At 65.1% G+C, this 215,444-nt stretch carries 190 protein-coding genes, 1 tRNA gene, 1 other RNA gene and 6 pseudogenes (1 of these 198 only partly in view); 90 read left to right on the top strand and 108 right to left on the bottom strand.

Annotated elements, in window-relative coordinates; all coding sequences use genetic code 11:
• From AC1DQ3_RS10015 to AC1DQ3_RS09980, 8 genes are all read right to left on the bottom strand, one after another.
• Positions 1-131 (bottom strand): acyl-CoA dehydrogenase N-terminal domain-containing protein (locus AC1DQ3_RS10015; RefSeq protein WP_477120036.1); only part of this gene is annotated, 131 nt, incomplete at its 3' end.
• A 108-nt stretch (positions 132-239) separates the two neighbouring features.
• The gene (locus AC1DQ3_RS10010) at positions 240-1,175 is read right to left on the bottom strand and encodes an electron transfer flavoprotein subunit alpha/FixB family protein (RefSeq protein ID WP_477120022.1); all 936 of its coding nucleotides are present in this window, start codon (positions 1,173-1,175) and stop codon (positions 240-242) included.
• A 19-nt stretch (positions 1,176-1,194) separates the two neighbouring features.
• Positions 1,195-1,944: an electron transfer flavoprotein subunit beta/FixA family protein gene (locus AC1DQ3_RS10005; RefSeq protein WP_477120021.1), complete on the bottom strand. Its 750-nt coding sequence runs from the start codon at positions 1,942-1,944 to the stop codon at positions 1,195-1,197.
• 203 nt (positions 1,945-2,147) lie between these two features.
• On the bottom strand, positions 2,148-2,945 hold the full coding sequence (locus AC1DQ3_RS10000) for a MetQ/NlpA family ABC transporter substrate-binding protein (RefSeq protein WP_477120020.1): 798 nt from the start codon (positions 2,943-2,945) through the stop codon (positions 2,148-2,150).
• Positions 2,946-3,017: 72 nt separating this feature from the next.
• A complete protein-coding gene (locus AC1DQ3_RS09995) occupies positions 3,018-3,671 on the bottom strand; it encodes a methionine ABC transporter permease (protein ID WP_477120019.1) in 654 nt (217 codons plus the stop codon).
• Positions 3,661-4,695, bottom strand: coding sequence for a methionine ABC transporter ATP-binding protein (locus tag AC1DQ3_RS09990; protein ID WP_477120018.1), 1,035 nt, complete (start codon positions 4,693-4,695; stop codon positions 3,661-3,663). The genes AC1DQ3_RS09995 and AC1DQ3_RS09990 overlap by 11 nt, the downstream gene beginning before the upstream one ends.
• A 155-nt stretch (positions 4,696-4,850) precedes the next feature.
• Positions 4,851-5,654 carry an enoyl-CoA hydratase gene (locus tag AC1DQ3_RS09985; protein WP_477120017.1) on the bottom strand — a complete coding sequence of 268 codons (804 nt, stop codon included), beginning with the start codon at positions 5,652-5,654 and terminating at the stop codon, positions 4,851-4,853.
• Between the two features lie 10 nt (positions 5,655-5,664).
• Positions 5,665-6,588 (bottom strand): histone deacetylase family protein, encoded by a 924-nt coding sequence (locus AC1DQ3_RS09980; RefSeq protein ID WP_477120016.1) that lies wholly within the window; start codon positions 6,586-6,588, stop codon positions 5,665-5,667.
• Positions 6,589-6,709: 121 nt separating this feature from the next.
• Between AC1DQ3_RS09980 and mltB the strand changes: the two genes are divergently transcribed.
• A complete protein-coding gene (mltB, locus tag AC1DQ3_RS09975) occupies positions 6,710-7,816 on the top strand; it encodes a lytic murein transglycosylase B (RefSeq protein ID WP_477120015.1) in 1,107 nt (368 codons plus the stop codon).
• 72 nt (positions 7,817-7,888) lie between these two features.
• On the opposite strand, the gene AC1DQ3_RS09970 is transcribed toward mltB, so the two are convergent.
• The 13 genes from AC1DQ3_RS09970 to cmk form a co-directional block, all read right to left on the bottom strand.
• Entirely contained in the window at positions 7,889-8,197 is a 309-nt protein-coding gene (locus AC1DQ3_RS09970) for a Txe/YoeB family addiction module toxin (RefSeq protein WP_477120014.1), read from the bottom strand.
• Positions 8,145-8,447: a type II toxin-antitoxin system Phd/YefM family antitoxin gene (locus tag AC1DQ3_RS09965; protein ID WP_477120013.1), complete on the bottom strand. Its 303-nt coding sequence runs from the start codon at positions 8,445-8,447 to the stop codon at positions 8,145-8,147. The genes AC1DQ3_RS09970 and AC1DQ3_RS09965 overlap by 53 nt, the downstream gene beginning before the upstream one ends.
• A gap of 47 nt (positions 8,448-8,494) precedes the next feature.
• Positions 8,495-9,397, bottom strand: coding sequence for a cysteine synthase CysM (gene cysM / locus AC1DQ3_RS09960; RefSeq protein ID WP_477120035.1), 903 nt, complete (start codon positions 9,395-9,397; stop codon positions 8,495-8,497).
• Positions 9,398-9,467: 70 nt separating this feature from the next.
• Positions 9,468-10,778 (bottom strand): solute carrier family 23 protein, encoded by a 1,311-nt coding sequence (locus AC1DQ3_RS09955; protein ID WP_477120012.1) that lies wholly within the window; start codon positions 10,776-10,778, stop codon positions 9,468-9,470.
• Positions 10,779-11,062: 284 nt separating this feature from the next.
• Positions 11,063-11,446, bottom strand: coding sequence for a ComEA family DNA-binding protein (locus tag AC1DQ3_RS09950; protein WP_477120011.1), 384 nt, complete (start codon positions 11,444-11,446; stop codon positions 11,063-11,065).
• A gap of 189 nt (positions 11,447-11,635) precedes the next feature.
• Positions 11,636-12,631 (bottom strand): ADP-glyceromanno-heptose 6-epimerase, encoded by a 996-nt coding sequence (rfaD, locus tag AC1DQ3_RS09945; RefSeq protein WP_477120010.1) that lies wholly within the window; start codon positions 12,629-12,631, stop codon positions 11,636-11,638.
• 55 nt (positions 12,632-12,686) lie between these two features.
• Positions 12,687-13,637: a D-glycero-beta-D-manno-heptose-7-phosphate kinase gene (rfaE1, locus tag AC1DQ3_RS09940; protein ID WP_477120009.1), complete on the bottom strand. Its 951-nt coding sequence runs from the start codon at positions 13,635-13,637 to the stop codon at positions 12,687-12,689.
• Positions 13,638-13,707: 70 nt separating this feature from the next.
• Complete coding sequence (locus AC1DQ3_RS09935; protein ID WP_477120008.1) at positions 13,708-15,081, bottom strand: UDP-glucose dehydrogenase family protein; 1,374 nt, start codon at positions 15,079-15,081, stop codon at positions 13,708-13,710.
• A 42-nt stretch (positions 15,082-15,123) separates the two neighbouring features.
• Positions 15,124-16,377 (bottom strand): lipopolysaccharide assembly protein LapB, encoded by a 1,254-nt coding sequence (gene lapB / locus AC1DQ3_RS09930; protein ID WP_477120007.1) that lies wholly within the window; start codon positions 16,375-16,377, stop codon positions 15,124-15,126.
• Between the two features lie 3 nt (positions 16,378-16,380).
• Positions 16,381-16,704, bottom strand: a complete 324-nt coding sequence (locus tag AC1DQ3_RS09925) for a lipopolysaccharide assembly protein LapA domain-containing protein (RefSeq protein ID WP_477120006.1) — start codon at positions 16,702-16,704, stop codon at positions 16,381-16,383.
• A 226-nt stretch (positions 16,705-16,930) separates the two neighbouring features.
• Complete coding sequence (locus tag AC1DQ3_RS09920) at positions 16,931-17,437, bottom strand: integration host factor subunit beta (protein WP_477120005.1); 507 nt, start codon at positions 17,435-17,437, stop codon at positions 16,931-16,933.
• Positions 17,438-17,469: 32 nt separating this feature from the next.
• The gene (gene rpsA / locus AC1DQ3_RS09915; RefSeq protein ID WP_006158411.1) at positions 17,470-19,164 is read right to left on the bottom strand and encodes a 30S ribosomal protein S1; all 1,695 of its coding nucleotides are present in this window, start codon (positions 19,162-19,164) and stop codon (positions 17,470-17,472) included.
• A 148-nt stretch (positions 19,165-19,312) separates the two neighbouring features.
• Positions 19,313-19,975, bottom strand: a complete 663-nt coding sequence (gene cmk / locus AC1DQ3_RS09910; protein WP_477120004.1) for a (d)CMP kinase — start codon at positions 19,973-19,975, stop codon at positions 19,313-19,315.
• Between the two features lie 133 nt (positions 19,976-20,108).
• On the opposite strand from cmk, the gene AC1DQ3_RS09905 reads away from it, so the two are divergent.
• Positions 20,109-20,213: a DUF2061 domain-containing protein gene (locus AC1DQ3_RS09905; RefSeq protein WP_477120003.1), complete on the top strand. Its 105-nt coding sequence runs from the start codon at positions 20,109-20,111 to the stop codon at positions 20,211-20,213.
• Between the two features lie 112 nt (positions 20,214-20,325).
• Here AC1DQ3_RS09905 and aroA read toward each other — a convergent pair whose 3' ends face one another.
• From aroA to gyrA, 7 genes are all read right to left on the bottom strand, one after another.
• Complete coding sequence (aroA, locus tag AC1DQ3_RS09900; RefSeq protein WP_477120002.1) at positions 20,326-21,636, bottom strand: 3-phosphoshikimate 1-carboxyvinyltransferase; 1,311 nt, start codon at positions 21,634-21,636, stop codon at positions 20,326-20,328.
• A 90-nt stretch (positions 21,637-21,726) separates the two neighbouring features.
• Positions 21,727-22,635, bottom strand: a complete 909-nt coding sequence (locus tag AC1DQ3_RS09895) for a prephenate dehydrogenase (RefSeq protein ID WP_477120001.1) — start codon at positions 22,633-22,635, stop codon at positions 21,727-21,729.
• A 107-nt stretch (positions 22,636-22,742) separates the two neighbouring features.
• Complete coding sequence (hisC, locus tag AC1DQ3_RS09890; protein ID WP_477120000.1) at positions 22,743-23,858, bottom strand: histidinol-phosphate transaminase; 1,116 nt, start codon at positions 23,856-23,858, stop codon at positions 22,743-22,745.
• Positions 23,859-23,899: 41 nt separating this feature from the next.
• Positions 23,900-25,039 carry a prephenate dehydratase gene (gene pheA, locus AC1DQ3_RS09885; protein WP_477119999.1) on the bottom strand — a complete coding sequence of 380 codons (1,140 nt, stop codon included), beginning with the start codon at positions 25,037-25,039 and terminating at the stop codon, positions 23,900-23,902.
• A gap of 118 nt (positions 25,040-25,157) precedes the next feature.
• Positions 25,158-26,318, bottom strand: coding sequence for a 3-phosphoserine/phosphohydroxythreonine transaminase (gene serC, locus AC1DQ3_RS09880; protein WP_477119998.1), 1,161 nt, complete (start codon positions 26,316-26,318; stop codon positions 25,158-25,160).
• Positions 26,319-26,441: 123 nt separating this feature from the next.
• Positions 26,442-27,005, bottom strand: coding sequence for a DUF2059 domain-containing protein (locus tag AC1DQ3_RS09875; protein ID WP_477119997.1), 564 nt, complete (start codon positions 27,003-27,005; stop codon positions 26,442-26,444).
• 82 nt (positions 27,006-27,087) lie between these two features.
• Positions 27,088-29,784: a DNA gyrase subunit A gene (gyrA, locus tag AC1DQ3_RS09870; RefSeq protein ID WP_477119996.1), complete on the bottom strand. Its 2,697-nt coding sequence runs from the start codon at positions 29,782-29,784 to the stop codon at positions 27,088-27,090.
• A gap of 457 nt (positions 29,785-30,241) precedes the next feature.
• Here gyrA and ompA point away from each other — a divergent pair, with 457 nt between their 5' ends.
• From ompA to ssrA, 4 genes are all read left to right on the top strand, one after another.
• Positions 30,242-30,898, top strand: coding sequence for an outer membrane protein OmpA (gene ompA / locus AC1DQ3_RS09865; RefSeq protein ID WP_477119995.1), 657 nt, complete (start codon positions 30,242-30,244; stop codon positions 30,896-30,898).
• A gap of 110 nt (positions 30,899-31,008) precedes the next feature.
• Positions 31,009-31,758 (top strand): bifunctional 2-polyprenyl-6-hydroxyphenol methylase/3-demethylubiquinol 3-O-methyltransferase UbiG, encoded by a 750-nt coding sequence (gene ubiG, locus AC1DQ3_RS09860; protein ID WP_477119994.1) that lies wholly within the window; start codon positions 31,009-31,011, stop codon positions 31,756-31,758.
• Between the two features lie 2 nt (positions 31,759-31,760).
• Positions 31,761-32,432, top strand: a complete 672-nt coding sequence (gph, locus tag AC1DQ3_RS09855) for a phosphoglycolate phosphatase (RefSeq protein ID WP_477119993.1) — start codon at positions 31,761-31,763, stop codon at positions 32,430-32,432.
• 90 nt (positions 32,433-32,522) lie between these two features.
• Positions 32,523-32,881, top strand: a transfer-messenger RNA (tmRNA) gene (gene ssrA / locus AC1DQ3_RS09850).
• Between the two features lie 274 nt (positions 32,882-33,155).
• On the opposite strand, the gene AC1DQ3_RS09845 is transcribed toward ssrA, so the two are convergent.
• The gene (locus AC1DQ3_RS09845) at positions 33,156-33,626 is read right to left on the bottom strand and encodes a cyanophycin metabolism-associated DUF1854 family protein (RefSeq protein ID WP_477119992.1); all 471 of its coding nucleotides are present in this window, start codon (positions 33,624-33,626) and stop codon (positions 33,156-33,158) included.
• 14 nt (positions 33,627-33,640) lie between these two features.
• Positions 33,641-35,935 (bottom strand): cyanophycin metabolism-associated ABC transporter, encoded by a 2,295-nt coding sequence (locus tag AC1DQ3_RS09840; protein WP_477119991.1) that lies wholly within the window; start codon positions 35,933-35,935, stop codon positions 33,641-33,643.
• A 240-nt stretch (positions 35,936-36,175) separates the two neighbouring features.
• Here AC1DQ3_RS09840 and cphA (AC1DQ3_RS09835) point away from each other — a divergent pair, with 240 nt between their 5' ends.
• Both cphA (AC1DQ3_RS09835) and cphA (AC1DQ3_RS09830) read left to right on the top strand, forming a co-directional pair.
• On the top strand, positions 36,176-38,812 hold the full coding sequence (gene cphA, locus AC1DQ3_RS09835; RefSeq protein ID WP_477119990.1) for a cyanophycin synthetase: 2,637 nt from the start codon (positions 36,176-36,178) through the stop codon (positions 38,810-38,812).
• 20 nt (positions 38,813-38,832) lie between these two features.
• Positions 38,833-41,403: a cyanophycin synthetase gene (gene cphA, locus AC1DQ3_RS09830; RefSeq protein ID WP_477119989.1), complete on the top strand. Its 2,571-nt coding sequence runs from the start codon at positions 38,833-38,835 to the stop codon at positions 41,401-41,403.
• Between the two features lie 117 nt (positions 41,404-41,520).
• Here cphA (AC1DQ3_RS09830) and AC1DQ3_RS09825 read toward each other — a convergent pair whose 3' ends face one another.
• From AC1DQ3_RS09825 to AC1DQ3_RS09810, 4 genes are all read right to left on the bottom strand, one after another.
• Positions 41,521-42,180 (bottom strand): amino acid ABC transporter permease, encoded by a 660-nt coding sequence (locus tag AC1DQ3_RS09825; protein ID WP_477119988.1) that lies wholly within the window; start codon positions 42,178-42,180, stop codon positions 41,521-41,523.
• A gap of 151 nt (positions 42,181-42,331) precedes the next feature.
• Positions 42,332-43,129, bottom strand: coding sequence for a transporter substrate-binding domain-containing protein (locus tag AC1DQ3_RS09820; protein ID WP_477119987.1), 798 nt, complete (start codon positions 43,127-43,129; stop codon positions 42,332-42,334).
• 147 nt (positions 43,130-43,276) lie between these two features.
• Positions 43,277-44,188 carry a glutamate/aspartate ABC transporter substrate-binding protein gene (locus AC1DQ3_RS09815; RefSeq protein WP_477119986.1) on the bottom strand — a complete coding sequence of 304 codons (912 nt, stop codon included), beginning with the start codon at positions 44,186-44,188 and terminating at the stop codon, positions 43,277-43,279.
• 100 nt (positions 44,189-44,288) lie between these two features.
• Positions 44,289-45,551 (bottom strand): D-amino acid dehydrogenase, encoded by a 1,263-nt coding sequence (locus AC1DQ3_RS09810; protein WP_477119985.1) that lies wholly within the window; start codon positions 45,549-45,551, stop codon positions 44,289-44,291.
• 132 nt (positions 45,552-45,683) lie between these two features.
• On the opposite strand from AC1DQ3_RS09810, the gene AC1DQ3_RS09805 reads away from it, so the two are divergent.
• On the top strand, positions 45,684-46,637 hold the full coding sequence (locus AC1DQ3_RS09805; protein WP_477119984.1) for a LysR family transcriptional regulator: 954 nt from the start codon (positions 45,684-45,686) through the stop codon (positions 46,635-46,637).
• A gap of 93 nt (positions 46,638-46,730) precedes the next feature.
• The gene (gene paeA / locus AC1DQ3_RS09800; RefSeq protein ID WP_477119983.1) at positions 46,731-48,044 is read left to right on the top strand and encodes a polyamine export protein PaeA; all 1,314 of its coding nucleotides are present in this window, start codon (positions 46,731-46,733) and stop codon (positions 48,042-48,044) included.
• Between the two features lie 157 nt (positions 48,045-48,201).
• Here the strand turns inward: paeA and AC1DQ3_RS09795 are convergent.
• From AC1DQ3_RS09795 to metE (AC1DQ3_RS09775), 5 genes and pseudogenes are all read right to left on the bottom strand, one after another.
• A pseudogene (locus AC1DQ3_RS09795) lies at positions 48,202-48,615 on the bottom strand (phosphatase PAP2 family protein); the annotation flags it as partial.
• 391 nt (positions 48,616-49,006) lie between these two features.
• Positions 49,007-49,876 carry a DUF1653 domain-containing protein gene (locus AC1DQ3_RS09790; RefSeq protein WP_477119982.1) on the bottom strand — a complete coding sequence of 290 codons (870 nt, stop codon included), beginning with the start codon at positions 49,874-49,876 and terminating at the stop codon, positions 49,007-49,009.
• Positions 49,877-50,120: 244 nt separating this feature from the next.
• Positions 50,121-52,409: a 5-methyltetrahydropteroyltriglutamate--homocysteine S-methyltransferase gene (gene metE / locus AC1DQ3_RS09785; protein WP_477119981.1), complete on the bottom strand. Its 2,289-nt coding sequence runs from the start codon at positions 52,407-52,409 to the stop codon at positions 50,121-50,123.
• Positions 52,410-52,515: 106 nt separating this feature from the next.
• Positions 52,516-52,672 (bottom strand): annotated as a pseudogene (glyA, locus tag AC1DQ3_RS09780) (serine hydroxymethyltransferase); the annotation flags it as partial.
• Positions 52,673-52,761: 89 nt separating this feature from the next.
• Positions 52,762-55,053: a 5-methyltetrahydropteroyltriglutamate--homocysteine S-methyltransferase gene (gene metE / locus AC1DQ3_RS09775; protein ID WP_477120034.1), complete on the bottom strand. Its 2,292-nt coding sequence runs from the start codon at positions 55,051-55,053 to the stop codon at positions 52,762-52,764.
• A gap of 110 nt (positions 55,054-55,163) precedes the next feature.
• Between metE (AC1DQ3_RS09775) and AC1DQ3_RS09770 the strand changes: the two genes are divergently transcribed.
• Together AC1DQ3_RS09770 and AC1DQ3_RS09765 are read left to right on the top strand one after the other, a co-directional pair.
• The gene (locus AC1DQ3_RS09770) at positions 55,164-56,078 is read left to right on the top strand and encodes a LysR family transcriptional regulator (protein WP_477119980.1); all 915 of its coding nucleotides are present in this window, start codon (positions 55,164-55,166) and stop codon (positions 56,076-56,078) included.
• Positions 56,075-56,203: pseudogene (locus AC1DQ3_RS09765) on the top strand (epoxyqueuosine reductase QueH); the annotation flags it as partial. The gene AC1DQ3_RS09770 and the pseudogene AC1DQ3_RS09765, both read left to right, overlap by 4 nt.
• A gap of 177 nt (positions 56,204-56,380) precedes the next feature.
• Here AC1DQ3_RS09765 and AC1DQ3_RS09760 read toward each other — a convergent pair.
• On the bottom strand, positions 56,381-57,127 hold the full coding sequence (locus AC1DQ3_RS09760) for a dienelactone hydrolase family protein (RefSeq protein ID WP_477119979.1): 747 nt from the start codon (positions 57,125-57,127) through the stop codon (positions 56,381-56,383).
• A 1,100-nt stretch (positions 57,128-58,227) separates the two neighbouring features.
• On the opposite strand from AC1DQ3_RS09760, the gene AC1DQ3_RS09755 reads away from it, so the two are divergent.
• Both AC1DQ3_RS09755 and AC1DQ3_RS09750 read left to right on the top strand, forming a co-directional pair.
• Positions 58,228-58,611, top strand: coding sequence for a hypothetical protein (locus AC1DQ3_RS09755; RefSeq protein ID WP_477119978.1), 384 nt, complete (start codon positions 58,228-58,230; stop codon positions 58,609-58,611).
• 13 nt (positions 58,612-58,624) lie between these two features.
• A complete protein-coding gene (locus tag AC1DQ3_RS09750) occupies positions 58,625-59,140 on the top strand; it encodes a hypothetical protein (RefSeq protein WP_477119977.1) in 516 nt (171 codons plus the stop codon).
• Positions 59,141-59,166: 26 nt separating this feature from the next.
• Here the strand turns inward: AC1DQ3_RS09750 and AC1DQ3_RS09745 are convergent.
• The 6 genes and pseudogenes from AC1DQ3_RS09745 to AC1DQ3_RS09720 form a co-directional block, all read right to left on the bottom strand.
• Positions 59,167-59,423 (bottom strand): annotated as a pseudogene (locus AC1DQ3_RS09745) (IS110 family transposase); the annotation flags it as partial.
• Between the two features lie 264 nt (positions 59,424-59,687).
• Positions 59,688-59,777: transfer RNA gene (locus AC1DQ3_RS09740), tRNA-Ser, on the bottom strand.
• A gap of 79 nt (positions 59,778-59,856) precedes the next feature.
• Positions 59,857-61,161, bottom strand: coding sequence for a serine--tRNA ligase (serS, locus tag AC1DQ3_RS09735; RefSeq protein ID WP_477119976.1), 1,305 nt, complete (start codon positions 61,159-61,161; stop codon positions 59,857-59,859).
• A 156-nt stretch (positions 61,162-61,317) separates the two neighbouring features.
• Complete coding sequence (locus AC1DQ3_RS09730) at positions 61,318-62,688, bottom strand: replication-associated recombination protein A (protein WP_477119975.1); 1,371 nt, start codon at positions 62,686-62,688, stop codon at positions 61,318-61,320.
• 102 nt (positions 62,689-62,790) lie between these two features.
• Positions 62,791-63,840, bottom strand: coding sequence for a TRAP transporter substrate-binding protein (locus AC1DQ3_RS09725; RefSeq protein WP_477119974.1), 1,050 nt, complete (start codon positions 63,838-63,840; stop codon positions 62,791-62,793).
• Positions 63,841-63,929: 89 nt separating this feature from the next.
• A complete protein-coding gene (locus tag AC1DQ3_RS09720) occupies positions 63,930-65,021 on the bottom strand; it encodes an ABC transporter ATP-binding protein (RefSeq protein WP_477119973.1) in 1,092 nt (363 codons plus the stop codon).
• A 170-nt stretch (positions 65,022-65,191) separates the two neighbouring features.
• Between AC1DQ3_RS09720 and AC1DQ3_RS09715 the strand changes: the two genes are divergently transcribed.
• Both AC1DQ3_RS09715 and AC1DQ3_RS09710 read left to right on the top strand, forming a co-directional pair.
• The gene (locus AC1DQ3_RS09715; RefSeq protein ID WP_477119972.1) at positions 65,192-66,844 is read left to right on the top strand and encodes an ABC transporter permease; all 1,653 of its coding nucleotides are present in this window, start codon (positions 65,192-65,194) and stop codon (positions 66,842-66,844) included.
• Positions 66,845-67,048: 204 nt separating this feature from the next.
• A complete protein-coding gene (locus AC1DQ3_RS09710) occupies positions 67,049-67,726 on the top strand; it encodes a hypothetical protein (protein ID WP_477119971.1) in 678 nt (225 codons plus the stop codon).
• Between the two features lie 138 nt (positions 67,727-67,864).
• Here AC1DQ3_RS09710 and AC1DQ3_RS09705 read toward each other — a convergent pair whose 3' ends face one another.
• The 5 genes from AC1DQ3_RS09705 to AC1DQ3_RS09685 form a co-directional block, all read right to left on the bottom strand.
• The gene (locus AC1DQ3_RS09705) at positions 67,865-69,388 is read right to left on the bottom strand and encodes a Fic family protein (protein WP_477119970.1); all 1,524 of its coding nucleotides are present in this window, start codon (positions 69,386-69,388) and stop codon (positions 67,865-67,867) included.
• Between the two features lie 429 nt (positions 69,389-69,817).
• Positions 69,818-70,852, bottom strand: coding sequence for a Fe(3+) ABC transporter substrate-binding protein (locus AC1DQ3_RS09700; RefSeq protein WP_477119969.1), 1,035 nt, complete (start codon positions 70,850-70,852; stop codon positions 69,818-69,820).
• A 177-nt stretch (positions 70,853-71,029) separates the two neighbouring features.
• Positions 71,030-71,455 (bottom strand): hypothetical protein, encoded by a 426-nt coding sequence (locus AC1DQ3_RS09695; RefSeq protein ID WP_477119968.1) that lies wholly within the window; start codon positions 71,453-71,455, stop codon positions 71,030-71,032.
• Between the two features lie 8 nt (positions 71,456-71,463).
• On the bottom strand, positions 71,464-72,102 hold the full coding sequence (gene lolA / locus AC1DQ3_RS09690) for an outer membrane lipoprotein chaperone LolA (RefSeq protein WP_477119967.1): 639 nt from the start codon (positions 72,100-72,102) through the stop codon (positions 71,464-71,466).
• 143 nt (positions 72,103-72,245) lie between these two features.
• Positions 72,246-74,573 carry a DNA translocase FtsK gene (locus tag AC1DQ3_RS09685; RefSeq protein ID WP_477119966.1) on the bottom strand — a complete coding sequence of 776 codons (2,328 nt, stop codon included), beginning with the start codon at positions 74,571-74,573 and terminating at the stop codon, positions 72,246-72,248.
• Positions 74,574-74,745: 172 nt separating this feature from the next.
• Here AC1DQ3_RS09685 and trxB point away from each other — a divergent pair, with 172 nt between their 5' ends.
• The 3 genes from trxB to AC1DQ3_RS09670 all read left to right on the top strand — a co-directional run bounded on the left by trxB (position 74,746) and on the right by AC1DQ3_RS09670 (position 77,201).
• On the top strand, positions 74,746-75,693 hold the full coding sequence (gene trxB, locus AC1DQ3_RS09680) for a thioredoxin-disulfide reductase (RefSeq protein WP_477119965.1): 948 nt from the start codon (positions 74,746-74,748) through the stop codon (positions 75,691-75,693).
• 178 nt (positions 75,694-75,871) lie between these two features.
• The gene (locus tag AC1DQ3_RS09675) at positions 75,872-76,546 is read left to right on the top strand and encodes a Smr/MutS family protein (RefSeq protein ID WP_477119964.1); all 675 of its coding nucleotides are present in this window, start codon (positions 75,872-75,874) and stop codon (positions 76,544-76,546) included.
• Between the two features lie 13 nt (positions 76,547-76,559).
• Positions 76,560-77,201 carry a trimeric intracellular cation channel family protein gene (locus AC1DQ3_RS09670; RefSeq protein WP_477119963.1) on the top strand — a complete coding sequence of 214 codons (642 nt, stop codon included), beginning with the start codon at positions 76,560-76,562 and terminating at the stop codon, positions 77,199-77,201.
• Between the two features lie 58 nt (positions 77,202-77,259).
• Here AC1DQ3_RS09670 and glnK read toward each other — a convergent pair whose 3' ends face one another.
• Positions 77,260-77,598: a P-II family nitrogen regulator gene (gene glnK, locus AC1DQ3_RS09665; RefSeq protein WP_006162803.1), complete on the bottom strand. Its 339-nt coding sequence runs from the start codon at positions 77,596-77,598 to the stop codon at positions 77,260-77,262.
• Positions 77,599-77,913: 315 nt separating this feature from the next.
• Here glnK and AC1DQ3_RS09660 point away from each other — a divergent pair, with 315 nt between their 5' ends.
• A complete protein-coding gene (locus AC1DQ3_RS09660; RefSeq protein WP_477119962.1) occupies positions 77,914-79,080 on the top strand; it encodes a GNAT family N-acetyltransferase in 1,167 nt (388 codons plus the stop codon).
• 31 nt (positions 79,081-79,111) lie between these two features.
• On the opposite strand, the gene AC1DQ3_RS09655 is transcribed toward AC1DQ3_RS09660, so the two are convergent.
• Both AC1DQ3_RS09655 and ppa read right to left on the bottom strand, forming a co-directional pair.
• Positions 79,112-79,666 (bottom strand): cytochrome b, encoded by a 555-nt coding sequence (locus AC1DQ3_RS09655; RefSeq protein ID WP_477119961.1) that lies wholly within the window; start codon positions 79,664-79,666, stop codon positions 79,112-79,114.
• A gap of 54 nt (positions 79,667-79,720) precedes the next feature.
• Positions 79,721-80,248 carry an inorganic diphosphatase gene (ppa, locus tag AC1DQ3_RS09650; RefSeq protein WP_017228479.1) on the bottom strand — a complete coding sequence of 176 codons (528 nt, stop codon included), beginning with the start codon at positions 80,246-80,248 and terminating at the stop codon, positions 79,721-79,723.
• 187 nt (positions 80,249-80,435) lie between these two features.
• Here ppa and AC1DQ3_RS09645 point away from each other — a divergent pair, with 187 nt between their 5' ends.
• The 3 genes from AC1DQ3_RS09645 to AC1DQ3_RS09635 all read left to right on the top strand — a co-directional run bounded on the left by AC1DQ3_RS09645 (position 80,436) and on the right by AC1DQ3_RS09635 (position 83,529).
• Complete coding sequence (locus tag AC1DQ3_RS09645) at positions 80,436-81,872, top strand: aldehyde dehydrogenase family protein (RefSeq protein WP_477119960.1); 1,437 nt, start codon at positions 80,436-80,438, stop codon at positions 81,870-81,872.
• On the top strand, positions 81,865-82,107 hold the full coding sequence (locus tag AC1DQ3_RS09640; protein WP_006162792.1) for a hypothetical protein: 243 nt from the start codon (positions 81,865-81,867) through the stop codon (positions 82,105-82,107). The genes AC1DQ3_RS09645 and AC1DQ3_RS09640 overlap by 8 nt, the downstream gene beginning before the upstream one ends.
• Positions 82,108-82,224: 117 nt before the next feature.
• Positions 82,225-83,529 carry an MFS transporter gene (locus AC1DQ3_RS09635; RefSeq protein ID WP_477119959.1) on the top strand — a complete coding sequence of 435 codons (1,305 nt, stop codon included), beginning with the start codon at positions 82,225-82,227 and terminating at the stop codon, positions 83,527-83,529.
• A gap of 273 nt (positions 83,530-83,802) precedes the next feature.
• On the opposite strand, the gene AC1DQ3_RS09630 is transcribed toward AC1DQ3_RS09635, so the two are convergent.
• The 6 genes from AC1DQ3_RS09630 to AC1DQ3_RS09605 all read right to left on the bottom strand — a co-directional run bounded on the left by AC1DQ3_RS09630 (position 83,803) and on the right by AC1DQ3_RS09605 (position 94,267).
• The gene (locus AC1DQ3_RS09630; RefSeq protein WP_477119958.1) at positions 83,803-89,865 is read right to left on the bottom strand and encodes an Hpt domain-containing protein; all 6,063 of its coding nucleotides are present in this window, start codon (positions 89,863-89,865) and stop codon (positions 83,803-83,805) included.
• A gap of 70 nt (positions 89,866-89,935) precedes the next feature.
• Positions 89,936-92,104 carry a methyl-accepting chemotaxis protein gene (locus tag AC1DQ3_RS09625; protein ID WP_477119957.1) on the bottom strand — a complete coding sequence of 723 codons (2,169 nt, stop codon included), beginning with the start codon at positions 92,102-92,104 and terminating at the stop codon, positions 89,936-89,938.
• Positions 92,105-92,165: 61 nt separating this feature from the next.
• Positions 92,166-92,735 carry a chemotaxis protein CheW gene (locus tag AC1DQ3_RS09620; protein ID WP_477119956.1) on the bottom strand — a complete coding sequence of 190 codons (570 nt, stop codon included), beginning with the start codon at positions 92,733-92,735 and terminating at the stop codon, positions 92,166-92,168.
• A gap of 58 nt (positions 92,736-92,793) precedes the next feature.
• Positions 92,794-93,162, bottom strand: a complete 369-nt coding sequence (locus AC1DQ3_RS09615; protein WP_477119955.1) for a response regulator — start codon at positions 93,160-93,162, stop codon at positions 92,794-92,796.
• Between the two features lie 31 nt (positions 93,163-93,193).
• Entirely contained in the window at positions 93,194-93,679 is a 486-nt protein-coding gene (locus AC1DQ3_RS09610; RefSeq protein ID WP_477119954.1) for a response regulator, read from the bottom strand.
• Between the two features lie 417 nt (positions 93,680-94,096).
• Positions 94,097-94,267 (bottom strand): rubredoxin, encoded by a 171-nt coding sequence (locus AC1DQ3_RS09605; RefSeq protein WP_477119953.1) that lies wholly within the window; start codon positions 94,265-94,267, stop codon positions 94,097-94,099.
• 215 nt (positions 94,268-94,482) lie between these two features.
• On the opposite strand from AC1DQ3_RS09605, the gene hemL reads away from it, so the two are divergent.
• The 4 genes from hemL to AC1DQ3_RS09585 all read left to right on the top strand — a co-directional run bounded on the left by hemL (position 94,483) and on the right by AC1DQ3_RS09585 (position 97,977).
• Entirely contained in the window at positions 94,483-95,772 is a 1,290-nt protein-coding gene (gene hemL / locus AC1DQ3_RS09600) for a glutamate-1-semialdehyde 2,1-aminomutase (protein ID WP_477119952.1), read from the top strand.
• Positions 95,773-95,944: 172 nt separating this feature from the next.
• Positions 95,945-96,565, top strand: coding sequence for a LemA family protein (locus AC1DQ3_RS09595; RefSeq protein WP_477119951.1), 621 nt, complete (start codon positions 95,945-95,947; stop codon positions 96,563-96,565).
• A gap of 32 nt (positions 96,566-96,597) precedes the next feature.
• Positions 96,598-97,467, top strand: a complete 870-nt coding sequence (locus AC1DQ3_RS09590) for a TPM domain-containing protein (protein ID WP_477119950.1) — start codon at positions 96,598-96,600, stop codon at positions 97,465-97,467.
• Between the two features lie 6 nt (positions 97,468-97,473).
• Positions 97,474-97,977: a TPM domain-containing protein gene (locus AC1DQ3_RS09585; RefSeq protein ID WP_477119949.1), complete on the top strand. Its 504-nt coding sequence runs from the start codon at positions 97,474-97,476 to the stop codon at positions 97,975-97,977.
• A 22-nt stretch (positions 97,978-97,999) separates the two neighbouring features.
• Here AC1DQ3_RS09585 and AC1DQ3_RS09580 read toward each other — a convergent pair whose 3' ends face one another.
• Positions 98,000-99,277: an MFS transporter gene (locus tag AC1DQ3_RS09580; protein ID WP_477119948.1), complete on the bottom strand. Its 1,278-nt coding sequence runs from the start codon at positions 99,275-99,277 to the stop codon at positions 98,000-98,002.
• Between the two features lie 90 nt (positions 99,278-99,367).
• On the opposite strand from AC1DQ3_RS09580, the gene AC1DQ3_RS09575 reads away from it, so the two are divergent.
• Positions 99,368-100,384, top strand: coding sequence for a LysR substrate-binding domain-containing protein (locus AC1DQ3_RS09575; RefSeq protein WP_477119947.1), 1,017 nt, complete (start codon positions 99,368-99,370; stop codon positions 100,382-100,384).
• 3 nt (positions 100,385-100,387) lie between these two features.
• Here the strand turns inward: AC1DQ3_RS09575 and AC1DQ3_RS09570 are convergent, their stop codons facing one another.
• Positions 100,388-101,548, bottom strand: a complete 1,161-nt coding sequence (locus AC1DQ3_RS09570; RefSeq protein WP_477119946.1) for a M48 family metallopeptidase — start codon at positions 101,546-101,548, stop codon at positions 100,388-100,390.
• 58 nt (positions 101,549-101,606) lie between these two features.
• A complete protein-coding gene (locus tag AC1DQ3_RS09565; RefSeq protein WP_477119945.1) occupies positions 101,607-102,680 on the bottom strand; it encodes a YjgN family protein in 1,074 nt (357 codons plus the stop codon).
• Between the two features lie 594 nt (positions 102,681-103,274).
• Here AC1DQ3_RS09565 and AC1DQ3_RS09560 point away from each other — a divergent pair.
• The 15 genes from AC1DQ3_RS09560 to AC1DQ3_RS09490 all read left to right on the top strand — a co-directional run bounded on the left by AC1DQ3_RS09560 (position 103,275) and on the right by AC1DQ3_RS09490 (position 117,464).
• Positions 103,275-103,451, top strand: coding sequence for a hypothetical protein (locus AC1DQ3_RS09560; protein WP_477119944.1), 177 nt, complete (start codon positions 103,275-103,277; stop codon positions 103,449-103,451).
• A 490-nt stretch (positions 103,452-103,941) separates the two neighbouring features.
• Entirely contained in the window at positions 103,942-104,130 is a 189-nt protein-coding gene (locus AC1DQ3_RS09555; RefSeq protein ID WP_477119943.1) for a Flp family type IVb pilin, read from the top strand.
• Between the two features lie 121 nt (positions 104,131-104,251).
• Entirely contained in the window at positions 104,252-104,797 is a 546-nt protein-coding gene (locus AC1DQ3_RS09550) for a prepilin peptidase (protein WP_477119942.1), read from the top strand.
• Between the two features lie 479 nt (positions 104,798-105,276).
• Complete coding sequence (gene cpaB / locus AC1DQ3_RS09545; protein WP_477119941.1) at positions 105,277-106,137, top strand: Flp pilus assembly protein CpaB; 861 nt, start codon at positions 105,277-105,279, stop codon at positions 106,135-106,137.
• Positions 106,138-106,204: 67 nt separating this feature from the next.
• Positions 106,205-108,067 (top strand): type II and III secretion system protein family protein, encoded by a 1,863-nt coding sequence (locus AC1DQ3_RS09540; protein ID WP_477119940.1) that lies wholly within the window; start codon positions 106,205-106,207, stop codon positions 108,065-108,067.
• 38 nt (positions 108,068-108,105) lie between these two features.
• Positions 108,106-108,426 carry a hypothetical protein gene (locus AC1DQ3_RS09535; RefSeq protein ID WP_477119939.1) on the top strand — a complete coding sequence of 107 codons (321 nt, stop codon included), beginning with the start codon at positions 108,106-108,108 and terminating at the stop codon, positions 108,424-108,426.
• 75 nt (positions 108,427-108,501) lie between these two features.
• Positions 108,502-109,713: a CpaE/TadZ family protein gene (locus AC1DQ3_RS09530; protein WP_477119938.1), complete on the top strand. Its 1,212-nt coding sequence runs from the start codon at positions 108,502-108,504 to the stop codon at positions 109,711-109,713.
• A gap of 68 nt (positions 109,714-109,781) precedes the next feature.
• Positions 109,782-111,137, top strand: a complete 1,356-nt coding sequence (locus tag AC1DQ3_RS09525; protein WP_477119937.1) for a CpaF family protein — start codon at positions 109,782-109,784, stop codon at positions 111,135-111,137.
• A gap of 31 nt (positions 111,138-111,168) precedes the next feature.
• Entirely contained in the window at positions 111,169-112,143 is a 975-nt protein-coding gene (locus AC1DQ3_RS09520; RefSeq protein WP_477119936.1) for a type II secretion system F family protein, read from the top strand.
• Positions 112,144-112,193: 50 nt separating this feature from the next.
• Entirely contained in the window at positions 112,194-113,150 is a 957-nt protein-coding gene (locus AC1DQ3_RS09515; protein ID WP_477119935.1) for a type II secretion system F family protein, read from the top strand.
• A gap of 59 nt (positions 113,151-113,209) precedes the next feature.
• Positions 113,210-113,671 carry a TadE/TadG family type IV pilus assembly protein gene (locus tag AC1DQ3_RS09510; protein WP_477119934.1) on the top strand — a complete coding sequence of 154 codons (462 nt, stop codon included), beginning with the start codon at positions 113,210-113,212 and terminating at the stop codon, positions 113,669-113,671.
• Positions 113,671-114,300 carry a TadE/TadG family type IV pilus assembly protein gene (locus tag AC1DQ3_RS09505; protein WP_477119933.1) on the top strand — a complete coding sequence of 210 codons (630 nt, stop codon included), beginning with the start codon at positions 113,671-113,673 and terminating at the stop codon, positions 114,298-114,300. Before AC1DQ3_RS09510 ends, AC1DQ3_RS09505 begins: the two co-directional genes overlap by 1 nt.
• Positions 114,301-114,320: 20 nt before the next feature.
• Positions 114,321-115,805, top strand: a complete 1,485-nt coding sequence (locus AC1DQ3_RS09500) for a vWA domain-containing protein (protein ID WP_477119932.1) — start codon at positions 114,321-114,323, stop codon at positions 115,803-115,805.
• Between the two features lie 48 nt (positions 115,806-115,853).
• Positions 115,854-116,519, top strand: a complete 666-nt coding sequence (locus AC1DQ3_RS09495; RefSeq protein ID WP_477119931.1) for a methyltransferase family protein — start codon at positions 115,854-115,856, stop codon at positions 116,517-116,519.
• 156 nt (positions 116,520-116,675) lie between these two features.
• Complete coding sequence (locus AC1DQ3_RS09490) at positions 116,676-117,464, top strand: metallophosphoesterase (protein ID WP_477119930.1); 789 nt, start codon at positions 116,676-116,678, stop codon at positions 117,462-117,464.
• 125 nt (positions 117,465-117,589) lie between these two features.
• Here the strand turns inward: AC1DQ3_RS09490 and groL are convergent, their stop codons facing one another.
• Both groL and groES read right to left on the bottom strand, forming a co-directional pair.
• Positions 117,590-119,233 carry a chaperonin GroEL gene (gene groL / locus AC1DQ3_RS09485; protein WP_477119929.1) on the bottom strand — a complete coding sequence of 548 codons (1,644 nt, stop codon included), beginning with the start codon at positions 119,231-119,233 and terminating at the stop codon, positions 117,590-117,592.
• Between the two features lie 40 nt (positions 119,234-119,273).
• Positions 119,274-119,564: a co-chaperone GroES gene (groES, locus tag AC1DQ3_RS09480; RefSeq protein ID WP_477119928.1), complete on the bottom strand. Its 291-nt coding sequence runs from the start codon at positions 119,562-119,564 to the stop codon at positions 119,274-119,276.
• A gap of 1,120 nt (positions 119,565-120,684) precedes the next feature.
• Here groES and AC1DQ3_RS09475 point away from each other — a divergent pair.
• Positions 120,685-121,377 (top strand): Crp/Fnr family transcriptional regulator, encoded by a 693-nt coding sequence (locus tag AC1DQ3_RS09475; protein WP_477120033.1) that lies wholly within the window; start codon positions 120,685-120,687, stop codon positions 121,375-121,377.
• 17 nt (positions 121,378-121,394) lie between these two features.
• Here the strand turns inward: AC1DQ3_RS09475 and AC1DQ3_RS09470 are convergent, their stop codons facing one another.
• Entirely contained in the window at positions 121,395-123,050 is a 1,656-nt protein-coding gene (locus AC1DQ3_RS09470; RefSeq protein WP_477119927.1) for an AMP-binding protein, read from the bottom strand.
• Positions 123,051-123,349: 299 nt separating this feature from the next.
• On the opposite strand from AC1DQ3_RS09470, the gene AC1DQ3_RS09465 reads away from it, so the two are divergent.
• From AC1DQ3_RS09465 to AC1DQ3_RS09445, 5 genes and pseudogenes are all read left to right on the top strand, one after another.
• Positions 123,350-124,075, top strand: a complete 726-nt coding sequence (locus tag AC1DQ3_RS09465; RefSeq protein WP_477119926.1) for a nitroreductase — start codon at positions 123,350-123,352, stop codon at positions 124,073-124,075.
• Between the two features lie 89 nt (positions 124,076-124,164).
• The gene (locus AC1DQ3_RS09460) at positions 124,165-124,929 is read left to right on the top strand and encodes an SDR family NAD(P)-dependent oxidoreductase (RefSeq protein ID WP_477119925.1); all 765 of its coding nucleotides are present in this window, start codon (positions 124,165-124,167) and stop codon (positions 124,927-124,929) included.
• A 29-nt stretch (positions 124,930-124,958) separates the two neighbouring features.
• A complete protein-coding gene (locus AC1DQ3_RS09455) occupies positions 124,959-126,146 on the top strand; it encodes an acetyl-CoA C-acyltransferase (protein WP_477119924.1) in 1,188 nt (395 codons plus the stop codon).
• A gap of 103 nt (positions 126,147-126,249) precedes the next feature.
• Positions 126,250-126,561, top strand: a pseudogene (locus AC1DQ3_RS09450) (LysR family transcriptional regulator); the annotation flags it as partial.
• 321 nt (positions 126,562-126,882) lie between these two features.
• Positions 126,883-127,350, top strand: coding sequence for a cupin domain-containing protein (locus AC1DQ3_RS09445; RefSeq protein ID WP_477119923.1), 468 nt, complete (start codon positions 126,883-126,885; stop codon positions 127,348-127,350).
• Positions 127,351-127,402: 52 nt separating this feature from the next.
• Here the strand turns inward: AC1DQ3_RS09445 and AC1DQ3_RS09440 are convergent.
• Positions 127,403-127,771 (bottom strand): annotated as a pseudogene (locus AC1DQ3_RS09440) (transposase); the annotation flags it as partial.
• 348 nt (positions 127,772-128,119) lie between these two features.
• Between AC1DQ3_RS09440 and AC1DQ3_RS09435 the strand changes: the two are divergent.
• The gene (locus tag AC1DQ3_RS09435; RefSeq protein WP_477119922.1) at positions 128,120-129,700 is read left to right on the top strand and encodes an isocitrate lyase; all 1,581 of its coding nucleotides are present in this window, start codon (positions 128,120-128,122) and stop codon (positions 129,698-129,700) included.
• Positions 129,701-130,102: 402 nt separating this feature from the next.
• Here the strand turns inward: AC1DQ3_RS09435 and AC1DQ3_RS09430 are convergent, their stop codons facing one another.
• The 4 genes from AC1DQ3_RS09430 to AC1DQ3_RS09415 all read right to left on the bottom strand — a co-directional run bounded on the left by AC1DQ3_RS09430 (position 130,103) and on the right by AC1DQ3_RS09415 (position 135,556).
• Positions 130,103-131,881, bottom strand: coding sequence for an acyl-CoA dehydrogenase C-terminal domain-containing protein (locus AC1DQ3_RS09430; protein ID WP_477119921.1), 1,779 nt, complete (start codon positions 131,879-131,881; stop codon positions 130,103-130,105).
• Between the two features lie 161 nt (positions 131,882-132,042).
• Entirely contained in the window at positions 132,043-133,227 is a 1,185-nt protein-coding gene (locus AC1DQ3_RS09425; protein WP_477119920.1) for an acetyl-CoA C-acyltransferase, read from the bottom strand.
• Positions 133,228-133,285: 58 nt separating this feature from the next.
• Positions 133,286-134,911, bottom strand: coding sequence for a 3-(methylthio)propionyl-CoA ligase (locus tag AC1DQ3_RS09420; protein ID WP_477119919.1), 1,626 nt, complete (start codon positions 134,909-134,911; stop codon positions 133,286-133,288).
• Positions 134,912-134,962: 51 nt separating this feature from the next.
• A complete protein-coding gene (locus AC1DQ3_RS09415) occupies positions 134,963-135,556 on the bottom strand; it encodes a 2-hydroxychromene-2-carboxylate isomerase (protein WP_477119918.1) in 594 nt (197 codons plus the stop codon).
• A 185-nt stretch (positions 135,557-135,741) separates the two neighbouring features.
• On the opposite strand from AC1DQ3_RS09415, the gene AC1DQ3_RS09410 reads away from it, so the two are divergent.
• Positions 135,742-136,326 (top strand): TetR/AcrR family transcriptional regulator, encoded by a 585-nt coding sequence (locus AC1DQ3_RS09410; RefSeq protein WP_477119917.1) that lies wholly within the window; start codon positions 135,742-135,744, stop codon positions 136,324-136,326.
• A gap of 277 nt (positions 136,327-136,603) precedes the next feature.
• Positions 136,604-137,608 (top strand): zinc-dependent alcohol dehydrogenase family protein, encoded by a 1,005-nt coding sequence (locus tag AC1DQ3_RS09405; protein WP_477119916.1) that lies wholly within the window; start codon positions 136,604-136,606, stop codon positions 137,606-137,608.
• A 10-nt stretch (positions 137,609-137,618) separates the two neighbouring features.
• Here the strand turns inward: AC1DQ3_RS09405 and AC1DQ3_RS09400 are convergent, their stop codons facing one another.
• The 4 genes from AC1DQ3_RS09400 to AC1DQ3_RS09385 all read right to left on the bottom strand — a co-directional run bounded on the left by AC1DQ3_RS09400 (position 137,619) and on the right by AC1DQ3_RS09385 (position 140,939).
• On the bottom strand, positions 137,619-138,473 hold the full coding sequence (locus tag AC1DQ3_RS09400) for a LysR family transcriptional regulator (protein ID WP_477119915.1): 855 nt from the start codon (positions 138,471-138,473) through the stop codon (positions 137,619-137,621).
• A gap of 620 nt (positions 138,474-139,093) precedes the next feature.
• The gene (locus AC1DQ3_RS09395; protein ID WP_477119914.1) at positions 139,094-139,609 is read right to left on the bottom strand and encodes a hypothetical protein; all 516 of its coding nucleotides are present in this window, start codon (positions 139,607-139,609) and stop codon (positions 139,094-139,096) included.
• Between the two features lie 264 nt (positions 139,610-139,873).
• On the bottom strand, positions 139,874-140,482 hold the full coding sequence (locus AC1DQ3_RS09390) for a 2OG-Fe(II) oxygenase (RefSeq protein WP_477119913.1): 609 nt from the start codon (positions 140,480-140,482) through the stop codon (positions 139,874-139,876).
• Between the two features lie 172 nt (positions 140,483-140,654).
• Positions 140,655-140,939, bottom strand: coding sequence for an ArsR/SmtB family transcription factor (locus AC1DQ3_RS09385; RefSeq protein ID WP_477120032.1), 285 nt, complete (start codon positions 140,937-140,939; stop codon positions 140,655-140,657).
• Positions 140,940-141,488: 549 nt separating this feature from the next.
• Between AC1DQ3_RS09385 and AC1DQ3_RS09380 the strand changes: the two genes are divergently transcribed.
• The 3 genes from AC1DQ3_RS09380 to AC1DQ3_RS09370 are packed head-to-tail and all read left to right on the top strand — an operon-like array spanning position 141,489 to position 147,486.
• Positions 141,489-143,033: an efflux transporter outer membrane subunit gene (locus AC1DQ3_RS09380; protein WP_477119912.1), complete on the top strand. Its 1,545-nt coding sequence runs from the start codon at positions 141,489-141,491 to the stop codon at positions 143,031-143,033.
• 32 nt (positions 143,034-143,065) lie between these two features.
• Complete coding sequence (locus AC1DQ3_RS09375; RefSeq protein ID WP_477119911.1) at positions 143,066-144,286, top strand: efflux RND transporter periplasmic adaptor subunit; 1,221 nt, start codon at positions 143,066-143,068, stop codon at positions 144,284-144,286.
• Positions 144,283-147,486: an efflux RND transporter permease subunit gene (locus AC1DQ3_RS09370; RefSeq protein WP_477119910.1), complete on the top strand. Its 3,204-nt coding sequence runs from the start codon at positions 144,283-144,285 to the stop codon at positions 147,484-147,486. The genes AC1DQ3_RS09375 and AC1DQ3_RS09370 overlap by 4 nt, the downstream gene beginning before the upstream one ends.
• Positions 147,487-147,520: 34 nt before the next feature.
• Here the strand turns inward: AC1DQ3_RS09370 and AC1DQ3_RS09365 are convergent, their stop codons facing one another.
• Both AC1DQ3_RS09365 and AC1DQ3_RS09360 read right to left on the bottom strand, forming a co-directional pair.
• On the bottom strand, positions 147,521-147,895 hold the full coding sequence (locus AC1DQ3_RS09365) for a cupredoxin domain-containing protein (protein WP_477119909.1): 375 nt from the start codon (positions 147,893-147,895) through the stop codon (positions 147,521-147,523).
• Positions 147,896-147,921: 26 nt separating this feature from the next.
• Complete coding sequence (locus tag AC1DQ3_RS09360) at positions 147,922-148,803, bottom strand: metallophosphoesterase family protein (protein WP_477119908.1); 882 nt, start codon at positions 148,801-148,803, stop codon at positions 147,922-147,924.
• A 187-nt stretch (positions 148,804-148,990) separates the two neighbouring features.
• Between AC1DQ3_RS09360 and AC1DQ3_RS09355 the strand changes: the two genes are divergently transcribed.
• Positions 148,991-149,686: an RNA polymerase sigma factor gene (locus AC1DQ3_RS09355; protein WP_477119907.1), complete on the top strand. Its 696-nt coding sequence runs from the start codon at positions 148,991-148,993 to the stop codon at positions 149,684-149,686.
• A complete protein-coding gene (locus tag AC1DQ3_RS09350; RefSeq protein WP_477119906.1) occupies positions 149,673-150,569 on the top strand; it encodes an anti-sigma factor family protein in 897 nt (298 codons plus the stop codon). The genes AC1DQ3_RS09355 and AC1DQ3_RS09350 overlap by 14 nt, the downstream gene beginning before the upstream one ends.
• 42 nt (positions 150,570-150,611) lie before the next feature.
• Here AC1DQ3_RS09350 and AC1DQ3_RS09345 read toward each other — a convergent pair whose 3' ends face one another.
• Both AC1DQ3_RS09345 and AC1DQ3_RS09340 read right to left on the bottom strand, forming a co-directional pair.
• Complete coding sequence (locus tag AC1DQ3_RS09345; protein WP_477119905.1) at positions 150,612-152,858, bottom strand: xanthine dehydrogenase family protein molybdopterin-binding subunit; 2,247 nt, start codon at positions 152,856-152,858, stop codon at positions 150,612-150,614.
• 16 nt (positions 152,859-152,874) lie between these two features.
• Positions 152,875-153,333, bottom strand: coding sequence for a (2Fe-2S)-binding protein (locus AC1DQ3_RS09340; RefSeq protein WP_477119904.1), 459 nt, complete (start codon positions 153,331-153,333; stop codon positions 152,875-152,877).
• Positions 153,334-153,459: 126 nt separating this feature from the next.
• Here AC1DQ3_RS09340 and AC1DQ3_RS09335 point away from each other — a divergent pair, with 126 nt between their 5' ends.
• The 6 genes from AC1DQ3_RS09335 (at position 153,460) to AC1DQ3_RS09310 (ending at position 164,883) form a co-directional block, all read left to right on the top strand.
• The gene (locus tag AC1DQ3_RS09335; RefSeq protein WP_477119903.1) at positions 153,460-154,596 is read left to right on the top strand and encodes an acyltransferase family protein; all 1,137 of its coding nucleotides are present in this window, start codon (positions 153,460-153,462) and stop codon (positions 154,594-154,596) included.
• 303 nt (positions 154,597-154,899) lie between these two features.
• Positions 154,900-158,292 carry a diguanylate cyclase gene (locus AC1DQ3_RS09330; protein ID WP_477119902.1) on the top strand — a complete coding sequence of 1,131 codons (3,393 nt, stop codon included), beginning with the start codon at positions 154,900-154,902 and terminating at the stop codon, positions 158,290-158,292.
• A gap of 552 nt (positions 158,293-158,844) precedes the next feature.
• On the top strand, positions 158,845-160,155 hold the full coding sequence (locus AC1DQ3_RS09325; RefSeq protein ID WP_477119901.1) for a dicarboxylate/amino acid:cation symporter: 1,311 nt from the start codon (positions 158,845-158,847) through the stop codon (positions 160,153-160,155).
• Positions 160,156-160,467: 312 nt separating this feature from the next.
• Complete coding sequence (locus AC1DQ3_RS09320; protein ID WP_477119900.1) at positions 160,468-162,399, top strand: sensor histidine kinase; 1,932 nt, start codon at positions 160,468-160,470, stop codon at positions 162,397-162,399.
• On the top strand, positions 162,389-163,717 hold the full coding sequence (locus AC1DQ3_RS09315; protein WP_477119899.1) for a sigma-54-dependent transcriptional regulator: 1,329 nt from the start codon (positions 162,389-162,391) through the stop codon (positions 163,715-163,717). The genes AC1DQ3_RS09320 and AC1DQ3_RS09315 overlap by 11 nt, the downstream gene beginning before the upstream one ends.
• Before the next feature lie 563 nt (positions 163,718-164,280).
• Entirely contained in the window at positions 164,281-164,883 is a 603-nt protein-coding gene (locus AC1DQ3_RS09310; protein WP_477119898.1) for a helix-turn-helix domain-containing protein, read from the top strand.
• 87 nt (positions 164,884-164,970) lie between these two features.
• On the opposite strand, the gene AC1DQ3_RS09305 is transcribed toward AC1DQ3_RS09310, so the two are convergent.
• Both AC1DQ3_RS09305 and AC1DQ3_RS09300 read right to left on the bottom strand, forming a co-directional pair.
• Positions 164,971-166,047 carry an ornithine cyclodeaminase gene (locus AC1DQ3_RS09305; protein ID WP_477119897.1) on the bottom strand — a complete coding sequence of 359 codons (1,077 nt, stop codon included), beginning with the start codon at positions 166,045-166,047 and terminating at the stop codon, positions 164,971-164,973.
• Between the two features lie 46 nt (positions 166,048-166,093).
• The gene (locus AC1DQ3_RS09300) at positions 166,094-167,002 is read right to left on the bottom strand and encodes a dimethylarginine dimethylaminohydrolase family protein (RefSeq protein ID WP_477119896.1); all 909 of its coding nucleotides are present in this window, start codon (positions 167,000-167,002) and stop codon (positions 166,094-166,096) included.
• 183 nt (positions 167,003-167,185) lie between these two features.
• Between AC1DQ3_RS09300 and AC1DQ3_RS09295 the strand changes: the two genes are divergently transcribed.
• Positions 167,186-167,608, top strand: a complete 423-nt coding sequence (locus tag AC1DQ3_RS09295) for an Lrp/AsnC family transcriptional regulator (RefSeq protein ID WP_477119895.1) — start codon at positions 167,186-167,188, stop codon at positions 167,606-167,608.
• Positions 167,609-167,617: 9 nt separating this feature from the next.
• Here the strand turns inward: AC1DQ3_RS09295 and AC1DQ3_RS09290 are convergent, their stop codons facing one another.
• Complete coding sequence (locus tag AC1DQ3_RS09290; RefSeq protein WP_477119894.1) at positions 167,618-169,357, bottom strand: chloride channel protein; 1,740 nt, start codon at positions 169,355-169,357, stop codon at positions 167,618-167,620.
• Between the two features lie 246 nt (positions 169,358-169,603).
• On the opposite strand from AC1DQ3_RS09290, the gene AC1DQ3_RS09285 reads away from it, so the two are divergent.
• The 6 genes from AC1DQ3_RS09285 to AC1DQ3_RS09260 all read left to right on the top strand — a co-directional run bounded on the left by AC1DQ3_RS09285 (position 169,604) and on the right by AC1DQ3_RS09260 (position 175,852).
• Positions 169,604-170,773: an HPP family protein gene (locus AC1DQ3_RS09285; protein WP_477119893.1), complete on the top strand. Its 1,170-nt coding sequence runs from the start codon at positions 169,604-169,606 to the stop codon at positions 170,771-170,773.
• A gap of 275 nt (positions 170,774-171,048) precedes the next feature.
• Positions 171,049-172,173, top strand: a complete 1,125-nt coding sequence (locus AC1DQ3_RS09280) for an AI-2E family transporter (protein ID WP_477119892.1) — start codon at positions 171,049-171,051, stop codon at positions 172,171-172,173.
• The gene (locus AC1DQ3_RS09275) at positions 172,170-172,832 is read left to right on the top strand and encodes a paraquat-inducible protein A (RefSeq protein ID WP_477119891.1); all 663 of its coding nucleotides are present in this window, start codon (positions 172,170-172,172) and stop codon (positions 172,830-172,832) included. Before AC1DQ3_RS09280 ends, AC1DQ3_RS09275 begins: the two co-directional genes overlap by 4 nt.
• The gene (locus tag AC1DQ3_RS09270) at positions 172,829-173,572 is read left to right on the top strand and encodes a paraquat-inducible protein A (RefSeq protein WP_477119890.1); all 744 of its coding nucleotides are present in this window, start codon (positions 172,829-172,831) and stop codon (positions 173,570-173,572) included. Before AC1DQ3_RS09275 ends, AC1DQ3_RS09270 begins: the two co-directional genes overlap by 4 nt.
• The gene (locus tag AC1DQ3_RS09265; RefSeq protein ID WP_477119889.1) at positions 173,559-175,184 is read left to right on the top strand and encodes a PqiB family protein; all 1,626 of its coding nucleotides are present in this window, start codon (positions 173,559-173,561) and stop codon (positions 175,182-175,184) included. The genes AC1DQ3_RS09270 and AC1DQ3_RS09265 overlap by 14 nt, the downstream gene beginning before the upstream one ends.
• A gap of 44 nt (positions 175,185-175,228) precedes the next feature.
• Positions 175,229-175,852, top strand: a complete 624-nt coding sequence (locus tag AC1DQ3_RS09260) for a PqiC family protein (RefSeq protein ID WP_477120031.1) — start codon at positions 175,229-175,231, stop codon at positions 175,850-175,852.
• A 66-nt stretch (positions 175,853-175,918) separates the two neighbouring features.
• Here the strand turns inward: AC1DQ3_RS09260 and AC1DQ3_RS09255 are convergent, their stop codons facing one another.
• Positions 175,919-176,458, bottom strand: coding sequence for a nucleoside 2-deoxyribosyltransferase (locus AC1DQ3_RS09255; protein ID WP_477120030.1), 540 nt, complete (start codon positions 176,456-176,458; stop codon positions 175,919-175,921).
• Between the two features lie 230 nt (positions 176,459-176,688).
• Between AC1DQ3_RS09255 and AC1DQ3_RS09250 the strand changes: the two genes are divergently transcribed.
• From AC1DQ3_RS09250 to AC1DQ3_RS09230, 5 genes are all read left to right on the top strand, one after another.
• The gene (locus AC1DQ3_RS09250; RefSeq protein ID WP_477119888.1) at positions 176,689-177,630 is read left to right on the top strand and encodes a 2-hydroxyacid dehydrogenase; all 942 of its coding nucleotides are present in this window, start codon (positions 176,689-176,691) and stop codon (positions 177,628-177,630) included.
• A gap of 109 nt (positions 177,631-177,739) precedes the next feature.
• Positions 177,740-177,934, top strand: coding sequence for a DUF1059 domain-containing protein (locus tag AC1DQ3_RS09245; protein WP_477119887.1), 195 nt, complete (start codon positions 177,740-177,742; stop codon positions 177,932-177,934).
• Between the two features lie 485 nt (positions 177,935-178,419).
• Complete coding sequence (gene modA / locus AC1DQ3_RS09240) at positions 178,420-179,229, top strand: molybdate ABC transporter substrate-binding protein (RefSeq protein WP_477119886.1); 810 nt, start codon at positions 178,420-178,422, stop codon at positions 179,227-179,229.
• A 70-nt stretch (positions 179,230-179,299) separates the two neighbouring features.
• Positions 179,300-179,980: a molybdate ABC transporter permease subunit gene (modB, locus tag AC1DQ3_RS09235; RefSeq protein ID WP_477119885.1), complete on the top strand. Its 681-nt coding sequence runs from the start codon at positions 179,300-179,302 to the stop codon at positions 179,978-179,980.
• A 7-nt stretch (positions 179,981-179,987) separates the two neighbouring features.
• Complete coding sequence (locus AC1DQ3_RS09230) at positions 179,988-180,710, top strand: ATP-binding cassette domain-containing protein (RefSeq protein ID WP_477119884.1); 723 nt, start codon at positions 179,988-179,990, stop codon at positions 180,708-180,710.
• A gap of 131 nt (positions 180,711-180,841) precedes the next feature.
• Here the strand turns inward: AC1DQ3_RS09230 and AC1DQ3_RS09225 are convergent, their stop codons facing one another.
• Both AC1DQ3_RS09225 and AC1DQ3_RS09220 read right to left on the bottom strand, forming a co-directional pair.
• Positions 180,842-181,645: a TOBE domain-containing protein gene (locus AC1DQ3_RS09225; protein WP_477119883.1), complete on the bottom strand. Its 804-nt coding sequence runs from the start codon at positions 181,643-181,645 to the stop codon at positions 180,842-180,844.
• A 98-nt stretch (positions 181,646-181,743) separates the two neighbouring features.
• Positions 181,744-181,986 (bottom strand): RNA recognition motif domain-containing protein, encoded by a 243-nt coding sequence (locus tag AC1DQ3_RS09220; protein WP_477119882.1) that lies wholly within the window; start codon positions 181,984-181,986, stop codon positions 181,744-181,746.
• 162 nt (positions 181,987-182,148) lie between these two features.
• On the opposite strand from AC1DQ3_RS09220, the gene AC1DQ3_RS09215 reads away from it, so the two are divergent.
• Positions 182,149-182,844 (top strand): transglycosylase domain-containing protein, encoded by a 696-nt coding sequence (locus tag AC1DQ3_RS09215; RefSeq protein ID WP_477119881.1) that lies wholly within the window; start codon positions 182,149-182,151, stop codon positions 182,842-182,844.
• Positions 182,845-182,900: 56 nt separating this feature from the next.
• Here AC1DQ3_RS09215 and AC1DQ3_RS09210 read toward each other — a convergent pair whose 3' ends face one another.
• The 5 genes from AC1DQ3_RS09210 to AC1DQ3_RS09190 all read right to left on the bottom strand — a co-directional run bounded on the left by AC1DQ3_RS09210 (position 182,901) and on the right by AC1DQ3_RS09190 (position 188,975).
• On the bottom strand, positions 182,901-183,125 hold the full coding sequence (locus AC1DQ3_RS09210) for a formate dehydrogenase subunit delta (protein ID WP_477119880.1): 225 nt from the start codon (positions 183,123-183,125) through the stop codon (positions 182,901-182,903).
• A complete protein-coding gene (gene fdhD, locus AC1DQ3_RS09205) occupies positions 183,122-183,976 on the bottom strand; it encodes a formate dehydrogenase accessory sulfurtransferase FdhD (protein WP_477119879.1) in 855 nt (284 codons plus the stop codon). Before fdhD ends, AC1DQ3_RS09210 begins: the two co-directional genes overlap by 4 nt.
• A complete protein-coding gene (fdhF, locus tag AC1DQ3_RS09200; protein WP_477119878.1) occupies positions 183,973-186,828 on the bottom strand; it encodes a formate dehydrogenase subunit alpha in 2,856 nt (951 codons plus the stop codon). Before fdhF ends, fdhD begins: the two co-directional genes overlap by 4 nt.
• An 84-nt stretch (positions 186,829-186,912) precedes the next feature.
• Entirely contained in the window at positions 186,913-188,469 is a 1,557-nt protein-coding gene (locus AC1DQ3_RS09195) for a formate dehydrogenase beta subunit (protein WP_477119877.1), read from the bottom strand.
• Positions 188,466-188,975 carry a formate dehydrogenase subunit gamma gene (locus AC1DQ3_RS09190; RefSeq protein WP_477119876.1) on the bottom strand — a complete coding sequence of 170 codons (510 nt, stop codon included), beginning with the start codon at positions 188,973-188,975 and terminating at the stop codon, positions 188,466-188,468. Before AC1DQ3_RS09190 ends, AC1DQ3_RS09195 begins: the two co-directional genes overlap by 4 nt.
• Positions 188,976-189,268: 293 nt before the next feature.
• On the opposite strand from AC1DQ3_RS09190, the gene AC1DQ3_RS09185 reads away from it, so the two are divergent.
• Positions 189,269-190,369, top strand: a complete 1,101-nt coding sequence (locus tag AC1DQ3_RS09185) for a substrate-binding domain-containing protein (RefSeq protein ID WP_477119875.1) — start codon at positions 189,269-189,271, stop codon at positions 190,367-190,369.
• A 24-nt stretch (positions 190,370-190,393) separates the two neighbouring features.
• On the opposite strand, the gene ppk2 is transcribed toward AC1DQ3_RS09185, so the two are convergent.
• The 4 genes from ppk2 to hisN all read right to left on the bottom strand — a co-directional run bounded on the left by ppk2 (position 190,394) and on the right by hisN (position 194,702).
• On the bottom strand, positions 190,394-191,311 hold the full coding sequence (gene ppk2 / locus AC1DQ3_RS09180; protein ID WP_477119874.1) for a polyphosphate kinase 2: 918 nt from the start codon (positions 191,309-191,311) through the stop codon (positions 190,394-190,396).
• Between the two features lie 95 nt (positions 191,312-191,406).
• Positions 191,407-192,426 (bottom strand): transporter, encoded by a 1,020-nt coding sequence (locus AC1DQ3_RS09175; RefSeq protein WP_477119873.1) that lies wholly within the window; start codon positions 192,424-192,426, stop codon positions 191,407-191,409.
• Between the two features lie 114 nt (positions 192,427-192,540).
• On the bottom strand, positions 192,541-193,794 hold the full coding sequence (locus AC1DQ3_RS09170) for an Hsp70 family protein (RefSeq protein WP_477119872.1): 1,254 nt from the start codon (positions 193,792-193,794) through the stop codon (positions 192,541-192,543).
• A 116-nt stretch (positions 193,795-193,910) separates the two neighbouring features.
• Complete coding sequence (gene hisN, locus AC1DQ3_RS09165; protein WP_477119871.1) at positions 193,911-194,702, bottom strand: histidinol-phosphatase; 792 nt, start codon at positions 194,700-194,702, stop codon at positions 193,911-193,913.
• A gap of 338 nt (positions 194,703-195,040) precedes the next feature.
• On the opposite strand from hisN, the gene AC1DQ3_RS09160 reads away from it, so the two are divergent.
• From AC1DQ3_RS09160 to AC1DQ3_RS09145, 4 genes are all read left to right on the top strand, one after another.
• A complete protein-coding gene (locus AC1DQ3_RS09160; protein WP_477119870.1) occupies positions 195,041-195,679 on the top strand; it encodes a cytochrome b/b6 domain-containing protein in 639 nt (212 codons plus the stop codon).
• 56 nt (positions 195,680-195,735) lie between these two features.
• Positions 195,736-196,509 (top strand): molybdopterin-dependent oxidoreductase, encoded by a 774-nt coding sequence (locus AC1DQ3_RS09155; protein ID WP_477119869.1) that lies wholly within the window; start codon positions 195,736-195,738, stop codon positions 196,507-196,509.
• 61 nt (positions 196,510-196,570) lie between these two features.
• Positions 196,571-196,855 (top strand): pentapeptide MXKDX repeat protein, encoded by a 285-nt coding sequence (locus AC1DQ3_RS09150; RefSeq protein ID WP_477119868.1) that lies wholly within the window; start codon positions 196,571-196,573, stop codon positions 196,853-196,855.
• 385 nt (positions 196,856-197,240) lie between these two features.
• Positions 197,241-198,743: a tripartite tricarboxylate transporter permease gene (locus AC1DQ3_RS09145; RefSeq protein WP_477119867.1), complete on the top strand. Its 1,503-nt coding sequence runs from the start codon at positions 197,241-197,243 to the stop codon at positions 198,741-198,743.
• Positions 198,744-199,092: 349 nt separating this feature from the next.
• Here AC1DQ3_RS09145 and AC1DQ3_RS09140 read toward each other — a convergent pair whose 3' ends face one another.
• A complete protein-coding gene (locus tag AC1DQ3_RS09140) occupies positions 199,093-199,317 on the bottom strand; it encodes a hypothetical protein (protein ID WP_477119866.1) in 225 nt (74 codons plus the stop codon).
• A gap of 177 nt (positions 199,318-199,494) precedes the next feature.
• Entirely contained in the window at positions 199,495-199,632 is a 138-nt protein-coding gene (locus AC1DQ3_RS09135) for a hypothetical protein (protein ID WP_006157962.1), read from the bottom strand.
• Positions 199,633-199,887: 255 nt separating this feature from the next.
• On the opposite strand from AC1DQ3_RS09135, the gene AC1DQ3_RS09130 reads away from it, so the two are divergent.
• Both AC1DQ3_RS09130 and AC1DQ3_RS09125 read left to right on the top strand, forming a co-directional pair.
• On the top strand, positions 199,888-200,157 hold the full coding sequence (locus AC1DQ3_RS09130) for a GTP cyclohydrolase (RefSeq protein ID WP_477119865.1): 270 nt from the start codon (positions 199,888-199,890) through the stop codon (positions 200,155-200,157).
• A 157-nt stretch (positions 200,158-200,314) separates the two neighbouring features.
• Positions 200,315-200,557, top strand: a complete 243-nt coding sequence (locus AC1DQ3_RS09125) for a hypothetical protein (RefSeq protein ID WP_477119864.1) — start codon at positions 200,315-200,317, stop codon at positions 200,555-200,557.
• Between the two features lie 19 nt (positions 200,558-200,576).
• Here the strand turns inward: AC1DQ3_RS09125 and AC1DQ3_RS09120 are convergent, their stop codons facing one another.
• Positions 200,577-200,777 (bottom strand): hypothetical protein, encoded by a 201-nt coding sequence (locus tag AC1DQ3_RS09120; protein ID WP_477119863.1) that lies wholly within the window; start codon positions 200,775-200,777, stop codon positions 200,577-200,579.
• A gap of 530 nt (positions 200,778-201,307) precedes the next feature.
• Here AC1DQ3_RS09120 and AC1DQ3_RS09115 point away from each other — a divergent pair.
• The 3 genes from AC1DQ3_RS09115 to AC1DQ3_RS09105 all read left to right on the top strand — a co-directional run bounded on the left by AC1DQ3_RS09115 (position 201,308) and on the right by AC1DQ3_RS09105 (position 202,183).
• Positions 201,308-201,547 (top strand): isochorismatase, encoded by a 240-nt coding sequence (locus tag AC1DQ3_RS09115; RefSeq protein ID WP_477119862.1) that lies wholly within the window; start codon positions 201,308-201,310, stop codon positions 201,545-201,547.
• 80 nt (positions 201,548-201,627) lie between these two features.
• Positions 201,628-201,849 (top strand): translation initiation factor IF-1, encoded by a 222-nt coding sequence (gene infA, locus AC1DQ3_RS09110; protein WP_477119861.1) that lies wholly within the window; start codon positions 201,628-201,630, stop codon positions 201,847-201,849.
• 79 nt (positions 201,850-201,928) lie between these two features.
• Positions 201,929-202,183, top strand: coding sequence for a translation initiation factor 1 (locus AC1DQ3_RS09105; RefSeq protein ID WP_477119860.1), 255 nt, complete (start codon positions 201,929-201,931; stop codon positions 202,181-202,183).
• A 75-nt stretch (positions 202,184-202,258) separates the two neighbouring features.
• Here the strand turns inward: AC1DQ3_RS09105 and AC1DQ3_RS09100 are convergent, their stop codons facing one another.
• From AC1DQ3_RS09100 to AC1DQ3_RS09080, 5 genes are all read right to left on the bottom strand, one after another.
• Positions 202,259-202,633 (bottom strand): hypothetical protein, encoded by a 375-nt coding sequence (locus tag AC1DQ3_RS09100; protein ID WP_477119859.1) that lies wholly within the window; start codon positions 202,631-202,633, stop codon positions 202,259-202,261.
• A 120-nt stretch (positions 202,634-202,753) separates the two neighbouring features.
• Positions 202,754-203,038: a hypothetical protein gene (locus tag AC1DQ3_RS09095; protein ID WP_477119858.1), complete on the bottom strand. Its 285-nt coding sequence runs from the start codon at positions 203,036-203,038 to the stop codon at positions 202,754-202,756.
• A 320-nt stretch (positions 203,039-203,358) separates the two neighbouring features.
• Positions 203,359-203,643, bottom strand: a complete 285-nt coding sequence (locus tag AC1DQ3_RS09090) for a hypothetical protein (RefSeq protein WP_477119857.1) — start codon at positions 203,641-203,643, stop codon at positions 203,359-203,361.
• 60 nt (positions 203,644-203,703) lie between these two features.
• Positions 203,704-204,579 carry a trypsin-like peptidase domain-containing protein gene (locus AC1DQ3_RS09085; RefSeq protein WP_477119856.1) on the bottom strand — a complete coding sequence of 292 codons (876 nt, stop codon included), beginning with the start codon at positions 204,577-204,579 and terminating at the stop codon, positions 203,704-203,706.
• A 98-nt stretch (positions 204,580-204,677) separates the two neighbouring features.
• The gene (locus AC1DQ3_RS09080) at positions 204,678-204,881 is read right to left on the bottom strand and encodes a cold-shock protein (RefSeq protein ID WP_006157950.1); all 204 of its coding nucleotides are present in this window, start codon (positions 204,879-204,881) and stop codon (positions 204,678-204,680) included.
• 353 nt (positions 204,882-205,234) lie between these two features.
• Here AC1DQ3_RS09080 and AC1DQ3_RS09075 point away from each other — a divergent pair, with 353 nt between their 5' ends.
• Entirely contained in the window at positions 205,235-205,474 is a 240-nt protein-coding gene (locus AC1DQ3_RS09075; RefSeq protein ID WP_477120029.1) for a hypothetical protein, read from the top strand.
• Between the two features lie 225 nt (positions 205,475-205,699).
• Positions 205,700-206,578, top strand: a complete 879-nt coding sequence (locus AC1DQ3_RS09070) for a lipid A biosynthesis lauroyl acyltransferase (RefSeq protein WP_477119855.1) — start codon at positions 205,700-205,702, stop codon at positions 206,576-206,578.
• A gap of 28 nt (positions 206,579-206,606) precedes the next feature.
• Here the strand turns inward: AC1DQ3_RS09070 and AC1DQ3_RS09065 are convergent, their stop codons facing one another.
• On the bottom strand, positions 206,607-206,801 hold the full coding sequence (locus tag AC1DQ3_RS09065; protein ID WP_477119854.1) for a hypothetical protein: 195 nt from the start codon (positions 206,799-206,801) through the stop codon (positions 206,607-206,609).
• A gap of 348 nt (positions 206,802-207,149) precedes the next feature.
• On the opposite strand from AC1DQ3_RS09065, the gene ligD reads away from it, so the two are divergent.
• Positions 207,150-209,684 (top strand): DNA ligase D, encoded by a 2,535-nt coding sequence (ligD, locus tag AC1DQ3_RS09060; RefSeq protein ID WP_477119853.1) that lies wholly within the window; start codon positions 207,150-207,152, stop codon positions 209,682-209,684.
• A 37-nt stretch (positions 209,685-209,721) separates the two neighbouring features.
• On the opposite strand, the gene AC1DQ3_RS09055 is transcribed toward ligD, so the two are convergent.
• The 3 genes from AC1DQ3_RS09055 to AC1DQ3_RS09045 all read right to left on the bottom strand — a co-directional run bounded on the left by AC1DQ3_RS09055 (position 209,722) and on the right by AC1DQ3_RS09045 (position 212,826).
• Positions 209,722-210,693, bottom strand: a complete 972-nt coding sequence (locus AC1DQ3_RS09055; protein ID WP_477120028.1) for an alpha/beta fold hydrolase — start codon at positions 210,691-210,693, stop codon at positions 209,722-209,724.
• Positions 210,694-210,804: 111 nt separating this feature from the next.
• Positions 210,805-211,788 carry a glutathione S-transferase family protein gene (locus tag AC1DQ3_RS09050; protein ID WP_477119852.1) on the bottom strand — a complete coding sequence of 328 codons (984 nt, stop codon included), beginning with the start codon at positions 211,786-211,788 and terminating at the stop codon, positions 210,805-210,807.
• A 54-nt stretch (positions 211,789-211,842) separates the two neighbouring features.
• Positions 211,843-212,826: an alpha/beta fold hydrolase gene (locus AC1DQ3_RS09045; protein ID WP_477119851.1), complete on the bottom strand. Its 984-nt coding sequence runs from the start codon at positions 212,824-212,826 to the stop codon at positions 211,843-211,845.
• A gap of 143 nt (positions 212,827-212,969) precedes the next feature.
• Here AC1DQ3_RS09045 and AC1DQ3_RS09040 point away from each other — a divergent pair, with 143 nt between their 5' ends.
• Complete coding sequence (locus AC1DQ3_RS09040; protein ID WP_477119850.1) at positions 212,970-213,887, top strand: LysR family transcriptional regulator; 918 nt, start codon at positions 212,970-212,972, stop codon at positions 213,885-213,887.
• Between the two features lie 443 nt (positions 213,888-214,330).
• Here AC1DQ3_RS09040 and AC1DQ3_RS09035 read toward each other — a convergent pair whose 3' ends face one another.
• Positions 214,331-214,978 (bottom strand): 3-oxoacid CoA-transferase subunit B, encoded by a 648-nt coding sequence (locus tag AC1DQ3_RS09035; protein WP_477119849.1) that lies wholly within the window; start codon positions 214,976-214,978, stop codon positions 214,331-214,333.
• Positions 214,975-215,444: the 3' portion of a 3-oxoacid CoA-transferase subunit A gene (locus tag AC1DQ3_RS09030; protein ID WP_477119848.1), read on the bottom strand. 232 nt of this gene lie beyond the right edge of the window; the window shows 470 of its 702 coding nt (coding positions 233-702); its start codon lies off the right edge, out of view; the stop codon is at positions 214,975-214,977. The genes AC1DQ3_RS09035 and AC1DQ3_RS09030 overlap by 4 nt, the downstream gene beginning before the upstream one ends.

Below are 215,444 nucleotides of genomic sequence, written 5' to 3'. Positions count from 1 at the left end.
GCCTCGTCGAGCACCGCCTGCGCCGTCTCCGGCGTGGCGTCCTCGAAGCCGGGCAACTGGCTGACGGCCTCAAGGCCGGCCAGTTCGTTCATCACGAACAGCATGTCCTTGAGCGGGGCACGGTAGGTCATCGATGTCTCCAGACAGGTATGAAAAAGCCGTTCTCGGGCAGGCCCGGAACGGCTAGTACTTCCTGATCGAACCCGGCGCGGCGCGGCGCGCCGTGCCGGGCCGTGGGATCAGCCCAGCGCCGCCACCAGTTCGGGCACGATGGTGTTCAGATCACCCACCAGGCCATAGTCGGCCACGGAGAAGATCGGTGCTTCGGCGTCCTTGTTGATCGCCACGATCACCTTGGAGTCCTTCATGCCGGCCAGATGCTGGATCGCGCCGGAGATACCAACGGCGATGTACAACTGCGGCGCGACGATCTTGCCGGTCTGTCCGACCTGATAATCGTTGGGCACGAAACCGGCGTCCACGGCGGCGCGCGATGCGCCCATGGCGGCGTTCAGCTTGTCGGCCAGCGGCGTCAGCACCTTGGTGTAGTTCTCGCCGGAACCCACGCCACGGCCACCGGAAACGATGATCTTGGCGGCGGTCAGCTCGGGGCGGTCGCTCTTGGTCACTTCGCGCGAAACGAATTGCGAGATGCCTGCGTCGGCCACGGCCGGCAGGTTTTCCACGGCGGCCGAGCCACCTTCGGCAGCGGCGGCGTCAAAGCCGGTGCCGCGCACGGTGATGACCTTGACCTTGTCCGTCGATTGCACGGTCGAGATCGCGTTGCCGGCGTAGATCGGGCGCTCGAAGGTATCGGGGCTGTCGACCTTGGTGATGTCCGACAGCTGGGCCACGTCCAGCCTGGCGGCCACGCGCGGCAGGATGTTCTTGCCGTAGGGGGTCGCGGGGGCCAGGATGTGGCTGTAGTCGCTGGCGATGGCCAGCGCTTGCGCGGCCACGTTCTCGGCCAGGCCGTCGCCGAAATACGGCGCGTCGGCCAGCAGCACCTTGGCCACGCCGGCGATCTTGGCGGCAGCGGCGGCTGCGGCAGCGGCGTTGGCGCCGGCCACCAGCACGTGGACGTCGCCGCCGCACTGGAGGGCTGCCGTCACGGTGTTCAGCGTGGCGCCCTTGATGGATTGGTTGTCGTGTTCAGCAATGACGAGTGCAGTCATGTTTTATCTCCTGGCGCGCTTAGATGACCTTGGCTTCGTTCTTCAGCTTTTGCACCAGCGTCGCAACGTCCGGCACCATCACACCCGCGCTGCGCTTGGGCGGCTCGACGACCTTCACGGTCTTCAGACGCGGCGCCACGTCCACGCCGAGATCTTCCGGCTTGACGGTTTCGAGCGGCTTCTTCTTGGCCTTCATGATGTTGGGCAGCGTCACATAGCGCGGCTCGTTCAGGCGCAGGTCGGTGGTCACCACCGCCGGCAGCTTGAGCGACAGGGTCTCCAGACCGCCGTCCACTTCACGCGTCACCGACGCCTTGCCATCGGCCACCACCACCTTGGAGGCGAAGGTAGCTTGCGGCAGGCCAGCCAGCGCGGCCAGCATCTGACCGGTCTGGTTGGAGTCGTCGTCGATGGCCTGCTTGCCCAGGATCACCAGTTGCGGCTGTTCCTTGTCGACCAGGGCCTTGAGCAGCTTGGCCACGGCCAGCGGCTGCAGGTCCTCGTTCGATTCGACCAGGATGCCGCGGTCGGCGCCGATGGCCATCGCGGTACGCAGGGTTTCCTGGCACTGGGCCACGCCGCAGGACACGGCGATGACCTCGGTGACCACCCCGGCTTCCCGCAGGCGCACCGCTTCTTCCACGGCGATTTCGTCAAACGGGTTCATGCTCATCTTGACGTTGGCCAGATCCACGCCCGTACCGTCCGACTTCACCCGGACCTTGACGTTGTAATCCACCACGCGCTTGACTGCGACGAGTACTTTCATGCGCTCACTCCACTGATAGTCGATAGTCAGAAATTTGGTTCGCTCGTCATTATAACCACCGGCCGGGTGGCATTCTTGTTTTTCGAACGGTCGTACTATTTTATCGGTAAAGAATTGCCGGGCATAGCCCGGCAAAGTGAAATCCCGCCTGCATTGTGCAGCAGGATGCCCTGCGTTGCACGATTTTCCAGGCTTTTTTCAACTTACCACGCGGTAATCACCGAATCCTTGTAGGTCGCCTGGACGTATTGCTTGATTTCCGGCGAGTGGTAGGCCTTGACCAGCTTGGCCACCCACGGCTTGCCCTTGTCGGCCTCGCGCACGGCGATCAGGTTGGCGTACGGGCCCTTCGGGCCTTCCATGGCGATCGCGTCCTTGGTGGGGGACAGGCCGGCCGACTCGGCGTAGTTGCCGTTGATGGCGGCGGCGTCGAGGTCGTCCAGCGAACGCGGCAACTGGGCGGCGTCCAGTTCGACGATCTTGATCTTCTTCGGGTTGGAGACGATGTCCAGCGGCGTCGCCTTCAGGCCAGCGTCCGGGCGCAGCTTGATCAGGCCCTTGCTTTGCAGCAGCAGCAGGCCACGGCCACCGTTGGTGGGATCGTTCGGTACGCCCACCCGTGCGCCATCCTTGATCTGGTCGAGCGACTTGATCTTCCTGGAATACACGCCCATCGGGAACGTGACGGTGAAGGCCACGTGCGCGAACTTGTAGCCGCGGTCCTTCATCTGCGCCTCCAGGTACGGCAGGTGCTGGTAGCTGTTGGCGTCCAGGTCGCCGGCAGCCAGCGCGGCATTGGGCTGCACGTAATCACTGAACTCCACCAGCTGGATATTCAGGCCGTCCTTGGCGGCGACCTTCTTCACCTGCTCCATGATCTGGGCGTGCGGGCCGCCGGTGACGCCGATCCTGATCGGCTTTTCCTGCGCCACGGCGCCAGTGGCCAGGGTAGCGCCGAGGGCGGCGCCGACAATCCATTGCAGCAAGTTACGACGTTGCATGTTGACTTCCTTCCTCTCGATTTCTCTATGTTTTGTAGTTGGCCGGGCGAATTGCCGGTTTGCCTTGCCGGCCTATTTATGACTGATGCGCCGCACCAGCCAGTCACCGAAGCTTTGCACCGCCTGCACGAAGACGATCAGGATCAGCACCACCGCCACCATCACCTCGGTGATGTAGCGCTGGTAGCCGTAGCGGATGCCGAGGTCGCCCAGCCCGCCGCCGCCGATGGCGCCGGCCATGGCGGAATAACCCACCAGGCTGACGAAGGTGATCGTCAGGCCGGCCACGATGCCGGGCATGGCTTCGGGCAGCAGCACCTTCATCACGATCTGGCCGGTGGTCGCACCCATCGACTGGGCGGCCTCGACAAGGCCCTTGTCCACCTCGCGCAGCGCGCTTTCCACCAGGCGCGCGATAAACGGAATCGCGGCGATGGTCAGCGGCACCACGGCCGCGGTGGTGCCGATCGACGAACCGACGATAATGCGCGTGAACGGGATCACCACCACCAGCAGGATGATGAAGGGGATCGAACGCACGGCATTGACCAGCACGCCGATGGTGCGGTTGAACAGCGGATGCGACAGCACGCCGCCGCGGTTGGTCAGGTGCAGCAGCACGCCCAGCGGAACGCCCAACAAGGCGCCGACCACGCCCGAGATCGCCACCATCAGCAGCGTCTCGTTGAACGAGGTCAGGAACAGGTCAAACATTTCAGACCACATGCTCGAACTCCTCCACCACCACGCCTTCCTGTTGCAGGTATTCCATCGCCGCCTTCACGTCAGCCAGGTCGCCGGTGGCCATGATGGCCAGCGAACCGAAGGCCTGGCCCTGGATCTCGTCGATATGCCCGTGCAGGATATTGAAGTCCAGCCCATAGCGGCGGATCGCCTGGGCCAGCACCGGCTGGTCCACGCCCGCGCCGGTGAAGGCCAGGCGGTAGACATGGTCGCGCCCGTTGCCGAGCCGGCTCTCCACGCGCTTGAGCACGCTGGGCGGCAATTCCTGCGCGATCACGTCGCCGATCATCGCGCGCGTGACTTCATGTTGCGGACGCAGGAACACGTCGATCACCCGGCCGGTTTCCACCACCTGCCCGGCTTCGAGCACCGCCACGCGGTCGCAGACCTGCTTGATCACTTCCATCTGGTGCGTGATCATGACGATGGTCAGGCCAAGTTCCCGGTTGATCTGCTTGAGCAGTTCCAGGATGGAGCGGGTCGTTTCCGGATCGAGCGCCGAGGTGGCTTCGTCCGACAGCAGTACCTTGGGCTTGCTCGCCAGCGCACGGGCGATGCCCACGCGCTGCTTCTGCCCGCCGCTGATCTGGGCGGGATAGCGATCCTTGAGCGCCGTCAGGCCAACCAGTTCCAGCAGCGGCAGCACCGTGTCGGAGATCTCGCTGCGGGACTTGCCGGCCAGTTCCAGCGGCAGCGCCACATTGTCAAAGACGGTGCGCGACGACAGCAGGTTGAAATGCTGGAAGATCATGCCGATGTCGCGGCGCGCCTGGCGCAGCGCGCCGCTGTCCATGGCGGTCAGATCCTGGCCGGCCACGATCACGCGGCCGGCGCTGGGGCGGTTGAGCAGGTTGATGGCGCGCACCAGCGTGCTTTTGCCGGCGCCGCTTCGACCGATGATGCCGAAGACCTCACCTGCCGCAATGGACAGGTTGACGTCCCGCAGTGCATGCACTTCCCCCGACCCTCCGGGAAAGCGCTGCGAAAGACCTTGCAGTTCGATCATGTGAAAAGAAAACGGCAACAGGCGAGAAAGTTAGCGCTGTTGCCGCATTTTATTATTTGGGCGAAGCGCGCATTTTAAGCGATTCGCTTCATACCAGAAACGACTTTTTGCCGATGTCTTTATAAGTTCACGGCATATAGACCAGCAAGAAGCCGTCATGCGCCCCGCCAGGACGGCGTGCGCTTGTCGATAAAGGCCTGGACGCCTTCCAGCGCCGCCTCGTCCATCATATTGCACGCCATGGTCTGCCCGGCCAGCTGGTAGGCCGCCTCGATGCCCATCTCCAGCTGCTTGTAGAACAGGCCCTTGCCGGCGGCCACCGCGGCGGCCGGCTTGGCGCAGATGCTGGCGGCCAGGCGCGCGACCTCGGCATCGAGGGCATCGGCCGGCACCACGCGGTTGACCAGCCCGCGGTCCCGGGCTTGCATGGCGTCGATCATGTCGCCGGTCAGCAGCATCTCCATGGCATGCTTGCGCGACAGGTTGCGCGACAGGGCCACGCCGGGCGTGGCGCAGAACAGGCCCAGATTGACACCGGACACCGCGAAGCGCGCGACATCGGCCGCCACCGCCAGGTCGCACATCGCCACCAGCTGGCAGCCTGCCGCCGTGGCGATCCCTTGCACGCGCGCGATCACAGGCTGCGGCATCTTCTGCATCGCCATCATCATGCGGGTGCAGCGATCGAACAGGCGCCGATAGTAGTCGTGCGACGGGCTGGCGCGCATCTCGCGCAAGTCGTGACCGGCGCAAAAAGCGCGGCCGGCCGCGGCCAGCACCACCACCCTGACCGACGCATCGGCGCCGGCGTGGGCAAACGCGGCGGACAGCGCATCGAGCAAGTCCTCGGACAAGGCGTTGAACGCGTCGGGGCGGTTCATCGTCAGGCGCAGCACGCCCGGCGCGTCCAGGCTTTCGCTCACCAGCGGCGTCGCGGCGCGGTTATCGGTCTCAGCCATCAACGGCCTCCTATCGTTCGAGCAGCACCTTGAGGTGCGCGTACACGCTGCGGCTTAGCGCGCTCAGGTTGTAGCCGCCCTCCAGGCAACTGACGATGCGTCCCTTCGCATGCGCGCGGGCCACATCGACCAGTTGGGCCGTGATCCAGGCGTAGTCCTGCTCGACCAGCCCCATCTGCCCGAGGTCGTCCTCGCGATGGGCGTCGAAGCCGGCCGAGATAAACAGCATCTGCGGCTTGAACTCGTTCAGGCGCGGCAGCCAGATCGTTTCCACCACTTCGCGCACCGCCATGCCGTTGGAATACGCCGGCAGCGGGATGTTCGACATATTGGCGGCGATATGCTCGGTGCCGCTGTAGGGGTAGAACGGGTGCTGGAAAAAGCTGCACATCAGGACGCTGGCATCGCCACGGAAGGCCGCCTCGGTGCCATTGCCATGGTGGACGTCGAAATCGACGATGGCCACCCGTTCCAGCCCGTGCGCGGCCAGCGCGTGACGCGCGGCGATGGCCACGTTGTTGTAGAAGCAGAAGCCCATGGCCCGGTCCGTCTCGGCATGGTGGCCGGGCGGGCGCACGCAGCAAAACGCATTCTCGACCTCGCCGGCCATCACCGCATCGGTGGCAGCCACCGCGGCGCCAGCCGCGTGGGTGGCGGCGGCCAGCGTGTGCGGGTTCATCAGCGTATCGGGATCGATCGGGTGGTAGCCGCTGGCGGGACTGGCCGCGGCCAGCGAGGCGATGTACTGCGGGCGATGCACGCGCCCGATCTGCTCGGCAGTCGCCGCAGGCGCCTCGCGCCGGTCGAGCAGGCCGTCCATGCCATGCGAAATCAGGTGGTCTTCGATGGCCTGGAGGCGCTCCGGGCATTCCGGATGAAAAGGCCCCATCTCATGCAGCAGGAACTCGGGATGCGTGTAATAGCCTGTGGGCATGATGTCTTATGGCTTTATTCGTGGTCTCCATTCGTTACGTTAGCACATGCCACGCCGGCCACCCAGCGGGGTGCCGCGCGGGCACCATCCGCTATACTCGCAGCGACTTGAAAAGGACACCATGACCGACACCCGGAGCTCCCTGCGCCGCCCGCTACTGGGCGCCGTACTTTCCGCTGCCGCATTGAGCTTGTGCGGCGTCTCCCCCGCCCTGCTTGCCGCCGGCAAGCGCCGCGTGAGCGTGCGCGAAGAAGAGATCGAGCCGGGCCGCTATCGTGACAATCCCAAGAGCCGCGCCTTTATCGACGAGATGGTGGCGCGCAACGGCTTCGCGCGCGCCGAGCTGGAAGCCTGGTTCGGCCAGGTCGTGTATTCCTCCACGGTAGTGCGGCTGATCATGCCGCCCGCCACGCCGGGACGCAAAAGCTGGCGCACCTACCGCTCGCGCTTTATCGAGCCAATCCGCATCAACGCAGGCGTGCGCTTCTGGCAGCAGAATCGCGATGCGCTGCGCCGCGCCGAGGCCGAGTTCGGCGTGCCGGCCTCGGTGATCGTCGGCATCATTGGCGTCGAGACCATCTATGGCCGCGACATGGGCACCTTCCGGGTGATCGACTCGCTCTCCACGCTGGCCTTCGACTATCCCGACGTACCGAACCAGGAAGCACGCACGACGCTGTTCCGCAACCAGCTGGCCGACTTCCTGCTGTGGTGCCGCGACACCAATACCGATGTGTTCTCGGTGCTGGGCTCCTTCGCCGGTGCCGTGGGGATTCCGCAGTTCATGCCGACCAGCTTGCGCGAGTACGCCATCGACTACGACGGCGATGGCCATATCGACCTGCGCAGCAGCGCCACGGACGCGATCGGGAGCGTGGCGCGCTTCCTGCAATTGCACGGCTGGGAACCGGGCCGCCCGGTGGTCTGGCGCATTGCCACCGACGAGGGCAGCCGCGGCATCGCCGCCGCCGCTGCGGATGGCGAGCCATGGCCCACCCACACGCTCAACCAGTTGCTCAAGGCCGGCCTGCGGGTGGACGAGCCGATCGACCTGGCGCGCGAAGGCGAAACCGGCGTGCTGGTGGTCGACCTGCCCACGCCGAGCGAAACCACCGACTACATGCTCGGCCTGCGCAATTTCTATGTGCTGACGCGCTACAACCGCAGCTTCTTTTACGCGCTGGCGGTGTACCAGTTGGGCGAGGCGGTCAAGGCGGCAATGGGCTGACCTTTCCCCCGGCTGTGCCAGAAGCGAAAAACCCCGCGAGATTCGCGGGGCGGGGGGGCGAAGCGCCCTCTCCTAGTTGTGATGCCTGCAGGCAATCACAGTGAAGACACCTTTGTCCACGATGTAGACAAGGCGATCCACCTTTGTAATGCGCCTGGACCAGAACCCTGTCAGGTCACCCTTCAAGGGCTCCGGCTTGCCGGTCCCATTGAAGGGGTCCAGGCAAATCTCCTCAACCAGCCGGTTGATTTCATCGAGGATGTCCCGGTCCGTCTTCTGCCAGTGCAGGTAGTCGTCCCACCCATTGGCGGTCCAGGCCAGCTTGCACTTATTTACTGCGGCGGCCTTGTTTTCGGCCGTCTTCTTGTTGCGTTGAGTCATCTTTTAGTAAGTCCTTGGTGAAGGTCTTACCAGCTCGAAACTCGGCAATGGACGCGCGCAGTCGTTCGGCATTCTTGAGTGACCCCAACAGATGCAACGTTTCCTGCATGCTGTTGTAGTCGTCCAGCGAAATCATCACGACGTGCTCGCCGCGCTGTCGAGTAATCACAGTCGGCTCATGGTCCTTGCAGACCGTGTCCAATGCCTGCTTGAAGCTGGCTCGCGCCTCGCTAAAAGTCAGGATGTTCATCGCGTCTTCCTTCTTACACGCACCTTGGCCAGCGTGCGCTTCTGTACTTAGGCCGGAAACACCCCGGTCGAAAGATAGCGGTCGCCGCGATCGCACACCACGAACACGATGGTGGCGTTCTCCACTTCCTCGGCGATGCGCAGCGCCACGCACAGCGCACCAGCAGCCGAAATCCCGCAGAAGATGCCTTCTTCACGTGCCATGCGGCGCGCCATATGCTCGGCATCGCCCTGGCCCACCGGCTCGGTGCGGTCGATGTACTTCGCATCGTAGATCTTCGGCATGTACGCCTCGGGCCACTTGCGGATACCGGGGATGCGGGAGCCCTCGGCCGGTTGCGCGCCGACGATCTGCACTGCGGCGCTCTGTTCCTTGAGGTAGCGCGATACGCCGGTAATGGTGCCGGTGGTGCCCATGGCGGATACGAAGTGCGTGATGCGTCCTTCGGTATCGCGCCAGATCTCCGGACCGGTGGTCTCGTAATGGGACAGCGGATTGTCGGGGTTGGCGAACTGGTCGAGGATCACGCCGCGTCCGTCGCGCTCCATGGAATCGGCGAGGTCCCGCGCGTATTCCATGCCGCCCTTGACCGGCGTCAGGATGATCTCCGCGCCATAGGCGGCCATGCTCTGGCGCCGCTCCATGCTCAGGTCTTCCGGCATGATCAGCACCATCTTGTAGCCGCGAATGGCGGCTGCCATGGCCAGCGCGATGCCGGTATTGCCCGAGGTGGCTTCGATCAGCGTGTCGCCCGGCTTGATGCGCCCGCGCGACTCCGCGCGGGCAATCATCGACACCGCCGGCCGGTCCTTGACCGAGCCCGCCGGGTTGTTGCCCTCGAGCTTGCCGAGGATCACGTTGCCGCGCGGGGCGCCGGCGGCGCCGGGGATGCGCTGCAGTTGGACCAGCGGCGTATTGCCGATGGTGTCTTCAATCGTCTTGTAGGCCATGGTGAGCGGGATTCCAATGTCGGCGGACATTGTAATCCAGTCCCAAAACCCGCGTTGCCGGCGCGGCGCGTCAGGCCTGCGCCTCGGCTTCGTTCTTGCTGTTGCCCAGCAGGTGATAGAGCAGGATGGCGCCGAAGGTGGCGGTACCGATGCCGCCCAACGTCATGCCGCCCAGCTTCAGGGTCAGGTCGCCAGCCGCCACGGTCAGCGTGGCGCCGACCGTGATCAGGTTGCGCGAATTGGAGAAGTCGACCTTGTTCTGGACCCAGATGCGCCCCGCGGTGGCGGCGATCAGGCCGAACACGACAATGGTCAGCCCGCCGATCACCGGCCCCGGGATGGTCAGGATCAGCGCCCCGAACTTGGGCGAGAAGCCCAGCACCAGCGCCACCACGGCCGCCACCACGAAAATCAGCGTGGAGTAGATCTTGGTCACGGCCATCACGCCCATGTTCTCGGCATAGGTGGTCACGCCCGTGCCGCCGCCGCCCGCGGAGATGATGGTGGCGATGCCGTCGCCGATAAAGGCGCGGCCGATATACGGGTCGAGATTGCGGCCGGTCATCACGCTGATGGCCTTGATATGCCCGAGGTTTTCCGCCACCAGCACGATGGCCACCGGCGCGATCAGCAGCATGGCGCTGGCATGGAACACCGGCGACGCGAAGGCCGGCATGCCGAGCCAGCTGGCAGCGGCCACGCCGGAGAAATCGATGCCCTTGCCCATGCCCAGCCCGTTTGCGCAGATGTAGTACAGCACGTAGCCGAACAGGCCGCCCACCAGCACCGGCAGCCGGCGCAGCATGCCTGGCGCATGCACTGCCACCGTGCCTACGGCCAGCACGGTGGCCAGTCCCACCCAGGTGTCCAGCGAGGCGCCGCTCACGGCCTTGACCGCCACCGGCGCCAGGTTCAGGCCGATGGCCGCGACGATGGCACCCGTCACCACCGGCGGCATCAGGCGCTCGACCCAGCGGTATCCCACCGCCTGCACCACCAGCCCGATCAGCAGGTAGAGCGCGCCGGCCGCGATGATGCCGCCCAGGGCCACCGGGATATTGGGATTGGGGCCGCTGCCGGCATAGCCGGTCGCGGCAATCACCACGGCGATAAAGGCAAAGCTGGAGCCCAGGTAGCTGGGCACCCTGCCGCGCACGCACAGGAAGAAGATCAGCGTGCCGATACCCGAAAACAGGATGGCGATATTGGGGTTGAAACCCATCAGGATCGGCGCGATCGCGGTCGAGCCGAACATCGCCACCACGTGCTGGATCCCCGCCAGGAGCGTCTGGCCGGCCGGCAGACGCTCATCGGGCGCGATCACGCCGTGGGTCTTCAGCCGCCACTTGGGCAGGAATCCCGCGTCCTCGTTATTTCCCATTGTCCAGTTCCCTTTTTTTGGCCAGTCGGCCGCGTACGCGGGCAGGTCCGGCTCGATTTGGATTATGTTGGCCTCGCAGCCGGCTCGGGCCGCGGCGGCGTCCGCATGATACCGCGCGACTGCAGTCGTGCGAAGCTACGCGAAACTGGCACGAGCCATACCGGCTTCCGGTGTTCGTACTGGTGCATGGGTCGCAAAAAGCCCCGGGCTCGGCCGGGGCTTCGCTGCACCATGGCTGCGATGCATGGATGCGGGCGTCCCGAATCGGCACGCCCGCTACCGCCTTAGCGGGCGGCCTTGACCGGCGGTTTCTCCGCCTTGACGTCGGTCCTGGCCGTGGCCGCCGCGGCTTTCGGCGCGGCGGCTTTCGGCGCGGCGGCGCCGCCCGCGCCGATGGTCATGCCGGCCTCCTGCAAGCGCGTGACCGATTTCTGCCCGAGGCCCTTGACGCGATCGGCGAGATCCGCGGCATCCTTGAAGGGCCCGCCCCTGCCCCGCTCGGCGATGATGGTGCTGGCCGTGGCCGGCCCGATGCCCTTGAGCGAAACCAGCGCGGCTTCGTCGGCGGCGTTCACATCGACTGCGGCAAGTGCCGCGCCCGACAGCGAGAACCATACGGCAGCCGCCAGCAGGACCTGCTTCGAAGCCATCAGAGTTTGCTTGAACATGGGAGTTTCTCCTATCCGTTTATGAAGATTGCCCGGCCCGGACTGGACGAGGCAACACGGAGGATAGGAGCGCCTGCCCGGCTTGGCGCGTCCTGCAACAAAAGTTCACCTCAACGCTACCGAGGTGTTTCCGTCGCAGGTGGAAAACGGGCAGAAAACGGGCAGAAAGCGTGCGCGCGGTCAGCGGCCTCAGGCCTTGTGCCCCAGCAGCCAGCGGCAATAGCGCGACACGCCTTCTTCCACCGTATAGAACGGCGCCTTGTACCCGGCGCCGCGCAGGCGCGAGACATCGGATTGCGTGTAGCACTGGTATTTGCCACGCAGCGCGTCGGGGAACTTGATGTATTCCACCAGGCCTTCCTGCACCATCTCGTCGAGCGTCAGGCCGGGACGGCCGTCGGCTTCGCGCAGCGTGTTGACCACGGCTGCCGCGATGTCGTTGAAGGGTTGCGCTCGGCCGGTACCCAGGTTGAAGATGCCCGATTTCTCGGGGTGCTCCAGGAAGAACAGGTTGACCTTGACCACGTCTTCCACCGAGATGAAGTCGCGGGTATGGCCGCCCGGCGCGTAGCCGCCGTACTCGCCGAACAGCTTCACCGTGCCGTCGGCGCGGAACTGGTTGAAGTTGTGGAACGCCACCGAGGCCATGCGCCCCTTGTGCGCTTCGCGCGGGCCGTAGACATTGAAGTAGCGAAAGCCCACGATTTGCGACAGCGCGGACGGCAGCGTGCGGCGCACCACCTGGTCGAACAGGAACTTGGAGTAGCCGTAGACGTTCAGCGGCTTCTCGTGTTCGCGCTCTTCCTTGAACACCTGCGACGCGCCGTAGGTCGCCGCCGACGAGGCGTAGAGGAATTGCGCGCCCTGTTCCAGGCAGGCATCCATCAGCGCCCTGGTGTAGCGGAAGTTGTTCTCCATCATGTAGCGGCCGTCGGTCTCCATGGTGTCCGAGCAGGCCCCTTCATGGAAAACCGCGCGCACCTTGCCGAACTCTCCGCGCGCGAATCGCTCGAGAAACTCGCTCTTGTCGAGGTAGTCGCGGATCTCGCAGTCGACGAGATTGTGGAACTTGTCAGCGCGCGTCAGGTTGTCCACGGCGACGATATTGTCCTCGCCGCGTTCGTTCAGGCCCTTGACGAGGTTGCTGCCGATAAAGCCGGCAGCGCCGGTAACGATGATGGTCATGGTCGTGTGGGCTCGATCGAGCCAAATGACAGCAAAGACGACGAAGACAGCACAGTCATTGCGCCGGCGTGCCGAACAGTTCAGGATAGGTGACGACCGCGGTGCCCAGCTTGCCAACCACGATGCTGCCGGCGCGATTGGCGTGCTGCACGGCTTCCTTGAGTGCCACGCCCGCCCCCAGCATCGTCGCCAGCGTGGCGATCACGGTATCGCCGGCGCCGGACACGTCATAGACTTCGCGCGCCTGCGCCGAAACGTGCAATACCTCCGCCTCGGTATAGAGCGTCATGCCTTCTTCCGAACGCGTCAGCAGCAGCGCTTCGAGTTGCAGCGCGCGCCGCAGGTTCTGCGCCCGGATGGTGAGATCGGACTCGGTCTTCCAGGCCCCCACCACATGACGCATTTCGGCACGATTGGGGGTGATCAGCGTGGCGCCGCGATAGCGCGAATAGTCATCGCCCTTGGGGTCGACCAGTACCATGCAGCCCGCCGCGCGGCCCGCCTCGACCATGCGGCCCACATGGGCCAGTCCGCCCTTGCCGTAGTCGGATAGCACCAGCACCTTGTACTCCTTGACCAAGGCCTGGAAACGGTCCAGCACGGAGGCCAGCACTTCGTGCGCCGGGGCGTTCTCGAAATCGACCCGCAGCAACTGCTGCTGGTGCGCCACCACGCGCAGCTTGATGGTGGTGTTGACGCTGGCGTCGCGCAGCAGGTACGGCTGCACGTGGCTGGCGTTGAGCAGCGTCTCCAGGGTGCGGCCGGGCTCGTCGTCGCCGACCACGCCCAGCATGCCGACCTGGGCGCCCAGCGCGGCGGCATTGCGCGCCACGTTGGCGGCGCCGCCCAGGCGTTCGTCGCTGCGCTTGACCTGCACGACCGGCACCGGCGCCTCCGGGGAGATGCGCTCGACATCGCCGAACCAATAGCGGTCGAGCATCATGTCGCCCGCCACCAGGATGCGCGATTGATTGATCTGTTGCTGCGGAATATGGTTCTTGCTCATGGACATCCTTGGCGACACTGCCCGGTCCGTCAGCCGGGGCGTTGGCTTTTCGTTCCCGTTGGGTTGCGTTTCAGCGCGTCGTGGTCGGCCGCCCGATCGCGTGGTATTCGATGCCTGCTTCCTGCATGGCCTCGGGCTCGTACAGATTGCGTCCGTCGAAGATAACGGGTGCCTTCAGGCGGCGCTTGATCTGGTTGAAATCCGGGCTGCGGAACACTTTCCATTCGGTGACGATGACCAGGGCATCGGCGCCGTCAAGCGTATCCATCTGCGCGTCGCTGAAATGCACGCGCGCAAAGCCGCCTTCGATATCGGCGAGGTCGGATTCCATGGCACGCCGGGCCTCGGCCATCGAGATAGGGTCATGCACGCGCAACGCGGCGCCGCGCGATATCAGCGCGCATGCCAGCACCCGCGACGGCGCTTCGCGCATGTCGTCGGTATTGGGCTTGAATGCCAGCCCCCAGATCGCAAAGGTACGGCCGGAGAGATCCTGGCCAAAGCGCCGTACGATCTTGTCGGCCAGCACCTGCTTTTGCGCATCGTTGACCGCTTCCACCGCTTCGAGCACGCGCATGGGCTTGCCGTGCGCGCTGGCGGTGCGCATGAGTGCCTGCACATCCTTGGGAAAACACGAGCCGCCGTAGCCCGCACCGGCATACAGGAAGCTATAGCCGATGCGCGGATCGGAACCGATGCCCATGCGGACCAGTTCGATGTCGGCGCCGACCTCGTCCGCCAGGTTCGCCAGCTCGTTCATGAACGAGATCCGGGTGGCCAGCATCGAGTTGGCCGCGTACTTGGTGAACTCGGCCGAGCGCACATCCATATGGAAGGTGCGCTCGTGGTTGCGGTTAAAGGGCGCGTAAAGCTGGCGCATGATCGCCTTGGCATGGCGGCCCGCCACGTCGGCATTGCAGCCCAGCACGATGCGGTCGGGACGCATGAAGTCCTCCACCGCGGCGCCTTCCTTCAGGAACTCGGGATTCGATACCACCGAGAACTGCAGGTCTTCGAGCCCGCGCGCGGCAAGTTCTGCTCGAATGGCTTCGGCGACGCGGTCGCCGGTGCCGACCGGCACGGTCGATTTGTCCACCACCACCTTGAAGCCCGTCATATGCCGGCCGATATTGCGGGCAGCCGCCAGCACATATTGCAAGTCGGCGGAGCCGTCCTCGTCGGGCGGCGTGCCGACCGCGATGAACTGCACGTCGGCGTGTTCCACGCTGGCCGCCACATCGGTGGAAAAGGTCAGCCGCCCAGCCTCGCGATTGCGCAGGATCAGTTCCTTGAGGCCCGGTTCGTAGATCGGCACCCCGCCTGCGTTGAGTAGCGCGATCTTGCCTTCGTCGACGTCCAGGCAAAACACATCGTTGCCCAGTTCGGCCAGGCAGGCCCCGGTCACTAGACCGACGTAGCCGCTGCCGATGATGGTGACTTTCATAACTTGTACTCCAGATAGGGATTGGCAAGCGACGCGACAGCGTCAGCCGAGTGTCTCGGTACGGCGAGGCGCGTAAGTTTCCCAGCGGTTGCAGCCGGGGCACTGCCAATAGAACAATCGCGCGCGGAAACCGCATTCGCGGCAGGTATAGCGCGCCAGGTTGCGCGTACGATTCTGCAGCAAATCGCGAATCGCCGACACCTCCTGCTCCTGTTCGATAGCGTGGGCGGTCGCCTGGGGCACCTGCACCACGGCGGCGCCTGCCGCTGCCACCGCGCTCGCCTCGCCCATGGCCGCACCGGCTGCGGCCACTTCGGCAGCCTGCGCCTCGAAATATTTGGTCAGCGCCTGCAATGACGGCTGCCGGCGCACTTGCTCGCGCATCAACGCGGCGGCTGCGTGCGCGCCATGCAGTTCAAGTTCGGCGCGATAGGCAATATCCAGCAACTCGGCGGCCAGATTGGTCTTGAGCAGGCCGCGCAGCCATTCCACCGCCCGCCCGTCGTCGCCGAGCTGGCGATACGCCTTGACGACGCGATCGGCCACCAGCGGCAGGTAGGCAGCATCCTGCCGCTCGATACCGAGCCAGTGGCCAAGCGCGCCTGGTGCGTCGCCCGCCACCATGGCCACATCGCCCAGCAGCATCGGCGCGCGCACATTGGCCGGATTCTCCCTGACCGCCTGCTGCAGCCAGCCGACCGCTTCCTCGGGCTGCTTGCGCTGCAGCGCATCCTGCGCCAGTTCGCAGCAGAACTGCGCGATCTGCACACTGTAGTCCTTTTGCTCCAGCGGCTGGAGTTCGCGTGCGGCCTCGATGGCTTTCTTCCACTCCTTCTCGACTTCGTAGAGTTCCAGCAGCACATGCTTGGCCGGCGCCGCATAGGGGCCGGACATCAACCGCCGCAGCGATTCCTCGGCGCGGTCAAGCAGGCCGGCACGCAGGAAGTCCTGGCCCAGTTCGAAGAGCGCGTGCTCGCGTTCGGCGTCGGGAAGATCCTCGCGGCTGGCCAGGTTCTGGTGCACGCGAATGGCGCGTTCGGTTTCGCCGCGCCGGCGGAACAGGGCGCCGAGCGCAAAGTGCAGCTCGGTGGTCTCGGGGTCGAGCCGCGCCACCTCGATAAACGCATCGATGGCTTGGTCGGGCTGCTCGTTGAGCAGGAAGTTCAGCCCCTTGAAATAGGAGCGCGGCAGCGCACCCTGTTCGCTCATGAGCTGGCGCGCATCGAAGCGCGCAGCCATCCAGCCGAGGCCGAAAATGAGCGGCAGCGCGAGCAGCCACCAGGTTTCAAAAATCATTGGTCAAACTTTCGGGCCAGCTACGTTGTAAGGAATGCCTGAACCCGCCTGCGGTTCACGGGCACTTTCCGCGGCCTGGCTGCGCGCTTCGACGAGCGCGCGCCGCAGCCGGTTCGCCTCCATGCGCTGGCGCATCAGCGCCGGCGCGACCGCCGCCAGCGCAGCCACGATGCCCAGCCCGAAAGCGGCCAGCAGGATCAGGATCAGCGGCGCTCGCCAGACGGCATCGAAGAACAGATGCAGGGACGCATCGGCGGTATTGCGCAGTGCCAGCACGAACAGCAGCGCGAACAGGACAATGCGGACGATCCAGGCGACAAATTTCATGCGGGCTTCATGCGGAAGATGGAGTGGTTCGAACCCCGGCAACGTGAATGCCGGCGGATGATGCCCCTCGGCGGATTCCCGGCATTGTAGCGGAATCGTCTCGTACTAACCTCGTACTTACGGTAACGGCTTGTATGCCGCCAAGCTGCTGGAGTCATAAAAAAAGCGCCCCGATCAGGGGCGCTTTTTCGGCTATCCAGTCGCATTACGAGCCAGATACAGCGATTCAGGGACGGGCCAGTTTCAGTCCGCCCTCGTCATGCAGGGCACTGCCGGCAACAACCGCCGGCTTTGCCTGGGCAGGCGCGTTCGCATGCGCCGCACCGGGCGCAGCGCCATGGCCATTGCCGTTGGCGTTGCCATTGACACTGCCATTGCCGTTCCCATTGCCAGCATGACCGCCGTTGGCAAGGGCTCCGGCACCGCCGCCGCTACCTGCCTGCGGGAGCGCGGGACTGCGATCGACTCGTTCACGCAACTCCTTGCCCGCCTTGAAGTGCGGCACCCGTTTCTCGGGCACCAGCACTCTTTCGCCGGACTTGGGATTGCGTCCTACGCGCGGCGGACGCCGGTTCAGGCCAAAACTGCCGAATCCGCGAATCTCGATGCGATGACCATCGGCCAGCGCTTCGGCCATCGCATCGAGGATCGTCTTCACCGAGATGTCCGCATCCCGCAGCAACAACTGCGGGAACCGGGCAGCCAGTTTTTCGACAAGCTCGGACTTGGTCATAGGCATCCGCTAGCAGGCGTAAGAACCGATGCTTACTGGTTGTCCTGACCGAGCTTGGCCTTCAGCAGCGCGCCCAGGTTGGTCGTGCCAGCCGTGCCGGTGTCAGCCGCGAACTTTTGCATCGCTTCTTGCTGCTCGACGTTGTCCTTGGCCTTGATCGACAGGTTGATGTTGCGCGACTTGCGGTCGACGTTCACCACCAGGGCGGTGATTTGTTCGCCTTCCTTCAGCACGTTGCGAGCATCTTCCACGCGGTCAGCCGAGATTTCGGATGCACGCAGGTAGCCTTCGACGTCGTCAGCCAGTTGCACGACAGCGCCCTTGGCATCAACAGTCTTGATCGTGCCGTTGACCAGGGAACCCTTGTCGTTGGCCGAGATGAAGTTGTTGAACGGGTCGCCCGACAGCTGCTTGATACCCAGCGAGATGCGTTCCTTGTCGACGTCGATGCCCAGAACCACGGCTTCCACTTCGTCGCCCTTCTTGTACTTGCGCACGGCTTCTTCGCCGGTTTCCTGCCAGGACAGGTCGGACAGGTGCACCAGGCCGTCGATGCCGCCGGGCAGGCCGATGAACACGCCGAAGTCGGTGATCGACTTGATCTGGCCGCCCAGCTTGTCGCCCTTCTTGTGGTTACGGCTGAAATCGTCCCACGGATTGGCCTTGCACTGCTTCATGCCCAGGCTGATACGACGCTTGTCTTCGTCGATATCCAGAACCATGACTTCGACTTCGTCGCCCAGCTGGACAACCTTCGACGGGGCCACGTTCTTGTTGGTCCAGTCCATTTCGGAAACGTGGACCAGGCCTTCGATGCCGGCTTCGATTTCAACGAACGCGCCGTAGTCGGTCAGGTTGGTCACCTTGCCGAACAGGCGGGTGCTTTGCGGGTAGCGGCGCGAGATGCCGACCCACGGATCTTCGCCCAGCTGCTTCACGCCCAGCGAGACGCGGTTCTTTTCCTGGTCGAACTTGAGGATCTTGGCGGTGATTTCCTGGCCAACCGACAGCACTTCACTCGGGTGACGCACACGACGCCATGCCAGGTCGGTGATGTGCAGCAGGCCGTCGATGCCGCCCAGGTCCACGAATGCGCCGTAGTCCGTGATGTTCTTGACGATACCGTTGACGATGGCGCCTTCCTTCAGGGTTTCCATCAGCTTCTGGCGCTCTTCGCCCAGGGTCGCTTCCACAACGGCGCGGCGCGACAGCACCACGTTGTTGCGCTTGCGGTCCAGCTTGATGACCTTGAATTCCAGGGTCTTGCCTTCGTACGGCGTGGTGTCCTTGATCGGACGCACGTCGACCAGCGAGCCCGGCAGGAACGCGCGGATGCCGTTGACCATGACGGTCAGGCCGCCCTTGACCTTGCCCGTGACCGTGCCCGAGATGATTTCGCCGTCTTCCAGCGCCTTCTCGAGGTTCAGCCACGATGCCAGGCGCTTGGCCTTGTCGCGGGACAGGATGGTGTCGCCATAGCCGTTCTCGAGCGCGTCGATGGCCACGGAGACGTAGTCGCCGGCCTGCACTTCGAGTTCGCCCTGGTCGTTCAGGAACTCCTCCACCGGCACAAAGGCTTCCGATTTGAGGCCGGCGTTGACAACCACGAAATTGTGGTCGATGCGCACGACTTCAGCGGAAATCACTTCGCCAGCCTTCATATTGGAGCGGGCGACGGATTCCTCGAACAGTGCGGCAAAGGATTCGTTAGTTTGCAGGTCGGACATAAACTTGAGTATCAATCCGCAGTACTCGGGCCGGCGCGAGGATCGCGCTCAGTCTGCACCGGGCAGCGGGGTCAGGTTGAACAACACCGGCAGGTCTGCGCTTGCAGGCACTGCCGGCACTTCGGTGTCGAAGCGGCTGGGGCGCGGGTCAGGAACCCGGCGCGCCGTACCACTGCAGCACCTGCGCCACCGCCTGATCCACCGTCATGTCGGAGGTATCGAGCAAGTGCGCATCCTGTGCGGGACGCAGCGGCGCGGCCGTGCGGGTACGATCCCGCTGGTCGCGCGACTCAAGGTCCCGCAAAAGGTCTTCAATGTTAGCAGAAATTCCCTTATCAATCAATTGTTTATGGCGCCTGCGAGCGCGCGCTTCGACACTTGCGGTCAGGAATACCTTCAGACGGGCATCGGGAAAAATCACCGTGCCCATGTCACGGCCGTCGGCGACGAGGCCGGGAAGCTTGCGGAAACCGCGCTGCAGCGCCGTCAGGGCGTCGCGAACGGGCTGGTGGACGGCGATGGCGGAAGCCCGGTTGCCGGTGGCTTCCGCGCGGATGGCCAGGCTGACTTCCTCGCCGCTGAGCCAGACACGGTCGGGACCGAACTTGACATCGAGGCGGGCCGCCAGTTTCGCAAGCCCCTCCACGTCCTGCGCGCCAATGCCCATACGCTCGCTGGCGAGCGCGACCAGGCGGTACAGCGCACCGCTATCCAGCAGATGGAAGCTGAGTGCGTCTGCCGTCTTGTGCGCTACGGTGCCCTTGCCGGAAGCGGTGGGCCCGTCGATTGTGATGACGTCGACGATTGTCATTGCCTATTGAAACAGAACAAAATATTGACTTCTTAAATCAATTGGGAATCATTACCATGCTTCACATGGCGGGTGGTCAGGCAAATGGCGAACGCCCGGGCAGTCAAAGCAACATCTCCGCGCGGCGGCTACCATGGCCAAGACCCTGTCGTTCGGCAACATGCGCATTGGCACAGCCTTTGGCATCACTTACGCGCTGACAGACAATCTGGCAACCTGGCTGTCAGCGGCGCCGTGACCCTCATCGAGCCGGCAATCAACAATCAATACTGTGACGCATTACCGCTTCGACCGCTACTGGGACAGGCACGAACGCCGCGACGCGGCAGCGCTTGGCGCTGGCAATGTGATCAGCGCACCACCGCGCCAAACGCCTCGAAATAGTCCGGGAACGTCTTGGCCACGCAGCCAGGCTCGTTGATGCGCACCGGCAGCGGGCCGAAGGCAGCCAGCGAGAAACACATGGCCATGCGGTGATCGTCGTAGGTGTCGATGCCGGCTGCCGGGGTCTTCCAGTCGGCTTGGGCCGGTGGCGTCACCTTCAGGTAATCCGCGCCCTCCTCCACCTCGACCCCGAGCTTGCGCAGCTCCGTGGCCATGGCGCTGATGCGGTCGGTCTCCTTGACCCGCCAGCTCGCGATATTGGTCAGCGTGGTGGGCCCTTCGGCGAACAGCGCCGCCACCGCCAGCGTCATGGCAGCGTCCGGGATATGGTTGCAATCCAGCTCGATGCCTTGCAGGCGGCCATCGTCGCGCCCGGTACCGCGCACCTCGATCCAGTTGGCGCCGGCCATCACATTGGCGCCCATGCGGTTGAGCGCCTCGGCGAACTTGACGTCGCCCTGGATGCTCGACATGCCCACCCCCTCCACCCGCAACGGACCGCCGCCGATTGCGCCGGCTGCCAGGAAGTAGGAGGCCGACGATGCATCGCCCTCGACGAAGATCTCCCCGGGCGAACGATAGGCCGCACGCGCGGGCAAGATGAAACGCGACCAGCCTTCGCGCCTGGCCTCGATGCCAAAGCGCGCGAGCAGGTTCAACGTGATCTCGACGTAAGGCTTGGAGATCAATTCCCCGACGACTTCGATCTCGATGGTGTCGCCCGGCGCATCGGCCAGCGGCAGGGTCATCAGCAACGCCGTCAGGAACTGGCTGGAAACGTCGCCGCGCACGCGGATCGGCGCATCGATGCGAATCTGCGCCGGCGAAATCTGCAAAGGCGGATAGCCCTCGGTACCGAGGTAGTCGACGCGGGCGCCGATCTGCCGCAGGCCGTCGACCAGATCGCCGATCGGCCGCTCGTGCATGCGGGGCACGCCCGAGAGCTTGTAGCTGCCGCCCTGCAGCGCCAGCGCCGCGGTGAGCGGGCGAATGGCGGTGCCGGCATTGCCCATGAACAATTCTGCGGACTTGTTCGGGAAGTTGCCGCCCACGCCGCGCACCACGCAAGCGCCATTGTCCTGACGCCATTCCACGCCCAGGGTGCGCAGTGCCTGCAGCATCACACGGGTATCGTCTGAGTCGAGCAGGTCACAGACGCGGGTCTCGCCCTGCGCCAGTGCCGCCAGCAACAGTACGCGGTTGGAGATGCTCTTCGAACCCGGCAGGCGAACCGTGCCCGAGGCGCTGGTGAAGGGACCGAGCGTGAGATGTTCCATGGTTTGCATGCTAGTTGGCCGGCTGCGCTTTATGAAGGGCGCGCCGCTCCGTTAGTGGCTTTATGGTTTAAGACTTCGCGACGTCGGCGTTCAGGGCTCGACATTGACGGCGGGCGCGCGCTGCGCGCCCCATTGCTGGCGTGCCTGGCTGGCGCGCTGGAAGATGCGCTCCAGCCCCTCGCCGTTGCTGTTTTCAATCAGCGTCTTCAGGTGCGCCAACATCGCCTGGTAAGTGGTCAGCTCGCTCAGCAGCGCCTCCCGGTTGCCGACGCAGATATCGCGCCACATCTCCGGCGAGGACGCCGCGATACGGGTGAAATCGCGAAAGCCGCCGCCGGCAAAATCGAGCTTGAGCGCGGCATCCTCGGCATTGGCCACCTGGGCCACCAGCGCGTAGGACAGCACATGCGGCAAATGGCTGACCGCAGCGAACACGGCATCGTGCTGCACGGCGGACATCACATGGCAATCCGCGCCGGCGGTTTCCCACATGGCTCGCACGGCGGCCACATCGATGCGGGCGTTCTCCTGCAGCGGGCACAGCACCACCTTCTTGCCGGCATAGAGGTCGTCCAGCGCGGCTTCCACGCCGTTCAGTTCGCGGCCCGCGATGGGATGGGCCGGCACGAACTGCGCCGCCTTGTCGCCCAGCGCGGTCTTGGCCGCCATGATGACGTCGGACTTGGTACTGCCGGCATCGGTGACGATGGTGGATAGCTCCAGATGCGGCTCAAGTGCATGGAGCAGCGCAAAGGTCTGCGCCACCGGCGCGCACAGCACGATGACGCTGGCGCCCCTGGCGGCGTCTTCCAGCGTCGCGGCCTCGTCGATCACGCCGAGCTTGAGGGCGCGCTCCATCGAGGCTTGCGAGCGGCCCACGCCGACCACCGTGCCGACCGCCCCCGCGCGCTTGAGCGCGAGCGCCAGCGAGCCGCCGATCAGGCCGACTCCGACAATAACGACACGGGAAAAATAGGGGACGGACGCAGGAACGGTCACGGGGATACGCAGCCAGGCAAGGAAGTTCGGGAATCCGGCATTGTATCGTCTCCGCCGGGCCACGGCGCCGCCAATTGCGGCGGCGCGGGCCGGCACGGACGGGGCACTTACTTGAGCGCCTTCTCCAGCGCGGCGATGAACGCCGTGTTTTCCCCCGGCAGGCCTATGGTCACGCGCAGCCATTGCGGCAGGTTGTAGTTGCCCACCGGACGCACGATCACGCCCTGCTTGAGCAGCGCCAGGTTGACGCGCGCGCCGGCGCCATCGTCCTGGCCCACGCGCACCAGCACGAAGTTGCCCGAGGACGGTACGTACTGCAGGCCGAGCCGGTCGAAGGCCGCCACCAGTTGCGCCTTGCCGGCACGATTGAGTTCGGCGCTGCGCTTCAGGAAAGCCGTATCGCCCAGCGCCGCCACCGCCGCGGCCTGCGCCAGGGTGTTGACGTTGAACGGCTGGCGGATACGGTTCAGCAGGTCGGTCAGCGCCGACTGCGCGACCGCGTAGCCGATACGCAGGCCGGCCAGGCCGTAAGCCTTGGAGAAGGTGCGCGACACCAGCAGGTTCGGATACTTGCGGAGCCAGGCCACCGAATCGTACTGTTGCGCATCGTCCAGGTATTCGTTGTAAGCCTCGTCCAGCACCACCACGACATCGGCCGGCACCTTGGCCAGGAAGGCTTCGATCGCGGCCGCCGGCAGGAAGGTGCCGGTCGGATTGTTCGGGTTGGCGATAAAGATCAGGCGTGTATCCGGTGCGATGGCGGCGGCCATGGCGTCGAGGTCGTGGCCGTGGTCACGCGCCTTGACCTCGATCGCGCGCGCGCCGATTTCCTGCGTGGCCAGCGCGTACACGGCAAAGGCGTGCTCGGCGTAGATGATCGACTCGCCCGGCTTGACCAGCGCATGCGCGGCAAGCTCCAGGATATCGTTGCTGCCGTTGCCCAGCGTGAGCCAGTCGGCCGGCACGCCGAAACGGGCCGACAATACGGCCTTCAGTTCAAAGCCGTTGGAATCGGGGTAGCGGCCCAGGTCGGCCACGGCGGCGGCGATGGCCATCCTGGCCGATTCGGGCATGCCGAGCGGATTCTCGTTCGAGGCCAGCTTGACGATGGCGGACTCGTCCAGGCCGAACTCGCGCGCCACTTCGGAAATCGGCTTGCCCGCCAGGTATGGGGAGATCGCCCGCACATACGCCGGCCCGAACTGCTTGCCCTGCTCTGCCATATTGGCTCCTTGCTGATCGTTCTGCTTGGTTCCTGGTTCTTTTATCTGCTGGACGGGTACGAGCCCAGCACCTTGAAATAGGCCGCGTTACGGCGCAACTCTTCCAGCGCGCGCGCCACCGAAGCATCGTGCTGGTGGCCTTCCACGTCGACGTAGAAGTAGTACTCCCACGCGCCGCTGCGCGCCGGACGCGACTCGAAGCGGCACATCGACACGCCGTTGTCGGCCAGCGGCGCGAGCAACTGGTAGACCGCGCCGGCCTTGTTGGGCACCGACAGGATCATCGAGGTCTGGTCGCTGCCGGAGGGCTCGGTCTCATAGCGGCCGATCACCGCAAAACGCGTACGGTTATGCGGATCGTCCTGGATGTGCGTGCGCACGAGATGCAGGTGGTAGCGATTGGCCGCGGACTCGCCGGCGATGGCCGCCACCGTGGGATCCTCGCTGGCCATGCGGGCCGCTTCGGCGTTGCTCGAAACGGCCTGGCGCTCCAGATGCGGGTAGTTGGCGGTGAGCCAGTGCTGGCACTGCGCCAGTGCCTGCGCATGCGCGCGCACCACGGTCACGCCCTTCATGTCCGGCGACGAGGCCATCAGGTTGTGATGCACCTTCAGCGCGATTTCGCCGCTGATCTTCAGCGAGGTCTGCAGGAACAGGTCCAGCGTGCGCGACACCGCGCCCTCGGTGGAATTCTCCACCGGCACCACGCCGTACTCCACGGTGCCGGCTTCCACGGCGCGGAACACCTCGTCGATGCTCGGGCACGGCACGCCGCTCACCTCGTGGCCGAAGTGCGCGTACAGCGCCTGCTCGGAGAACGTGCCCGCGGGGCCGAGGAAGGCGACTTCCAGCGGTTTTTCCAGGCCGCGGCAGGCGGACATCACCTCGCGCCAGATCGCCGCCACGCTGTCGTCGAGCAGCGGGCCGGGATTGGCGCCCTGCACCTTGCGGATCACCTGCAGTTCGCGCTCCGGACGGAACACCGGTGCGCCGTACTTCTTCTTGACCTCCCCCACGTCGAGGGCGAGTTGCGCGCGGCGATTCAGCATCCCCAGCAGTTCGCGGTCCAGCTTGTCGATCTGCTCGCGCAGCGGTGTCAGTTCCACGCCCAGCGCTTTCTCGGCCGCGCCATTGTCGGGCTGCGCCCCCTCCTGCGCGATGTCTTTGTCTTGATTTGTCATTGTATGAATCCGCTATGCCCCTTCCTTGCGAAGGGGCCCTGGAATAAACCGAATCGGCACTGCGGCGGCCGCGCCTGGCAATGCCGCCAAACGAAGGATCGCGAAGGATCGCGAAGGATCAGGCCGCGGTTCGCTCGAATTCGCGCATGTAATCGATCAGGGCGGCGACGCCCTCGAGCGGCATGGCGTTGTAGAAGCTGGCGCGCATGCCGCCGACCGACTTGTGGCCCTTGAGCTGCACCAGGCCCTTGGTGCGCGCACCCGCCAGGAAGGCATCGTTGCGCGACTCATCGGCCAGGAAAAACGGGACGTTCATGCGCGAGCGGCAGCTCGGATCGATATCGTTGCGGTAGAACGCGCTCTGGTCCAGGAACTCGTAGAACGCGTGCGCCTTGGCGATATTGCGTTGTTCGATCGCGTCCACGCCGCCTTGCGCCTTGAGCCACTTGAAGACCAGTCCGGCGATGTAGATGGAATAGGTCGGCGGCGTGTTGTACATCGAGTCATGCTCGGCCACCATGCGCCAGTTGAACGCGGAGGGGCAAAGCGGATGCGCGTGGCCCAGCAGGTCTTCGCGCACGATCACGATGGTCAGGCCGGCCGGCCCGATATTCTTCTGCGCGCCGCCGTAGGCTACCTGCACGCGCGACCAGTCGACCGGACGCGACAGGATATGGCTGGAGACGTCGGCCACCACCACCGGCCCGCCATCGCGGTGCTGGCCGATGTCGGGCACGTCCTGGAACTCGACGCCGACGATGGTCTCATTGGTGCACAGGTGCACATAGGCGGCATCGTCCGACAGCTTCCAGTCGGCCACCTCCGGGATGCGCGCGAATTTTTGCGCGGCGCTGGAGGCAACGATATTCACCTCGCCATAGCGGCGCGCCTCCTGCTCGGACTTCACCGACCACGTGCCGGTGACGACGAAATCGGCCTTGGGACGCTGCGCGTTCACGCGCGACATCAGGTTCAACGGCACGATGCCGTTCTCGCCGATGGCGCCGCCTTGCACGAACAGGATGCGAAAGTTCTTCGGTACGTGCAGCAGTTCGCGCAGGTTCGCCAGCGCTTCGGCCTGGATGCTCTCGAACTCGCGGCTGCGGTGGCTCATTTCCATCACCGAGACCCCGGTGCCATGCCAGGACAGCATCTCGTCGGCTGCCTGCAGCAGCACTTCGGTCGGCAGGGCCGCCGGGCCGGGCGAGAAGTTATAGACGCGCTCGGACACGGCACGCTGCATCAAGGCGGCAAGTGCTGGATTCTGGGGTTCGTTCATGGATCGGGATGGAAATGAAAAATGGCTGCCGGTATTACCCAAGCAGCCATTATCCATCAAACCCGCGCCAGATAGGGACGCCGGGGATAGTGCCCCGTACGCCCCACCCGGCTCGCCGGCGTATTACTTCGACGCGGCGGCGATTTCCTTCTCGGCGGCGTCGTGCATCGACTTGCCAACCTGCGGGCCGTACTTCTGCATCATCGAGCCCCAGATTTCCTGCGTGGCCTTGCCCTGGTTAGCCATGAACTTCTGGCCGGAAGGCGACTTCAGGAACGTGGTCAGGTCCTTGATTTCCTGGACGCTGTAGTACTTGGCGAAGGCGTCGTAATGGGCTTTCATGGCGTCGGTCTTGAAGCCATCGGTGGTGAACGCCGTCCCGGCGCCTTCCACCATGCGCTGCACGGCGCCGTTCTTCTTGAGCTTATCGACGGCAGCCTGCTTCTGCTTGTCGTTGAGCGTCTTGTTCTCGACCAGTACCTGCTCCAGGACCATGGGCGCTTCCTGCTTGGCGCCCTGCTGCCAGTTCTCGGCCTGGCCCTTGACGGCCTGGTCGGCCTGCATCACGGTCAGGAGTTCCTTGATGGCAGCGGTCTTGTCCGCGTCCTGGGCATATGCCGCGTTGGCCAGCATCATGGCCGGTACGAAGGCAGCCAGAACAGCGATACGTCGATAGGTTTTGAGCATTGTGACTCCCTGGTAAATATGTCCGTTTTAGTCCCGGCAGCCGGCAATCGAGTTCCGGCTATCGGGTCAATGTTGCAACAACTTACGAATTGGATCCCGTGTCGGGCGAGCCAGCCTGGGTGCCATCCTGCGCACCTGCCTCCGGCTCTCCCTCGGCAGCCGCATCGGCCCCGTCGAGTTCATCGGCCGCCACACCGTTGTCGGCGTCGCTTTCGACGATTCGCTGCAGGCCGGACAGCTTGGTGCCTTCGTCCACGTTGATCAGAGTCACGCCTTGCGTGGCGCGGCCCATCTCGCGGATTTCAGAGACGCGTGTACGGATCAGCACGCCGCCGGTCGTGATCAGCATGATCTCGTCTTCCGGCGACACCAGCGCAGCAGCCACCACCCGGCCATTGCGCTCGCTGGTCTGGATCGCAATCATGCCCTTGGTGCCACGGCCGTGTCGAGTGTACTCGGCGATCGGGGTACGCTTGCCGTAGCCGTTTTCGGTGGCGGTCAGCACGCTGCCCACCGTGCCGGCCTGCTCACTGGTCTCGGCGGGCGCCACCAGCATGGCGATGACGGTCTGGCTTTCTTCGAGGTTCATGCCGCGCACGCCACGTGCCTGGCGGCCCATCGGACGCACGTCGTTTTCGTCGAAGCGCACGGCCTTGCCGGCGTCCGAGAACAGCATCACATCGTGCTGGCCATCGGTGACGGCAGCGCCGATCAGGTAGTCGCCTTCATCCAGATCGACCGCGATGATGCCGGCCTTGCGCGGGTTGGAGAATTCGGTCAGTGCCGTCTTCTTGACCGTGCCGCGCGCCGTGCTCATGAAGATGAAGTGCTCGGCGTCGAACTGGCGCACCGGCAGGATGACGTTGATCTTCTCGCCGTCCGACAGCGGGAACATATTGACGATCGGCCTGCCGCGCGAGTTGCGCGAGCCCTGCGGCACCTCGTACACCTTCAGCCAGTACAGCCTGCCGCGGTTCGAGAAGCACAGGATGTAGTCGTGCGTGTTGGCGACGAACAGCGTGTCGATCCAGTCGTCTTCCTTGGTGGCGGTCGCCAGCTTGCCGCGCCCGCCGCGCTTTTGCGCGCGGTACTCGGAGATCGGCTGGCTCTTCATATAGCCGCTGTGCGACAGCGTGACCACCATGTCCTGCGGCGTGATCAGGTCTTCGGTATCGAGCTCGGTCGCATTGAGCTCGATATGCGAGCGGCGCAGGTCGCCGAACTCCGCGCGGATGGCGGTCAGTTCGTCGGTGATGATGGTGCTGATGCGCTCCGGCCGCGCCAGGATATCGAGCAGGTCGGAGATGACCACCATGACGTCGCGGTATTCCTGGACGATCTTGTCCTGCTCCAGGCCCGTGAGGCGCTGCAGGCGCATCTGCAGGATTTCCTGGGCTTGCGAGTCGGACAGGCGGTACAGCCCGTCGCCCTGCATGCCGAAGATGGCCGGCAGGCCGTCGGGGCGGTAGGCGGCGCGGCCGCCCGGCGTGTCGCCTTCGGCGCGTGCCAGCATCTCGCGGACCAGGCTGGAATCCCACGCCTTCGCCATCAGCCCTTGCTTGGCGATGGGGGGCGTCGGCGCCGCCTTGATGATGGCGATGAACTCGTCGATATTGGCCAGCGCAACCGCCAGGCCTTCCAGCACGTGGCCGCGTTCGCGCGCCTTGCGCAGTTCGAACACGGTGCGGCGGGTGACCACTTCGCGCCGGTGCGACAGGAAGCAGTCCAGCATCTGGCGCAGGTTCAGCAGGCGCGGCTGGCCGTCGACCAGCGCCACCATGTTCATGCCGAACGTGTCCTGCAGCTGGGTGTGCTTATACAGATTGTTAAGCACCACCTCGGGCACTTCGTTGCGCTTGAGCTCGATCACCACGCGCATGCCGGACTTGTCGGACTCGTCGCGGATGTCCGAGATGCCCTCGACCTTCTTGTCCGTCACCAGTTCGGCGATACGCTCAAGCAGGGTGCGCTTGTTGACCTGGTAGGGCAACTCGTCGACGATGATCGCCTGGCGCTGGCCGCGGTCGATGTCCTCGAAATGCGTCTTGGCGCGCATGACGACGCGGCCGCGTCCGGTGCGGTAGCCTTCGCGCACGCCCTGGATGCCATAGATAATGCCGGCGGTCGGGAAATCCGGCGCCGGAATCAGCTCGATCAGTTCGTCGATCGTGGCTTGCGGATTGCGCAGCAGGTGCAGGCAGCCGTCGACTACCTCGTTGAGGTTGTGCGGCGGGATATTGGTGGCCATGCCCACTGCAATACCCGACGAACCATTAATCAACAGATTAGGGATGCGCGCCGGCAGAATCAGCGGCTCATTCTCCGAGCCATCATAATTCGGCCCGAAATCGACAGTTTCCTTATCGATATCGAGCAACATCTCGTGGGCGATCTTGGACAGGCGGATTTCGGTATAACGCATGGCCGCCGCGTTATCACCGTCCACCGAGCCGAAATTACCCTGGCCGTCGACCAGCATGTAGCGCAGGGAGAAATTCTGCGCCATGCGCACGATCGTATCGTATACAGCAGTGTCGCCGTGGGGGTGATACTTACCAATCACATCCCCTACAATACGGGCCGATTTCTTGTACGGCCGGTTCCAGTCGTTGTTAAGCTCATGCATCGCATAGAGCACACGCCGATGTACCGGCTTCAAGCCATCCCGTACATCGGGAAGCGCGCGCCCCACGATCACGCTCATTGCGTAATCGAGATAAGAGCGGCGCATTTCCTCTTCGAGGGAGACCGGAAGGGTTTCTTTGGCGAATTGATCCATTGCGGCGTGGGTTATCCGGCGAATTTAAACAGTAGGCACCCAGGTGAATCACCATTCGCCAAGCGGCGTCCGGCAGTAGGGCAACGTGACATTCTAACATGCGCGGCTGCCCTCCCCCGCAGCCGCCTCAGCCCCCTCCAAAGCGCCTTTTGCGGCGTCGGGAAACGCCGCGAAAGTCCGTCGCGAAAATCCTGCAAGCCCGGCCACACAAGGGTTTGCGGGCATCGCAAGAGCCATGTTGCACAAACACCACAGGCCTAAAACCCATTGGTGGAATTGGATATATTTACTTCTTAGGAAACGACCCTTGTGGCACAATTCCCCAGCGAAGAGCCAGACATTGTTCGAAGTGGAGCATACACCGCATCGAGAATGTTATACTCCGAAGAATGTATGACTTGTTTCCGTCCATTTGCTCGCAGTAACCCTGCGGTGATCTCATCCTGAGAGGAGAAATATGAAAAAATTTGCCAAGCTCGCGCTCGTTGCAGCTACCGCAGTAATGGCTGCATCCGCTCAAGCCCAGTCCGTCCCCTACGAAAAGAAGGCTGTGAACGATAACTGGGGCAACGGTACGAGCGAGTACGTGTGGAAGAACGGCACGAACGAGCTCTGCTGGCGCGACAGTTCGTGGACCCCGGCCACAGCCAACGCCCTGTGCGACGGCGCCCTGGCTCCGGCGGCCGCTCCGGTTGCTCCTCCGGCACCGGTTGCTCCTCCGGTTGTTTCCAGCGAAAAGGTCACTTTCGCTGCTGACACCCTGTTCGATTTCGACAAGGCTGTGCTGAAGCCCGAAGGCAAGGCCAAGCTGGACGACCTGAGCTCGAAGCTGTCTGGCATCACCCTGGAAGTGATTATCGCAGTTGGCCACACCGACTCGTTCGGCTCGGACAAGTACAACGATCGCCTGTCGATCCGTCGTGCCGAAGCCGTCAAGGCCTATATGGTCAGCAAGGGCGTGGAAGCCAACCGTGTTTATACCGAAGGCAAGGGCAAGCGCCAGCTGAAGGTTGACCCGAAGTCGTGCAAGGGCAATCGCAAGGCACAGATCTCCTGCCAGCAGCCGAACCGCCGCGTGGAAGTCGAAGTGGTCGGCACCCGCAGCGCACGTTAATCGGAACCTTTCCGATGAAAAAAAGCCCAGCGCGAGCTGGGCTTTTTTTTTGATACAGTTGCTGCAACCCTTCCGCTCCCGCGCCACCGCCTGACCGCGCGCCCAAATCCATGACGCAGATCTCCCCTCCGCACCATCCCACCGTTGAAACGACCCAGCTCGGCAGGAATGCCGACGCGCGCGAAATCGATAAATTCAGCGAACTGGCCCACCGCTGGTGGGATCCGGAAAGCGAGTTCAAGCCGCTGCACGAACTCAATCCGCTGCGGCTTGGCTGGATCGACGGCATTGCCGGACTCAAGGGCAAGCAGGTGGTCGACATTGGCTGCGGGGGCGGCATCCTGACCGAGAGCATGGCGCGCACCGGCGCCACGGTGCGCGGCATCGACCTGTCCACCAAGGCGCTGAAGGTTGCCGACCTGCACAGCCTGGAGTCGGGCGTTTCGGTGACCTACGAGGAAATCGCTGCCGAGGCGCTGGCTGCCCGCATGCCTTCCAGCGTGGACGTGGTGACCTGCATGGAAATGCTGGAGCACGTACCGGACCCGCAATCGATCGTGCGCGCCTGCGCCACCCTGGTACGGCCAGGCGGGTATGTGTTCTGCTCCACCATCAACCGCAATCTCAAGGCCTATATGCTGGCCGTGGTCGGCGCCGAATACGTGCTCAGGATGCTGCCGCGCGGCACGCACGACTACGACAAGTTCATCACGCCGTCGGAGCTCGCGCGCTATGCGCGCAATGCCGGGCTTGAGCTCATCGAGATGCGCGGCATGAGCTACAACCCGCTGACCCAGGTCTACTCGCTGGGCCGGGACACCGATGTGAACTACCTGATGGCATTCCGCCGCCCCGCCTGAACATGTCCACCTACGACGCAGTCTTCTTCGATCTCGACGGCACCCTGGCCGACACGGCCCCGGACCTGGCCGCCGCCGCCAACCGGCTGGTCACCGAGCACGGCCGCCCGCCCGTGGCGTACGAGAAACTCCGCCCGGTCGCCTCCCACGGTGCGCGCGGCCTGATCGGCGCCGCCTTTGGCAAGAGCCCGGCCGACCCTGAGTTTCCCGGCCTGCGCGACACCTTCCTCGACTACTACGAAGCCGACATCGCGGTGCATACGCGCCTGTTCGACGGCATGGCAGAGGTCCTGGACGCGCTGGAGAACGCCGGCATCCGCTGGGGCATCGTCACCAACAAGATCACCCGCTTCACCGCGCCGCTGGTCGCTGCCATCGGCCTGGCGCCGCGCGCCTCCGCCGTCGTCAGCGGCGATACGACGGCGCACGCCAAGCCCCACCCGGCGCCGCTGCTCCACGCAGCCGAGGTCAGCGGCGTGGCACCCGCGCGCTGCGTGTATGTCGGCGACGACCTGCGCGACATCCAGGCCGGCAAGGCCGCCGGCATGATCACGATCACCGCCGCCTATGGTTACTGCGGCGACGGCGAGCCACCCGAGGCGTGGGGCGCCGACTACCTGGTGCGCCATCCAAGCGAGCTGATCGCGCTGCTGACGCCGGCCGGCGCGCGCTGAGACCGGAGCGCCGGCCGGGAACCCTCCAACACTTCGGGCCTCCAACAGAGTACAATCTGTCTTCTTGACACTGTGCACACAGTTCACGCAGGGGCCGACCTGGTTTCGACGTGGGTTACAAAGCAGTGGAGGGCATACCGAGGACCCGTCACCTCGTTAATCAATGGGAATGCAATAACTGCTAACGACGAACGTTACGCACTGGCCGCTTAATTGCGGCCGTCCTCGCACTGGCTCGCTGGCGGGCTAGGGTCGCAAGACTACGCGAGGTCATATACGCCAGATAAGCCCTGAGTGAGTCACGAACCCAGGGACGAAAATCTAGTGACTCGCCGTTGTAGAGCGTGTTCGTCCGCGATGCACCGGTTAAATCAAATGACAGAACTAAGTATGTAGAACTCTCTGTAGAGGACTTGCGGACGCGGGTTCGATTCCCGCCGGCTCCACCAACATTCAGTTCCGGATAATCCCGGAACTACCCAAACCCCCGAAGGCGCGACGCCTTTCGGGGGTTTTTCTTTGTCCCGGCCGCCCATAATCGGCCGCCATAATCCGGAGATACCGGCACGCCCCCGTTGGAGCCTTCGCCGTCCGGGCGGGTGCACAGGTGCTTCCACCCCTCTGCCGTCTGGTCCGGTAATTTGTAATCAGCTGTTACGGCCGGCTTCTTTTTCGACCAGCGAAAGGCGGCGCCAGAGCCGCCCCTGCGCTGGAACTGCCGGCTTACAGGAAACGATCGAGCAGCTTGCGGCTGGCCTTGTCCAGGCCCATCAGGTTACGCACCAGGTAATGGATGCCATGGCTGTCGGAGATCAGCAAGGTGGAGCCAGCCAGGCGGCGGATATCTTCCTCGCCGCGCAGTACCAGCGAGGTCACGCCGCGGTCGGTCTCCACCTCCCAGGTGCTGGGGGTGGCGTAGGTCGACACCGAGCGGATCCGGCGGATCTCCGGCATGAATTCCCGGCTGGCCAGTTCGGCCTCGATCATCTCGCGCACGGGCGCGGGCAAGGCGTCCAGGCGCGGCAGCCAGGCCAGTTCGCGGCCGTCGGCGCTGATCATGCCCACGCCATCGTCGGGCGCGGCGATGGGGAAGGCACGCACGGGCACCACGCCCTCGTGGACGACGCCATCGGCCGTGGTCATCACCAGGCGGCCAAAGGCATTGCGGGAGAGCTTGAAATCGACTTGTTGCATGGGGCTCCCCTTCCTTATTGTGCCGCGAGCGCGTCGGCGGTATCGGCATCCGGATCCGCGTCGGCATCGACGTTGCGGGCCTGTGCCTGGTAGAGCTTGTAGTAGGCGCCTTCGCGCGCCAGCAGTTCCTCGTGGCCGCCGACCTCGACGATCTGCCCGCGGTCCATCACCACCAGGCGATCCGCCTTGCGCAGCGTGGACAAGCGGTGCGCGATGGCGATCGTGGTACGGCCCTGCACCAGGTTGTCCAGCGCCTTCTGGATTTCCTTCTCGGTGGCGGTATCGACCGAGGAGGTGGCTTCGTCCATGATCAGGATGCGCGGGTTGATCAGCAGCGCGCGGGCAATCGAGATGCGCTGGCGCTCGCCGCCGGACAGTGCCTGGCCGCGCTCGCCCACCAGCGAGTCGTAGCCGTGCGGCAGCCGCAGGATGAATTCATGCGCGTGTGCGGCGCGCGCGGCCGCGATGATTTCCTCGCGGCTGGCACCCGGCTTGCCATAGGCGATGTTCTCCGCGATCGTGCCGAAGAACAGGAAGGGCTCCTGCAGCACCAGTCCGATATGGCTGCGGAATTCCGATACCGGCAGCGAGCGGATATCGACGCCGTCGAGGCGGATCGCGCCTTCCGACACGTCATAGAAACGGCAGATCAGGTTGACCAGCGTGCTCTTGCCAGAACCGCTGTGCCCCACCAGGCCGATCATCTCGCCCGGTTTGATCGACAGGTTGAGCCCGCGGATCACGGCACGGTTGCCGTAGCGGAAGCCCAGGTCGCGCAGCTCGATCGCACCCTCGACGCGCTCCAGGTGGGCCGGCCGCACCGGCTCCGGCACGCTGGACACATGGTCGAGGATATCGAAGATGCGCTTGGCGCCCGCCGCCGCCTTCTGCGTGACCGAGACGATGCGGCTCATCGAGTCCAGCCGCGTGTAGAAGCGGCTGATATAGGTAAGGAAGGCCACCAGCACGCCGACCGTGATCGCGTTGTGCGAGACCTGCCAGATGCCGAAGATCCACACCACCAGCAAGCCGATCTCGGTCAGCAGCGTGACGGTCGGGGTGAACAGCGACCAGACGGCGTTGACGCGGTCGTTGATCGCCAGGTTGTGCCGGTTGGCTTCGCGGAAACGCTCGACCTCGCGCGTTTCCTGGGCGAAGGCCTTGACCACGCGGATGCCCGGTATGGTATCGGCCAGCACGTTGGTGATCTCGGACCAGATCCGGTCGATCTTCTCGAAGCCATGGCGCAGGCGGTCGCGCACCAGGTGGATCATCCACGCGATGAACGGCAGCGGCACCAGGGTGACCAGCGCCAGCCACGGATTGATGGAGATCAGGATGGCTGCCGTCATGACGATCATCAGCACGTCGGTGGCGAAATCCAGCAAATGTAGCGACAAAAACACGCAGATGCGGTCACTTTCCGAGCCGATGCGGGCCATCAGGTCGCCGGTCCGCTTGCCGCCGAAGTACTCCAGCGACAGCCGCAGCAAGTGCTCGTACGTGGTCGTGCGCAAGTCGGCGCCGATGCGCTCGGACACCCGCGCCAGCAGGTAAGTCCGCGCCCAGCCCAGGCTCCAGGCCACCAGCGCCGCGCCCAGCAGGCCGGCCAGGTAGAGCTTGACCCGGTTGTAGTCGATCGGCAGGCCGTTCTGGTACGGGATCAGCACGTTGTCCATCAACGGCATGGTCAGGTACGGCGGCACCAGCGTGGCGGCAGTGGACAGCAGGGTCAGCACGAAGCCGGCCAGCAACGGGAACCGGTACGGCCTGGCAAAGCGCCACAGGCGCAGCAGCGCCCAGGTCGAAGGCGGGGTCTCCAGGTCGCGGCTGCATTGCGGACATTGGTCGTCATCCGGGGGCAAAGGTGCCTTGCAGGTCGGGCAGACTGCCTCGACATCCGCGTCGGCCAGCCCTCCCCGGCCCGAGCCCGACAGGTCGCACTGTGCGTGGAACTGGTCGATCAGGCGCAGTGCGGCCGGATTGTGGCCGAGCGTGTAGCGCCAGGTGGCCAGCAATCGCCCACTACCGTGCAGCTCAAGCGTGCCAACCCCCGCATGATCGGCGTGATGCAGCGATAATCCAGGCTGGACCGTCCATTCCTGCCAGTCGTTTTGCCCCGGCATGCGCGACAGCAATCGACGATCCGTCACAAGTACCCAGCCTTGGGTAAAATGCAGCTTTGCGTCCAGGTCGACTTCGAGCCAGGCCAGGACGGCCTCGCCGGGTTGCAGGTGGGTGCCGAGTTCATTACGCCACGGTTCGTTCGGGGCGTCGCTGTCAATCACGGGCAAGAAAGGTTGGGTCATCGTTGGTACGGCATGCTGCGTCCCTGGGCTATGGACATAACTTGAAACAATTTAAGGCCAGCGCGCCATGGCGGCCGGCCGAATTGCCCGCAGTATACATAAGGCCAAACACACGGGCGCCCCTGATGCACTGCACAATCGCTTTTTAATCAGGAAAGTCAACCGGCTGACCCTTGTAACGTTAGTGAAAGGTTAGGCTTCTATTTCTCGGGCACTCGCCCACAGCCTCAAGCTAAATCAATGAAAAAGAAGGACATTGAGATTTTCGATGTCATGTCGCTGCGCGGCCCGAATATGTGGACATATCGGCCTGTGCTGGAGGCGTGGGTCGATATCGGGGAACTGGAGGATTTTCCCTCCAACACGATTCCGGGGTTCTACGAGCGCCTCTCGACATGGCTGCCGTCGCTGGTCGAGCATCGCTGCAGTATCGGCGAGCGCGGCGGCTTCCTGCAGCGGCTCAAGGAAGGCACGTGGCCTGGCCACATCCTGGAACACGTCACCCTTGAGCTGCAGAACCTGGCGGGCATGCCCGGCGGCTTCGGCAAGGCGCGCGAGACCCCGATCCGCGGGGTCTACAAGGTGATCGTGCGGGCCTGGCACGAGGACGTCACCCGCGCCGCCCTGTTCGCCGCCCGCGACCTGGTGATGGCCGCCATCGAGGACCGCCCCTACGAAGTCGAGGAGGCAGTGGATCACCTGCGCCGCCTGGTGGACAAGCACTGCCTGGGCCCGAGCACCGCCTGCATCGTCGACGCTGCCGACGACCGCGACATCCCTGCCCTGCGCCTGTCGGAAGGCAACCTGGTGCAACTGGGCTATGGCAGCCGCCAGCGCCGCATCTGGACTGCCGAGACCGACCGCACCGCCGCCATCGCCGAGAGCATCTCGCGCGACAAGGACCTGACCAAGAGCCTGCTGCAGTCCTGCGGCGTGCCCGTACCCGAAGGCCGGCTGGTGGAAAGTGCCGCCGATGCCTGGGACGCCGCCGAGGACATCGGCCTGCCGGTGGTGGTCAAGCCCTACGACGGCAACCATGGCCGCGGCGTGTTCACCAACCTGACCACCCGCGAGGAAGTCGAGACCGCCTACGGCGTGGCCATCGACGAAGGCAGCGGCGTCATCGTCGAACGCTTCGTGCCGGGCAACGAACACCGCCTGCTGGTGGTGGGTGGCCGCCTGGTCGCCGCCGCCATGGGCGAGACGGCCAGCGTGACCGGCGATGGCAAATCGACCATCGACGAGCTGATCGAGTCGCAGATCAATTCCGATCCGCGCCGCGGCAGCACCGAGGATCACCCGCTCAACAAGGTGCGGCTGGATTCCGCCGCGCGCCTGGAACTCAAGCGCCAGGGCTTCGACGCCGCTTCCGTGCCGCCCGAGGGCAAGCAGGTGCTGATCCAGCGCAACGGCAACGTCGCCTTCGACGTCACCGATCGCGTGCACCCCAGCGTGGCCGCGCACGCCTCGCTGGCCGCCCGCGTGGTTGGCCTGGATATCGCCGGGGTCGACCTGGTGGCGCAGGATATCTCGCGCCCGCTCGCCGAGCAGCGCGGCGCCATCGTCGAGGTCAACGCCGGCCCCGGCCTGCTGATGCACCTGAAGCCCTCCAACGGTGAAGCCCGCCCGGTGGGCCGCGCCATCGTGGATCACCTGTTCCCCGCTGGCGAAGGCGACGACAACGGCCGCATCCCGGTGGTCGGCATTACCGGCACCAACGGCAAGACCGTGGTGGCCAAGCTGGTGGCGCGCCTGCTGCAACTGTCCGGCAAGCATACCGGCCTGGCTTGCAGCGATGGCCTCTACCTCGACCGGCGCCAGGTCCAGGGCGGCGACCGCGCCAACTGGGATGCGGCCCACCGCATCCTGATGAACCGCGCGGTCGATGCCGCCGTGTTCGAAAACGACAGCGGCACCATCCTGTCCGAAGGCCTCGCCTACGACCGCTGCCAGGTCGGCGTGGTGACCAATATCGATGTCCCCGACCACCTCGGCGATTACTACGTCGAGGAAGTCGAGAAGATGTACAGCGTACTGCGTACGCAAATCGACGTGGTGCTGGACGGTGGCGTGGCGGTGCTCAACGCGCGCGACCCGCTGGTGGTGGAAATGGCGGAGCTGTGCGACGGCGATGTGATCTTCTTCGGCGTGTCCTCGGACCTGCCCGCCATCGCCGCGCACCGCGCGGCCGGACGCCGCGCGGTCTATGTGCGCGAAGGCAAGGTGGTGCTGGCTACCGGCAGCCGCGAGACGCCGCTGGCCGACGTGGCCGCGATCCCCCTCACCTATGCGGGCCGCGTGGCCTTCCAGGTCGAGAACGTGCTGGCGGCCGTCGCCACTGGCTGGGCGCTGGGCATTTCCAACGATCTGATTCGCGCTGGCGTGGTGACCTTCGACGTGGGCCAGGTTGATGCGCCCGGCCGCTTCACGCTGTTCGAGCGCAATGGCGCCATCGTGGTGATCGACGACGCCCACAACGCCCCTGCCCTGGAAGCGCTGGTGGCATCGCTGGAGCGCTTCCCGAGCGAGCGGCGCGTGGTGGTGTACGGCGCCGGCGCGCAGCGCCGCGATGAAGACATGGTCAAGCAAGGCAAGGTGCTGGGCGCCGCCTTCGACCGCGTCTTCCTGTGCGAGGACCGCTCCGTCAAGAGCGCCCTGCCCGATGCCGAAGCGCGCGCGCTGCTCAAGCAAGGCCTTTACGAAGGCCGCCGCGTCACCAAGATCATCGACGAAGGCACCCGCCGCCAGGCCATCGAGGCCGCCCTCGCGCAAGTGGTGGCCGGCGATCTGCTGGTGCTGCAATGCGATGAGGCCACGACGCTGCCGACGATCGACCAGGTGCACCAGTGGATGGGCCAACCGGGCCGCCGCGCCTGATCCGGAAGGAAACTGATTTCATGGAAGTCTCACGTATCCGGGCCCTGCGCGGCCCTAACCTGTGGTGCCGCCACACCGCCATCGAAGCCATCGTTTCGTGCTCCGACGAGGCGCACACCCTGGCTCAGCTGCCCGGCTTCGAAGAGCGCCTGCGCGCGCGCTTTCCCGAGGTAGGTCCGCTGCGGCCAGACGACAACGAAGGCGTGGTCTCGCTGGCGCACGCGCTGGAATGCGCGGCCATGCGCCTGCAGGCGGAGGCCGGTTGCCCGGTCAGCTTCAGCCGCACCGCGCCGACCGTCGAACCCGGCACCTACCAGGTGGTGGTGCAATACACCGAAGAAGAAGTCGGACGGCTCGCGCTGGAACTCGCTGCCACGCTGTGCCGCGCGGCGCGCGACGACATGCCCTTCGACCTGGCCGACGCGCTGCATCGCCTGCGCGAGCTCGACGAAGACCAGCGCCTGGGGCCGAGCACGGGCTCCATCGTCTATGCGGGCGTGGCGCGCGGCATTCCTTACCGCCGCCTGACGCAAGGCAGCATGGTGCAGTTCGGCTGGGGCAGCAAGCAGCGCCGCATCCAGGCCGCGGAAACCGACATGACCAGCGCCGTCTCGGAATCGATCGCGCAGGACAAGGAACTCACCAAGACCTTGCTGAACGCCGCCGGCGTGCCGGTGCCGATGGGCCGCTCGGTAGACAGTGCCGAGCAAGCCTGGGCGGCCGCGCAGGAAATCGATGCGCCGGTGGTGGTCAAGCCGCGCGACGGCAACCAGGGCAAGGGCGTGGCGGTGCGCATCCGCACCCGCGAGGAAGTCATCGCCGCCTATGAGGTCGCCGCCGAGATCAGCGCCGACGTGATCGTCGAGCGCTATATACCCGGCCACGATTTCCGTCTGCTGGTGGTAGGCAACCACCTGGTCGCCGCTGCCCGCCGCGACCCGCCCCAGGTCACCGGCGACGGCAAGCACACCGTGCGCAAGCTGGTCGAGGAAGTCAATCGCGACCCGCGCCGCGGCGAAGGCCACGCCACCTCGCTGACCAAGATCCGCTTCGACGATATCGCGCTGGCCACGCTGGCCAAGCAAAACCTGACGGCGGACTCGGTGCCGCCCAAAGGCACCCGCGTAGTGCTGCGCAACAACGCCAACCTGTCCACCGGCGGCAGCGCCACCGACGTCACCGACGACGTGCATCCCGAAATGGCCGCACGCGCCGTGGCTGCCGCGCGCATGGTCGGCCTCGACATCTGCGGCGTGGACGCGGTCTGCGAGACCGTGCTCAAGCCGTTCGAGGAACAGGCCGGCGGCATCGTCGAGGTCAACGCCGCGCCGGGCCTGCGCATGCACCTGCAGCCCTCCTACGGCAAGGGCCGCGCGGTGGGCGAGGCCATCATCTCCACCATGTTCGCCGACGGCGACGATGGCCGCATCCCCGTGGTGGCGGTGTCCGGCACCAACGGCAAGACCACCACGGTCCGCCTGATCACCCACCTGCTCGCCGCCAGCGGCCTGCGCATGGGCATGACCGGCACCGACGGCGTCTACATCAAGGGCGAGCGCATCGATACCGGCGACTGCAGCGGCCCGCGCAGCGCCCGCAATGTGCTGATGCACCCCGACGTGGACGCCGCCGTGTTCGAAACCGCGCGCGGCGGCCTGCTGCGCGAAGGCCTGGCATTCGACCGCTGCGACGTGGCGGTGGTCACCAATGTGGGCGAAGGCGATCACCTCGGGCTGTCCTACATCAGCACCGTGGAAGATCTTGCCGTGCTCAAGAGCGTCATCGTGCAGAACGTGGCGCCGCATGGCATGGCCGTGCTCAATGCCGCCGACCCCATGGTGGTGCGCATGGCCGACGCCTGCCCCGGCTCGGTAACCTTCTTCGCGGCCGACCTGAACAACCCGGTGATGGCCACGCACTGCGCACAGGGCAAGCGCGTGGTGTATGTCGAGGACGGCCATATCGTGGCTGCCGAAGGCGAGAACCGGGTCCGCATCGCGCTGGCGGGTATCCCGCTGACGCGCGGCGGCACCATCGGCTTCCAGGTCGAGAACGCGATGTCCGCCACGGCTGCCGCCTGGGCGCTYGGCATCGACTGGGACGTGATCCGCCGCGGCCTGGCYACCTTCGTCAACGATGCGGCCACCGCTCCCGGACGCTTCAATGTGTTCGATTACAAGGGCGCGACCCTGATCGCCGACTATGGTCACAACCCGGATGCGATCCAGGCACTGTGCAATGCCATCGAGGGCATGCCGGCCAGGCGCCGGTCGGTGGTGATCAGTGGTGCCGGCGACCGCCGCGACGTCGATATCCGGCGCCAGACCGAAATCCTCGGCGGTGTCTTCGACGAAGTGATCCTGTACCAGGACCAGTGCCAGCGTGGGCGCGCAGACGGCGAAGTGCTGGCTTTGCTGCGCGAAGGCCTGCAGGGTGCGACGCGGGCTAGCGCGATCGAGGAGATCCGTGGGGAGTTCCTGGCTATCGATACGGCGCTGTCGCGTTCGCAGCCGGGCGATCTCTGCCTGATCCTGGTGGACCAGGTCGAGGAGGCGCTGGCGCATATCGGGCAGCGGATTGCGCAGGGTTGAGCGAAAGGCAATCACGCAGCAAGCAGGAAAGCCAGCCTCGTCGGCTGGYTTTCTTTTTTCTGGCTCGGGCATCCTGGCGGCTTCGTTCAGCGCCGCGCTAGCGCCCTGATCCTAATCCTAATGCCGCCCCGGCAACGACAGCCGCCGCTCCAGCAAACGCTGCACATGCGACAAAACCGTGCTGAGCAGCCAATAGATCGCAGCCACCGCAAGATAAAGCGGCAGCGGCTGGTAGGTCGCGGCTATCACCTCCTGCGCCGTGCGCAGCAGTTCGGTCACCGTAATCACCGACACCAGCGAAGTGTCCTTGATCAGGCTGATCAGGCTGTTCGACAGGCTGGGTACCGCCAGCCGCAGCGCCTGCGGCCCCACCACGTAGCGCAGCGTCTGGCCTTGGGTCAGCCCCAGGCTATAGGCCGCCAGCCACTGGCCGCGCGGGATGCCGAGAATGGCGCCGCGCATGCTTTCGGAAAGATAGGCCCCTACGTTCAGGCTCAGCGTCAGCACCCCGGCTGGCGTGGGTTCCAGCGCAATGCCGATGCCGGGCAATCCGTAGTACACCACGAAGATCTGCACCAGCAGCGGCGTGCCGCGCATGATGCTGACGTAAGTCCGCGCGAGCGCCTGCGGCACGCGCCGGTGGCTGATGCCCATCAGGGCGACCACGGTGCCGATCACCAGCCCGAAGACCATCGACAGCAGGGCGAACTTGATGGTGAGCAACATGCCCTGCAACAGCACGGGCAGCGAATCGGCGACAAGCTGGAGAGCGGACATGGTAGGCCCTGGAGCATGCCGGCCACGGCAACGGCGGCGGCCATAGCGGCCATGGCGGCATCACGAAGTCACAACACCCGGGTGCCGGGATCGCGCCGGCGCGGCCGCGGTCGTTGCACCGCGATCCGCGCCTGGCGGGCGCAACCTGCGCTTACCTGGGGGGCTTGGTCACATCGGAGCCAAACCACTTCGCCGAGAGCTTGCCGAGGCTGCCGTCCTTGCGCATCTCGTCGAGCGCCCGGTCGATGGCCTGCCTGAATTTCGGATTGTCCTTGCGCAAGGGAATCGCCACTTCGGAAGTGCCGCCTTCGACTAGCGCGCCTGGCCGCAGCGGCAGGTTGGATGTCTTGATCAGGTAACCGATCATCAGGCGGTCATTGAGCGCGGCGTCGACGCGTTGCGCCGCCAGGTCGCGCAGGTACTCAGGCGCGCCCGGATAGGTCTTGACGTCGATGCCCGGCACCGACTTGGCCAGTTCGTTGTAGTTGCTGCCAAGGCTGACGCCCAGCTTCTTGCCCTTGAGGTCTTCCAGCGACTTGAACTGGCGCTTGTCGTCCTTGCGCTGGATCAGCTGCGCCGCCGAGTAGACGTATGGCGTGGAGAAGTCCAGCACCTCCTTGCGCTGCGGCGTCACCGAGACCTGGTTGACGATCACGTCGAACTTGCCGGCCTGCAGCCCGGCAATGATGCCGCTCCATTCGGTGGTGACGAACTCCGGCTTGACCCCGAGCCTGGCCGCGACCGCTTTTGCCACGTCCACGTCGAAGCCTTCCAGCTGGTTATTGCTGCCGCGGTAGTTGAACGGCGGATAGGTGCCTTCCAGCCCGATCTTGAGGACGCCCGCCTGCTTCACGGTGTCGAGCAGGTCGGCAGCCTGCGCCGCCGCGCCCGCGGCCAGCAGCGAAACGGCGAGCAGTGCCCTGAGGCAGCCAGTACGAAACGATCGCATATGTTCTCCTGTCAGCACAGGCGGCGCGAACCGCGTTCGCGCCGCTCCGGCAAGCGTTAGCCCACTGGGAGCGTAGACCGGCATTCAGCCTACCGCAACTTCCCGTTGCGCAGCAATAACGATTCGCCCTGCCCAACCTGCCCGCGCTTACTGGAATGCCTTGTCGTTAGGGTTTGCGTAAAGATCCTTCATCTCGGCCGAGAGCGGATAGTTGAGATTGATGTTGCGCGGCGGGATCGGCGACTGGAACCACTTCTTGTAGAGCTGCTCGGCGCGGCCGCTGGTCATCAGGCCCGCTATCACGCCATCGGCCAGCGCCTTGAAGGACGGATCGTCCTTGCGAAACATGCAGGCGTAGTTCTCCGTCTGCAGTGGCGTGCCCACCACCGTCCAGTCGTCCCGGCTCTTGGCCTTGGTCAGCTCCCCGTAGAGCAGCGGCTCGTCCATGACAAAGGCCACCGCGCGGCTGGTTTCCAGGATCAGGAAGGACTGGCCGTGGTCCTTGGCGCTGATCAGGTTCATGTTCATGCCCTTCTCGCCGTTCATCTTCACCAGCAGGCGTTCATCGGTGGTGCCCGCCGTGGTCACGACATTGCGGCCCTTCAGGTCGGGGAAGTCCTTCACGCCCGAGTCCTTCTTCGTCAGCATGCGCAAGCCGTAGACGAAGAGGCTGTTGGAAAACGCCACCTGCTTCTGCCGCTCGAGATTGTTGGTGGTGGTGCCGCACTCGATGTCGATGGTGCCGTTCTGCGCCAGCGTGATGCGGTTCTGCGAGGTGATCGGCACCAGCTTGACCTGCAGGTTGGGCATCTGCAGTTGCGCCTTCACCTTGTCGACGATCTGCAGCAGGATGTCGTGCGAGTAGCCCATCACGTCCTTGCCATTGGTATAGGAGAACGGGATCGACGACTCGCGATAGCCCAGCGAGATCACGCCGGTATCCTTGATCTTGCGCAGCGTATCGCCATCGTCGGCGCTCGCCGTGCCGGCCGCGGCCGCTAGCACGGCAGCAGCCAGCAGGCAGCGGGAGAATCGGTGGGGGCGAACGTTGGATTGCATATCTTTTTCTCCTTGGGTTGGGAACGGCTCGTGAAATACTCGGTTGATCACGGTGACATCTCTGCGCCGCGAGGCAAAAACGCGACGCCATCGCTACGGCTCAGGCCAGCGTCGCGGCGAAATCCTCGGCTTCGATCATCGGCTTGCGCCCGGCCAGGCCATCGGCCAGCAAGCCCGCGCTGCCCAGCGCCAGCGTGAAGCCGAGCGCGCCGTGGCCAATATTGAGCCACAAGCCGCGCAGGCGCGATGGCCCCACCATCGGCAGCCCGCTTGGCGTAGCCGGACGCAAGCCGGCCCATGGCTGCAACTGCTCCGGCGCCATGTGTGGCGCGATGCCGCCGAACAGCGCCTGCGTCTCGTCGGCCAGCGTGGCAATCCGCGCCCGGTCGATGACGGTGTCCGCGCGCACCAGGTCGGCCATGCCGGCCGCGCGCAGGGTGTTGCCGATACGGGCATAGACGATCTTGCGCGCGAAATCGGTGATGCTGATGTGCGGTGCGCGGACGCCATCCGCGATCGGTACCGTGATGCTGTAGCCCTTGAGCGGCCACAAGGGCGGCCGCAGGCCCAGCGGCTTGAGCAGCGCCACGCTGCCGATACCGCCAGCCACCACCACCGCATCCGCCCGCTCGATGCCCGACGCGGTGCGCACGCCGGTTACACGGTCGCCCTCGCGCTCGATGCCCTGCACGTCAGCACCGAAGCGCAGCGACACGCCTGGGCGGTCATGCAGCAACTGTGCCAAGGCCACGCAGAAGCGATGGCAATCGGCCACCTCCTCGCTCGGGGTGTGGATGGCGCCGGCAATCTCGCCGCGGATGCCGGCCAGCGCCGGCTCCAGCGTCACGCAGGCATCGCTGTCCAGCGCCTCTTGCTCGCAACCCAGGCTGGCCTGGTAGTCGAGCAGGCGGCAGGCTGACTCGAAACTGTCTCTGTCGCGGTGCACAATGAGCTTGCCGCGCCGGGCGAAGCCGAACTCCACCGGCTGGCTGTCGACAAAGGCCTGCATCAGGTCACGGGAGTAAAAGGCCAGGCGCAGCAGCTTGCGCGTGCTGGCTTCGCTGGTGGCAGCGTTGCAGGCCCGCGCGAACGCGGCCAGCCAGCGCCACTGCGCCGGGTCCCCCGACGGCCGGAAACGCATTGGCGAATCGGGCCGCAACAGCCAGCCGGGTACCTTGGCCAGCACCCCCGGCCCGGCCAGCGGCGCCACATAGCTGTAGCTGAGCTGCCCGCCGTTGGCGAAACTGGTTTCCTCGCCCGGGCCGTCATGCCGCTCCAGTACGGTGACCTCGTGCCCGTCGCCCGCCAGCCGCCATGCCGCACTCATCCCGATCACGCCCGCCCCCACGATCACAACCTTCATCACCTGCCTCTTTGATCCGATGCGAGAGAGGTTAGACCAAGCAGCCAGGCTTGCCCAATGCGAATACGTGCAAGAATATGTCTTTAGGCTATAGGCCAGGCCATAGGTGCCCCCGGGTGCCTCCCATGTCCGATGCGATTGCGCCAGATCGAGGTCTTTCGTGCCGTCATGCTGACCGGCACCGTCAGCGAGGCGGCCCGCCTGCTGCATGTCTCCCAGCCGGTCGTCACGCGCGTGCTGCAGCATGCCGAGGCCACGCTCGGCTTCCGCCTGTTCGACCGGGTCAAGGGCAGGCTGCAGGCCACGCCGGAGGCCGGCGCGCTCTACGGCGACGTCGAGCGGCTCTATGGCGAGATCGAGCGGGTGCGCCGCGTCTCCGAAAGCCTGCGCCACAAGGGTGCCGGCCGCCTGCGCGTGGCGGCCACGCCGAGCCTGGCCAACCCCTTGCTGGTGCCTGCCGTACGCGGCTTCTGCGCGCGCCACCCCGAGACCCAGGTGCAGGTGCTGACCCACCACACCGACGAGATCGTGCAAGGGCTGCTGGCCAACCAGATCGACCTGGGTTTCGCCTTCTCGCCGCCGCGCCACGAGGCCATCTCCAGCGAGCCGGTGGCCGGCGGCCTGATGCTGCTGGCAGTGCCGCGCGGCGAGCCACTGTCGGCGCGCGCGCGGCGGACCGACGTGCCGATGCGCCGGCTGGTGGAACGCCCCTTCATTGCCTACGACGACAACAGCTCGCTCGGCCTGCTGGTGCGCCAGACGCTGGCACGCAACGCGCTCGAACCGCGTTCCACGCTGGAAGTCCAGACCTACTCGCTGGCGCTGGCCCTGGTGGATGCCGGCCTCGGCCTGACCTTGCTCGACCAGTACACCGCGCTGGGCGCAAACCCGGAGCGCGTTTCGCTGCACGAGGTAAAGCCCGCCCTGTCGTTCGAGATCCAGCTGCTGCGCGCCAGCCATCGCGGCAGCTCCAGCCTGGCCGACGACATGCGCGAGCAGTTTGCCGCCGCGGCGCGGGCGCTGGCTGCTGCGCTGCCGCAGCGGCTGGAGGCGCCGGCGGTCAGTTTCGAGCATGCCGCCAAATGAAGCCGATTGGCGTTGGCGTCTTTTTGCGGAATTTGACAGTACCATGCGCCGTGCACCATCATCAAAGCGCCTGAACGGTGCCAGCTCAAACCTATGTTCGTCCTAACCCTGCTTCTCCTCATCCTGGTCAGTGCCTTCTTCTCGATTTCCGAGATCGCGCTGACCGCTTCGCGCCGCACCAAGCTGCAGACCTTGTCCGAGCGTGGCGACCGCCGCGCCACCAAGATCATGCTGCTCAAGGAGGAGCCGGGCAACTTCTTCACCATCGTGCAGATCGGCGTCAACAGCGTGGCCATCCTGGCCGGCATCGTCGGCGAGAAGCATGTCTCCGAGCTGATGCAGGCAGCGCTGCTGCCCTACCTGGACGCCGTCACGACGCAGCGCATCGCCAATGTCGGCTCCTTCCTGATCGTCACCCTGCTCTTTATCCAGTTCGCCGACCTGATTCCCAAGCGCATCGCCATGACCTTCCCCGAAGCCTGCGCGCTGGTGGTGATCGGGCCGATGCTGACACTGATCAGGATCTTCAAGCCACTGGTCTATGTGTTCAACGGCGCGGCCGACGCCGCGCTGCGCCTGTGCGGCGTGCCCACCAAGCACATCGACCAGATCACGTCCGAAGACATCGCCGCCATGGTCGATGCCGGGGCGGAAGCGGGCGTGCTGCACAAGCACGAGATCCACCTGATAGAAAACGTGTTCGAACTCGACGCCAAGAATGTTACCGCGGTGATGACGCCGCGCGACGACGTGGTCTACATCGGCCTGGACGAGCCCGCCGACAGCCTGCGCCGCAAGCTGGTCAGCTTCCCGCATGCGCAGTACCCGGTATGCGGGCACAACCTCGACGACGTGCTGGGCTATATCGATTCGAAGGACATCCTGCAGATGTTCCTCGCCGACGATTCCACCGGCGTGATCGGCAACATCGGCAATATCGGCAAGCGTCACAACAAGAATGTGCTGGTGATCCCGGACACGCTGACGCTCACCGAGTCGCTTACGCGCTTTCGCGAGATGCACCAGAGCTTTGGCGTGGTAATGAACGAGTATGGGCTGGTGGTCGGCATCGTCACGCTGGACGATATCGTCGGCGCGCTGATGGGCAATATCATCTACAGCACCGAGGACGAGCAGATCGTGCGGCGCGACGAAACCTCATGGCTGGTCGATGGCCTCACGCCGCTGGTGGACCTGAAGAAGGCGCTGGACCTCGACGAGCTGCCGGGCGAGGATTACGTCGATACCGCCGCCGGGCTGGTGATCTACACGCTCAAACGCATCCCGAAGAAATCCGAAGCGATCGAAGCGGCGGGTTTTCGCTTCGAAGTGCTGGATATCGACCATCACAAGATCGATCAGTTGCTGGTCTCGCGGCTGCCGCCGGCGAAGCCGCTCCAGCCGTAAGCGCGCGGCGATATTGCTCCACCGTGGTGGGCAGCTGGAACACCACGATCCACGCGCCGACCACCAGCACCGCCGCGGCAGCGGCCATACCCAGGCGCAGCGGCGCCAGCCGCTCTGGCTCATGCAGGGTAGCGTACGCGGTGCCCAGCAGAACGATCCAGGCAAAACCAAGCGCGCAACCGGCCAGCACGTCGGACAGCCAGTGCATGCCAAGGTAGAGCCGCGACAGGCAGATCAGCGTTACCGCCACCGCGGTCAGCGCGACCACGGGGATCCGGACGCGCCATGGCTGGCGCAGACACAGCAGGAAGGCCAGGAAACCGTAGGTCACCATGCTGCTGGTGGCGTGCCCGCTGGGAAAGGAGAAAGACTCCAGGCCGCTGTAGATGCTGGCCGGACGGCTGCGCTCAAGGGCTAGCTTGAGCACCATCACGCAAGCGCGCGCGCCGACCAGCGCTCCCACCCAGTAAGCCGCCGCCACCCAGGCACGGCGCCACGCCAGCCAGGCAAACACCGTCACGCCCACCGCCACGGAAACACGCGCGCCGCCCAGTTCGGTCAGCGCCACCATGACCGTATCCAGCCACCCTTGCTGCCACGCGCGCAGCTGCGCGAACACGGCCCGGTCCACTTGCACCAGCGACGCGCCCTCGGCGATGGACTCGCCCAGCCACAACAAAGCCGCGGCACATGCCAGCAGCAAGGCGCCGGCCAGCGCCAGCAGGAACAGCTCGGCGATATCGCGCTCCAGCATGCGGGCCACGCGCGGCCACTGCTGGCCGGCACGCGCGTGCAGCGCATCGCGGCCACGCAGGCGCGCGGCATCGAGCCGGCGCACCAGTGGCTGGATGACCAGCATCAAGCCGCGCACCAGGCAAAGCAGCAAGAGCACGAACAAGCCGAGCAGGCCCACTACGCCCAGCGCGGTCGCCGGCGTGAGCCAGGAGACGGCAACCATCCGCTCAGCCTCCGGCCGCCATGCGCGCGATATTGGCGCGCGCCGTCGCTTCGCAATCGGCGAACGCGGGCGTGAGGAAAAGCTGCGTGCGTTGCGCCAGGCCCTGGAGGAAAGCGATCCTGCGCTGCATGAAGGCCGCGAACAGGGCATCGCCGTCCAGGCCGGTGCGATTGGCCAGCAGCGCCTTGTTTTCTTCGAACACGGCGATGGTCCAGGCGTCGAAATCCGCCGGCTGCCCGGCCAGGCGGTAGAGATCGAGATCGAGCACGAGTCCGGACTCCGGCACCGACGCGCGATGCCCGCGCGTATCCATCACGATGCGCGCGGCCAGCGACGTCACCGAGGCATCGACGCCGCTGACCATGGTCTCGATCAGCACGGCCGAGGCCGCTTCGTTATGCCCGCAACCGGGCACGTAGATCGCGTCGTGGAACAGCACCGCCAGCGCCTGCGCGGGTGTCAGCGCCACGCCGCGCGCCTGCGCGGTCTCGAACATCTCCAGTACATGACGGCGATCATGGTAATGCCGGAAAGGCGCGTCGTAGCAGGCGAGCACCTGCAATACCGTCGCGCGCGGCAGGAAGTCCAGGCAGCCCAGCGCCGCTGGCCAGTCCGGCGCGAAACGCGCTTGCGTGCCTTGCGGCGTGGCCACGCTTTCGGTGAACACATCCAGCGGCCGCACCCACAACTGGGAGCGGTCCCGCATCGCCTCGTAGACGACAACCTGCGACAGGTCGGACTCGATCCGGCCGAGGCCGACGATGGCATAGGCGCCGCCTTTGTAGTGGCGGTGCGGCATGCCGCGGAGATAGTCGGAAGGCGAATCGTCGCCGGACGAGGCGTGCGGGAAAGGCAATGAGGAAGACCGGGTCATGGGCAGCTGTTCAGATCGGAACAGCGTCATGATAGAGCATTGACTGCGCGGGACCGCGCGGCTTGCAGCGCGTTCATGCACACCCCCCGATGCAAAAGCCCCACGGCTTCGTCAGGATTCGCGGGGCTTTGCGTACTGCCGATGGAGAGGGTGACCGCCATACCCCCATACCCAATACGCAAGTCCAACACGGCGGCTCCTCTCGATGCGCCACGGCGTCAATGCATAGCGCTCATAAATATGTCTACGCTTGACTTGACGACTGCGCCTCAACCTTGTGCCGCACTGACCTGGCTGCCGCGACCATGTTGGTCAACGCGGCTTCCACCTCTTCCCAGCTACGGGTCTTGAGGCCACAGTCCGGGTTGACCCACAGCCGCTCAATGGGAACAAATTCCGAGGCGCGCTCGAGCAGCCGTTCCATCGCGTTCGCGCTCGGTACACGCGACGAATGCGTGTCGTAGACACCCGGGCCAATGCTGTTCGGGTAGGCGAACTCACCGAATCCGTCCAGCAACTCCATCGACGAACGCGCAGCCTCGATCGTGATCACGTCCGCATCCAGCGCGGCGATCGACGGAAGGATGTCGTTGAACTCCGAGTAGCACATGTGGGTGTGGATCTGCGTGGCGTCGGCAACGCCGCCCGCTGCGATCCGAAACGCGCGCGTGGCCACATCGAGATAAGCGGGCCAGTCGCTCTTGCGTAGCGGCAGCCCTTCACGAAATGCAGGCTCGTCGATCTGGATGACACGGATGCCAGCCTCTTCCAGGTCGACAACCTCATCGCGAATGACCAGCGCCAGTTGCAGCACCGTGATGGCTTTCGGCTGGTCGTCGCGAACAAACGACCATTCGAGCATCGTCACCGGCCCGGTCAGCACACCCTTCACCAGCCGCTCGGTCAAGGATTGGGCATGGCAGGCCGCATCCACGATCATCTGCTCCGGACGGTCGATGTCGCCATAAAGGATCGGCGGCTTGACGCACTGGGAACCGAAACTCTGGACCCAGCCATTCTCGGTCAGTGCGAAGCCCCAGAGCTTGCCCGCGAGAAACTCGACCATATCGTTGCGCTCGACTTCTCCATGCACCAGAACGTCGAGCCCAAGCTCCTCCTGCTTTCGAATGACGACGGCCGTTTCGGCTCGCATGCGTTCAAGATAATTGAGCGCGCGCATCTCGCCACTCCGATATGCCGCACGCGCCTGCCGGATCGCGGGTGTCTGCGGAAACGAGCCAATCGTCGTGGTCGGCAAGATCGGTAGTTTCAGCGAATCACGTTGCACCCGGCTCCGATCGGCGAACGGGCTCCTGCGGCCAGCCATGGTGTCTGTGATAGCGGCCACGCGTCTCTGGATCACAGCATTGTTGACGGTGCCAGAATGGCGTCGCGACGCGAGGGCGAAATCGGCGGCTGCCATTGTCGGTTCGGCGGCCACCGGATCGCGCAGCGCCACTGCAATCGCGCTGATCTCGATGAGTTTCTCTGTTGCGAAGGCCAGCCATGAGCGGAGCTCGGTATTGAGTCTTTGCTCCGAGGCCAGCGTAACCGGTACGTGTGCGAGCGAGCAAGACGGTGCAATCCACAGTCGTTCACCGCGTTCCTTGTGCAAGCCTTCCAGCGAGGCCGCGATCCGACGAAGATCGGCCCGCCAGATATTCCGACCGTCGATCACGCCGACGGACAGCACCTTGTCTGCCGGAAGCGCCAGGCGCCACGCGTCGAGTTGCCCCGGCGAGCGCACCAGATCGATGTGCACACCCTGAACAGGCAGCGCCGAGACACGCTCCGCATGATCGGCGGCCGTGTCGAAATAGGTCGCGAGCAGCACGTTGACATCCGAGTTTCCGAGCGCTTCATAGGCAAAGCCGATCGCATCGAGCCAATTCCCGTCGAGATCGAGGCAGAGTGCCGGCTCATCTAGCTGGACCCATTCGATACGCCGCTCCTTCAACCGCGCAAGAATGTGGTTGTAGCGCTTGACCAGCTTCGGCAGCAGCGACAGCCGATCGAATCCGGGAACCCGCGACTTGGACAGCCACAGATACGTGACTGGCCCGATCAATACTGGTTTGACTGCATGGCCCAGTGCGATCGCCTCATCGATTTCGTCGAATAACCAGTCGACGCCACCATCGAAGGTGGTATCCGGCCCAAGCTCCGGTACGAGGTAGTGATAGTTGGTATCGAACCACTTGGTCATCTCCAGCGCCGGCTCTGCTTTGTTGCCTCGTGCCAGTTCGTGGTACTGGGAGAGCGTCAGCGCCGTCGGCTCGAAGCCAAACCGGCTCGGGAGCGCGCCCAGCAACGCGGTGAGGTTCAGCATCGGATCGAACCAGGCAAAATCACCGACCGCAACGAAGTCCAGGTTTGCGGCCCGCTGCAACTCCCAGTGACGGGCACGCAAATCCTTGCCAACACCCCGCAAATACAGATCGTCCGACTCCCCACGCCAAAACGATTCTTGTGCGAACTTGAGTTCGCGACGCGCGCCGATGCGCGGAAAGCCGGAGATGTGGGTGCGGGGCATGCGGAATCCTTGAGTTGATGCTGCGCAGTGTGCAAGGCACGAAATGATTCATCAAGCGACATGTTCTCATCAGCATATGAATCGTATTCATCTCAAGGGAGGGGGGCTTGTTGACCGTGATGTGGGCCTCGCCCAGGACCTTCTCGGCTTCCTTGCCGGTGATCTTCTTGGCGCGCAGGGTCGACCAGCATCACGTGGCTCTCGGTGCGGCCGGAGACGATGCGCAGGCCGCGCTCGATGAGCGTTTCGGCCATGACCTGAGCATGGCCCGGGATAGACTGCCAGGGCGCTGTGCCGCACACCTCCGGTCCTGACCGCCGGTGCGGCACTGCTGTATGGCGCGATGGCCGGCTCAGGCGTTGGCGCGCAGCGTCTTGGCGGCCGCCACCATGTTGGTGAGCGCCGGCAGTACTTCTTCCCACTGGCGCGTCTTCAGGCCGCAGTCCGGGTTCACCCACAGGCGTTGCGCCGGAATACGCTCTGCAGCCTTCCTCATCAGTTGCACGATGTGCTCCTGCGTCGGGATGTTCGGCGAGTGGATGTCATACACGCCCGGGCCGATCTCGTTCGGGTAGTTGAAGTTGTCGAACGCATCGAGCAACTCCATGTCCGAGCGCGAGGTCTCGATGGTGATGACGTCGGCATCCATGTCGGCGATCGACGCGATGATGTCGTTGAACTCCGAATAGCACATGTGCGTATGGATCTGCGTCTCGTCTCCCACGCCATTGGCCGTGATGCGGAACGATTCCACGGCCCAGTCGAGGTATTCCTTCCACTGCGACTTGCGCAGCGGCAGGCCTTCGCGCAGAGCGGCTTCATCGATCTGGATCACGCGCACGCCGGCCTTTTCCAGGTCAATCACTTCCTCGCGGATCGCCAGCGCAAGCTGGTAGCACGACACCGAGCGCGGCTGGTCGTCACGGACGAACGACCAGTTCAGGATCGTCACCGGGCCGGTCAGCATGCCCTTCATCGGCTTGCTGGTGAGCGACTGGGCGTATTTGATCCATTCCACGGTCATCGCCTTCGGGCGGCTGATGTCGCCGAACAGGATAGGCGGCTTCACGCAACGCGAGCCGTAGGACTGCACCCAGCCGAACTGGCTGAAGGTGTAGCCGTCGAGTTGTTCGCCGAAATACTCGACCATGTCGTTGCGCTCGGCTTCGCCGTGCACCAGCACGTCCAGGCCCAGCGCTTCCTGCTCGCGCACGCTGCGGGCGATCTCGGCCTGCATCGCGGCCTTGTAGCCTGCTTCGTCAAGCTTGCCGCTCTTGTACTGGCTGCGTGCCAGGCGGATATCCGCCGTTTGCGGGAACGAACCGATCGTGGTGGTCGGATAGGCGGGCAGGTTCAGCAGCGCGGCCTGCTTGCCGGCGCGTGTCGGATAGGCGTTCTTGCGCTGGCCCAGTGCGGGATTGATCCTGGCGAGCGCTGCCTTGACCGCCGGGTTGTTCACGCGCGGCGATGCACGGCGGGCGGCGATGGCGGCCTGGTTGGCGGCCAGCTCGGCCTTGACCGCTGCGCGGCCCTGGTTCAGCGCGGTGGCCAGTACCTTCAGTTCATCGAGCTTCTGCAGCGCGAACGCGAGCCACGAACGGACATCGGCGTCCAGCTTCTGCTCGCTATCCAGATCCACCGGCACGTGCAGGAGGGAGCACGACGGAGCGATCCAGAGACGGTCGCCGAGGCGCTTGGCAACCGGCTCGAGCCAGTCCAGCACGCCGTTGAGGTCCGTCTTCCAGATATTACGACCATTGATCACGCCCAGCGAAAGCACACGGTCTTGCGGCAGTTGCGCGACCACGGCTTCGACTTCGGCGCGGGCGTTGACGGCGTCCAGGTGCAGGCCCTGCACCGGCAGCGAGCAGGCCAGCGGCAGGTTTGCCAGCAGTTGGCCGAAGTACGTGGCCAGCAGCAGCTTGACCTTGCCGGTCGCCAGCGCCTGGTAGGCGGTGGTGAAAGCCTTCTGCCAGTCGGCCGCTAGCTCGGTCACGAGAATCGGCTCGTCGATCTGCACCCATTCCACGCCTTGCGCCGCCAGCGTAGCGAGCAGTTCGGCGTAGACGGCAACCAGGCCCGGCAGCAGTGCCAGCTTGTTCGAGTCGTCCTTGGCCTTGCCCAGCGCCAGGTAGGTCACGGGGCCGACGATCACCGGCTTGGCCTTGACGCCTTGTGCCCGGGCTTCGGCCAGTTGTTCCAGCAAGCGCGTGGCATCCAGCTTGAACGCCGTGGCGGCGCTGAATTCGGGGACGATGTAGTGGTAGTTGGTGTCGAACCACTTGGTCATCTCGCCGGCGGCGACACCGCCGCAGCATGCGCTGTGGTCTTCGAGGCCCTTGGCCGAGCGGCCGCGCGCCACGCGGAAGTAGTTGTCCAGCGCGTCGCCATGGAAGCCTTGCACGCGCAAGGGCAGGTTGCCGAGCGTGAAGCTCATGTCCAGCACCTGGTCATAGAAGGCGAAGTCGCCCACCGGCACCAGATCGAGGTTCGCCTGGTTTTCCCAATGGCGCTGGCGCAACTGAGCGCCCAGCCTCTTCAGTTCGTCGCGCGACGATTCGCCCTTCCAGTAGGATTCCTGCGCAAACTTCAGTTCGCGCTTCGCGCCGATACGGGGAAAGCCCAGGTTATGTGTCGTTGCCATCATGTCGCCTTGATTGGATCAGGTTGCTGATGGCCGGATAGTAAAGACAGGGATGCATGAAGTAAAATGGTGATAATTCAACAATCCATTAGTTTTACTCATTTAACCCCATGCTCGAGAGAATTCACCTGGCCATCGTCCAGGCCGTCGAGAAGCACGGCTCGCTGACCGCCGCCGCCGGCGTGCTCTGTGTGACGCAATCTGCCCTCAGTCATTCGATGAAAAAGCTGGAGCAGCAACTTGGCACCGATATCTGGCTGCGCGAGGGTCGCAGCCTGCGTCTGACCCAGGCCGGTCAATACCTGCTCGCCGTGGCAAACCGCGTGCTGCCGCAACTTGACCTGGCTGAAGAGCGGCTTGGGCAATATGCCCAGGGCGAGCGCGGCGCATTGCGCATTGGCATGGAGTGCCACCCCTGCTACCAGTGGCTGCTCAAGGTGGTGGCGCCCTACCTCGCTCGTTGGCCGGACGTCGACGTCGACGTCAAGCAGAAATTCCAGTTTGGCGGGATTGGCGCGCTCTACGGCTATGAGATCGACCTGCTCGTGACGCCAGACCCGCTCTACAAACCGGGCCTGCGCTTCGAGCCGGTATTCGACTACGAGCAGGTATTGGTGGTCAATGGTGAGCATCCGCTTGCCGCGGTCGAGTACGTCAAGCCGGAACACCTGACGCGGGAGGTGCTGGTCACCTACCCGGTGGAGATCGACCGGCTCGATATCTACAATCAGTTCCTGATGCCTGCCGGCGTCACACCCAGGCGCCACAAGGCCATCGAGACCACCGACATCATGCTGCAGATGGTGGCCAGCGGCCGCGGCGTGGCCGCGCTTCCCCGCTGGCTGGTGGAGGAATATGCCGACAAGATGGACGTCGTACCCGTACGACTGGGGAAGGACGGTATCGCCAAGCAGATCTTCCTGGGCGCCCGTGAGGCCGACACCGAAATCGACTACCTCAAGGCGTTCGTCGAGCTGGCGCGCAAGCCGGCTGCGGCCTTGATGGAACAGCAGGAGATCCAATGACACGACATGATCGCAAACCGCTGGCTTTGCCTGACGGGCACCGCAAGGTGCTGCTGCATTCGTGCTGCGCGCCTTGCTCCGGCGAGGTGATGGAAGCCATGCAGGCGTCTGGCATCGACTTTGCGGCCAGGCAGGAATTGCGAGAGCCGGCCCATGTTGTTGCGCGACCCTATCCACGGCGACATCGAGCTGAGCAAGCTCGAAACCGCCGTGGTCGACCTGCCGGTGATGCAGCGCCTGTGAGGCATCAAGCAGCTCCGCGGGGGCTTCGCGCCCATCTGTCCGATTTTAAAGTGAGGAAATCAAACTCGATCTTTGAGTATTCGATTGAAAAGCTCAATCATCTTTGACCATCCTCGCTCGGCGGCCACCGAATCGTAGACAGAGAAATCTGGCGTCATCCAGCCGTGCGCTGCTCCGACATATGTCTCTGCACAGTACCGTACACCGGCTTGATCGAACGCGTTCTCGAGTCGCTGCGCCATTGGTAACGGATAGCTCTCGTCGCCTTCGGCCGCTGCGATATATAGTTCGGCCTTCAATCGCGGTGCATAGCGATGTGGACTTGCAGGTGCGTCGGTCGCGAGATTACCACCGTGAAAGCTGGCTACAGCCGCAAAGCGGTCGGGGTATGTACCTGCGGCGGTAATGGCCATACCGCCACCCATGCAGAAGCCAACCGCACCTACGTTTTTACCCTCGACATCAATACGCGTATCCAAGTAAGTCAGAAGCGCTCCTGTGTCCTCAGCTGCCTTTTCGTTGCCCGTGGTCGCCATCAATGGGCCGAGGATCGACCGTACATCACCCTTGAACACTTCGACAGGATCAAAAGGTCCGTAAGGGCCGTACCGATAAAAGAGGTCGGGCAGCAGCACAACATAGCCGGCATTCGCCAAGCGCTGAGCCATTTCCAATGCGGCAGGCCTAACGCCACCCGCATCCATATAGAAAATAATGGCAGGCAAACGTGTTCCCGCATTGGAGGTGAAAATATGAACAGGGCAAACGCCGTCGCGAGTTGAAATGTTCGCCTTTTCATAAGTCATGACATCGTACCTGTAACGGAGGGAAATGAAGAGAACGTTTCATGGAGTCAGATTACGAGTTGATAAGTCTATCCCATCGATAGGAAATGTATCGATGGGGCAGCCGACGTTTGCCGAGCGATTGCCAACGATTCTACTCGCTACGTCGAATGACCCTTTGTGTCTGCGGATTCAACCGCTTTCCTTCATTCGGGTCGACGCGATGGCAATGGGCCGTTCTCAAAAGTTCAACGGCCATTCGCTTACCGCAGGGTCGCTTGCCGCCTGTCGGTGCGGTCACCCACACCGGGTTCTTTACCAAGCTGGGTGAGTGACTGCTTTCGCGTGAAACAGATGCCCGGAGTCCGAACGCCAAGCTGCGCCCGTACCTTGCGATAGTTTTCTCCATCCGTCTAATCATGTCGATCGGCAAGAGCTTTTCCACACCGACGCAGGAACCTGACTTCTTTGCTGTGCTCCGGCATTTTTATTGCGGCAAGCAATATTTATTTTCTCGAATAAGTACTAATTCTGTCTTGTTTATATCTGAATCAAATAAATATCACGATCCCGCCTGAGATTTCTGGAGATAAACTCTTATGACTTTGACGCGTCCAGGGTGGAGATATGGGAAAAAGAGTTCAAAAATGGTGCTCGGCGACAGCTCTGTTAGCGGCCTGTTCCTTCGCCAGCGCACAGTCATGCCACATCTACTTCACTTCGCCAGCAAAGAACAGCGTACTCCGGGCACCGATCACCACCATCACCGGCTCGGGCAGCGGCCATGCGCAGCCCACGGATCAAGGATCGGCAACTGCAATTTTGAACGGGACCGTCTTCTTTTCCAGGGCCGGGACATTTACGGCCCTGCTTCAGTTCCTGGGTTCGGGGCAGGCGGTCGCGTGGCTGAGAGAAGGCCGCAATCAATTAGACGTTCGAGTTCGGTCAATAGCTGCTCTGCTTCCGACTCTATGCGGCTGTTCTACGTACGCCCGGATGACACTTGCTATTCTCGGGTGGAAAATTTGGAGAAGATTGCTAGGCTACCAGGCGATCCCACTAATGGGTTTATCGTGAATCAGACTTGCATTGCGAAATATTCATGCGGGAGTCGGATGCAGATGGAGCGGCCCGAGTGGCTCACGAAGGTTGTCCCTGCCTTTGTGGATCCGTTTCTGTCGAGTACGGGTGAATGGAAATCGGTGCTGGAAAACTGTCGCAATACGAATTCGCTAGTGCCTGATTACGGCATTAGGCGTCTCTGCGAAGCCAGCATGGCGGACTATCATATCAAGGCGGATCTTCAAGCGGCCCTCAATAGCAACGGATGTGGCACGAACGCCGACTGGGATGAGGTGGGTGGGTACATTGGCGAGTGTGTGGCGGAACAAAACGGTGGCGTCGAGGCCGTCGTGGCAAAGCACATCGTCGTCTCCAAGCGCAATGATATCCGGGGAAACTGCGTGAAGCATCGTGAGAAAAATGGCCTCCCAATCGAATTCTAATAGGACCGTCTATATGAAGCACATCATTTCTGCAGTTCTCCTTTCTACCGCTTGCGCCGTTTCCATCGCCCAAACGCCTGGCGGCTACACAGGCAGCGAGCCGAACGTGGAGTTGCGTGTCAGCGTCAATGGCCAGACTGTCATAGGCACCCGCGAGTTGGAGAAGATGCGGTTGTCTGATGACGCCGTGGCCAGGGCCATTGAGCAGAATGCCATCCCGATGGCACGAGGCACTAGCGTGCAGTTAAAGGTTGAAGTGATCGAGCCCAACGGCATTGCGAACGATGTCACTGCGAGTCCTGCCACAATTTACAGTGTCGTCAGTACCAAAAGCCTAGCTGTGACCGGGCAAGGACTGGCAACCGCGTTGCCTGGCGATCAACCGTCAGAGTTGGGGGACCTTTTCGTGTTCTACAACACACCCCAAAAATCAGGCTTCAATCGAATTCTCTTCAGGATTCAGATCGTCGCTAATCCAATCAACAGTCAACAGCGTTACGTTAGCCCGTCTCCTGCTTCCAACCCGTAAGCCAAGCGCGCGAGTTGCCACCCGCCCAGCACCGCAGGTAGTCGTGTAATGGCCGCCTGTCCCACCGGCAGGCTGATCCCGAATTCCAGCAGGAATCCGTGGATCTGATTGCTTGTCTTTGTGCGATCAGAATCAGCGATTCGCGCACACGGTGCAGCGCCGACAGTGTCTGCTGAGACTCCGTCTTGGGCGTGACAAACCTCATCGACGGGCGTGAAGCCGCCTCGCAAATCGCCTCGGCATCGACAAAATCGTTCTTGTTGCTCTTGACGAAGTGCCGCACATGATGGCCTGCAGAAAAGAAAACACCCTACCGTGTTACCCGCGTGTAGGGTGGGGGTGACCATCTCATTAAGCCCGCGCGTAGCGCGACTCTAGAATACTGAAGGAGCTTGTCAATTCAAGGGATCCCGCCACAATTGAGGCTGCCTTGATCGCGCCCTCGCGCCACTCGAAAATACGCTGCTCAGCAAGCTTTACGGCTGGTGGGGTAGAGGCAGCACCAAAAGAAAAAGCCCTTGATTTCCAAGGGCTTTTTCCATACTGCTGGCGGAGAGGGTGGGATTCGAACCCACGGTAGGCTCGCACCTACGCCTGATTTCGAGTCAGGTACATTCGACCACTCTGCCACCTCTCCGGTAACTGGGTCGCTTGTCGCGAAGAACAAGATTATAGAGGAACCCCCGCCTCTGCCGCAAGCCCTTTGCGGCGATAAATTACGCCTCGGGTTCCAGGCGCGTCAGGCCGCCCAGATATGGCTGCAATGCGGCCGGTACCGTCACCGAGCCATCGGCGTTCTGGTAGTTTTCCAGGATCGCCACCAGCGTGCGGCCAACGGCAAGGCCGGAACCATTGAGCGTATGCAGCAACTCCGGCTTGCCCTGCCCCGCGCGGAAGCGGGCCTGCATGCGGCGCGCCTGGAAATCGCCCATATTCGAGCAGGAGCTGATCTCGCGGTAGGTGCCTTGCGCGGGGATCCACACTTCCAGGTCATAGGTCTTGGTGCTGCCGAAGCCCATGTCGCCGGTGCACAGCACAATGGTGCGGAACGGCAGGTCGAGCTTCTTCAGGATGGCTTCGGCGTGGCCGGTGAGCTGCTCCAGCGCATCGAACGCGTGCTCGGGCTGCACCACCTGCACGAGTTCGACCTTGTCGAACTGGTGCTGGCGGATCATGCCGCGCGTGTCCCTGCCGTAGGAGCCGGCTTCCGAGCGGAAGCAAGGCGTGTGGGCAACGAAGCGCAGCGGCAGCTTGTCGCCGGCCACGATGGCGTCGCGCACGATATTGGTCAGCGGCACCTCGGCGGTGGGGATCAGGTAGAAGTTCTCGATGCGCTCGCCCTCTTCACTGCCAAACTTGCGCGGCACCTTGAACAGGTCTTCCTCGAACTTGGGCAGCTGGCCGGTGCCGCGCATCGATGCAGCGTTGACGATGTAGGGCACGTACATTTCGGTGTAGCCGTGCTCGAGCGTATGGGTATCGAGCATCAGCTGCACCAGCGCGCGGTGCATGCGCGCGACGCCGCCGCGCAGCATGGAGAAGCGCGAACCCGTGACCTTGGTCGCGGTATCGAAATCCAGCCCGAGGCGTTCGCCCACGTCGACGTGGTCCTTGACCTCGAAATCGAAGCTGCGCGGCGTGCCGACGCGGCGCACTTCCACGTTCGCGCTTTCGTCGCCGCCCACCGGCACGCTTTCGTGCGGCAGGTTGGGAATGGCCTCCAGGATCTCCGAGAGCTGGGCCTGGATTTCTTCCAGGCGCGCGGCCGATGCCTTGAGGGCATCGCCGATGCCGCCGACTTCGGCCATCACCGCCGAAGCGTCTTCGCCCTTGCCCTTGAGCATGCCGATCTGCTTGGACAGGCTGTTGCGGCGTGCCTGCAGTTCCTCGGTCTGGGTCTGCAGTTGCTTGCGCTCGGCTTCGAGTGCCTGGAAGGCCGCTACGTCGAGTTGGAATCCGCGCGTGGCAAGGCGTTGCGCCACGGCGTCGATGTCTTTGCGGAACAGCTGGATGTCTAGCATGTTGCGTATGAGGGGAGGTGCATGGGCCAGCGGCATGCCGGCGGACCCGCCATTTTACTGTACTGGCCGGGGCAAGCACGGAACCGCCGGCCGGGAACAGGGTGGCAGATCGGGCGTTGTTCGCGACGGCAGGCAGGCCGGTCCTGCCGATGGGCGCTATTTTGCCCCGCCCTCGCCGCCCTCGCCGCCTTCGTCCCCGCCCTTGCCTTTGCCTTGCTGCCGCTGCCATTGCGCGTCGAGATCGCGCAGGTGACGCAGCTTGTCGCCGATCTTGCCCTCCAGCCCGCGCGGCGTGGGTTGGTACCAGCCCTGGCGCCTGAGGTCGTCGGGGAAGTAATGCTCGCCGGCGGCGTAGGCCTCGGGCTCGTCGTGCGCGTAGCGGTAGGCGTGGCCGTGGCCCAGCTCTTTCATCAGCTTGGTCGGGGCGTTGCGCAAGTGGGTCGGCACGCCGCGCGACTTGTCTTTCGCCACGAAGGCGCGTGCGGCGTTGTAGGCGTTGTAGCCCGCATTGGACTTGGGCGCCACGGCCAGGTAGATCAGCGCCTGCGCCAGCGCGAGCTCGCCTTCGGGCGAGCCCAGGCGCTCGTAGGTCTCGGCTGCGTCGAGCGTGATGCGGGCGGCACGCGGATCGGCCAGGCCGATGTCTTCCCACGCCATGCGCACGATGCGGCGCGCCAGGTAGCGCGGATCGGCGCCGCCGTCGAGCATGCGGCAGAACCAGTAGAGCGTGGCATCCGGGTCGGAACCGCGCACCGACTTATGCAGCGCGCTGATCTGGTCGTAGAAGGCGTCGCCGCCCTTGTCGAAACGGCGCAGGTTCTCCGACAGCGCACTGCCGAGCAGCGCCTTGTCGATGATGGCCGCGCCGGCGCTGCGCGCGGCGCGCGCCACGATCTCGATGTTGTTGAGCAGCTTGCGGCCGTCGCCATCGGCGGAGGCAACGATCAGCTGCAGCGCTTCGTCCGCCCATTGCAGGCCGCCCAGCTCCTCGCTGGCGCGACGCGCCAACTGCGTCAGCTCATCATCATCCAGGCTCTTGAGCACATACACCGCGGCGCGCGACAGCAAGGCGCCGTTGACCTCGAACGAGGGGTTCTCGGTGGTGGCGCCGATAAAGGTGAACAGCCCGCTTTCCACGTGCGGCAGGAATGCATCCTGCTGGCTCTTGTTGAAGCGGTGCACCTCGTCCACGAAAACCAGCGTGCGGCGGCCATGGGCGCGGTATTGCTCGGCGCGCTCGACCGCCTCGCGGATGTCCTTGACGCCAGAGAGGACCGCCGACAGCGCGATGAACTCGGCGTCGAAGGCCGTGGCCATCAGCCGCGCCAGCGTGGTCTTGCCCACGCCGGGCGGGCCCCAGAGGATCATGGAGTGCGGCTCGCCGGACGCGAACGCCACCCGCAGCGGCTTGCCGGCGCCAAGCAGGTGTTGCTGGCCGATCACCTCGTCGATATTGCGCGGACGCAAGCGCTCGGCCAGGGGTTGTTGGGAACGATCGGGAGCTTCGGAAAACAGCGTGTCCGCCACGGTATGCAGGCCTTATGTCAGGGCAGGCGCGCACGGTACGAACCGCTGCGCCCAGGAACGTGACAGTGTAGACCATCGCGCCGGCCCGCCTGGGCGAGCGCCTCAGCGCACAGCGCGCTCGTTGCGCGTGAAGGCATCCAGCACGCCGGCGCGCTCGCTGCCTACGCGCTTGCGCCACGCCGTGATCGCACCCGCGCTGGCCTCGCGCAGCGCCTGCTGCACAGCGGCTGCCGGGCTGTCTTCGATGGTCACGCCATTGGCACGCATGCGCGCGGTGTTCTCCACCAGCCGGGTATCCAGGCGCGCCCACTGCTTTTGCTCGGTAGCCTGCGCGGCGGCGTCCACGGCGGCACGCAAGGCGGGCGACAGGCCCGCATAGGTGGCCGCATTGACCGTGGTGAAGGACAGCGGCATGGCATAGCCGATGGCCGTGAAGCTGGGCAGGTAATCCCACAGCTTGCGCCCCGCGCCGCCGTCGCCCGAGGACAGCACCGCATTGACCGAGCCGTCCTTCAGGCGCGGCATCGCGTCGGCAAAGGACAGGCTGGTGGCCTGTGCGCCGGCAGCGCGCATGACCTCGGTGGAGGTCTCGTCATAAGTGCGTACCGACAGCGCGCGCAGGTCGGCCAGCGTGGCTAACGGATTGCGGGACCACAGCCCGGTCGGCGGCCACGGCGTGACATACAGCAAATGCTGCCCCTGCGCCTCGAAGGCGCGCGCGTAGTCGGCGCGGGCCAGTTCGGCCAGGCGCCGGGCGGATTCTATTGACGTGGCGACGAAAGGCAGCGAAGACAGCAGGAACAGCGGATCGACTGCGCCCAGCGCGCCGCCGAAGGCGTCGCCCCCCTCCAGCCGCCCTTCCTTCACCGCGGCAGGCATCTGCGCTGACTTCACGCCCGTGCTGGCATCGAAGCTGGGCTTCACCTCGATGGCGCCGGCCGTGCGTGCCTTCACCTCTTCGGCGAAGGTGGCCAGCCCTTCGCCCGGCATGGCGCTGGCCGGGTATTCGGTGGCCATGCGCCAGGTGGTGGCGTTGGCGGCGGGTTGCGCCCAGCTCTGGCCAGCGCCGCAGGCAAGCAGGGCGAGCAGCAAGCCGCTGCGCAGCAGTCGACGGCGCAGCGGACGGGATGCGCACTTCAGGGATGCAGACATGGTGGAAATCCTGTGGCGTGAGGTAGTGAAGCGATCGTGTCCGAATGGACGGGTTAAATGCAGGCCGCCAAGGCCCTCGCGACGCGCGCTCAGCCGCGCCGGAAGGCCACTATGTCCTCGACTTCCACGCGGATGCCGATGCGCTCGCCGAGCGCATGGTCGTGGTGCGATGGCACCAGCGACAATACCTGCCCGCCGCCAGCCAGGCGCAGCGTGTACAGGATATCGGCGCCGCGAAAGGCCTTGTGCAGGATCTCGGCCTGCAATGGGCTGGCGTCGTCATGGACGATATCGTCAGGGCGGATCAGCACGTCCACCTCGGTGGTGGCGGGCGGCACGCCAAGCGGTTCACGGCTATGCAGCGTGCCCAGTTCCAGCGTAACCGTGTCCGGGCCGGCGAGTCGACCCGGCATCAACACGCCCTGGCCGATAAAGTCCGCAACCACGCGCGTGGCGGGCCGGTGATAAAGGTTGTGCGCGCTGTCCCACTGCTCGATCGCGCCGGCGTGCATCACGCCGATCTCGTCGGCCATGGCGAAGGCCTCGTGCTGGTCGTGCGTGACCAGGATGGCGGTGGTGCCCTGGGCCTTGAGGATGTCGCGCACCTCCAGGCTCAGGCGTTCGCGCAGCTCGATGTCCAGATTGGAGAACGGCTCGTCGAGCAGCAGCAACTCCGGACGCGGCGCCAACGCGCGCGCCAGTGCCACGCGCTGCTGCTGGCCGCCCGAGAGTTCATGCGGAAACTTGTCGCCGGAGCCGGCCAGGCCCACCAGGGCCAGCATCTCCCCGACCCGCGCGGCGCGTTCGCCGCGGCGCACGGCATGCAGCCCGAAGGCGACGTTGTCGGTCACACTCAGGTGCGGGAACAAGGCGTAGTCCTGGAACACCATGCCGATGCGCCGGTGCTCGGGGGCCAAGGAGAAACCCGGCGACGACATGACCTCCCCTTGCAACAGGATGCGGCCTTCGCGCAATGGCTCGAAGCCGGCGATGGCGCGCAACACGGTGGTCTTGCCGCAGCCGCTGGGCCCGAGCAGGCAGGCAATGCTGCCGCGCGCCAGGGTGAAGGACAGGCCGTTGACCACGGCATGGCTGCCAAAGCCGTGATGGATGCGATCGACCTCGATAACGGTGTCGGATCGTGCCGGCAGGGATGGACTGGAAAGGGGGTGGCCTCGCATGCCCGGCATTATATGGGGCCGGCATGCGCGTGTCGCGGCTGCGCAGTCCGCGCGGCGCCGCCCGCGCCGCTCCCGTTGCTAGAATGCGAAACCAGCGGGCCGGCGTTGCCACCGGCCCGCTGGTCCCGATTTCGCCAATTTCCCGACTCCCGACGCCAGCCCGCCACCGCATGACCCTGCTTCGCTCCAGCCGTACCAGCCGCCTGCACCCGCTCGCCCTTGTTGCCGGCCTGGCCGCCCTGCTGATTGCCCTGCCGATCGCGCAAGTGGCCAGCAGCCTGCTCACGCCCAGCGGCGACACCTGGCGGCACCTCGCCGACACGGTGCTGGCCGAGTACGTAGGCAACACCTTGTGGCTGCTGGCCGGGGTCTGTGCCGGCGTGCTGCTGCTGGGCGTGCCCACCGCCTGGCTGGTCAGCACCTACCGCTTTGCCGGACGGGGATGGCTGGAATGGGCCCTGGTGCTGCCGCTGGCGATGCCGGCCTATGTCATCGCCTACGCTTATACCGATGCGCTGCAGTTCGCCGGGCCGGTGCAAAGCTGGCTGCGCGCGCTGACCGGCTGGCGCGCGCGCGAATACTGGTTCCCGGAAATCCGCTCGCTGGGCGGGGCCATCGTGCTGTTCACGCTGGTGCTCTACCCCTATGTCTACCTGACCGCGCGCGCGGCCTTCCTGCAGCAGACCCTGAACACGCTGGAGGCGGCGCGCCTGCTTGGCTACGGCACCTGGGGCAGCGTATGGCGCGTCATGCTGCCGCTGGCGCGGCCTGGCATCGTCGCGGGCACCGCGCTCGCGCTGATGGAAACGCTGGCGGACTTCGGCACCGTGGCCTACTTCGGCATCCCGACCTTTTCCACCGGCATCTACCGCGCGTGGTTCTCGCTGGGCGACAAGAACGCCGCGGCCCAGTTGTCCGCCTGCATGCTGGTCTTTGTCATCGGCATCCTGCTGGTCGAGCGCATCAGCCGCGGCCGCGCCCGCGTGCACGGCGGCCAGCGCCGTGCCCCGGCCTATCGGCTGCATGGCTGGCGCGCCGCGCTGGCGCTGCTGGTATGCGTGCTGCCCGTGCTGCTGGGTTTCGCCATCCCGGCACTGATGCTGTGCAAGATGGCGCTGGCTGAGGGCGACGCGCAGTTTGGCCCGCGCTTTATCGGGCTGGTGCGCAACAGCTTCCTGCTTGCCAGTCTCACCGCGCTGGTGGCGGTCCTGGCTGCGCTGTTGATCGGCTATGCGGGACGCGGCATTGCGGCGGGCCGGGGCTGGCTGTTGCGCGTGCTGACGCGGGTGTGCGGCATGGGCTATGCGCTGCCCGGCTCGGTGGTCGCGGTCGGCGTGCTGGTGCCGGTGGCGCAACTGGACAACACCTTGTCATCCTGGCTGCAGCAGCATCTGGGATGGACGGTGGGTCTCTTGTTGACCGGCGGCATTGCCGCGCTGGTCTATGCCTACCTGGTGCGCTTCCTGGGCGTGGCCCTGCAAACTGTCAACGCGGGCCTGGTCAAGATCACGCCCGCCATGGATGCGGCATCGCGCAGCCTGGGCCACGGCCCCGGCGCCACGCTGCGGCGCGTGCACCTGCCGATGCTGCGCGGCAGCCTGCTGACCGCTGCGCTGATCGTCTTTGTCGATGTCATGAAGGAGTTGCCCGCCACGTTTGTGATGCGGCCGTTCAACTTCGATACGCTCGCCGTGCAGGCCTACAACCTGGCCTCCGACGAGCGCCTGGCCGAAGCCGCCACGGCGTCGCTGGTGATCGTGGCGGTGGGCCTGCTGCCGGTGATCCTGCTGTCGCGCTCGATACGGCGGGATGCGCGCCAATAGCCCGTGCGGCAGCAAACTGCTTTCCCTAAAGTTATCCGGCGCCCTGTCGATAAAACTCTGGTCGGGAGCTGTGCCCGGCACGCACGCACACCTGCGCGCGAGTCAAGCGGCCTGCCTCCGCCGCCGGCCTGCTTCGCGCCGCATCACGACTGCGCCGGCCGCAATCTTGCATGGCATTTGTTCGCAGCGTCTTCAGGAAGTGTTATGCAGCTTCGTTACCGCATGCTGGTGTTCAAGTTGGGCCGCCTGTCCCGCCAGGAGCGGATCAGCCCGGTCGACGAGATCGTGCTGGCGGGCCAACTGGCAGAACAACTGGAAAAACCCGGCATGGTCGAGCGCCTGGTGGCGGACCTGTTCGATCACGAGAACGCCCATGTCAGGCGCATCGCGCTCAATGCAGTCAGGCGCGCGCACGGCTACCGCCAGGCGGATCTTGCGCATGCCCTGCTGCGCAAGCTTGCCGATCCCGAGCCGTGGCTGCGTCATGACGCTGCCTGGATCCTCCACGAGGCGGGACTGGACAGCCCGTACATCCGCGCAGCGCTGCGCCAGCTTGCCGGCCCGGTCATGCTGCCTTACGACTTGCATCGCGCCCGTGCCAATCCCGCCGACGGGCTGCTGAACGCCCAGGTGCGCGCGCGGCAGGCACTGGACGTGCTGCTGGCACGCCAGATCGCGAGTACCGTGGTAGCCAAGCTGCCATACGCCAATGGCACGTTGGGACACACGCGCACGCGGCGGCGCGAGCAGTTGAAACAGACCTTTGAGAAACACAGGGAACGCGGCGCAAAGCTGCGCTTCCGGCGCCTGGAAAGCGGCGAAAACAAGGACGCGGCCGACTTGCAGCCGAGGTCGAAGCCGAAGCCGAAAGCCCTGTCATGAAAGATGGCGGCTCGCGCCAGCCGCTAACATAATGTGTTGAAAATCGGCCGAGATGCGCCCAGGATCCAATCTCCGCCCAGGTCCTCTCGCTTGCCGTGCCTACGAATTCTTCCCGAACGAATCGCGGATGCTTCGCCTTCAGGCGGTCTTGGCTTGGCTCGCGAAGTAGTCTGCGTACTCGTCCCTCACCACTTCCTCGATTCGCGCGAGTTCCCCGTCCGTCAGATCGGTGAACTTTGAGCGCTTGCGATGCGAGATCTCGCCATGGTTCTGCACGATCAGGTCGATCAGATTAGTCAAGCGCGACTGGGGCAAGTCCAGCCATCCTTCGAGCCTTGCCTTGCTCGCGTCGAACGCCTTCAGATATCGAATCTCCAGCGCAAGGTCCTCCCCGACGCATTGCTCGATGCATGCAAAGACGAACTCGCACAGCGCCGTCGCATCGAACGAGGCGTACAGCCAATAGGGCTGCGGCGACTTGACAAGTATCGTGTCGCTGTCCGCATCCAGGGCGTAGTTCAGCAAGCTCGTGCGCGGCCCGGAGTAGTCCTTGAGCAGACCGGCGTAGACCTGCAGGTTTTTCAGCATGCTTGCCGAGACGGGTAGCACGACGCCTTCCGGCGTGACACCGGCCTGACGCAGCAAATGGTGAATCAGGAATCGGTGCAGCCGGCCGTTACCATCGTAGAACGGGTGGATATAGACGAACCCGAACGAGACACATGCCGCGACGATGATGGGATCCACTTTCCCTTCGATCAGGCCAGCGACGTAGGCCAAGCCATTCATCATCGGCTCGACCTGCGCCGGCGCCGGCGGAATGTAGTCGGCGACATTTCGCAGCCGTCCACCGCGGGAGAGCCAGTTCTGGCGATCGCGATACGAGTACTCGGCCCGGATCGTCGAAATGATCTCGTTCTGCCAGTCGCAGAACTGCTCTTCGTCGAGGGAAACCGCTGCGCCGGCAAATTCCAACAGTCGCCTGAATCTCGCGACGCGCTGATTGTCCGGCAACTCCTTCTCGATCGAGTACGTCGATCGCGTCTCAGCCAGGTAGAGATAGTCCACCGCGCGTGCGAGAACCTCCGGCTCGAGCCGGTTGATGGCAGCGGCGATCATCCCCGGCAGGTCAGCCGCGATGAAGGCCTCGAGCCGCTCCGTTCGACGCACCAGCGGGCAGAATGCGGCCGGGCCCAGGTGGTTGTTCAGAATCCCGAGCTGCGCGTCGAGCTGGCTGGGACCCGTGACGTATTTCGCCTCGTCCAGCGTCGGTACACGGGCGGTACCGGTCGGCAACTTGTAGTCGAACTCGGCGCCAGCCAGCCACTTGGCGTAGAAGGCCGCAAGCCGGGCGTATCGCGATCCTGGAGTCGAAGCGAGCCATTGGCGTACTTCCTCCACGGCGGCTTGGTGTTCGAAGAGTGCCGCAAGCACGGTCAGGTTCAGCGGCTCCTTGCGCAGCGCGAAGGTCAGATGGTCGACAGTCGTGTCCTCGCCGCGGTGGCGGTTCCGGGGATACACCGTCTTGATGCTCCCGTCGGCGCCCGTGTGGGTGCTCATGACACCCGTCTTATCAGACAGCGCGGAGGTCGCAAGCAGGGGGGGAACGCGCAGGCTGAACTTCGAGATCAGGGCGCTGTAGCCAAGTGGAGCATGAGCCATAACGGCAGGTATTTCTGCGTAAGCATGAGCAAACGGATTACCAAAGTCTATATGCGAATTACCATTTAGTATATGTAGGCGTGCATGGCTTACCAACTTGCATATCAACAGGACTGGCAGGCGCTTTTACCAGCTCACATACGAGACTTACCCGTTCACCTATCTGGTAGGGTATCGTTACCGTCTCACATATTGGGCCGGGTGGGAAGGACGCCTCGGCGCTCTGCATGGGGCTCAACCCAGGTCATCAATTTGGCCGGGAAACGCTTCGCAGCGCTCGGCCCCCGCAGGCCAACGAACCACAAAAAGGCCATGCAATCGGAAAGTTGCATGGCCTTTGGCTTTCGTGCCCAACGCGCGGCTCTCAACACTATTTGTTAATGGCTAGCGGCTCGCGCCGCCATTCCCGTGCCGCCCGACAGGCCGCGATTACTTGTAGCCGGCCTTGTCCGCCAGCTTCTGCGCTTGCGGCTGGTACTTGCCCAGTTCCGCGACATCGATCTTGTCGGCCTTGAAGCTGCCCAGGGCTTCGAGGGCGGGATTGCTGATCTTCACGCTCTCCACCACCGGCCACTCGTTGTTGCCGTCGGCAAAATAGCGCTGCGCCTCGTCGCTGGCCAGGTACTCCAGGAACGCACGTGCCGAATCCTTGTTGGGCGCATGCTTGAGCATGCCGCCGCCGGAAATGTTCATATGCACGCCCTGGCTGGCCTGGTTGGGCCACACCACGCCGAGCTGCCCCGCCAGGGCCTTGTCCTCGGGCTTGGCCGACTTCAGGATGCGGGCGATGTAATAGGTATTGGCGACCGCGATATCGCATTCGCCGGCGGCCACCGCCTTGAGCTGGTCGGTGTCGCCGCCCTTGGGCGCGCGCGCCAGGTTGGCCACCACGCCGCGCGTCCACTGCTCCGTCCTGGCCTCGCCATCGTGGGCGATCAGGCTGGACATCAGCGACAGGTTGTAGACGTGGCCGCTGGAGCGGATGCACAGCTTGCCCTTCCACTTGGGATCGGCCAGGTCCTCGTAGCTTTTGATGTCGCCGGGCTTGACCGCCGCCTTGTTGTAGGCGATCACGCGGGCGCGCGCCGAGAAACCGAACCAGTCGCCGTTCGGGTCGCGGTAGTTGGCGGGAATGCGCGACTCCAGCACTTTTGACTTGAACGGCGCGAACACGCCCGCCTGCTGGGCTCGCCACAGGCGGCCAATGTCAACGGTGATGAACACGTCGGCGGGGCTGTTGGCGCCCTCGCTCTTGATGCGCTCCAGCAGCGGGTCTTCCTGGCCCTCGATGCGGTTGATCCTGATGCCGGTCTGCTTGGTGAAATTCGCGTAGAGCGCTTCGTCGGTCTGGTAATGGCGTGCCGTGTAAAGGTTCAGCACCTTTTCCTGCGCGCTCGCGGCAAGCGGCAGCGCCAGCACGGCAAGCGCCGCGGCGCGCGGCAACAAGTGACGAAATATGAGCATGACTCTCCTTGGATATTGTTCTGCGGCGCCCTGGCGTTGCGATAAACGCACCTTAATGCAAGGCGAGCAATGAACAATAATCATTCTTGTTTCGGAGGTCAAGCTGCAACGCTGTCATGTTCGAGGCGGCAAGGTGGCAGGGCGGCATGGGAACCATGCCCTCCCCGTCACTGGCATTCAGGCGCCGGCGCGCACCACCAGCGCCTTCATCGCATCGGCAGGCAGCGGCCCATGGCAGGTCCGTTCCCCGCTGCCCTTGCTGACGACGAGCCAGACCTTGTCCGGTGCGCCCGCCGGATGCAGCAGCCAGGCCGGACCGCGGCCGCTGCCGGCCGGAGGCAGGTCTTCCAGCACGCCACTGGTGGTCGATTGCAGCAGCGTGGCGCAATCGTTGGCGCTCGCCTGCGTGGCGGAGAGGAAGTCCGGATTGGCGAGCACTTCCGGCAAGGCCGTGTCGGAAGCGCGCAGGAAGGCATCGACGTCGAAATGCTTGCTGGCGCCGCTCTGTCCGGCGCAAGCCGCGACGAGCAGCACGGCCGCGGCAATGCCGGCGATGGCACCGCAGCGGCGCGAAACCCGCCTGGAGAAGGAAGCTCGGATCATGGCAGTCCTCATTGCTTCAACACGTCGGCGCCCTTGGGCACCGTGAACCGGAAGGTGTCGGCGGGCAGCGCGGGGTTCTTCTGGATGGCGCTGAAGGTCAGCAGCGTCGTGTTGCCGAACGCATCGCGCAACTCCATCGCCTCCAGGTTGCCGGCCTTGAAGCCGATACCGATGCGCTCGAACTGCGTGTCCCTGGCCCTGGGCGTCAGGTCCAGCCACTCGATGCCGTCGCGCGTGGGGCCGTTCTTCACCACGAAGTTCTTTTCCAGGTCGTTGCTGCCGAACAGGATGGCGGCGGGGCTGGAACCCAGGGCGCCGTCGAGCTTGCGCTCGGTCACCTGGTTCAGGTCCTTGTCGTAGATGTAAAGCGTCTGGCCATCGGCTTGCAGCAACTGGTCGTACGGCTTGACGTAGCGCCAGGTGAACTTGCCCGGACGCGAAAAAGCGAAGGTGCCGCTGGAGGTGCCGGCCACCTTGAGGCTGTCGCCCTGCCCTTTGACCTGGCGCTGGGTGAATTCGCCCCTGGCGCTCTTGACGCCCGCGACGAAGGCCTGGAGCTGGTCGGTGGCGGCAGCCATGGCCGCGCCTGCTGTCAGCGACAGCACGGCTACCGCGGCACATGCAGACACGAGAATGCGGTTTCGCATGGTTTGTCCTTGCTTGCTAGCTGGCTTGGTAGGGTGGAAGCGCTGCCGATGCAGCAGCGCTGCCTGTCCGGTTAGAGCGGTGAGCGCATGGCGGATTCCGCAACCATGTGCTTCACGCGTAACAGCATGTTACGCGAGAGTGCTCATTCTTCCTCGCGGACGCTGCCGGCCGGGGCCAGGATATCGCGATTGCCATTGCCGGACATGGCGGAAACCAGCCCGGCCTTCTCCATGTCCTCGAGCAGCCGCGCGGCACGGTTATAGCCGATGCGCAGGTGGCGCTGCACCAGCGAGATCGACGCGCGGCGGTTCTTCAGCACCACGTCGACGGCCTGGTCGTAGAGCGGATCGGCCTCGCCGCCGCCACCGCCAATGCCGGCGCCGCCGCCCATGCCGTCGCTGCCCATGTCGCCCTCGGCCACGCCGCCTTCGAGGATGCCCTCGATATAGTTGGTCTCGCCGCCCTCCTTGAGCTTTTCCACCACCCGGTGTACTTCGTCATCGGAAACAAAGGCGCCGTGGACGCGGATCGGCAAGCCGGTGCCCGGCGCCAGGTAGAGCATGTCGCCCATGCCCAGCAGCGCCTCCGCGCCCTGCTGGTCGAGGATGGTGCGCGAATCGATCTTGCTGCTGACCTGGAAGGCGATGCGGGTCGGCACGTTGGCCTTGATCAGGCCGGTAATGACGTCGACCGAGGGCCGCTGCGTGGCCAGCACCAGGTGGATGCCGGCGGCGCGCGCCTTCTGCGCGATGCGGGCGATCAGCTCTTCCACCTTCTTGCCCACCACCATCATCAGGTCGGCCAGCTCGTCGATGACGATCACGATCATCGGCACTTTTTCGAGCGGTTCGGGCGCGTCCGGGGTCAGGCTGAACGGGTTGGGGATCTTTTCCTCGCGCGCGGCGGCTTCGTCGATCTTCTTGTTGTAGCCCGCCAGGTTGCGCACACCCAGCTTGCTCATCAGCTTGTAGCGGCGCTCCATCTCGCCGACCGCCCAGTTCAGGGCGTTGCCGGCCTGGCGCATATCGGTCACCACCGGGCACAACAGATGCGGGATGCCTTCGTAGACGCTCATTTCGAGCATCTTGGGGTCGATCAGGATCAGCCGCACCTGGTCGGCCCTGGCCTTGTACAGCAGCGACAGGATCATGGCGTTGATGCCCACCGACTTGCCGGAGCCGGTGGTGCCGGCCACCATGCAGTGCGGCATCTTGGCCAGGTCGGCCACCATCGGCTTGCCGGCGATGTCCTTGCCCAGCGCCATGGTGAGGCTGGACGCGCTCTCGTTGTACACCTGCGAGCCGAGGATCTCGGACAGCCGCACCGTCTGGCGCTTGGGGTTGGGCAGCTCCAGCCCCATGTAGACCTTGCCGGGGATCGTTTCCACCACGCGGATGGAGACCAGGGACAGCGAGCGCGCCAGGTCGCGCGCCAGGTTGACCACCTGGCTGCCCTTGACGCCGACGGCCGGCTCGATCTCGTAGCGGGTGATGACCGGGCCGGGATAGGCCGCCACCACCTTGACCTCGACGCCGAAGTCCTTGAGCTTCTTCTCGATCAGGCGCGAGGTGAACTCCAGCGTCTCGGCGCTGACCGTCTCCTGGTGCGCGGGGATCGGGTCCAGCAGCGCCAGCGGCGGCAGGTCGGAGTCCTGGATATCGGCGAACAGCGGCTGCTGCTTCTCGCGCTCCACCCGCTCGTGCTTGGGCACCGCCTGCGGGCGCACGATCTGCACCGGCGCCGCCTCGTCGATCCTGACCCGCTGCACTTCCACGGTTTCGGTGCGCTCGACCTTGGCCGCCTCGCCGATGATGCGGTCCTGCTTGCTTTCGCGGCGCGCCTTGAAGCCGAGGAACAGCGTCTCGACGAAGCCGCCGATGTGCTCGGCCACCGACAGCCACGAGAAATGGAAGAACAGCGACAGGCCGATTGCCAGCGTCATCAGCAATAGCAGGGTCGCGCCGGTAAAGCCCAGCGCCATCTGCATCCAGCCGCCCAGCAGGTCGCCGAGCACGCCGCCGGGGGCACGCGGCAGCGCCGAGCGCAGCGGATACATGCGGATGGCTTCCAGGCCCATGCTGGCGGTCAGCGACAGGCCGAAGCCGATCCAGCTCACCACCAGTCCCTGGCGCGCCTCGCCATTGCGCTCGGGCAGCTCGGCGGTCAGCGCGCGCCAGCCGCGCCAGCAGCGGCGCACCAGCAGCACCGCCCACCAGTAGGCGGAGAAGCCGAAGACAAAGAACAGCACATCGGCCAGCCAGGCGCCCACGCGGCCGCCCAGGTTGTGGATGTCGGCCACCTGGTTGGCGTGCGACCAGCCGGGGTCCGCCTTGCTGTAGGTGGCCAGAATGCAGACGAAGGCCAGTGTGACCGCCAGCAACAGGAACCAGCGCACTTCGCCCAGCAGCTTGCCGATGCGCGAGGGCAGCGCGGAGGGATCGGTACGTGTCGTGGTAGTAGCTCGGGCCATGCCTTGGGTCTGGGTTACCGTGTGAAGATTTGGTTTGCCGGCCATTTTAACCTTGCGCGGGGCTATCGCTCCCATTGGAATTTGCAACAGTGGGCAAACGCCCGTCCACTTATAATGCTGGTTTCGATTCTCGCTGGTGCGCATCAAGGCGCACCAGCCATAGGAAAGCATCATGGCCAAACACGCAAAAGTGCTGATTCTCGGTTCCGGTCCCGCCGGTTATACCGCCGCCGTCTATGCGGCCCGCGCCAACCTCCAGCCGGTGCTGATCACCGGCCTGGCCCAGGGTGGCCAGCTGATGACCACCACCGACGTGGAAAACTGGCCAGCGGATGCCAACGGCGTGCAAGGTCCTGAACTGATGCAGCGCTTCCTGGAGCATGCCGAGCGCTTCAACACCGAAATCATCTTCGATCACATCCATACCGCCAAGCTGACCGAACGCCCGATCCGCCTGGTCGGCGACGCCGGTGAATACACCTGCGATTCGCTGATCATCGCCACCGGCGCCTCGGCCCAGTACCTCGGCCTGCCCTCGGAAGAACACTTCAGTGGCCGCGGCGTGTCGGCCTGCGCCACCTGCGACGGCTTCTTCTACAAGAACCAGGAAGTGGCCGTGGTCGGCGGCGGCAATACGGCGGTGGAAGAAGCGCTCTACCTGTCGCATATCGCCAGCAAGGTCACCCTGATCCATCGCCGCGACAAGTTCCGCGCCGAGCCGATCCTGGTCGACCGCCTGCTCCAGCGCGAGAAGGAAGGCCGCATCGCCATCCGCTACAACACCGTGCTGGACGAAGTGGTCGGCGACGATTCGGGCGTGACCGGCATCAAGGTGCGCGATGCCCAAGGCGACAAGACCGAAGAGATCAAGCTGGCCGGCGTGTTCATCGCCATCGGCCACAAGCCCAATACCGACCTGTTCGCTGGCCAGCTCGACATGCGCAACGGCTATATCGTCACCAAGACCGGCCTGGCCGGCGATGCCACGGCTACCAGCATCCCGGGCGTGTTCGCCGCCGGCGACGTGCAGGACCACATCTACCGCCAGGCCATCACCAGCGCCGGCACGGGCTGCATGGCCGCGCTGGATGCCCAGCGCTACGTGGAAGCGCTGTCGTAAGCAAGGACCGGCCCTAGGCACCTCGCGACACCTTGCGGCATTGTGATTCGCTGCGCATGGCGATCCAACGCCGCGGGTGCCCGGGAGCTGCCGCACAGGCCCGCGGGTGCAACGCCGATGCCGGCCGCCTGCATCAGCTCCCCCACACTATAATCACGCCGAGCACCCGGAGAACGCCATGACGCACGGCGCAAAGAAACCTGCCAGCCCGCCCAAGCGCTTGGGCCTGACCGACCTGGCCGGCCTTCGCAACTCCCTCAAGGCCGACACCGAACGGCGCGAAGCCGAACGCCGCGAGGCGGAAGCCGCCGCCGAGCGCGCACGCGAAGAGGCCGATGTGTTCCGCAGCAGCGTGGGCAACGTCAACATCCTGCGCGACCGCAACCGCGTCACGCCCGCGCCGCGCCACCCCGCGCCGGTGCCGGTACAAACCCTGCTGGACGACAAGGCGGTGCTGGCCACGTCGCTTTCCGACGAATTCGACGTCGAGAACCTGCTGGATACCGATGAAACCCTGTCGTTCCGCCGGCCCGGCATCGGCATGGACGTGGTCAAGAAACTGCGCCGCGGCGAATGGGTGCCCCAGGACAAGATCGACCTGCATGGGCTGCGCAGCGACGAAGCGCGCGAGGCGCTGGCCGAGTTCGTGCGGCGCTCCGTCAAGCGCGGCGTGCGCTGCGTGCGCGTGATCCACGGCAAGGGCAACGGTTCGCCGGACAAGACCCCGGTGCTCAAGGGCAAGGTGCGCAGCTGGCTGGTGCAAAAGGAAGAAGTGCTGGCCTTCGTGCAGGCGCGCGGTGCCGAGGGCGGCGCAGGCGCGCTGATGGTGCTGCTGCGCCAGCCGCACGCCTGAGACCGCGCGCACGATGCATTTGCCGCTCGATCTGCTGATGGGGCGGTTGCCCCTGATCCTGCATGTCATGGAAGTGGTTGGCGTGCTCGCCTTCGCCGTCTCCGGCGTGGTCGATGCGCGCAGGCAGCGCTTCGATGCCGTTGGCACGTTCGTGGTGGCGTTCGCCACCGCCTTCGGCGGCGGCACCGTGCGCGATGTGCTGCTGGACCGGCGGCCCTTCTACTGGGTCGACCACGAAGGCTATGTGATCCTGATCTTCGTCATGTCGCTCGGCGCGTCGTTCGTGCTGCGGGTGGTCAGCCGGGTGGCCTCGGAGCGCACCCTGATCACGGCCGACGCGATCGGCCTCGGGCTGTTCTCCGTCACCGGCACGTCGCTCGCGCTGGTGGCAAATATGACCCCGACCGTGGCGGTCATGATGGGCATCATCTCTTCGGTGTTCGGCGGCGTGGTGCGCGACGTGCTGTGCAACGAGGTGCCGATGATCCTGCGCGACCGCTCGCCTTATGCCACCTGCGCCTTTGTAGGCTGCTGGGTCTATGTCGGCCTGACCTGGATGCGGGCCGAGCAGGAACTGGCCCTGCTCGCGGGCGCGATCACCATCACGGCAACGCGCCTGCTGTGCGTGCGCTTCGGCTGGAAACTGCCGAGCTAGCCGGGCAAACCGGGCGCCCCTCCCGTGGGACCGCCAGGATTGCCCGCCCGGGCCAGGCTCAGACGGCGGCTTCGTCCTGCTCGCCGGTGCGGATGCGGATCACGCGCTCGATCTCGGTGACGAAGATCTTGCCGTCGCCGATCTTGCCCGTGTGCGCCGCCTTGACGATGGCATCGAGCACGGTATCGAGCTGGTTCTCGGCAACCACGACCTCGATCTTGATCTTGGGCAGGAAATCGACCACGTACTCGGCGCCGCGGTACAGCTCGGTATGCCCTTTCTGGCGGCCAAAGCCCTTTACCTCGGTTACCGTCAACCCGGTCACGCCGACGTCAGCCAGCGCCTCACGCACTTCGTCCAGCTTGAACGGTTTGATGATGGCGGTAATCTGCTTCATTTTGGCCCCTTATATAGTCGTTGGTTAGAGAAAGAGTTTAGCCTGCCCGGCGGTTGGCCGGATGTCTCCTGCCGCACCGCGCCATTTCCGGTAGACTCATCCGGCGCTCCCGCCAGCCCGAAGCTGCAAGGCCGGCGCGGCGCGCACAGCCATGGCGGAACAGTTCCCTGGCAGGCACCATGACGGTGCTGGCCAGGGCCAATGATGAGCAAATCTAGCGCAATGCAGTCTGAATCTTGCAAGCCGGGACCGGACCACCCTGCCGAGAGCCCCCCAGGGACAGCTGCGGCACAAGGCGGACAGGAACACGAGCGGATGGAGAATTATCGCACGCAGATCGTTTTCGATCTGTCCGAGCTGGCGGAGGCGGCATGGGACGCCCTGGTGGCCGCCCAGCCGGGCGCCACGCCGTTCCTGCGCCACGCCTTCCTGCACGCCCTGCACGCCAGCGGCAGCGCCTGCGACGAAACCGGATGGAGTCCGCGCTACCTGGTCCTGTGGGCCCCGGACGACAGTGGCGGGGAGCACCTGGCGGCGGCCATGCCGCTGTACGCGAAAATGCACTCGTACGGCGAATACGTGTTCGACTGGGCCTGGGCCGACGCCTATGCGCAGCACCGCCTGCCCTACTACCCCAAGCTGCTGTCCGCGATCCCCTTTACCCCGGTCCAGGGGGCGCGGTTGCTGGCCGAGGACGAAGACGCGCGCCGCTTCCTGCTGCAAGCCGCGCTGGCGGTGGCGGAACAGAGCCAGTTGTCGTCCTTGCATGTGCTTTTCCCGGACGAACACGAGGCTGCGCTGATGGCGGACGCCGGCATGCTGATGCGGCATGGGGTGCAGTTCCACTGGACCAACCCGGGCTATGAGAGCTTCGAGGCATTCCTGGCCACGCTGTCGCAAAAGAAGCGCAAGAACATCCGCGCCGAGCGGCGCCGCGTGGCGGAGGCCGGCATCACCTTCCGCCAGTTGCGCGGCGCGCAGATCGGCGAAGACGAATGGCGCTTCTTCAACCGCTGCTATCGCCAGACCTACCGCGAGCACCATTCCACGCCCTACCTGAACCTGGATTTCTTCCGGCGCATCGGCGCCGCCATGCCGGAGAACCTGCTGCTGGTGGTGGCCGAGCGCGCCGGCCAGCCGATCGCCGCCTCGCTGGTGGTCTACGACGGCGACCCCGCGCGCAGCACCCTGTTCGGGCGCTACTGGGGGGCGCTCGAGCACCACCCTTGCCTGCACTTCGAGACCGCGTATTACCAGCCGCTGGAATTCTGCATCGCGCAGGGCATCCGCACCTTCGAAGGCGGCGCGCAGGGCGAGCACAAGATGGCACGCGGATTCCTGCCGGTGGCGACGCGCTCCGCCCACTGGCTGGCGCATCCGTCCTTCGCCGATGCCGTCGAGCGCTTCCTCGCGCGCGAACGCCAGGGCATCGACGCCTACCTGGACGAACTCAACGACCGCACGCCGTTCGCGCGCGGCTGACGCCGGCCTTTGGCGGGGCCGGCTTGCCGCATCACCGCCACATGCGCCGCAGCGTGTTGTCGCCCAGCATGTAGTGGTGGAACAGCGCTGCGATGGCGTGCAGGCCAATCACCGTGTAGAAGGCCGTGCCCAGCGTTCCGTGAATGTCCTCGAGGGTGTTCTTCAGGTCCTTGCTGGCCGTCACCAGCGGCGGCACTTCGATGCCCAGCCCCGGTATCGTCAGCAGGTGGCCGCCCGCGTTGAGGGCCAGCAGGCCCAGCACGGGCTGCACGAAGATAAACAGGTAGAGCAGGACATGCATGGCGCCGCCGAGCCGCTGTATCCACCGCGGGCCGGGCTCGGGCGGCGGCGCGCCGCGCACCAGGCGCCACAGCAGGCGCGGCACCGCCAGCACCAGCACCAGCGCGCCGGCCCAGGTATGTACCGACATCGACAAGGTTCGCCCGGCGCTGCCCTCGGGGAGAAAGCCCTCGAGTTCGATCGCGGCGTACGCGGTGGCAATCAGCAGGACAACCGCCCAGTGGAAAAACACCGCCGGAACGGCATAGCGGACCGGCACCAACGGCTTGGAGGAAGTAGGGAACATGGGAAATTGCCGGTGCCTTGCCTTTCGGGCAGCGAACGCTGGCTGCCCTGGCGCTTACTTCTTGTAGTTGGCGACGCCGTCGGTGATTTCCTTGTGGGCTTCCTCGATGCCGGCCCAGCCTTCGACCTTGACCCACTTGCCCGCCTCGAGTGCCTTGTAGTTCTCGAAGAAGTGCTTGATCTGGTCCAGCAGGTTCTGCGGCACGTCGGACAGGCCCTTCATGAAGGCGGTGGCCGGCGACAGCTTGTCCAGCGGCACGGCGACCAGCTTGGCATCCACGCCCGACTCGTCGGTCATCTTGAGCATGCCCAGCGCGCGGCAACGCACGACGGCGCCGGCCAGGATCGGGAACGGCGAGAGCACCAGCACGTCGACGGGGTCGCCGTCGCCCGACAAGGTCTGCGGAATGAAGCCGTAGTTGGCGGGGTAGCGCATGCCGGTGCCGATGAAACGATCAACGAAGAGCAGGCCGGTTTCCTTGTCGGCTTCGTACTTCACCGGATCGCTCTGGGCGGAAATCTCGATGATGACGTTGAAATCGTTCGGGATGTCCTTGCCGGGGGAAACGAGGTTGAAGCTCATGCTTGCTCTCCAGATGCCTGTGTTTGTGGATGGCGGGCATTATAGCGGTTCGAAGCTGACCCGGGCCTGACGCCACGTGCCTTGCGCGCCTCGCGCAGTGAGTGATAATGGCGAATTGTCCCAATGACGCATCGGCAGGCGCACTAGCAGCCACAAGCTGCCGGTCGCATCCTCGGAGCCATTCCAAATGCACGCCCAGCACTTCGTTGCCAACCGCCTGATCGCGCCGGATTCCGGCATGCGCATCAAGGTATTCGACCCCTCCAGCGGCGAGCCCTTTGCCGAGATCGCCCGCGGCAACGCGGTCGATATCAATGTGGCCGTCCACGCCGCCCGCCAGGCCGCCGAAGGCGCCTGGGGCGCCATGGCGCCCGCCGGGCGCGCGCGCCTGCTCAACCGCGTGGCGCTCACGCTGATCGAGCACGAGGCCGAACTTGCCGCGCTGGAAGCGCGCGACACCGGCAAGCCCTTGCGCCAGGCCACCGCCGATGCGCGCGCCGTGGCGCGCTATTTCGAGTTCTATGCCGGCGCGGCCGACAAGCTGCACGGCCAGACCATCCCCTACCAGCCCGGCTTTACCGTGCTGACCGTGCGCGAGCCCCATGGCGTGACCGGCCACATCATCCCGTGGAACTACCCGTTGCAGATCTTCGGGCGCAGCGTGGGCGCGGCACTGGCCACCGGCAATGCCTGCGTGGTCAAACCCGCCGAGGATGCCTGCCTGTCGCTGCTGCGCGTGGCGGAACTGGCGGCCGAGGCCGGACTGCCCGAGGGCGCGCTCAACATCGTCACCGGCTATGGCCATGAAGCCGGCGCCGCGCTGGCGCGCCATCCCGGCATCAACCACATCTCCTTTACCGGCTCGCCGCAGACCGGCAAGCTGATCGCGCAGATGGCGGCCGAGAACCACGTGCCGGTGACGCTGGAACTGGGCGGCAAGTCGCCCCAGGTCGTGTTTGCCGACGCTGACCTCGATGCGCTGGTGCCGGTCATCGTCAACGGCATTGTGCAGAACGCCGGCCAGACCTGCTCGGCAGGCAGCCGCGTGCTGGTGGAGCGCCCGATCTACGGCGCCGTGCTCGACCGCCTCGCCACGGTATTCGAATCCCTGCGCGTAGGGCCGGCGGAGATGGACCTGGAATGCGGCCCGCTGATCAACCGCAAGCAGCAGCAGCGCGTCTGGGATTTCGTCTCCGACGCACAGCATGCCGGCATTGCCGCGATGGCGCAGGGCCAGATCGTGGCGCAAGCGCCGGAGTCCGGCTACTACCAGGTGCCGATGCTGTTCCGCGATGTGCCGCCGACGCACCGGCTGGCGCAGGAAGAAGTCTTCGGCCCGCTGCTGGCGGCAATGCCCTTCGACACCGAGGCCGAGGCCATCGCGCTCGCCAACGGCACGCCCTACGGCCTGGTCGCCGGCGTGTGGACCCGCGACGGCGCGCGGCAGCTGCGCCTCGCGCACAAGCTGCGCGCGGGCCAGGTCTTTATCAACAACTACGGTGCCGGCGGCGGGGTGGAACTGCCCTTCGGCGGCAGCGGACAGTCCGGCCACGGCCGCGAGAAGGGCTTCGAAGCCCTGTACGGATTCACCACACTGAAAACCATCGCCATACAACATGGGTAATATCAACTTCCTGTCGGTCGCCTTCGCCATTTTCTTCTTCTGGATGGCGTGGCACGTCAGAAACAAACGTGCCACCAACCCCTCCGCCATGCCGCGCCTGCAGGTCTTCAAGCGCAAATGGGGCGACACCGTGGGCGACCGCGTGCACTGGTGCCTCTATGTGGCACTGCCCTTCCTGCTCGCGCTGATGATGGTCGCCAACGCGTTGCGCGGCCGCGGCCCGTTCTCGCACTAAGCCGTGGCCTTGTCCCTTGCAACCAACGGGAGGCGCCGCATGTAGCAGGCGGCGCCTCCCATCCAGCGGCATCGTGCACCCAGAGAAAATGGAAAAATGGAATCCAGAGGAGACCGCATGACAACAACCGCAGTACACGCCGGGGCGGCCGACCCCGCCTTCGAGGATGCCACCTACCGCAAGGTGAGCTGGCGCCTCGTGCCCTTCCTGCTGCTTTGCTACGTCGTCGCCTACCTGGACCGCGTCAACGTAGGCTTTGCCAAGCTGCAAATGCTCAACGACCTGCACTTCAGCGAGACCGTCTACGGGCTGGGCGCGGGCATCTTCTTCATCGGCTACTTCCTGTTCGAGGTGCCCAGCAACGTGATCCTGCACAAGGTTGGCGCGCGCATCTGGATCGCCCGGATCATGATTACCTGGGGGCTGATCTCGGCGGCGATGATGTTCGTCACCACGCCGGCGATGTTCTACGTGCTGCGCTTCCTGCTCGGCATCGCGGAAGCGGGCTTCTTCCCCGGCATCATCCTCTACCTCACCTACTGGTATCCGTCGCACCGGCGCGGGCGCACCACCACCTATTTCATGACCGCGGTTGCGCTGGCCGGCGTGATCGGCGGGCCGCTGTCGGGCTGGGTGATGCAATCCTTCGACGGCCGCAACGGCTGGTCCGGCTGGCAATGGATGTTCCTGCTCGAAGGCATCCCTTCGGTGCTGGTGGGGCTGGTGGTGCTGGCCTGCCTCGACGACCGCATCGTCCACGCCAAGTGGCTGAGCGACGAAGAGAAGTCCCTGCTCCAGCGCAATATCGCCAGCGAGGACGGGCACAAGGAAGACGCGCCGGTCAGCCAGGTCATGACCAGCCCGCGCGTCTGGCTGATGAGTTCGATCTACTTCTGCTTCGTGATGGGCCTGTATGGCGTCAGCTTCTGGCTGCCCACCATCATCAAGCAGACCGGCGTGAAGAGCCCGCTGGATATCGGCCTGCTCACCGCCATCCCCTACGGCTGCGCGGTAGTCGGCATGATCCTGGTGGCGTACAGCGCGGACCGCACGCGCGAGCGCCGCTGGCACATCGCCATTCCCGCGCTGCTGGGCGCGCTTGGCCTGGTGCTGTCGGTGCAATGGCACAGCAATACCGTGCCTGCACTGCTAGGCCTGACACTGGCCACCATCGGCATCCTGACCACGCTGCCGCTGTTCTGGAGCCTGCCCACGGCATTCCTGTCCGGCACGGGCGCGGCCGCGGGCATTGCGCTGATCAACTCGCTGGGCAACCTGGCCGGATTTATCAGCCCGTATGCGGTGGGCTGGCTCAAGGACCTGACGCAGAGCACGGATTCCGGGATGTACCTGCTGGCGGCGTGCCTGGTGGTGGGTGCGGCGCTGACATTGTCGGTGCCGGCGCGGATGGTGGACAAGTAGGTTCATCCGACTTTCGTGTGGGGCGACCCGCCCCATACGGCCTGGTGAACCTTCACGGCTCGCTTCGCATCGCGGGTGGGTGTGGCCCGCCCCTCGGGCGCTCCACACGGCCACACCGAATTTTGATCGGGCGATATTGCTTTTATTCGCGCCGGTTGGCACTCCCTCTCCCGCATGGCCGGAGAGGGCAGAGCGAGAGGGAAACGCCGTTGGGCAATCCGGGCGGCGCTGGTGCATCCTGCCGGCTTCGGCTCACGCCCTGCTCCCGCCGAATCAATTCCCCGCATCCTCCCCGAGCATCTGCGCCACCGACCCCGCGGTCCCCGCAGCACGCTCACCCAGCAAGTGGTGCAGCGTCGCAAGCAGTTCGTCTTCGTTATACGGCTTGCCCAGGTAGGCATTGACGCCGATCTCCGCCGCATAGCGGCGATGCTTCTCCGCTGTCCGCGAGGTAATCATCACCAGCGGCATATGCGCAGTCCGGCTATCCGCCCGCACATTGCGGGTCAGATCGAAACCATCCATATGCGGCATCTCGATATCCACCAACATGGCATCCGGCATCACTTCCTGCAACTGCCGCAACGCGTCCACGCCATCCCGCGCGAGCGCCACCTGATACCCCGCGCGCGTCAGCAGGCGATGCGTGACCTTGCGCACCGTGAGCGAATCGTCAACCACCATCACGGTAGGCTGCGTGGCCAGGCCTGGCACCGGGTCGGCGCCGCCATGGGAGAATTCGGCCACCGCGCCGAGCGCCGGCTGTTGCGTCAGGTACGAAGGCCCGGCAAGCTGCGGGCGGGCCAGTTCGCCGCGTTCGCGCACGAAACGCTGCGCCAGCACCACCGGGTTGTAGATCAGCACGATCTCGCCATCGCCCAGCGTGGTCGCGCCGGCAATGCCCTCCAGGCGCGCCAGGTGCGGGCCGATATGCTTGACCACCACTTCGCGATTGCCGATCACCTCGTCCACATGCACGGCGATGCGTTCGGCGCCGCTGCGCACCACCACCACCGGTGAATACTTCCTGCCCGCGGCAACCGCCGGCGTTTCTTCCAGCAACGTGCCAAGGTAGTGGAACGGTACCGCGCCGCCAGGCGCGTCGAGGCTGCCCTGGTTGTAGGCTTCCAGCAGCCCTTGCGAGCGCAATTGCTGAACCTGGTCGATCATGCCGCTCGGAATGGCGAAGGGCCGGCCGCCCAGCGTGACCAGCAGCACCTGCGTAATGGCCGTGGTCAGCGGCAGGTGCACGGTAAAGCGGGTGCCCTGCCCCGGCTGCGTGGCCAGCGCGATGCGCCCGCCCAGCGCCACGGTCTCGGCGCGCACCACGTCCATGCCGACGCCGCGCCCGGCCAGCTCCGACACGGTATCGGCCGTGCTGAAGCCGGGGGCGAAGATCAGCTCGGTGAGCCGTGCCTCGCCCGCGTCGTCGTCCGGCGCCAGCAGTTCCCGCTCGATGGCGCGCGCGCGGATGCGCGCAAGGTCGAGCCCGCCGCCGTCGTCGACGAAATGCAGCACCACCTCGTTGCCCTCCTGCTGCACTTCCAGCGTCAGCGCGCCGGTGGCCGGCTTGCCCGCGGCACGGCGCACCTCGGCGGCCTCGATGCCGTGCACCACCGCATTGCGGATCAGGTGTTCGATCGGGCCGGCCATGCGGTCCAGCACCGAACGGTCGACCTCCACGGTGCCGCCCTTGATCAGCAGCCGCACGTCCTTGCCGGTCTCGCTGGAGGCCTGGCGCGCCACGCGGTACAAGCGCTCGGCAAGCGCGTCGAACTGGACCATGCGCGCCTGCATCAGGCTGCGCTGCAAGCCGCGCGTGAGGCGGGCCTGCGTATCGAGGTCACCGGTGGCGCGGTCGAAGCCGCGCTGCAGGTTCTGCTCGACGGTGGCCACGTCGTTGACCGACTCGGCCATCATGCGCGTCAGTTCCTGGAAGCGCGTGAAGCGGTCGAACTCGAGCGGATCGAAATCCTGCTTGTGCTGGGCGTCGGCATTGCGCGACGTCATCTGCGACTCGGCCTGGATCTCGATCTCGCGCAACTGGCCGCGCAGGCGCGCCACGTTGTCGTTGAGCTCGCCCAGGTAGCTGCGCATCGCTTCCAGCTCGCTCTCCAGCCGCGCGCGCGTCGCGCCGACTTCGCCGGCGTCGGTGATCAGCGTATCGAGCGTGCGGGCCTGGACCCGCACCAGCGCGCGCTGGCGCTCGGCGGCATCGGCTGCGGGCGCCAGCGCGTGGCCCGGTGCCGGCACCGGTGCGCGCGGCGGCGTGCTTTGCAACCAGGGCTGCACGGCGGCACGCACGAGCGGCGCCGGACTGGCCTCGCTGACTGGCGGAGCCGCTTGCCCGGGTGCCGTCGCAGCGGACGCAGCGGACGTGTCCGCCACGTCCTGTACCGGCGCGCCGTTCAAGCCGGTCATGGTGTTGATCAGGTCGGCATCGTCCACCGGCAGCAGGCGGCCGGCCTGCAACGCTTCGCTATGCGCGAGGATGCGGTCGTACCAGGCGTACAAGCGCACGAACAGGACCGGCCCGACGCGATCCGCGCGCACACCTGCGTCGAGCAGGGTCTCCATCTCGTGGGCGGCCTGGCCCAGCGCCATCGCGCCGGCCATGCGCGCGCTGCCCTTGAGCGTATGCAAGGCGCGCAGGATCAGGCCAGCGTGGCTGGCATGCTCGCCATTGCCGGAAGCCGACTCCCAGCCGCGCAGCAGCTTGCCCAGTTCCGGCAGGCTGCCGTGCGCCTCCTCCAGGAAAATCTCGACAAGCGCGGGCTCGAGGGACGCCTCGGCGGCGGGCGCCAGCGGGATCGTGCCGGTTTCGGCGGGTTCAGCGAAAGACGCTTCGGCCATGTTGGCCGCATGGGCGTGACCGGCATCCACGCCCTCCGTACCCACCGCTGTCATGGTGGCATCGTATAGCGCGCCGGCATTGGCCACAGCCGGCAGCTTGCCGAACAGCAACGCAACCGGCGCGTCCTCCGCCTCGGGCGGCAATTCCGGCGCCGCCGGCAGCGCCAGCCGCGGCCGCACCAATGCACGCTCGCCCAACTCGGCAAGGCTGCGGCAGATCGCGTCATCGGCGGCCGGCCAGATGCCGGCGGCAAACTGATGCAACATGCCGCGCACACGCTCGACCGCCTGCTCCAGCAGGCGGAAGTCGCCCGGGTGCATCGCCACCGGGTGGGCGCCGAGTTGCAGCATCAGGCGCTCCAGCGCCTCGGCGATGGCGCGCACCGGTTCCAGTCCGACCGTCGAAGCACTGCCTTGCAGCGTGTGGGCCACGCGCAATGCCAGCTCGCTCGGGCAGGGGCGGCCTTCGTGGCGCCACTCGGAAACATCGGTGGCGAACTGGCGGATCAGGTCGTCGGCTTCCTGCAGGTAGACGTTGTAGAGCGGCAGGCCGATGCGCACCGGGCCGATCAGCTTGAAGTGATCGTTTTCCTCCGCCGGCGTGCTGGCGAAGCGGAAAGGAAGGACCTTGGCATCCGCCCCCGCGATGGCGTCTTCTCCAGCTTCGGCATCCGTGGAACCGGTCTGTGCTTGCGCCACCTCCCGTTCCTGCTTGTCGAGAGACTGCGGCACTACCGGTTCAAGCCCAGTTGCCGGCGCCGGCGCCGGCGCCTCCCCCGCGCGCACCGACTGCGCCGCGGCCAGCAGGCCTCCGGTATCGTGGAGCGCCAGGGCATCGGCACGCAGTGCCTCCACCCAGCCGGAAAGCTCATGGTGGGCGCGCGACAGCAGTGCGAGCAGAAGCGGCGCCGGCGCGCGCGCTTCGGCAATCCACAGGTTCATCACCTGCTCGACGGCCCAGGCCGCCTCGCCGTAGCGATGCAGGCCCACCATCCGGCTGGAGCCCTTGAGCGTATGGAAGGCGCGCCGCAGCCGGCTGATGGTGTCGGCGTCCTCCAGCACCCGCAGGCCGCCGGCAATATGGCTGCCAACCTCGCCCAGCACCTCGGCCGCTTCGCTCAGGAAAATATCGAGCAGTTCGGCGTCAATCGCGGCCGCATCGCTCGTATCGGCCCTTTCCGCTGCCGGCATCGCGGGCGCAACCGGAGCGCCGGCCGGCAGTGGGTCGGCCAGAGCCACCACCAGGCGTTCCGCCGCACCATGGGAACCGGCCAGCCAGGCGTTGAACTGGGTCGTGGCTTCAGCGGCCTGGCGGCGCAAACCGGCAGCGTCGTCGATGGCAGCCTGTTCGTTCATGGCCTGCAGCGCCGCGCGCAGCGCCTTCACCTCGGGCGAATCGGCGGCGGCGGTGTGGCGCACGGCATCGTTGGCAGCCGCGCGCGCCCTGGTGAGCAAGGCCGCGTGGGAAACCGCCCCGCCCCGCGCTGCCTGGCCGTCGGCCTCGGCGGACTCGTCATGCGCATCCGCCGATGCGCGCCGGCCAAATGCCAGCGCATCGATAAAGGCGTGCACGGCGCCAAGCTCGCCGGCGATCGCCGCCAGCCGGGCGGCGCGCTCGTGCGCGACATCGCCCTCGCTGCCGGGAGCCGTGGCGATATCGCCGCGGACCTGCGCTGCGCTGGCGCCAGCGAGCCAATCGAGCGCTTGCATCACGCGCTGCAATGCCGCTGCGACCGCCTGCGCGTCGGCGCGCAGCGCTTCGGGCAGCGCGCCGGCTTCGCGCAATGGCTCCAGCGTGCTGGCCAGCGCCGCGAACGCGCGCTCGGCGTCGCGCAGGTGGGCGCCGGCCTGCGCGCCGGCAGCATCGCGATCATAGGCATCGAGCCACGATTCGCCGCTGTCGAGGTGGCCGCGCAGCTGTGCGACCGCGGCCTCGCGCAGGCGTTGCGCGCGCGCCTGGTCCACCATCTGCACGAGCCAGCGCGGAGCCGGCATGGCTTGCTCGCCGCGCTGGCGCGCGCCGAGATACAAGGCCAGTTCATCGCAGCGCTGCGCGAACGCGGCGGCCGCGGCATGTCCGGTGCTGCCATGCACCCGCCACGGCAAGGCCAGTGCTCGCGCCAGGAACAGCGCGATGGCGCCGGTGCCGCAAAGACCGTCGTCGCCGGGACTGACAGGCAGCGCGGGATGCGCGGCGGCATCCAGGCAGCGCAGCAAGGCCGGTTGCGCCAGCGGGTGCGAGGCTTCGGCCAGCGCCGCCAGCGCGTTTTGCCATGCACCGGGTTCGGCGCCGGCGGGCGCGGCCCGCTCAAGCGCGGCGGCTGCCTGCTGCAGGTTGCGCGTATCGATCGGATCGAGCCAGCCGTAGTAGCGCACGCGAAAATCGGCATGCGCGCTGGCATGCGCCGCGTCGATGCGGAAAGCCTGCAGGCACCCGCGGATGGCGGAGCGCAGCACCAGCACGGGTGCGCTCTCCGGCTCGCTGGTGGCCGGCGTCCCGCTAGCGGTGATCAGCAGATAGACGGCGTCGTTGAGCAGCGCCTGGGGCACCCGCACCTGGCCCTGCAGGTACTGGCGCAGCAGCAGGTGGGCGCGCCCCGCCAGCCGTTTGGCCAGCAGGTCCGACGGCAGCAGCCCACGGGCCAGCGCGCCGAACACCAGCGCCAGCACGTGCCACACGTCGCGGTCCGGGTGGTCGGTGGCGCGGCGCAGTTCCTGCTCGCTCGCGCGCACGTCCTCCAGAGCGGATTCCAGCGGTAGATAGGCTTCGTGGAGAAGGCTGGGATCGAAGCACGGCACCGGCAGGCGCAGCGCCTTGAGCAGGGCGCCCTCGAAACGCTGGCGCGCGCGCGTAACGGTGGCGGCCATGCGCGTCGGCAGCAGGATGCCTGGCAGCATCTGCAGCTCGTCGACCCACAGGTCGGCGGGATGCACCCGGTCCTCGCCGAGCCGCCCCAGCACGTCGGCATAGGAGCGGAACAGCCGCACCGGATCTTCGTCGTCGCCGACCATCAGGTCGTCCACGTACTCGGCCAGTGCCTGCACGCCCAGGCGGAAGACAGCCAGGGTCTGGGCATCGGCGGCGACGGCTCCGCCGTCGATGCCTTCCAGCAGCCGGCGCAAGGCCTGGCAATACGGATCGACGCCGCGCAGGCCAACGATATGCACGGCGCCCGCGGCCTGGTGCAGATGCTGGCCAGCCAGGCGCAGCGAGGTGGTGTCGCGCGCGCCGAGCGCTTCGGGCGCCTGCTGCACTTCATCGACGTAATGGCCCAGCTCGGCCGCGGCATCGTCCAGCGCCGCGCGCAGGCTCGGCGCCAGCCAGGCCAGCATGGAAAGATCGCGCGACACGGCGGCGCCGGGAGGGGCGGCATGAGGCGCGGAAGACGGGTCCGGCGCCGGCGGGAGCATCAGCGCCAGCGGATCCTGCACGGCCGGAGCGGAGCCGGCAGCCTCACGCGAGACAGGGAAATTCAATGACATGACTGCTTCCAATGCGTCCAATGCGGTGGCGCCGGCCCGTGGCCCGCTCGCGCGGCCCTCGTGTAACCCGTCAGGCGATCTTGAATCGCAGCACGGAGTTGCGCAGCTCTTCCGTCAGCAAGGTCAGCTGCCGCACCGACAGTGCGGTCTGCCGGGTGCCCGAGGAAGTCTGCTCGGTCACCTGCAGGATCCCTTCGATATTGCGTGCCATCGCGGTAGCGAGTCCCGCTTCGTGCGAGGTGTTCTGCGAGATCTGTTCGATCAGCTCGGCCAGTTGGCGCGACACGCGGCCGATCTCCACCAGCGCGGCGCCGGCATTGTCGGACAGCTTGGCCCCTTCCACCACGCCCTGCGTGCTGCGCTCCATGGCGTGCACCGCATCCTGCGTATCGGTCTGGATGGTGCGGATCAGCGCGCCGATCTGCTTGGTCGCCTCGCCCGAGCGTTCGGCCAGGCGCTGCACTTCCTCGGCCACCACGGAGAAGCCGCGCCCGGCTTCACCGGCCGATGCGGCCTGGATGGCGGCGTTCAGTGCCAGCACGTTGGTCTGCTCGGTAATGTCGGAAATCAGCTCGACGATCTCACCGATCTCCTGCGAGGATTCGCCCAGGCGCTTGATCCGCTTGGAGGTGTCCTGGATCTGCTCGCGGATGTCGTTCATGCCGACGATGGCGTTCTGCACCGCGTACTGGCCTTGCTCGGCCGCGGCCAGCGAGGCGCGCGCCACATTGGCGGATTCCGCCGCGCCGCGCGACACCTGCGTGATGCGGTCCGCCATCTCCACCACCGATTCGCCGGTCTGGCGGATCTGGCGCGATTGTTCTTCCGAAGCCGCAACCAGTTCGATCGAGGTGTCCTGCACCTGGCTCGATGCCTGCGTCACCTCGCCGGCGGTCTGCTGCACCCGGCCCACCAGTTCGCGCAGCTCTTCCACCGTGTAGTTCACCGAATCGGCAATCGCGCCGGTGATGTCCTCGGTCACGGTGGCCTGCCTGGTCAGGTCGCCGTCGGCGATATCCTGCAGTTCGTTCATCAACTGCAAGATGGCCTTCTGGTTGGCGTCGTTGTTGCGCTTTTCGTCCAGCCGGCGGGCTTCGGCCTCGCGCTCGCGGGCCTCGGCTTCGAGCGTGCGGGCGCGCGAGTCACGCAGGTAGAGCGCCGCGAGGCCGACCAGGAACAACAGCGTGAGCAAGGCCGAGACGATGGTGGCGCCCAGGGTCAGCGGGCGCATGCGCGCGCCTTCGGAATACGCGGCCTGCAGCGCGGACAGTTCGCCGCGCAGTGCTTCGTTGTCGTTGAAGATCTGCTGCTGGGCGCGCTTGGCCGCGATCAGGCCTGGCAGGTTCTGCAGGATGGTCTGGGTGGTCTTCTGCACTGCGTCGAAGCGCTGCGAAAGCTGCTGCAGGTAGCCGCGCGTCTCGGCATCGCCCGCCGCCGACAGCCGCAGCGCTTCGCTGCCGTTCATCAGGCCGTCCAGGGTTTCGCGGAAGGTATTGGTGTCCTTGCCCAGCAGGAACGCGGTTTCGGGGTTGACGCCTTCGCCCGCCAGGAATTCGTTGAGGTTCTTGCCCAGGCGCTGCGTCAGCATCACCAGCTGCGCGGAGGCGGCCACCTCGCGCGCGTTGGCGCCGCTCTGCAGCTTGATCGCCGCCACCTGCTCGGCGCTTTCCAGCAGTTCCGGGTTGGAGGCGTTGAAGATCTGCAGGGTCTGTCCGATGGTGGTCAGGGTGGGCTGCTGGGCCAGAATGTCGCCGGCGCTCTTCTCGGTGCGGCGCCAGGACTCCATGGCCTGGTCCAGCAACGGCGCGGCCGTCCCGCTGGTGGCACGCACGTGCTTGGTATCGCTGCCGCCTTGCAGCGCCTGCAAGTCCGCGGCAAGTTCGCTCTTGGACTCACGCAGCTGCGTAGTGGCCTGCGCATTGCCCAGCAGCGCCACCGGCACCGCCTTGGCCAGGCGCTGCGAGTGCATCAGCATGTCGCCGGCGATCTCGATCTGCGTGGCGGCGTTGTTGGCTACGCGGTTATCGAAGTACACCGAGGCCAGCAGGGCGGCCAGCGAGAGCACGACCCCCGCGGTCAGCGCACGCTGCTGGCTGGCGAACGGGAGGCTGGAAAGCCTGCCCGGGAAGCGCCGGGCCGGGGTGCTACGCGTGCCGGGCGCGGCGGCGGCGTCCACCGCCAGTGCGGCGGCACTGCCCGCTTGTGCCTGGCGACCCAGGTTGAACATCTTGAATCCCATAGCACCCTCTGTCCGTTATTTTTCGATTTTGATATTTGCCGCGGGCATGCCCGCGCGATGCTCAGGCGGCCTGCCGGCCCACCTGCAGGAAGGCCGGCGCTGCCAGCAGCCTGCGCACGTCGAGCACCTGCCAGTCGCGCCCGTCGCGGTCGGCAAAACGGGCGCCCTCCCATTCCGGTGCGGGCTCGTGCCGAACCGGCGCCCTGTCCGCCGGTTCGGCCGGCAAGGACAAGTCGCCCGCATGGCGCAGCCCGACCACGCGCGTGGCAAGAATGCCGCAGGCGCGCTCCACCTGGCGCGACAGCACCACGATCTTGCTGCCCTGCGGCAGCGAGGTGGCTCCCTCGCCGCAAAACAGGCCGAAATCGATCACGCCCAGCAGGCTGCCGCGCGCGTTCACCAGCCCCGTGTACCAGGGCTGCGTCAGCGGCACCCGGCTGGGCTGGCGCATCTCCAGCACCTCGCCCGTTTCCGGCAACGGCAGCAGCCAGTGCCGCTGGCCCACCTGCAAGCCCAGGTAGCTGTCCACCGCGGGCAGGTTGCGCGCCTCGCGCAGGCGGCGCGCCAGCATGGCCTGGTAGTCCTGGAGCCGGGTCTGGCGGGCACGAAGATCCTGGCGCGGCGCGTTCATGGTCGAGGTCCGGGAAGAAGGCATGGGAGCGTGTGCGAAGGCAGGAACCGCACCTGGCTCAGTGGGTCAGCGCGGCGATCTTGGTCAGCAGCTCTTCGCCGTTGACCGGCTTGACGATGTAGTCGGCCGCGCCCTGGCGCATGCCCCAGATGCGGTCGGTGTCCAGGCCCTTGCTGGTGCACATGATGACGGGAATGTCCTTGAAGCGGTCGTCGCGCTTGATCGCGCGGGTCGCCTGGAAGCCGTTCTGGCCCGGCATCACCACGTCCATCAGGATCAGGTCGAAGGTTTCCTTCTCGAGGCGGGTGAGGGCCTGCTCGCTATTGCCTGCCACCGAAACCTTGAAACCCTTCTTGCCGAGCAGGTCGGACATGAACAGGGCTTCGGTCGGGGAGTCGTCAACGATAAGGATTTTGCTGATAGTCATGAAGTTTCCTTGATATGCGCCTTGACGGCGCTCAAGCCGGCAAGGGGCTGGCCGTGGCGCGTGGCACGCAGGCATCGACCGCCTGCAGCAGCGACTCGCGGGTAAACGGCTTGGCGAGATGGTCTTGCGCGCCGACCAGGCGGCCGCGCGAACGGTCGAACACGCCGTCGCGGGAGGACAGCATGATCACCGGGATGGCGTGGAAATGGGGGCTTTTCTTGATCAGGGCGCAGGTCTGGTAGCCGTCCAGACGCGGCATCAGGATGTCGCAGAAGATCAGGTCCGGATGCATGTCGCCGACCTTGGCGAGTGCCTCGAAGCCGTCTTCGGCCAGCAGCACCTGGCAACCTGCCTGGGACAGGAAGATCTCGGCGGTACGGCGGATGGTGCTGGAATCGTCGATGACGAGCACCTTGCGGCGCGCAGGCGCAGCAACGCTGGCAGCGGCGCCAGCTTCGACCGCGCCGCTGGCTTCGGCGTTGACCCGAATACTTTCTTGCAGTTGAGTGACCCGCATCTCGTTCCCGCGACCAGCGTACCTTCCTGGGAAAGCGCCGGCATTCACTTGAGAACATCCGCGCGATGCAGACTGGCTGCGCCGACGGACCCCGAAACAAAACGATCTGATTCCCGAAAACAAGCCAGCCCGGTGACCCGGTGGCCGGCAAACGGCGGCGCGTGGTACCCGCGCCTGCCAAGGTCCACCCCCCTAAAGGATGGATTTTCAAATTTGAAACAGAGTGTGACAAGTCGCCGGGGGGCCGTCAATGTGCAAACTGGGCCAGCCATGGCGTATCTGTCGCATCGACGCGACGCGGCACGGCGGGCAGACCAGCCCAGCGGCGTCCGTCACGGTCCCGTCATGGTCATACCTGGCCGGATCCTGCCGGCCGGCTTGACGGCATAGCGGCTCCCGCGGTGGAATGCAGCCGCTTCAGAGCGCCACCATCTCAAAATCTTCCTTGCGCGCGCCGCATTCCGGGCAGGTCCAGTTGACGGGCACGTCTTCCCATCTGGTACCGGGTGCAATGCCGTCTTCGGGCGCGCCGGCGGCTTCGTCGTAAATCCACCCGCAGATCAGGCACATCCAGGTCTTGTATTCCATAACGGTACAGTCGCTCTCCATTAAAATTCAGGGCCAGATGGTACCGAATCGGCGCCGCCGGCGCCAGCCGGAGAAGTACGGTTCGGGCCAAATACGCCGTGTTCGCGCACGTTACCCTGCAAATGCCTCGTATTTCGGCTGTTTTGCCGGCATTTTCCACGTAACTTGCTGCCTGATAGAACGCGTTTCTCCCGCTTTTGATTTCACGCCAAGCCATGTCTCGTAACCAGCAGCTCTTCGACCGCGCACAGCAAACCATTCCGGGCGGCGTCAATTCGCCCGTGCGCGCCTTTCGCTCGGTGGGTGGCACCCCCCGCTTCATCACACGCGCCGAAGGCGCTTATATGTGGGACGCCGATGGCCAGCGCTACATCGACTATATCGGCTCCTGGGGCCCGATGATCGTCGGCCACGCCCACCCCGAAGTGGTGCGCGCGGTACAGGAGACCGCCGCCCACAGCTTCTCGTTCGGCGCGCCGACCGAAGCCGAGATCGAGATGGCCGAGGAAATCTGCAAGCTGGTGCCGTCGATCGAGCAGGTGCGGCTGGTTTCCTCCGGCACCGAGGCCACCATGAGCGCGCTGCGCCTGGCGCGCGGCTTTGCCGGGCGCGACCTGATCGTCAAGTTCGAGGGCTGCTACCACGGCCACGCCGACAGCCTGCTGGTCAAGGCAGGCTCCGGGCTGCTGACCTTTGCCGACACCACCAGGAACGCCCCCTCCTCGGCCGGCGTGCCCGCCGACGTGACCAAGCACACCATGGTGCTCGAGTACAACAATGTCGAACAGCTCGAGCAAGCCTTTATCAAGCACGCCGGCGAGATCGCCGCGGTGATCGTGGAGCCGGTGGCCGGCAATATGAACCTGGTGCGCGCCAGCGACGCCTTCCTGCAAGCCATGCGCTCGCTGTGCACCAAGCATGGCGCGGTACTGATCTTCGACGAGGTGATGACCGGTTTCCGCGTGGCCCTGGGCGGCGCCCAGGCGCACTATGGCATCACCCCCGACATGACCTGCCTGGGCAAGGTGATCGGCGGCGGCATGCCGGCGGCAGCCTTCGGCGGCCGGCGCGACATCATGGCCTGCCTGGCGCCGCTGGGCGGCGTGTACCAGGCCGGCACGCTGTCGGGCAACCCGCTGGCGGTGGCGGCCGGGCTGACCACCCTCAAGCTGATCCAGGCGCCGGGCTTCCACGACCGCCTGGCCGTGCAGACCCGCAAGCTTGCCGACGGCCTGGCCGCGGCGGCCCGCGAAGCCGGCGTGCCCTTCGCGGCGGACGCCATCGGCGGCATGTTCGGCCTGTACTTCCGCGACGGCGTGCCGGGCAGCTTCGCCGAAGTCACGCAGTGCGATACCGCGCGCTTCAACCGCTTCTTCCACGCCATGCTGGATGCCGGCGTCTACCTGGCGCCGTCCGCTTACGAGGCGGGCTTCGTCTCGGCGCAGCACGACGACGCCATCCTCGCCACCACCATCGACGCCGCCCGCAAGGCCTTCGCGGCCTGAGGCTTCGCCGGCCTGGCCGAGCAGGCCGGGCGCAGCCGCCCCGACCTGCTCGCAGCCACCCTTCCCGTGCCAGCATGGCCTTGATCGGACCCGGATTGGACTCGGCAAACAGCAGGCGCGCCTGCTCCAGCCGCTGCGCTACACTGGCGATTCCACGAATCCGGAGTCTTCGATGCGCGCATCCCCTTCCCTGTCCCTGTCCTCCGGCCGGTCCGTCGTGCGCTGGCTGGTGCTGGCCATGTGCGCCAGCCTGCTGTCCGCCTGCGGATACAACGACTTCCAGGCCAAGGACGAGGCCGTCAAGGCGGCCTGGGGCGAGGTGGTCAACCAGTACCAGCGCCGCGCCGACCTGATCCCCAACCTGGTCAACACCGTCAAGGGCTATGCCACGCATGAGCGCGAGACGCTGGAGGCCGTCACCCGGGCCCGCGCCGCCGCGACCAGCATCCAGGTCTCGCCCGAGACGCTCAACGACCCGGAAGCGTTCAAGCGCTTCCAGCAGGCCCAGGGCGAACTCAGCGGCGCGCTCTCGCGCCTGCTCGCGGTGTCGGAGAACTATCCGCAACTCAAGGCCGATACGTCCTTCCGTGACCTGCAATCGCAGCTCGAAGGCACCGAGAACCGCATCACGGTGGCACGCCAGCGCTACATCGCCGCGGTGCGCGAATACAACGTCCTGGCGCGCAGCTTCCCCACCAACCTGACCGCGATGATCTTCAAGTACCCGGTCAAGCCGTCGTTCGCGGTGGAAAACGAGAAAGCCATCTCGGCGCCGCCGACGGTGAAATTCTGAGCCTCCGAAACACTGACAGGGATCGACTGGCTATGCAGCATCTCACCAAGCGCAGTGGCTGGCTGGCCGCCATTCTGATGCTGTGGCTGGGCGCGCTGCTGGCGTCGCCCGCCGTGGCCGCCGGCGACGGTTTCGTGCCGGTGCCGCCGCTCACGCAACGGGTCACCGACCTCACCGGCACGCTCAGCGCCAGCCAGCGCAGCGCGCTGGAAAACGTGCTGGCCGAATATGAGCAGCAGCGCGGCAGCCAGATCTTCGTGCTGATGCTGCCGACCACCGAGCCCGAGCCGATCGACACCTACAGCATCCGCGTGGCCGATGCCTGGCGCGCCGGGCGCAAGGGCATCGACGACGGCGTGATCCTGCTGATCGCCAAGGACAATCCGCCCGGACTGCGCAAGATGCGCCTGGAAGTGGGCCGCGGCGTGCAGGGCTCGCTCACCGACGCGATGTCCAAGCGCATCCTGCAAGACGTGATGGCGCCGCACTTCCGCCAGAACGATTTCTACGGCGGCATCTCCGCCGGTGTGTCGGCGATCCAGGCCACCATCGACAAGGAAGCCCTGCCGGGCCCGCAGGCCGGCGCCAGGCCCGCCCAGCGCGGCGCATGGACCGACTGGCTGCCGGTGCTGTTCCCGCTCGCCATCATCCTGTTCTTCTTTATTTCCGCGGCACGGCGTTCCGGCGGCTCGCGCATCGTGACGCGCGGGCGCGGCTGGGACGCGGCGGCCGGCGGACTGGGCGGCACGCTTGGCGGTCTCGGGGGCGGCGGCTGGGGACGCGGCGGTGGCGGTGGATTCGGCGGTGGATTCGGCGGTGGCGGCGGTGGCGGCGGAGGTGGCGGCTTCGGCGGCGGCGGCGGTGGTGGATTCGACGGGGGCGGCGCCTCCGGCAACTGGTAACGACGCATGCCCCATTTCAAACGCGCCCTGCGCCACCTCGGCACGCGCCCCGGCGCCGCCAGCAAGCACTTCCCCGCCGAAGCCCAGCAGCAACTGCAGCAGGCGGTACGTGCCGGCGAGCAGCGGCATCGCGGCGAAGTGCGGGTGGTGATCGAATCCAGCCTGCCCGTTGGACTGGCCTTTTCGGGCATCAGCCCGCGCGCACGCGCACGCGCCCTGTTCGGTGCGCTGGAAGTGTGGAACACGGAAGGCCATACCGGCGTGCTGCTGTACATCAACCTGGCCGATCACGCGGTGGAACTGCTGGCCGACCGCGGCATCGATGCGCGTGTGGACCCGGACACCTGGCGCGCGATCTGCAACGAGCTGGCGAGCGGGCTGGCGCGGGATCTGTCGGTCAAGCCCGTACTGGCGGCGGTGGACAGGATCCACCAATTGCTGGCTGCGCATTTTCCCGCGGGCGACCGGCCCAACCCGAACGAACTCGACGACCGGCCGATCGTGTTGTAGCCCGGGCTGCGCCGGGCGGCGCTCAATGCGCCGGCCGCGCCGCCGTCGGGCTACGCGAGCCCAGCAGGTACCACAACGCGGCAAGCAGCTGCAGGGCTACCAGTCCGGCCCACACGGCCTGGTGCGCCGCCTTCGGATAGCGGCCAGCTTCGGCAGGCCAGAAATCCAGCACCAGGCCAATCCCGATCTGGAAGACAAAGGTCGAAAGAAATACCGTCAAGGTCAGCGCGGTAGTCGCGCGCCCGATCAGTGCATCGGGAAAGCTGCGTGCCAGCACCGCATAGCCCAGGATGCCGCTCGAACCGAACACCCCGTAGGCCGCCCAGAGCATGGCCGGCGGCAAGGGCGTGCCGGCCATGATCAGGAGCTGAATCGCGATAAAGGCGCTCATCCCGATGCCCGCGAACATGTACAGGCTCACCCCGGCGCGCTCAAGATGGCGCGCTGCCCAGCCAGCGAATACGCAGCCGCCCATCATGGCAAAGCCGATCACGGACACCAGGCGGGCGCTCTGCTCCGGCGTATGCCCTGCCACGTCGCGCAGGTAGGCACCCACCCATAGCGTCTGGACTGACAGAAAAATACCCTGGTTGAGCATCGTGAGCGGCACCACCCGTAGAAAACGGGGGTTGCGGAACACCTGCACGGTGCCGCGCAGTTGCTCGCCCAGACTTTGCTTGCCAGCACCAGCGGCGTCCGGCGCGCAGAACCACAGCAGCGCCGCCATCGCCAGTGTCACGGCCGCGAGGCCATAGCTGACGGTGCGCCAATCGGTCCACGACAGCAGCCAGCCCAGCGGCGCCCCCACCGCGACGGCGCCAAGCCCCCCGATCGCCATCACCACGCCGTTCAGCAAAGGCATGCGCGAGAGCGGGAACCAGATCGACAAGGCCTGGATGGCGGCGCCCAGGCACACTGAAACGCCCACGCCGATCATCAGCCGCCCGGCCGCCAATGCCGCCATGCTGGATGCCGAGGCGAACACCAGCGCACCTGCCACCGCCGCCAGCAGCAAGGCGGCCTCGGTGCGACGCGGCCCGAAGCGATCGAGCATCAAGCCAGCCGGCAACTGGGCGCAGGCAAAACCGAGGAAATAGAAACTGGTCAGCAAGCCCAGGTCGGCAGCGCCCAGGCCCATCTCGCGAATCAGGTGCGGCGCGAAGCCCAGGTTGACGCCGCGAAAGATGTAGGAAACCAGGAAACCGAGCGAGAAGATACACAGCACGCGCCAGCGCGCGCTGCCCGGCGACGAATTGGCGCTCCGCACGGCGGCGGGCGAGGAGGAGGAAGCAGAAGTCATGTTGGCATTGTGGCCAGTCGGCGCATGCAACGCCAACGAAAGATACCCGCCACAATTGTGAGTGGAATTTGACGGTAAGATCTGACGGTAATGAGCCTCCGACACCCCAAGACCTCCCAAGCCGGCCAGCCGGTCCTGCCCACCGGACCCGCCGGGCCCGCCACGCCGCCCGAGCCGCACCGTGCGAAGCGCCTGCCTCACCTGCCCGCGCTGCAGGCCCTGCGCGCGCTCGAGTCCGCGGCCCGGCACCGCAGTTTCTCGCGTGCGGCGGAGGAACTTGCGCTGACCCACAGCGCCATCAGCCACCATATCCGCGCGCTGGAGGACAACCTGGGTACCAAGCTGTTCCAGCGCAGCGGCCACCTGATGGTGCCCACCAACGTGGGCGCGCGGCTGGCGCAGCGTGTACGCGGCGGGCTTGGCGAACTGGAAGACGGGCTGCGCGAGGCCAGCAACGGCGGCGCCACGCAGGTGATACGGCTGGAGGTCAGCGTCATGGCCGATCTGGCCAACGCCTGGCTGATCCGCCGCCTGCCCAGCCTGCACGCGGCCCAGCCGGGCTTCGACCTGCACCTGCGGCTGCACACCGAGATCGCGCCGCCGGATCCGTACTCGGTGGACGTGGGCATCTGGCACCAGCGCGTCGACCTGCCCGGCTTTGTCTGCCACAACCTGATCGAGGACCATGTGATTGCCGTAGCCAGCCCGGCGCTGCTGGCGCGCTTTCCCGGCTTTACGCTGGCCGACCTGCCGCGCCTGCCAATGCTGCGCTTCGCCCTGCGGCCGTGGCGCGACTGGCTGGAAAGCGCCGGCCTGCCCAGCACCGAACCCGAACGCGGGCCGATCTTCCAGGATGCGGGCATGATGCTTCAATCGGCGGTGGCAGGGCTCGGGGCAGCCACGGCGCGCCTGCAACTGGCCCATGACTACCTTGCCAGCGGCGAACTGGTGCAGCTTGGCACCACGCGCATCCCGTCCAGCCTGCACTACTGGGTCACCTGGCGCGAAGGCAATCCGCGCGAGAAGACAATCCTGCAGTTTTACAACTGGCTGCAAGGCCAGGTGGCGGCCTCCTCCTTGCGCCAGCCACCCGAGCCGGGCGCCTGACGCCTAGCGCCCCGCCGCGCGCAGCGCCTCGATCCGTTCGCGCGTCAGCGGATGGGTGGAGAAGAAGCTGCCGCCATCGTCGTCGTTGCCGGCATCCCCGGCGGCACGGCGGCTGCGCCGCTCGCGCTTGGTTTCCCGCTCGGCGGACGTGGCCGACGCGCCGCCCTGCTGTCCGGAGCCCGACTCGGCGGCCTGTTCTTCCACCTCCTGCTCGTGCGCGGACTCCAGCGCTTGCAGCACGTCGGCGAATGCCGACACCGGCAGGCGGTTGTCCCGCATGACTTCCACCGCGTATGCATCGGCCTCGCGCTCGTGGTCGCGCGAATAGCGCAGGCTCAGGATGGCCGCGGGCACGCCCGCCAGCACGCTGGAATAGTCACCGAGGAAATACGCCGCCAGCGCGCCCACTGCCGAAGCCTGCAATATCTGCTGCAGGCCATGGCGCTGGGCCACGTGCCCTGCCTCGTGGGCCAACACGCCCATCAGGCCGGGGCCGGGGCCTGCCAGCTTCACCAGTTCGTCGGTCACCACGATCGTGCCGCCCGGCAAGGCCAGCGCATTGGCCCCGAGCCGGCCGCCCTGGCGGAACAGGATGCGGTATTGATGGCCCGGATCGGGCGGACGCTTGAGCGCGCCGAAGTCGGCACGAATGCGCTCCTGCTCCGCCACCGGCAGGGCCGAAGGCTTGAGCAGTCCGTCATCGATGCTGCTCAGCGTGGCCTCGCCCAGCCGGGCTTCCAGCGCCGGCGGCACACTGCGTGCCACCACGCCGGCGCCMCACGGCAACACCACGAAATACCCCAGCGCCAGCGCCGCGACCAGGCCCAGCACCGACAGCGCTGCCAGCCGCCAGCTGTTTTGCGCGCGCACCACCCAGCCCTCGCGGTGGCCGCTGGCATCCAGCAGCGCGGCAAAGCGGGCGTGGTCCGTGACCTCGCAGAAGGCACCATCGGCAAACGTCACCAGACGCGGCGCGCGCTTGACCCGTTCGGAAACGCGCAATGCCGCCAGCGGCGCGCGGCGCAACTCAGTGCCATCGGCCTGGCGCAACACCGCGTCGCGCCCTTCGATGGACAGTTTGACCGCATGGGCACGCGACGAGCGGCCGTCGAAGTAAGTGGCCGCAACCTTGGGAGTGGCCGGCGCCTCGGGGGAATCCTGCATCAGGGCCTTGGGATCGGGGTGAACTGAGGAATAAGCCTGCGCAGCGTGATCGGCGTGCTTACAGTGCGATATCGATGTCGTACCAGTCCACCGCCGCATCGCCCAGCGCGCCGGCCTGCTGCGTTTCGCCGGCCACGAAAGCATCCAGCGGCGCAGCCGCCAGCATGGTCATGCTCTCGATACGGTAGCGCATCGAGCGCACCCGCGCGAACGGCAGGAACAGTCCCAGCGTCAGCACGGTGGCGATCATATTGGTCACGAAGATAAAGAACAGCCGGCTCGCCTTGACCTCGCTGCGAAACGCGTGCGGCGCCAGCGTGGTGTGGTTCCACACCAGGTTCTGCAGGCGTGCCATCAAGAAGGGACGCACCGCCAGCAGCGCCACGTAGAAGCCGATCACGGCCAACCCGATGGCCAGGAACGGAGCGCCACGGGACACGCCAACCCCGCGGCCCAGCAGGGCGCCGGCGACCGATGTCACCAACACCACTGCCAGCATCATGCCAAAAGCGCGCAGGTAGACGCCATAGAAGGCGCCCGCGGTGGCGTCGATGCCAAAGGGCGCCGTGCCGAAGCGGGTGTTGTCATGCTGGTATTGCTTGAAGCGCTGATGCGCCAGCGGCGCCAGCGCAAACAGCGAGAACACGGTGAGCACGGGCCAGAGCAGGAACACCTTATAGGCCTGGCCGTCGCCGCCCGTGAAGGCAAAGCGCAAGCCGCGGTAGCTGGAGTTGGCCATGCGAAAGCGCAGCGAGCGCACCAGCAGCAGCGGAAACACCACCGCCAGTGTCAGACCCAGCGCCACGGCCAGGAAAGGGGAAACATGGCTGCTGAACTGGAAGACCACCGCCAGGCCAAACACAATGGCGCGGCCCTTGAGGATGGCGGAGGCACGGCCGTGATAGTCGAAGCTGGCGCCGTCCAGCCGCGTGTTGCGGTAGAAATACTGCATGGTCCGCACCTTGGCCCAGGCCGAGTAGACACCCAGCGTGACAAGGGTCAGCAAGGTATTGACGATCCAGATGCGGAAAAACTCGGAGCCCGAGCCGGTGAACTCGAAGCGCAGGGGGCGCGGCTGCCCGGCAGGCGCGTCGGATACGGTCGTCTGGAACGCGTAGTTGTCTTGCTGCATTCTGGTTTTCTCCCGTGAAATCTGCAAGGTCGCATGGCGCCGACAAATCACATTTGCCGGTACGCCGCGTGACGATATCCTTATTCCCCGCATCGTGGCCAGCTATGTATCAGGAATGCAACCAATTCGATGGTGAGCGACAGGAATTGCAGGAAGTTCCCACCTCATCCAACTAGGCGAGGAGGACGTAGTGCCAATGTGGGCTGGCCAACATTCATACCCCAACGGGGCTACATCTTTGTCGCCGGCACACCCTCGTGGCGCACACGCCGAACTATCAGCCGGGGTTCCCGCAGCTAGCGTGCCCCATAGAACACAAAATATTCCTGCTCGGTAGTATCTCTACTGCAACCAATCGTACGGTCGTGCGCCGACTGCTCCACCACCCGAATACCCCTGGGCACTTACCCTTGCACCGCTGCTGCCGGGCGATCGGCAAAAGCACGCCATACGCCGATTGACGCACCTCGCCAAGCCAGCAGGCATTGAAAGCATCACTATTTTCCGGCCTCGCCGTATTGCAGCGCACCCCACATGAGCGCGAGCAGTAACAACAAGGAAACATCCTGTTACAAGAAATCGGAGATGTAACAAGTGGCAAAAAAACATCATCAATTAAATCAGTTACTTATCTTCTCTGGCACGTTCGTCGCTCTTATGTTCGTTACAAAGACCAGAGCGACCGGAACCAACAAGCACGGTACGCCGGGGGATGCCGAAGCCAAGGGGATTCAAAACCCCAGCAAAGACATCACGAGAACGGGGAGTTGAACGGGGGTGGAGCAGTGGCCATGACAGGGCACCTGCTCCGCGGGGAGGTTTGGCGCTGGGCCAGCGCAAATTTCAAGAATCCATGGCCCACGCCGCACACGGTGAGACGCAACGCACCGGCGCGACGATCACTAGCAGTTTTGTAGCACTTTCAGGCGCGGGTCCGATTCCTGAGGGAGGGAAAGGGTCGGCCCGCGGCACCTACCACGGCGCAATAAGCCGCAAGAAGCGGCAATGCGCCAGGTGAGGCCCAGCCGGTTGGCATCGCCAGCCTGGAGGGTTCCCTGAAACATGGTGGAGGTGGGAGGCCCGCCTTGCCGAGTTGCGCACCGGGGAGACAGCGATTCCTATATCGCTGTAGCGCCAGCGTGTACCCGTCATCGAGGAATCCATCCTGTCTTGGCCATGGCCGGCACTACCGGCCGAAGCCTGTGCCCGATCTTCAGCGGGCGCTTTTTCCCCTTTTAACCATGACGTGAAGGAGATGGACATGAACACCATGTTCGAAGGCATCAAGCGTTTTGTGCGGGAGGAAGATGGCGCCTCGGCGGTTGAATACGCGCTGCTGGCGGCAATCATCGGCATCGGTATCGTGGCTTCGACCGGAACGTTGAAGGATGCCATCGTCACCGCTTTCACGAATGTCGGGACCGCAATCACCACCGCTAGCGGGGGCTGAATGCGGGGCGGGCCATTGCCAGGTTCAATCCTGGCAATGGCCGGTCCCCGAGGCCACCCGGCATGCTTGCGGGGGGGCTACGACATACGCAACCTTGATACTCTGCAAGGCGAGAGCAAACATGAACATGCTGCCCTATCCCAACGGTCTGTGCGTCGCGGCGCTTGTCCTGACGGCCGCTGCCTGGGACGTGCGCATGCGCAGAATTCCAAACTGGCTGGTAGTCATCGGCCTCGTAGTCGGGCTGGTCCTGCAGTGGCACGCGTATGGGGTGTTCACCGGCGTCACGGGTTGGGCAGCTGGAACCGCCGCAGGCATTGGCTTCTTCCTGCTTCCCTATCTGGTGAGGGGTCTCGGTGCAGGCGATGTGAAGCTGATGGGCGCTGTGGGCGCCATCACCGGCGCACAGGCCGCATTTGCGATCGCATTCGCCGCTTGCATTGCCGGCGGCGTGCTGGCCTGCCTGGTCATGTTGTATCGAGGCCAGGTCCGCCAGACTCTGGTTTCGCTATCACACTGGGTCCTGATGCTGCCGTCCGGAAGTGCCAGCATGGCGCATATGGGCACTACCGCAGGAACAGGCTCCAACCGCTCGAGCAAAGGGCGAATTCCCTTCGCGCTGGCAATTGGTGCTGGCGCCTTCGCACTGCTGGGTGGCTGGGTTTGATCCAGGCAGGGCGCATGCGAAACGCTCGGAGAAGCGCTGACGCCGTGAGCTACGGCTGAGAACTTAGAAGAACTTAGAAGACAACACACACAAAGGTGTGCGAGAGGGGAGCGAAATGAGCCAAATGCCATACCCAACCTGGCCATCGCCACGCGTGCCAGAGCCAGGCGAGATCCTGACTGCCGATTCTGTGCAGCACGATAGCACTGTCACCATGCGCACGGGTGCGCAAAGCCTCTGCGTCATTCCGCACGCTCAGAGGCTGACCTCAGCGCCTCTTCCGTTCGTTGCTCCACCCAAACCGCATTAGACCAGCCAGGCAGACGCCTCAAGGCCGGATGCGCGGCCCTTCCGCCTGCCACTGAACGCCGCACGCGCGGCTTTGATGAAATGAATGTTGGCGTGATGGCCAAGGGGGGCGCTCGCGCCTCGCCTGGCCTCACGCCGGCGCCGGAATCCACATCGAGGAGGACCATCAAATGAGAAACGTACGCGCAATCGTGATGCTGCTGGTGGCGCTGCTGGCCGGCCTGGCGGCGGTCGTGCTGGCCTCGCGCTGGATGATGCAGCAGAGTTCCGGCAGCGTGACCAAGGTGGTTGTGGCAGGCACAGACATCAATCTTGGCCAGCGACTCGCTCCCGAGTTCGTCAAGGTTGTCGACTGGCCGCGCGACAGCCTGCCGCCCGGCGTGCTGAGCGACCTGAAGCTGATCGACGGACGCGTGACCAAGGCCAGCGTCATGCGAGGCGAGCCCATCCTGGAATCCAAGCTCACTCCGGTCGGCACGCGAGGTGGTCTCTCGGCTGTGATCGCCGAAGGCAAGCGCGCCATTACCGTGAGAGTGAACGACGTGGTCGGCGTGGCGGGATTCGCCCTGCCGGGCAGCTTCGTCGACATCATCGTGAACACCCAAAAGGATCAGAACAGGAGCGAAGGCACGCCCCAGCATGAACAGTCCATTTCGAAGATCGTGCTGGAGAAGATTTTGGTGCTCGCCATTGCGCAGGAGGTCAACCGCGACGAGACCAAGCCCAAGGTGGTCAACGCCGTGACGCTGGAGGTGTCCCCCGACGAGGCGGAAAAGCTCGATCTGGCGCGCAGCGTGGGCACGCTCTCGCTGGTGCTCCGCAACCAGGTCGACCCGCGCCCGGTCGAAACCGCCGGCGCCACCAAGCGCAGCCTGCTTAATGAGCCGGTGCCAAAGGCTCCGGCGGCAGTGCAGGTGGCGATGCCGGTGGTCAAGACGATACAAGTCGTGCGCCGCCTGGCGGAAAAGAAGATCGCCACCAATTGCGTAGGCGTGATCAGCGGCATGCAGCAAAACCAAGAGTGCTTCTAAGGCGCAGTCGTTGACATTGCCAAATGCCGGCCCCAGCCACTGGGGTCAACAACCGGGGGAAATTCAAATGGACCAACACCATGCCCAGGAGGGCGGCACGCACGGCAGTGCGGCGCGCAACGGCCCCACACGCCTGAAACTCACCACGCTGGCCGTGCTATCGCTAACCAGCGTCTGGCTGGCCAGCGAGCAGGCCCGGGCGGCCGATGCCGCCGCCACAGGTGCAGCTACTTCCGCAACACAAGCAGGGATGGCCGCGCCTCAGGCGATGAAACTGGCCGCCAACGGCCCGATCCAGCTAACCATCGGCGCTGCCAGCGTGCCCCCACCCCCGAGCAGCGGTGGCATCAGCCAAGGCCCCAATTGCACCGGTGCCGGGCGCGAACCGCAACAGGTGATCGTGCCAGTGGGCAAATCGCGCATGCTGTCGCTGCCTGAGCCCGTACGCACCCGCACGCTGGGCAACCCCAGCGTGGTGCAGGCCATGCTGGTATCACCACAGACGCTCTATCTGCTCGGCCTGGACGTGGGTACGACAAACATGATCGTCCAGGGGAAGAGCGGTCATTGCGAGGTCATCGACGTGGTCGTCGGCGCCGACCCGGGCGGCCTGCAGTCCACCCTGCACGACCTGATCCCCGAAGCCAGGCAGGTACGCGTGGCTTCTGCAGCGGACAGCCTGGTGCTCAGCGGCAACGTTCCCGACTCCACCGTCGCGCAGAAGGTGATCGATATCGCCAACGCCTTCGTGATGCGGCAGACCCGCAGCCCGCTACAGGCTCCGCAGCAGCAAATCGGTGGGCCGATGGGCCAGGCTCCGATGGTTGCCATGGCCGGCGGCAGCATGGGCGGACTGGGCATGCTCGGAGGCGGCGTCGGCGCCAACACCGGGCAGCCGCTGCGCAGCCCGCGCATCATCAATATGATGACGGTGGACTCGCCCCAACAGGTGATGCTGGAAGTCAAGGTGGCGGAGGTGTCGAAGACCCTGATCGACCAGCTCGGCGCTGCTGCCAACCTGAATGGCGCCTTTGGCAGCTGGAGCTTTGGCCTGCTGGCGAACTTCCTCTCGGGCGGCGCAGGCGTGATCTCCGGCGTGAAGTCGAACAATCTGCCCTTCAACTTCCATATCGATGCGCAGAAGGGCGACAGTCTGGTCAAGATCCTGGCCGAACCCAACCTGATGGCCATCAGCGGCCAGGAAGCGAGCTTCCTCGCGGGCGGCAAGGTGTTCATCCCGGTGCCGCAAGCCTCCAGCGCCGGCGGCACCACCATCACCCTGCAGGAGGAGACCTTCGGCGTCGGCCTGCGCTTCACGCCGACCGTACTTGCCAACGGCCGCATCAACCTGAAGGTGGCACCGGAAGTCTCCGAGCTTTCCCCGACCGGGGTAGCGCTCACCGCACCAAACCTGACCGGCACCACCATCCTGCCACTGATCACCACCCGCCGCGCATCCACCACGCTGCAGGTGATGGACGGCCAGAGCTTCGCCATCGGCGGCCTGATCAAGAGCAGCGTCACGGGTAGCCTGAAGGCATTGCCAGGCGCGGGCGAGCTGCCCGTGCTGGGCAACCTGTTCCGCAGCACCAACTTCCAGCAGGACAAGAGCGAACTGCTGTTCGTGGTCACGCCCCGCCTGGTCAAGCCGCTGCCGGCCAACTATCCGATGCCGACCGACTCCTTCGGGCCACCGACCCCTGGCGAGGTCTTTATCAACGGCAATATGGAAGGGCACCCTGTGACGAACACGGTCCCGTATACGCCGCAAGCCCCGACCGGCGCACCGCCCGCTCCGATGGCACCTGCCCCGGCCGCGCCTACCACCAGCACCTCGCCCGCGACCGGAGGACGTGACAGCGCAATGGCCGGCGCCCTCTCGCCTACAAGCGCTGCCGTACCGGCGCCGACGACAAGCGACATGCAGTGAGCCCGATGCAATCGGCCTGCATAAAACAGGGGAACATCATGAACTTCAGGAACCTACGTGCCAGACTCAGCCGATTTGCCGTCACGGCCTTGGCTGCAGGCTCTGCCGCCGGCCTCGCTGGCTGCATGACCACCACACCGGTGTACGACGCGCACTTTGGCGAAGCCGTGCGAACCGTGCGCGCCATGCAGACGCTCAACCCGAACGCATCGATGAATACAGACCCCGTGACCGGCGTCGACGCACGCAGCGCCACCTATGCATTGGACCGGTATAACTCGTCATACCGCAGCCCGCGAACCGACGGCAATGACTTTGTGATCGGGGTTGGCAACTCCAGCTCCGGTTCCACACCCTGACCATGCGGCGGCATGCGCCTGCTCACGCTGCCGCCGCATGCCGCCATACCAAATTGCAATCTGGGAGATATCGAGATGGCAAAGCTCATTCTGGTCTCGGCCGACGAGACGCGGGCCCGGCAGATGTCCGCGATGGCCGGCCAGGTCGCAACCCACCGCCAGGTGCAACTGGTCTGCGCCGATCCGGAAAAAGCGCTAGGCATGGCCGGGCTGGTGCACCCATCCGATTTCCTCATCCTGCAGGGCGACGACTTCAGCCTGAATGTACTGGAACGCCTGCGCCAGCGCTTCCCCGAGCCCGGCGACGTTCCTTGCATCCTGGTCACGCCGTCGCCGTCGGCCGAGTTGCTGATGCGCGCCATGCGAATGGGCATACGCAGCGTACTGCGCTGGCCGCTGGACCCGCGCGAATTCAATGGTGAGCTGGAACGCCTGGCCGTCAAGCTGCACGTTGGCGCCGAGGTTGAAGCCCGCACGATGACATTCACCTCTTGCAAGGGAGGCAGCGGCACCACCTTCGTTGCCGCCAATTTTGCCTACGCCATAGCCGCCACGCGCGCCAAGCGCGTGCTTCTCGTGGACCTGGACCAGCAGTTCGGGGACGCCGCATTCCTGGTCACGGACAAGGCGCCCCCGGCCACCCTGGCGGATATCTGCCAGCAGGCTGACCGGCTCGACCTCGCCTTGCTGGACGCTTGCATCACCCATGCGCACGCCAACTTCGACGTCATCGCTGGTCCCGGCGACCCCGTCAAGGCGGGGGACATCAAGGCCGCCCACCTCGAGAGCATCCTTGACCTGGTGCGGCCGGTATACGACGTCATCATCTTTGATGCCGGACAGGACATCAACCCTTCCTCGATCATGGTGCTGGACCACAGCGACATCATCTATCCGGTGCTTCAGCTTAGTCTGCCCTACCTGCGCGCCGGCCAGCACCTGATGCAGATCTTCCGCTCGCTTGGGTACCCGTCCGAGCGTCTGCACATGGTGATCAACGAGTACGAGAAACACTCGCCGGTCAGCTTGCATACGCTGGAGGAGACGCTCGGCACAAAGGTCGCACACCTGCTGCCGCCCGACCCGAAGTCGGCTCGCGATGCCAGCAACCAGGGCGTGCCGGTACTGCAACTGGCCGAACGCAGCCCGATCGCTCGCGCGCTGGTACAGATGGTGGATACCGTCTACCCGAACGCTGCAAAAAAAGAGGAAGGCCTGCTGCACAGACTGCTTGGCCAGCGCAGCAAGCAGGCCAGTCAGGCTTTGCCAATCGAGAGACACGCATAGCCGCCCGGGCAGCAACAGTCGGCCCGGGAACGAACACATAGGCGCAAAGCGCGCTGCGGAGAATCAACATGTCATTGCGTCAACAACTCTATGAGAAGGCTGGCGAAACCGTGGCAGAGCGCGTCGGCCCGGTCGGCACAACCGTGAACGCGGCCTACCAGCAACTCAAGATGGAGATCCACGAAGCCATCATCGAGCGCGTGGAACTGGAGAAGCTGCAGCGTCTATCGCCAGAGCAGGTGCGCCGCGAACTGGCGCTGCTGGTCGAGCGCATCATCGACGAACGCAACATCCCGATCAATGAGAGCGAACGCAAGCGCCTTGTGTCGGACGTGCGAGACGAGATGCTGGGCTTCGGCCCGCTCGAGCCGCTGCTGAGCGATCCGACCGTTTCGGACATCCTGGTCAACACGGCCAGGCAGGTCTATGTGGAGCGCCGCGGCAAGCTCGAACTGACCGATGTGACCTTCCACGATGACGCCCACCTGTTGAAGGTCATCGACAAGATGGTGTCCCGCGTGGGACGGCGAATCGACGAATCCAGCCCGATGGTGGATGCGCGGCTGCCCGATGGTTCGCGCGTGAACGCCATCATCCCGCCGTCCGCTGTCGATGGACCACTGCTATCGATTCGCCGCTTCTCCGTCAATCCGCTGATGGTCAAGGACCTCGTGGAACTGCAGACCCTTACGCCGCCGATGGCCCAATTGATCGAAGCCATGGTCAAGGCCAAGCTGAACATCCTCATCTCTGGCGGTACCGGTAGTGGCAAGACCACCCTGCTCAACATCCTGTCCGGGTTCATCCCGGCAAGCGAGCGCATCGTCACCATCGAGGACGCGGCGGAACTACAGCTCAGGCAGGACCATGTGCTGCGCCTCGAAACGAGGCCGCCCAATATCGAGGGCAAAGGCGAGATCACGCAGCGGGCACTGGTCAAGAATACCCTGCGGATGCGTCCGGACCGCATCATCCTCGGGGAAGTGCGTGGCGCCGAGGCGCTGGACATGCTGCACGCGATGAACACCGGCCACGAGGGGTCGCTCGCCACCATCCACGCCAACACCCCCCGCGACGCGCTGACCCGGCTCGAGAACATGGTCAGCATGGCCGGCCTGTCGCTGCCGCCCAAAACCATGCGGCAACAGATCACCTCGGCCATCACCGTGATCCTGCAGGTATCACGGCTCACTGACGGGCGCCGCAAGCTGATGAGCGTGCAGGAGATAACCGGCATGGAAAGCGACGTAGTCAATATGCAGGAGATCTTCACGTTCAAGCGTACGGGAATGGACGCCGAGGGGCGCGTCAAAGGCCACTTCTGCGCCACCGGCGTGCGGCCGCACTTCTGCGACCGGCTGCAGGCCTTCGGCCTCAGCGTACCGGATCGGCTGTTCGAACCCTCGCTGCGCTTCGAGGTATGAACCGCGCTCCCTCTGTGCAGGAGATCACGCCATGAACACGACCTTTGTCGGCTTCGGCCTCTCGCTCTTCATTGCCATCGTGCTGCTGATCGTCGTCTGCTACCAGTGGTGGCAAGGCAAGCATAGCGCGGGAGCACGACGCCTCGGCCGCCGCATGCGCGCCATGACCCAGGCACGCTGGGGCGAGGAGCCGTCTTCCATCATGAAGGAACGCACGCTAAGTCGCTCCGCCTACCTTGCGGGCTTGCTACGCAAGCTGCCGCACGTCCAGGCACTGGACCAACTATTGATGCAGTCCGGGCTCGCGTGGACTGTGTCGACATTGCTCGGCTTCACTTTCCTGCCTGCGGCGGTCCTTTGTCTCGTTGGCCTGCTTGTCGGCTTGCCCATTGCGGCGCTCTGCGTTGCGGCTCTGTGCTGGTTACCGATGCCCCTGTGGCTTGTGCTCCGGCGCCGCACCCGTCGCCTGCAAAGCATCGAAGGGCAGCTTCCCGAGGCCGCTGACATGATCAGCCGCGCGCTACGCGCCGGCCATTCCTTCTCCAGTGCGCTCGACATGGCAGGCAATGAATTGCCCGACCCGCTGGGCGCCGAGTTCCGGGTTACCTTCGACGAGATCAACTACGGCGCTTCGATGCACGATGCGCTGAAGAACCTGGCAAAACGCGCCCCGCTGGCCGATCTGCGCTACCTGGTGATCGCCGTGCTGATCCAGCGTGAGTCCGGCGGCAATCTCGCTGAGATTCTGGGCAATGTCAGCCAAATCGTCCGCGAACGCATCAAGCTGATGGGCCAGGTGCGCGTGCTCTCCGCCGAAGGGCGGCTCTCCGGCGTGATCCTGACGTTGCTGCCATTTGGCATGGCTTTCGCCATGTATCTGCTGAATCCGGATTTCCTCATGCCCCTGGTGACCGATCCTGCCGGCCCATGGATCGTCGGCTATGCCCTCACGCTAATGCTGCTTGGCATGCTATGGATGCGAAAGGTCGTGCGCATCCATATCTAGATGCAGCAACACCCTACATCAAAGGAGGATGGGCGCCGCCCAGCACTATCATGACTCTCGAGCAAATCCTCATCCTGGTATTCACCTTCATGCTGGCCTTTGGCTTGACGCTGGCCACCATGATGCTGCTGCAACGCGATAAGCTGCGCGGGCGCATTTCGCAGGTGACACAGGCCACTGGCGGCAGCGACGACGCTACGCCCTCGGTACTGCAAGACGACTGGATGCGCAAGCTGGAGCGCGTGTCCAAGCCCCTGGCCAAGCTCGCGTTACCCAAGGACGGCTGGGACGCCTCCGCGCTGCGCACGCGCTTCATGAACGCCGGCTGGCGCAACCCGTCGGCAATTCCCCTCTACTTTGCCTGCAAGACCGCGCTCGCCCTGCTGTTCCCGCTGCTGCTGTTTCTGTTGACGCATGGCGTGGTCAGCGAGGATAACCCCAGGCTGCTGCCGTTGACGCTGCTGGCCAGCGCGATTGCCGGCTTCTACCTGCCGGACCTGGTACTGCGCAGGCGCGTCCTCCAGCGCAAGCAGGCAATCCTCGAAGCCTTCCCCGATGCGCTGGACCTGATCACGGTATGCGTCGAGGCGGGTCTCGCGCTTGACGCCGCTCTGCTGAAGGTGGTGGAAGAACTGCGCGGCGAGCGCAACGCGCTGGGCGAGGAGCTTGAGTTGCTGGTGCTCGAATTGCGTGCCGGACTTTCGCGAGAGAAGGCACTGCGCAACCTGGCGCTGCGCACCGGCGTCGAGGACATCGACATGCTGGTCAGCATGCTGATCCAGGCCGATCGCTTTGGCACCAGCATATCCGCCTCGCTGCGCGTGCATGCTGATACGCTGCGCGTCAAGCGGCGCCAGCGCGCCGAGGAATGCGCGGCCAAGATCGCTATCAAGCTGCTCTTTCCGCTGCTCTTYTTCATCTTTCCGTCGCTATTCGTTGTACTGCTCGGCTCCCCCGGCATCCAGTTGTACCGCTCGCTGCTGCCTCTCATGTCCGGCAACGGCTGACAGCCCATGTGCCTCAAGCCCGCCCAGTAAACCGGCCGCAATCATCAGGGGAGCACGCCATGCAAACAGTGAGAATCAGCAAACAGCGGCGGCAGCGCGGAGCCAGCGCCGTGGAGTTCGCCCTGATCGCCCCGCTCTTCTTCCTGCTGCTGTTCTCCGTCTTCGACTTCAGCGTGATGATGTGGGCCAACCTGACAATGCAGCATGCAGTGCGCGAAGGCGCGCGCTACGCCGTCACCGGACAAAGCAGCTCCGCGCAACGCTATCAGGACGTGCTGACGAAGATCCGCCAAAACTCACTGGGCGTATACGACTTGTCGCAGGCGACTGTCACCACCTGGGTCAACAACACCAGCCAGGCCAATGGCAGCAGCATGTTCGGCGGCGCGGGCGACCTCATCGTGATCGAGGTTAATTGTTCCTGGCCGGTGCTCACGCCAATGGTCGCGGCCTTCTTCAAGTCCACGGGCGGCAAGTACACCTTCAGCGTTGCAGCCACCATGCGCAATGAGGCCTTCTGATGAAACCCACCCGCCCACTCCCCAGCCGGCAGGCCGTACGCGGCATTGCCGCCATCGAATTCAGCATACTGCTGCCCGTCCTCGTCTTCCTGGCGATGCCTGTGATCGATTTCGCCCGAGCCATCCAGGCCAACCTGATCCTGGTGAGCCTGACACGCGAGGGCGCTAACCTGGTCTCGCGCAGTTCGGCATACACGCCGCAGGACATCATGAATTCCCTGGCGCAAACCACGCCCCCGCTGAAGATGAGCAAGCGCGGCATGATCTACATCACAAAGATCATGGGGAACTGTAGTGGGAGCAGTTCTTACTGCACAAGCAATATCGTGCTCGAGCAGTACCGCTGGACGGGTGGCTGGACCTTGGGCGGCACGGTGCCAGGCAGCAATGTATGGAACTGCGGCAATGGTGGTGGCTCCTGGGCAAGCGACGGCAGTTGCAGCGGCCTGCCGGCCGGCGGCGCTTCCGCGCCCACCGCCAACGCGATGACCGGCTCGCTGCACGATGGCCAGATCGCCTACATCGTCGAGTCCTACTACAACTTTGACATGTTCTTCAAGGGACTGACGATGGGCGTTTTGAAAATGCCCAACCTCGGCCCGAACCTGTATTCGGTCACCGCGTTCTGACCCAACGACAAGGAGCAGCCATGAAAACACAACTTCCTGTCAGGCAGAAGGGGCAGATCACCATCATGGTGGCCATGCTGATGTTCGGGATGCTGGGCATCGTCGGCCTCGCGGTGGACTCCGGCATGGCCTATGTCACCAAGGCCAAGCTGAATGCAGCGGTCGACTCCGCCGCCGTCGCCGCGGCAAAGGCGGTCACCACGGGCAAGGACCAGGCAGAGCAGACAGATAACGCCAGGCAAGCCGCTCAGAAGTTCTTCGACGCCAACTTTCCCTCCGGCTACCTGGGCGCGACAGCTTCCCTCGATACCAGCAAGTCCGACTTTGTGCAGTTCGACACACCGACTTCGGGGGCTATCACCATCAATCCTTCTGCGTCGGCAATCATGCCGCTGAGGCTGCTGAAGGTCCTGGACCTCAACAACGTCACCGTTGGGGCTAGATCGCAGTCGATCCGCAAGGATCTTGACCTGATTTTCGTGATTGACTCGTCGGGTTCCATGAGCCCCGTGTGGAGCACGGTCAAGGCCAATGCCAACAGCTTCCTCGATCAGTTCAGCCCCACGGAAGATCGGGTTGGCCTGGTGCATTTCTCAGCCGGGGCCGTTTCGGATATCAAGATCAGTACGAGCACGCGCGGCTTCGATCGCACCACGATGAAGAGCACGATCAGCGGCCTCGGCAACGGCGGCACGACCAACTATGCGGAGGCTCTGTGGCAGGCCCGCGACCAGCTCAACAGCATCACCACGAATCCCTCCAGCCTGCGCGTGGTTGTGTTCTTCTCCGATGGTGAACCCAATACCCTGGCTGCCCGATACCAGGTCAACGCCACTTCGACGTCAACGACCACGACCACCACGGTTACCTGCAACAAGAACGGCAAAGGCTGCAAGAGCAGCAACTCGACCGCGCCACCGGTCAACAGCACGACGGCGGTCTGCGCCGGCGGCATCACCGGCGCCAAGAGCGGCGGCAGTACGAGCGGCTTCTACATCGTTGACCAGCGAGACACCAGGATGCCGGCTCCCTGTACCAACCTTGGCGGCAGTGCCACCCAAACCACCGGCGACACGGTGAACAACAACGTGGCAGGCACCTACGTCAGTACCACCACGAAAAGCACGACGCCCTTGCCCAAGCAGATGCCCGGCTACTACGACGTGCACGATCCCAACGACAAGTCATTCCCGATTGCCGGCACAAGCGTGCCGTTGACCGTCGGCAACAGCTTCAGCTCCACCAACGTCTTCAACGCGGCCACCAATGTGGCGGTCGAGATGGCCACGGCGCTGCGCAACCAGAACGTATATATCTTCGCACTCGGCCTGGATGGCAACGGAGGCTTTGACGCAGACCTGCTCAAGAACATGGCTAACACGACGGATGCCAAGCTGTATAACAACAAACAACCGGCCGGCGTCTATTGCTACGCCGCCAACATCAACGGTCTCAAGCCATGCTTTTCAAAGCTGGCCTCGGAGATCCTGCGAATTTCCAAGTAAAGAGTCCAGCGTGAATTGACCATAAGAGTCGCGAATCTTGGAGGCACTATGTTCGACAATCAGTCGGTGGAGGCTGGGGTACCGGGGCTGTTAATTCGGCGCGTTTCCAAAGTGGCGCTAGAGGTGTGCCTGCGACTCGCCACCGCGTTGTTGTTCGCTGTCTTCGCCTATGCCGCATACAGACACTGGCGTGCCGACCCGACCCGCATCACGCTGCTCCTGCTGGTGGTGGCCGAATGCCTGACCGTCGGCCTGTCGCTGGTAGCGCGCGTGCCGACCCGGCGTGACTGGAATCCAGTCGCCATACTCTGCTCGCTGTTTGCCACCTACTATTTCCTCGCGATTCAACTCTCACCAGGCGTGCGGATTGTGCCAGAATGGATCGGCGCCGCGTTGCAGATCTCGGGGATTGCGTGGCAGATCTTCGCGAAGGTGACGCTGCGCTACTCGTTCGGGCTTTTGCCAGCCAATCGCGGGATTGTGTCGAGCGGTGCATACCGGGTCGTACGGCATCCGATCTATCTCGGCTACCTCGTTGCCGACATTGGCTTCCTGCTTGCGAACTTCGGACTGCAAAACGTGCTGGTCTACGCTGGACAATTCGTACTGCAGGGTGGCCGTATCACCCTTGAAGAGAAGCTTCTGTCCGACGATCCCGAGTACCGGGCGTATCGGGACAAGGTACGCTTTCGCGTATTACCGGGATTCTTCTGATCCTGCTGGCAGTCCTTGCGGGCCTCCTGACCGGGACCAGCACCCCGCCGTATCCAACCCGTCCATGGCGGCCCGGCCTTGACCGACCCCACTCTTTTCTGAAGAATCCATGCATGACCGTGCCCTGAAGCGGCGCACGGACCGCATGGAGCCCTCATGAAGATCCGCATCCTCAGCGACCTGCACCTCGAGCACGATACACCGGCGTCGGTCCCTTCCTGCCCCGCCGACCTGACCGTGCTGGCCGGCGATATCGCCAACGGCCGCGCCGGCGTCGACTGGGCCGCGCGCACCTTTTCGGAGCCGGTGGTCTATGTGCCGGGCAATCACGAGTACTACGAGAACGCCTTCGAGCCGGTCGATGCGGCCATGGCCGAGGCCGCCGAAGAGGCGCCGCACATACACGTGCTCAATGACGCCGTGGCCTATTTCGATGGCCTGGCGGGCGGGCCGGTCCGCGTGATCGGCACCACCTGGTGGACCGATTACGCGCTGTTCGGCGCCGCCCGGCGCGAGGAGTCGATGCTGGCCTGCGCCGGCGTGATGGTGGACCACCGCCTGATCGAGATCGCCAACGGGGATGGCCAGCGGCGCCGCTTCACCACCGCCGATGCACTGGCGCGGCATGAAGCGGCCAGCGCGTGGCTGGCCGCGCAACTCGCCGTGCCCTTCGACGGCAAGACGGTGGTGGTGACCCACCACGCGCCCGATCTTGGCAGCCTGGACCCGCGCTTTTCCCACGACCTGGTCTCCAGCGGCTTTATCTCGCGCCGGCCGGACCTGGTCGCGCAGGCCGACCTGTGGATCCACGGGCATACGCACACCAGGTTCGACTACCGGCTCGATGATGCGCGGGTGGTGTGCAACCCGCGTGGCTACGTGCGACGCAAGACAGGCGAACCAGAGAACCCCGCCTTCGACTGGTGCTTCACGGTGGAACTTTAAGCCAGCCGCCGCCGACGCCAGGCGCGGCAACGCATGCTCCAGGCAAAAACCCCCGCCGGCTCGCGCCAGCGGGGGTTTTTGCTTACTACAGGTACAGCAGGCTGCCGTTTGGCAGGCCGGCAGATTTACATCATGCCGTCCATGCCGCCCATGCCACCCATGCCACCCGGCATTGCCGGAGCCGAGTCGTCCTTCGGCATTTCTGCAACTGCGCAGTCGGTGGTCAGCATCAGCGAAGCGACCGAAGCGGCGTTCTGCAGCGCGGTGCGGGTCACCTTGGTCGGGTCCAGCACGCCCATTTCCACCAGGTCACCGTACTCGCCGGTGGCGGCGTTGTAGCCGTAGTTGCCCTTGCCGTCGATGACCTTGGCCACGACGACCGAGGCTTCTTCACCAGCGTTCAGCACGATCTGGCGCAGCGGCTCTTCCATGGCGCGCAGCACGATCTTGATGCCGGCGTCCTGGTCGGGGTTGTCGCCGGTCAGGTTGGCGATGGCAGCGCGAGCGCGCAGCAGGGCCACACCGCCGCCGGGGACAATACCTTCTTCCACGGCTGCGCGGGTTGCGTGGAGTGCATCTTCCACACGTGCCTTCTTTTCCTTCATTTCGACTTCGGTGGCTGCGCCAACCTTGATCACTGCAACACCGCCGGCCAGCTTGGCCACGCGTTCCTGCAGCTTTTCACGGTCGTAGTCCGAGGTCGCTTCTTCGATCTGGGCACGGATCTGCTTCACGCGTGCTTCGATCGAGGCTGCGTCGCCGGCGCCGTCGATGATGATGGTGTTTTCCTTGCCGATCTCGATGCGCTTGGCTTGACCCAGTTCCTGCAGGGTTGCCTTTTCCAGCGTCAGGCCGATTTCTTCAGCGATCACTGCACCGCCGGTCAGGATGGCGATGTCTTCCAGCATGGCCTTGCGGCGGTCGCCGAAGCCCGGAGCCTTGACGGCAGCGGTCTTCAGGATGCCACGGATGTTGTTCACCACCAGGGTCGCCAGGGCTTCGCCTTCGACGTCTTCAGCGATGATCAGCAGCGGGCGGCCCGACTTGGCCACTTGCTCCAGCACCGGCAGCAGGTCGCGGATGTTCGAGATCTTCTTGTCGAACAGCAGCACGTACGGGTTGTCGAGGACGACAACTTGCTTTTCCGGGTTGTTGATGAAGTACGGCGACAGGTAGCCGCGGTCGAACTGCATGCCTTCCACGACTTCCAGCTCGTCGGCCAGCGACTTGCCGTCTTCCACGGTGATCACGCCTTCCTTGCCGACCTTGTCCATCGCTTCAGCGATCAGCTTGCCGATCACTTCGTCGCTGTTGGCGGAGATCGAGCCAACTTGGGCGATTTCCTTGCTGGTGGTGGTGGTCTTGGTCAGCTTCTTCAGCTCTTCGACCGCGTTCACCACAGCCTTGTCGATGCCGCGCTTCAGGTCCATCGGGTTCATGCCGGCGGCAACGTACTTCATGCCTTCGCGCACGATCGACTGGGCCAGCACGGTTGCGGTGGTGGTACCGTCACCGGCGTTGTCGCTGGTCTTGGAAGCCACTTCCTTGACCATCTGCGCGCCCATGTTCTGCAGCTTGTCCTTCAGCTCGATTTCCTTGGCCACGGACACACCGTCCTTGGTCACGGTCGGGCCGCCGAAGCTGCGCTCCAGCACAACGTTACGACCCTTCGGGCCCAGGGTAACCTTGACTGCGTTGGCGAGAATGTTCACGCCTTCGACCATCTTGGCACGGGCGGCGTCGCCGAATACTACGTCTTTAGCTGCCATGTTCTGAATCTCCTAAATCTGTACGAATGGAATGCGTGGATTACTTGTTCACCACAGCCATGATGTCTTCTTCACGCATGACCAGCAGTTCATCGCCGTCCACCTTCACGGCCTGGCCGGCATACTTGCCGAACAGCACGCGGTCACCCACCTTGACGTCGAGCGCGATCAAGGCACCCTTGTCATCCTTCTTGCCGGGGCCCACGGCCAGCACTTCACCTTGATCAGGCTTTTCGGCAGCGTTGTCGGGAATCACGATGCCGGATGCGGTCTTGGTTTCATTGTCCAGACGCTTCACGATCACGCGGTCGTGCAAAGGACGCAGATTCATACGGACTCCTTGGTACAAAAGTGATTTTAGGTTCACAAAAATGACCGCCAGCACTGACGGCCAGCAGAATTGGTGCGCCGGACGAGGCCTGTTAGCACTCATGCCCGACGAGTGCTAATTATAGGGACGGGGGGTTGCGTTTTCAAGTCAACGACTTGATACGTGTTTACCCTCAAGCCGTGTTTACTGTCGCTGGTGTCGAGATTCATTCAACTTTGAACTTTGTTCACTTAACTTTGAACTCCTCAGGGCATTGGCGGCAAGTCCGTGGCCGACAACTCATTAAAAATCAATAGGTTGCATCCACGTACGCACTCGTTGCGCGAGGGTCAACCCAGCGCCACCGGCGCGAGCCGACGGAGTCGCAAAAAGGTCAGCACGGCAAGCCGGTTGCGCCCGAAGTTCATCGGGCAGGTGGGCAAAACGCCCTTGGTGTAGTCGGCAAAGCCAGGCAAGCCAACCGATAAAGGCCACAGCGCTCGAAAAAGTCAACAGTAAGTCGCTCTGAAATCGGGCCGACGTTCCAGCCATGCTGGGCTCAGCAGGTGTCCGAGAATTCTGCGACTCCGAACCGGCATTCTCGGACCCCTGGAGGCGAAGTCGCCGGTCCTCTGCCGCCCTCGTGCCATAGCGTGATGACGAGGCATCTTCTCTCTCGGCGTAGTGGCGCTTGTCATCCACCTCGATGATCGGGAAGTAGAAGCAATTCCATGCGTTGACGGACCAATGCCGGGTTGAATTCGCGCAGAGCAGCAGCCTTGGTGCCGAAGTGCAAGTGGACCCGCGGAATCAGCGCAGAAAGGTCGAGCCTGAGCAGTGGAACGAATTGCTTGGAGTAAGAGTCTGGAAACGGGCGTACTCACCTTCTGTACCGGACGCTCGTGAGAAGAGGAACCTTCGGTTGCTTTGGCCGATGATCCACCTTTTTGCCGACCTGACGGCGGACGGCTCTTCCCGGCCATCTACCGACATTGGCCCACGCCATCAAGTGCTCGGTCGAACGTCGGCTGCTGCTCCGGACCGGACCTTCGAGCAGATATCAGCCGATCGGGTCATTGGGCAACATCGGCCGGCAAATGGTTAAACTAGAGCCTCTGGACCCTTCGAACCTAACTTGGCCATGCCCCTGTCAGTTGAGTTGCAGTGCTTCATATCGCGCTCCGCCTGGTCGGCTAATTTGACACAGGAGCAACTCGCTCGCGTCCAGAAAGATGCCTTTCAACGGTCGTATTCTGCCGGCGCCCTGGTCTGTCATCGCGGAGCCCCTGCGGATCATTGGCTAGGCGTGATCGAAGGGTTAGTCAAAGTCGATACGGTCTCGAAAGGTGGGCGGGCCACGACCTTCGCCGGCGTGCCGGCGGGTTCCTGGTTTGGCGAGGGAGCCCTATTAAAGGATGAACCTCGCCCATACTCGGTGGTAGCGCTGCGCGACAGCGAAGTCGGGTTTATTCCGCACAGCACGTTTGAGTGGCTGCTTGACAATAGCCATTCGTTCAGTCGATTTGTCATCGATCAACTCAATGCACGGTGTGGATACTACGTCGGTCTGGTTGGAAACCTCCGTTTGCAGAAAGCGTCTGCAAGAGTCGCTTTTTGTCTCGCTGAACTGTTCAATCCGCAACTCTTCGGCGTCACTGATCTGACGCTGGGTCTTTCGCAAGAAGAAATTGGACGTTTGTCCGGCCTTTCCAGGCAGAACACCAACCGGGCGCTTCACGAGCTCGCTGATGCGGGTCTTTTAACGATTGAATATGGCTCAGTTCGAATTCTTGACCTAACAGAGCTCCGAGATTTTGCGCATTCCGAAGATTGACCAGGCCGCATATGTGACTACGCGTCAGACAGCTTCGTAATGGCTTCCCGGCTGCCAGCCAGTGCTCGAAGTCGAAATTTCTGAATTTTTCCTGTGCCTGTCTTTGGCAGCGCGCCGTACACGATCCTCACAGGACACTTGTAGTGAGCGAGCCGCTCTCGACAGAACGTAATCAGCTCTCGTTCAGAAGGTGCATCGATACGCTGCCTCAATTCGACAAATGCGCAAGGCACTTCACCCCACCTGGCATCGGGCTGCGCCACCACTGCCGCGATGAGTACGGCCGGGTGCTGGTGCAATACTTCCTCCACCTCTACCGATGAAATATTTTCGCCGCCCGAAATGATGATGTCTTTGCAACGATCCGTGATCTGCATGTATCCGTCCGGGTGTACCACGGCAATATCGCCAGTGTGGAACCAGCCACCCTCGAAGGCGTTTCGCGTAGATTCCTCGTTCTTCAGATACCCTTTCATCATGACATTGCCCCGCAGCAGTATCTCTCCCTCGGTCTTTCCGTCCGCAGGAACTGACTCAAGCGTGGTTGGATTTGCTACTCGCACGGCTTCCAGTCCAGAGGCCCGATAACCTTGCCGCGCCTTCAGGCGCGCCTGCTCCTCGTTGGCCAATGCGCACCAGTCTGCCTGGATGAAGCAACTGACCGGCGTGCCGGAGGCTTCGGTGATGCCGTATACGTGCTCAACCTCGAATCCCAGCTCGCTGACAGATCTCAACACGGTTGCCGGGGGTGGGGACCCTGCCGTGCGCACGCGGACGATGCGAGGCAATGGACTACGCTCGCTGGCAGACGCGTCGGCCAATGCGGCCAGGACGATTGGCGCCGCACAAAAATGGTCGACCCCGTACTCGCGGATGGCTCGAAATATCCCTGCGGCATTGACTTTGCGCAGACAGACATGGGTGCCACCCGCTGCCGTGACTGCCCAGGCGAAGCACCAGCCGTTGGCGTGAAACATCGGTAGGGTCCAGAGATAGACCGGCCCGCGCGGCATGCCCCAATCAGTCAACTGGAGCATGCTCATAAGGTAGACCCCTCGGTGACTGACTACGACCCCTTTCGGGTCGGAGGTCGTGCCGGACGTGAAGTTCAACGCGATAGCTTCCCATTCGTCCGTGGGCCATACGCCTTTGAAGTCTGGATCACCCTCTCCAAGCAATTGCTCATAGTCGAGCTCACCTATCGATGCTGCCGGCGGCGCTTCGAGATCGGCAATGTCAATCACGAGTGGCCTGTCTGGAACTTGCTCTAGCGCGTCTGCAGCAAGGGCGGCAAATTCACGATCCACGAAAAGAACCTTACATTCCCCATGAAGCAGGATGAACCGAATGCCGTCAGCATCCAGCCTGCAGTTGATCGTGTTGAGGACAGCTCCGCTTAGCGGCACCCCGAAATGCGCCTCCACCAACGCGGGCGTATTAGGCGCAATGAGCGATACCGTGTCGCCGCGCTTGACACCTCGCCGGACGAGCGCGCTGGCCAGCCGGCGGCAGCGGCTGCGCGTCGCCGCCCAGGTCTGACGCATCTCGCCATGCACGATAGCAATATGCTCCGGAAATAAATCGGCGCATCGATCCAGTGAGTGCAGCGGTGTCAGCGGCACATGGTTGGCTTCGTTTCGATCGAGTCCGCGCTCGTAGATTTGGGTGGGCATGTCGTGTCTCCTCGTCTGATGTGAAAGTGTCCCGGATACAAGCGGTGCCACAGTGCAACCCCTGAATCGGAACGCTCGAACCTTGCGCTACCCCATCCAATCTAAACGTTGTGCTGGCCCGGAACTGTCCCGAACAAGACACTCCTTCGGTTCGTAGAGACGATCGGCTACCGGATGCCGATTGTCATGTTCGAGACAACATGTCCCGTTCTGCCCCGCTAGTCTTGTTCGCAAAGGCAATGCTGCCGCTCAAGGGAGTTGCCTGGGTTTGCCGACCGTGGAGACAAATGGAGTGACAGATGAAGAGAAGGGACACACCACCGGCGATGGATGCCGATGCGCTGCGCAAGGCCATCGAATGGGCGATCCTATCGCGTCGCAGCGTCAGGGCGTTTCTGCCCACGCCGGTTCCTCGAGAGACGGTGGAATCGATATTGGACATTGCGCGGTTTGCCGCCACAGGCGTCAACATCCAGCCTTGGCGCGTACACGTCGTCACGGGGCACGCCAAAGACCGCATCTGCGCTGCGATCCAGCGGGTTAATGACGATTCGGCCTTAGACGAGACATGCGCGGACGAATGGGACTACTACCCGCGCGAATGGATATCGCCATACCTTGAAAGAAAACGCGCTGTCGGTTGGACGCTATATGGGTTGCTTGGAATCGAAAAGGGCGACAAGGAACGAATGCAGGCCCAGCACAGCCGCAACTATCAATTCTTTGACGCGCCCATCGGCCTGTTCTTCACAATCGACCGCGTCATGCAGCAGGGTAGCCTGCTCGACTACGGGATGTTCCTGCAAAACATCATGATCGCCGCTCGTGCCCATGGCTTGAGCACATGCCCTCAAGCGGCATTTATGAAGTACCACAAAGTAATTTCGGAGCAACTCCGACTGGAGAAAACTGAGAGGTTCGTTGTCGGCATGAGTCTTGGATTTGCGGACGCCTCATGCATCGAGAACACCCTCGTTACGGAAAGAGCGGAGGTTGGCTCGTTCACCACGTTTTATTCGGATTAGCGGTGCGCTTGGGAAGCGGACGCCAGACGCCAGTCAGGGGCCCGCGTACCGAATGCATTAGCGGAGCGTCATATGAAAGGAAAACGGACATGCAGATCAGAGACAACGTTTTTGTAGTGACTGGGGCCGGTTCCGGCCTGGGAGCGGCCACGGCGAAGATGATCGTCGAGCGGGGCGGCAAGGTGGTCCTGGCGGACGTCAACCCCGAGGCAGGTGAGACCATCACCGCACAGCTAGGGCCAAATGCCCGATTCGTTGCCACCGACGTCGCCAGCGAACACAGCGCCCGGGCAGCTTTTGCAGCGGCCACGGAAATGGGACACCTCAGGGGACTCGTCAATTGCGCAGGCGTTGCGCCGGCGGAAAAGGTCATCGGCCGTGAAGGAACCCACAAGCTGGACGCGTTCGCCCGGACGATCAATATCAACTTGGTTGGTACTTTCAACATGACCCGCATTGCGGCGGAGATGATGAGTGCCTGCCCCCCAAAGACCTCCGGCGAGCGCGGCGTCATCATCTGCACAGCGTCGGTGGCCGCGTTTGAGGGGCAGGTGGGGCAGGCAGCCTACGCCGCTTCCAAAGGCGGCGTTGTCGCGATGACGTTGCCACTCGCGCGGGAACTCTCGCGCTGCGGCATCCGGGTTATGACAGTTGCTCCAGGCATCATGGAAACCCCCATGTTGCTCGGCATGGCCGCTGAAGTACAGGAGGCGCTCGGCAAAACGGTGCCGTTTCCAGCCCGGATGGGCAAGCCAGCCGAATACGCCGCTCTGGTGGAGCACATCCTCTTGAATGAATACCTGAACGGCGAGGTCATCCGCCTCGACGGCGCCATCCGTATGGCCGCCAAATAAACCGCATCCATTTTTTCAGCGAATAAGCAATGTCCAAAGATCCCGTAGTTATCGTATCTGTCGCCCGTACCCCTATTGGCAGCTTCCAGGGGGATCTCTCCAGTTGCACAGCGCCGCAGCTCGGTGCCGTTGCGGTAAAGGCCGCTATCCAGCGCGCTGGCGTTAGCGCCGACGAGGTGCAGGAACTCATCCTGGGTTGTGTGCTGCCTGCGGGCCTCGGCCAGGCCCCGGCGCGCCAGGCGGCCATCGGCGCCGGGCTACCCCTCTCGGTGGTCTGCTCCACTGTCAACAAAGTGTGCGGTTCCGGCATGAAAGCCGCCATGCTGGCCCATGATGTCCTGATGGCCAGCAGCAACGAGGTCATTGTTGCGGGTGGCATGGAGTCCATGACAAACGCTCCCTACTTCATCCCGAAGGCACGAGGGGGCTTCCGCCTTGGTCACGGACAGATTCTCGACCATATGTCCTTCGACGGCCTGGAAGATGCTTATTTCGATCGCGGCCGTCAAATGGGCATTTTCGCTGAAGAGTGCGCCAAGTCTTACGGCTTTTCTCGAGAAGATCAGGATGCCTACGCAATAAAGTCAACCACACGAGCCCAAGCCGCTATTCGGTCCGGTGCCTTCGCGTGGGAGGTCACCCCCGTGATGACCTCCAGCAAAAAAGGCGATGTTCTGGTGGAGCACGATGAGCAGCCGGGCAAAGCCAAACTGGACAAGATCACCAGTCTGAAACCCGCTTTCAAGACCGATGGCACAGTAACGGCGGCTAACTCCAGTTCGATTTCCGATGGTGCCGCCGCGCTGGTGCTGATGCGCCTCTCAAGTGCCGAGAGACTTGGGATCAAGCCTCTGGCCGCTATCGTCGGGCACGCCACCCACGCTCAAGAGCCGAGACTGTTTACCACCGCTCCCGCGGGCGCGATAGAGAAACTACTGTCCAGGATTGGATGGGGGACGTCCAGCGTAGATTTGTGGGAAATCAACGAGGCATTTGCAGTCGCCGTGATGGCTGCCATGCGGGACATGGCGCTCGATCACGACAAGGTCAACATACACGGCGGCGCCTGCGCCATCGGTCACCCTATCGGCGCTTCCGGAGCACGCATTCTAGTCACCTTGCTTGCGGCCCTCAGATTAACGGGCGGAAAGCGCGGAATTGCCAGCCTTTGCATCGGCGGTGGCGAAGCCACTGCCATCGCCATCGAGATGATTTAACGTAAGCGTCGGTCAGCCGGCGCACACTGTCACGCCTGCAAAGGGATGTAGCGATAGGTCATTTATCGCGCTTCGCCGGTTGGACTCGCATCGGGAGCTCTGCATGGACATACTTCAAGACATGCGCGTCTTTGTGCGCGTCGTCGAAGCCGGGAGCTTCACGGCGGTGGCGAACGGCATGGACACCACTCCTGGCCAGGCCTCACGCGCCGTTTCGGATCTGGAAGCACACCTTCGAACCCGACTGCTCAACAGGACCACACGACGCATCGCGCTGACTGAAGCTGGTGAGCGATATTACGATCATTGCATGCAGATTCTGGCACTGATCGAACAGGCTGAGGCGGAGGCTGGTGACGCACATGCGCGTCCGTTTGGGAAACTGAGGGTTCGAACTCCCGTCGGGTTTGGACAGAGTGATATGGCGGGGGGGGGCTCGAGTGGCCGTAAAGGGCACCGATTGCTCGCCGGCCAGCTTGATTGGTCGAATGGCGGTTGCACCTTCGAAGCAGCCGTTGCGGTGGCGCGATCTCGAACGGCAGTTCAGGGTCGGGAACCGCCAGCCAGAGCCGCTGAATCTCCTTCGGGTGGCCCCCTTTCGGCGAGCGATTGATTCAGTGCTCGCGGGTTTCCCCTCAATTCTGGGCGCGGATCGCGGTGAGACAATCCCGCCGTATCGCACGAATTAAGCATCGTAGCGATCCAATGCTCGCAGACCAACCGAAGGGAGATGAATATGCATCGCTTTGTCGCTCTTTCCGCTGTCCCAATCGCTTTTGCCTGTGGCTACCTTACAGCCCATACGGGACTGCCGCCGGCCCACGCGCAAATCCCGCCCGCCACATTGGCGCCGCAGATCATCAACTTGGTCGCCATGAGCAATGAAGACATCGGACCGCAGGTTCCCAATATGGGCACGCTACGTACGAAAGGGCTGGTGGCGACGCCACAAGGGACCGTTGCAGTGCAATCGGGCAACGTTCCGAAGCACTACCACACCAGCGCCGACGAGATCCAGTATGTCATTTCAGGAAAGGGCACATTCTGGCTGGGCAGTGAACAGCGCGAGGTCGGCCCGGGCGACCTGATTATCATTCCAAAGGGTGTCGCGCACGCGGGTTCGATCGCAACCAGCGGCGATTTCAAGGCGCTGGCAATCAAGTTGCCGCCGCAGGCTGCCGGGGATACCCATATGCTTCCCTGAAACATCAACGCACTGAAGGCAGAAACTCTGGCTCCCCCAAGAGGCCAGCTTGTTATCGCCCCCCTGTTCCCTCCAGCCGTGTCCTGGCGGCCAGTTGCTGCCGCCCAACCCGCCCCACAATGGCCGGCTCGATGACGATCATCGGCGCACCGCAGTGCCGGCAGACGAAGACCGCAGGGATAGCAACCCCGGGAGCGTCGGGCTGGGTGTCGGCCTCAGGCATGACGTCCAGCAGTTCACGGGCCTTGGCGAGACTGGCGCGGCGCACCGGGTTGGCGAGCAGGCCGTAGTGACGGATGCGATGGAAGCCGGCGGGCAGCACATGGAGCAGGAAGCGGCGCATGAACTCGCCGGTTTCGAGCGTCATGATCTTGTGGCGGGTGCGTCCCTTTGCGCGGTAGTCCTTCCAGCGGAAGGTGACACCGCGTTCATCGAAGGCGTCGTTCGACAGACGTCTACAAAATCCCCCAACTATCGTTGCGCAAGCCATCTGTGCTTGCCGTTACTTCTAACAACTGAAAGCGCTTTTCACATTGTGGAATTCCATCCGAATTTCCGCAGCGTTTTGTTTTCGTTCCTCGAAAACGCGTTCCACATCACGAAATTCATTGCCTATCTCATTGAAAAATAAGGATAAACAAACTCTTATGTCTTATATAAGACTCCACCGTGATGCGCCAGAGGCGCCATACAATGATTCCACGCTGCTTGCTTCGACATTCGTAGCGGCACACGCAACCCTTTCTTCAAACGCGCTTAGGAATATCGTATGGCCCAGTATCAAGACGACATCAAGGCAGTTGCTGGTTTGAAAGAGAACCACGGCAGCGCATGGAATGCCATCAACCCCGAGTATGCCGCCCGCATGCGTGCCCAGAACAAGTTCAAAACGGGCCTGGACATCGCCAAGTACACCGCCAGGATCATGCGCGCCGACATGGCCGCCTACGATGCCGACTCGTCCAAGTACACCCAGTCGCTGGGTTGCTGGCACGGCTTCATCGGCCAGCAGAAAATGATCTCCATCAAGAAGCACTTCAACAGCACCGACCGCCGCTACCTTTACCTGTCCGGCTGGATGGTGGCCGCGCTGCGCTCCGAGTTCGGCCCGCTGCCGGACCAGTCGATGCATGAAAAAACCTCCGTCAGCGCGCTGATCCGCGAGCTGTACACCTTCCTGCGCCAGGCCGACGCCCGTGAACTGGGCGGCCTGTTCCGCGAACTGGATGCTGCCCAAGGACCTGCCAAGGCCGCCATCCAGGAAAAAATCGACAACCACGTCACCCACGTTGTGCCCATCATCGCGGACATCGACGCGGGTTTCGGCAACGCCGAAGCAACGTACCTGCTGGCCAAGCAGTTCATCGAAGCGGGCGCATGCTGCATTCAGATCGAAAACCAGGTGTCCGACGAGAAGCAGTGCGGCCACCAGGATGGCAAGGTCACCGTGCCGCACGAGGACTTCCTGGCCAAGATCCGCGCCATCCGCTACGCCTTCCTGGAACTGGGCGTGGATGACGGCATCATCGTGGCCCGTACCGACTCGCTGGGAGCTGGCCTGACCAAGCAGATCGCCGTGACCAACACGACGGGCGACCTGGGCGATCAATACAATGCCTTCCTCGATTGCGAGGAATTGTCGGCCGACGAGCTGGGCAATGGTGACGTCATCATCAAGCGCGACGGCAAGCTGCTGCGCCCCAAGCGCCTGCCTAGCAACCTGTTCCAGTTCCGCGCCGGCACGGGCGAAGCGCGCTGCGTACTGGATTGCGTCACCGCACTGCAAAACGGCGCCGACCTGCTGTGGATCGAGACCGAAAAGCCGCATATCGCCCAAATCGGCGGCATGGTCAGCGAGATTCGCAAAGTCATCCCGAATGCCAAGCTGGTGTACAACAACAGCCCATCCTTCAACTGGACCCTGAATTTCCGCCAGCAGGTGTATGACGCGATGAAGGCCGCGGGCAAGGATGTGTCGGCATACGAGCGCACCCAACTGATGAGCGTGGAATACGATCAGACCGAACTGGCGAAGCTTGCCGACGAACAGATCCGGACCTTCCAGGCCGACGCGTCGCGCGAAGCAGGTATCTTCCACCATCTGATTACGCTGCCGACCTACCACACCGCCGCACTGTCGACCGACAACCTGGCCAAGGAATACTTCGGCGACCAGGGCATGCTGGGTTACGTGGCTGGCGTGCAGCGCAAGGAAATCCGCCAGGGCATCGCCTGCGTCAAGCACCAGAACATGTCCGGCTCGGACATCGGCGACGATCACAAGGAGTATTTCAGCGGCGAAGCGGCCCTGAAAGCGGCGGGTAAAGACAACACCATGAACCAGTTCTGATACCAGTAAAACCCCCAGGCAAAACGCCAACCCATAACGGGTTGGCGTTTTTTTTCCGCCGAGATGGCTCGCGGGGGGGCCTCATCGAACGATTTCTTGCGCGCCTACATGCGGAAACTGTACGTGTGGCTCGGTAGAGAACGACGGGCGGTGGATTCGCAGACGGCGATTCGATGAAGAAGCCTTGCGTGGCACCGGCACGCGTCGGGACCGCTTCGAGCAATCCGGAGCCGCCGCTTTTGAATTGGGCAGAGACGTTCGCAAAACTCGACCAAGGGTCTGGAGAAGGTCGAAAATGGGCAATCTGCTACAACGGGCGAACGGATCGGCTGGCTCATCGAGTTGCGCCACCGTTTGGTTTGCCAGAATACATTCTGCTCGCAGTACCACGGTGAACCGGCATCACAGCAACTCGACATCTGCCTCCATCACCACTGCCGCCCCCGCGCGAATCTCGGCGCACAATGCCAGTGTTTCCGGAAGCAGACGCTGGTAGTAGAAACGTGCAGTCGACAGCTTCGCGGTGTAGATCGGATCGCCAGACTCGAGCTTGCCCAGGGCAATCGCCGCCGCGCGAGCCCACATCCAGGCGAGCACCAGGTGTCCAAGCAGACGCAGGAATGGTGCAGCGGCAGCGCCTGCCGTGTGCGTGTTGCCCGTCGCATCCGAGAAGATGTCCCTGGTAGTGGCCTCCACTTCGCGGATCAAGTCACCCAGGGGTTGCGTGAATGCCTTGAGCGCGTCTACGCCGCCATGCTCGTCGACGAACGCCGAGACCACCTGCAGGAACTTCGCCAGGCGCCGGCCCTCGTCCGCAAGCACTTTCCGGCCCAACAGATCCATCGCCTGTACGCCGTTTGTTCCCTCATACAGGCCGACGATCCTCACGTCCCGCAGATGCTGCTCTACGCCGTTGTCCCGGATGTACCCATGCCCACCATAAACCTGCATGGCGAGTAGTGTCGATTCAACGGCGACATCGCTTGCCATAGCCTTCAACACCGGCGTCATCAGCCCGAGAAAATCAGTCGCCTGCTCGCGCACCATGGGATCCGGATGGATGCGTTGCATGTCACTCAACTGAGCCGTCCACAATGCGACGGCGCGCAGCCCTTCGACGTACGCTTTCTGCGTCAACAACATGCGCCGGACATCCGGGTGCCCGACGATGGGATCTGCCGTCATATTCGCCAGATTGCCACCCGTACGACCCTGCACGCGTTCTTTTGCATAGGCCAGCGCCTTCTGATACGCAGCCTGCATGACACCGATTGCGGTAATGCCAACCATGATTCTGGCGTGGTTCATCTGTACGAACATGGCCGCCAGACCTTTGTTCGCCTCGCCAAGCAACCAGCCAATCGCGTTGTCGAAATTGAGCGTACAGGTTGAATTCCCGTGAATGCCCATTTTTTCCTCGACGTTCCCGCATGTCACGCCATTGTGGCAGGTTGGTGATCCATCCTTGCCCACCTGGAGCTTGGGGACCAGGAAGAGCGAGATGCCCTTCACGCCTTTCGGAGCATCCGGCAACCGCGCCAGGACGAGATGCACGATGTTGTCCGTCAGGTCGTGATCGCCGCCCGAGATGAAGATCTTGGTGCCCGTGATCTCATAGCCGCCGTCTCCCACGGGGACTGCACGCGTGCGCAACAAGCCGAGATCGGTTCCCGCGTGCGGCTCGGTCAGGCACATGGTGCCGGCCCATTCACCCGATGCCAGTTTTGGAAGATATTGGGCCTTCAGCTTCTCCGAGCCATTCGCCTCGATGTTGACGTACGTCGCATGTGACATACCCGGATAGGCCGCCCATCCCATGTTGGCGCCGCTCAGCATCTCGGTGACGGCGCTATCGATCACCGATGGGAATCCCTGTCCCCCATACTCCGGGCTGCAGCCAAGGCCACACCATCCGCTTTCCGAAAACTGGCGATACGCGTTCACGAACCCGGGGGGTGTAGAGACCTTTCCCTCACTGTCGAGGCGGCATCCCGCAGTGTCGCCAATGGCATTCAGTGGCGCGATCACTTCATTCGAAAAAACGCCGGCCGCATCAAGGACCTGGTTGACAACATCGACATCGAACTCCGGCTGACCGCAAGCTTTGAACACTTCCGAAACCTGGAGAAGTTCATGCAGGACGAACTGAAAATCACGAACGGGGCTTTCGTAGACTGTCATAATTTTGGCGTGCTGCTTGAGTTGAATGGGATGAAATGGCGGCAATGGTTCGTTCCGGCTTCAACCCGCCGCGCATGCCGCTCGGACTTCCTGCGCTACGCGCGATACGAACCTGCCGGGAATAGTGAAAGCGATGCAGTGTCCTGTGAAACCACCACGGCTCAGAGCACTTCAAACAGGCCGGCAGCACCCATTCCGCCGCCAACGCACATCGTGACCACAACGTAGCGTGCCCCCCGCCGCTTTCCCTCGACGAGCGCGTGACCCACCAGACGGGAGCCAGTCATGCCGAACGGATGGCCGATGGAAATCCCTCCATCATTGACGTTCAACCTCGCGGGATCGATGCCCAGCTTTTCACGACAGTAGAGCACCTGACAAGCAAAGGCTTCGTTCAGCTCCCACAGGCCAATGTCGTCCACCTTCAGCCCGTGCTGCTTCAACAGTTTGGGTACGGCGAAGACCGGGCCGATCCCCATTTCCTCGGGCGCCAGCCCGGCTACCGCGACGCCGCGATATACACCCAGCGGCGTCAGTCCCCGCCGCTCGGCAAGAGCACGCTCGACGAGCACGCACGCCGACGCACCATCGGACAACTGACTGGCGTTCCCGGCGGTGATGCATCCCCCTTCCACTACCGGCTCAAGCTTGGCCAGCCCTTCGAACGTCGTATCGGGCCTGTTACCTTCGTCCCTGTCCAACGTGACCTGCCGATGCGAGACGGCTCCGGTCTTCTTGTCGGTAATGGCCATATTGGTCGTGATCGGTACGATCTCGGCATCGAACAGGCCCTTCTCCTGTGCAATAGCCGTGCGCCTCTGGGCTTCGAACGAATAGGCGTCCTGCGCTTCCCGGCTGATGCCATACCTTTTCGCAACGATCTCCGCGGTTTCCAGCATGGGAACGTAGGCATGTTCCACGCGGTCCACGAGTTCGCGATCCACCGTGTCGCCTATCCATTTGAAAAATGGCTGCAGCACGGCAGAGATATTCTCCTGTCCTCCACCGATGACGACATCCATCCCGTCGACCATGATCTGCTTGGCGGCTGTCGCGATTGCCATGAGCCCGGAGGCGCACTGCCGGTCAATGGTCTGGCCAGACACGGTGGCTGGCAGTCCCGCTGCAAGCGCGGCCAACCTGCCGATGTTCGAGCCCGCCGTACCCGCCGCCATGGCGGTGCCGACTACCACGTCTTCCACTTCACCTGCTTCGATGCCGGCGCGCAGCACTGCGTGATGAATCACGTGTCCCATCAGGGTCGGCGACTTGATGTCATTCAGCGCCCCTCGGAACGCACGTCCGATGCCTGTACGGGCAGTCGATATAATGACGGCTTCTCTCATTTTCGGTCTCCGGGCTGATCGATGTAATGTGGCAAGGGCGGCGGCTGCGCCGCGATCTTCACGCGGTTTGCAAGACGTAATCCCCCAGCATCTCGCGCACCTTGGTTTTCAGCATTTTTCCAGTGGCACCAAGCGGAATCGCGTCGACAAACACAACGTCGTCTGGCACTTGCCACTTTGCCGCCTTCGAGACGTAGAACCGAAGCAACTCTTCGCGCGACACTTCATGGCCCAGTCGCCTCATGACGACAAGAATCGGGCGTTCATTCCACTTGGGATGGGGTACGCCGACACAGGCGGCCATCTGTACGGCCGGATGCGCCATCGCGATATTCTCGATTTCTATGGAACTGATCCATTCTCCACCGGATTTGATAACGTCCTTGCTGCGGTCCGTGATATGCATGTAGCCGTCGGGGTCGATCGTCGCGATGTCACCGGTGCGGAACCAGCCATCCTTGAGCAGCGGGCCGGCTTCCGCCTTGAAATACTCCCTGACGACCCAGTGCCCCCTGACCTCCAGTTCGCCCTGGGTTTCGCCGTCCCAGGGAGCCTCGTTGCCATCGCCGCCGATCGTGCGCATGTCGAATCCAAATGCGACGCGCCCCTGCTTGAGTCGTCGCGCCTCCTGCGCCTCGGAAGGCAACCGCGCATGGTTGTGCTTGGGCGAGCTGGCCGTGCCGGTCGGACTTGTTTCGGTCATGCCCCATGCGTGGCGTGCATCTACGCCCTTCTCCTGAAAGGCCAGAATCATGCTGGAGGTTGCCGCGGCACCTCCGATCACCGCCATCTTCAGGGTTGAAAAATCCAGGCAATTGGCTTGTACATGATCAAGCAGCATTTGCCAGACTGTCGGGACCCCGGCCGTGCGCGTAACGCCTTCCTTTTCGATCAGTTCGTAGATGGATTTGCCATCCATGGCCGGGCCAGGCAGAACCAGCTTGCAGCCAGTCAGCATTGCCACGTACGGAATGCCCCAGGCATTCACATGAAACATGGGGACGACAGGGAGAACGGCATCGAGCGCCGATATTCCGAGCGCGTCCGGGAGTGGCATGGCATACGTGTGAAGCACGGTTGACCGATGGCTATACAGGACGCCCTTCGGGCTTCCAGTCGTGCCACTTGTGTAACACATGCTCGATGCGGTGCCTTCGTCGAACACCGGCCACTCGTATTGGTCGGAGTGACCGCCAATCCAGGCTTCATAGCTCTCGAGACCGGGAATACCGCTGTCCACTGGAAGTTCTTCTGGCTCGCAAAGCATCACGTACTTGCGGATGCTGTTGCACTTCGAATGAATCGCCTTGACCAGAGGCAGGAAGGAAGCGTCGAAGCAGAGAATCCTGTCTTCCGCGTGATTTGCAATCCAGGCGATCTGGTCAGGCGGGAGCCGCGGGTTGATGGTGTGAAGCACGCGTCCCGAGCTGGAAACACCGGCGTACAACTCCAGATGCCGGTACCCGTTCCACGCCAGTGTTGCAACCCGATCCGAGAAAGAGAGCCCTGCCGCATCGATGGCATGCCCGAGCTGATGCGAGCGCCTGGCAACGTCTCGCCATGTGTACCTGTGCAGGGTCCCATCGGAGCGCCTTGTTACAATCTCTCCCTGGGCATGGTGTCGCTCCGCATGATCGATCAGCGAAGAAATCAGCAGAGGATAGTTCTGCATCAGTCCAAGCATGCTGTCTCCTTGATTATGTTCTTCTTGGTTCCTGGCTCCTGGCTCCTGGCGTCAGGCCATGAGTTCTTCCTTCACGAAATCGAGCTTGTCTTGCCCGAAGAACATCTCGCCATTGACGAATGTGGTCGGGGCACCGAAAACGCCCCGCGCCACCGCCTCCTCCGTGGTTGCCTTCAAGGCCTCCTTGACTTGGGTGTCGTTGACGAGTGCATCGACCTGACCGGGTAACAGTCCCGCCTCCGACAACGTGCGGCTTGCGAGCGCCGGGTCGTTAAGGTCAAGATTGTCAATCCACATGGCCTTGAAGACCACGGCGAGCAATTTCTGGAAGAGTTCGGGGTGCCTCATCTGCGTTCCAGTGACGACACGCATGAGATGAAGCGTGATGATGGGAAAGTGGGAATTGCTTTTGAAGGGCACGCCATACCTGCGTGCATAGCGGCCATACTCCAGCTCCACGTAGCGCCCCTTTGCGGGAACCGAAACTGGAGATGCGTTCCCGGTCGCGCGAAAAACACCACCAAGTAGCATCGGTCTGAAGACGAGCGTGCCTCCTCTTTCAGCGCAGATCTTCGGTAGCTGTGTCCAGGCCAGGTACGCCGCAGGACTACCCACGTCGAAAAAGAACTCAACGATCTTGCTCATATGGTCTCCCCCATTGATTTACGGTCGTTYAGTAAACGAATACTATGTGACGAAATATGGTGTGTCAACGGTGGTGGATCAGGAGAAGTACCTATGCGCGATTGCGCTTCGAGCGCGGCACCCACGGCTTGCCACGCGTTTTTACCAAACGATCGTCATGCTAAAATCTTCGGATCCATAGCCATATGAGGTACCTCGAAATGCGCTACTCAAGCACCCACAAGCAGGAGACACGGGAGAAGCTTCTGGACAGCAGCAGGGCCATCGCAAAGAGCGGCGGTTTCGGCTCCACGGGGATAGACGCTCTGATGGCAGCCATTGGACTTACTGGGGGCGCCTTCTATAGTCACTTTGGCTCCAAGGCCGAGTTGTTCGCGGAGATCCTCGAACTCGAACTGGCGAACAGCAGCAGGATGCTGGCGGGAACATCCGACGAAGGCTTCGACAAGTGCATCCGGAATTATCTAAGTAACTGGCACGCGCAACATCCTGAATCAGGCTGTGTGTTGCCCGCCTTGGGGGCCGAGATTGCCAGATCCAATCCGGAGGTCCGCGGCATTGTCGAGCGGAGCGCGAAGGGGCTCCACAGCGAATGGCAAAAACGGTTGGGGGACTCCGATACAGCCTGGGCCTTACTTGCCCAGTGTGTGGGAGCTATCCTGCTGTCCCGCGTGATGGAAAGTGAAAAGACACGGCAGCAAGTTCTCGCGTCAAGCCGCCATTTCCTCGGGGAGACAATCGAACAACTAGAGGCGCTCCGAAAAAGCTGACCGCCCGCCTGACGCCGGGACCGCCGATAAAGCAACGTCCTTTTACCCTAACGATCACTCACCTGAATAGGAGACTGAGATCGGGCCACGGCTGTCGCGCATATCCGGCCTGGCGCCGCGCGCGATTAATGGATTCATGATCTCGGTGCGATATCCGGAGCGCCTCCGCTGCCATTCAAATTTGCATGAATACACTGCGAATTAGTTGATTTACGAAAATTAACGCATGGCCAAGAATGGTGACATCCACCCACCACATCCATCCCGGGAGTTCACCATGTCACAAGCCCTCATGCAGGCCCTCGTCGTCGAAGCCGCCGGCGCGCCGTTCTCCACCGTCCAGCTGCCCCGGCCGGAGGCCGGCCCCGGCCAGGTGCTGGTGCGCATCCAGGCCAGCGGCGTTAACCCGCTCGACACCAAGATACGTGCAGGCGAGGCAGCGCACGCCCGCCACCCCTTCCCCGCCGTGCTGGGGCTGGATATGGCGGGCGTGGTCGAATCGGCCGGCGCGGGCGTAACGGCCTTTGCCCCCGGCGACGAGGTGTATGGCATGACCGGCGGCGTGGGCGGACTGCAAGGCTCGCTCGCGCAGTACGCCGCAGTGGACGCCGATCTGCTGGCGCGCAAGCCCGCCAACCTTTCGATGCGCGAAGCCGCCGCTCTGCCGCTGGTGTTCATCACAGCCTGGGAAGGCCTGGTCGACCGGGCGCGGGTGCAAGCCGGGCAGAAGGTGCTGGTGCATGGCGGTGCGGGCGGCGTCGGGCACATCGCGGTGCAGATCGCCCGTGCGCTCGGCGCGCAAGTCTATGCCACCGGCTCGGCCGGCCATCGGGAGATCATCGAAGGCTACGGCGCCACCGCGATTGACTTCGCGGCGGAATCGGTCTCGCAGTATGTCGATCAGTACACGGCCGGCGAAGGATTCGACTTGGTCTATGACACCGTGGGCGGAGCGGTGCTGGACAACGCCTTCCTCGCCGCGCGCACCTACGGCGGCCATGTCGTCAGTTGCCTGGGCTGGGGCACGCACTCGCTGGCGCCGCTGTCGTTCCGCGCCGCCACGTATTCGGGCGTGTTCACCCTGATGCCGATGCTGACCGGCAAGGGACGCGCCCACCATGGCGAGATCCTGCGCGAAGCGACGCGGCTGGCCGAGGCCGGAAAGCTCACCGTACGGCTCGACCCGCGCCGCTTTCAACTCGGCAATGCGATCGAGGCGCACCGCGCCATCGAGACCGGCACGGCAAACGGCAAGCTGGTGGTGGAGATAACCGAGGGTTGAGCGAGCCGCGCTAGCCGCCGCCCAGCCGCTCGATCGTGGCATCCATGAATGCACGCAACCGGCCCAGGCGGCGCAAATCGCGGTGATAGCCCGCCCAGACATCGCGCCGCGGCGGCGCCTCGCCCAGGTCGATGGCCTGCAGGCCGCCGAGACGCTCGGCCAGCAGGCAGGGCAATACCGCCAACCCGGCGCCGGCCGCGCACATCTTTGCCTGCGCCTCGCGGCTGTTGCTGCCGAACGCTACCCTGGCCCTGGGCAGGAGTTTGCGCATCCAGGCCACGTCGGGCAGGTCGGCGAGGCCGGTATCCAGCGTCAGCAAGGCATGGCCCTGGCCATCGCCGGGGCGCGGCGGCGCCACGCCGGGCGCCGAATAGAGCGCGTAATCCATCTGCATCAGTTTGCGTTGCACGATATCGACTTCATCGAACGGGCGGACGCGGAACACCAGGTCGGCCTCGCGGCGCGCCAGGCTGAGCAGGCGCGCATCGGTCAACAGTTCCACCGCGACGCGCGGATGCGCGCGGATGAAGTCCGCGATCACCGGTGTCAGCATATGCACGCCAAACCAGTCGGACGACGAAATCCGCAACATGCCATCCAGTTCCCCGGCCTGGCCGGACAACTGGCGCTCAAAGGCGATGGCTTCTTCCTCGATGCGCTCCGCGTGGGCGAATACGGCGGCACCCTCGTCGGTCAGCGCAAAGCCATCGCTGGTGCGCTGGAACAAGGCGTGCCCGACGGCTTCCTCCAGCGCCTTGAGCCTGCGTCCCATGGTCGGCTGGGTCTGCCCGATCATGCGCGCGGCGCCGCCCAGGGTGCCGGCCCGGGCAATCGCCAGGAAGACTTTGATATCGCTCCAGTCCATCTGGGGAATTTGCTGGCCTTGAAGTTGAGGAGGATGGAAATTCGGCGCGGCAAAGCAATCGCAAGCGGCTGCGCGATGATGACACGACGGGGTGACGCGAACAATGGACGCGCTCCGGCATGCAGCCCGCAGCGTCGCGCCTTGCGGTCGTCTTGCAGCGCAATGCAACAGCCAACTGCCGTCGCAGGCCGCAGCAATGCCGGGTCAGCGAATCACGAGGATGCGTTCAGTGCGTCTGTCTCRCMGCGTCCCGGGCTTCGATTTGCTCCGCGCGGCGAGTTCTCCGGAAGGCATTTCCCGCGGCGGCGCGGCAATCGGCACCGTGATCACGGCAAACAGGGAAAAGGGGCACCAGAAGGACGGCTTGAAGCGACTCATTCTGCGATTGACGATGGCGCCGGCAAAATACGAAAAGACATTGAGAAACGCAGGGACTGGCAAGCGAGACGCCATCCCCACGCTGCTTCACAGGATCGRGAAGCCGTATCCATCTTACCGGCCCGGGCGGCCAATGGTTGAACCCGTCATCAACTATTCACGGAACACCCTGACGGTTCGATCTCGCCGGCCTTACCTGCCGGCTCGCACCTGGGCGGCCCCCCGTCCAGGTGCGGTGCTGCCTATTGCACGGCACCCCCTTCGTGCGTCTTGCGTTTTGCAGGCCGCCCCGTCTTTACCGTCTCGACCTGGGCCACAACCGCCAGCAATTGCCGCTCCGGCAGGGACTCCAGCATCTTGAGTCCGGCCCTGAGCAATTCGCTCTTCTTCACGTGAGCGCCGCCGTTCAGGCACCGGCGCTTGAGTTCCGCCAGTTTTTCATAGTCCCAGTCCGGCATGGTGAAGCTGTCGCGCACAACCTTGGTCTTGCCTGCGTCCTGGGCCGCCTTGCCGCTACGCTCCGCGCGCTGTTTCTTTCCCGGCTTCGCGACGGCGTCCTTCACCTGGGTCGTGGCAGCGCCGTTGCCTGCGCGCGCTGTCCCGGCGGGTGTCTTCGCGGACTTGCCTTTTATCTTTTCCGGCTTCCCGGCGGTGCCCGCCTTCTTTAGCGCCTCGCCCTTGCCGGGCTTTGCTGCCGCCTGACCCGGTGCCGCAACTGGTGCCGGCGTGCGCGTTCGCCGATTCGAAGTCGTTGCCATGGCCCCACCCTATCGAGTTTGTGTAAAAACAGTATATACCGTTAATACCGATGATTTTCGCTTGACCATGCAGGTGAGACGGGGCCGGGCAGATACGGAGTTCGTCAAAAAACCTGCCATCCCCACGATCGGGAAAGGTATCTGCTGGCCCCCGGCTGGATCTTAAGCGCCGCTTATTTCAATCGTGCGACGATGCGCAACGCGCGTGGCGCTCAGGGCAGGTGCGCCTGCGCGGGGAATCGGGCAGGACGGTGGATCGCGCCGTCAAGCGGGATCGGTGCGGAACCAGCCGGTCAGCGCCCAGCGGGTCTTGTGGCAGGGCAGCACCTCGTGCGGGACGAGATCGCTGCGAAACACTACCAGCCGCGCGCGTTTGGGCAGCACGCGATGCAGTCCGGCGGCACCGCCATCGCGGGCGTGGATCGCAAGCTCACCGCCGTCGCGCTCGTCCCATTCGGGATTGAGATACAGCACCAGCGAAATCTTCCGGTGCAGCGTCCCGCGGTGCTGGTCGATGTGTTTCTTGTAGGCAGTGCCCACGGGATAGTGCGAGAAGTGAAATTCCTCCCGCTTCAAGCCCAGGAAGTACCTGCTGTTCAACTCCGCGCGGAACGCCGCCGCCCACGCCTGGAAATCCTGCCCGGCCTGCCCGGCAGGCGCGTCGTCCAGCCACAGGATGGAGTCGCCGCGAATGCCGGATTCGCGCGCGGTTTCCTCGCCTCGCCCGATGCGGGCGGGGTGGAACAGGCCGGCCTCCCAGGCCGCGCGGCTCTCGCCATGCAGCCGCGCTGCCAGCGTGGCATCGACCAGGTCATCGGAAACGGCCCAGCCCTGCTCTTCGAGGGTGACAAACAGACTTTCCAGGGCGGACATGAGTAGTGGATTTCGTGCTTGGGGGAAATGTCACGGCGAACGTCAAAAACGAAAAAGGCCGCCTGAACAGCGGGAGGCCCTTGCCGCGCAAGCGGCAATTTTAGCAGCGGGTGCAAGCTTCAGTTTTGGCAGCGGGCCGCAGGCGTCAATTCCAGCGGCCGGCGCCGGGCGCCTAGAGCCCGCTACTGTCGAGATACTCCAGCGCCAGGCTGACCGCGCGCCGAGCCTTGAGTGCATAGATCACCTGCCGGTCCCGGATGATGAGCGTCAGCAAGCCGGCCTGCATCATTTCCCGGAAGTGATGGGTGGCGCGCGGCAGGTTCAGCCCCGCAACGACGGCCAGATCGGCAGCCGGCATGCCAGGCTCGCCGGCATCAAGCAAGGCGCGGCAAATGGCGGCGCGCGCCGGAACGGCCAGCAGCGCGTAGGTCAGTGTGCTTTCTTGATCGGTCTCCATGGCCACGTCTTCCCGCTCGTCGTCCAGATATCGCTATTGTGCGTCGCCCGTCGTTGGGATTGCCACGGCGCACTCCCGACGCAGCCGCCCGACACCTACTTTCTACGCGGCAGGCGCGGTAAAAGCAACCTGCCGGGGCGCGCTTGCGCACAATTGCACAGGATTACAACGGGCCGCGGCGGGCCGCCGGCAGCAACACGCGCGGCAGGCGGATCCCCACGGTGCGGGTTGCTGCGCCGCACAAAGCGAATGCGTGTGGTGAGGCGGTGATCTTGCAAGATGACGTAACCTGCGGGCAACCCTGGCGCGCACCGGGGGCAGGCAAGTATTTCGCGCGCCACTCGCGGGCGGCCGGCCACGCAAGATCCGGCCTGGCTGGCGTAAGCGAATGAAATATTCGGTAATGCGCCCCGCGTTTCACACATGCCCGGGCGGCACTATGCTTGCGGTAAGACAGGCCAGCGTGGGAGACCCGCCCCGCCACCGCCGCCACCGTGCACCCGGCATCGTCCACGAAAGCCCCATGCGTATCGCTCGCCCTTTCCATCCATGAACGCCGTGCGCTTGCCTGCGCCACGCCTGCTGTGCGCCGCCCTTGCCGGCGCCTGGCTGGGCGGCTGCGCCGTCGGGCCGGACTACCAGCGTCCGGTGGCCGACACGCCGGCCGCTTATCGCGAAGCGGTGCCGGACGATCACCAATGGAAGGTCGCCGAGCCCCGGCCGGTGGACCTGAGCCAGCCCTGGTGGTCGGGCTTCGATGACGCCCTACTGAATGATCTGGTGGCACAGGCCAATGCCGCCAACCAGACCCTGCGCCAGGCCGAAGCGCAGTACCGGCAGTCGCGCGCGCTGGCGCAGGCGGCGCGGGCCGGCCTGTTTCCCACGCTGGGCGCCGGGGTTTCCGTGGGCCGCGCGCGCACCAATCCGCAGGGCATCATCTCCGTGTCCAACACGCATGCGGCCAGCCTCGATGCGAGCTGGGAGGTCGACCTGTGGGGCCAGGTGCGGCGCACCATCGAAGCCGCGCGCGACAACGCGCAGGCCAGCGCCGCCGACCTCGCCGCCGCGCGCCTGACCATCCAGGGCGAACTGGTGCAGGATTACATCCAGCTGCGCGTCACCGACGTGCTCAAGGCGCTCTATGCCCGCACCCTGGCCGCGTATGAGGAATCGCTCAAGCTGACGCAGAGCCAGTTCCGCGCGGGCGTGGCGACCTCGGGCGACGTCGCGCTGGCCCAGGTCACGCTAAGCGCCGCGCAGGCGCAGGCGATCGATCTCGATGTACAGCGCAACCAGCTTGAGCACGCCATCGCCGTGCTGCTCGGCCGCGCCCCGGCCGAGTTCACGCTGGCGCCGGAGGCATTCACGATGCGCCCGCTGGCGGTGCCGCCGGGGCTGCCATCGGCGCTGCTGGAACGCCGCCCCGACATCTCGGCCGCCGAGCGCCGCATGGCGGCCGCCAATGCGAATATCGGCGTGGCGCGCGCCGCCTACTTTCCTTCGCTGGTGCTGTCGGCGGTAGGCGGCGCCAGCAGCGGCAGCCTGGCCAACTGGTTCGGCCCGCCCGGGCGCGTGTGGTCGCTGGGCGCGGCGCTGGCCGGCACCATCTTCGACGGCGGCCTGCGCAATGCCCAGAACGACCAGGCAGTAGCGGCCTACGATGGCGCCGTGGCTGCCTATCGGGAGACCGTGCTGAACGGTCTGCAGGAGGTGGAAGACAACCTCTCGGCACTGCGCGTGCTCGATCAGGAAGTGGCGGTGCAGGACCGCGCGGTGGAAGCCGCGCGCGTGGCCGAGCGCGTTAGCCTGGCGCAATTCCGCGCCGGCACGGCTTCCTACCTCGGGGTGGTAACTGCGCAGGCCCTTGCCTTGTCTAACGAGCGGACGGCGATCCAGTTGCGCGGCCGGGAACTTGCCGCGAGCGTGGCGTTGATCAAGGCGATCGGCGGCGGCTGGCAAAGCGATGCGCTCGCTTGCGCCGAGGTCGCTGCCGGCGTACACCCGGCGGCATCGCCCGCCGCACCGTTCGCCACCCCATCCAGCCCGCCCGCCCCTGCCGGATCCGGCAGCGCGGGCGCCCCGGTACAACTCTGATCCGCATTGGCAGGCCACTTCCAAGGTATTCCATGGCGACCCAGCCCTCCCGCCGCAACGCCGTCCTGATCGGCCTCGCCTTGCTTGTGCTGGCCGCGCTGGCCTGGTTTGCCACTGGCCCGCTCAAGCGCATGCTGGCGCCTCGCGCGGCGGCGGCGCCCATGCCGGCGGTGTTGGTGACCAGCGCACAGGTCCGGCGCGAAAACGTGCCGATCGGACTCAGCGGGGTCGGCACCGTGCAGGCCATGGCCACGGTGACGGTCAAGCCGCGCGTGGATGGCCAGCTCGACCGGGTCGGATTTGTCGAAGGCCAGGACGTCAAGGCCGGCCAGTTGCTGGCGCAGATCGACCCGCGCACCTTCCAGGCGCAGTTGCAGCAGGCCATGGCGCAAAAGGCGCGCGACGAGGCGCAGCTCGCCAACGCCAGGCTGGATCTCCAGCGCTACGAGGGGCTCATCAAGGAAAACGCCACCACCCAGCAAACCCTGGACACCCAGCGCGCGCAGGTGGCGCAGCTCGCCGCCGCCGTAAAGACCGACGAAGCGCTGGTCAACGTGGCGCGCGTGCAGCTCGACTACACCACCATCACCGCGCCGCTGGCGGGGCGTGTGGGCGCGCGCCTGGTGGATCCCGGCAATATCGTCCACGCCGCCGATGCCAACGGCCTGGTGGTGATCCGCCAGATCGATCCGATCGATGTCGTGTTCACGCTGCCCGACGGGGAATTCCAGCACATCAACAGGGCCATGCAGGCCAGCAAGGCGCCCCTTGCGGTGGACGCCAGCGAGCGCGGCAGCGGGCAATTGCTGGGCCGCGGCAGCCTGATCCTGCTCAACAACACCATCGACACCGCGTCGGGCACCATCCAGCTCAAGGGGCGCTTCCCCAACCCTTCGCATACGCTGTGGCCTGGCCAGTACGTCAATGCGCGGCTGATACTGGGCGAGCGCGACCAGGCGCTGACCATTCCGGCCGCCGCGGTGCAGCGCGGCCAGAGCGGCACCTATGTCTATGTCGTGCAGGCGGACCACACGGTGGTCTCCCGCCCGATCGACGTGGCGGAAACCCAGGACGCCAAGGCCGTGGTGACCAAGGGGCTCGCCGTTGACGAACGGGTGGTGGTGGACGGGCAGTACAAGCTCAAGCCCGGCGCGCGCGTGGCCGAAAAGACGGCAGCCGCCACCGTGGCCGGTTCGGGGGCGGTACAGGCCTCCACGCCGGCTGTCGGCGGTGCCGGGAATGCCCGGCCATGAGCATCTCCGCGACCTTCATCAAGCGCCCGATCGGGACCTCGCTGCTGGCGCTGGCGCTGCTACTGGTGGGCGTGGCGGCGTGGCCGCTGCTGCCCATCGCGCCGCTGCCGCAGGTGGACTTTCCCACCATCCAGGTGTCGGCGACGCTGCCCGGGGCCAGTCCGGAGACCATGGCGTCGAACGTGGCACAGCCGCTGGAGCGTCAGTTCTCGCTGATCGCCGGGCTGACGCAGATGACGTCGACCAGCGCGCAAGGCAACGCCCAGATCACGCTGCAGTTCGACCTCAACCGCAGCATCGATGCCGCCGCCGTGGACGTGCAGGCCGCCATCAATGCCGCCAGCGGCCAGTTGCCCAACAACCTGCCGACGCCGCCGACATTCCGCAAGATCAATCCCGCCGATTCGCCGATCCTGGTGCTGGCGGTGCAGTCCGACACGCTGCCGCTGACCGAGATCAACGACTACGCCGACAACATCCTGGCGCAGCAGATCTCGCAGATCTCGGGCGTGGGGCTGGTGTTTATCGGCGGGCAGCAGAAGCCTTCGGTGCGCATCCAGGTGGATCCCGAGAAGCTCTCGGCCATGGGCATGAGCCTGGAAGACCTGCGCGGCGTGATTGCCGCCACCACGGTCAACCAGCCCACCGGCAGCACCGACGGACGCACCAAGGCCTTCAACGTCTACACCAACGACCAGATCACCAAGGCCGCCGCCTGGAACGACATGGTGCTGGCCTACCGCAACGGCGCGCCGGTGCGCGTGCGCGACGTCGGCGTGGCCGTCGACGGGCCAGAGAACGCCAAGCTGGCGGGCTGGGGCTTTGCGGGCGCGGCAGCACCCGCGGGCAACACCTTCCACAATGGCCGCGCCATCATTCTCGCCATCACCAAGCAGCCGGGCGCAAACGTGATCGACACCGTGGACCGCATCCGCGCCGCACTGCCGCGCCTGCAGGCCGCGATCCCGCCAACCGTCAACGTCAATACGCTGGCCGACCGCACCCAGACCATCCGCGCCTCGGTGGCGGACGTGGAATTCACGCTGGTGCTGACCATCGCGCTGGTGGTGATGATCATCTTCGTCTTCCTGCGCAACGTCGCGGCCACGGTGATTCCCAGCGTCACCGTGCCGCTTGCCCTAATGGGCACCGCCGGCGGCATGTACCTGCTGGGCTACAGCCGCGACAACCTGTCGCTGATGGCACTCACCATCGCGGTGGGCTTCGTGGTGGACGACGCCATCGTGATGCTGGAAAACATCTATCGCCACGTGGAAGACGGCCTGGAGCCGATGGAGGCCGCGCTCAAAGGGGCCAGCGAAATCAGCTTCACCATCGTGTCGATCTCGGTCTCGCTGGTGGCGGTGTTCATCCCGCTGCTGCTGATGGGCGGCATCGTCGGGCGGCTCTTCCGCGAATTCGCCGTCACCGTCACGCTCACCATCGTGGTGTCGGTGGTGGTCTCGCTGACGCTGACGCCGATGCTGTGCTCGCGCTACCTCACCCCGCCGCGCGGGCACCATCACGGGCGCATCTACCAGTGGTTCGAGCACGGCTTCGATTACATGCTGTCCGGCTACAAGCGCTGGCTGGACGTGGTGATGCGCCACCAGTTCTTCACGCTGTGCGTGTTCATCGCCACCGTCGCCACCACCGTGGTGCTGTTCATCTACATCCCCAAGGGCTTCTTCCCGCAGCAGGACACCGGCTTCATGTTCGGCTTTGCCGAATCCGCGCAGGATGCCTCGTTCAAATCCATGAACGCGCGCATGGTGCAACTGGCGGATATCGTGCGCGCCGATCCCGACGTGGCGGCGGTGGGCATGAGCGGCGGCCAGAACACCATCAACACCGGCAACTTCTTTATCAGCCTGCGTCCCAAGGACCAAGGCCGCACCGCCAGTGCCGACGAGGTGATCGCGCGGCTGCGGCCCAGGCTGGCGCAGGTGCAAGGCGCCAACCTGTTCCTGCAGGCCGGGCAGGACATCAACGTGGGCGGGCGCCTGTCGCGCACGCAGTACCAGTACACGCTGATGGACGCCAACCTGGACGAACTCAACCAGTGGGCGCCGCGCATCCTGGAGCGCCTGCGCTCGCTGCCTCAACTGGCCGATGTGGCGTCGGACCAGCAGAACGCCGCCGCCGCCGCGCGCCTGACCATCGACCGCGCGCGCGCCTCCAGCTTCGGCATCACGCCCGCGCTGATCGACTCCACGCTGTACGACGCGATCGGGCAGCGCCAGGTGGCGCAGTACTTCACACAAACCAACAGCTACCACGTGATCCTGGAAGCCACGCCGGCGCTGCAGGAAGACCCGCGCCTGTTCAGCAAGCTCTACATCACCTCGCCGCTGACCGGCGCGCAGGTACCGCTATCCAGCTTCGTCAAGATCGATACCGACAGCACCGCCTACCTGTCGATCAGCCACCAGGGGCAGTTCCCCGCCGTCACCATGTCCTTCAACCTGGCCAATGGCGTGGCGCTGGGCGATGCCGTCAAGGCCATCAACGGCGCGCTGGCCGGCATGGGACGCCCGCAAACGCTCAGCGGCGCCTTCCAGGGCACGGCCCAGGCCTTCGGCGCCTCGCTGGCCTCGCAACCCTACCTGATCGCCGCCGCGCTGATCGCCGTGTATATCGTGCTGGGGCTGCTGTACGAAAGCTATATCCACCCGCTCACCATCCTCTCCACCCTGCCCTCCGCCGGCGTAGGGGCGCTGCTGATCCTGCTGGCGGGCGGCTACGACCTCAGCGTGATTGCGCTGATCGGCATCATCCTGCTGATCGGCATCGTCAAGAAGAACGGCATCATGATGGTCGACTTCGCGCTCACCGCCGAGCGCGAACACGGCATGAAGCCCGAAGAAGCGATCTACCAGGCCTGCCTGCTGCGCTTCCGGCCGATCATGATGACTACCATGTGCGCGCTGTTGTCAGGGCTGCCGCTGATGCTTGGGCACGGCGCCGGGTCCGAACTGCGCAGGCCGCTCGGGTACGCGATGGTGGGCGGGTTGGTGCTGTCGCAGATGCTGACATTGTTCAGCACCCCGGTGGTCTATCTCTACCTGGACCGTGCGCACTACTGGTATATGCAGCGCAAGGCGAGACGGCAGGCAAGGCGAGAGGGGCACAGTCCTGACAGTGGCGTTGACGCGAAACGGGACAGGCAGCGGGCAACAGTGGCTGGCGAAGGAGATTGAAGCAAGGTTGCGAGCGCCCGCCCGCCCCCGCCCCCTACGTCACCTCGATCACTCCGTTCATCGTCTCATGCCCCGACCCGCAGAAAATATCGCATAGGAACCCAAACGTCCCAGCCGTCTTCGGCAGGGCCGAAACCCGCACCACCTGCCCCGGCGGCAAGTCCGCACGCACCCCGAGGTCCGGCACGCTAAACCCCATGATCACATCCTGCGCGGTCAGTTCGAACACCACCGGCTCGCCAGCGCGCAGCGCAATGCGATCTGGCGTGAACACAAACTTGCGCGCATGCACCTTGATCACACGCGGCGCGGCAGCCGCGCCATGCAGCAGCGGCGCGCCGCCCGCCAGCGCAAGCAGGCAACACAGCGCCCGCCTGCGGCTGACCCCTTCCCGTAGTGATGCTGTCATGATCAACTCCCAAGTGTTTGCATGGCTCAGCCCGTGACAGGCTTCTCCTCGATGCCGAAATCGCCCGCCGCGCGGCTGGCCTCCACCTCACGCCAGCCCAACCCGCGATAAGGCTGCGCCGGATCCCACGGCAGCGGCAAACGCTGCGCCTGCGACCCCGCCACCGGCAGCGGGAACATCAGCGAACGCGCCGCATGGTGCGCGATATGCCCGGTCATATGGTGATGCTCCTGGTGGATATGGCCGTAGAACACGGTCACATTGGGATGCGGCATCAGGCGTTCGATCACCTGCGCGCCATCGCGCGTGGCCCAGTCCCACTGCGGGTAGAGATCGAACAGCGGACGGTGGGTGAACACCACGATGCGCGCCGACCGCGGCTGTTTGGCGAGGTCCGCCGCAAGCCAGTCGAGCTGCGCCGCGCCGACGCGCCCGGCAGGATCCGACACGTTGTCCAGCACGATGAAATGCACACCCTTGTGGTCGAACACATAGTGCGTGGGCCCGAACAGTTCCTGGTAAGCGGCACCCTCGTCGAGGCTGGCATCGTGCTCGCCCGGCATCAGGTGCACCACCGGCACCTTGAGCGCGGCGATGATGGACTGGAACTCACGCATGCGCCGGCGGCGCTCGACTGGATCGTCGGTGGTATGCGTGAGGTCACCGGTGAACATCAGGAAATCCGGCGGCTCCGCCAGTGCGTTGACCGCCGCCACCGCCTTGGGCAAGGTGCCGCGCGCATCCGGGTTGGGTGGACCCTGGAAGCCCCAGTGCGCGTCCGACAACTGGACAAAATAGAAGGCTTCGTCGCGCCCGGCGGCCCAACCGGGCAAGGCCGACGCAAATACCGCGCCGCCGGCGCAGGCGGCAAGTCCGAGGAAATCGCGCCGCTTCCATGTGTGTTTCATGCTGGCTCCATCCGTGGCTGGGGGGATGTCTGTCATACCGAAGCAGCGCCCCCTTTATTCCCGCCGCCGGCGCTTTTTTTTTGCGCGGCGGGCGCGGAAATCGGGAATAAACTCAGGACATCCGCGGTATACGCGGGATGAGTGGCCTCGATGTACGCCAGCCCGGCCGCAGAGCCGAAGGAGTGACGTGAACGCTGCCGACCGGCGCCGCCGTTTCGACGATCTGGTGCTTCCGCATCTCGACGCCGCCTACAACCTGGCGCGCTGGCTGTCGGGCAATCCCGCCGAGGCGGATGACGTGGTGCAGGAAGCCTGCCTGCGGGCCTTCTGTTTTTTTGACAGCTTCCGGGGCGACCAGCCGCGCGCATGGTTGCTGGCGATCGTGCGCAACACGTGGTTTACCGCTTCGCGCAAGCGGCATCAGCCGGGCCAGGGCGACAGCGCGGGCTACGACGACGCGCATTCCGACGGCGCGCCGCTGCCCGGCTGGCAGGACGGCCACGGCGACAGCCCGGAGCAGTGGCTGTTGCGCGCCGAGGACGTCCGCCTGCTGCATCTCGCGCTGGAGCGCCTGCCGCTGGCGTTGCGCGAAGTGCTGGTGCTGCGCGAACTGGAGGACCTGTCCTACCGCGACATCGCCGCCATCGCCGATATCCCGCTGGGCACCGTGATGTCGCGGCTGGCCCGCGCGCGCAAGCTGCTGGCGACGGCGGTGCTCGCCATGCGCGCGGAGGGAGCGGGAACCAGCGGCAAGACCAGTGGCAAGACCAGCGCGGCAAACACCCTATCCGCCACGCCGGCAACGGGCAGGACGGGCACGGCAACGGGCATCCACGGAACGCCACCGCAACCTGCCGGGGAGACAGGCCATGAACTGCAATGACGCGCGCCTGCTGCTGCACGCCTGTGCCGACGGCGAACTCGGCGCGGGCGACGCCCTGCGTCTTGAACGGCACCTGGCGCAATGCCCTGGCTGTACCGCCGAGCTTGCCCAACTGGGCGAACTGCGCGCCGCACTGCGCACGCATGGACCCTACCATCGTGCCGGCCCGGCGCTGCGGGCGCGCCTGGGCGCCGCGCTGGACGAAGCGCAGGCGACGAGCCAGGCAGGGCCCCAGACGCGCTCGGCCGGCATTGGCGGCCGTGGCGGCATGGGCGACAGCGCGGCCGGCCATGGCAATGCCTGGTGGCAACGGATGCGGCGCTACTTCGAATGGGGCCCGGCCGCCAATGCCGCCATGGCCGCGCTCACGGTGGCGACACTGGGCGTCGGCATGGTCCAGTATGCGCAGAGCGATGGCACGGCGTCATCGGTGGAAGGCGAGATGGTCAGCAGCCACGTGCGCGCGCTGATCTCGGGACACGCCATCGACGTCGCCTCGTCGGACCGCCACACCGTCAAGCCCTGGTTCAATGGCAGGATCGACTACGCACCGTTGGTGCCGGAACTGGCCCCGCAGGGCTTCCCGCTGACCGGGGGACGGCTCGACTATGTGCACGGGCGGCCGGTGGCGGTGTTGGTCTACCGTCGCAACCAGCACCCCATCGATGTTTTCGTGCTGCCACTGCGGACTGACGGGCCTGACAGCAAGGCGATCGCAGGCGGCAACCGCGCGCCGCCGGAGCGCGAGGCGCGCCAGGGCTATCAGCTTGCCATCTGGGAAGCGGACGGCATGCGTTACGCGGCCATCACCGATGCCTCCGCGGACGACCTGCTGCATTTCACGCAGGCCTGGCGCGCGGCCACCGACAACCGCGCGCGCTGAGCCTCGTCCCGTGCCTCGTCCCGCGTTCTCCGGCCAGCCCCTTCAGGTCAGCACGAACGGCAGCCGCCGCTGGCGCTTGCCGGTCAACCTGAACAGCGCGTTGGCCACGGCCGGCGCAATCGGCGGCACGCCCGGCTCGCCCAGCCCGGTGGGCGGATCCTCGGAAGGCACGAAGAACACATCCACCACCGGCGCATCGGTAATGCGCGGCGGCGGATAGTCGGGGAAATTGCTGTTCTTCACCGCGCCGTTCTCGATCTCGATGGCAAAGCCCGGCCGCATCATCGCCAGCCCGAACACGCACCCGCCCTGCACCTGCGCCTCGGCGGACAGGGGATTGACCACGCGGTTGGCATGCACGCCGGCGGTCACGCGATGCACGCGCGGCTCGTTCTTCACCAGCGACACTTCCACCACATAAGCCACCACGGTGTTGAACGACTCATGCACTGCCACGCCCCAGGCCTGGCCCTTGGGCAGCTTGCGCTTGCCATAGCCGGATTTTTCCACCGCAAGCTGCAGCGCCGCGCGATGGCGCGCGTGCTTGTCCGGGTCCAGCCGGGCCAGGCGATACGCCACCGGATCCTGCCTGGCGCCGGCGGCCACTTCATCCACCAGCGTCTCCTTGACGAAGGCAGTATGCGTGTTGCCGACCGAGCGCCACCACAGCACCGGTACGTCCACCTGCGGGTGGTGCACCGACAACTGCATCGGGAAGCCGTAGTCGTTCTCCACGATGCCCTCGACCATGGTCGAGTCAACCCCACCCTTGACCAGGAAGGATTCGAACGGCGTGCCCTTGAGGATGGACTGGCCGACCACGGTGTGCTGCCAGCCAAGCACCTGCCCCTTGGCATCCACGCCGATGCGCGCGCGATGCACGTGCAGCGGCCGGTAATAGCCGCCGCGGATATCGTCCTCGCGGCTCCACATGACCTTGAGCGGCTCGTCATGGTCGTTCTTGACCCAGGCCAGCAGCACATTGGCGGCTTCGACCAGGTAGTCGGAAGTGGGCACTGCGCGCCGGCCGAAGCCGCCGCCCGCCATCATGGTATTGAGCGTGACCTTGGCCGGCGGCAGTCCTAGCACGTGTCCGATGGCGGCCTGGTCGACCGTCTGGAACTGCGACCCCACCCATACCTTGACCGACTGCACCGTCTTGCCGGACAGCTCGGCCTGCATGGTGCAGTTCAGCGGCTCCATCGGGGCATGCGCGAGGTATGGGAACTGGTAGTCGGCCTCGATGGTGCGCGCGGCGCCGGACATGGCGCCGAGGTCGCCCTTTAGCGCCACCGTGCCGGGCTGCGCGGCCAGCGCCGCGTATTGCTCGAAGAGCGCCTTGGTCGAGGCCGTGGAGCCAGCGTCCTCCCACACGATCTCCAGCGCGTCGCGCGCCTGCTTGGCCGGCCAGTAGCCGTCCGCCACCACCGCCACGCCGGTACCGCCGCGATCGACCGGCACCAGCATCACATCGGCCACGCCCTTGATGGCGCGTGCCTTGTCGGCATTGAAGGATTTCACCTTGCCGCCAAAGCGCGGCGGACGTGCCACCACGGCCACGACCATGTCCTTCAGGCGCACGTCGATGCCGAAGCCGGTGCTGGCATCCAGCTTGCCGCGCGCATCGAGCCGCCGCGTGGGCTTGCCGATCAGCTTGAACTGCGCCGGGTTCTTGAGCGTCACCTGCTGCGGCACCGGCAGCGCCATGGCTGCCTGCGCCAGTTCGCCGAAGGTGGCATGATGGCTGCCGGAACTGACCACGCCCAGCGCCACCTGGCAGCTCGACGGATCGACCTGCCATTGCTTGGCCGCGGCGGACACCAGCATGGCACGGGCGCGCGCGCCCAGTTCGCGGTACTGCTGGAAGGAGTGATTGAGCGCGCTGGAGCCGCCGGTCATCTGCATGCCGAAGACGGGGTCCTTGTAGGCGTCGCCGGCAGGCGCCAGCGTGGCGCGCACATTGCGCCAGTCGACGTCGAGTTCCTCGGCCAGCGCCATCGGCAGCGCCGTATGCACGCCCTGGCCGAATTCGAGACGGTTGACCGCGACCGTGACCGTATTGTCCGGCGCGATCAGCAGGAACGCCTGCGGCGGCGACGGCGGGGCCTTGGGCGCCGCGCCTTGCTGCGCCAGCGCGCCCGGCACGGGCAGCACGCCCAGCGCCAGCCCGCCGCCGGCAAAGCCGGTCAGCTTGAGAAAGCTGCGGCGGTCCAGCGTAGCGGCGCCACCGGCAGCTGCGGCGCCCCGGCGGTTGCCGCCGGCCAGTGCTTCGAGTTGTCTGATTCGCATGGTGTCGTCCTCCCCCTTAAGCCAGCGCGCGCGCCGCGTCCTTGATGGCCGCGCGGATGCGCTGGTAGGTGCCGCAGCGGCACAGGTTGCCGGCCATTGCCTGGTCGATGTCGGTGTCGCTCGGGTGCTTCTTGGTACGCAGCAGCCCGACCGCGCTCATCACCTGGCCGTTCTGGCAATAGCCGCATTGCGCCACGTCATGCTTGATCCAGGCATCGAGCACCGCACGCCCGACCTTGTCGCCGGCGATGCCTTCGATGGTGGTGATGCGTACGCCCTGCGCCGCCGAGACCGGCGTCACGCAACTGCGGGTGGCCTGGCCGTTCACTTGCACCGTGCACGCGCCGCACGCTGCCACCCCGCAGCCGAACTTGGTGCCGGTCATGCCAAGGTTGTCGCGTAACGCCCACAGCAGGGGTGTGGAAGGATCAACGTCTACCGGCAACGGCTTGCCGTTGATGTCTAGCGTGGTCATGGGGAAAGCTCCTTGGGTCTGTGGGCCCTGGTCCGCCCCGGCATGGTTGGGGGCGGCCGGTGAGCGGCATCCGCCCATGCTGCAGTGCGGGCGCCGTATAACCCCAGAGAATAGTGCAAAAACTACATGGGTGCAGTACCGTGTACCGGGCACGGAGGCAACTGCCGGTGGCCGGCGAACTTCGCCGCACGGCCGGCGGTCTGTTCCTTATCGATAGCCAGCCATTTCGCACCCCGACTCGTGCCCGCCCCATCCGCCGCCACATCCGCCGCCCTGCCGCCGTCCAGTCCCGGCCACCTTCAGCCCCGTCCCGCCGCTGCATGCGCCGCGATGTGTTTCTTCGTCATCAGCGGATTCATCATCGCCTGGGTGGCGGTGCTCGGGCGCGACGAACCCGAACCGGCGCTGGTCTTCTCCATCCGCCGCGTCTTCCGGCTGGCGCCGCCTTACTGGGTCATGTCGGCGCTGCATGCGCTCACGCTCAATCCCGTYAGCCTGGCGGTGTTCGGCAGTTCGCTGGCCTTCCTGCCGATCGCGCGCGGGGACGCACCCTATTTCGGCTATCCGGCGCTGTATGTCGGCTGGTCGCTCAACTATGAGATGGCCTTCTATGCGATCTTCGCGCTCGGCCTGCTGCTGGCACGGCGGCGGGCACTGCTGGTGGTGGCCGCGGTGCTGGGAGGCACTACGCTGCTGCTGCCGTGGTGGCGCTTCGGCGCGGTGGACGCCGACCCGGCGCATCTCTATCCGTTCGCCTCGACATGGGTGGCGATGATCGCCAATCCACTGGTGCTGGAGTTTGCGCTCGGCTGCGCGCTGGCCTGGCTCCATGCGCGCACGCGCCACCGCTTCACGCGCGGCGTGGCCATGGCCTTGCTGGCGATCGGCGTGGTCAGCTTTGCCGTCTCGCTATGGCTGGTGGAGCCGGAGTTCAGCCTGGCCGGACGCGGCTTGCCCGCGGGCGCCCTGCTGTTCGGCGCGGTAGCAGCCGAGCAGGCGGGCCTGCTGCGCGTGCCGCGCTCGCTGGTATGGCTGGGTGAGTTGTCGTACGCGCTCTACCTGACCCATCCCACGGTGATCGAAGCCGTCAAGCGGCTGATGCCGGAACTCGCGCCGGAACAGATGGGGCTGCAGCTCACGCGCTTCGCCATCGACGCGGCGCTGGCGCTCGGCCTTGCCATGCTGCTGCATCGCTGGGTGGAACTGCCGGCCATGGCCGCGGGGCGGCGCCTGTCCGGCCGCTTCGCCACGGCGCGCGCTTGACAGGCCGCGCCTGCCCGCTCAGGCCATGCCTTCGGGTGCGCGATCGATAAAGCCGGTCATGCTCTGCCTACGGCCATCGGGCGCCAGCGTGGCAATGTCCGTGCCGACCACCGCCGCCGGCTCATATACCGCAAAACGGCGGGCCGCGCTAGTGCGAACAGCGGGAACACACCCGGGCTTATCGCCTCGTACTTCTCGTATATCGTCGCTATATTGGTCGATTAGGCTGGGCCGCGCGTGCAACTTGCCGCGGCACCCTGCCATTGATCCCTTTTTCAGAACGCAGCTGCAAGCTGACGCGACATGACGCCAGATTTGGAAGTCCGCCCCTTGCCCATCCAATGCCCACGCTGGCAGCGAGTGTTGCTGGCCGCCCTCGGCTTCTTCCTGATTGCCCTGGCCGGCCTTGCCGTGTCCCGCCTGCCGGGCAACGTGGCCATGCTCTGGCTGGCCAATGCGTTCGGCCTCGGGATCCTGCTGCACCAGCGGCGCGGCGATGCACCCTGGCTGCTGGCCGGCATGCTGGTGGCCGGCGTGGCGGCCAATGCGGCCTTCGGCGACCCACCCGCCATCGCGCTGGCGCTGGGGCTGGGCAACGTTGCCGAGATCGCCTTCTCGGCCTGGCTGGTGCACGCCACGACCAGCGGCGCCACGCTGTCCCAGCCGGGCCCGCTGGCGCGCTTCGGGCTGACCCTGGGCGCCGCCGGCACCCTGGGGTCGGCGGTAGGCGCCACGATTGGCGCCTACGCCATCAGCCCCGCCGACCGCAGCGGCTTTGCATCGGTGTGGTGGACCTGGTGGACAGCGGACGCGATGGGCATCGTGATGTTGTTGCCGCTGATGGTATCGATCACGCGCGAGCGCGTGGCCAACACCTTCCGCCGCGCGCGTCTGCCCCGCCTCGCCGCGCTGCTGGCGCTGAGCCTGGCGATCGGCGCCGTCGCGCTGTTCAAGAGCAAAGAGCCCTTCGTGGTGATGGCGCTGCCGCTGGTGCTGGCGGCGCTGCTGACCAACCCCTTCGCCACTGCCCTGCTCACGCTGCTGGCGATCTGCGCCGCGGTGTCGCTGGGGCTGGTGACGGCCTCGCTGGGACTGGGTTCCCACGAGCCTGTCCTGCAGCAGTCGGTGCAACTGTCGACCGCGCTGATCATGGTGCTCCCGGTCTGCATCTCCTTCTTGCTGGAGCAGAACCGGCGCGACCGCAGCGAGCTGCGCGGCAGCGAGCGGCGCTTTCGCCAGGCCATGGAACACTCGGCCATCGGCATGGCGCTGGTGGGGCTGGACGGGCGCTGGCTGCAGGTCAACCGCGCCATCTGCGACCTGTTCGGCTACGAGGCCGGCGAACTGGCCGACCTGCCCTTCCCGCTGATGACCCACCCGGACGATCTCGCCCCCGACCTGCACCAGGTCGAGCGCCTGCTGGCCGGCGAGATCGAGTCCTACCGCATCGAAAAGCGCTTCCGCCACAAGGACGGCAGCTACCGCTGGACCTTGCTGGCGGTGTCCCTGGTGCGTGACGAAGTCAGCGGCAAGCCGCTGCATTTCATTTCGCAGGTGGAGGACATCGAAGAGCGCAAGACCGCGCAGGAAAAGCTCGGCGCGCTGTCGCGCCGGATCCAGCTGGCAGTGGAAGCGGGCGGCGTGGGGATCTGGGAGTGGGACATCGCCACCGGCGCCATCGAGTGGGATGCGCGCATGCATGCGTTGCACGGCCTGGAACCGGCCCTGGGCGCGCCGGACGTCAAGCGCTGGTTCGCCATGGTGCATCCCGAGGACGTCGGGCCAGCGCGCAGCGAAATGCGCGATGCGGTGCGCGGCAAGCRATCCTTCGATACCGAATACCGCATCCAGCTGCCCGATGGCGAGGTGCGGCATATCCGCGCCATGGCGATGGTATTGCGCCAGGACGACGGCACCGCGCTGGCCATGATCGGCACCAATTGGGATATCACCGAACAGCACCGGCTCACCGACGCGCTCTTCGAGGAGAAGGAGCGCCTGCATATCACGCTGCGCTCGATCGGCGACGCGGTGATCTGCACCGACGCCGCCATGGGCGTGACCTTCATGAACCCGATCGCCGAGCAGCTCACCGGCTGGACCATGCAGTCCGCCGCCGGCCAGCCGCTGGAGGCCATCTTCCGCATCGTCGATGAGCACAGCAACCTGCCGGTCCCCAGCCCGGTGGAGCAGTGCCTGCAGACCTTGCGCCCGGTCTACCTGCGGGACGGCGCGGTGCTGCAAAGCCTGACCGGCGACCGCCACGACGTGCAGGACTCGGCAGCGCCGGTGCGCACCGCGTCCGGCGAGGTCATCGGCGCGGTGCTGGTGTTCCAGGACATCACCAGCGCCCGCGCGCTGCAGCGCGAGCTGGCCCATTCGGCCTCGCACGATGCGCTCACCGGCCTGCCCAACCGCATCTGGTTCGAGAAGCGGCTGCGCGAGGCCTGCGAGGCCGCGCGCATGCAGCAGCACCATCACGCGCTGTGCTTTATCGACCTGGACCGCTTCAAGATCGTCAACGACACCGCCGGGCACGCTGCGGGCGACGTGTTGCTGCGCGAGCTAAGCCATGTGATCCGGAACCATGTGCGGCCCGACGACCTCCTCGCGCGCCTGGGCGGCGACGAATTCGCGCTGCTGCTCAAGGACTGCACCGTGGACCAGGCCGAGCACGTCTGCCAGAAGATCATCGATGCCATCCGTGGCCAGCGCTTCCCCTGGGAGGGGCGCGTCTACGATGTGGGGGCCAGCATCGGCATCACCGCCATCGACCACGAGACACCGCCGATGGGCGAACTGATGAGCCGCGCCGACGTGGCCTGCTACGCCGCCAAGGCGGCAGGGCGCAACCGCGTCTCGGTGTACCGCCGCGACGAAAGCGATGCCCAGCGCCACCACCAGGAACTGCAGGTCGCAGCCGGCATCCACTCGGCGCTGGACGCCAACCGCTTCCGCCTGTTCGCGCAGGAAATCCGCGCGCTGCAGGATGAGAGCGCGCCGGGCAGCCATATCGAGATCCTGGTGCGCATGGTCGACGAGCAGGGCAACCTGGTGATGCCGGGCGCGTTCATTCCCGCCGCCGAGCGCTACGATCTGATGGGCCATGTGGATCGCTGGGTGATCCACCATGTGCTATGCGAATTCGGCGCGCGCCTGGCCGCGGTGCCTTCGCTCACGGTGGCCATCAACCTGTCCGCCAACTCGCTGGGCGAGCCCTTCCTGCTGCCTTTCCTGCATGCGGAACTGCACGAATCGGTGCTGCCGGCCAGCCGGATCCAGCTGGAAATCACCGAGACCGCGCTGATCAACAATATGGCGGCAGCCAACCGCCTGGTGAGCGAAATGCGCAGCGCAGGCTGCACCGTGGCGCTGGACGACTTCGGCGCGGGCCTGTCGTCGTTCTCCTATCTCAAGCAATTCCCGGTCGACTACCTCAAGATCGACGGCAGCTTTATCCGGCATCTCGCCGGCAGCGCGGTGGACCGCGAGATCGTCAGCTCCATCAACGACATCGGCCATCGCCTGGGCATGCTCACCGTTGCCGAATCGGTGGAAGACGATCAGACCCTGCAGACCCTGCGCGCCATCGGCGTGGACTACGCCCAGGGCTATGTGATCGGTCGGCCCATGCCGCTGGAGGTGTTTCTGGAACGCTGCCCGATCCAGCCGGTGGATCCGGTGGATAACGCCTGAGCCCCTTTCCTCGGTGCGGCGCCGGCAGCACACGCGCTGTCGCGTGCATCCTGGCGCACATGCTGTCGCCGGCCGCATTCGGATTCCCGAACGCAATTTGCGCCCACTCGCACGGAAACCCGAACCGTGCGCCGGCATCACTTTAATTTCCCCTTGTTTTTCAGTGGGTTAGCGAGTGCCCGGGGCACCACTGGCCTGGCACGCCTTGTGCGAGATATGCGCACGCCCCAAGCGGCGATACAGGTTGACGGTCGGCTCCCCCCGCCGCCCCGAGCCAAAAACAATGGAGGAAACAATGACGGACCCCACCTTGCCAACCTTGCCAACCTTGCCCGCCTCTGCGGCGGGCACCGGGTACGCACTGCCCCGCTGATCGGCTGGCTCGCGGATGCCAGGCCTGCCTGCGTCCCCGGAAGCCCGATTCGCTGATTTTCCCGGCTGAGGCCGCATGGCGCCGTCCCCCGAAGACCGCGGCGCCATGCCAGATGGCTGCCAGCCAGCCCCCGCAAAATAGCCGTCCGGCCACTGGCCGGGCGCACCGGCCTGACACTGATGAAACTGAACCGACTGCCCACCCTGATTTTCATTGCGATGCTGCTTGGCGTGCTGGCCGGCACGGCGGCCCACCACCTGGCGCCGGACCCTGCCGCCGCCAGGTCCATCGCCGACCACCTGTCCATCCTCACCGACGTGTTCCTGCGCATGATCAAGATGATCATCGGGCCGCTGGTGTTTGCCACGCTGGTCAGCGGCATCGCCGGCATGGGCGACGGCAAGGCCGTCGGCCGCATTGGCATGAAGGCGATGGCATGGTTCATTGCCGCTTCCTTCACTTCGCTGCTGCTGGGCTTGCTGATGGCCAACGTGCTGCGGCCGGGCGACGGGATGAACCTGGCGCTGCCGGCGGCCGATGCCGCTTCCAACCTGAAGACCGGGGCGCTCAACCTGCGCGATTTCATCGCGCATATGTTCCCCAAGAGCTTTGTCGAGGCCATGGCCACCAATGAGATCCTGCAGATCGTGGTGTTCTCGCTGTTTTTCGGCTTTGCGCTCGGTACGCTCAAGGACGGCGTGGGCAAACCCGTGCTGGCCGGCGTCGAGGGCCTGTCGCACGTGATGCTGAAGATCACCAATTACGTGATGGCCTTTGCCCCGGTCGGCGTGTTCGGCGCGGTCGCGGCGGTGATCACCGCCGAAGGCCTGAGCGTGCTGGTCGTGTACGCCAAGCTGCTGGGCGCCGTCTACCTGTCGCTGGCGCTGCTGTGGGTGGCGCTGATCGCCGGGGGCTATTACTTCCTCGGCCGCGATGTGTTCCGCCTGCTCAAGATGGTGCGCGCCCCGCTGATGATCGGTTTCGCCACCGCCAGCAGCGAATCGGCCTATCCCAAGGTGATCGAGCAACTGACCCGCTTCGGCGTCAAGGAACGCATTACCGGCTTCGTGCTGCCGCTGGGCTACTCGTTCAACCTGGACGGCTCGATCATGTACACCTCCTTCGCCGCGCTGTTCGTGGCGCAGGTGTACGGCATCCACCTGTCGCTCTCGCAGCAGATCACCATGCTGCTGGTTCTGCTGGTCACCAGCAAGGGCATCGCCGGCGTGCCGCGCGCCTCGCTGGTGGTAGTGGCCGCGGTGCTGCCGATGTTCGGCCTGCCCGAGGCCGGCATCCTGCTGGTGCTGGGCATCGACCACGTGCTGGACATGGGCCGTACCGTTACCAACGTGCTTGGCAATGCCATCGCCACAACCGTCGTCGCCAAAAGCGAAGGCGCCATCGGCGCGCCGATGCCCGAAGAAGCGGATGACCCCGCTGCCGAGGGCAACCGCGGCCTGACACCCGTTCAGGTCCTGGCCGGCAAGTAACACTGCCAGCGTGCCAAGGCCCGGCCACCAATCAGGTGGCCGGGCCTTTTTCTTTTCCGTGTCCAGGCGGGATTGCGCAGTATGGTAAAAGACGGGGTTGCCGCGGGCCCCGCCACTGCACTTTTTTTGCTTCGACGCGAGTGCAGTGCGCGCACTGACCGCACTTGCTTACCGCACTTACTTACCGCACTCGCTGACCGCACTTTTATCCGCGCCCCAAGTCTTGACCAGTTGGATTCATTGCCCGCCTATCCGAGCCAGACAGGCGCGCTCGAGATCATTCGCCTTCGCTTTGCGCATTGCGCCCGCCCCATGACCGGCCCCCTCCCCCCGCACGCTCCTCCGCAAGCTGTCCAGCACGCCACCCCGGCCCCCCGGGCCCGCGCAGGCCGCCTGCGCCAGTGGGTGCCCCTGCTGGCGGTGCTGGCACTGGCGGTGCTGATCGGGGTGGCCGGCTCGCTGAGCTACCGCTACAGCTACGACAACGCGCTGGCGCGCCAGAGCGAGCACGGCCAGGTGCAACTGCGCCTGTACGGCCAGGCCCTGACCAGCGAGTTGGCCCGCTACGACTACGTGCCCGGCCTGCTCTCGCTGGACGACAAGATCGCCGCCCTGCTGGCCCATCCGGGCGATGCGGCGCGCGTCGATGCTGCCAACCAATACCTGGCGGCGATCAACGCCCGCGCCGGCACCCGCGCGGTGTTCGTGCTCGATGCCCACGGCCACGTGCTCGCCACCAGCAACTGGCGGCGCCCCGACAGTTACCTGGGCGAAGACCTGAGTTTCCGGCCCTACGTCCGCGACGCCATCGACGGCCAACTGGGCCGTTTCTATGGCGTCGGCACCACCCGAAGCGAGTCCGGCTACTACCTCTCCGCGCCGCTGGGCAATCGCCACAGCCCGAGCGGCGTAGCCGTGGTCAAGGTCGGCCTGGAGCCCCTGGAGAACCGCTGGCAGGGCGCCGATACCCAGATGCTGCTGACCGACGAGAACGGCGTAGTGATCCTGGCGTCCGATCCGTCCCTGAAACTGACCACGCTCATGCCACTGGCGCCGGAACTGCACGACCGGCTGCTGCGCAACCTGCAATACAACCGCGCCGCGCTGCCGTCGCTGGGGCTGGCGCCGGTGCGCAAGCTGTCCGACAGCGACGCCCTGGTGCGCCTGCGGCGCGGCCCGCCCATGCTGGCGCAGAACGTTGAGCTGGTCGGTACCGGCTGGCACCTGACGCTGCTCTCCAATACCTCCCAGGCGCGCGTTGCCGCGCTCAACACGGCCGCGCTGGCGGGCGTGCTGACCGCTTTCGTGCTGTTGCTGGGGGCGGCGTGGAATGTGCGCCGGCGCATTGCCGGCGAGCGGCTGGCCGCGCGCGCCGCGCTGGAGGCCGCCAATGGCGAGCTCGAACGCAAGGTGGCCGAGCGCACCGCCGACCTGTCCGCCGCCAACCAGCATCTGCAGGCTGAAATCGGCGAGCGCATCCGCGCCGAGGCGACCCTGCGCCAGGCCCAGGACGGGCTGCTGCAGGCCGGCAAGCTGGCCGCCGTGGGACAGATGTCGACCGGCATCGCCCACGAACTCAACCAGCCGCTGGCGGCCCTGCGCACGCTCTCGGGCAATACCCAGAGATTCCTGGAGCGTGGCGACACCGCCACCGCGCAGGCCAATCTCGGCACCATCATCGGCCTGGTGGAGCGCATGGGCCGCATCACCGGCGCGCTCAAGTCGTTCGCGCGCAAACCGCGCAACGGCGGGCGCGCGGCGCCGCTCGACGTTGCCGTGGACAACGCCCTGTTCCTGCTCGACACGCGCCTGCAGGCGGTACGCCCGGCACTGGTGCGGCAGATCGAGCCGGGCCTGGTGGTGGCGTGCGATCCCAACCGGCTGGAGCAGGTCCTGGTCAACCTGATCGGCAACGCGCTCGACGCGCTGGCCGGCAGCACCGATGCGCGCCTGGCGCTGCGCAGCCACCTGGCGGGTGGCAAGGCGCGCCTGACCATTCGCGACAACGGCCCGGGGCTGTCCGAGGAAGCCTTCGCGCGCCTGTTCGAGCCCTTCTTCACCACCAAGCCGGCGGGACAGGGGCTGGGGCTGGGGCTGACGCTGTCGGCCGGCATCCTGGACGAGGTCGGCGGCAGTCTCGACGTCAGCAATCACCCCGACGGCGGCGCCTGCTTCACCATGGTGCTGCCGCTGGCCAAACAAGAGATGCCGCAGACGGACCAGGAGAGCAGCCATGGCGGCTAACCCGGCGGGCCTGACTGTATTGATCGTCGAGGACGATCCCGACGTACGCCTGGGCTGCGAGCAGGCACTGCGCCTCGAGAACATTCCGACGCGCGCCGTGGCCAGCGCCGAAGCCGCGCTGCGCGAAGTCGCCAGCGGTTTTCCCGGCGTGGTGATCAGCGACATCCGCCTGCCCGGCATCGATGGCATGGCGCTGCTGGACGAACTCAGGGCGCGCGACGACGGGCTGCCGGTGGTGATGGTCACGGGCCATGGCGACGTGAGCCTGGCCGTGCAGGCGATGAAGGCGGGGGCCTACCATTTTCTCGAGAAGCCGTTTTCGCCGGAACGCCTGGTCGAGGTAACCCAGCGTGCGCTCGAGAAGCGCCGCCTGGTGCTGGAAGTCGCCGAACTGCGCCGCAAGCTGGCCGGGCGCGACACGCTGGATGCGCGCCTGATCGGACATTCGCCGGCCATCGAGCGCCTGCGCAAGCTGATTGCCGACCTGGCCGATACCGCCGCCAACGTGCTGATCCATGGCGAAACCGGCACCGGCAAGGAGCTGGTGGCGCGTTGCCTGCACGAAGCCAGCTCGCGCCGCGCGCGCCACTTTGTCGCCATCAATTGTGGCGGACTGCCCGAACAGTTGTTCGAGAGCGAGATCTTCGGCCATGAAGCCGGATCGTTCACCGGCGCGGCGCGGCGCCGCATCGGCAAGATCGAACACGCCGAGGGCGGCACGCTCTTCCTCGACGAGATCGAGAGCATGCCGATGCAGATGCAGATCAAGCTGCTGCGTGTGCTGCAGGAGCGCGTGGTGGAGCGGCTCGGCTCCAATACCCCGGTGCCGGTCAATACCCGCGTGGTGGCGGCGACCAAGGCGGACTTGAAGGCGCTCTCCCAGGCCGGACAGTTTCGTGCCGACCTTTACTATCGGCTCAATGTGGTGACGCTGGAGTTGCCGCCAGTGCGCGAGCGGCGCGAGGATGTGCCGCCGCTGTTCGAACACTTCGTCGCCCAGGCAGCGCTGCGCTTCGAGCGCGAGGCGTTGCCCGCGACGCCGACGGAGCTGGCCGCGCTGATGGCTTATCCGTGGCCGGGCAATGTGCGTGAGTTGCGCAACCTGGCGGAACGCCACGTACTGGGGCTGGGCTGCAACCCGAACCAGGGGACGGCAGAACCTGCGGCGCTGCCGCTGGCGCAAGCGGTGGAGCAGTTTGAGCGGGCGATGATTGCCGAGGCCATGCGCAGGCATGAGGGGAACCTGAGCCGGGCCAGCGAGGCGCTGGGCATTGCCAAGACTACGTTGTTCGACAAAGTGCGGAAGTACAAGCTGTGAGGGAATATGTGAGCCTCCCTCCGCCTCCCTCCACCGCCCTCCAGCTTCGTCCTGGGCGCATGGCTCCCTGCATGACCGGAGACGCCGTTTCCAGCACGCATGCCACGCCTGCCAGTCTCACCTGTCCTGCCAGGTGAAGTCGCTTTGAATGTCTGAAATGTTTGCGACAAATTGCGTTCCAGGCATGTCTGCCATATCGCGGCAATATGCGTTTAAGACCAGAAGTAGGAACGTTCAGGGCGATTTCGAAATATTTGCCAGTCCGTCTGGCAGCTCATGTTCGTTAACGCATATGATTGGAACCCGGCATCTTTCCGACTTTCCGTTGGGAGAAGATGGCATCCGTGACATAGATCAAGCCATTGCAAGGTCGTGGAGCGCCTCCGCTCTCGCCGCCCGATGTAGCGGGGCAAACCATGCAAGAGACTGAAGGGTGCCAGCAGACAACCGTGGTCTTCGCACGCGTTGCCTGGCGTAGCCGAGGTCCGAACCAGCGCGGCCGGTCCGCGCTGTCACCGCGATCGTCTCTTGCAGTGCGGTGTCATTAGTTAACGGGTGAACGGATGAAACTGGATTCAGAACTGGCTGAAAAGCCCTACTACAGCACGCGTACCGCTGCAAAGTTGCTCAATGTCTCATTGGGCACGGTACAGAAGATGGTGGAGCGCGGCGAACTCGGGGCCTGGAAGACCAACGGCGGCCACCGCCGCATTCACAAGGAGACGGTGCATCGCCTGCTGGCCACGCGCGTGGGGCAGGAGTTGCCGTCGGTGCACGAACTCGACCTGGTGGTCTTCCACCCGAATCACCAGGAAGCCCAGCGCATCCATGCGCAACTCGCCAAATGGGGCCTGCCCCTCAAAAGCGTGGTCGTGGAGGACGTGGTGGATACCATCATTACTTCGGTCAGCCAGCATCCGCGGGTGGTGCTGTACTACGTGGAGGAACTCAGCGATGCCGAGTCCGCCACCATCGAGAAGCTGCAGAATTTCTTTGCCCGCCAGAATGTCATCTTTGCCGTGATCACCAACCGGCAGGCCTATGATGGCGTGGCCGACGCGCTGCAGCAATGGGGCATCATGGTGTTCCTGAAGACCCCGTCGCTGGAGGAGGTCAAAGGCTTCCTGCGCGCCCAGCTGATGATGACCCGCGGCGCCGCGGGCTGATCCTGCGCGGCACCGCCCCGGCAACACACAGGCTTGTACGCCGCAGTTTCATGACCGAACGACTGCGGCGTTTTTGCGTGTGCGCGCTCAGGCGAGCGCGGCCAGCGGTTCCCGTTCGGTCTGCTGCACCGCCGCATCCATCATCCAGCCATAGAGATTGCGCGGATCCGGCGGCGTCGCCACCAATTCCACGTGGCTGCCGCGGTGGTGCGCATGGGCCGCGGCGTAGAGCCAGCGCAGCGCCGAGTAGTCCTCCAGCGCGAACCCCACCGAGTCGAACACGGTCACCTGCCCCGCTTCGGTGCGCCCGGGCGCGCGGCCCGACAGGATTTCCCACAGCTCGGTCACCGGCGTATCCGGCGGCAATTGCTGGATCTCGCCTTCGATGCGCGTCTGCGGCGCGTACTCCACCACGATGCGCGCCTGGCGCAGGATGTCCGGGTGCAGTTCGGTCTTGCCCGGGCAATCGCCGCCCACCGCGTTGATATGCACGCCGGCGTGGACCTGGTCAGGGGTCAGGATGGTGGCGCGCGTCTTGTCCGCGGTCACGGTGCTGATGATATCGGCGCCCTGCACCGCGGCATGCACGGACTCCACGGGCACCACCTTCAACCCGTGCACGCCGGCCAGGTTGCGTGCCAGCCTTGCCGTCGCGGCAGGGTCGATGTCGTAGGCGCGAATCTCGCGGATGCCCAGCATGGCATGGAAAGCCAGTGCCTGGAACTCCGCCTGCGCGCCATTACCGATCAGCGCCAGCGTGGCGGCACCGGGACGCGCCAGCGCCTGCGCGGCGAGCGCCGACGTGGCGGCGGTGCGCAGCGCGGTGGCCAGCGTCATGTCGCACAGCAGCAAGGGAAAGCCGCTTGCCACCTCAGCCAGCACGCCGAAGGCCATCACCGTGGGCATGGCGTTCTGCGCGTTGCGCGGATGGCCATTGACGTACTTGAACGCGTACTGCACGCCGTCGCTCACCGGCATCAGCTCGATCACGCCGTCGACCGAATGCGAGGCCAGGCGCGTGGATTTATCGAACGCCTCCCAGCGCGCGAAATCGTGGCGGATATGGTGCGCCATCTGTGCAATGGCGTTGGCGACGCCCGTCTCGCGCACCAGCGCCGCGACATCGGCGGCATCCAGAAAGCGGGTCATGGCGATTTCCTTCATGGCGTTCTCCTCCTGCCTGGTTCGGCTCTTTCCGTTGCGCCGGGCCTCATGCGGCCACCGCGGCCTGCTCGGCGCCGTCGGCCGCGCCGCTCGCCCGGGCAGGCGCGCTGGTGCGGTCCAGGCGCAGCGTCATGCAGTAGGCGCCGCCGCCGGACAGCATGTACGGCGACAAGTCCACCTCGCGCAAGTGGTAGCCACGCTGGCCCAGTGCCGCGCGCAGGTGCGGCGTGGTGCGGGTCATCACCACCTGGTCGTGCAGGTTGACCGCATTAACGCTGAAGTGGCGCAGGTCGTCTTCGCTCGCCTCGATGCGCAGGCTGGCCGGCACGCGCTCGCGCAGCGTGCGTAGCGCGTGCCGGGTAAAGGCCGGCGGGTAGTAGAGGATCTCGCCACCGGACAACGGGCAGAAGCACACGTCGAGGTGATAGCTCTGCTCGGTGGCCAGTTCCAGCGCCACCACTTCGCGTCCGAACCGGCTGGCCATCGCATCGGCCGCCGCGCGCGACGAGCGCGGGCCGAAGCCGGCCCAGAAGTGGCCGCGCACCGCGTCCCAGATGCAGTCGCCGGCGCCTTCCTGGTAGCAGCCTTCCGGCAGCAGGCTGACGGAGTCGATCAGGCCGCGCTCGCGCAGGCCTTCGAAGATGTGCGCGAAAGGCGCTTCCTCGCCGGCACGCTGCGGGTAGCGGAAGCGCGCCAGCACGGCGTGGCCGTCCAGCACCACGGCGGCATTGGCGGGAAACACCATGTCGGGCAGGCCGGGCGCGCCGGGCGCGGTCTCCACCGCGAAGCCAGCCGCCTGCAGGGCCGCATGCAGGGACGCGAAGGAACGCACTGCGTCGCGGTGCATGCCTTGCGGGTCGCGCGCCCAGAGGCCGGGGTCCATCCACGGGTTGATGCTGTAGGACACGTCGTAGTGGGTGGGCTCGACAAGCAGGATGGTGGGCTGGTTGGTCACGCTGGCTCCTTTGGGATGGTTGGTAGCGGGGTCAGTGAATGACTGCATTCTGGTGCAGTGCGGCGCTAACCAAAAGCCAGCAGACTGCGCAATTTGCTTGCGGTTCATGACGAAATGCCAGCTAAAATCAGCGAATCGCCAACTGCAAGGCGCGCGTCACAAAAGCGCCCCACAGGAACCGCCATGGACGACATCGACCGCCAGTTGCTCGCCCTTTTGCGTGACAACGCCCGCACGCCCGCCACCGCGCTCGCCAAGGCGCTGCGCGTCTCGCGCGCCACGGTGCAGAACCGCATCGACAAGCTGGAAAAGGAAGGACTGATCGTTGGCTATACGGTGCGGCTCAAGCCGGAAGCCGAGGCGCACCGCATCCGCGCCTGGATGACCATCGCGGTAGAGGGCAATAAAGCCAGGGCGGTGCTTCAGGCGCTGCGCGGCGAACCGAACGTGCAGGCCATGCACACCACCAACGGGCGCTGGGACATCATTGCCGAGCTGCGCGCGGACTCGCTGGAGGCCTTTGACCGCACGCTGGACCGCATCCGCCTGATCGACGGCATCGCCGCGACGGAGACCAGCATCCTGCTGTCCAGCTACAAGCTGTGAAGGCGGCCTTCAGGCTGCCGCGGCGCCGCGCAGGCGCTCGCGCCGGGTTTCCTCATGCAGCACCTGCCCGCTGGGGCGCAGCAGGTCGCGCAGCGAGACCACGCCGACCAGCCGCATGGAATCCAGGTCCGCCACCACCGGCAGCCGGCTGACGCCGAGTTCGGCCATGCGCCCGGCCGCGATGCGCGCGGTCTGCGCCGGCAGCAGCACCTGGTGCGGCTGCAACGGCGCCATCAGCGCGCGGCCGGTCTGCATGGCGCTCTCGCGCCCGCGCAGGGCGTTGCGCTCCAGCATGCCGACGACACGCCCGCCGCACACCACGGGATAGCCGCGATGCGGCGCGTGCTCGCCGAAGTACTGCCGCCACAGCGCGCTGACCGGCAGTTCGCCGTCGACGCTCAGCACGGCGGTGGTCATCAGGTCGGCAACGTGCTGGCGCTCCAGTGGATCGACGCCATATTCGCGGTAGATATGCAGCCCGCGGCGCGCGATCTTCTCCGTCATGATCGAGCGCTTCATGGTCAGCACGGTAAAGCCATGCGCCACCGCCACGGTCAGCAACAGTGGCAGCAAGGCATTGCTGTCGTGGGTCAGGCCAAAGGCAAAGACGATGGCGGTCAGCGGCGCGCCCAGCACGCAGCCCAGCACGCCCGCCATGCACACCAGCGCCCATAGCTCGGGCGAGCCGCCGGGCAGCAGCGGCGCCAGCGCCACGCCGAGCCCCGCGCCCAGCATCAGCAGCGGCGCCAGCACACCGCCCGAGGTGCCGGAACCCAGCGCGGCGACCCAGATGATCGCCTTGACCGTCAGCAACGCCACCACCACGCCGATCGCCATCCGGTTATGCAGCAGGTCGCCAATCACGTCATAGCCTACGCCCAGCGCGCGCGGCTCGAAAAAGCCGCCGATGCCGACTACCAGCCCGCCGATCGCCGGCCACCACATCCAGTGCAGCCTGAGCTTCGAGAACTGGTCCTCGGTGCGATACAGCGCCAGCGTCAGCACGGCGCCCAGTACGCCGCAAAGCAGTCCCGCGATCAGGCACGAGCCCAGCGCCACGGTGGTGGCCGGTTCGGTCTGCAGCGCAAACAGGGGGCCGGGCTCGAATACCCATGGCCGCAGGAAACCCGCCACGGCACAGGCCAGCGCCACCGGTAGCAGGCTGCGCGGACGCAGTTCGAACAACAGCAGTTCGACCGCCAGCAGCACCGCCGCCACCGGCGTGCCGAAGATCGCCGTCATGCCGGCGCAGGCGCCGGCCACCAGCAGCGTCTTGCGCTCGGCCGCGGTGAGATGGAGATACTGCGCCAGCAGCGAGGCGATCGAGCCGCCGGTCATGATGATGGGCCCCTCGGCGCCGAACGGCCCGCCGCTGCCGATCACGATGCCCGAGGACAGCGGCTTGAGCACGGCCACCCGTGGCGACATCTTGCTCTTGCCGAACAGCACGGCCTCGATGGCCTCCGGGATGCCGTGGCCGCGGATCTTGTCACTGCCGTAGCGCGCCATCAGCCCGACCAGCAAGCCGCCGATCACCGGCACCGCGATCACCCACGGGCCCAGCGCATGCTGCGCTGGCGAGCGGTCCGCCAGCGACAGCGTCTGGTAGAAGAAGAGATTGGTGAAGAACCGGATCAGGTTCAGCAGCAGCACCGCTGCCGCCGTGCTGATGGCCCCGATGACGGGCGCCAGCGCTGCCAGCAGGAGCAGCCGGCGATTGACCGAATAGTCGCTTTTTTCAAAGTGCATGGTGAGACTCTTGCAAAAGGCGGGAGCCCTGCCCGGATTGGCGGTGGACGTTTTTCCACGGGAAACGCAATGTATCACGTCATGATATATTTGCGCGCTGGATTACTGGATGCAATTGCAAGGCGAGAAAGAGATGCCTTTGTACTCTTTTGTTAACTTTTGTACTTTTTTGTACCCCTTTCTCCTCTTTTCGCCTCTTTCCCCTTATCCGATGTTCGCCGCCACGCAATCCCAAGCCTAGAACCGATGCCGCCATCCCACGCCCCTTCCGTAGCCGACTTCCCGTCAGCGCGCGCACGCGCGTGGCTGCGCACATTTGTTCCCACGCCGATCGCCGCAGGCAAGCGCGAGCGCTTCAAGAGCTGTCTCGGCGCCCTGCTTGGCCTGCTGATAACGGAATGGATCAGCCATCACCTGCTGGGTGGCTTCAACCCCTGGTTCGTCGCACCGATGGGCGCCTCGGCGGTGCTCTTGTTCGCCGTGCCGGCGAGCCCGCTGGCGCAGCCGTGGTCCATCATCGGCGGCAACCTGGTGGCGGCGCTGATCGGCGTTGCCTGCGCGCGCTGGATTCCCGCGCCGGGCCTGGCCGCTGCCGTGGCGGTAGCACTGGCCATCGTCGTCATGTTCCAGTTGCATTGCGTGCACCCGCCCAGCGGGGCGGTGGCCATCACCGCCGTGCTCGGCGGGCCCGCGGTGACCCAGCTTGGCTTTGGCTTCGTGGTGGTGCCGGTGGCGGTCAACTCGATGTTGCTGCTGCTGGTAGCGCTGCTGTTCAACAACCTGATGCGGCGGCGTTATCCGCACCGGCCGGTCGAGCATGCCAACCCGCACCGCACCGCCGATCCGCTGCCGAGCGAGCGCGTGGGTTTCAACCGGACCGACCTCGACGAGGTACTGAAGGCGCGCGGCGAATTCCTCGACATCGAAGAAGACGACCTGGAAGACATACTGGTGGCCGCGCAAATGCGGGCCCATCGCCGGCGCTTCGGCGACGTGCGCTGCGCGGACATCATGTCGCGCGATATGGTGACGGTGCAGCCGGGACAGCGCGGCAGCGAAGCGCGGGCCTTGCTGTTCAGGCATGGGATCCAGGCCTTGCCAGTGGTGGACGGTCAGCGGCGGCTGCTCGGCATGCTCGGCATGGCGGACCTGCTGGCGATGCGCCCGGGCGCGGCTGACCCGTTGCGCACGGGGACTGCTGCCGATCTGATGCATACCGGCATGGCGACGTGCCGGCCGGAGCAGCCCATGGTGGAACTGGCGCGGGCGTTCTCGAATGGAGGACTGCATCAAGTACCGGTTGTGGATGCGCAGCATCGGCTACTGGGCATCGTCACGCAATCGGACCTGATCGCGGCCCTGCTCGAACAAGGTCCGCCGGCGCCGGCAGAGCCAGCGCCGCAGCCGGCAAACTGAACCGGGCGGGCCGCGCCCGCCTGCTGCCGCTCCCTGGCGGCTCCGCTCTCCACAATCTGCCGCGGCGGCTGCCGCTTTCCCGCGCTGCTGGAAGATGTCACCGAGATATGGCATCGTGAAGCGTTCGGGGAGGGCCTGCGGGCGCGGCAGGACGGCTGGCGCGGTGCAATGCAACATTGACCCGCTCCTCCCGGCTGCCCGCCTCCGGCACCCCCCGCGTTTTCCTATATATTGTCGGCGTTCACGTCACACCGGCGGTCCAGGAGATGCATTCGATGAATTCCGGCCAACTGATTGAAAAACTCGCCGCGATCTTTGCGCTGATCGTGCTGATCGGCGGCTCGCTGCTGGTGCTCGCGCCCTTCACCACGGCGCTGCTGTGGGGCGCTATCCTCGCCTTCAGCTCGTGGTATCCCTATTCCGTGCTGTCGCGCTGGATGGGCAACCGGCGCAGCCTGGCCGCCGTGATCTGCGTGCTGCTGGCCGCGGTGATCGTGCTCGGCCCCTTCGTCTATGCCGGTGCCAGCGTTTCCGCGCATATCGACGAACTGTCCGGCCTGGCCGACCGCATCATGGATCATGGCCTGCCGCCGTTGCCGGACTGGATCACCGGCCTGCCCTATGTGGGCAGCTACCTGCAGAATTCCTGGGACAAGCTGATCCACGCCGACTCGGACATGGTGTCCAACCTGCGCAAGCTGATCGCGCCCGTGGGCCATGTGGTGCTGGGCGCCGGCCTGTCGATCGGCGCGGGGCTGGGCCAGCTGGCGCTGTCCATCGTGCTGGCGTTCTTCTTCTATACCGGCGGTGAATTCGCGGTGGCCTGGCTGCGCGCCGGCATGCGCCGCATCGCCGGCGAGCGTGCCGACTACCTGCTGGCGCTGGCCGGCAATACCGTCAAGGGCGTGGTCTACGGCGTGCTCGGCACGGCCTTCGTGCAGGCCGTGCTGGCCGGCATCGGCTTCTGGATCGCCGGCGTGCCCGGTGCCGCCATCCTCGGCTTCGTCACCTTCTTCCTGTCGGTGATCCCGGTGGGACCGCCGCTGGTGTGGATTCCCGCTGCCCTGTGGCTGTATCACACCGGCTCGCTGGGATGGGCCATCTTCATGGTGGTGTGGGGCGTGGGCGTGGTCAGCATGGCCGACAACGTCATCAAGCCCCTGCTGATCAGCAAAGGCACCGATATGCCGCTGATCTGGGTGATGCTGGGGGTGTTCGGCGGCGCGCTGGCGTTCGGCTTTCTCGGCGTCTTTATCGGCCCGACCCTGCTGGCGGTGGCCTATGCGCTGCTGCGCGACTGGACCATCGGCTCGGAGCACCTGGTCGACCCGCCGCCCGCGCTCGCCCAGGGCAAGCCCATCGCCACCGCCGAGGACGTGGCGGATTCCGGCAAGGCATGAGCGAAACCAGCCGTCCCGACGCGCACCAGGCAGAACCCGCCCCGCCGTCCGACCCCGGCCGGCTGGTGGCCTGCGAATACTGCGACGCGGTCTACCAGCGCGCAGCGCTCGACCCGGGCGAGCGCGCGCTGTGCCTGCGCTGCGGCGGCCAGCTCTACCGCGAAAGCGCGCGCGCCTACACCCGGTTGCTGCCGCTGGTGGTGACCGCGCTGATCCTGTTCCTGGTGTCCAACGCCTATCCCATCGTCGAGATGGATCTCAAGGGCGTGCGCACCCAGACCACGCTGTGGGGCGCGGTGCTGGCGCTCAACGCGGACCATATGACACTGGTGGCGATGCTGGTGTTTGCCACCACCATCCTGTTTCCCCTGTCCGAGATGCTGATGATGCTTTACCTGCTGGTGCCGATGGCCCGGCGCCGCATGCCGCCGGGCTTCGAACGCATCGTGCGCGGTATCCGGCAAACCCGGCCGTGGGGCATGATCGAAGTCTTCATGATCGGCGTGCTGGTGACGCTGATGAAGCTATCGACCATGGCCCAGGTGCTGCCAGGCGTCGCGCTGTGGTCGTTCGCCGCGCTGGTGATCGTGCTGGCCGCGATGCTGTCGTTCAACCCGCGCGACCTCTGGCAATACCTCGAGCAGGAGCCGCGGCGATGAGCGTTCCGCCGAATGGCAAGAGCGCCGGCAAGGCGGACTCCCGGCTGGCCCGTTCGCGCCGGCTCGCCGCCAACGTGGTGGCGGAACTGACCGACGACGAAAGCAAGCCGCTGCCGCAGGTGCCCACGGCCACCTCGATGGGCCTGGTGTCGTGCCACGCCTGCGATACGCTCAGCCCGCGCGCGCTGGAAGGCGAGCCCTGCCCGCGCTGCGGCGCCACCCTGCATCATCGCAAGCCGTACAGCCTGGCCCGCACCTGGGCCTTCCTGCTGGCGGCCTACATCCTGTATCTCCCCGCCAATCTGCTGCCGGTGATGGTGACGCAGTCCCTCCTCGGCACGCAGCACGACACCATCCTGTCCGGCGTGATCTACCTGTGGCTGTCCGGCTCCAACCTGCTGGCCATCGTGGTTCTGATCGCCAGCATCGTGGTGCCGCTGCTGAAGATGATGATCCTCACCCTGCTGCTGCTCTCGGTGCACTTCCGCTCAAGCTGGCGGATCCGCCAGCAGACCAGGCTGTACGGGCTGGTGGAGGTGATCGGCCGCTGGTCGATGCTCGATATTTTCGTGGTGGCGCTGCTGGCTTCGCTGGTGCGGGCCGGGGCGCTCGCCACCATCATCCCCGGCGCCGGCGCCGTTGCCTTCGGTTCCGTGGTGGTGCTCACCATGATGGCCTCGCTAAGTTTCGATCCTCGCCTGCTGTGGGATTCGCTGGATGCAAAAGATGCCCGACACTGATCAGTCCCCTCCTTCTTCCGTGCCGCCCGCGCCCGAACGCCGCCGGCGCGCGCGCTGGCTGCCTTCGCTGGTCTGGCTGATCCCGATCGTGGCGGCGGTGGTCGGCCTGTCGCTGCTCTTCCGTACGCTCTCCGAGCGCGGCCCGGAGATCGCGGTCACGTTCCACACCGCCGAGGGACTGGTCCCGGGCAAGACTTCCGTGCGCTACAAGGACGTGGACATCGGTCTGGTGAAATCGGTGCGGCTGGCGCCAGACCGCTCGCACGTGGTAGCCAGGATCGACCTGACCCAGGATGCGGAGAGCTTCTCCGCCAAGGACACGCGCTTCTGGGTGGTACGCCCGCGCTTTGCCACCAGCGGCATCTCCGGGCTGGAGACGCTGCTGTCCGGCGCCTATATCGGCGTTGACGCCGGCAAGTCGGAAGAGCGCGTGCACGTATTCACCGGGCTGGAAGTGCCGCCCGTGGTCACCACCGATTCCTCCGGCAAGCAGTTCGTGCTGCGCGCCGCCGACCTCGGCTCGCTCGATATCGGCTCGCCGGTCTACTACCGCCGCGTGCAGGTGGGCCAGGTGGTGGCCTACCAGCTCGAACCAAACGGACGCGATCTCTCGCTGCGCGTCTTCGTCAACAAGCCTTACGACAAGCTCGTCACCGCCGACTCCCGCTTCTGGCACGCCAGCGGCGTGGACATCAAGCTCGATGCCGGCGGCCTCAAGATCAACACGCAATCGCTGGTCACCGTGATGCTGGGTGGCGTGGCCTTCCAGGCACCGGACGATTCCAAGGCGACGGAAGCCGCCAACGAGAACACCCAGTTCCTGCTGGCCAGCGACCAGACCGAAGCCATGAAGGAGCCCGAGGAACTCGCGCCCTCGCTCGCCGTGCTCAACTTCGATCAGTCGGTGCGCGGCCTGTCGCCCGGCGCGCCGGTTGACTTCCGCGGGGTGGTGGTGGGCCAGGTGCGCTCGATCGGTATCGAATACCAGCGTGAGAAAAAGACTTTCCGCCTGCCGGTGGTGGTGGAACTGTATCCCACGCGCATGGGCTTCCGCCCGCAAGACGTGGAGGACGTGAATCGGGCCAAGAATATTGTCCAGACCCTGATCAAGCGCGGCATGCGCGCGCAGTTGCGCACCGGCAACCTGCTGACGGGCCAGCTCTACGTGGCGCTCGACTTCTTCCCCAAGGCGCCGCCGGCCAGCGTCAACCTGGACGGCGCGCTTCCTGAACTGGCCACCACGCCGGGGACCTTCGACGAGCTGCAGGCCAAGCTTGGCGACATCGTCAACAAGATCGGCAAGGTACCGTTCGACCAGATCGGCCAGGACATGCGCACGTCGATGGCAACGCTTAACACCATGATGACCAGCGCCGACAAGCTGGTGGCGCAGCTCAATGGCGACGTGGCGCCGCAGGTGCTGGCCGCGCTGCAGGACGCACGCAAGACGCTGAGCAGCGCCAACGGCACGCTCGCCTCGGACGCGCCGCTGCAGCAGGACACGCGCCGCATGATGCAGGAACTGACGCGCACCGCGGTGTCGCTGCGCACGCTCACCGATTACCTCGAACGCCATCCCGAAGCGCTGGTGCGCGGCAAGCCGGAGAAATGATGATGACCCGCCCGAACCTGATGCGGCCGCGGTTGCTGCCCCTGATGCAGCCTCTGTTGCAGCCCCTGTTGCTGCCGCTCTCGCTGGCGGCCGCGCTGCTGGCCGGCTGCGCCTCGCCCGATCCGCGCTACTACACGCTGGCCCAGGGCCTCGACGCCACCGCTGCCAGCGCCGGGCAGGCCGCCACGCCGGCGCGTGCGGCCCAGGCGCAACCCGTGTGGATCGAGGTCGCGCCGGTGCGCGTGCCCGAGCGCCTGAACCGGCCGCAACTGGTCGTGCGCGACGGCAAGGACGGCGGCGAACTCAAGCTGCTGGACCTGTCGCGCTGGTCCGCGCCCCTGCCCGACGAATTGCGCGACGCGCTGTCGCAGCAACTGCAAGCCAGGCTGGGCGCGGTCGATACGTACCAGCAAGGCCTGTCGGAAGTCGGGCCCGTGTACCGCATCACCACCGAAGTGATCCGGCTGGATGCCGAGGTCGGCCAGCGCGCCGGGGCCGTGATCAACTGGACCGTGCGCCGCCTGCCCGACGGCGAGGTCAGCGCCGGCCGCACGCAGGCCGAGCTGCCCGCACCGGGCGCGGTCGACGGCGTGGTGGCGGCTTACCGCCAGATCGTGGCCAGCACGGCGGCGGACATCGCCGCCGGGCTGGAGTCGCTGCGCCGCTGAGCGGATGGCGTGCCAGGCGCCGGATCGCCGTACCGCCCTCGCCCTCGCCCTCGCCCTTGCGCGCCTTCAATCATCGGCCGGCGCACCGTTCCCCCGGCAACTACGCCGCCGCTCCGCCTCCGCCATCGCTGCCAGGCAAGCCTCGGCATTGCCTGCCACCAGCTTCACCGAACAGGCCAGCATCAGGTTTTTGCCCAGGCCGAAATCCTCCACCACGAAACCGCGTGCGTCGAGCCGCTCGCCCTTCTCGCCGGTCGCCACCGCGACGCGGTCCAGCAAGGTGCCGGCATCGCTGCTGTAGCCCCACACCGGCTTTTGCAACGCAATGGCGAACCCCACCTCGAACGCGGTACCCGAATCCGGCTCGCCCGGCCCGCGAAAATCGTCGAGGTTGGCCATGACCAGATCGGCGCGGCGCAGCAGGTTGACATTGGCAGCGTAGATCCAGCGGGCGGTATCGGGGCCCGACAGGCCGGCCGGGGCGGATTTATCCAGGGGATAGAGGCCATGGAATCCGTACCGGGTACAAAGCGCCTTCAGCGCCTCGCCATAGGCGACGGCATCTTTGCGGAATACGTCGAAACCGGCAAGGTAGAGGGTTTTCATTTTCTGGCGGCGTGGGTTGCAAACGGCGGAGCGTTGAGGATAGCCTATCCGTCTGACATCAAGATGATGGCATCGCGTCGCGCTCAGGCGCGCTACCGACAGATCAGCGATCCGGCGTGCCGCGGACGTTATGATTGCGCCAGCAACGAGCAGCGGCCGGCAACACCAGCGCCGCCCCATGTGCTCCGCGCCCTCCCCGGACCCTGCACTTTTTCCTTCACCCCGTATCCATGCCCCAAGTCTCCCTCATCCAGATCGGCCCCCTCGCGCCGCAGATCAATTCCCGCCTGCGGGAGCAATACCAGGCCGTCACGCTGTGGGAACAGCCTGACCCGCTGGCGTGGCTGCGCGAGCATGGGCAGCAGGCGCGCGTGGTGGTGACGTCCGCCCGCCACGGCATCACTGCCGAAGCCATCGCCGCGATGCCTGGGCTCGAAGCCATCGTCAGCTTCGGCGTGGGCTACGATTCGATCGCGCTGGATGCGGCCCGCGCGCGCAGCATCCAGGTGAGCAACACGCCTGACGTGCTCAACGACTGCGTGGCCGACCTCGCCTTCGGCCTGCTGCTCGACGCCGCGCGCGGCATCGCCCACGGCGACCGCTTCGTACGCGCCGGCAAGTGGGGCAAGGAGAATTTCCCGCTGACCTCGCGCGTGTCCGGCAAGAAGCTGGGCATCCTGGGCCTTGGCCGCATCGGTGAAAAAGTGGCGCAGCGTGCCGCCGGCTTCGGTATGGACATTGCGTACCACAACCGCCGCCCGCGCGAGGGCGCGCCGTGGCGCTATGAGGCGAACCTGAAGGCGCTGGCCGGATGGGCCGATTTCCTCGCCGTCACCTGCGTCGGTGGCCCGCAGACCGAAGGTCTGGTGTCGGCGGGCATCATCGAGGCCTTGGGGTCCAAGGGCATCCTGGTCAACGTCTCGCGTGGCAGCGTGGTGGATGAAGGCGCGCTGGTGGCGGCACTGCGCCATGGCCGCCTGGGCGGCGCCGGGCTCGATGTGTTCCACAACGAGCCGCGGGTACCGGAGGCGCTGTTCGCACTGGACAATGTCGTGCTGGCACCGCACATGGCCAGCGGCACGCTCGAAACCCGCGCGGCGATGGCTGGGCTGGTATTCGAGAATCTCGATGCCTTCCTCGGCACCGGCAAGGTGATCACTCCGGTACTCTGACGAAGCGATCCGGCTGCGCTCGGCGCGCATTCCGCGGCCTGGCGCGCCCTATACTGAATCAGGCGCCTGCCGCCCCGGCGGCGCCACCCTCACGCGTCAGGAGGCCAGCATGGGACGCAAATATATCGATTGCCGTGAGTTTCCGAGTGAGTCGAAGTGCACAGTGGCAATGAGCGCCGATACCGAGGAAGAACTGCTCGAAGCCGCGGCCCAGCATGCGGTGCAGGTGCACAAGCATGAGGATGGACCTGAGTTGCGGCAGATGCTGAAGAGCGCATTCAAGGATGGGGCGCCGCCAGCTTGAGCGCCGGACAGCGCGCTCGAACAAGTCCGGCGGACAATCCTGAACAATGCCGGCAGCCGCCGGCATTGTGCTTCTTTTTGCCCATGACGTGACATTTACCCGCCGGCGGCAGGGCAAGGCTTTACGCAATCGCGCGTGCGCCAGCCGTTCAGGGCTTCAGCGCATGCGCAATCTCCGCCAGAAACGCCCGAAAACTCCCCTCTTCGCGCCATCCCGCACCAACCCCGACTCCCCATACCGGTAAGCCATCGCCAGCGCCTGGATCGACTCCGGATGTTCGCGCTCGGCCGCGGCTTCATACCCACCCTCCCCGGCGGCCGTGGCCGCCACGATGCAGAAACCACCACGGCGACCAGCTGTGATGCCAGTCTTTGCCAAAAGTGCCATTGACGCCGCGTTATATACCGTCATATATTGCGCTTTTGGCAGGCGGTCCTTGCTTGCCTGGCCTGTTATCCAACCCTCCCCCCGTCATGCCCATGGCAATGTCCACGACTCCGCCCCCTGCCCAGTCCCCCCGCCCGCGCGGCGCCCGACGCACCGCCTCGCTGACGGCCGGCCTGCTGCTGTCCGCCACGCTGGCGCTGTCCGCGCCGGCAGCCTTCGGCGCCGACCTGGTGGTGTCCGCCGCGGCCAGCCTGACCAATGCCTTCAAGTCGCTCGCCGCATCCTATGAACGCGCCCATTCGCAGACCAAGGTGGTGCTCAATTTCGGCGCTTCCGACGTGTTGATGCAGCAGATCGTCAACGGCGCGCCGGCCGATATATTTGCCTCCGCCGACCAGGACGCCATGAACAAGGCCGTGACCGAGCGCGTGGTGCAACCCGCCTCCCGCCGCGATTTCGCCGCCAACCAGCTGGCGCTGATCGTGCCGGCCGACAGCAAGATGGAAATCGGCAAGCTGCAGGACCTGGTCCGCCCCGAGTTCAAGCGGGTGGCCTTCGGCAACCCGGCCTCGGTGCCGGTAGGCCGCTATACCAAGGGCGCGCTGGAAGCGGCGGGCGTGTGGGATGCGGTATCGGCCAAGGGCGTCATGGCGCAGAACGTGCGCCAGAGCCTGGACTACGTGGCACGCGGGGAGGTGGATGCCGGCTTCGTGTTCGCCACCGATGCCGCGATCATGCCGGAGAAGGTCAAGGTGGCGCTGCGGGTGCCGACGCGCCAGCCGGTGACCTACCCGATCGCCATCACGTCGATGTCGAAGCAGCCCGCGCAAGCCGAGGCGTTCCTCAGCTACGTACTATCGCCGGAAGGCCAGGCCGTGCTGGCCAGGTATGGCTTCCTCAAACCTTGACACCAGACCCGTCGCGCACCGCCGACCCACCTCACCGCCTGCCCGGCCTCCCCGGCAGGCGTCAATCCCGATGACCACCCTCGAAGCTGTCTGGGTACCGCTCTCCCTGTCACTGAAGGTGGCAGGCTGGGCCACCGTGCTCAACGCCGTGCTCGGCGTGGGCGCGGCCTTTGCGCTGTCGCGCTGGCAGTCGGCCGCGCGCGACGTGGTGGACGCCCTGCTGACGCTGCCGCTGGTGTTGCCACCCACCGTGCTTGGCTACTACCTGCTGGTGCTGGTCGGGCGCCGCGGCGTGTTCGGCGAATGGCTCGGCCGGCTCGGCATCGAATTGGTCTTTACCTGGCAAGGCGCGGTGCTGGCCTCCACCATCGTGGCCTTCCCGCTGGTGCTGAAGTCCGCGCGCGCCGCCTTCGAAAGCCTGGACAGCCAGCTTGAAGACGCCGCGCGCGTGCTCGGCACGCCCGAGGCAGGCATCTTCTTTCGCGTGACCTTGCCGCTGGCATCGCGCGGCATCATTGCCGGCGTGCTGCTGGCCTTTGCGCGCGCGCTGGGCGAGTTCGGCGCGACGCTGATGGTGGCGGGCAACCTGCCCGGACGCACGCAGACTTTGTCGGTCGCCATCTACGAGGCGGTGCAGGCCGGCGACGACAACACTGCCAACCTGCTGGTGCTAGTCACCTCCGTCACCTGCGTGGTACTGCTGGTGGTTGCGGGCCGGCTGGTGCCACCCACCCGCAAGACGTTCCGGTAGGCCCGCCATGATCATGCAAGTCACCGTACGCAAGCAGCTCGGTTCAGCGGACCGCCATTTCGCGCTGGATATCGCCTTCGACTCGGCCAGCCGGCGCATCGCCCTGTTCGGGCCCTCCGGCGCCGGCAAGAGCCTGACGCTGCGGGCCATCGCCGGATTGCTGATGCCGGACAGCGGCCGCATCGTGCTCAACGGCCGAACCCTGTTCGACAGCGAGGCGCGCATCGATGTGCGTCCGCAGGAGCGGCGCGTGGCCTATCTGTTCCAGGACTACGCGCTGTTTCCGCATTTGACGGTGGCGCAGAACATCGCCTTCGGGCTGGAGCGCGGCTGGCGCAACCCGCGCCGCGCCGCCAGCCACCCGGAAGCGCAACGCTGGATCGACGCCTTCGGCCTGGGCGCGATCACCGGCAACTACCCCGGTGAAATCTCCGGCGGCCAGAAGCAGCGCGCCGCGCTGGCGCGCGCGCTGGTGGCGCAGCCGGATATCGTGCTGCTGGACGAGCCTTTTTCCGCGCTGGACCCGGCGCTGCGCGTGCGCATGCGGGCCGAGTTGCGGGCGCTGCAGGCCAGCCTGGAGGTGCCGATGCTGGTGATCTCGCACGATCCGGATGACGTGGAGGCGCTTGGCGATCATGTGCTGGAAGTGCGCGAGGGCCGTATCTTCGGTGCTGCGCCGGTCAAGGGGCATCCGCACGTTTATGCACCGGCTTCTGCGCGGGTGGTTTGAATAGGGTGGGGGTTGGTGGGTGGGCGTTTAATGCTTCTGGCTGCTGTCTGCTGGCGCAGACTGGCGTAAGCGGGCGTAGCCCGATTTCTCCAGGCATTGGAAATCCCGTCCTGCCCCCTGATCTCCCCGCCTCAGCCCATGGTGCCGAGAATCACGCTCGACGCCTTGAAGATGGCGAGCGCGCCGCTGCCCTGCGCCAGCCCCAGCGCGCTCACGCTGTCGTTGGTGACGATGGCCACCACGGTGCCGCCGCCGTCGAGTTCGAGCGCCACCTCGGCATTGACGGCGCCCGGCAGCACCCGGCTCACCTTGCCCGGCAGCTGGTTGCGCGCCGACAGCCGCAGCGAGGGGTCGGGCAGCCCGAGCAGGACCGACGAGGCCTTGATCAAGGCGAAGGCTTCAGTGCCGGGGGCGAGGCGCAGCGTCTGCACGCTCTCATGGGTGATGGTGGCGACCACCTGCTGCCCGCCCGCCAGCGCCAGCACGACTTCGTCGTTGACGGCACCGCCGCGGATCGCCGCGACCTTGCCGAACAGTTTGTTGCGCGCGCTCGTCCTGACCATGAAACGCCGCATCAGGTCAAGGTCATCCCGCGCGGCCTCGCCGAGATGGCCCAGCCGGGCGAGGTGTTCGATAAAGAGCCGGTGCTCCTGCTCCAGCGCGCGATAGGTGCGGATCAGGCCGGCGGCGCGCTCGGTGAGCACCGTGCCGCCACCGCCCTTGCCACCGGCGGCGCGCACCACCAGCGGCTCGCCGGCGCTGTTGTTCATCGCGTCGATGGCATCCCAGGCGGCCTTGTAGCTCAGGCCGACCGCCTTGGCCGCGGCCGTGATCGAGCCGTGCTCGCCGATCGCGGCCAGCAGGGCGATACGTTCGCGGCCGCCCCAGTCCTGGGAGCCTGAGCGAAACCAGATCGCGCCGTCGAGTTCGAGCATGCGGGAGGGCGCTACCGTGTAGTAGCGCGGCAAAGTGGCAGAAGCCGCTTATCTTAATGCCAAAGGGTGGCGGCTGGCGGCTGGCGCCTGGCCTGGTGTCAGCCCTGGTGGGCGGGAATGTACCAGCGCATCATGCTGCCGGCGAAATACTGGCGATCGAGCTGGCGCAGCAGGCGCCACGCCGTAAAGGGATCGACATCGAGGTCGACCCAGGCCCAGGGATGATCCGCATCGCCCTCGCGCATCAGTTCCACTGACTTGACCGGCGCGTAGATCGCCAGCTTGTCACGCAGCATCTGTTCGGTCACATCGCGGTGGAGGCCCCGGATGAGTACCTTCATGTCTCGCTCCCGATATGAGGCAACGCGCACACGGCGGGCGGCACAGGCCTCCGTTGTCTAGCTCATTGTAGGCGGCCCGTGGCGGGCCGTATGGAACATCGGCTCCTCCCTGCGTGGCGCCGCCGGGGCAGGTGCGGGGCAGCTGCTGGCACAATACCGCCCATGGAACGTCTCTGGTCGAATTTTCTCAAGCTGGTGCTGCTGCTGATTCTGGGCGTGGCCCTGCTCGGCACCCTCGCCGTACTCGTGGCCCAGCGCCAGCTGCCCACGCTGGATGCGCTTGCCGCCTTCCGCCAGTCTCCCGGCTATGTCCCGTTCGGTGAGATCCCGCCCAAGCTCACCCAGGCGGTGGTGGCCATCGAGGACGAGCGCTTCTACCTGCACGACGGCATCGACTACGTGGGCGTGATCCGTGCCGGGGTCGCCAACCTGTCCGATGACTTGTCGCAGGGCGCCTCCACCATCACCATGCAGGTAGCGCGCAATTTCTTCCTGTCGCGCGAGAAGACCTATACCCGCAAGTTGTACGAGGTGCTGCTGGCCTACCGCATCGAGCACGCCATGAGCAAGGACGAGATCCTGGAGCTTTATCTGAACAAGGTCTATCTTGGCCGGGGGGCGTATGGCTTTGCGGAGGCTGCCGAGACTTATTTCGGCAAGCCGGTGGCAGCGCTGACGCTGGCTGAATGCGCGATGCTGGCCGGGTTGCCCAAGGCGCCTTCTGCCAACAACCCGGTGGTCAATCCGCGGCGCGCCCGGCAGCGGCAGGCTTATATCCTGCTGCGGATGCTGGAGCTGGGGCGCATCGATCGCGGCCAATACGATGCGGCGCTGCTGGAGCCACTCCGGTTGCGTTAGGCGCTTGCGCTGCCGGTCCTGGCAATACTGCAGCGCTGGAAGCGCGAATGATCACTTCATTGCAGCAGGGTCCGATGGCGCGTCACCGCCAGCAGGACGATTTCATCCAGCCCGGCCTCTTCGCCGCCGTCCAGCCGTTCCAGCAACGCACGCCGCATGCGCGGCTCCCAGAAGCGCTTGATATGGATGGCGATATCGGCCACCGCTTCCTCGCGGTCCGGCATGGCCTCGAAGAAGGTGCCGATCTGGTTCGCCATCTTGACGAGATTGTCGGAGTTCATGCCTGTTCCGTCCTGCTGTGCAAACGTTGGGGATGGGAGTAGACCACATGCCGGCCGGCGCGCACAAAACCGGCCAGCGTGACGCCGGCATCCATGGCCAGACGCACCGCGAGCGCGGTCGGCCCGGAGACCGCCGCGAGCATGCCCACGCCTGCGCTGGCGGTCTTCAGCACCATTTCGTAGCTGGCACGGCTGGTCACCAGCACGGCGCCGTGCGAACGGTCCTCACCGCATCGCACCAGCGCGCCGATCAGTTTATCGAGTGCATTGTGACGGCCCACATCTTCACGTACCAGCGTGACCTGGCCGTCGGCGCGCAACCAGGCTGCGGCATGGGTGGACCCGGTATGGCGCAGCAGCTCCTGGCGCGTCTGCAATTGCGCAAACGCCGCGTATAGCGCCTCGCCACTGAAGCTGGCGCTGCTGCTGACCGGCGCTGGCGAACGCATGACTTCCTGCAACGACTCGGTACCGCACAACCCGCAGCCGGTGCGGCCCGCCATGGCGCGGCGCCGCGCCTTCAGCGCCGCGAAGGCCTGCGCGGCGACGCGCAAGCGCACCGCGATGCCTTCGCTGCGGACCTCGGTGTCGATCTCGTAGACGTCGCGCACACTCGCCACCAGTCCTTCGCTCAGGCTGAAGCCGAGCGCGAAGTCTTCGAGATCGGCCGGCGACGCCAGCATCACCGCGTGCGAGATGCCGTTGTATTCGAGCGCCACCGGCACCTCCTCGGCGATCTCGTCGTCCTCCAGCGCCAGTTCGCCCAGGCGGCTGCGGGCTACCTCGAACGTGCTGTGGGTTGGCGGCTCAAGCGCATCGGCCCCGGTCATGGCGAGTTCGCAGACCGTCATGGCGAACCCGCCTCGGCGCCGGCAGCCTGCAGCAATTGCATCTGCTGCTCGTGGAAGTCGCGATACTGCCGCTGCCATTCGGACGGCTGCGCCACCGGCATCACCTGCACCGCGGTGACCTTGTACTCAGGGCAGTTGGTCGCCCAGTCCGAGTTGTCGGTGGTGATCACATTGGCGCCGGACTCGGGAAAGTGGAAAGTGGTGTACACCACGCCCGGCTGCATGCGCTCGCTGACGATGGCGCGCAGCACGGTCTCGCCCGCGCGGCTCTGCACGCCGACCCAGTCGCCGTCCTTGACGCCGCGCTCCTCGGCATCGTGCGGATGGATCTCCAGGCGGTCCTCGTCGTGCCACATCACGTTGTCGGTGCGGCGCGTCTGCGCGCCCACGTTGTACTGCGAAAGAATGCGCCCGGTAGTGAGGATCAGCGGGAACCTGCGATTCACACGCTCCTCCGTAGGCACGTAGCGCGTGATGATGAACTTGCCTTTGCCGCGCACAAAGGCGTCGATATGCATGGTCGGCGTGCCTTCGGGCGCGGCGTCGTTGCATGGCCACTGGATGCTGCCGAGTTCCTCCAGGCGCTGGTAGCTGACACCGCTGAAGGTGGGCGTGAGCCGGGCGATCTCGTCCATGATCTCGGACGGATGCTGGTAGTCCATCGGGTAGCCCAGCGCATTGGACAGCAGCACGGTGGCTTCCCAGTCCGCGTAGCGGGCCTTCGGCGGCATCACCTTGCGCACGCGCGAGATGCGGCGCTCGGCGTTGGTGAAGGTGCCGTCCTTTTCCAGGAAGGACGAGCCCGGCAGGAATACGTGCGCGTACTTGGCGGTCTCGTTGAGGAAGATGTCCTGCACCACGATGCATTCCATGGCCGACAGCGCGGCCGCCACGTGCTGCGTGTTCGGGTCGGACTGCACGATATCCTCGCCCTGGCAGTACAGGCCCATGAAGCTGCCCGACAGCGCGGCCTCGAACATGTTGGGAATGCGCAGGCCCGGCTCCGGGCTGATCTCCACGTTCCAGGCGGACTCGAACAGGCCGCGCGTGGTGGAGTCCGACACGTGGCGGTAGCCCGGCAACTCATGCGGGAACGAGCCGATATCGCAGGAGCCCTGCACATTGTTCTGTCCCCGCAGGGGATTCACGCCCACGCCTTCGCGGCCGATATTGCCGGTGCACATGGCGAGGTTGGCGATGCCCATCACGGTGGTCGAGCCTTGCGCGTGCTCGGTCACGCCCAGGCCATAGTAGATCGCGGCATTGCCGCCGGTGGCGTACAGGCGTGCCGCGCCGCGCAGTTGCTCCGCCGGGATGCCCGTGACCTCGGCCATCGCTTCCGGTGCGTTCTCCGGCAGCATGACGAAGTCGCGCCATTGCTGGAAGGCGCGATCCTCGCAGCGCTCGGCGATAAACGATTCGGCCATCAGGCCTTCGCTGACGATCACGTGGGCCATCGAGGTCACCACGGCGACATTGGTGCCGGGACGCAATTGCAGGTGGAAATCCGCGCGCACGTGCGGCGAATCTACCAGGTCGATGCGGCGCGGATCGATCACGATCAGCTTGGCGCCGGCGCGCAGGCGTTTCTTCATGCGCGAGGCAAACACGGGGTGGCCGTCGGTCGGGTTGGCGCCCATCACCATGATGACGTCGGCCTTCTCGACCGAGCGGAAGGTCTGCGTGCCCGCGGATTCGCCCAGCGTCTGCTTGAGGCCGTAGCCGGTCGGCGAATGGCAAACCCGCGCGCAGGTGTCGACGTTGTTGTTGCCGAAGGCGGCGCGCACCAGCTTTTGCACCAGGTAGCCTTCCTCGTTGGTACAGCGCGAGGACACGATGCCGCCGATGGCATCGCGGCCATGCCTGGCCTGGATGCGCTTGAACTCGGAAGCTGCGTAGCCGATCGCTTCTTCCCACGACACTTCACGCCACGGATCGGTGATCTTCGCGCGGATCATCGGGTTCAGGATGCGGTCCTTGTGGGTCGCATAGCCGAAGGCGAAACGGCCCTTCACGCACGAGTGGCCCTCGTTGGCCTGTCCGTTCTTGTAGGGCACCATGCGCACCACTTCATTGCCCTTCATCTCCGCCTTGAAGGCGCAGCCCACGCCGCAGTAGGCGCAGGTGGTGACCTTGCTGTGCTCGGGCTGGCCCATGCGGATGATGGAGGTCTCGGCGAGCGTGGCGGTGGGGCAAGCCTGCACGCAGGCACCGCACGACACACAGTCGGAGTCCATGAAGCTGTCGCCCTGTCCCGCCGTCACGCGCGAATCGAAGCCGCGGCCGCTGATGGTCAGCGCGAAGGTGCCCTGGGTTTCCTCGCAGGCGCGCACGCAGCGGTTGCACACGATGCACTTGGAGGGATCGTAGGTGAAGTACGGGTTGGACTCGTCCTTGGCCTCGGCGCGGTGGTTGGCGCCGTCATAGCCGTAGCGCACCTCGCGCAGGCCCACCACGCCGGCCATGTCCTGCAGTTCGCAGTTGCCGTTGGTGGGACAGGTCAGGCAGTCCAGCGGGTGATCGGAGATATACAGCTCCATCACGCCGCGGCGCAGGTCGGCCAGCTTGTCGGTCTGCGTCCTGACCTTCATGCCGGCTTCGGCCGGCGTCGTGCACGAGGCCGGGAAACCGCGCCGGCCTTCGATCTCGACCAGGCACAGGCGGCAGGAGCCGAAGGACTTGAGGCTGTCGGTGGCGCACAGCCTGGGCACGTTGACACCCGCCTGCACGGCGGCCCGCATCAGCGAAGTGCCAGCCGGCACGGTTACGTCGACGCCGTCGATCTCAAGGGTGACCTGCTGCAGCGACTCGCTGGCCGGCGTGCCGAAGTCGATTTCGTTTCGTGTATTCAAGGCGGGCTCCCGCTGCGGCCGCGCGGGCCGCGTACTGGTGATTCAGAGGGCGCAGTGGCAGCGCCGGTTCGATATGGCGTGGCGCTACGCGGCTTTGGCGGGCACTGCCACGCCGAAGTCTTCCGGGAATTCGTCGAGCGCCGAGAGCACCGGGTAAGGCGTCATGCCGCCCATGGCGCACAGCGATCCGCCCAGCATGGTGTCGCACAGGTCGCGCACCAGCTTCACGTGCTTCACCGGCTGGTCGCCCGCGATGATCTTGTCGATCACCTCGACACCGCGCGTGGAGCCGATCCGGCACGGCGTGCACTTGCCGCAGGATTCGATGGCGCAGAACGCCATCGCGTAGCGCGCCTGCCTGGCCATGTCGACGGTGTCGTCGAACACCACGATGCCGCCGTGGCCCAGCACCGCGCCAAAGGCGGCGAACGCTTCATAGTCCATCGGCGTATCCAGCCGCGAGACCGGCAGGTAGGCGCCCAGCGGACCACCCACCTGTACCGCGCGGATCGCCCGACCGCTGCGCGTGCCCTGCCCGTAGTCCTCCAGCAGTTCGCGCAGCGTCACGCCGAAGGCTTTCTCGACCAGCCCGCCCTGCCGCACATTGCCGGCGATCTGGAACGGCAGCGTGCCGCGCGAGCGGCCCATGCCGTAGTCGCGATAGAACTGCGCGCCGCGGGCGAGGATCAGCGGCACGGTGGCCAGCGAGATCACGTTGTTGATGATGGTGGGCTGGCCGAACAGGCCTTCGATGGCCGGCAGCGGCGGCTTGGCGCGTACTACGCCGCGCTTGCCTTCGATGCTCTCCAGCAGCGCGGTTTCCTCGCCGCACACATAGGCGCCGGCGCCCTTGCGCACTTCCAGGTGGAAACGCCGGCCGCTGCCGCGGATATCGTCGCCCAGCCAGCCGGCCGCATGGGCAATGCCGATGGCGGCCTCCAGCACGGCAATGGCGTGCGGGTATTCCGAGCGCACGTAGATATAGCCGCGCTCGGCTGCCACCGCGAGGCCGGCGATGGTCATGCCTTCGATCAGCATGAACGGATCGCCCTCCATCACCATGCGGTCGGAGAAGGTGCCCGAGTCGCCCTCGTCGGCGTTGCAGACCACGTATTTGGTGGGCGACTGCGCGTTCAGCACCGTCTGCCACTTGATGCCGGTCGGAAACGCCGCGCCGCCGCGCCCGCGCAGGCCGGAATCGGTCACCTCGCGCACGATCCGCGCGCCGTCCAGCGCCAGCGCGCGGGTCAGGCCGGCGTAGCCTTCGTGCGCAATGTAGTCAGCGAGCGAGAGCGGATCGGTAATGCCCATGCGGGCAAAGGTCAGGCGCTCCTGCCCCTTGAGAAAAGGGATATCCGCGGTGGGGCCGAGCGCCAGCGCGTGCGCGCCGCCTGCCAGGAAGTCGGCGTCGAACAGCCCCGGCACGTCCTCCGGCGTAACCGGGCCATAGGCCACGCGTCCCGCGGCGGTCCGCACCTCGACCAGCGGCTCCAGCCAGAACATGCCGCGCGAGCCGTTGCGCACCAGCTCCACGGCTGCGCCGCGCGCCGCGGCTTCGCGCGCGATGGCGCCCGCCACGTCGTCGGCGCCCATGCAAAGCGCGCTGGAATCACGGGGAACGAATACGGTGGTCATGCTCATGCCTGCTCCTGCGCTGCCTGGTCCTGGGACGCATCCGCGCAAGCCTTGATCAAGGCATCGAAGCGCTGCGGCGTGACGCGGCCAGCCAGTTGCCCGTCGATCATCATGGCCGGGCCGCAGGCGCACTGGCCGAGGCAATACACCGGCTCCAGCGTGAATTGGCCATCGGCGGTGGTTTCGTGAAAACCGCAGCCCAGCACGCGCTCGGCGTGGGCAGCAAGCGCCTCGCTGCCGACCGACTGGCACGCCTCGGCACGGCAGACCTGGACCACGTGCCGGCCCGGCTTGCTGTCGCGAAAGTGATGGTAGAACGTGAGCACGCCATGCACTTCGGCGCGCGACAGGTTGAGCGCGCGGGCGATCTCCGGCAACGCATCGGCGGGCACGTAGCCCACCACGTCCTGGATCTCGTGGAAGATCGGCAGCAAGGCGCCCGGCATGTCGCGGCGGGTGGCTACGATGCGCGTGATCCGCTCGCGCCGGACTTCAGCAGTGGGTAAGGACATCGGGTCTCCTGGTGACGCAGCACTGGCCGGCACTAACCGTGGAACGAAAGCCCGGGGCCGGGGGCAGACGGTGCGGCGCATTGGCTTGCGCGTCTTGCCAGGAATCGCTGCGGGGCGCGGCAAACCGTCTTCCGGCGGCCGCTTTATATGCTATTTTTTTCATATATCTGAAGCACTGAACTGGCAGCTGCCGTCTCGCCTTGCTGCTTTGGTTGGCTTTTTCCGGCTTTTCTGCCTCCTAGAGCGGACTATAGGCAGTTGGCCGAATTCGAGCAATATGCTATTTTTCTCATATGATTCGCATCTCGATCCTGCCCCATCTGCAAATTCGCGACGACCAGCGGGGCGCCGGTCCGGCGCTTGACGTGTCGCGCCTCGTAACCCTGCTGGGCCTGATAGAAAGCACCGGCAGCATCAGCCAGTCGGCACAGGCAAGCGGCCTGTCCTACCGCTACGCCTGGGGCATCCTGCGCGATGCGGAAACCCTGTTCGGCGGCGCGCTGATTGCCAAGACCCGGGGCCGCGGCACGGCGCTCTCGCCGCTGGCCCAGCAACTGGTGTGGGCCAGCAAGCGCATTGCCGCGCGGCTGTCGCCCACGCTGGAAAGCCTGGCATCGGAACTGGAAATAGAACTGAAGAAGCTGGTCGACCAGTCAGGGCCCACGCCGCGCCTGCACGCCAGCCATGGCTTCGCGGTTGCGGCACTGCATGATTACCTGGACGCGCACCAGGTGCGCCACGACCTGAAGTATTGCGGCAGCCTTGAGGCGGTTGCGGCACTTGCACAGGGGGCCTGCGATATTGCCGGCTTTCATGTGCCGATCGGCGAGTTCGAGCAAAGGACTATGGATCGCTTTGCCACGTGGATCCGCCCCGAGACGCATCTGCTGATCCATCTGGCGGTGCGCTCGCAAGGCATCTTCGTGCGCCCCGGCAATCCGCTGCGGGTCACCACGCTGCAGGACCTGTGCCGCGCCGATGTGCGCTTCGTCAACCGGCAGCCTGGTTCCGGCACGCGCCTGCTGCTGGACCTGATCCTGGAGGCGCGCGGCATCGACAGCAGCCGCATCGAGGGCTACAGCAACGGCGAGTTCACCCACGCCGCGGTGGCCGCCTATATCGGCAGTGGCATGGCGGATGCGGGGTTCGGCGTGGAGACGGCGGCGCGCCACTTCGGGCTGGATTTCGTGCCGATGCTCAAGGAGCGGTATTTCTTCGCGATCGAGCGCGACCGCCTGCAGAGCCCGGCGCTTGCCGGCGCCGTGGCGGCGCTCAGAAGCGGCAGCTTCCGGCAGGTGGTGGATGCCCTGCCCGGCTACGATGGCAGCCTGACCGGAACGATACTGACGCTGGACGAGGCCTTTCCGGAGGGCGCCGGCGGGCGGGCGGAGTAAGGGCGAAGCCGCCCTGCATCAAGATCAGTAGATCTCCGGCACGATCATGCTGTCCGGCACCGGCTGGCGCGCATAGTCGTCGTGGCGTTCGCGCTGCGGCAACACCACGGGTGGCTGCACGCGCTCCTCGTAAGGCATCTGCTGCAGCAGGTGATGGATGCAGTTGAGGCGCGCCTTCTTCTTGTCGACCGCCTGCACCACCCACCACGGCGCTTCGTCGATGTGCGTGCGCTCCAGCATGATCTCCTTGGCGCGGGTGTAGTCCTCCCAGCGCCGGCGCGATTCGAGATCCATCGGGCTGAGCTTCCACTGCTTGAGCGGATCGTGGATGCGGCTCAGGAAGCGCAGGTGCTGCTCCTCGTCCGAGATCGAGAACCAGTACTTGATGACCTGGATGCCGGAGCGCACCAGCATGCGCTCGAACTCCGGCACGGAGCGGAAGAACTCTTCATACTGGTCGTCGGTACAGAAACCCATCACGCGCTCCACCCCGGCGCGGTTGTACCAGCTGCGGTCGAACAGCACGATCTCGCCCGCCGCGGGCAGGTGCGAGACATAACGCTGGAAGTACCACTGGGTGCGCTCGCGGTCGTTGGGCGCGGGCAGCGCCGCCACGCGGGCCACGCGCGGATTGAGCCGCTGGGTGATGCGCTTGATCACGCCGCCCTTGCCGGCCGCGTCGCGCCCCTCGAACAGGATCACGACCTTGTGGCCGGTCTCCACCACCCAGCTCTGCAGCTTGACCAGTTCGCCCTGCAGGCGGAACAGTTCGCGGAAATACAGGCGCCGCGCGGCGCGCTCTTCATCGTCCAGTCCGCCGCCGCCTTCGCTGAACAGGGTATCGACATGGTGGTCTTCCAGTTCCAGTTCGAGTTCTTCGTCATAGTGATCGGCCACCTCGCGGTGGATACGCCGAATCAGGTCGTCCTCGTCCGGTCTCATCGCATGCTCCTGTGCGCAACAACGCGTTGTCTGGCAGGCTAGCAGCGGCATATGTCGCCTAAGTGACGCCCGAATGAAGCCCTTCGCCAGGATTTTCAATAATCTCCCTGTTTGCGGAATGCCCAGCGGCCGGCCAGCACCGTGAAGCTGGCCACGAGCACCACCAGCACCCAGAAGCCGTGCGGATGGTCGGCCAGCGGGATGCCGCCCACGTTCATGCCGAAGAAGCCGGCCACGATATTGATCGGCAGCGCCAGCACGGTGACCAGCGTCAGCGTGAACAACGTGCGGTTGGTCTGCTCGTTGAGCTTGGCAGCGATTTCTTCCTGCAGCAGCTTGATGCGCTCGACCAGTGCCGTCAGGTCGTTGAGCACCAGCGAGAACTCTTCGGTGGAGTGGCGCAGGTCCTGGATATCCTGTTCCTGCATCCAGGGCGGCGGCCGGTTGAGCAGGCGGAACAGCGCGCCGGGCTCGGGCGCGAGCAGCCGCTGCAGCCGCACCAGGCCGCGGCGCATCGAGCCGAGTTCGGCGCGGTTGCCGTGCAGGCGTTGCGAGAGCAGCCGGTCTTCGATCTGGTCCACGGTGCCGCTGGTCTCGCGCACGATGCGCACCAGCACATCGGCCTGGTCGCGCAGCAAGTGCACCAGCAAGGCCAGCGGCGTGTGGAACAATTCGCCTTGCCGCACCGAGGCGCGCAGCTGGTCGACGGAGCGCAAGGGCTTCATGCGCGCCGTCACCAGGATGCGGCGGTCGGCACAGGCCCACAGCGTGGAAATATCGGTGGAGTTCACGCCGAAGTTGTAGATCACGTCGTTGACCACGGCAAGGAGCGCCACATCGAGCCGCTCGATGCGGGTGGAACGCGAGCCTTCGCGCAGCGCTTCGAAAAATCCCTCGGGCAGGTCGAGCTGGTTCTTGAGCCAGCGCTCGCATGCGCTGTGCGACAGGTTGAAGTGCAACCAGAGAAACTCGTCGCCCTGCGGGGGCTGCTTGAGCCACGCGGCCGCGGCGGCGGAATCGATGGACTGGCCCGGCTCGCCGGGCAGGAAGCGGAAGCCGCTGACCAGGCCTACCGGATCGGAGCCGTAGCTGGCTTCGACGATACCCGCATGCATGTGGTGCCTCTCTGAAGACGCGTTTCGCGAAAACGGCACATTAGCATGACGGCATGAAGGCAGGCGCACGGGCCGGCCTTCGATCACTAACCGCCAGGCAAAGGCGGCATGCCTCTAGCCGAACTTGCGGCGCGCATCCAGCGCCAGGCCGGAGCCAATGCCGCCGAACAGATCGCCTTCGATACGCCGGGCGCCAGGGATCAGTTCGGACAGCCGCTCGCGCAGCAAGGGCACGCTGCTGGAGCCGCCGGTGAAGAGCACGGTATCGATCCCGTCCGCCTGCACCCCCGCATCGCGCAACAAGCCCTGCACGGTCTGCTCGGTCTTGCCGACCAGCTTGCCGATGGACTGGTCGAAACCGGCGCGGCTGATCGCCATGGTTTCCCCCGGCGCGATGCGGCCCAGGTCCAGCTGCGTCTCGGACTCGGCCGACAAGGCGATCTTGGCCGCTTCCACCTGGATCGCGAGCCAGTGGCCGGCGCGCTGCTTGATCAGGCTGATCAGGCGGTCGAGCTTGACCTTGTCGGCCGCGTCGCGATAGTTGTCCATCACGTGCGACCACGCCTTGCGCGTGTACACCAGATTGATGGTATGCCAGCTGGCCAGGTCGAAATACTGCCCGGAAGGCATCGCCTTGCCGTTGCGCAGTTCGCTGCCCAGCCCCAGGAACGGCATCACGCTCGCCAGGCTGAGGCTCTTGTCGAAATCCGTGCCGCCGATGTGCACGCCGCCGTTGGCCAGGATATCGCCGCGCCGGTCGGTCTTGCCGGCCCGCTCGGGCGACAGGCGGACCAGCGAGAAGTCGGACGTGCCGCCGCCGATGTCGGCCACCAGCACCAGTTCCTCGCGGGAGATCGTGGCTTCGTAGTCGAAGGCGGCGGCGATCGGCTCGTACTGGAACTCGATGTCCCTGAAGCCGGCATCCGCCGCAATCTCGCGCAGCGTCTGCTCGGCAAGCTGGTCGGCCTTCGGGTCTTCGTCGATGAAGAACACTGGGCGGCCCATCACGACCTTGTCGAAGGCCGCGCCGGCCGAGTCTTCCGCGCGCTGCTTGAGTTCGCCGATGAAATGCGACAGCAGCTTGCGAAACGGCATGGCCTGGCCCATGACTTCGGTGCTGTCTTCCATCATCGAAGTGCCCAGCAGGCTCTTCAGCGAGCGCATCAACCGGCCTTCATAGCCCGCCAGGTAATCGCCAAGCGCGGCCCGGCCATAGCTGACCAGCGGATCCTCCGAATGGAAGAAGATCACCGAAGGCAGCGTGAGCTTGCCATCCTCCAGCGGCAACAACGTGGGTTGTCCCGGCCGGCACCAACCCACCGTGGAGTTGGACGTGCCGAAATCGAGGCCGCATGCGTTTGACATCATGTTTCTGGTTTCTTCCCTGCTGCATGGTTAAGTCCGGGCCAGGCTGGCTTTCCCGCGCCGGACGCTGCGGCCAGCATGATAGCAAGCCCGGCGCCCGCCCGGCCCCAACGGAGTGCTCAAACAGGCGCATTCAGCAACGCCAGTATCTGCTGGTGCAGTTGCCGGTCGCCGCAGGCCACCACCGCACCGCCCTGCTGCGCATCGCCTCCGGTCCAGCTGGTCATGATGCCGCCGGCGCCCTCCACGATGGGAATCAGGGCCTGCACGTCATAGGCTTGCAGGCCGGCTTCGACCACGGCATCCACATGGCCCGCGGCCACCATGCAATACGCGTAGCAATCGCCCCCATAGCGCTGCATCCTGGCGGCATCCGCCACGCGGCGGAACGCGGCGAACTGCGCCGCATCGTCGAACATCTCCGGCGTGGTGCACATGACCTTGGCTTGCGCCAGGTCCGCGCACGGCCGCGTGCGCAGGGGCTGGCCGTTGAGCCAGGCCTGCCGGCCATCGCCGCTGAAGCGCTCGCGCGTGAACGGCTGGTCCATGATGCCGAGCACCGGGCGCTGGCCGTCGTTCAGGGCGATCAGCGTACCCCACAGCGGCAGGCCGGTGATAAAGGCGCGCGTGCCATCGATGGGATCGAGCACCCAGGTCAGCGGCGAACTGCCGACCACGCGGTCTTCTTCCTCGCCCAGGATGCCGTGATCCGGATACCGTGCCCGGATCAGGTCGCGCATGGCGCGCTCGGCGGCCTTGTCGGCGTCGGTGACCGGATCGAAATGCCGGCCGCCCTTGTCCCCGACCGCCGGTGCGCTACGGAAGTACGGCAGGCTGGCGTTGCCGGCCGCCTGCGCGAGACCTGCCGCGAAGTCCATGTATTCGATAAGCTGCTCGGCGGTCAGTGGCATGCGGGGATCCTGGGTACGTGGGTGGGGGCTGGGTGGCGGATATTGTAGCGGCCCGCGCCCGGCCGTCCCGGGCCGGGGCTGCCAGGCAAGGATTGCCTTTGGGTTCCCGCCAGCACGGTGCTACTGTGAAGAGTGGGTAGCCGCCCACGCGTTCCCCGACAATCCGTTCCTCCCTTCGCCGAGCCAGCTGAGTGACTTTGGGGTTACCCATTGCCGACGCGCTCGCGTGCCAGAAATAATCTTTGCCCCGCGTGTAAGGTTGTGCCGCCAGCGTCGACAAAGGCACATAAACCGCTGCATCGGCACGCGCTGCCCCGCAGAACCCTTGGAGAACGACGGTGGATACTGCTTCCCAGTTATCGCGGCCCGCACCCGGCCGCCACGGACGTGCGTCGGCCACCATCCAGCCGGCCTGGGTCCGCGTGACGCACTGGCTCAACGTCATCGCCGTGATCATCATGGTGATGAGCGGCTGGCGCATCTATAACGCATCGCCGCTGTTCGGCCTGCACTTCCCCAAGGAGATCACGCTGGGGGGCTGGCTGGGCGGTGCGCTGCAGTGGCACTTCGCCGCCATGTGGCTGCTGGTCGCCAACGGCTTGTTCTACCTGCTGATGAACGCCATTACCGGACGCTTCCGCCGCCGTTTCCTGCCGTTGTCGGTATCCGGGGCGTTGCGCGACGTGGCCGCGGCGCTGCGCGGCAAGCTGGCGCACCCGGACCTGGCCGAATACAACGCGGCCCAGAAGGCCATGTATCTCGGCGTGGTGCTGGTCATCGTGCTCACGGTGGTCTCCGGCCTGGCGATCTGGAAGTCGGTGCAGTTCCCGCTGCTGCGCGAACTGATGGGCGGCTATGACGCCGCGCGCTGGGTCCATTTCGTGTGCATGAGCGCCATCGTGCTGTTCACCCTCGTGCATGTGGCCATGGTGGCGCTGGTACCGCGCACCTTGCTGATTATGCTGCGCGGCCGCTGAACGCCCGCCCGCCCCGAATCCGGAAAAGCCATCAGCCCGCCCCGCGGAGAATCGCCATGAACAAACGCAAAGCCATCGTCACGCTAGACCACCACCTGATCCTGCGCGATGCCGTGCGCGAACTCGATATGCCTTCGCGCCGCCTGTTCGCCAAGCGCGCCATCACGCTGGGCGGGCTATCGATGCTGACCGGCTGCAGCCTGACCGACGATACCTCGGTGGAGCGCTTCCTTACCGCGGTATCGCGCTTCAACGATCGCGTGCAAGGCTGGCTGTTCGACCCCAGCCGGCTCGCGCCTACCTATGACGAATCCCTCATGACACGGCCGTTCCCGTTCAATGCCTTCTACGGCGAAGACGAGGTGCCCGAGGTCGATGCCAAGGATTTCCGCCTGGAGGTGAGCGGCCTGGTGGCACGCAAGGCGTCCTGGACGCTCGACGAGCTCTACGCGCTGCCGCAGACCTCGCAGGTCACGCGCCATATCTGCGTGGAAGGCTGGAGCGCCATCGGCAAGTGGGGCGGCACGCCCTTCTCCGAGTTCCTGCATCGCGTGGGTGCCGACACCAGCGCGAAGTATGTGGGCTTTCGCTGCGCCGACGACTACTTCACCAGCATCGACATGCCCACCGCGCTGCACCCGCAGACGCAGCTGACCTTTACGTACGACGGGGAAACGCTGCCGCCCAAGTACGGCTTTCCCATGAAACTGCGCATGCCGACCAAGCTTGGCTACAAGAACCCCAAGCACATCATGGCGCTGTATGTCACTAACACGTATCCCGGCGGTTACTGGGAAGACCAGGGATACAACTGGTTCGGCGGATCCTGATCCGCTTGAAATCGGTCGGCATGGTGCCGGCCTGCATGGTCAACAACCCAAGGAGAACTCAATGAACAAACTGCTCGCAACCGCACTGCTCTCGACCACCATGTTGTTCGCAGGTCACGCCTTTGCCCAGGACACCATGAAAAAGGACGCCGCGCCCATGGCCAACGACAGCATGGCAAAGGACACCATGGGCAAGGACTCCATGAGCAAAGACACGATGGGCAAGGACAAGGCAAAGAAGAGCCACGACAAGATGAGCCACGATTCCATGAGCAAGGGCAAGGATTCCATGGGCAAGGACTCGATGAGCAAGGACTCGATGGGCAAGGACACGATGAAGCAGTAAGGATCGCCCCTGCTTGCCTGCCGGCTGATGGGGCAGGCAATGTGACGACGCCCCGTCATTCGCACGGGGCGTCGGCGTTTCCGGCGCGGGGAACCTCCGGCGCCACTTGCGGGTGTATCGGGACATACCCGACGCGGCTGCCGTTGAAAGCCGGATGAAAGCACACCCGCCTACTGTGCTTGGTAAGCCATTGGGGCGCGTCTGAGCGCTTGCGCCCGCTGTCGATGACGATCTGTGGTGGAAGCCAGCATGGCGGGTAGCCGCGCCCGCTTCCGCCTGTTCGCGCGCATATTCATAAAACATAGCGTGCGCGGCCTGGCCCGCGGTGTCCGCCGTTCCGGCAGATGCAACAGCCGGGTTTCACCGCAGGCGAGGGAGACAGCTCATGGAATTATTCGAACACCTGGCCCTTGGGTTTTCCACGGCGCTGACACTGCAAAACGTTGGATATTGCTTTCTCGGCTGCGTGCTGGGTACGCTGATCGGCGTGCTGCCCGGCATCGGACCCCTGGCCACCATCGCCATGCTGCTGCCGGTGACCTACACGCTGCCCCCGGTGGCAGCGCTGATCATGCTGGCCGGTATCTACTACGGCGCCCAGTACGGTGGCTCCACCACCGCCATCCTGGTCAACCTGCCGGGTGAATCGTCGTCGGTGGTGACCACCATCGACGGTTACCAGATGGCGCGGCGGGGACGCGCGGGGGTGGCGCTGGCCACCGCCGGCCTGGGTTCGTTCTTCGCCGGCTGCGTGGCAACCCTGATCCTGGCCGCGTTCGCCACGCCGCTGTCGGAGCTGGCCTTCAAGTTCGGTCCCGCCGAATACTTCTCGCTGATGTGCCTGGGCCTGATCGGCGCGGTGGTGCTGGCTTCGGGCTCGCTGCCCAAAGCGGTCGGCATGATCGTGCTGGGCCTGCTGCTAGGCCTGGTCGGCACCGACGTGAACTCCGGTGCCGCGCGCTTCTCCTTCGATGTGCCTGAACTGACCGATGGCGTCGACTTTGTCGCGCTGGCCATGGGGATGTTCGGTTTCGCGGAAATCATCGCGAACCTGGAACAGAAGGAAGCCCGCGAGACCTTCACCGATCACGTCACCAACCTGTGGCCTTCCAAGGCGGACTTCAAGCGCATGGCACCGGCGGTGCTGCGCGGTACCGCGCTCGGCTCGATTCTTGGCATCCTGCCCGGCGGCGGCGCCGCGCTGGCTTCTTTTGCAGCCTACTCGCTGGAAAAGAAGACCTCGAAGTACGCGCATGAGTTCGGCAAGGGCGCCATCGAAGGCGTGGCCGGTCCGGAATCGGCCAACAACGCCGCTGCGCAGACCTCCTTCATCCCGCTGCTGACGCTGGGCATTCCGCCCAACGCCGTGATGGCGCTGATGGTGGGCGCAATGACCATCCACAACATCCAGCCGGGCCCGCAGGTCATGACCAGCAACCCCGCGCTGTTCTGGGGCCTGATCGCCTCGATGTGGATCGGCAACCTGATGCTGATCATCCTGAACCTGCCGCTGATCGGGATCTGGGTCAAACTGCTGCAGGTGCCCTACCGCTTCCTGTACCCGGCCATCCTGGTGTTCTGCTGCATCGGCGTGTACTCGGTCAATAACCAGACCTTCGACGTCTTTACCGCGGCGGGCTTCGGTGTCATCGGCTACCTGTTCATCAAGCTCAAGTGCGAGCCGGCGCCGCTGCTGCTGGGCTTCGTGCTGGGACCGATGATGGAGGAAAATTTCCGCCGGGCGCTATTGCTGTCGCGCGGCCAGTTCACCGTGTTCGTGACCCGTCCGCTGTCGCTCGGCCTGCTGATCGCGGCCGCGGCGCTGGTCTGCGTCGTGGCCCTGCCGTCGATCAAGGCCAAGCGCGAAGAAGCGTTCCAGGAGGAGTGACGCCGCGCCGGGAGGCGCCTGATCGGTAACAGTGCTAGGGAAAGCACCGGCACGATCCTACACTTGGGACGTGCCGGTCCGGCACTGACGGACACCGAAGGGGGTACCTAATGAACTATTGTCCCAGGCAGCCTGGTCAACAAAAAGCGCCGTCAACCCGCTGGAAGACACGCTTGCAGCAACCCGGCGAAAAACGCCGGACCTCCCAGCCCGGCCAGTTCGATCCGCAAACCGAGCAACCCGCCGACAAGAAATAGCGGGTTCAGGCTCGTGCCGGGATGGCTACGGGCTTTTCTGTCTTGCCGTGTGAGTGGCGCTTGTGCCGGCCTGCTGGCCGGCCGTGTCGATACTATGCCGTCGCACTGAGCGCTTCCGCGCGATCGTGGCCGGCCCAGGTCAGGCGCCATCCGGAGGTAGCGGTCTTGGCCACCAGGCCAGCATCCTGAAGCAGCAGCAAATGGTGGCTGAGCTTGGATGCCTCGGCATTTCCCAGCGCCTTGGCGAGTTGAAGATCCGTCATCATCGCCTGGCTGTCGGACCGCAATGCTGACAGCACGCGGTCCGCGAAGGACATGTCACGCCTCATCTTGCACTCCCGGTGTATCGAACGCCCCGCGCAACGCGCGAACGTTGCCTCATCGGGGCGACGCCAGGCATTGGAGGGGCGCACGCGCATAGCGGCAGCACGCGATTCCTGCAGACGGCAGAATCGCTCGGTCCGGCCTGACGCTTCGCTTCAAACCCGCTTCAATTACTTCTTCTTGCCTGCTGCCCCATCATTGCCGACGCGCGACTGGACGGCACCGAACGGCGCCGCTGGCGCGACAGGTTTCTTGGGTTGCTTGGGTTTCTTGGTTTCGCGATTGCCGCGTAGTTGACCTTTGGCCATGGTGATGCTCCATGATTGAGTTGCTGTATTGCTTGCCAGGCGGCAGATCCAGCATACCCGCTTACTCATGCGTTCAGGGAATTATCACGCGCACCGCGGTCGGTTTCCCAACGCTGCCAATCACCATTGGGGATTGGACAGGCTTCCTGGGTATCCAGGTATCCGCGCAATAGCGGAGGCGCATCCATTATGCAAATAAGTAAATCGGACACCACCAGGCAAACAGCGTATCCTCGTTGGAGAAAGGAGATCAACATGTCTCAAAATCATGCGATCTACAAGGGGTTCAAGGTTTCGGCCAATGTGCGTCGCTCGCTCGACGACAGTCCCAATGCTGAACTCGCGCGGGCGAGATTTCTCGCAACAGTGACCATCACCCAGGTCAGCGGCGACAGTGGCTCGCTCAGGCTGGTGCCCCCGCTGCTCCAGCATTTCGCGCAGACACCGCACGATGCCATCGACCTGGCTGTGTCCTATGCCAGGACCGTCATCGACGATATGTCCACCTTCGTCAAGCGCAAATAATCCCGCCCCGCGCTTGTTTCTCCCGTCCGATGCCCGCGCGCTCCAAACGCGGTGCCCTTGATTCGCCCGGAATTGCAGTCCATCGCGCAGCCGCCCTGACCGGTCCGGCCGCAGCCACGTCCAGCAAGACTTCCCCACGAAAAAGCAGGAGACGACCATGGAAAGACAAATCAAGAACAAGGCGGAGCTGCGCGCGATGATCCGTGCCGAGCAGCAAAAATGGACGGAATGCAACGATGCCTGCTTTGGCGACGTGTGCTGGCATGCGCCGGATGCGGGCGGCTGCAACTGGGATCTCTCGACCATGGAAGGCTGCGACAGCGCGGCCTGCCTGGAAAAGATCCAGCCGTTCACGATCGCGCTGCGCGAGCAATACAACATTCCCCACGAAGGGAAATAAGTTGACGGGCGCCAGGACACTAATCGACCAGTCGCTCAATCCGTGCCTTGGCGTTCTCCTTGGCATCGGCCATGGCCAGCTCGCGCGAGCCAAACGCGTCGCCCTGGTGTTCAAAGTGGCCGTGCGTGTCCAGCGTGTAGGTCCAGTGCCATTGCCCAAAGGTGCGCTGCGTCAACTCGAAGTTGACGTAGTGCCCCTTATAGAAAAAACTCTCCGCCATCGTCCACCTCGCGTTGTTGTGGCCTGCGCAGCACCTGGCACCGGCATCCCTGGATACGATTGGTGGCGCCTGGCTGCGGAAGTGCCGCAAGCGGCGCCACGCGCAACGCCTTGCCTATCGTACCCCCAAAACCGCCCGCGAGCGCCGACTGGCGGAAAATGGTATCATCGCCGGTCTTGGCCGTTAGCCGACCTCCCACTCGTCGGCGCAAGCGTGCCGGTCGCCGTACATCATCAGAACATTAACGGCGGCCTGTCGGGCGTACACCCGATTCGTTCCGGGCGACAACCGCCCGTCACCCTCCCGACCCGGCGGCATGTCCGCTCCGCAACCTGTGCGCATGTACCTGGCGCATCAGCCTGCGCAAGCACGGTCCACTCATCACCAGCCACCCGCCTCGCGCAACCGCGCAGGGACTGACGCGGCTGGCAACTCAATCACGGCGACCGATCGCCCCAAGAGAGCACGCGGCGCACCATGAGATGCGCTCAACGTTGCCTCGGATCGTCCGCCCGCAATAGGGCAGCACTTTGAATCAGAGCATCAACAGCAGCATTCGCAGCAATCCGTACACCGTGTCGGTGTACCCAATCCAGCAAGAACCAGGCGTGTGGTTTGCGACCTACCTGATCGCCGAATACAAGAACGGCTCCGAATGCATCGTCGCCAACGTTTCGATGCGCCATGCCACGCATGACACCGAAGCCCAGGCCAAACAGGCCGCCCGGCGCGTGGCCGAGCATGCCGCCGCGGGCATGGGCCTGCAATAGGCCTCAGGCCTGCCGCTAAAAAGCAACCCGCATGCGTTTCAACCTACTGTGCAGCAGCGCTTGCTGCAAAAGGATCATCCTTGGCTAAAGAAGAACTGGTGGAATTTGGTGGACAAGTATCGGAAGTCCTGCCGGACAACCGTTTCCGCGTCGTCCTGGAAAATGGTTTCCAGGTATGGGCATACTCGTCCGGCCGCCTGAAGAAGAATCGCATCCGTATCCTGGCCGGCGACCGCGTCACGCTGGAAATGTCGCCCTACGACCTGACCAAGGGCCGCATCAACTACCGCCACAAGTACTGATCCCGAGGCCAGACACGCTGCCGCGCCGTCAAACCGTTGACACGCGGCTCCTCCCAACCCTCTTACGAAAGGAAGAATCATGTCGATCAGCGAAGAATGGGAAGAGATGCACCTGACGCCGGGCGGATGGGTAGGCGGAAGCTACCGCCACCTGCCAGGTCCCGAAGTCACGGTGGAGCGCCCGGCCGATGAAGTGCTTACCGTACGCAGGCATGTGACCGCCACCTACTGCGGCCCGTCGCGCGCCACGGAAGACAGGACGCCGCGCACGGAAGACATGGCATTGATCGAAACGCTGCTGTCACGCTTCGGCAGTCCGGCGTTCGGCGTCTAAGCGCCGGGTCAAACACCGATTGCACTGTGCCGGGGCACTCCGCGCGCCCTTGCCCTCGCCGCGGAAAGCGCCGGCTCAGCCGGGAAAACGCATCCGTGGCACGCTGGTGCCGACGCGAGAGCCAACCGGGCGCAATTCGCCCTCCCAGGGTTCCGCCCCCAGGTCCAGCACGAAGTCCCCTTCGCCGGCCTTGTCATACAGATTGTCACGAATCGCTTGCCCGATCGCCAGCCGGCACAAAGCCTCGAAGCTGTCGGCCACCGTGCCGGTCAAAGCTGCCTCATTGGCCTGAACCCCGAATGAACGCCTGCCGTCACCCACGAAACTGGTGAAGCGCACGCCTGTCGGATGACTGGAGTCCAGAAAGCTGACGGCCACGTGGTAAGCAATGCCTTTGCCTTGCCCCGGTAGGGTGCAGAGGAAGTTGGATGGTGTGGCAACCTTGTTCATGACGGATACGCTCTCGGGCCGGCGCGATGCGCGCGGCAGGATTTGACAGGCGGACCGGCGGCACAGGCATCGCACGGGGCAACGCCACGCAGCAGCACCGCGGTATTTCCGGCGTGACCCTTAAAGCGTGGTCACCGACTCCCCGGGAATCAGCCCGTTGATAATATCTTCACCGAATTTCACGGCACCCCTGCGCGCCGTGCCGATATTCTCCCACGGTGTGCTCTCCAGGCGAAACACACGCGTGCGTTCGCTGCCGGGCCGATGCCCCTCGCGGCAAATAACCACGGACGCATTGAAGCTGCGGTCAGGTTTGGTCCTGGGCCACGATTGCGCGGGTTGAATCTTGTACACCAGCGGATAGAGGTCGAATCCCTTGTAGCTGGCGGAAGGCGTATTGTTCATGTAGTGCTCCAGGCGGCGGTATGCCGCCGCCGCTGGCCTCGCACGTATTCGCACGCGCTAGACAATGCCGGGACCCATTGCGCGGCCACGCGGGGCAAGCCAGGGGAGCCTTCTGGCGATCGACTACAATCGCGATCGCTCTCCCTGGCCTGTCCTGCTTGCAATGGACACCAAGGCGTGCGCGCAGGAACCGGTCGGGGCTGCGTTGCAGTTGATATAAGGCGCGCTGGTCGGCAGTGCTCGTGTTCTGCGACTTCGTGCGCCACCTCGATTTCAAGTGTCCTGGCGAACCAGGGACGCTTCGCATATCGCGACGGGTGTCAGAGCGATACGACAGACTGCCCGGGGATGGCACCGTTGATGATGTCCTCGGCGTATCGAACCACGCCACGGCGCGCGGCACCGATATTGTCCCAGGGCACAGTGTCCAGGCGGAACGTACGGGCCTGCTCGCCCTCCGGCTCACCGCCTTCGCGGCAGATCACGACAGCGGCATCGAAGGTCCTGTCGGGCCGGCGCTCAGGCCAGTTGCGCACCACCGCATGCTTGAACACGAGGGGGTATAAGTCGAACCCTTTGTAGCTGGCAATCGGACTGGCGTCCATGATGCACTCCGCAGTTCCATTGAGCCCCACTCTACTCCTATAGGAGCCGCATCATTACCTTTATTTTGAGCGCGCGGGAGGCGAGGGCGGTGAGGGCGCCACCGGGGCAGGCGGCCCGGCGGATGCAGCGGAAGCCGTACGTGGCGTGGAGGCAAGGGGAGCGGGAGTGGCCGCGCCCGGAGCCGCACTGGCCGGCGCCGCCTTCGCCGGCCCGGTCAGTGTCAGCAGCATGTCCGCATACCAGGCCGAGTTCAGTCCGAGCACCTCATCCTCCGCGAGGTCGCGCGAGCCCACGTCGAAGCGGGCGGAGTGAATACCCAGCAGCATCCACGGCAGTTCGAGCTTGTCACCCCGGCCATCACGCATGCGCGAGACCACCATTGCACCGCTCGTGCCGCGATGCGTCCTGGCATCCGTGAGGAAAAAACCCTGACCCTGGAAACGCAAGCCATAGGCGGACGCAATCACTGCCTGGCGCGCCACCGGCAAGTGATGAAGCGCATCGTGAAAACCCAGCGGAAATCCCACGATCAACAGCGAATCGCCAACTTCGACGCGATCCGAAGGCTGCTGCAGGTGCTCCTGCGTGAAAGCCCTGTAGACGAGCTTGGGCGGCAACGCCTTGCGCTCGAGCTCCACCACGGCGACATCGACAGGGCCGCCACCATCCTCGCCCTCCCGCCAGACCGCAAGGCCATTGCGATACAGCGGAATCGAAAAACCGATCGAGCCGGCCATGTTTTCCGGCTGGCTATGCAGTTCGATCTCGATGCGGTCGGGGTGATGCTTGCTCGGCTCGTCGAACACCACATGGCGGCTGGTCACTACGAAGAGCCGCCCGTCGCGCTCGAAGAAAAAACCGCTGGCGTTGGTGAGCGGTTGCTGGCCGTCGAAGGAGGAGATGCGGACGGCGGCGAGCAGAATGGGTTCGACCATAGGCATGATGATTTGGCGCGCAGGCGCTCCGATGATCTCCAGCCGAAAAAAAAGCCCCGCTAGGCGGGGCTTTTTCTATGCGATTCGAATCGGCTCGATTAGATCGGCTCGATCTTGGTCGCTGCGGGGCCCTTTTGGCCAACGCCGGCGACGTAGCGCACTTTCTGGCCTTCTTGCAGCGACTTGAAACCGCCGCCTTGAATTTCCGAGAAATGCGCGAACAGGTCGTTGCCGCCTGCGTCAGGGGTGATGAAGCCAAAACCCTTGGAGTCGTTGAACCACTTGACGGTACCGGTTTCCATGCTGGATATCCTTTAAACCTTAAAAGTTCTGAATGAGCCTGATGCTCACCAGGCATGACGATCAAGGAAGGAACATGGAGCAAACGAACCGCCGCTTGGAGGGGACGATCCATAACATCTGAGTAACCGCTTGAAAGATCCTGCACCAACATTTATACAGGCCTGGGAGAGGCATGTCAACTTGGCGGCAAGGAAAGTGCGTCATGAATGGCGGGCGGGCGGAAATTCACGCGAAGTCGGTCTCAAACCTGGTGTTTACGCTTACGGACGCGGACAAGCGCCAGACGGGACCCGGCGGTTTTCGGCCATGTGAACGTGCTACAGTCACCACCCTGACCGCCGCCGGATTTCGCATGTCGCCTTGCCCAGCCTGCCTCGCCATCGAAGCCAACCGCGGCGGTTCGCCCGGCCACGCCATGCTCAGGATCACCGACACACAGCGCATCAAGGTGCCACGCCGTCCGGCGATCACTGTCAGCACCTTCGTATGCCAGGCATGCGCCACCGGCTGGATCTACCGCGACGAGAAGAATGCCGATACCCAAGGCTGGCAACTCGCCCCGCAAGAAGAGCTGGTTCCGGAGCAACAGTAACTCAGCCCGGCGCCAGCATCCTCTGCAACGCGGCGCCATAGCGCAAATCCATCAAGACGCCAGGCCCCGCTACGGCCCGGCGGTGCCGTTCCCATCCTCGTCGGCACACTGCCCTCGCTGGCCCACACCACGCATTGCCGCGTCTTCCCGTAAGACCGTGCCGCAGGCCCGCGCAAACCACGCGGCGGCGCGCAGCACGCATCGCGGCGAACTTTCAGGACCGGGATGATCCAGCGCATCGGACTTTTCTTTACCATCAGCTTGCTGCGTTTGCTCGCCACCCTGCCCTACGGGGTGTGCGCACGCGTGGGCATGCGCCTCGGCGCCCTTCTCTATCGCATTCCGAGCCGGCGCCGCAGCATCGTGCAGACCAATCTGCGCCTGTGCTTTCCAGACAAGAGCGAGGCGCATCGGCATGCGCTGGGCGAGGCGCATTTCAGCCATGTGATCCGAAGCTATCTGGAGCGCGGCGTGCAATGGTACGGCGACGCCGGCAAGCTGAACGACCTGGTCGAACTGGACTCCGCGATCGAACTCGGCAATGCCGATGCGGGCCCGACCATTTTCCTGGGGTTCCATTTCGTGGCGATCGAGGCCGGCTGCGTGTTCTACTCGACCAGGCACCCGGTGGCCTCGCTCTACTCCAAGATGTCGAACCCCTTGCTGGAACATCTGGCCAGGCAGCAGCGCGGCAGGTTCGGCACCGAGATGATCCCGCGCAACGGCAGCGTGCGGCAGGCGTTGCGGGCGCTCAAGTCCGGCACGCCGCTGATGCTCGCAGCGGACATGGATTTCGGTTTGCGGGACTCGGTATTCGTGCCGTTCTTCAACGTCCAGGCCTGCACGCTGACCTCCGTATCCCGGCTCGCGGCCCTCAGTGGCGCGCGCGTCGTGCCGTTCACGACGTCAGTCCTGCCCGGCTACCGCGGCTACAAGCTGAAGATATTCGATGCGTTGGCGGGCTATCCCTCCGGCGACGAGAAGGCCGACGCGCTACGCATGAACGCGTTCCTGGAAAAGCAGGTCCGCGCCATGCCGGAGCAATACTATTGGGTGCATCGCCGCTTCAAGCACCGCCCGGAAGGCGAGGCGCCAGTCTATTGAGACCGCGCGGCGACCCCGCCGTTTGCTTTTAGTCTTCGTAGCCGTCCAGGCCCACGCGATACAGCGTGGCGCCCACTTTTTCCAGCAGCGCCCGCGCCGCATCGGAAAACGTCTCGCTGGCGAGCAGCGCGGCCAGGCCAGCCACGGCGTCGTCCACCGATAGCTCGACGGTCTCGTCATTGGCAATGCGCTCGAAGGTGCTGATCACTACTGTCGGATCCATCCGGATTCCCCTGCAAAAGTCGAACCACGCCGCCCGGGCACGATGCCCAGGCCAGCAAACAGCGCGAATGGTAGCACCCTGCCGGATTCCGGCCAGCCGCCGCGGGAAGCCACCTCCGTCCGCCTCTCCGGGCGGACAGGACGATCAGTGCATTGAAGGCAGTTCGCGCGGGCGGCGTTTCTGTTCCAGCAGCGTGTTGCAATCCATCCAGGATTCATCCCCTTGGCTATCATCGTCTGGAACTGCCGGACATGATTTCCACCACGCATTGCGCACAGCCTCGCTGGCAGCCGCTCCGGCACGCCGCCCCCGCGCGCCATCGCTGTCTTGCGTTCCAAGGTGCACAAGATGCCAGGTTCATTGGAAAAATACCGTCGGAAACGCGACTTCAGCGTCACCAGCGAGCCCAGCGGTGCAAAGGCCCGGCCTGCCGCCAAACTATCCTTCGTGGTGCAGAAACACGCAGCCCGGCGCCTGCACTACGACTTTCGCCTGGAGCTGGATGGGACGCTGAAAAGCTGGGCGGTACCCAAGGGGCCAAGCCTGGACCCGATCGACAAGCGCATGGCGGTGCAGGTCGAGGACCATCCACTCGATTATGGATCCTTCGAGGGCGTGATCCCCGCCGGACAATATGGTGCCGGCACGGTCATCGTGTGGGATCGCGGCACCTGGGTACCCACCGGCGACCCGCATGCGGGCTACCGGGAAGGCAAGCTCAAGTTTGCCCTGCAGGGAGAAAAACTGCACGGGCACTGGACGCTGGTGCGCATGCGCGCGAAGCCCGACGAGGATGCGGCCAAGCCAGCCTGGCTGCTGATCAAGGAGCGTGACGAGGCCGCGAGGGCGGCTTCCTCATTCGACATCACCCGGGCATTGCCTGACAGCGTGCTGTCCGGCAAACGGAAAGCACGCGCGAAGCCTGCCGCAAGCGGCGGCGCCGACGATATGCCACCCGCCGCCAAAGCGGCAGCCCTGCCTCTCACGCTGGCGCCGCAACTGGCAACCCTGGTCGACAAGGCCCCGGCTGCCGACGGCGAATGGTTGTATGAGATCAAGTTCGACGGCTATCGCTTGCTGGCGCGCGTCGATGGCAAGGCGGTCCGCCTGTTCACACGCAACGGCCACGACTGGACCAGCAAGCTGCGCGCACTGGCGCGGGCCATCGCAGGACTGGGCCTGCGGTCCGGCTGGCTCGACGGCGAAATCGTGATTGCCGACCAACAAGGCAGGACCGATTTCCAGGCATTGCAGCATGCATTCGACAGCGCACAAGTCGACGAGGTCCGGTATTTCCTGTTCGACCTGCCGTATTGCAACGGCTTCGACCTGCGCAAGGTGCCTCTGTCCGCGCGCAGGGACATGTTGCGCCGCCTGCTGGCAGACAGGCCATCCGATCGCCTGCGTTTCAGCGAGAGCTTCGAGGCCGGCGCCGGCGCGTTGCTGCCGGCCGTCCGCAAGCTCCAGCTCGAAGGCGTGATCGGCAAACGAGCGGACGCGCCCTACGTGTCCGCGCGCTCACGCACCTGGATCAAGCTGAAATGCACGCAGCGCCAGGAATTCGTGGTGGTCGGCTATACCGATCCCGCCGGCTCCCGCCAGGGCATCGGCGCCTTGCTGCTTGGCGTGCACGACGAGCGCGGGCGGTTGCGCTATGCCGGCAAGGTCGGGACCGGCTTCGATACGGATACCTTGTCCACCCTGGCGCGCAAGCTTGCTGCCCTGCGGCAGGACGCCTCGCCGCTGGATTCCGCAGCCACAGCCAAGCCGACTGGCAAGATGCCGGCGCATTGGGTGAAGCCAGGACTCGTGGCCGAGGTCTCCTTCGGCAGCTGGACGCAGGAAGGCCGGGTGCGCCATGCGGTGTTCCATGGCCTGCGCACCGACAAGCCGGCCAGCGCGATTTCGGTGGAACGCGCGGCGCAGGCCGGCGCGGACGGCAAGGGCGACCCCGTGGCCCCTGCCAGGAAGACGGCCAAGGCAAAGCCAAAGACCGCTGCCGCCACGCCGGGCGTGCGCATCAGCCATGCGGATCGCGTCATCGATGACTCGACCGGCCTGACCAAGGGCGACCTCGTGGCCTACTATGAGGCCATCGCCCCGCTGCTGCTGCCGCATCTGCGCGGACGGCCCGTGGCACTGGTGCGCGGACCCAGCGGTATCGGCGGCGAACTGTTCTTCCAGAAGCACGGGGATACCCTGCGCATGCCCGGCATCAACACGCTCGATCCCGCGCTATGGCCCGGGCATCCCCCTTTGCTGGAAATTGCCACGGAAGCGGGCATCGTCGCTGCAGCCCGGTTCAACGTGATCGAGATCCATACATGGAATGCCAACAAGCACGCGCTTGCCAGGCCGGACCGGGTGGTCTTCGACCTGGACCCGGGTGAAGGCGTGCCGTGGGACCACGTGCGCGAGGGCGCCGCCATGCTGAAGACCGTGCTGGACGAACTGGAACTGCGCAGCTTCCTGAAGACCAGCGGCGGCAAGGGCCTGCACGTGGTAGTGCCGGGCTCGCCGCGTCACGACTGGGAGGCGGTCAAGGCATTCGCCAGGCAATTGGTGTTGCATATGGCCAGCATTGTCCCGCAACGCTTCGTGGCCAGGAGCGGGCCGCGCAATCGTGTCGGCAAGATCTATATCGACTACCTGCGCAATGGTTTCGGCGCGACCACGGTTGCCGCCTTTTCCGCGCGGGCGCGTCCGGGGCTTGGCGTTTCCGTGCCGCTGGCCTGGGAGGAACTGGACAGCATCGAGTCCGGCGCGCAGTGGACCGTCACCAATCTGCACGAGCGCATTGGCGCGCAGCGCGAGGACCCCTGGGCCGGCTACGAGACCACCAGGCAAACGCTTACCAGGGCCATCAAGCTGATGATGCCCTGAGCGTGCCTGCCAGGCAAAACGGCAGGCCCGGCTCCCATCATCGGCCGGCAGGCAATGCCGCCAGGCCATCCAGCAACGCCTTGTGGAAAGCCTGGGGATCCTGCATCTGCGGCGCATGGCCAAGTTCGGGGAACTCGACCAGCTTCGCGTTCGGCAGCGCCTTCACGGTGCTTTGCGCCAGCACCGGATAGTTGCCGACCTTGGCGCGGACTTCAGGCGGCGCGGCGTCCTTGGCGATCGCGGTGGTGTCCTTGTCGCCGATCAGCAGCAGCGTCGGCGTTTTCAGCGCGCCCAGCTCATACACCACCGGCTGCGTAAAGATCATGTCGTAGATCAGCGCGGAGTTCCGGGCCACCTGCCGCTTGCCCGGACCGCGGTTCATGCCCGCCAGCATCTGCACCCATGGCTCATACTCCGGGCGCCACGTGCCCACATAGTAAGTGGCCTGCTCGTAGCTGCGAATCCTGTCGGCATTGGTGGCCAGCTCGCGTGCATACCATTGATCCACCGACAGCGACGGCACGCCCTTCGCCTTCCAGTCTTCGAGGCCGATCGGGTTGACAAGCGCGAGCTGCTCCGTTTGCTGCGGATACATCAGCGCATAGCGCATCGCCAGCATGCCGCCGGTCGAGTGGCCGATCACCGTGGCCTGGCTGACGCCGATCGATTCGAGCAGGGCGTGCGTGTTGCGCGCGAGCTCCTGGAAGGAGTACTGGTAGCGTTCCGGCTTGCTGGACTTGCAAAATCCGATCTGGTCCGGCGCAATGACGCGATAGCCGGCGGAGGCAAGTACCTGGATCGTGCCTTCCCAGGTTGCCGCGCAGAAGTTCTTTCCGTGCAGCAGAACCGCAGTGCGGCCGTTGGCATGCTCCGGCTTGACGTCCATATAGGCCATATGCAGCGCCTCGCCCTGCGCGGTGAAGGTGAACTGCCGGACCGGGGCTGGATAGTCGAAGCCTTGCAGTTCGGGACCGTAGGCCGGTCCATCGTCGGCCGAGGCGGGTGGCATCGCGGCAACGGTTGCCGCGGTGAGCAAGGCGAGCAAGACTCGGCGAGGGAAGTTCATGACGGTAGGTCTCGTGGGCTAAGAGAAGGCTGGAAAGCGCAAGGTTCCGCGCAATTATGACGCCAGCCAGGCGCGGTCCGCCGGCGCGGAGAAATCAAGCGCCGGTCCCGCCGGCACGACGCCACTCGGATTGATCGAAAGATGGCTCTCGTAATAGTGCCGCTTGATATGTTCGAGGTTGACCGTTTGCCCGATACCGGGAAGCTGGTAGATGTCGCGCGTATATGCCGCGAGATGCTTGTAATCCGCGATGCGCCGAAGGTTGCACTTGAAGTGGCCGACATAGACCGCATCGAAGCGGACCAGCGTGGTGAACAGGCGGATATCGGCCTCGGTGATCCGGTCGCCGGTCAGGAAGCGGCGTGTCGCCAGCCGCGCGTCGAGCCAGTCGAGCGTATCGAACAACGGCGCGACCGCTTCTTCGTAGGCGGCTTGCGTGGTGGCAAAGCCGGCTTTGTAGACGCCGTTGTTCAGCGTGTCGTACACGCGCGCGTTGATCTCGTCGATTTCCGGGCGCAGCGCGAGCGGATAGTAATCGCCAGCCTTTGCACCCAGGCCGTCGAAGGCCCGATTGAACATCCGGATGATTTCGGATGACTCGTTGCTGACGATGGTCGCCAGCTTCTTGTCCCACAGCACCGGCACGGTGACGCGGCCGGTGTAGTCCGGATCGGCCGCCGTATAGACCTGGTGCATCAGGCGTGCGTCGTTGACCGTGTCGGGCACGACACCGGGACCCTCGGCAAAGGTCCAGCCCTCGCCGTGCATCAGCCAGTGGACGACCGATACGCCGATCATCCCTTCCAGCCCCTTGAGGGCCCGCAGGATCAGCGTGCGGTGCGCCCACGGGCAGGCCAGGCTCACGTAAAGATGATAGCGGCCGGCCTCGGCCTTGAAGCCACCCACGCCGCTCGGGCCGGCGGCGCCGTCGGGCGTTACCCAATTGCGGAAGGCGGCGCCCTTGCGAAGGAAGCGGCCGCCGGTGGATGCGGTGTCGTACCAGCGGTCTTGCCACTTGCCGTTGACGAGCAGTCCCATGTCGATTCTCCTGCTGATGCAATGATGCGTTGATGTGATGATGGGCCGGAATGTTCAGTCGGCGCCATGCGTTTGCTGCGGCGCGTCGACGAACTGCACGATCGCCGGAATGACCTGCCCCGGCGCTTCTTCCATCAGCCAGTGCCCGGATCCCTTGACGACCACGCCTTGCACATTGGTGGCGACCAGGCGCGCCTGGTCGATCAGGAAATCGCCCGAGGCCTTTTCACCGGCCAGTACCAGCATGGGCATCGGCAGGGGCAGCTTCGCCAGGGCCGCGAAATCCTCGGCATCCTGCGGGAAGGCGCGGAAGAACTCGAAGCCCGCGCRCATCCGGCCCGGCCGGGCAAAAGCGGCGGCGTAGAGCCGGCGGCTGCTCTCCGGCATCGCGTGCGCCGGGTCCGCGGCGAAGTCGTTCCAGAAGTGTTCGAAGTACGTACGTTCGCGGCCTTTCACCAGCTTCTCGGGCGTGTCGCCATAGAAGTTGAAGTGCCACTTGTCGCGCAGCAGCCAGACTTTTTGCCAGTCGCCCACGCCGGGCAGGAAGGCATCCATCAGCGTCACGCTTTCCACTTCGCCAGGGTACTGCGCCGCATAGGCGTAGGCGACCATCAGGCCGATATCGTGGCCGACGATGTGGATCTTGCGGTAGCCCAGCGCCTGGACCATGGCATGGATGTCCTGGGCCAGGTTCTTCTTCTCGTAGCCGGAAGGCGTGATTTCCGACCCGCCCACGCCACGCAGGTCCGGTGCGATCACGACGTGCCTGTCGCCGAGTTGCTTCATCAGCGGCAGCCACATATGGCTGGTCTCGGCGTAGCCGTGCAACAGGACCACGGGTGTGCCGCTGCCCTGCCCGGTTTCAAGATAGTGCAAGTCGACGCCGTTCGCGTTGATCGTGTGCGGCTGGATTGCGCCGGCACGTTCCGCCGCGCTCGCGGGCGCAGGGTACGCGAGCGCGGCGAAGGTGAGCGCGGCAACGCCGAACATGAGCGCTGCGACGCTGATGTGGCGTGCGATGCGGTGGATGAGAGCCATGACTATCTCCGGTGACTGTGCCGCGGCAAGGCTGGGGGCCGGTCCGGCGGCGTTAGGGTTTCTTATTTCTTGAATGAATAGTGCGCCACCGCCCTTGTTTTGCCGTACGATTTCCCCGATGAACTCGTTCGACGGAGTTGAACATGTTGTCGGAAGATGAACTGGCGCTACTGGAAGCCATCCGCGAGAGCGGCAGCCTGTCCCGTGCCGCGGCGCGCCTCGGCAAGGCGCCGTCGACCATCTCGCATGCCGCGCGGCAGCTCGAGAGCCGATTCGATGCCCTGCTCTTCGACCGCCGGCGCTACCGGCTGCAACTGACGCCTGCCGGCCTCCTGCTGGCCGACGAGGCCGCGCGGCTGATGCTGGACGTATCGCGCATGACGCAGCGTGTGCGGCAGGTCGCCAGCGGCTGGGAAGACCGCCTGTGGATCGTCACCGACGAGGTGCTGGAGTTCGAATCGCTGATGCCCTTGATCCGCAACTTCGACACCTTGAATTCGGGCGTGGCGATTCGCCTGACCCACGAAGTCCTCAGCGGCACCTGGGAGGCGTTGCGCGATGGCCGCGCGGATGTGATCGTGGGGGCGACCAACGAACCGCCCGCGATTCCCGGGCTGCGCTGGTTCGAGCTGGGCGTGGTGGAATGGGTGTTTGCCGTGGCGCCTCGCCATCCGCTTGCCAGCGTGGAAGGAACGCTCACGCGCGAGCGCATCTCGGCGCACCGTGCGGTGGCGGTAGCCGATTCATCGCGCGGCACTGCGGGACGGGCCTACGGCCTGGTTGGCGGGCAAGCCGCGCTGGCCGTGCCGAGCATGCGCGCGAAGATACTGGCGCAACGCGAAGGGCTCGGCGTCGGCTGGCTGCCGCGGCACCGCGTGGCATCGCTGCTCAAGCGCGGCGAACTGGTGGAAAAGCGCACGGCCGATCCGCGCGAGCCCAATACGCTCTACGTGGCCTGGCGTGGCGACCATGAGGGCCGCGCGCTGCAATGGTGGCTGGACCAGTTTCGGCAGCCGCGCCTGGCAAAGCGCCTGGTGCAAGGCATTGACCTGTTCGCCTGAGCGCGGTGACGGCGGGCAAAAGAAAGCCCTCGCGCTGGAGGGCTTTCTCTTCAACGTCAGACTGGTTCCAAACCCGATTGCGGCGCCTCGTCCCGCTTCTCCAGACTATCGCGCCGCTTTCCAAATCAGGCTGTCACGACACAGCGTGATGTTTCGCCGGAATAGAGCTTGCAACATAAAGTTGCATGTAATCAATGAGATAGCGTTTCCAAATGCTGCATGGAAAGATTGGAACAATGCCACTGAGAACCGTGAGAATCGCATTGCGCCCTGAATAAACCTTCCGCACCGTGGCCAATCAGGCGTTGGCGAAGATGGATCGGCTGTTCGCCGGGATGTACGAGGCGGATATCTGCCAGCTGCCGCCTCGCCGATGCATTGACACGTTATTTAGCAGACGCTGTCCGAGTTTGCCCGCGTGTCGCGAACTAGGGGTTGTGTCGTCAGCGCAGCAGTGGAGTTCCGATCATGTGCTCAAGCTCAGTCCCATCAAGTCCCTCGACAACGTCGACAAGCCTGAGGCCCTGCGGCGAGCATTCGAAGGTGGCCAGGTCGGTGTAGACACGCTTGACGCAGCCGATGCCTGTCAGCGGGTAGGTGCAGCGTTTGACGAGCTTGCTCTCCCCCTTCTTCGTCAGCAGGTCCATCATCACCCAGGTCTGCTTCGCACCGGTGGCCAAGTCCATCGCGCCGCCCACGGCGGGGATGGCACCGGACTCGCCGGTGCTCCAGTTAGCCAGGTCGCCGGTGGCGCTCACCTGGAACGCGCCGAGCACGCAGATATCGATGTGTCCGCCGCGCATCATCGCGAAACTGTCGGCATGGTGGAAGAAGGCACCGCCGCGCAGCAGGGTGACCGGCTGCTTGCCTGCGTTGATGAGGTCGTAGTCCTCTTCCCCTGCGGCGGCCGCGGTGCCCATGCCGAGGATGCCGTTCTCGCTGTGCAGAATGACCTCGCGTCCGGCCGGCAGATGGTTGGCCACCAGGGTGGGCTGCCCGATGCCGAGGTTGACCACGGCGCCGTCGAAGATGTCTTGTGCCACGCGGGCGGCGAGCTGGTCCTTGGTGCGGCGTTGAGCGTGCGTGTTCATGCTGCCTCCTTGAATCCGCCGGCCTGTGTGGCGCTGCGTTCGACCTGCACGATGTGGCTCACGAATAAGCCTGGCGTGACGATGCTTTCGGGGTCTAGCACGCCAAGGTCCACGACCTCGTGCACCGTGGCCACCGTCTTCTTCGCCGCCATCGCCATCACCGGGCCGAAGTTGCGCGCGGCCTTGCGGTATGTGAGGTTGCCCCACCGGTCGCCGCGCTCGGCCTTGATGAGCGCCAGGTCGCCGTGGATGGGGTATTGGAGCACAAAAGGTCGGCCGTCGATCACTCGCGTCTCGTGGCCTTCGGCCAACTCGGTGCCATAGCCGGTGGGGCAGAAGAAGGCGCCGATGCCAGCACCCGCGGCTCGGATGCGTTCAGCCAGGTTGCCCTGCGGCACCAGTTCCAGCTCGATCCTGCCGGCGCGGTAGAGCCCGTCGAAGACGTAGCTGTCGGCTTGGCGCGGGA

The organism is Cupriavidus sp. 01T418, from assembly GCF_056398885.1.
The sequence above is the reverse complement of the archived record's forward strand: the minus strand, read 5'-3'. Positions and strand labels throughout refer to the sequence as shown.

Coding starts and splice junctions, on each gene's coding strand:
- AC1DQ3_RS10010 (WP_477120022.1), bottom strand. CDS start 1,175: ATGACTGCACTCGTCATTGCTGAACACGACAACCAATCCATCAAGGGC.
- AC1DQ3_RS10005 (WP_477120021.1), bottom strand. CDS start 1,944: ATGAAAGTACTCGTCGCAGTCAAGCGCGTGGTGGATTACAACGTCAAG.
- AC1DQ3_RS10000 (WP_477120020.1), bottom strand. CDS start 2,945: ATGCAACGTCGTAACTTGCTGCAATGGATTGTCGGCGCCGCCCTCGGC.
- AC1DQ3_RS09995 (WP_477120019.1), bottom strand. CDS start 3,671: ATGTGGTCTGAAATGTTTGACCTGTTCCTGACCTCGTTCAACGAGACG.
- AC1DQ3_RS09990 (WP_477120018.1), bottom strand. CDS start 4,695: ATGATCGAACTGCAAGGTCTTTCGCAGCGCTTTCCCGGAGGGTCGGGG.
- AC1DQ3_RS09985 (WP_477120017.1), bottom strand. CDS start 5,654: ATGGCTGAGACCGATAACCGCGCCGCGACGCCGCTGGTGAGCGAAAGC.
- AC1DQ3_RS09980 (WP_477120016.1), bottom strand. CDS start 6,588: ATGCCCACAGGCTATTACACGCATCCCGAGTTCCTGCTGCATGAGATG.
- mltB (WP_477120015.1), top strand. CDS start 6,710: ATGACCGACACCCGGAGCTCCCTGCGCCGCCCGCTACTGGGCGCCGTA.
- AC1DQ3_RS09970 (WP_477120014.1), bottom strand. CDS start 8,197: ATGACTCAACGCAACAAGAAGACGGCCGAAAACAAGGCCGCCGCAGTA.
- AC1DQ3_RS09965 (WP_477120013.1), bottom strand. CDS start 8,447: ATGAACATCCTGACTTTTAGCGAGGCGCGAGCCAGCTTCAAGCAGGCA.
- cysM (WP_477120035.1), bottom strand. CDS start 9,397: ATGGCCTACAAGACGATTGAAGACACCATCGGCAATACGCCGCTGGTC.
- AC1DQ3_RS09955 (WP_477120012.1), bottom strand. CDS start 10,778: ATGGGAAATAACGAGGACGCGGGATTCCTGCCCAAGTGGCGGCTGAAG.
- AC1DQ3_RS09950 (WP_477120011.1), bottom strand. CDS start 11,446: ATGTTCAAGCAAACTCTGATGGCTTCGAAGCAGGTCCTGCTGGCGGCT.
- rfaD (WP_477120010.1), bottom strand. CDS start 12,631: ATGACCATCATCGTTACCGGCGCTGCCGGCTTTATCGGCAGCAACCTC.
- rfaE1 (WP_477120009.1), bottom strand. CDS start 13,637: ATGAGCAAGAACCATATTCCGCAGCAACAGATCAATCAATCGCGCATC.
- AC1DQ3_RS09935 (WP_477120008.1), bottom strand. CDS start 15,081: ATGAAAGTCACCATCATCGGCAGCGGCTACGTCGGTCTAGTGACCGGG.
- lapB (WP_477120007.1), bottom strand. CDS start 16,377: ATGATTTTTGAAACCTGGTGGCTGCTCGCGCTGCCGCTCATTTTCGGC.
- AC1DQ3_RS09925 (WP_477120006.1), bottom strand. CDS start 16,704: ATGAAATTTGTCGCCTGGATCGTCCGCATTGTCCTGTTCGCGCTGCTG.
- AC1DQ3_RS09920 (WP_477120005.1), bottom strand. CDS start 17,437: ATGACCAAGTCCGAGCTTGTCGAAAAACTGGCTGCCCGGTTCCCGCAG.
- rpsA (WP_006158411.1), bottom strand. CDS start 19,164: ATGTCCGACCTGCAAACTAACGAATCCTTTGCCGCACTGTTCGAGGAA.
- cmk (WP_477120004.1), bottom strand. CDS start 19,975: ATGACAATCGTCGACGTCATCACAATCGACGGGCCCACCGCTTCCGGC.
- AC1DQ3_RS09905 (WP_477120003.1), top strand. CDS start 20,109: ATGGCCAAGACCCTGTCGTTCGGCAACATGCGCATTGGCACAGCCTTT.
- aroA (WP_477120002.1), bottom strand. CDS start 21,636: ATGGAACATCTCACGCTCGGTCCCTTCACCAGCGCCTCGGGCACGGTT.
- hisC (WP_477120000.1), bottom strand. CDS start 23,858: ATGGCAGAGCAGGGCAAGCAGTTCGGGCCGGCGTATGTGCGGGCGATC.
- pheA (WP_477119999.1), bottom strand. CDS start 25,039: ATGACAAATCAAGACAAAGACATCGCGCAGGAGGGGGCGCAGCCCGAC.
- serC (WP_477119998.1), bottom strand. CDS start 26,318: ATGAACGAACCCCAGAATCCAGCACTTGCCGCCTTGATGCAGCGTGCC.
- AC1DQ3_RS09875 (WP_477119997.1), bottom strand. CDS start 27,005: ATGCTCAAAACCTATCGACGTATCGCTGTTCTGGCTGCCTTCGTACCG.
- gyrA (WP_477119996.1), bottom strand. CDS start 29,784: ATGGATCAATTCGCCAAAGAAACCCTTCCGGTCTCCCTCGAAGAGGAA.
- ompA (WP_477119995.1), top strand. CDS start 30,242: ATGAAAAAATTTGCCAAGCTCGCGCTCGTTGCAGCTACCGCAGTAATG.
- ubiG (WP_477119994.1), top strand. CDS start 31,009: ATGACGCAGATCTCCCCTCCGCACCATCCCACCGTTGAAACGACCCAG.
- gph (WP_477119993.1), top strand. CDS start 31,761: ATGTCCACCTACGACGCAGTCTTCTTCGATCTCGACGGCACCCTGGCC.
- AC1DQ3_RS09845 (WP_477119992.1), bottom strand. CDS start 33,626: ATGCAACAAGTCGATTTCAAGCTCTCCCGCAATGCCTTTGGCCGCCTG.
- AC1DQ3_RS09840 (WP_477119991.1), bottom strand. CDS start 35,935: ATGACCCAACCTTTCTTGCCCGTGATTGACAGCGACGCCCCGAACGAA.
- cphA (WP_477119990.1), top strand. CDS start 36,176: ATGAAAAAGAAGGACATTGAGATTTTCGATGTCATGTCGCTGCGCGGC.
- AC1DQ3_RS09825 (WP_477119988.1), bottom strand. CDS start 42,180: ATGTCCGCTCTCCAGCTTGTCGCCGATTCGCTGCCCGTGCTGTTGCAG.
- AC1DQ3_RS09820 (WP_477119987.1), bottom strand. CDS start 43,129: ATGCGATCGTTTCGTACTGGCTGCCTCAGGGCACTGCTCGCCGTTTCG.
- AC1DQ3_RS09815 (WP_477119986.1), bottom strand. CDS start 44,188: ATGCAATCCAACGTTCGCCCCCACCGATTCTCCCGCTGCCTGCTGGCT.
- AC1DQ3_RS09810 (WP_477119985.1), bottom strand. CDS start 45,551: ATGAAGGTTGTGATCGTGGGGGCGGGCGTGATCGGGATGAGTGCGGCA.
- AC1DQ3_RS09805 (WP_477119984.1), top strand. CDS start 45,684: ATGCGATTGCGCCAGATCGAGGTCTTTCGTGCCGTCATGCTGACCGGC.
- paeA (WP_477119983.1), top strand. CDS start 46,731: ATGTTCGTCCTAACCCTGCTTCTCCTCATCCTGGTCAGTGCCTTCTTC.
- AC1DQ3_RS09790 (WP_477119982.1), bottom strand. CDS start 49,876: ATGACCCGGTCTTCCTCATTGCCTTTCCCGCACGCCTCGTCCGGCGAC.
- metE (WP_477119981.1), bottom strand. CDS start 52,409: ATGCCCCGCACCCACATCTCCGGCTTTCCGCGCATCGGCGCGCGTCGC.
- metE (WP_477120034.1), bottom strand. CDS start 55,053: ATGGCAACGACACATAACCTGGGCTTTCCCCGTATCGGCGCGAAGCGC.
- AC1DQ3_RS09770 (WP_477119980.1), top strand. CDS start 55,164: ATGCTCGAGAGAATTCACCTGGCCATCGTCCAGGCCGTCGAGAAGCAC.
- AC1DQ3_RS09760 (WP_477119979.1), bottom strand. CDS start 57,127: ATGACTTATGAAAAGGCGAACATTTCAACTCGCGACGGCGTTTGCCCT.
- AC1DQ3_RS09755 (WP_477119978.1), top strand. CDS start 58,228: ATGGAGCGGCCCGAGTGGCTCACGAAGGTTGTCCCTGCCTTTGTGGAT.
- AC1DQ3_RS09750 (WP_477119977.1), top strand. CDS start 58,625: ATGAAGCACATCATTTCTGCAGTTCTCCTTTCTACCGCTTGCGCCGTT.
- serS (WP_477119976.1), bottom strand. CDS start 61,161: ATGCTAGACATCCAGCTGTTCCGCAAAGACATCGACGCCGTGGCGCAA.
- AC1DQ3_RS09725 (WP_477119974.1), bottom strand. CDS start 63,840: ATGTCTGCATCCCTGAAGTGCGCATCCCGTCCGCTGCGCCGTCGACTG.
- AC1DQ3_RS09720 (WP_477119973.1), bottom strand. CDS start 65,021: ATGCGAGGCCACCCCCTTTCCAGTCCATCCCTGCCGGCACGATCCGAC.
- AC1DQ3_RS09715 (WP_477119972.1), top strand. CDS start 65,192: ATGACCCTGCTTCGCTCCAGCCGTACCAGCCGCCTGCACCCGCTCGCC.
- AC1DQ3_RS09710 (WP_477119971.1), top strand. CDS start 67,049: ATGCAGCTTCGTTACCGCATGCTGGTGTTCAAGTTGGGCCGCCTGTCC.
- AC1DQ3_RS09705 (WP_477119970.1), bottom strand. CDS start 69,388: ATGGCTCATGCTCCACTTGGCTACAGCGCCCTGATCTCGAAGTTCAGC.
- AC1DQ3_RS09700 (WP_477119969.1), bottom strand. CDS start 70,852: ATGCTCATATTTCGTCACTTGTTGCCGCGCGCCGCGGCGCTTGCCGTG.
- AC1DQ3_RS09695 (WP_477119968.1), bottom strand. CDS start 71,455: ATGATCCGAGCTTCCTTCTCCAGGCGGGTTTCGCGCCGCTGCGGTGCC.
- lolA (WP_477119967.1), bottom strand. CDS start 72,102: ATGCGAAACCGCATTCTCGTGTCTGCATGTGCCGCGGTAGCCGTGCTG.
- AC1DQ3_RS09685 (WP_477119966.1), bottom strand. CDS start 74,573: ATGGCCCGAGCTACTACCACGACACGTACCGATCCCTCCGCGCTGCCC.
- trxB (WP_477119965.1), top strand. CDS start 74,746: ATGGCCAAACACGCAAAAGTGCTGATTCTCGGTTCCGGTCCCGCCGGT.
- AC1DQ3_RS09675 (WP_477119964.1), top strand. CDS start 75,872: ATGACGCACGGCGCAAAGAAACCTGCCAGCCCGCCCAAGCGCTTGGGC.
- AC1DQ3_RS09670 (WP_477119963.1), top strand. CDS start 76,560: ATGCATTTGCCGCTCGATCTGCTGATGGGGCGGTTGCCCCTGATCCTG.
- glnK (WP_006162803.1), bottom strand. CDS start 77,598: ATGAAGCAGATTACCGCCATCATCAAACCGTTCAAGCTGGACGAAGTG.
- AC1DQ3_RS09660 (WP_477119962.1), top strand. CDS start 77,914: ATGGAGAATTATCGCACGCAGATCGTTTTCGATCTGTCCGAGCTGGCG.
- AC1DQ3_RS09655 (WP_477119961.1), bottom strand. CDS start 79,666: ATGTTCCCTACTTCCTCCAAGCCGTTGGTGCCGGTCCGCTATGCCGTT.
- ppa (WP_017228479.1), bottom strand. CDS start 80,248: ATGAGCTTCAACCTCGTTTCCCCCGGCAAGGACATCCCGAACGATTTC.
- AC1DQ3_RS09645 (WP_477119960.1), top strand. CDS start 80,436: ATGCACGCCCAGCACTTCGTTGCCAACCGCCTGATCGCGCCGGATTCC.
- AC1DQ3_RS09640 (WP_006162792.1), top strand. CDS start 81,865: ATGGGTAATATCAACTTCCTGTCGGTCGCCTTCGCCATTTTCTTCTTC.
- AC1DQ3_RS09635 (WP_477119959.1), top strand. CDS start 82,225: ATGACAACAACCGCAGTACACGCCGGGGCGGCCGACCCCGCCTTCGAG.
- AC1DQ3_RS09630 (WP_477119958.1), bottom strand. CDS start 89,865: ATGTCATTGAATTTCCCTGTCTCGCGTGAGGCTGCCGGCTCCGCTCCG.
- AC1DQ3_RS09625 (WP_477119957.1), bottom strand. CDS start 92,104: ATGGGATTCAAGATGTTCAACCTGGGTCGCCAGGCACAAGCGGGCAGT.
- AC1DQ3_RS09620 (WP_477119956.1), bottom strand. CDS start 92,735: ATGAACGCGCCGCGCCAGGATCTTCGTGCCCGCCAGACCCGGCTCCAG.
- AC1DQ3_RS09615 (WP_477119955.1), bottom strand. CDS start 93,162: ATGACTATCAGCAAAATCCTTATCGTTGACGACTCCCCGACCGAAGCC.
- AC1DQ3_RS09610 (WP_477119954.1), bottom strand. CDS start 93,679: ATGCGGGTCACTCAACTGCAAGAAAGTATTCGGGTCAACGCCGAAGCC.
- AC1DQ3_RS09605 (WP_477119953.1), bottom strand. CDS start 94,267: ATGGAATACAAGACCTGGATGTGCCTGATCTGCGGGTGGATTTACGAC.
- hemL (WP_477119952.1), top strand. CDS start 94,483: ATGTCTCGTAACCAGCAGCTCTTCGACCGCGCACAGCAAACCATTCCG.
- AC1DQ3_RS09595 (WP_477119951.1), top strand. CDS start 95,945: ATGCGCGCATCCCCTTCCCTGTCCCTGTCCTCCGGCCGGTCCGTCGTG.
- AC1DQ3_RS09590 (WP_477119950.1), top strand. CDS start 96,598: ATGCAGCATCTCACCAAGCGCAGTGGCTGGCTGGCCGCCATTCTGATG.
- AC1DQ3_RS09585 (WP_477119949.1), top strand. CDS start 97,474: ATGCCCCATTTCAAACGCGCCCTGCGCCACCTCGGCACGCGCCCCGGC.
- AC1DQ3_RS09580 (WP_477119948.1), bottom strand. CDS start 99,277: ATGACTTCTGCTTCCTCCTCCTCGCCCGCCGCCGTGCGGAGCGCCAAT.
- AC1DQ3_RS09575 (WP_477119947.1), top strand. CDS start 99,368: ATGAGCCTCCGACACCCCAAGACCTCCCAAGCCGGCCAGCCGGTCCTG.
- AC1DQ3_RS09565 (WP_477119945.1), bottom strand. CDS start 102,680: ATGCAGCAAGACAACTACGCGTTCCAGACGACCGTATCCGACGCGCCT.
- AC1DQ3_RS09555 (WP_477119943.1), top strand. CDS start 103,942: ATGAACACCATGTTCGAAGGCATCAAGCGTTTTGTGCGGGAGGAAGAT.
- AC1DQ3_RS09550 (WP_477119942.1), top strand. CDS start 104,252: ATGAACATGCTGCCCTATCCCAACGGTCTGTGCGTCGCGGCGCTTGTC.
- cpaB (WP_477119941.1), top strand. CDS start 105,277: ATGAGAAACGTACGCGCAATCGTGATGCTGCTGGTGGCGCTGCTGGCC.
- AC1DQ3_RS09540 (WP_477119940.1), top strand. CDS start 106,205: ATGGACCAACACCATGCCCAGGAGGGCGGCACGCACGGCAGTGCGGCG.
- AC1DQ3_RS09535 (WP_477119939.1), top strand. CDS start 108,106: ATGAACTTCAGGAACCTACGTGCCAGACTCAGCCGATTTGCCGTCACG.
- AC1DQ3_RS09530 (WP_477119938.1), top strand. CDS start 108,502: ATGGCAAAGCTCATTCTGGTCTCGGCCGACGAGACGCGGGCCCGGCAG.
- AC1DQ3_RS09525 (WP_477119937.1), top strand. CDS start 109,782: ATGTCATTGCGTCAACAACTCTATGAGAAGGCTGGCGAAACCGTGGCA.
- AC1DQ3_RS09520 (WP_477119936.1), top strand. CDS start 111,169: ATGAACACGACCTTTGTCGGCTTCGGCCTCTCGCTCTTCATTGCCATC.
- AC1DQ3_RS09510 (WP_477119934.1), top strand. CDS start 113,210: ATGCAAACAGTGAGAATCAGCAAACAGCGGCGGCAGCGCGGAGCCAGC.
- AC1DQ3_RS09505 (WP_477119933.1), top strand. CDS start 113,671: ATGAAACCCACCCGCCCACTCCCCAGCCGGCAGGCCGTACGCGGCATT.
- AC1DQ3_RS09500 (WP_477119932.1), top strand. CDS start 114,321: ATGAAAACACAACTTCCTGTCAGGCAGAAGGGGCAGATCACCATCATG.
- AC1DQ3_RS09495 (WP_477119931.1), top strand. CDS start 115,854: ATGTTCGACAATCAGTCGGTGGAGGCTGGGGTACCGGGGCTGTTAATT.
- AC1DQ3_RS09490 (WP_477119930.1), top strand. CDS start 116,676: ATGAAGATCCGCATCCTCAGCGACCTGCACCTCGAGCACGATACACCG.
- groL (WP_477119929.1), bottom strand. CDS start 119,233: ATGGCAGCTAAAGACGTAGTATTCGGCGACGCCGCCCGTGCCAAGATG.
- groES (WP_477119928.1), bottom strand. CDS start 119,564: ATGAATCTGCGTCCTTTGCACGACCGCGTGATCGTGAAGCGTCTGGAC.
- AC1DQ3_RS09475 (WP_477120033.1), top strand. CDS start 120,685: ATGCCCCTGTCAGTTGAGTTGCAGTGCTTCATATCGCGCTCCGCCTGG.
- AC1DQ3_RS09470 (WP_477119927.1), bottom strand. CDS start 123,050: ATGCCCACCCAAATCTACGAGCGCGGACTCGATCGAAACGAAGCCAAC.
- AC1DQ3_RS09465 (WP_477119926.1), top strand. CDS start 123,350: ATGAAGAGAAGGGACACACCACCGGCGATGGATGCCGATGCGCTGCGC.
- AC1DQ3_RS09460 (WP_477119925.1), top strand. CDS start 124,165: ATGCAGATCAGAGACAACGTTTTTGTAGTGACTGGGGCCGGTTCCGGC.
- AC1DQ3_RS09455 (WP_477119924.1), top strand. CDS start 124,959: ATGTCCAAAGATCCCGTAGTTATCGTATCTGTCGCCCGTACCCCTATT.
- AC1DQ3_RS09445 (WP_477119923.1), top strand. CDS start 126,883: ATGCATCGCTTTGTCGCTCTTTCCGCTGTCCCAATCGCTTTTGCCTGT.
- AC1DQ3_RS09435 (WP_477119922.1), top strand. CDS start 128,120: ATGGCCCAGTATCAAGACGACATCAAGGCAGTTGCTGGTTTGAAAGAG.
- AC1DQ3_RS09430 (WP_477119921.1), bottom strand. CDS start 131,881: ATGACAGTCTACGAAAGCCCCGTTCGTGATTTTCAGTTCGTCCTGCAT.
- AC1DQ3_RS09425 (WP_477119920.1), bottom strand. CDS start 133,227: ATGAGAGAAGCCGTCATTATATCGACTGCCCGTACAGGCATCGGACGT.
- AC1DQ3_RS09420 (WP_477119919.1), bottom strand. CDS start 134,911: ATGCTTGGACTGATGCAGAACTATCCTCTGCTGATTTCTTCGCTGATC.
- AC1DQ3_RS09415 (WP_477119918.1), bottom strand. CDS start 135,556: ATGAGCAAGATCGTTGAGTTCTTTTTCGACGTGGGTAGTCCTGCGGCG.
- AC1DQ3_RS09410 (WP_477119917.1), top strand. CDS start 135,742: ATGAGGTACCTCGAAATGCGCTACTCAAGCACCCACAAGCAGGAGACA.
- AC1DQ3_RS09405 (WP_477119916.1), top strand. CDS start 136,604: ATGTCACAAGCCCTCATGCAGGCCCTCGTCGTCGAAGCCGCCGGCGCG.
- AC1DQ3_RS09400 (WP_477119915.1), bottom strand. CDS start 138,473: ATGGACTGGAGCGATATCAAAGTCTTCCTGGCGATTGCCCGGGCCGGC.
- AC1DQ3_RS09395 (WP_477119914.1), bottom strand. CDS start 139,609: ATGGCAACGACTTCGAATCGGCGAACGCGCACGCCGGCACCAGTTGCG.
- AC1DQ3_RS09390 (WP_477119913.1), bottom strand. CDS start 140,482: ATGTCCGCCCTGGAAAGTCTGTTTGTCACCCTCGAAGAGCAGGGCTGG.
- AC1DQ3_RS09385 (WP_477120032.1), bottom strand. CDS start 140,939: ATGGAGACCGATCAAGAAAGCACACTGACCTACGCGCTGCTGGCCGTT.
- AC1DQ3_RS09380 (WP_477119912.1), top strand. CDS start 141,489: ATGAACGCCGTGCGCTTGCCTGCGCCACGCCTGCTGTGCGCCGCCCTT.
- AC1DQ3_RS09375 (WP_477119911.1), top strand. CDS start 143,066: ATGGCGACCCAGCCCTCCCGCCGCAACGCCGTCCTGATCGGCCTCGCC.
- AC1DQ3_RS09370 (WP_477119910.1), top strand. CDS start 144,283: ATGAGCATCTCCGCGACCTTCATCAAGCGCCCGATCGGGACCTCGCTG.
- AC1DQ3_RS09365 (WP_477119909.1), bottom strand. CDS start 147,895: ATGACAGCATCACTACGGGAAGGGGTCAGCCGCAGGCGGGCGCTGTGT.
- AC1DQ3_RS09360 (WP_477119908.1), bottom strand. CDS start 148,803: ATGAAACACACATGGAAGCGGCGCGATTTCCTCGGACTTGCCGCCTGC.
- AC1DQ3_RS09350 (WP_477119906.1), top strand. CDS start 149,673: ATGAACTGCAATGACGCGCGCCTGCTGCTGCACGCCTGTGCCGACGGC.
- AC1DQ3_RS09345 (WP_477119905.1), bottom strand. CDS start 152,858: ATGCGAATCAGACAACTCGAAGCACTGGCCGGCGGCAACCGCCGGGGC.
- AC1DQ3_RS09340 (WP_477119904.1), bottom strand. CDS start 153,333: ATGACCACGCTAGACATCAACGGCAAGCCGTTGCCGGTAGACGTTGAT.
- AC1DQ3_RS09325 (WP_477119901.1), top strand. CDS start 158,845: ATGAAACTGAACCGACTGCCCACCCTGATTTTCATTGCGATGCTGCTT.
- AC1DQ3_RS09320 (WP_477119900.1), top strand. CDS start 160,468: ATGACCGGCCCCCTCCCCCCGCACGCTCCTCCGCAAGCTGTCCAGCAC.
- AC1DQ3_RS09315 (WP_477119899.1), top strand. CDS start 162,389: ATGGCGGCTAACCCGGCGGGCCTGACTGTATTGATCGTCGAGGACGAT.
- AC1DQ3_RS09310 (WP_477119898.1), top strand. CDS start 164,281: ATGAAACTGGATTCAGAACTGGCTGAAAAGCCCTACTACAGCACGCGT.
- AC1DQ3_RS09305 (WP_477119897.1), bottom strand. CDS start 166,047: ATGAAGGAAATCGCCATGACCCGCTTTCTGGATGCCGCCGATGTCGCG.
- AC1DQ3_RS09295 (WP_477119895.1), top strand. CDS start 167,186: ATGGACGACATCGACCGCCAGTTGCTCGCCCTTTTGCGTGACAACGCC.
- AC1DQ3_RS09290 (WP_477119894.1), bottom strand. CDS start 169,357: ATGCACTTTGAAAAAAGCGACTATTCGGTCAATCGCCGGCTGCTCCTG.
- AC1DQ3_RS09285 (WP_477119893.1), top strand. CDS start 169,604: ATGCCGCCATCCCACGCCCCTTCCGTAGCCGACTTCCCGTCAGCGCGC.
- AC1DQ3_RS09280 (WP_477119892.1), top strand. CDS start 171,049: ATGAATTCCGGCCAACTGATTGAAAAACTCGCCGCGATCTTTGCGCTG.
- AC1DQ3_RS09275 (WP_477119891.1), top strand. CDS start 172,170: ATGAGCGAAACCAGCCGTCCCGACGCGCACCAGGCAGAACCCGCCCCG.
- AC1DQ3_RS09270 (WP_477119890.1), top strand. CDS start 172,829: ATGAGCGTTCCGCCGAATGGCAAGAGCGCCGGCAAGGCGGACTCCCGG.
- AC1DQ3_RS09265 (WP_477119889.1), top strand. CDS start 173,559: ATGCCCGACACTGATCAGTCCCCTCCTTCTTCCGTGCCGCCCGCGCCC.
- AC1DQ3_RS09260 (WP_477120031.1), top strand. CDS start 175,229: ATGCAGCCTCTGTTGCAGCCCCTGTTGCTGCCGCTCTCGCTGGCGGCC.
- AC1DQ3_RS09255 (WP_477120030.1), bottom strand. CDS start 176,458: ATGAAAACCCTCTACCTTGCCGGTTTCGACGTATTCCGCAAAGATGCC.
- AC1DQ3_RS09250 (WP_477119888.1), top strand. CDS start 176,689: ATGCCCCAAGTCTCCCTCATCCAGATCGGCCCCCTCGCGCCGCAGATC.
- AC1DQ3_RS09245 (WP_477119887.1), top strand. CDS start 177,740: ATGGGACGCAAATATATCGATTGCCGTGAGTTTCCGAGTGAGTCGAAG.
- modA (WP_477119886.1), top strand. CDS start 178,420: ATGTCCACGACTCCGCCCCCTGCCCAGTCCCCCCGCCCGCGCGGCGCC.
- modB (WP_477119885.1), top strand. CDS start 179,300: ATGACCACCCTCGAAGCTGTCTGGGTACCGCTCTCCCTGTCACTGAAG.
- AC1DQ3_RS09230 (WP_477119884.1), top strand. CDS start 179,988: ATGATCATGCAAGTCACCGTACGCAAGCAGCTCGGTTCAGCGGACCGC.
- AC1DQ3_RS09225 (WP_477119883.1), bottom strand. CDS start 181,645: ATGCTCGAACTCGACGGCGCGATCTGGTTTCGCTCAGGCTCCCAGGAC.
- AC1DQ3_RS09220 (WP_477119882.1), bottom strand. CDS start 181,986: ATGAAGGTACTCATCCGGGGCCTCCACCGCGATGTGACCGAACAGATG.
- AC1DQ3_RS09215 (WP_477119881.1), top strand. CDS start 182,149: ATGGAACGTCTCTGGTCGAATTTTCTCAAGCTGGTGCTGCTGCTGATT.
- AC1DQ3_RS09210 (WP_477119880.1), bottom strand. CDS start 183,125: ATGAACTCCGACAATCTCGTCAAGATGGCGAACCAGATCGGCACCTTC.
- fdhD (WP_477119879.1), bottom strand. CDS start 183,976: ATGACGGTCTGCGAACTCGCCATGACCGGGGCCGATGCGCTTGAGCCG.
- AC1DQ3_RS09195 (WP_477119877.1), bottom strand. CDS start 188,469: ATGAGCATGACCACCGTATTCGTTCCCCGTGATTCCAGCGCGCTTTGC.
- AC1DQ3_RS09190 (WP_477119876.1), bottom strand. CDS start 188,975: ATGTCCTTACCCACTGCTGAAGTCCGGCGCGAGCGGATCACGCGCATC.
- AC1DQ3_RS09185 (WP_477119875.1), top strand. CDS start 189,269: ATGATTCGCATCTCGATCCTGCCCCATCTGCAAATTCGCGACGACCAG.
- ppk2 (WP_477119874.1), bottom strand. CDS start 191,311: ATGAGACCGGACGAGGACGACCTGATTCGGCGTATCCACCGCGAGGTG.
- AC1DQ3_RS09175 (WP_477119873.1), bottom strand. CDS start 192,426: ATGCATGCGGGTATCGTCGAAGCCAGCTACGGCTCCGATCCGGTAGGC.
- AC1DQ3_RS09170 (WP_477119872.1), bottom strand. CDS start 193,794: ATGATGTCAAACGCATGCGGCCTCGATTTCGGCACGTCCAACTCCACG.
- hisN (WP_477119871.1), bottom strand. CDS start 194,702: ATGCCACTGACCGCCGAGCAGCTTATCGAATACATGGACTTCGCGGCA.
- AC1DQ3_RS09155 (WP_477119869.1), top strand. CDS start 195,736: ATGAACAAACGCAAAGCCATCGTCACGCTAGACCACCACCTGATCCTG.
- AC1DQ3_RS09150 (WP_477119868.1), top strand. CDS start 196,571: ATGAACAAACTGCTCGCAACCGCACTGCTCTCGACCACCATGTTGTTC.
- AC1DQ3_RS09145 (WP_477119867.1), top strand. CDS start 197,241: ATGGAATTATTCGAACACCTGGCCCTTGGGTTTTCCACGGCGCTGACA.
- AC1DQ3_RS09140 (WP_477119866.1), bottom strand. CDS start 199,317: ATGTCCTTCGCGGACCGCGTGCTGTCAGCATTGCGGTCCGACAGCCAG.
- AC1DQ3_RS09135 (WP_006157962.1), bottom strand. CDS start 199,632: ATGGCCAAAGGTCAACTACGCGGCAATCGCGAAACCAAGAAACCCAAG.
- AC1DQ3_RS09130 (WP_477119865.1), top strand. CDS start 199,888: ATGTCTCAAAATCATGCGATCTACAAGGGGTTCAAGGTTTCGGCCAAT.
- AC1DQ3_RS09125 (WP_477119864.1), top strand. CDS start 200,315: ATGGAAAGACAAATCAAGAACAAGGCGGAGCTGCGCGCGATGATCCGT.
- AC1DQ3_RS09120 (WP_477119863.1), bottom strand. CDS start 200,777: ATGGCGGAGAGTTTTTTCTATAAGGGGCACTACGTCAACTTCGAGTTG.
- AC1DQ3_RS09105 (WP_477119860.1), top strand. CDS start 201,929: ATGTCGATCAGCGAAGAATGGGAAGAGATGCACCTGACGCCGGGCGGA.
- AC1DQ3_RS09100 (WP_477119859.1), bottom strand. CDS start 202,633: ATGAACAAGGTTGCCACACCATCCAACTTCCTCTGCACCCTACCGGGG.
- AC1DQ3_RS09095 (WP_477119858.1), bottom strand. CDS start 203,038: ATGAACAATACGCCTTCCGCCAGCTACAAGGGATTCGACCTCTATCCG.
- AC1DQ3_RS09090 (WP_477119857.1), bottom strand. CDS start 203,643: ATGGACGCCAGTCCGATTGCCAGCTACAAAGGGTTCGACTTATACCCC.
- AC1DQ3_RS09085 (WP_477119856.1), bottom strand. CDS start 204,579: ATGGTCGAACCCATTCTGCTCGCCGCCGTCCGCATCTCCTCCTTCGAC.
- AC1DQ3_RS09080 (WP_006157950.1), bottom strand. CDS start 204,881: ATGGAAACCGGTACCGTCAAGTGGTTCAACGACTCCAAGGGTTTTGGC.
- AC1DQ3_RS09075 (WP_477120029.1), top strand. CDS start 205,235: ATGTCGCCTTGCCCAGCCTGCCTCGCCATCGAAGCCAACCGCGGCGGT.
- AC1DQ3_RS09070 (WP_477119855.1), top strand. CDS start 205,700: ATGATCCAGCGCATCGGACTTTTCTTTACCATCAGCTTGCTGCGTTTG.
- AC1DQ3_RS09065 (WP_477119854.1), bottom strand. CDS start 206,801: ATGGATCCGACAGTAGTGATCAGCACCTTCGAGCGCATTGCCAATGAC.
- ligD (WP_477119853.1), top strand. CDS start 207,150: ATGCCAGGTTCATTGGAAAAATACCGTCGGAAACGCGACTTCAGCGTC.
- AC1DQ3_RS09055 (WP_477120028.1), bottom strand. CDS start 210,693: ATGCCACCCGCCTCGGCCGACGATGGACCGGCCTACGGTCCCGAACTG.
- AC1DQ3_RS09050 (WP_477119852.1), bottom strand. CDS start 211,788: ATGGGACTGCTCGTCAACGGCAAGTGGCAAGACCGCTGGTACGACACC.
- AC1DQ3_RS09040 (WP_477119850.1), top strand. CDS start 212,970: ATGTTGTCGGAAGATGAACTGGCGCTACTGGAAGCCATCCGCGAGAGC.
- AC1DQ3_RS09035 (WP_477119849.1), bottom strand. CDS start 214,978: ATGAACACGCACGCTCAACGCCGCACCAAGGACCAGCTCGCCGCCCGC.